Source organism: Winogradskyella helgolandensis (genome assembly GCF_013404085.1).
Classification (GTDB): Bacteria; Bacteroidota; Bacteroidia; order Flavobacteriales; family Flavobacteriaceae; genus Winogradskyella; species Winogradskyella helgolandensis.
This window is the reverse complement of sequence record NZ_JABFHO010000001.1, coordinates 4,066,544-4,297,229: the sequence shown is the minus strand read 5'-3', so window position 1 is coordinate 4,297,229 and position 230,686 is coordinate 4,066,544. Positions and strand designations below refer to the sequence as shown.

The window sequence follows — 230,686 nt, the reverse complement described above, 5'->3', positions numbered from 1 at the left end:
ACTTGCCAAAGTAATTAATTATACACGGAGTTGTACGTAGGCTTTTATTGTTTCGTTCATTACTTCTTTAGGGTATTTCCAATTCATCATTTGGTTTGGTGAGCTGTTCAATCCACTATTAATTTTTCGAAATGGTAAATTTTCAAAACTGCTATAGTCAATTTTCCAATCTTCAATACTATACATACAATTATTCAGAGAGCTGTTGGCACTTCTATCATTATTTGTTTCGCAAAGTTTTATTTCTCCAATTATTCCACTTAAAGTTCCGTAATCAATTGCAATTCCGTCGTTTTTTAGTTGTGAATGAAGAGTTTCGGTAAATAGTTTCGTAATATACTTCAATTCGGATGTTTTTATGTCAGGAAGAATTAGCAAATATGTAGTAAGTTTATTTATAATCAACCAACATTTTTTTCTGTCCATATAAAAAATGGTCGCAACCCATTCGCCTAAAATTTTATTTTCGATTTCGTTTTTCTCAACAATCGATTTCTGAATGGTCTTTTCAAGTTTTCGTGTTGTATAAATTTGAGTGTAATTCATTCAAGATTTTCCTTTTCTAAGTGTCTTTGGCAGCTTACGTACAACGTTGTTGTGCAACGTTTTTTATAGTTATATAAATATTAATTAAAAATAAAAATATAGAACATACAACAAAACTCAAATATATGTTGATATCAATATTTCCGAAACTGTCAATTATTGCACATATTGAAATGTTGACTAAATGTAATTTTGAAATCAGAATATTACGATACTGTTTTTTTATGTCAAGTATTAAATATGCTAAAAGGAATATAATCAGAGATATTTCAAATATTCCGTCAATTCCTGAGTTTCTAATTTGCATTTGCCAACCAGAAATATCATTCAAGTTAATAATATCCGCAAATACTCTACCAACTAATCTTAAAACTAAATAAGTCATTAGAGTCGTAAAAGACATTGACCATTGAATTATTTGATTCAGTTTTTTGTTCATTCCGTTATTTTTCTGATTAAATCACTATCGATTTTTTCAGTACTTAATTTTATATAATTAAAAGATTTAATTTTTGAGTTTTCAAGTTCAAGTATCAAAATTTTATTTTTTTCCGAGTAAATTAGTCGATTGTCCAAAGTTAGATAGTCATTTCCGAATTCAGATTCCATTTCCATTTTTGAAAGTCCGATGAGATTTGCTTTTCCTAAATCCGAATCTTTATTAAAAACTCTTAATTCGATTAGGTTTTCAGTTTGGTCTATGTATCTATGTTTATTTTCTCCGTATTTGAAAACTACGATATTGTCTATTTTTCTTGAGTCAGCTAAATTTTCTGATGGATAGTAATAAACATAGAAAATAGAGTCTTTGATTTTAGGATTTGAATAGTATTCAGTTCCATTTGTAACACTTGTTGTAAATCGCATTCCTTTCTTTTTCTTAAAATCTTGCAAGTCAATAGGATTTTCAAGAAAGGCAATCAGTTTTGAGTTTTCAATCGGCTTTTCAGCTTTCTCTATTTTTAATCCAGTCGAATCAACAACAATTTGGACATTTTCAATTTCCTTTTCAGTCGTATTTTTGCAACTTAAAAAAACTAAAAATAATATCGTTAAAACTCGGATTTTCATTTTTTGGTCAAATGTTGTACAACGTTGTTGTATAAGAATAGTTGCGGATTTGTATGCGAGGATTTTCCGAAGGAAAATCAGATGCAGGCAAACACCCAACTACCTTTGATTAAGCAGTAAACCGCAATTATTTTTATACGGTGTTAGCTTTTAGTGTTTTTATTTCCGTTTGCTTTCTTGTTGATATTTTGCTTTAAGTCGGCTTTTCAATTCCGCAATATTTTTAATTCAGATTTCGAGTAAACAATTCCGCAACTTGCTAAATTTCGTTTGAGTGAGATTCCGAGTTTTTAATTCAGATTTCTATATCGCAAACGAGCTAAAAAGTCAAACGTAATTTAATTCAGAGTTTGAGTGAGAATTCAGCGTGTTTTTCAAAATTCCGCAACCGATTATTTTCGGTTTTTACTTTCTTAAAACTCAAAAAAAAATCAAAATAAACTAGTTCTTTATCAATTCAGCAAACTTGCTCAAAATCGGATTTATGATTTCTCAATCTTTATTTTTTGTTCTCTACCAATTAATAAATATAAAATCGCACCAAAAAAGTTGAAAAATAAAACAACTAATACCCAAACAATTTTATTATTCCCTTTGAACTCGCTTTTTAAAATATCTACAAGAGCAATTATTGTTGGTAGAATTCCAAGAAATAAGACTGCTAATATCAGAATTAGTTGCCAAGTTCCAATCGCTAAAAAATAATTCATAATTTTTGTTTTAATTTTATTCGTAATTTTTGTTCAGCATTAAAGCTAACGTTGTTGTATATGGTTTGTTGCGTGGTTAAGCAACTAAGTTAGCAAACATTTACGAACCCGTGAATATTCCTCAGGAATATTCGCAAGTAGGGAAGAACAAAGCAATTAATTATACATTGTGTTGTGTGCAGTTTTTTATTCCGCTATTCTTTTCTTTAAGTCCATTCTTTCGTGCAGTATTCTTGTTATCTCTACATAATTTTCATTCAGATTTCTGTAAAAAATTATATGTCGATTTACCTTAATTCCAAGAAGTTGTTTTGATATTCCTTCGTAGTTTTTTCCTAAATGAGGATTTTCTGCAATTTCTTGACAATCAGAAATTAGTCCATCGTAATATTTGTCAGCTTGTTTTTCCGACCAAACCTCAAAGGTATAATCCCAAATCTTTGATAAATCCTCAACAGCTTTGTTCGTCAACTTATATTCAGCCATTCGAGTGCTTTTTCGCTTTTAGAGATTCAAGATGCTTTTTTGGGTCAAAATCGTGAGCTATTCCGCTGTCAATTCCTTCTTGTATTGCAGTTTTCAAAGCAATTACTTTACTTTCTTCTTCCTCTAAAAGTCTCAATCCAGCACGAATTACTTCACTGACGTTTTTAAATCTTCCTTCACTAATTCGGCTTTGCACGAATTGGTCGAAATAATTTCCGAGTGATATTGATGTGTTTTTGTTCATTTGATACTAATTTAGCTCAAATATACCAAAAATTGGTATAATAGCAAAATTTGCCTCAAACTGCATCACAACGTGTTTCTTTAGTTTGTAATAAATATCTTTATATAGAAAAAGAGGAGAACTATAACGTGTTTTAGATTAGTGATCCCTTACACGTACGAGTCCTCTCTTTCTATAAAGTTGCCAAGAACCATTTGGAATACCAGGAGTATTAACTCCCGATAAAGGAAGTAGTTAAAGCAACATAATTATAAACTTTAATTGTAAAAATATGAAAAATTACAAAGAAGTCGTTGGAATCGATGTTTCAAAAAAAACACTAGATGCTTATTGTTACCAATCTCAAGTACACAGGGAGTTTGTTAACGATATTGTAGGATATAAAAGCTTATTAAAATGGGTTTTAAAAACTACAAAAGGAGTTGATGTTTTTTACTGTTTTGAGAATACAGGCTATTATTCGTTAAAATTAGCGCTGTATCTAGATAGTCGAAAGATTATTTATGTAGAAGAAAGTCCATTAAAGATTAAGCGTAGTTCAGGTATCGTTAAAGAAAAGACTGACAAATTAGATGCGGCATTAATAGCTCGTTACGCTTGGCTTTACCGGGAAGAATTAAAACCAAGTCAAGTTAAGAGTAAGTCTCATTTAGAATTAGGTAGATTGCTAGCGTTACGGGATCTACTGGTTAGAAACAATGCAGGCTTAAAAGGGACATTAAAAGAGATGAAAGTACTTTTATCTAGTCCCACAACAGACACAGGTTGTATTGTCTTAAAACGTAGTATTGATTACCAAGAAAAGCAAGTTAAATCGATAAAGGAACGTATAAAAGAGATTATATCTTCTGATGCACTGATGAGTAAGAATTATGAATTGCTAACAAGTCTTAAAGGTATTGGATTAGTTGTTGCCTGTCAGCTTATCTACCACACAGGTAACTTTACACGTTTTGCTAGTTGGCGTGCCTTTTCTAGTTATTGTGGTACAGCACCATTTGAACATCGCTCAGGCACTAGTATTTACAAAAGAAAGCAATGCCATTATTTAGGTGATAGAAAAATGAAGAGTTTGCTAAGTATGGCAAGTGTTTCAGCAATACAACATGATAGTGAATTACGATTATATTACAATAGAAAATTAGCAGAGGGGAAGGATAAAATGCTGGCCATAAATAATGTTAGAAATAAGTTGATAGCTAGAGCGTTTGCCGTAGTAAAAAGAGGAACACCTTATGTCGTTCTTCAGCAATATGCAGCCTAAAAAAAACTAAATATTACTAGGATTTGATCTTGGAATACGTGTATGGTTAGTTGCGTGGTTAAGCAACTAAGTTAGCAAACTTTTACGAACCCGTGAATATTCCGCAGGAATATTCGCAAGTAGGCTTGAACCAAGCAATTAATTATACACGGTGTTAGCACTAGTTTTTTATTTTTTATATTCTCCAAAATCTGTCAGAGAATTTGAAAATATTGATATTGCAGTTGAGGAATCTAAAGAATTTCCTTTTTCAATAACTTTTTTTAGTAGTGAATCATTATCGATATCCCCTGAAAAACCACCCAGCGTTTTGGCTTTCCAATAATCGTTCTCTTTATACGCAATAGATATTATGAAAGTATTACTTTTTGTTTTTTCAATATTTATTCCGATTAAGTTGTTGTTTCTGTTGAATGAATTTGTAATCATTGTTTTTTCTTGTAATAATATGAATTAAAAACCGTGTTTTTCACCTTCTCCGTTCATTAAATCTCGCATAATGTTAGATTCTGAGTATGGGTCGTAATCATCATTTGATGAATTTTTTCTACTCAATTTGCTATAGTCGGTGTAATTTTTCAGAAGATTGGTAATATCAGTAATACATGGAATATCCTCACCTAAAACAAATTTCTTATCTAAATAGTAGTATTTGATTCCGAGTTGCACTTGTGCATGATAATAACCACGATATTGATGAGAACAAATGTAACCCGTACAAACTATATGAATTTGAGAGTTTTTTTTTGTTTTCAATTTATTTAATTCAGAATGTAGTTCGTTCAAATCTCTATTATATAAGGATTTATTAAATTGATTAGAATTGAAAAGAGATACAATGTGCTCATTCGACGACTCATCCAAATATTTTGCATATTTCATTTCATTTACACTTTCGATGGTAGGAACATTGTATTTATCATCAAAAATCTTTCTTATTTTATCCCAACATGATTGACTGTAATCGAATTTAGAATCCATAATGATTGTATTTAGTTCAAATTAGTGCTAACGTTGTTGTATATGGTTTGTTGCGTGTTTCAAGCAACTAATTTAGTAAATAATTACCAACCAAGAAAGTCCGCGAGGACTTTCGTAAGTAGGCGAGAAGCTAGCAATAAATTATATACGGTGTTGCCATTTCGTTGTTTTTCCTGCTTTATTAAATTCAATTTTTGTTTTATTCCGTAAATTATTTAAACTCTTATCTTTTTTTTGTTTGAGTGAATTCAAACAGCTCTTTAATTCTGCATTTACGTCAAAACTGATGTCTTTTAGTATTTTCTTTATTGTCCTATTTTATATAAGCATTCCACAATTCTTTCGGATTATTAATTTTTAGTTCAATTTTTCCACAATTTCCACATATTTGAGCGAGAATTTCACTTTTAACAGACTTATTGAAAAAGATAGAATCTGTTTCCTTTATATGAATTGATAGGTTATTTTTAATATTTGCGTGACCAAAATCGGTGATTTTTGCATCTTTAATTATTTTTGTTGAGTCACAATTTTTACATTTTATTTCGTTCATCTTGTTTTTTTTATTATTAGTGTTATAATATGTCAAAGTGTTACAAAAATAATATTTCTGTTTACTGATTTTTTTCGTTAAGATCGCTTTTTGTCAATGAATGGCAACGGTCTTGTGTATGGTTAGTTGCGTGGTTTGGTAGCTAATTTAGCAAACTTTTACGGACCCGTGAATATTCCGCAGGAATATTCGCAAGTAGAGAAGAACCTAGCAATTAATTATACACGGTGTTACCTACAGTTATTTATTTCCAAATTTTACTAATTCAGGTTTTATTATTATTAATTCACTTTTTCTTGGAAATTTTCCGTGTTCAAAAGTCAGTTCGACACTATTCTCTTTCTTTTCGAGCATTTTTATGTCAACTTCATAAAAGTCCGAAATCACGAACGTTTTATTTTCATAACCCAATTCAGTCGGTTGGATTAAAATATGAATATCTGTTTTAGAATTTTCGGTTTCCAGAGGCAAACTTTGTCCATTATAAAATGTCATTACTCGCACAAAAAAGTCATTTCCATATTCCGATTTGACTTGGTCAAAATCACGCAAGATTGATTCAAATTCCGATTCAGACGTTTGAGTGATTTCAGATGTGTGTTTATAAACGAAAAAATTGTCTGATATATCTAAAGTGTCTTTAAAATCCTTTTTGTCAATTGATTTCCGTTCTCCGCTTTTTAATTTTTCCGAAACATTTATTTCAGAGTTAGAAGTTTCCATGAAGCGATAATAATCCGAAGTTTGTTTGTTTTCAGTCGGCTTATTAACTTTTTCTAAATTCTCAATTTGACTTTGTAATTCCGAAATCCGATTTTCTTTTTCGGTTAGCTTTTTTGTTAATTTTTCCAATTCCGATGAAGTTTGTTTTGAATCGCAACTTGCAATTAAAATCAATGTTAAAATCAGTAACGGAATGTTTTTCATAATTGTAGGTAACGTGATTGTGTATGTTTAGTTGCGTGGTTAAGCAACTAAGTTAGCAAACATTTACGAACCCGTGAATATTCCGCAGGAATATTCGCAAGTAGGCTCAATGAAGCAATTAACTATACACGGTGTTAGCTGTTGCCTTTTCTCTAATGTAACCATATCATTCCAGTATTCGAAGTCCATTTTTCATTCTTTTTAGTGAACAAAATTGTCTTTCCACCACCACATAGTCCTGAACATAAATCTCGAATCATCATAACTGCTTTTGACTTGTCTTCCGAAAAGAGTGGTACTGAAAAACTGTACCAGTTATTTTTATTAGAAAGATTAAATCCAAGTTGATTATTATTCCATTTGAACACTTTCAGCTTTTCTTTTTGCTTAATCATTCCAGAAATATCTTGTTTCGTTAAATCAGAAAGTAAATTTTTAGAGTTCAGTTCGACAGTCCAATTAATTGAGTCCGTTATTTTAGTTTTATCTTTAGATTCCAATTCAGACAATAAAGATTTAAAGTTCTCCTCATCAGATTTATTTAAGTCAAAACTTGATTCCGGTTCTATTATGAGACCATAGCTTAAATTCAGTTCTTGTTCATTTATTACTAATTTCATAAAATCATAAATGTCCTGATTGTATGCCTCATCTTTATTTGAAACTTGTCCGCAACTTATTAAGATGAATAATATTGCAAGTATGTTTAGGTTTCTGTTCATAGGTTACAGCTAACGTGATTGTGTATGGTTAGTTGCGTGGTTAAGCAACTAAGTTAGCAAACTTTTACGAACCCGTGAAAATTCCGCAGGAATATTCGCAAGTAGGGAAGAACAGAGCAATTAATTATACACGGTGTTAGCCACTGGTTTAATTATTCAATATAATCATTCACGTCATCTTCTGGAATCCATTCTTTCATTTCTGGTAAAACTCTTTTTTGCATAAACTCAAAAAAATCCGCGTGTTCAGATTCGATGATATTCCAACCTTTAGCATTTGTCCCGAACGAGGGATGAAAAACAATTACATTTTCGGTTACTTTTCCTTCTACAATTTCAAACCCAACAAATGTGTCCATATCTTGTCTGCGTCCAAAAGTCAGAACTTCCCGATTTTGCTCACACTCAATTTTAAATCGTTCATTGATTGATGAATTTGGATTAATTTCTGTATCAAAATTCCAAGGAATGAATTGAGTCAAATTCAGTTTTGCAAACCAATTATATGAGTTGGGTATTTCGTAGTTCATTCTTAGGTTTTATTCTGTTTTCTTATTATTCCGCTTATTATATTAATCGGAAATATAATTTGTCCAAAAATAACAATAGCAGAAATCAAATAAATTACCATTGTCAAGTTTTCATTAAAATCATATTCCATAATTGACTTTCTGAAAAATTCGTTTAAAATCAGAATCAGAAAAATTCCGCCAAAAGTCAGCGTAACGTGAACCAAATTTAGACGTTTAGAGAGGTTTCCATTCACTTTTTTCACAATCCAATAAATCAGTCCGATTATTCCGAAAATAATTGAAATCAGCGTTGCGAAATGATAATTACTAATCACGTAATATGTATCGTGAATATTTATATCAATTCCTCCGTTTGCATTAAATCCGAGTATAAAAGTGATTACAGCAAATACAAGAAAAATAATGTGTGGTCTTTTAGTTAATAGGTTCATTCAACTTGTGGCTAACGTTGTTGTATATGGTTTGTTGCGTGTTTCAAGCAACTAATTTAGTAAATAATTACCGACCAAGAAAGTCCGCGAGGACTTTCGTAAGTAGGCAAGAAGCCAGCAATAAATTATATACGGTGTTGTGCGTTCGTACTTTTTATTTTAGCATTTTCTTGTGGTGTTCCTCATAACCTGCTACTTTAAAAAGTTCGGCAAAACCATCTTTAAAATCTTTATAATCAAATTCCTTAAAGTCAAATATATTTTGTCCTAAAGAATGGGATTCTCTATTTATATACCTGTAAAAAGCTTGAAATCTATTCGTATTTAGTGGCTCTTGTCTGAAAAAGTTATTTAAATCTTTTTTCTCTACAAAATTGAAAAAATACTCGATAACGTTTCTCATACAATTCGCAATCAAAGCTGGTGGCTGTTTTTCGTCTTTTATAATATACCAATAAGCTTGATAGTCATTCTGTATTTCTTCATATTTCATTTTTTGGAAGTGACTACCATCATTATTTTTTATAAGTCTAAATAATTTTTGAGTTTCTTTTCGTTCATCGTGTTTTGTTTCAGTAATCTCGTAAAAGAAATAAAGACTATGAGTTAATATAAATACTTGTTCATATTTATAATTCCAAATATTCACTTTTTCTCCAGTTTCTTCATTTTTTTTAGTTTTCTTTTTTCCAAAAAATTCGTTTTTAATTAATCTTCCAATATTGAAAACATAAATATGAGAAAGACTTGAAATTGGGTCGTCAATTACAATTATTTTCTTTTTCCCTGTTTCTGTAGCATCTTGTTTTCCTCTGCACATTTCTAAAAAGTACAAAAAGCTTATTATCATTTTTTCTCCTTCACTTAATGAACGAAATACTCTTTCCTTATTTTCTCCTCTAACTATTTTGTAAAGGTTTTCTTTGTGATTTTCAATTTCAAAATCAGTAATTCCCAAGTCAATTAATCCATCATTAATATTTGCAATTGCTTTTTCAATATTAACTGTTTGTTTTTGTTGTTCAGATATGATTGACTTTTTTTCAAGAATTGTTTTATCATAACCGTTAATAGTAGTATTAAGCGAGTCTGTTTTAGTTTTTGATATGTTCTTGTCGGAAAGGTATGAGCTAATTGTTTGGTTATAATCCCAACGCATAATTTGCCAAAAAGTCTTTTTTATTGCTGTTTTTACTGTTGCCTTTTTATCAATTTTATCGTTGTGTTCTAAAATCGAAGCATTAATTTTAATTATAACTTCATTAACTTCTTCTAATAATTTAGTTGAATTTTCCAGAGTTTGAAGTACACTTGGTTTTTTTATCTTTTCTTCAATCTTTTTTTTATTCGATTTGACCAGTTGATTAAATGCACTTAATTTGATTTCAAAATCTTGCTTGAAAGTTTCAAATTTTGGGTTGGCTTCGAAAGTTGCTTTGTTTGGGATTTGCAGAATTGCTTGTGAATATTCTTCAAGAAAAGTTTTTATAGAGTTTATATCTGCTTCATACGAAGCATCAAAGTAATTTTTTATATTTTCTATTAATTCGCTTGAAATGGTTTTTTCTTGACAAAAAGGACAATTTTCATTTTCCGCAAATTGTTGTTCTGGTAAATATTTTAATCCCGATTTTACCCAATCAGAGTTTCCAAGTTTTGTGATTAGTTCAGATACACTACTATTTTCATTACCTACGATTTGTTTATCGAAAATTTTTGCAGTTTCTATATTTGAAGATGAGAATGTGATTTTAGGAAAAAAGCCATATTTTTGAGCATTTTCGCCCATAATTGCTTGAACATCATTCTTTAAGTCATCGATATTTTTGGTTGGTTTATCATCAGGTTTCGTTAATCCTTGGATGTGATTAAATAAATTGTCTTTTGAACCTTTATGACCTTCTAAACAAAACTCAAGAACACGGTCGCCACCACTAAAATCGGTTTTTATTTTCCAAATAGTAACTTTTGCGTTTTCTAACTTTTTACCTATTGATATATTTTCTGTTTCTAATTCTTTGGTTTTTTTTGTTCTTTCTCCGTCAAGATTTTCTATTTCTTTTTCAGCACTAGCAATTTTTGTTATAGCTTCTTTGTTTTCTTTTGAAAGAGTGAAAATTCCTTTTAAACTTTCAGATTCGAAAAAGTTCTCTTGGATAAAAGTTTGATTATAAACAAGAATTTCGTGATTTTCATCTAAACCTACAACAGAACAATCTTTATACTTTTCATCTGCTCTTTTTAAAAGATAATTTGAAAAAGTACTTTTTCCTGTTCCATTTAAACCATAAATAAGATTCAAAGCTTTGTCAGTTTCTAAAGTTGCTTGACTTTTGTAACTCGCTACTTTATTTAGGTCTATTTTGGTTATCATTTTTTAGTCAATTTTTGTTTTTCACGAGAGATTGGTTGTATGACGCACAACGTGTTTGTGTATGATTAGTTGCGTGGTTCAGCAACTAATTTAGCAAACTTTTACGAACCCGTGAAAATTCCGCAGGAATTTTCGCAAGTAGAGAAGAACAAAGCAATTAATTATACACGTTGTTGTAGCACGTTTTATATTTCCTCAAAACTAGATTCCGAATCTGGACCTAATAAATCGTTAAAATCATCTTTTACAATATTCAAATAATTTTGGTCATTGGGATTTATATTTTTCCAAGTAATACCATTTCCTTTTATTTCTCCATATTGGCTTAATGAAAATTTCATTTCACGTGTTTCAGGGTTGTATTTGACTAATTCCATAATATACAACCTATTCAGTTGCATATAATTATCTACATAATTAGGATTTATTGCGAAATTTATTCCAGTATATTGAGTTTGTATACTCGGATACATTAGAATATCTGTTTTCAAATTGTGCTCTGAATAAATTGCTCTATGAGCTAAACAGGATGAAACAGCATATTTCTTGTCAGTTATAAAACAGGTATCTAGAAACTCTAATAGCAATATTATTCCATCGCATTGTCCTTGAGTTAATTTTCCTTTGAAAGGTTCATTTATTCGTTTTCTTTGTGACTCTCTCAATCCATCGTAGTCACTATTTTCAATAAGTTTAGCTTGAATAAAACTCTGAAATATTATATCATTTTCGGATTCTATATTCCATTTTGAAATACAATATTTTTTACTAGTGCCACCATTTTCTCTTGCAACTTCAAGCAACGCTGTAAGCGGATTATTAGAGCCATAGAACACAGGGTAATTCGGAAAATTACATCTGCCAAATCCAACAACATTTATTGGGGGATAACTGTGTTGCGAAAAGAGATTAATATTTTGGATATCGTCCAAAGGTCTAACACGAAAAATATCCATCGCAAAATTCTTTCGTGGAAGTATTGAAAGTAAGTTCGGTAAGTTTCCAAATTCTTCTGTAATCAAATCCGATACAACTTTGATATATTCATTGTGGTTTTTAAAATTATCATAGTTAGGAAACCCTTTTTCTTTTATTCTCTCAATTGCTTCTTTTGCATCATTTAAATTTGGGAAATCTCTTATTATATCATCGCTCATATTTCAATGGGTAGTAATGTGCTACAACGTGTTTGTATATGGTTTGTTGCGTGTTTTAAGCAACTAATTTAGTAAATAATTACCAGCCAAGAAAGTCCGCGAGGACTTTCGTAAGTAGGCAAAAAGCCAGCAATAAATTATATACGGTGTTGCCATTAGTATTTTTCTGTTAATCTTTCAAATCCGTTCATTAAATTGACTAATTTTTGTCTTTCTTCAGAACCTGGATATTCATTTTCAATATAGACTTTTGGTTCGTAACTTCCATAAGCGATATAATTCTTTCCTTGGCAGATTTGAAAGTGATAATTTGCTCCATCACTTATTGACATACTTTGAACAGTTCCTTCTTCTTTTCCTTTTTTCTCGGTTATGTTTAGTTTAGATTTATCGATTTTCAATTTATTTCCCGTTATACATTGGCGCAAATAATTCCAATAATATTCATAGTGTTTTTTCTTAATTCTTTTCCGCTCAACTTTTGTTTTAAATTCAGTTGAGTTTGGTTGATAAACAATAGATCGTTTCACTTTTCCGTCATTTTGGTAAACGATAAATTCAGAATTCTGTCCTTTTGTCCAATAAGATGAATATCCAATTTTAACTATTAATGAATTTCTATCTTTCAATTTTAGCAATTCAATGTAATTATTTTCCGTTTCAGTTTTCCCTTCCCAATCAATTTCAGGAATTTGCCAATTTTGCGAGAAACTAATTAGAGGAACTAAAATTAGTAAGTAGACAATGACTTTTATCATATTAATGGCAACAATTAGATATAGTTATTAACTATATCCGCTCTATATGACTAAGATAATAATTTTTAATGTTTTACTGGTTAAATCAGAATTTGATTCAACCAAATAACTAAAATTACAACAAATAGATCTGATATTTAATAGTTTATAGTGAAGCGTTCTAACCGTAATTTCTAAACACATCATAGAGGTTACAGTTGTAATATTTTGTCTTTTTAAGACGGAGGTATGCCAGATATATTGTAAATATTGAAAGTTTCGTCTGTAATAATATACTATTATGGGGTTTAATTTACCCAAGCGCATTCTTAGTCACATAAACACGCCAACCGATGATAGCAAGTTGTAGTTTAGAAGCTTTGCTGAGGTCTAATTGTTTTTTTGAGTAAGATGGAAGTATGGCTTTGTTAAGCTGAGCCAGAAGTTTAAAGATTTTGTTTTTCATGTTATTGTGAATGGTAAATCTTTAACAAAAATAGTAAAACTTATTCTAGAACTAAGCTCTACATGTTTTGGTTGATGGATTGGTCAGTTGTTAATTTTAGACTATTGCTAAAATAAGTTCAATGATTAATATAGCTAGTGTCATCATAATTTTTTGGGTTTAGAGGTTAATAAAATATGTTATTTGTTTGATTGAGTTTTCAATATATAACCTAAACCTATGTATGTCCAAATATTTTAATCTAAATTGATGAATTTGGATTTGAATTTATAACTAAAAAGATTATACTTGTTTCATTATTATGTGACTTGTCTACAGAGTGATTTTAATTTGTTAATGAAATTCGTGTTTGTTGTTTTAATTTGATATTTTTATAGGGCTGTTTTGAGTTCGTTTTTACAATCCTAGAGGCTAATGATAAGTAAAACATCAGTTTTTTAGTTTTTCATCATTTTTGAGCTATTGACGTATGATAAATTTCATGTTTTATATGAATTGTTTTTTGTATTTAATTTTGAAGTAACAATAGTGTTTAATATTAAAACTATCTTTGATAAAAAATAACGAAGCGATGAAAAAAATTACGATTGTATTACTCTTATTAATTTCAGGATTTAGTTGGTCTCAAGTTTTAGTGATTAACGAGTTGGATGCTGATACTCCAAGTATAGATACCCATGAATTTATAGAGTTAAAATCTGAAACTCCAAATTTTTCAACCGATGGTTACATATTAGTGTTTTTCAATGGGTCGAGTAGTGGTGGAGACCGAAGCTATTTTACATATGATTTAAATGGTTTAACAACCGATATTAATGGTTTGTTAGTGGTAGGAAGTGTCAACGTGACTCCTTTTCCACAATCTTTAATGGCAGAAAATGTTATACAAAATGGACCAGATGCTGTAGCAATTTACCAGGCTTCTATTTTTGATTTCCCAGAAGAGACTGTGGCTACTCAAACTAATTTAATAGATGCGATGGTTTATGGTACTAATGATTCTGATGCTACTGGTTTATTAACCAAGCTTGGACAAACAGTTCAGCATAATGATAATGGTACTAATGCCAATCCTAAATCTATTCAACGCTACGTTGATGACATGGATAATGTCACTTTTTCTGCTGCCACTCCAACTCCAAGAAGAGAGAATGATGGTTCTGGTATTACAATTAATGCGATAACGATTTCTGTAGTAGATGCACAAGTTGAAGAGGGTGACGTTTTTGATATTACGTTTACAGCAGATACTGATGTGACTTCAGATTTAAACTTCAATATAAGTTTAGATAATGATGGGTTTAATACATCTGATTTTGTAGGTGCTACAAGTCTTACTATTCCATCTGGTCTAAACACCATAACTACTACAATTACTTTAATTGATGATGCTGATGATGAAGGTGATGAGGTTTTGAAAATTAGATTTTTGGATTTGGTAGAACCTATTATTGCTAATAATGGAGCTATTGAAATTAGAGTTGTTGATAACGATTTTACAGTTGCAGCCTGGGGAACACCTTTAGAACCTACCTATGGCATTGTAGAAAGTACACAACCAAATGGCTACTATAATAGTTTAGATGGTTTAGCAGATGTACAATTGCGACAAGCATTACAAGATATTGTGGCAGACCCAAGTATTGTTAGAGCGCAAACGTATGCTGATGTTATTGATATTTTAAAAGAGGCTGATGAAAACCCGGAAAATAGTAATGAGGTATGGTTGGTGTATTTAGAAGAAGGACGTGCAAAATTAGATATTCAAACAAATTCTTTAAGTACAGGAAAGTGGAATAGAGAACATACGTTTCCTAGATCTCGTGGTGGCTTTGATAGTATTGAAGAAGATGAAATTGCAGATGGTGTTGATATTTATTGGACGACAAAAGCGGATTCGTTACGTCATGGAAATTCTGATGCACATGCGTTAAGAGCAGTAGATGGACCTGAGAATAGTTCTAGAAATAACCAGTTTTATGGTGAGTATAATGGACCAACTGGTACTGCAGGTAAATTTAAAGGAGATGTGGCAAGAGGAGTGTTCTATATGGCTGTGCGTTATAATGGTTTGGAAATTGTAAATGGTTTTCCTGAAGGAAATGTTGGTGAGTTTGGTGATTTAGCAACCTTATTAGAATGGCATAGAAATGATCCGCCAGACGATTTTGAAATGAATAGAAATAATGTGATTTATAACTGGCAGTTTAATAGAAACCCGTTTATAGATCAACCAGATATGATAGAATATATTTGGGGAAATATGATTGGTGAAGCATGGACTCAGGTATTAAGTGTTGATGATAACACGGAACTTAAAGTCGCTTTATATCCTAATCCAACATCGGGACGTGTTTATATTTCAGGATTAAATGCTAATGCAGATGTTGACGTTTATTCTATAGATGGAAAACTTTTAAAGCAATCGCAATCTGTTGAGGACTATATAGATTTAGATGTGACTTCGGGAATGTACCTTTTGAAGTTAACGAGTAATAATCAATCTGTAATTAAGAAAATTATTGTAGATTAAGGAAGGTGTATTTAAAAATAAAAAAGCCAAACTAATTGATTTTAGTTTGGCTTTTTGTTTTTTAAAGGAGTACTATTTCTGTTTTGTTCTTGTAATTAATTTCCCTTCGGATTTACCATATTCTATATTGGGAATGCCGTCATTAACTTTCCAGGTTGCACTCGTTTTACTGCCTTCTCCATCATCAAGACTAATTTTTATATTCGTAATCTCGCCAACTTTATTGCGTTTTAATTTTGAATAGTTAACGCTAATTCCAATGTTTTCGAGATTTGCTTTGTGGCTGTCTAAGACGTCATCTGTTGTATATTTTGAAATATAGGCGATAGAGGCATTTTTTGAAGCATCTTCGTCATCTATAAAGGTAACACTTGTTAATTCTGATCTCGTAATTTGAAGTGGGTTATCTTTTTTTGTGATGATTACACTTTCTTTTGTAGTTAATTCAATGACTCCATTTTCACCTTTTTCACCATATTGGTTTATAGCCTTCTCTCCTTTTAAAATAGTCATACTTTCGATAATTTCCGCCGAAATGGATTTTAAGTAGTCCGAAGACACTTCTTTACCATTAACAATAACTAAGGGCTTTGGATTTTTATTAGATTGATATGTAATATTTTTATACGCTTTTTGGGGTTGATGTATAATAATCTCCTCGCTGATATTATTAATCTTTAAAGTTTTATCTCCTTCATAGTAATGATCGGACTTTACTTTAGATAAGTTTTCTACTACGGTTGAATCGATTGAAAAGTAAATAGAATCATTAGTATGTGTTTTTTGTTTTGCTATTTTAAAATATAGCGTATCATTTTGGCTGTCACCAGAAGTTGATTTTTCTGAATTATATACCATTATAGTCTCTTCAATTTGCACCTCTTCTTTTAAATTGCTTATACCAAATGTTTTATCAGTCATTTCAAAATTGAAAGGTCGTATACCATCTTCATTTTTGGCTTTATAATTCGCTGTATTATTTTTAGATTTAAATTCAATATTCAAATTACTAATTTTGTTTTCTTTATTACGATTTATGCGTTTAATTTTCATTTGTACATCTCTAGACCTTAAAAGTGTTTTAAATTCTTCTAAACGTTTATCGTTCATTTGATTTGTAAACTTTAGCATTATACCTTGTGATATAATGGAATCCTTAGGTTTCGTTTGCTCATCATTTGTTTTATTGTTATATCTAGCGTGTTGCTGTTGAAACCTTTTATAGTCATCTTCATTCTGAATACCTCTTTTTAAGATGGCTTTAATAGCTCTATTTTGAAGTGCATTAGTTTTTTCGGCATCCTTAATTAAATCCGCATTTTCAAAGTGTAAGGTTGCACCTTCAATTCGTCCAACAAAACCACCTTTATCGCCAAACCATTCTTTATAAATAATAAACGAGTTTATGGTGTTGTTAGAATCACCACCTCCATAACTATGATTATTTAATTTTAAAAAAATTTTAGTGAGCTCATTTGCGTCATTTCTTTTAATTTTAGTAAATACTAAAGTTCCTCCTTTGTTAGCTATAGTCTTGGTCATAGCGTTTAGTTCGGCATCTGATGTGTTTTTTGAAACTTCAAATTGGGAGCTGTCTTCTGAATTTATGGATAGTGTTTCGGTTTCGATATAAACAGTTTCCGTATTCATACTAATTAGTAAGCCAGCCAAAAGCGGTAACATTAACACGTATTTCCACTGGTTTTTTCTGTCTGATCTCGATTTGTTTAACATAAGGATTCGTTTTTTGATTGATGAATTATAAAAGTTATTAGATAATATGGTGTCGTGATTAGCGACACTAGTTTTTAATAATAAATGCTGATAATCCTTTTTAGCGTTAGAATTATTTTGACTTTTAAAATCGGCTATATATTCTAAGTTTTGTCGGACTTCTTTTCGGTATAACCAAATTAAAGGGTTGAACCAAAAGACAACGCAGGCTAATTGTGTGAGTAAAATATCTATTGAATGTAATTGGTTAACATGAACTTTCTCATGGGCTAGAATAAGTTGAAGTTCTTCCTCTTTATAAGAATCAGGGTTATAAACTATCCATTTAAAAAATGAAAACGGTGAAATTTTAGTGTTTACAATCACATAAGTGAAACGCTGCGCTTTCTGTTTTGGATTTTTTAGAAGCAGAAAAACTAAGGATCCAAACTGAACCACAAATTGAATTAAAAATATAGACAATCCAATGCTATATAATATAGGTATAAGTTTAAACCAATCAAATACAACTTCAGGTTGTGCAATAGTGCCAAAACTGGAAGGTGTAGATGGTATAAGTGTAGTTGTTTGTGTTGCTAAAGGTTCTATCGGTATATAAACAGGAATCACAATGAATGGAAAAACAATAGCTAATAATAATCCAGTTAAGAGAAACCATCGGTTATGCTCAAAAAACGTTTCCTTCTTCAAAAAAAGGTAAAAACACAAATACATTAGAACAATTACGGCTGAAGCTTTAAGTAGATATTCCATAATTATTTTTTGTTTTCTATTAATGTAATAATCTCTTTTAACTCATCAACACTTATTTTTTCTTCTTTTGCAAAAAAAGAAACCACATTTTTATAAGAGTTATTGAAGTAGTTTTCAATAGCAGTATTCATAAACTTGGTCTTATAGTCTTCTTTAGTCACAATAGGAAAGTATTGATGCGTTTTGCCATAGGCATTATAACTAACATACCCTTTTTCTTCAAGATTTCTTATGATAGTGGAAAGCGTGTTATAATGTGGTTTGTCTACTAATATTTCAGCTAATACATCTTTTACAAAAGCTTTTTCTAGCTTCCATAAAATGTGCATTATTTCTTCTTCTTTATTGGTTAGCTTTTGCATAGGAGTAAAATCTATTGTTAATTAAAATTCAAATGTATAACTATTTTTGTAGTTATACAACTATAATAATAGTTTTGTAACGTGAAATGTAGTTGTGGTAGGTGTGAAAATGAAATATTATCTTTGCCGTGTTAATTAAAATTTGTAACTAAAAATAAGATAGAGGATGAGTGTGTTTTGGGTAATTGCTGGATTGGCATTGTTGGTTGTTGGCGGAGATTTTTTGGTTAGAGCAGCCGTTGGTTTGTCTTTTAAGCTTAAGCTATCTAAGTTGGTTATTGGGATGACGGTTGTATCTTTTGCGACTTCGGCTCCAGAATTATTAGTGAGTTTACAAGCGGCTTTAGATGGTGTTTCAGATATTGCATTAGGTAATGTTATTGGTTCTAACATTGCTAATATTGGTCTAGTTCTAGGGATTACAGCGATTATTACTCCTTTAGCGGTAGATAAAGATTTCTACAAGCTGAATTGGCCCATGATGATGCTAATATCCTTTGTGTTGTATTATTTCTTGTGGAATGATAATATTTTAACAGCACTCGAAGGAGCTATTTTATTTATCGCATTAATTGTTTTTCTAGTTGTTTTAATTAGAAGTTCAAGAAAATCTACAAAAGCAAATATGGAAGACGTAGATGATGCTTTAGCTGTAGTTTCTAATTTTAAGATTATTGCGTGGTTGCTTATTGGTGCTGCCGGATTATATTTTGGGTCAGAGTGGTTAGTACAAGGAGCTAAGCAATTGGCAGAATCTATAGGAATAAGTGATTATGCTATTTCGGTTACTGTTATAGCTATCGGAACAAGTGTGCCAGAGCTTGCGGCTTCAGTTATTGCAGCGTTAAAAAAGGAAAAAGCAATGTCTTTAGGAAACCTTATTGGATCTAATATTTTTAACATCGCTTCTGTTCTAGGTTTAACTGCAATTATAAAACCAATTGTTGTTAACCCAGACACTCCACAAATCTTATCAACCAATATCTTTTGGATGATTGGTTTTGCTGCGATTTTAATTCCGTTTATAATCATACCTAAACGCTTTGAGATAGGTCGTGTTAAAGGCATGTTGTTATTTGGTGCGTATATAGTTTTTATATATCTAACTTTAAAATAGGCATATGTTTTTTCGTTTGGCCTATTCTTCTATTAACAGTTTTAAATAGGACTATAGAACGACAACATCTGCTACAGCTTTTGTAATCTTATTACAACATAAAAAAGCCACTTGAAAATGTATTTCAAGTGGCTTTTTATTAGGTTATAGTCTAATTAAGACATTGTCTTATTTTGTAACAATAAACTTCTTAGTAATGCTAGAGTTTCCAGTTGTAATCTTATATACATATAAGCCAGCTGCTAAACTTACTGTGTTAAACTCTGCTTTGTATACTTGACCTGAATATGCTTCGTTATTGAATACTTGTCCAACGTTACGACCATTAATATCAAATACCTCTATTAATACTTTACTTGTAGTTTGTGGTTTAAATTCAATATATGAAACACCATTTGTAGGATTAGGGTATGTTGATAAGCCTAATTCGTTTGCGTCTACAGTATCAACACTTAATAAACGGTATTGTTCTTCTGCGTATGCTTGGTAGTTAAACTGTTCGCAAGTACCAATAGCAATTACACCATCAAGATCAAAAGCATCTTCAGTTGTAGATAATTCATTGTCATTTACAATTTTCACGTAATAGATAAAATCAAAATCACCAGCATCAGAAATGTCAATAGTGTTATCCGATTTACATACAGTACCTGCAAAATGATAATTGATGTCATCTGCAGAAACGTATACGTTAGCGTATTCGCCATAAGTTTCGCAACCCCATGTGTTTTGGAAAGTCGTTTCAACGACAACTAAATCTGGACCTGCTTGGTTGTATACTGCACCACCAAATGTTAAAGTGATTTCTCCTCCATAACCAAGGGTTGTAAATACATACTCATCAGTTCCTTCTGGAACACCTAGTGTATTTTCTGGAGTTTCAGTTCTGATAGCATCAATAACACCACCATTCTTTTTAGTTCCTTCTAAATAGTTAAAGTAATCTACAGGGTAACAGCCAGCTGGTGTAGGTTCAATTACTTCGTTACATCCTGTTAATGCAACAACAGCATCTAAATCAAAACCATCTGTAGAAACTGATCCACTAGGAGTTGTATCTACAATTTTTACTTGAGTAATATATGCAAGTGCAATAGGTGCATTGCTAATATCTAAATCTCCAGCATCATCAGTTAACACTGATCCAATTAAGTAAAAGTCTATACCGTTTTGAGATACATAGATGTCAGCAGATTCTGGATAGCTTGAAAAAGAAGCATTTCCAAAAGTAGTTTCAACAACTTCAATGTCAGCACCATCATTATTATATACTGCACCATCAAAAGTTATTGTAACTTCTCCACCATGACCTAGTGATAAAAAGTTCATAGAATCATCCATTTGTGGATCTCCTAAAGCTTTGCTTGTATCCATACGCTCAGCAACTGTTAACGCATTTCCATTGCTATCTAATCCTGGAATATAGTTTATAGCTCCTGACCCGTAACAAACATCACTAGGGATATCTTCACAACCATTAACGGCTTCAACGCCATCTAAATCATAACCATCACCAGATCCGTATGTTGTATCTGAAATTCTGATTTGAGTAACGTAATCTAAAGCGATTCCGTCTAAGTCTATAGCGCCATCACGGCAAACATCTCCGTAAATAACCCAAGTTTCTCCATCTTGAGAAAGCTCAATTAACGCAGTTTCATCATCTCCTCTACCACAAGTATCTCCAGAGAATGAAGTTTCATAAATCATTATATCTGTACCTGCTTGGTTGTATACAGCACCTCCTAAAGCAAGAGTGATACTTCCTTTAATACCTAAGGTGTAAAATCCATTAGGAGAATTTGATTTGTCTGGTGTATTTAAAGCTGCATTAACATCAGAACGATCCGCACTTACTGGATTACCGTCTGATTTCGTACCTTGGATTGACGTGATCACTTCAACCGCGTTGCAGCTGCCTTGTGAATTGTCCTGAAAGGCATTCATGTTAATTGTCATAAAAGTCGTAACTCCACATAAAATTGGAAGTAGGTGCTTTGTAAAATTTTTCATAATTTATAAATTTGGTTAATAACAATACAATATTATGAAGTTGTGTATTAGTAGCCTAAAAAAGGCGAAGACTGCCGGAAAAAGTCGGTAAGATGATAAGATTTACTTTTAAAAACAGATTTTATCGTTGTAAGGAATTACTCCATGGTCTTTGCTCTTTTTGATTAGTAAAAGTTATAAGTATGAGTGAAATACCATAAAATATAATGTTAAAGAGGATATGTTTTTTTTGGATTGATATAGTAAAATAAGTTGATTTAGAAACTGTTTGATTAAAGCTATCGGCTAATAAGAAGTGTAAAATGTTTAGCTATTAAATGTGTTTTTAGCTTTATATATATTAAGGAGTAAAAAAGTCGTCTAGAAAATATTTTCTAGACGACTTTTTATTATAATTTAAGTAGTTGCTAATTAAGAAACATTAGCACTTTTTACAGTTTTGATAATTCTACCTGCAATTTTGTATGGATCACCATTAGAAGCTGGTCTTCTATCTTCTAACCAACCTTTCCAGCCTTTCTCAACTACGATAATAGGAATACGGATTGAAGCTCCTCTATCTGAAACTCCCCATGAGAAATCATTGATAGATGCCGTTTCATGTAAACCCGTTAAACGTTGGTCGTTAAATTCACCATATACTTCAATGTGTTCTTTTACAACTGGGCGGAAAGCTTCACAAATTTTTGCATAAGTTTCTTTATCACCACAAGTTCTTAAAACCTCGTTAGAGAAGTTAGCGTGCATTCCAGAACCATTCCAGTCCATATCTCTACCTAATGGTTTAGGGTGGTATTCAATATAATAACCATATTTTTCAGTTAAACGGTCTAATAAATATCTCGCAATCCAGATTTCATCTCCAGCCTTTTTAGCACCTTTTGCAAACAATTGGAATTCCCATTGTCCTGAAGCAACTTCTTGGTTAATACCTTCAAAGTTTAAACCAGCTTCAATACATAAATCAGCATGTTCTTCAACTAAACCTCTACCATGAGTATGTAACCCACCAACAGAACAGTAATACATACCTTGTGGTGCAGGATATCCACCAATTGGGAATCCTAAAGGCAATTGAGTTTTTGTATCCATTATAAAATACTCTTGCTCAAAACCAAACCAGAAATCATTATCATCATCATCAATAGTTGCTCTACCATTAGAAACGTGAGGTGTTCCGTCTGCATTTAAAACTTCTGTCATTACCAAGTATCCATTAATTCTGTCTGGATCAGGATAGATTGCAACAGGTTTTAATAAACAGTCAGAAGATCCACCTTCAGCTTGTCTAGTTGACGACCCATCAAAAGACCACATGCCTAACTCTTCTACAGTTCCTTTAAAGTCTTCGTGCTCTTCAACTTTGGTTTTACTTCTCATGTTTTGAGTTGGGAAGTAACCATCTAACCAAATGTATTCTAATTTAATTTTTGCCATAATGAATGTTTTGTTTATCTAAAATGAATATTACAAATATTGCTATTTTTTTTTACCCATCAAAAAAATTGGGGTGATTTACGTAGAATGTTATGAATTATTATTGATACCCTATTTTCAGATGGGCAATATGCTATTTTTTAAATATTTTGTATTTTTGACCTTAAAAATTAGCAATATGTCAACACTTAGATTTCATGCTGTAAAAGCATCTTTAAAAAGAAAGCCAATTAAGATAAAAGAAGGAAAACGACGTTCGGAAATATTTGGTTCGAATGTTTTTAACGAGGTCGCAATGCGTCAGTATTTAACCAAAACATCATTAAATAGCGTGTTAGAAGCTATTGAAAAAGGGGCTAAGATAAATCGTCTAGTTGCAGACCATATTTCGACAGGAATGAAAGAATGGGCCATTTCTAAAGGCGCAACACATTATACACATTGGTTTCAACCATTAACCGGAGCAACAGCAGAAAAACATGATGCGTTTTTTGAAACTATTGGTGGTGGACTCGCTATTGAAAAATTCGGAGGTAACCAACTAGTGCAACAAGAACCAGATGCTTCAAGTTTTCCAAATGGAGGTATTAGAAATACATTTGAAGCTAGAGGTTATACCGCTTGGGATCCAACATCTCCAGCTTTTATATATGATAAAACATTATGCATTCCAACAGTTTTTGTGTCGTATACAGGTGAAGCCTTAGATTTTAAAACTCCACTTTTACGAGCATTGCAAGTAGTAGATACTGCTGCGGTTGCAGTCTGTAAATATTTTGATAAGAATGTAAAAAGAGTGAACACTTCGTTAGGTTGGGAGCAAGAGTATTTTTTAATAGATACGGCTTTAGCAGCTTCTCGACCAGATATTTTATTAACAGGACGAACAGTCTTAGGACATTCACCTGCAAAGGGGCAACAATTAGATGATCATTATTTTGGGACTATTCCTGCAAGAGCAATGGCTTACATGCGCGATTTGGAACACCAATGTATGTTATTAGGAATTCCTGTTAAAACAAGGCATAACGAGGTGGCTCCAAACCAATTTGAATTAGCGCCCATCTTTGAAGAAGCTAATTTGGCAGTAGACCATAACTCGTTGTTAATGGATATTATGCAGAAAATTGCTAAGCGACATAGTTTTACAGTGCTTATGCATGAGAAACCATTTGCTGGTGTTAACGGTTCTGGTAAGCATAATAACTGGAGTTTATCTACAAATACAGGTGTTAATTTATTATCTCCAGGAAAAACACCAATGAGTAACCTTCAGTTTTTAACCTTCTTTATAAATACGATTAAAGCGGTGCAAACCCATGAAGAGTTGTTAAGAGCAGCCATTGCTTCTGCTAGCAATGACCATCGTTTAGGTGCTAATGAAGCACCTCCTGCGATTATATCTATTTTTATCGGAGATCAACTGACTAAGGTGCTAGGTGAGTTAGAGACCGTGACGAAAGGAAAATTATCTCCTAAAGAAATCACAGATCTAAAACTTAATGTAGTTGGAAAAATACCTGAAGTTATATTAGATAATACAGATAGAAATAGAACATCATCATTCGCTTTTACGGGGAATAAATTCGAATTTAGAGCAGTCGGTTCTACAGCTAACTGTGCTAATCCAATGACCGTTTTAAGTACTATAGTTGCAAAACAACTAATGGATTTTAAAATTGAAGTTGATGAGTTAATCGATAAGAAATCCATGAAAAAGGATGATGCCATATTTAATGTATTAAGAGAATACATTAAAACATCTAAAGCTATTCTTTTTGAAGGTAACGGTTACAGTGAAGCATGGGAGAAGGAAGCTAAGAAACGTGGATTAAGCAATAATAAGACCACACCAGAGGCTCTGAAGATTAAGAAGGCTAAATCAACCATTGAACTTTTTGAAAGTTTAGGGGTGATGAATAAAATAGAGTCTGAATCGCGCTACGAAATTGAGATGGAAGATTACATTCATCATATTCAAATAGAAAGTAGAGTTATTGGTGATATTGCCAGAAATCATGTAGTACCTACAGCTGTGAGATACCAAAACATTTTAATAGAAAATGTAACAGGTCTCAAATCTATTTATGGTGATCGCTTTAAAGATTTTGCAAAAGCACAGTTGGTTCTTATTGAAGAAATCTCGGAACATATTGAAACGATTAACTCCACAGTGACTCAGATGACAGAGGAGCGAAAAGTATCTAACAAGGAAACCTGTTTAGAAAAGAAGGCGGATGGGTATTGTAATAAAGTGAAGCCGTTGTTTCAAGATATTAGATATCATTGTGATAAATTAGAAATAATGATTGATGATGAATTATGGCCATTAACCAAATATAGAGAGCTTTTGTTTACGAAATGATATTTATACCATAATGAGAAGGTTATTTGTCGTTATTTTCATTCGATGAAATACGTATATATACGTACAGTGGAAAGTGACAAATTGGTGTTTTGTGTAGTTTGTCGATGACATTAAACTAGTTGTCGAAAAGGTGGTTAAATCATGTTAAATATTTGATGGTAGTCAATTTAGCACTACGTTTATTGCGTATCTTTGTAGGGCTATTAATCAATATTTGTAAAAATGAAAAAGTTACTACTAAGTGTAGCAATTCTTGTTGGAGCAACGCTTATTTTATCACAAGACAATTCAGGTGAATTGAAAAATGTTAATAATGATGATGTTGCAAGTATTCAGGTAAAACTACCGATAGATCTTAAAAATTAAGACAAAATTATTAGGTAATATTTACCTTTAAAGTATAAAGATAAAATCGATAATTCGGTTTTATCTTTTTTTTTGCTATTAGAAGTCACTTTCGAATATAATATTTTTTATATTGTACATCTCCTAACGTACTAAATTTAAGGGATATGACTTCTAGATTCAATAGTGTTTTATTGAGTATTATAATGACTGCAGTCTGTTTTAATTCTGTGTTTTCTCAAGAGACAGATGATAAGAAAGATAAATCTATTACGAAGAGATTTACCTTTTTTGAAAAAAGAGGGTCTCATGCCATCGATTTAGCCGCAGGTTCTGCAATTTTTGATGGTGATTATCCAGATGCAGAATATGAGCTTTATTTTAGAGCAGGATATAAGCATCATATCACAAGCCATTTAAACCTAAATTTTACATACAATAAATACAATTTAGCCGTTAAAGATGTTTTTAATGAGGGCTTTATGTCTTTCGATTTAAATTTAGAATATCTAATTAGTCCTTTCCGAAATGTATCGCCATTTATATACGTAGGTGGTGGTTACAATGCAACTAACTTCTTAGAAACCACAGCGACTAAAGCGCAAGGTGGTTTGGGTATAGAATTTCTTATAGCAGATGGTGTTGGGGTAAAACTTTTTGGAGAATACAATTACATGTTTACTGACGATCATCTAGATGGACTTGTTTTAGGAGAAACAGATGATACTTTACTCAGAGCCGGATTAGGTCTCAATATATACTTTGGTGGCAATAAGAAAAAGGAGGCTTTAAGAAAAAAAATGAAAACTGTTATTAATTCCAACTTAATCATTCCTTATAATTAAACGCAATCCTTACTTTTGCAACACCAATACTAATAATTTGTACCATGAGTAATTCGGTGAGTAAAAGATATGCGCAAAGAGGAGTTTCTGCTTCAAAAGAGGACGTCCACAATGCTATAAAGAATATAGATAAAGGATTGTTTCCTAAAGCGTTCTGTAAAATAGTTCCAGATTATTTGACTAATGATAGCAATTATTGTTTAATAATGCATGCCGATGGTGCAGGTACGAAGTCTTCATTAGCATACATGTATTGGAAAGAAACGGGAGATATTTCTGTTTGGAAAGGTATTGCGCAAGATGCTTTAATCATGAATATTGACGACTTACTTTGTGTTGGTGCTACAGATCATATAATGTTGTCTTCAACCATAGGAAGAAATAAGAATCTAATTCCTGGCGAAGTCATTTCTGCAATTATTAACGGAACAGAAGATTTAATTGAAGATTTAAAGTCTTTTGGTGTGACTATTCATTCAACTGGTGGTGAAACTGCAGATGTTGGAGATTTAGTGAGAACGATTATTGTAGACTCTACAGTTACAGCTCGTATAAAACGCTCAGACGTTATTGATAATGCTAATATTGTTGCAGGTGATGTTATTGTAGGCTTAGAGTCTTTTGGGCAAGCATCTTACGAAACCGAATATAATGGAGGTATGGGAAGTAATGGTTTAACCTCTGCAAGACACGATGTATTTTCAAAATATTTAGCTGAAAAATATCCAGAAAGTTTTGATGCTGCCGTGCCAGAAGATTTAGTGTATTCCGGACAAACAAAATTAACAGATGCAGTTGAAGGGTCACCAATAGATGCTGGGAAGTTAGTATTATCGCCAACACGTACGTATGCCCCAATTATAAAAGCAATTCTAAACAAATTTAATAGTGATACTGTTCATGGTATGGTGCATTGTAGTGGAGGTGCACAAACAAAAATTCTACATTTTATAGATGAACTTCATATTGTAAAAGATAATATGTTCGAAGTTCCGCCGTTATTTAAACTCATTCAAGAGCAATCTAAAACGGATTGGAAAGAAATGTATCAAGTATTTAATTGTGGCCATCGCATGGAATTATATGTAAAACCAGAGGTGGCAAATGCCATTATTGAGATTTCAAAATCGTTTAATGTAGATGCTAAAATTATTGGTCGCGTAGAAGCTTCAGATAAGAAGCAACTCACCATTAATAGTGAATACGGCACATTTACATATTAATTTTTTTAAACATGAAAAACTATTCTTGGTTTATATTTAGTGTATTTGCTTTATGTTCTAGTGTGCTTTTTGCACAACCAGACTCTTTATATTTTCAAAAGAAAAAAAATGAACCAATTAAATTAGGTTGGAGAACTAAAAAAGAAGTTGGCCTAACGCTTAATCAGGTGTCATTTACTAACTGGAATGCTGGTGGTACCAATTCAATTTCCGGTATTGTAACAGGAAAAGCAGAAGCAAAATATAAACAAGAAAAATGGTATTGGAATTCTAATTTTAATATTCGTTATGGCTTAAATAAGCAAGATGAATTAAACATTAGAAAAACAGAAGATGTAATAGAAGTGATTTCTAATGTTGGATTAGAAAAAGATCCTAAAAGTAATTGGTTTTATTCGGCAAAATTCAGTTTTAATTCACAGTTAGCTAACGGATATAATTATCCTGATAGAGATGAACCTATTTCAAAATTTTTAGCTCCTGGTTATATGTTTTTTGGTGTAGGTATGGAATATGGTCGGTTTATTGAACGCTTATCGTTTTATGCATCACCATTTACGTTAAAAACAACTTTTGTTTTAGATAGTGACTTGGCAAATAGAGGTGCTTTTGGAGTAGATCCTGCGATTTATGATTTAGAAGGGAATATTCTTAGAGATGGTAAAAAGGTGAGGCAAGAATTAGGTATATTATTAACTAATCAATATGAAGAGGAGCTTTTTGAGAATATTAAAGTATCAAGTCTTTTACGTTTGTATACCGATTATATTAATAGTTTTGGAAACATTGATATAGAGTGGGAATTGAACTTAGATATGAAAGTCAATAGATACGTAAAAGCCACTTTAGGTTCTCATCTTAGATATGACGATGATATTAAAGTTGAAGTTGAAACGAATGAGTTAACCAACGAAGAAAATGTTATTGTAGGACCTAAGTTGCAGTGGAAGCAAATTTTAGGGGTTGGTGTCGTCGTAGATTTAGATCATATTATAAAAAAGAATTCATCATCTTAGTTATTTTATAAAGTACCTTCACTTAAATACTTATAGTCTTCAAGCTCTGTGAGCTTTTCAACCTTCTTTGTGGTGCCACTATCTAAAAGATAAATGGTGTCAGAAGCTTCAATGATATGTTGATACATATGATCTGAAATAATAATAGCTTTCTCTTTTTTTTCTTCTTCGATAAGTTGTTTTACCGTGTCTATATGTAATGGTGATAAATGCGAAAAAGGCTCGTCTAAAAATACGATTTCACTTTTAGTTTTTAGAATAATATAGGTTTCTATAATACGTCTTTCGCCTCCTGATAAGGCATTGAATCTCGCAGTTTTGTATATAGAAAATGCTTCGAAATTTTCAATAAAAATGTTCCAGTCTATAGCATATAATTTAAAAACAAACGCTAGTGTTACTTCACTTGGAATAAAATTATACTGTGGTAAATAAACAGCAATTCCTGTAGCGTATAAAGGCTTTAAAAGCGGTTTGCCATCTAGCCTTATCAGCATGTATTTTGGTTTTAGATTTCCAAAAGCAATGTTGAGTAAACTACTTTTTCCACAGCCATTTCTACCTAAAATTGCTGTTACTTGTCCAGTTTCAGCTTTGAGATAAATACCGTTTAAAATGCGCTTGTTCTTAAAGTAAAGTTCTACATTATCTAATTCAAATATCATTTAGTATCAGGTGAATTCTTTAAGTATGGTAATAAAAATAATGGTTAAAATACAGTCTAAAATAAATATAACGGAAAAAAGCCTTAAAGTAGAAATGCCTAAATTTTTATAAAAAGTTAATTTTCGTTTATTTGGAGTTTCACTCACGTAATACCATGCAAAAACCGTAAGAAATAGTTTGGTTACCAATGCAGGTGCTATAAGTGGATTAAAAAAACCTATAATAGCATTCGCAATAAATGACCAAACCACAAACGGTCTGTAAAATGTAAGTATAGCTAGGAATCGATACATACTATATAGGTAACGTTTGTTTTATGCATTTTATTTTTAAAATATGTTTTCGGCTATAACTTTTCTTAATATGTTTTAGTTGCATATCGATTTTAATAAGGGTCTCTGAAAGAGCGAATTTGTGTCATTTAAAACTTACAAGTCTTTGTTCTTTATTCTAAAAGCGAAGCGGTCTTATATCTTAAAAAAATTGTATTTTTGAACTTCAATTTTTGAAGATAGATGTTAGAGAAAATACAGATTATAAAACAACGCTTTGATGAGATCAATGATCTAATCATTCAACCAGATATTATATCAGATCAGCAGCGCTACACTAAGCTGATGAAGGAGTACAAGGATCTTAAGTTAATTGTAGATAAAGGAGAAATTTATAAAGAAGCCTTAGATAATGTTGCTGAAGCCGAAGAAATTATTGCAGATGGTTCTGATGCCGAAATGGTAGATATGGCTAAAATGCAACTTGAAGAAGCTGAAGAAACGATTGAGAAGCTTGAGGAAGAAATTCGATTTATGTTGATTCCTAAAGATCCAGACGATGCTAAAAATGTCGTTGTTGAGGTTAGAGCAGGTACAGGTGGAGATGAAGCCAGTATTTTTGCAGGTGATTTATACAGAATGTATTCAAAATACTGTAGCGATAAAGGCTGGAGAGTCGATGTGGTGAGTCAGAGTGATGGTACTTCTGGTGGTTTTAAAGAAATTATTTTTGAAGTGTCTGGTGAAGATGTTTATGGAACATTAAAGTTTGAAGCTGGTGTGCATCGTGTACAACGTGTACCACAGACAGAAACTCAAGGTCGTGTGCATACTAGTGCAGCAACGGTTATGGTATTACCGGAAGCTGAAGAGTTTGATTATGAATTAGACATGACTGAAGTTCGAATTGAGCGTACTACATCAACAGGTCCTGGAGGTCAATCAGTAAACACAACCTACTCGGCTATTAAGCTACACCACGAACCAACAGGAATGATTGTAAGTTGCCAAGATCAGAAATCATCTCATAAAAACTTAGAAAAAGCTTTAAAGGTGTTACGTTCGCGTTTATACGATTTAGAATTAGCGAAGCAACAAGCAGCAGATTCAGAGAAACGTAAAAGTATGGTAAGTTCTGGTGATAGATCTGCTAAGATTAGGACCTACAACTATCCACAAGGTCGTGTTACGGATCATAGAGTGCCAGGTTTAACGCTTTACGATTTGCAAAATATCATTAATGGTGATATTCAAAAAATAATAGACGAATTAATGTTAGCCGAAAACACAGAGTTGTTAAAGGCTAATGATGATGTAATTTAAATTGAAGCCTCTTTATAGAGGCTTTTTTTATGAAGAAAAAAGTACTTTTTGCAATAGCAATTTTAGTTGTTTTATACATTCTGTTTAGAATGTCTGGGGTATTTAGAGTTTATGCAATACCCTCAAGTTCAAATGAACCGACCTTAACTGTTGGTTCTAGAATAATTGGCTCTAGTTTAAAAAGACCTGATCGACTTGATTTTGCTTATTTCAAATTTTCGGATAGTTTAGATGGTTGGACTATTGTTAAACGATTAATAGCGCAACCTGGTGATACCTTAGAATGTAAAAATGGTTATTACTATGTTAACAATATAAATATAGATGAGAATATTGACTTAAGATTTGGGTATAAAATCTCGCCAATTGTATTCGATACTTATGTTAAAGATCGAATCAATGATACAGAATTTTTTAAGTATCACTTTAGTGATTCTATAACTGCCTTTTTAGATGATTCATTTGTTGAAAAATTGCCTATTCAATTGGATAGAATAACTAATAGAGGAAATTCGAATCTTTCAAAAGAAATTTTTGAAGCACATCAATATTGGACGGTAAGTAACTTTGGACCAATAGTATTACCAAATGGAAAATACTTTTTCTCTGGTGATAATAGGGATAATTCACTTGATTCCAGATACAGAGGTCTTGTAGATGAAGATGAAATTTTAGGAACTGTTTTATTAACTTATAAATGACAACGAACGAACTTACACAACAAATACATAAAAAGAAATCCTTCCTTTGCATAGGATTAGACGTCGATTTAAATAAAATTCCAAAGCATTTATTAAAAGAAGAAGATCCCATCTTCGCTTTTAATAAGGCTATTATTGATGCGACACATCACCTTTGTGTGGCTTATAAACCCAACACAGCATTTTATGAAGCTTACGGTATAAAAGGTTGGCAAGCTCTAGAAAAAACAATCAACTATCTCAACGAAAACCATCCTGAAATTTATACAATCGCTGACGCAAAACGTGGAGATATTGGGAATACAAGTACGATGTACGCTAAAGCATTTTTTGAAGATTTAGGCTTTGATAGTGTTACTGTTGCTCCTTATATGGGAAAAGATTCAGTGGAGCCTTTTCTAGCCTTTAAGGATAAGCACACGATTCTTTTGGCCTTAACATCCAATCAAGGAGCATTTGATTTTCAAACCAAAATGGTTGATGGTGTTGAGTTGTATAAACAAGTTTTAGAAACCTCAAAATCTTGGAAGAATTCTGAAAACTTAATGTATGTAGTTGGCGCGACTAAAGCCGAGTTTTTAGGAGATATTAGAAAAATAATTCCAGATAGCTTTTTGTTAGTACCTGGAGTTGGAGCGCAAGGTGGAAATCTTCAAGATGTTTGTAAATATGGAATGAATGACTCTGTTGGTTTATTAATTAATTCGTCTCGAGGCATTATTTACGCCTCTCAAGATGAAAATTTTGCCGAAGCTGCTGCTGAGAAAGCCGAAGAATTACAGGTGCAGATGGCAGAAATTCTGAGTTTATAATCTCAGTCTCAGTCTCAGTGTTCCCGTATGAGTAAGTCTGAAAACTGCGGCTGAAAACCATTTTTCCCAAAAGTAAGCTATAAAACTAATAAGATGAAAGACCAACTCAAAAGAGATATTCAACTTAATAAAACACCAAAACGCATCATCTCATTAGTGCCATCACAAACCGAATTATTAGTCGATTTAGGATTAGAAGCGTCAATTGTTGGTGTGACAAAGTTTTGCGTACATCCAAAACATCTTAGAATGTCTAAAGCCGTTGTTGGAGGTACAAAACAAATCAATATTGAGAAAATAAAAGCACTGTGTCCAGATATTATTTTATGTAATAAAGAGGAAAATACAAAGGAGATTATTGAAAGTTTAGAAGAAATAGCTCCAATCTATATTAGTGATATTTATAATTTAGATGATTGCTTTGAGCTCATTAATATGTATGGGGAAATTTTCGATATTAAAAGGACAACGTCAACTTTAGTCTCAAATATTCAATTAGAACGCGAAGCATTTCAACTTCAATTTCAAGATAAAAAGAAATTAAAAGTAGCGTATTTTATTTGGCAACAACCTTGGATGGTTGCAGCCTCAGAGAACTTTATAGATGTTATGATTAAAGAAGCTGGTTTTATAAATGTTTTTGAAGACGAAAAACGTTATCCAGAAATCGATTTAAATAACTCAAAATTAAAGGAAGCAGATTTCATTTTTTTGTCTAGTGAACCATTTCCGTTTAAAGCGGAGCATATTTTAGAATTTCAAAAGAAATTTCCGGAAAAGACGATTAAAATTGTGGATGGTGAGTTGTTTTCGTGGTATGGTAGTCGCTTGTTAAAGTCGTATTCTTATTTTAAAACACTTCATATTTAAACACAAAAAAGTCGATACCTAACTACAATACCGACTTCAAAACTAACTATTCTAAGATCTTACTAACTCAATCTTTTGCACTGCAAAGATGATAAGTTTACTCGTTTTGAAGGTTATGCTAATGTTAGGATATAATTAAGTGTGTTTTAATTAAGTTGGTTCATTTGAAGATCAGAACCATTGAACACAAACTCTAATTTATTAATCTTGTATAAGATTTTAGTGGCTTTGTATTCAGAAAAATCACTTAACGCGTGGTCTGTTTGTCTTAAATTATATGCATCTTCAATAAGTTGAAAATACTTTTTTTTAAGTTTTATTTTCTTTTTTAATAACTTGTCTGAATTGCTCACTGCTAAATTTTAATAGATTACGTTAGTAAATTACTAAAATTTAGCAAGAAAAATTGTTTTTTATATAAAAAATAACAAATTGGTTTGAGCAATATTTATTTAGTCTTGTAGGGCAAATACCTTCTTTAGTAAATCTGATCCACGAGAAGAAACCTTAGTTCTAATTTCTTTTTCTTCAACGGCAATCATAGTGTAAACACCTTTTAAAGCTTCTTGTGTTACGTAATCCGTTAAATCAGGATTTACATTGTTGGTTAAAGGTATATTATTGTACTTGGTAATAAGATTAGCCCATATTTGATCAGCACCAACTTTAGCAAATGAATTATTAATAACAGGCTTAAACTTGCTATAAAGGTCTGTTTCTGTTTTTGATGTTAAATACGATGTTGCAGCATTATCTTCTCCTAAAAGAATATTTTTAGCATCATCAAAAGTGATATCTTTTACCGCATTTACAAATATTGGAGTTGCTTCAGAAACAGCATCTTCTGCAGCTCTGTTAAGAACTTTTAAACCTTCATCAGCTAAACTGCTTAATCCAATTTTACGAAGTGCACTGTCTACTTTCTGTAATTCTTCAGGTAAAACAATTTTTACCAATTCATTTTTAAAGAAACCATCTTCAGCTGTTAATTTAGTCACTTGTTTCTCAATTCCTGTATCTAAGGCTTCTCTTAATCCTGCTGCAATATCAGCATTACCAAGAACATCACTTGTGCCTTGTGGTAATGAATCAACAACTTGTTGTAATTCAGCACATGCTGTTAAATTGAAAATTAATACTAAGGCAAAAATTCTTTTCATCATAATTATAGTTTTTTAATGGATAGCAAAGATAATTTATATAGCTTACAAAACTTCAAGTTTTATGCCTAAAAATCTCACTATAGTGTATTTGTTATGAGAATAGTAGATAGTGTTGAAGTTAAAGAATCTTTAGATTTAATTATTGTGTTTTAATATTAATAAAAGGTACTTTTATGTATTAGATACTATTAGTTTTTAGACAAAAGATTTAAAACGTTATTTTTAGCACAGTATTTGATTATCCATTAGTAAATGATTTTATACCTATGAGTTGTTTAAAAAAGAAACACTTTGCTTTAATTATAATTTGCATCCTAACAGCAACATATTCTTACGGTCAAATTAAAGTGTCAGAGTTTATTCAAGACTCAAAAATTGCTTCAGCAGATAATAATAAACTCTATTTTATTGATTTTTGGGCAACATGGTGTGGTCCATGCATTACAGCAAAAGAACATTTAGGTGTTTTGCAAAAACAATTTCCTAATGATTTATATATTATATCCCTTACAAAAGAGAGCCCTTTAACAGTAGAGCATTTTTTGGAGGGGAAACCTACAGAATTGGCTATTGCTATTGATTATAATGGAGAAACATTTAATAGTTATAAAGTAGCAATTTTACCAGATGGAGTTCTAATTAATGCAGATGGAAAAGTATTATGGAGAGGAGGTGCACCAGACCTGAAGAAAGAAATGGTTTCCAAGTTTTTGAGGCAACAAAAAAGTGAATCTGCTCTAAATTCTGTGGTGAAAGTGTTAAAAGTTGAAGAGGAGATTATTGATGATTATATGCCAGCAGAAGATTTAGAAATAAAAACAATTCTAAATAATTTTGAAGATTTAGATATTTCAGATACGACTAATTATTTAAAATTATCGGGATCACTAATTCGTATTGTTAGTTATTTGGCAAAAATATATAAAAATCAAATTGTGTTAGAGGAAGGCTTAGACATGAATTATGAGATTTATTTTAAGAAACCTTTTGATAAAAATGAAAATTTAGCAGTTAAGCTTATTACTGAAATGAATCTTGACATTGAACGAAAATTTAGTGAAGGAGAAGGTATTAGTTTTGTGGTTGATTCCCCGAAATTTTGGAATACTGATCAAATTGATTGGGGGAAAAATAATGCGCAATATTTAGTAGATGATTCCCAAATTAAGGCAGATAATGTATCTCTAAGAGACGTAGCGTATCAATTGGCTTATGTTTTAGATATGCCTATAATAGTTCCAGATGATAACGAAATAAGCCTTACACTTCATGATTGGGATTTTCATTATAAGTTTTTTCAATTAATGCAATCAGATCTTGAAGATAATTATGGAATAAAGGCGGAGAAGAAAAAAATAACGTTCCCTGTTTACCATATACAAAAAATTGCACCTTAAAACATGGCCTATTTAATTATAGATTATGTTTATTCTCTAGAGCATCTGCTATATTAAAGTCTTTCCATAAATAGTGATTGTCTAAACTAAAAGATCAATTTTATTTAAAAGAATGATGTTTAATAAACGTTTTAAAAACCATTAACCGAAATGATATTAAAAGCCTAAAGAGCAATATTGAAATTCTAGATTAATGAGATGACGCAATGCGTATACAATCCTTAAAATAGTTGTCATATTTTATAACCATAGGTAAGCATTAAAATTATACAAATAAAAAAGCTCCTAATAAGGAGCTTTTTGTATTATAAATGATATACTAAATTCTTAGTTACTTAAAACTCTAAATTCCGTACGTCTGTTTTTTTGATGTTGTGCTTCAGAACAATTAGATCCGTTAGAACATCTATTTGTTAATCTAGTTTCACCAAAACCTTTAGCTGTTAATCTACTTCTTGTAATTCCTTTAGATACTAAATAGTTAACTACAGAATTAGCTCTTTGTTGAGATAATGATTGATTGAAATCATCATTTCCGTTAGAATCCGTATGAGACATAATTTCAATGCTTACGTTAGAATCATTTAAAATTGGTAATAAAGTATCATCAATAGTCTTCTTAGAAGCTGCAGTTAATCTTGCGCTACCTGATTGGTAAAATACAGGTAATACATTTGGATCTAATAATTCACAATCAACTTCTTCCCAAGTTGTAATACCTCCTTTTTTATCTAAAACAGTTCTTGTTACAGTTTTGAATTGTGCAGCAATTGTATTTGTAGATGTAGATGCAGGTGTATCAATAACTCTTCTCTTAATCGTTGTGTATTCAGCAGGAATTTCAATTTCATCCATTCTAGATGGTGTTTTAATAACACGCTTCTTGTAACTTGTGTTTTGCTCAGCAACAGGAATAGAATTTGTGCTAGCGTCAGAAGATAAAGTTGTAAAACCAACATCTTTAAATTGAGAAGGGTACTCAACGAAACATGCAGCAACACAATCATCTTTGTTTACAGAAGGACAATCTTCTAATACTTTGTATTCCCATCCAGATGTTTTTGGGTAAACTTCAAAAGTTCTTGAATCGTTTCCAAAGGATGCAGGTACAACTTTTAAATCTGTACGACTTTCTTGTTTAACGTAAGGGACATCTACATTTTCATAGGTAGCTGGTACGTAAACAAACTTCTTAGAAGCTTCTTTTACTAATACGCGGTCTTCAACCGTTTTGTATGTTGCAGGAGTAACTTGTAACGTTGTGTATGCTGGATACGATTGAATCGTTTCTTCAACTTCTTTAAAGGTATCTTTTGTAATACACTTTACGTAGCATTTACCTGGTTCTGGATTTGTAGGTAAACCTTGTGCTTGAGAAAATCCAATTCCAGCAATTAAGCAGACGAATAATAATAATTTGTGTTTCATAAAATAAGTTAATAGTTAATAAATTAATTTTGTATTTATAGTAAAGGGTATTAACCTCTTACATATTATGAGACGCGATTATTTATTAAGAGTCACAATTAACTTGTAGTTCTAATGTTTTTTAGTACGAAGCAGTATGGTAATTTATGTCGTGAAACTACTAAATTCAGGAGGGGCAAGTAAATCTTAAAAAGACGAATAAAATTAATTATACTTTTTATTTATAGCAAATTGTAGCTAGGTTTATTGTCTTTTACCAATTTGATTAAGAGAATATTATTGTCTTATTGTTATACACCATCACTTTTCTATTCGCATGAAGTTTTATAGCATTAGACAACACAATTTTTTCTAAATCACGTCCTTTGGCTATTAAATCTTTAATTGAAAACGTATGCGACACGTGTGCCACATCTTGCTCTATAATTGGTCCTGCATCCAGCTCTTCAGTAATATAATGACTAGTCGCTCCAATGATTTTTACACCGCGTTTATAGGCCGAATGGTAAGGCTTTGCGCCAATAAAAGCAGGTAAGAAGGAATGATGAATATTTATGATTCGGTTTGGATATTTATCAATCAAAGTTTCAGAAACAATTTGCATATAGCGCGCTAAAACTATAAAATCAATTTGATGGGTTTCCAATAAATTCAACTGCTCTTGTTCAGCATCATGCTTCGTCGCTTTTGTAACAGGAACATGATAAAAAGGAATGTTGAAACTGTCTGCTATCGGTTTTAAATCGAGATGGTTGCTTAAAATAAAAGGAATTTCTAAAAACAATTCGCCCGAATTATAACGCCCTAAAATATCATACAAGCAATGATCGTATTTTGAAACAAATAAAGCCATTTTTGGTTTACGTTCAGCCGAATGGATTTTCCAACTTAATTGAAATTTTTCAGCTAAATCAGAATTAAATAGTTGTTTAAATTTTTCAAGTGAAAATGAACTTGAAGAAAATTCACATTCCAGACGCATAAAAAAGATATTTTGCTCTCTATCAACATGCTGATCGATGTAAACTATATTCCCTTCGTTTGAAGCCATAAAATTGGTCACCGAAGCAATAATATTCGGTTGATCCGAGCAATGAATAAGTAAAGTGATTTTATGCATAAAATTGATATTGAATGAATTGATAAAAGTAATTAAAATTGAGAGTTTTACATATTTTCTTTAAGTTTTAGATAATTATTGATTATTGCTTTAGATTTTTGAATATTCCTTAAATTTGCCAATCAATTAAGCAAGATTTTTAAGAATGGAACAAGTTGCACCTTATAAGCCAAAATATAAAGTACGTATAGTAACAGCCGCATCACTCTTTGATGGACACGATGCTGCTATTAACATTATGCGTCGTATTATTCAATCTACAGGAGTGGAAGTGATTCACTTAGGTCATGATAGAAGTGTAGAAGAAGTGGTGAATACAGCCATTCAAGAAGATGCGAACGCCATTGCATTAACGTCGTATCAAGGTGGTCATAATGAGTATTTTAAATATATGTACGATTTGCTAAAGGAAAAAGGAGCAGGTCATATCAAAATCTTTGGAGGTGGAGGAGGAGTGATTCTTCCTGCAGAAATCAAGGAATTAATGGATTATGGAATTACTAGAATCTATTCTCCAGATGACGGAAGAGCACTTGGTTTACAAGGCATGATTAATGATTTGGTTCAGCAATCGGATTATGCAATAGGTGATGTACTCAATAATGAAGTTAAAACGCTTCATAAAAAGGATCCAAAGTCAATTGGAAGACTTATTTCTTCTGCAGAAAATTTCCCTGAAGTCGCAAAAGAAGCTCTAGAAGAAATTCATGCTAAAAATGAAAATTCAAAAACACCAGTACTCGGTATTACCGGAACAGGTGGAGCAGGTAAATCGTCTTTAGTTGATGAATTAGTAAGACGTTTTTTAATCGATTTTCCAGAAAAAACTGTTGGTTTGGTTTCTGTAGATCCTTCAAAACGAAAAACAGGTGGAGCACTTTTAGGAGACCGTATCCGTATGAATGCCATTAACTCGCCAAGAGTTTATATGCGTAGTCTAGCCACGCGTCAGTCTAATTTAGCTTTATCAAAATATGTAAATGAAGCTGTAGAGGTTTTAAAAGCTGCTGAATATGATTTAATTATCCTTGAAACGTCTGGAATCGGACAATCAGACACCGAAATTATAGAACATTCAGATGTGTCACTGTATGTAATGACACCAGAATTTGGTGCAGCAACACAATTAGAAAAAATTGACATGCTAGATTTTGCAGATTTAGTAGCCATCAATAAATTTGATAAACGAGGTTCATTGGATGCGTTGCGAGATGTGAAAAAACAATACATGCGTAACAATAATCTTTGGGATGTGCATCAAGATGATTTGCCGGTTTATGGGACGATTGCATCTCAATTTAATGATCCGGGAATGAATACGCTTTACAAAGCCATCATGGATGAATTGGTTGACAAAGCAGATGCAGATTTAAAATCTACATTTCATATTTCGGAAGAAATGAGTGAGAAGATTTTTGTAATACCACCAAGTAGAACACGTTATTTATCTGAAATAGCAGAGAGTAATAGAGCGTATGATGCCACTGCAAATACGCAAGTGGAAGTTGCACAGAAATTATATGGAATTTATAAAACTCTTGAATCTGTTTCTGAATTAACACCAGAATTAGATAAATCAGGAATTGCTTCTCAGTCTGTTAGTTCTGGAGGTGTTGAGAATAAAGACTTTGTTAAAATGCTAATTGCAGAATTCGATCGTGTAAAATTAAACCTAGATCCTTATAATTGGGAAGTGATTACAGGTTGGGACGTTAAAGTAAATAAGTATAAAGACCCAATTTATTCTTTTAAAGTAAGAGATAAAGAGATAAAGATTGAAACCCATACGGAGTCACTTTCGCATACGCAAATCCCAAAAGTAGCGTTGCCAAAGTACCAAGCTTGGGGAGATATTTTAAGATGGTGTTTGCAAGAAAATGTTCCAGGAGAATTTCCTTACACAGCAGGATTGTATCCTTTTAAAAGAACAGGCGAAGATCCAGCACGTATGTTTGCTGGAGAAGGTGGTCCAGAACGTACAAACAGACGTTTTCACTATGTAAGCGCTGGTTTGCCAGCAAAACGTTTGTCTACAGCTTTTGATAGTGTAACGCTTTACGGAAACGATCCCGATTTACGACCAGATATTTATGGTAAAATTGGTAATGCAGGTGTTTCTATCTGTTGTTTAGATGATGCCAAGAAATTATACTCTGGTTTTGATTTGGCCAATGTAATGACTTCTGTGAGTATGACTATTAATGGTCCTGCTCCAATGTTATTAGGCTTTTTTATGAATGCTGCCATAGATCAACAATGTGAATTTTACATTAAAGAAAATGGACTAGAAAAAGAGGTTGAAGCTAAAATCGCGAAGATTTATAAAGGTAAGACGCGTCCATCTTATAATGGTGAGTTACCAGAAGGAAACAACGGTTTAGGATTGATGCTTTTAGGTGTTACTGGAGATCAAGTTTTGCCATCAGATGTGTATGCAGAAATTAAAAAGAATACCATTGCTCAAGTTAGAGGAACAGTACAAGCAGATATTTTAAAAGAAGATCAAGCGCAAAACACTTGTATATTCTCTACAGAATTTGCATTGCGTTTAATGGGAGATGTTCAAGAGTATTTTATTGAGAATAATGTACGTAATTTCTATTCGGTTTCTATTTCTGGTTACCATATTGCAGAAGCAGGAGCGAATCCAATTACGCAACTGGCATTAACGTTATCTAACGGATTTACTTATGTTGAATATTACCTTTCTAGAGGGATGGACATCAACAAATTTGGACCTAATTTATCATTCTTCTTTTCTAACGGAATAGATCCAGAATATGCTGTTATTGGTCGTGTGGCTCGTAAGATTTGGGCAAAAGCCATGAAACATAAGTACGGAGCCAACCCAAGAGCTCAGATGTTGAAATATCATATCCAAACGTCTGGACGTAGTTTACATGCTCAAGAAATTGATTTTAATGACATACGTACATCGCTTCAAGCGCTGTATGCTATTTACGATAATTGTAATTCATTACATACCAATGCTTACGATGAAGCGATAACGACACCAACGGAAGAATCTGTTCGTAGAGCTATGGCAATTCAACTGATTATCAATAAAGAATTGGGATTAGCTAAGAATGAAAACCCAATTCAAGGGGCTTTTATTATTGAAGAATTAACCGATTTAGTAGAAGAAGCTGTATTGTTAGAGTTTGATCGCATCACAGAACGTGGAGGTGTTTTAGGAGCTATGGAAACGATGTATCAACGTTCGAAAATTCAGGAAGAAAGCTTGTATTATGAAACGTTGAAGCATAATGGGAAGTTTCCAATTATTGGAGTGAATACTTTCTTAAGTAGTAAAGGGTCACCTACGGTTCAACCAGCGGAAGTCATTAGAGCAACCGAAGAAGAAAAGCAGTTTCAGATTAAAACATTAAAGAATCTTCATGAAGCAAATGATACAACTGCATTGTTAAATGATTTACAACAGCGCGCCATCAACAATGAAAATATATTCGAAGCTTTAATGGAAGTTTGTAAAGTATGTAGTTTAGGTGAAATTACGGCTTCGTTATTTGAAGTAGGAGGTCAGTATCGCAGGAATATGTAAGCAGAGAGCCTCTTTTCGTTTTTTCGAAAAGTGTGCGAATCGCTAATCCCAAACTGGTTTTGGGATCTCGACAAATAAAACAAAAAAGCGTTTCATTTTGAAACGCTTTTTTTACATCAATAAATAAAATAACATGTCCATCAAGCACACATTTAAAGCTACTGTTAACTGGGATATTAATGAAGGTGAAAGCACACAAAATCCAAGGATGTTTAGCAGAAATCATGAAGTTGTAATAGCAAATAAAGTTTCTCCATTACAAGTTTCTGCAGCAAAAACCTTTAGAGGAGATGATAGATTATATAACCCAGAAGACTTATTGTTATCTGCTTTAACCTCTTGCCACATGATGTCTTATTTATACGTTTGTGCGCAACATAAAATTGAAGTATTAAATTATATAGATCAATCTGAAGGTGATTTAGAAGTCGAATCTTCAGGTAGCGGAAGCTTTAAAATCGTAAGATTAAAACCCGTGATCACAATAAAAGATGAAACTAAAAAAGAATTGGCCTTAAGCTTACATCAAAAAGCAAATGAACTTTGTTTTATAGCTAATTCATGCAATTTTCCGATATCTCATGAAGCCATTATTTTGGTGAAATAATTCAATTTGAAAAAATAATCAGATCTTTTTGCATCTTTCTGAGTCTTTTCTCGTCTATTATATGAACTTAAAAAATAGATATCATGAAAAATAAAGAATGTAGTTGCAACTGTGAAGGTTGCTCAAAAGGAAATTGTAAAAACTGTACATGCGATAATTGTACATGTACAAATTGTAACTGTTAATTTACTGTTAGTTCGGATATGAAGTTTTGTATCCGAACTAATTTTAATTAAATTAGAGTATGACTACAAAAGAGGTTTGGGGAATTTATGCTGAAGATGTAAAACATTTTATTTTAAGTAAGGTTAAGGATACTGATATTACTGAAGATATTCTGCAAGATACTTTTATAAAAGTACACACGAAGTTACATACTTTAAAAGATGAAAATAAGCTGAAACCATGGCTGTTTTCCATTGCACGCTATACTATTTTGGATTACTTCAGAATGAATAAAAAAGAAATTCCGGTAGAAGATTTAGAAATAGAATCAGAACCAGAACCAAATCAACATTCTGAGCAAGATTGCTTAAGAGGTATCATAAAAAGCTTGCCTAAAAAATATAGAGACCCTTTGTTTTTATCTGATATTAAAGGCATGAAGCAACAAGAGGTTGCTAATCAATTACACTTATCTTTACCAACCGTAAAATCTCAAATTCAACGTGCAAGAAAACAGATAGCACAAGGTTTTATGGATTGCTGTGGCTTTAAAATGAATGAAGATGGCCATTTAGTTGGAGAAATACAAGACAAAGCAGACTGTAAAGTCTGTCATTAATGGTATCTTTGCAGCCATTAGTAAATTGTTAATTTACTGTTTAAAAAAGCATACATGTCTTTCAAAAAATTACATCCTTTATTAAAAGAATCTTTAGAAAACGCTGGATACGAAACCTCAAATCCGTTTCAGAAAAAAGTACTACCTACTCTGAAAGGTGGAGCAGATGCTTATATGATTGCGCCAAAAGGAAGCGGTAAAACAACTGCGCTTATAATAGCAACTATTCATAAACTAAAAGCAGAAGCATTTGAAGATTCACCACGTGCTATCATAGTTGCAAAGGATAAAGCTGACGTCTTAGCTTTAAAAGAAGAGTTTGAAAGATTTACAAAGAATACTGATTTAAGAGTATATGCGCTTTACGATGAATATGATATGGAAAAGCAAAAAGTGGAAGTGTATTACGGTCAAGATATTGTAATTGCAACTCCAGCTCGATTGAGTAAGTTGTATTTTTTAAATGGTATTCATTTAGGAGAAGTTCAATTGTTTGCCATTGAAGATGCTGATTATTTAGGTCGAAATAATGCTTATAATCTCATTTTAAGATTATCTGAAAGTGTGAGTAAATGTCAATTCGTAATTATTGCAGATGTGATGCATTCTAAGATTAAGAATTATCAGAACAATTTTATGAGCAATGCACATGTCATCGCGCAGAAATAATAGCTTAAAGTGTCAACATCCAAGTACGTTGCAATTTCCTGAATTTTTTTAATTCGCCTCTAAGAATAGGTAGATAATCTCTGCCGTTACTATTAGCTTTTTCAAGCTTCTTACAGTTACTGTATAAACGTGTCGTTAAGTAATCTAAACTTGCTAAATGCTTACTTTTTTTGTCAGAACAGCTTTCACGTTCTACACTAATAATTTGAGGAGCAAGATTAGAGGATTGTTGAACAATATCTCCCGAGAAATAAATGTTATTATCTTCAGTGCCGTCAGCATTTAAATACGCTAAATCTTGGTTGAGATAGGTAGATATACTTCGAGATAATACAATTATATCCATTGCCTTTTTATAAATAGGCAAATCAGTTAAATGAGATGGTAGGTGGTAACTCATGATTTCAATAGCAATTAATACGAAATTAATAACTAAAATTGAAATTACACTTTAATAATTAAAGTAATTATGTATTTTTACTTTAAATTATGTGTTTATTTAGTTAATTTTCTTTAAAATGAGTATTGATAATTTAAATTGGAAAATTTTAAAATGCTTACAGCAGAATGCGCGTATGTCTAATGCTGAAATAGGTAGACGTGTTGGAATCACTTCTCCAGCAGTTTCAGAGCGCATTAAAAAAATGGAGGATGCGGAAATTATTCAAGGTTATACCACTTTTGTTTCACCTTTTGAAGCTGGTTATCAACTTAAAGCTTTAATCACGCTTCGCGCATTTATGGGTATGCTAAAACCGTTTCTAGAAAAAGTGAAAACTTACGATGAGGTGGTGAATTGCTATCGCATAACAGGAAACGAAAACATAGTCATGGAGGTAGTGCTTAAAAATCAAAAGCATTTAGAGGTTTTTATAGACCAATTAATAAGTTATGGAGAAACCAAAACCCAGATTGTGCTGTCTCATGTAATAAAATATAGTGAGGTTAAGCCGTTAAAATAAGGATACCAGAATCAGGCTTAATTTCTCTTTACTCGGCTGTTATAATAATTTATATATTTTGCGCTAAATGTTCAGCAATCATAGTCGCATGTATCCTAGAGTTTTCAATAAACCATTTGTGAGTTTCCTTACCACCACAGATAACTCCTGCTAAATAAAGCCCTTCAACGTTAGATTCCATAGTTTTTGAATTGTAATTGGGAATTGATTTGCCATCTTTTGAGAATTCAATTCCGGCTTTTTCCAAAAACTTGAAATTTGGTTGATAACCAGTCAATGCAATGACATAATCGTTCGGAATTGTTTTTTTACCCTCAGCTGTGTTAATTGTAATTTCTGTTGGTTTGATTTCTGTAATTTCAGCATTAAAATACGCTGTAATACTGCCTTCTTCAATTCGGTTTAAAATATCTGGTTTAACCCAATATTTAACACGTTCACCTATAGCATCTCCTCTTACAATCATAGAGACGTTACCTCCTTTTCTATAAATTTCTAATGCTGCATCTACCGACGAATTACTTGCACCAACAACGGCAATATTTTGAAGGGTAAATGGATGTGCTTCTTTATAATAGTGAAATACTTTTGGCAAATCTTCACCAGGTACATTGAGTAAATTCGGAATGTCATAAAAGCCTGTCGCTATAATTACTTTTTTACTTTTATAGTTGGCTTTATCTGATTCAATGTTAAATGTGGTTTCTGTTTTACTGATGTCAATGACGCTTTCATAAAGGTTAATATTTAAATCATTTGAGGTTGAAACACGTCTGTAGTATTCTAAAGCTTCATTTCTAGTTGGTTTAGGATTGCTGCTAATGAATGGAATATCATCAATTTCTAATTTTTCTGATGTTGAAAAAAAAGTCATATTTAGTGGGTAATTGAATAAGGAGTTGGTCAAAGCTCCTTTTTCGATAATAGTATAATCCCAACCTCGTTTTTTACATTCTAAAGCGCAAGCAATTCCTATTGGTCCTGCTCCGATAATTAATACATCTAAATCTTTCATAGGTATATAAAATTACAATTAATACAGATAATTATAAAATGTAAGCGATAAAATATCTTTTATTAGTTATTATGAAATTCTAGATATTGTATTTTTGAAATCTAAATTAATTTGGAATGAAGAATTTGGTATTGTTTTTATTAGTAATAGTTTCCTTTGGTTGTACGGAAAGTAAAAAGATGATAGGTGATGAAACTCCATTTCAGAGAAAGATGAATGCTGAGTTTAAGGATGCTTCAAAATCTCCTTTAAAAGCAAAAGATTTAAAAAACTTTGATGGTTTAGACTTCTTTCCTTATGATTCTACTTTTGTTGTTACCGCGACTTTAAAACGTACTCCTAATAGTGAATGGTTTCAAATGAAAACCAGTACAGATCGTTTATCTACAGAACGTGTTTTAGGAGTTTTAACTTTTCAATTAAAAGGTAAACCATATCAATTAAATGTGTATCAAGGTGAAGAACTGATGCAAACTGAAGGTTTTGAGGATTATTTATTTTTGCCTTTTCTCGATAATACTAATGGTACATCAACCTATGGTGGAGGACGCTATATCGATTTGAAAATTCCTGAAGGACATACAATAGATATTGATTTTAACTCAGCCTATAATCCGATGTGTGCGTATAATGAGAAGTATTCTTGCCCAATTGTACCAAGAGCTAACTATGTTGATTTAGAAATTGAAGCAGGAGTAAAGGCTTATAAAAACCACTAGAGCTACAGCCGGTTTTTGCTTTGAAATTGTTTAATTAGAATTGCTTTTCTACCAGATAATTTTCGAAGCCAACACCTTTTACAGTCTTCTTTTGTTTTTTTAGAACTTCAAAATATTTATTATCAAAAAATGGTAAAGCTGTCTTGCTGACGTCTGATTTTAAGACCTCAAAATCATTCATCATCACTTGAGATTCTATAATTCGTAATAATTTTGATCCTATACCTTGACGTTGATAATCTTTATGTACAAAAAGACCATCTAAATAATTGCCGTTTTTTAGATAGGCAAAACCAACTACATTAGTTTCGATTTCAGCAACAATGAAGTAAAGTTTCTTGATGCGCTTTTCCCACTCTTCTGTATCATCAGCACCAGAAGCCCAAGCAATAATCTGATTTTCGGAATAATGCTTCTTATTAATATGAGTAATAGTATCTCTAAAAAGTGAAGTGATTTCAGGAATATCTTCTAGTGTTGCGGGTCTTATTTGTATCATTTTTTTAATTTAAATATACTACCAAATGAGACAACACGCTGAAAAAAGTAAAAACTTTGCTCTGCATGATCTGCTGAATCATTGGTTGTTCTTATATTATTCATATCAATATAGCCGCCTTTTGCATTTAATTGTATAAAAAAGTGTTTAAAGAATGTGAGATTTAATCCAATATTAGCAGATAATCCATAACCTGACACATGAAATTCATCATATCTATCCTTTTGTAACAATGTTGTATTTGTTCTAGGAAATAAAAGACCTCCTCCGATACCTTCGGTTATATTGACTTGAAATTTATCTGTATTGTTTATATGAAATAATGATGAAATATCATCATATCTCGCAATTTCAGTATAGATAAAATTGAGACCGTCCGTGTGTTCAAATTTTAATAAATCACTAGAAATAAATACATTTTCATCGTTAAACTCACCGTTATAATTGCTTCCAGGTTCGTTGTCTGGTAAATTAATATAGCCGTTTACATTTCTATTTCTGTCTCTATTCATAACATATTTCATGTGGTCTAAACCAATTGAAACCGTGTAATGATCTGAAATAAAATAACCCAATTTGGCATTTGTTTGAGGGATGGTCATTCGAGTAGGATTTATATAATCGATATGCCAACCTTTAGGTTTGTCTTTTGCTGTAGCATCACTTATCGTAAAATCGTAATCTTCACCTTTAAAGCGAATATCCGATTTTGAATAGGCTCCTCTATTTCCGCCCCAGCTAATAAATAATTTTCCTTTATTAGAGGTTGAGTATTTTAGTGTACTTTGAGTTTGACTGTATGTTATTGTACATAACAAAGTGAATCCTAAGTTTAGAATTCTATTAAAATAGTTCATAAGATAACTTCCGTAACGATAAGGGTAGACGTTTATCTGATCCCTTACTTACAATAGTTGTGAAAATAGAAGTTATAATGCGTTAATTGTTTTTCTAATAGCAACTAAATTAGATAATAAGCCTTCCAGATTATCTAAGTGCAACATGTTAGCTCCGTCACTTTTTGCATTAGCAGGATCAAAATGGGTTTCAATAAATAAACCGTCGACGTTATTTACAACTCCAGCTCTAGCTATAGTTTCAATCATATCTGGTCGTCCGCCTGTAACACCAATACTTTGATTGGGTTGTTGTAGTGAATGGGTAACATCTAAAACTGTTGGTGCATATTGACGCATTGTTGGAATACCTCTAAAATCCACAATCATATCTTGGTAGCCAAACATCGTTCCTCTATCTGTAATCCAAGCGTTATCGTTACCGGCATCTTTTACTTTTTGAACCGCATGTTTCATCGCTTCAGGACTCATAAATTGTCCTTTCTTTAGATTAACAACCTTTCCTGTTTCGGCAGCAGCAACCACCAAATCGGTTTGTCGTACTAAAAATGCAGGAATTTGTAAAACATCTACATATTCTGCAGCCATGGCAGCATCAGTTACTTCATGTATATCAGTTACTGTTGGTACATCAAAAGTTTCAGAAACTTTCCTAAGAATTTTTAAAGCTTTTTCATTTCCAATACCTGTAAAACTATCAATTCTACTACGATTCGCTTTTTTGAAACTGCCTTTAAATACGTAAGGAATTTCTAGTTTATCAGTGATTTTAACGACTTTTTCGGCAATACGCAATGCCATATCTGCACCTTCAATGGCGCAAGGACCACAAAGAAGAAAGAAGTTGTTAGAATCAGTGTGTTTTATTTTAGGTATATATGTCAAATCCATAACAGTATTTATGAGTATGTTTAGTGTGCAAATATACTATATAACCGTAACTTTAGGACTTCAAAAAGTGACAACCTTTAAATACTAAAATGTTAATTGATTACTACATATTCTACATTAACAATTTGATAAGGTGTTAGAGGTGGAATTGAAGGATCTATAGGATATTCTTTATCAAAGGCTACTGTACAACTAGAATTCGCGGAAATTTCATAACACGGTGCATCAGCTTTTGATGAAAGTGGTCCTAAAAATTCAAAATTTCCATTATAGAAAGTCAGTTTTGGAAAACCAACTACATCGTAGTTTTTATATTTATTCAGCTTAATTTCATATTGAACAATTGTTGTGTTATCATCGGTGTATGGTTGGTAATTAAAACTCAGTATTTGATATGTGAAATTTTCTTAAACAGGAACTTCAATAATTTTCGGTTCTGTAGGTTCAGTGTAATCACACGGAACTTCTTGTGTGATTTATTGAGTATAGCTTTGGTTTTCTACAAAAAAAAACATTACTTTAATTAAAATACCTTCCTAATACTGTTTTTAACAATCCATAGTGACATTACAAAATTACCAACAACTAAAATCCCACCGTAAAACAGCAGTTTTTTGGATGTTTCTGTCCAATGAATAATATTAAGTAAATCAAATAAATAAGCTAAGATTAAATAAGACGATAAGCATACAAATATTATTCCTAAAGAAAAATTTAATTTCCTACTAGGCTTAATGAGTTGCCATAAAAACGGAATACCAAACAATAATATAGGATAGGCAGAAATGCCATCACTTTTATTTATCGTTGTAAACCAATATATAATTACCGACAAAAAATAGAGGTAAGGAATAAACTTGGTGTATTTGCTAAGGGTATGCATCTGCTATATTTTTAGGGTTCAGATTAGTCTGCAAAATGCAGTTGTAATAGCCCAATTTGTGGTTAGTTTTAGAGGGTAGGCTTTACGCTGTTAATCAATAATATAACGTAAGATACTACTTCAAATTATTTGAAGATGAAATAATAACATATTATTAACGAAAAAAAAAGAATAAAACGTACATTTGCACGCTGAAAAATTCGCACACAAGTTATGACTAAGATTAAAAATATCGCAATTATTGCACACGTCGATCACGGAAAAACCACGTTAGTTGACAAGATTATGTACCACTGTCAATTGTTTCGTGAAAACGAAAATACAGGAGACTTAATTCTAGATAACAATGATTTAGAACGTGAAAGAGGTATTACAATTACTTCTAAAAACGTTTCTGTTGTTTACAAGGATACTAAGATTAACATTATTGATACACCTGGTCACGCCGATTTTGGAGGTGAAGTAGAACGTGTATTAAATATGGCTGATGGTGTTGTGTTATTAGTAGATGCCTTTGAAGGACCTATGCCACAAACACGTTTCGTATTACAAAAAGCGATTGACTTAGGTTTAAAACCTTGTGTGGTTATTAATAAAGTTGATAAAGAAAACTGTACGCCTGATGAAGTACATGAAAAAGTTTTTGATTTAATGTTTGAGCTTGGCGCTGAAGAGTGGCAGTTAGATTTCCCAACCGTTTATGGTTCTGCAAAGAACAATTGGATGAGCGACGATTGGAGAAATGAAACTAAAAATGTAGAGCCATTATTAGATATGGTAATTGAGCACGTTCCAACACCTGTTTTTGAAGAAGGAACAACTCAAATGTTAATTACATCTTTAGATTTCTCTTCTTTTACTGGTCGTATCGCTATTGGTCGTGTACAAAGAGGTAACATCGTAGAAGGACAGCAAATTGCTTTGGTAAAAAGAGATGGAACGATTACAAAAAGTAGAATTAAAGAAGTCTTTATTTTTGAAGGTTTAGGACGTAAGAAAGTTGAAAGTGTTCAAACTGGAGATATATGTGCGCTTGTAGGTGTTGAAGGTTTTGAAATTGGAGATACAGTTTCAGATATTGAAAACCCTGAAGGTTTAAAGTCAATCGCAATTGATGAACCAACAATGAGCATGTTATTCACTATTAACGATTCTCCTTTCTTTGGTAAGGACGGAAAATTTGTAACATCTCGTCATATTAAAGATCGTTTAGAAAAAGAATTAGAGAAAAATTTAGCAATGCGATTAGGCGAAACGTCTACTGCAGATAAATTTATGGTTTTTGGTCGTGGTGTATTACACTTATCGGTATTAATCGAAACAATGCGTCGTGAAGGTTATGAATTACAAATTGGACAACCACAAGTAATCATTAGAGAAATTGATGGTGTTAAATGTGAGCCAATAGAAGAATTAACAATTGACCTTCCTGAAACCGTTTCTGGTAGAGCTGTAGAGTTTGTTACTAAGCGTAAAGGAGAGTTACTTAGTATGGTAACTAAAGGTGAGCGTATGATTTGTGAGTTTATGATTCCTTCTCGTGGTATTATTGGTTTACGTAACCAATTACTAACAGCAACAGCTGGTGAGGCAATTATGGCACACCGTTTTAAAGAATACCAACCTCTTAAAGGTGATATTCCAGGACGTATTTCTGGATCTTTAATTTCTATGGAAAACGGAACTGCGATTCCTTATTCAATTGATAAATTACAAGATAGAGGTAAGTTCTTTGTTGAGCCTGGTGAAAATATTTATGAAGGACAAGTTATTGGTGAGAACTCTCGTCAAGATGATATGTCTGTAAACATTACAAAAGCTAAAAAGCAGAGTAACGTTCGTAGTTCTGGAGCAGATGATAAAGCTAAGATTGTACCTGCAATTAAGTTTTCTTTAGAAGAAGCTTTAGAGTACATTCAAAAAGATGAGTATGTTGAGGTAACTCCAAACTCTTTAAGATTACGTAAGATTTATTTAAAAGAGGTAGATCGTAAACGTAATAAGTTTTAGTCTAAAATTTATTAAACATATAGTTTTTAAAAGAGAAACACTGAAAAGTGTTTCTCTTTTTTTTGGATTCGTTTTAAGTAATAAGCCGTTATAAATAAACTTAACTAATAGTTTTTTATTTACTTTAGTCACGAATTAAAATGTAAAAATTATTTTCTCAGTAAAAAAATATCAATCAGACTTACAGCCAGAATGGGATTCGTTTGTGAACACGGCAAAGAACGCAACATTCTTGTTTCAACGTGGTTTTATGGATTATCATAGTGACAGATTTGAAGATTTTTCTGTGATGCTGTATAAAGATGATCAGCTCTATGCATTGCTTCCTGCAAATATTGTGGGTGATAAGGTGATTTCTCATCAAGGCTTAACGTATGGAAGTTTTGTGCTTCAAGATAAATCGAAATTTTTCTATGCTTTTGAGGCTTTTAAAACCATGCTTGCATTTTATGAAAAAGAAGGTGTAAAAGCATTAGAAATAAAGGTGATTCCGACATTTTATAATAGAATGCCTTCAGATGAATTAGATTATTTTCTCTATAAGGCAGAGGCGCAATTACTAAAGAAAGAGGTACTGATGGTAATTGATTATGCTCATAAATTACGCTTTCAAAAAAATAGAAGAGAAGGAATAAATAAAGCTGTACGTTCTGGACTAGAATTAAAAGTAGATACCAACTTTAAAGATTTTTGGACGGATGTATTAATTCCTAATTTGGAGAAGAAACACGGTGTTCAACCTGTGCACTCTTTAGAGGAGATAGAGTTATTAGCATCTCGTTTTCCAGAACATATAAAACAAGTTAATATCTATAAAGATGGAAAAGTTGTTGCAGGAACAACTGTGTTTTTAACCGAAACAACAGTTCATCCTCAATATGTATCTGGTAATACAGATAAAAATTCATTTGGCAGCTTAGATCTCGCCTATGATTTTGTCATTAACAAAATGTGTGATGATAAGCGTTATTTCGACTTTAATATTTCGAGTGAAGGCAATGGACGTAAAATTAATGAAGGTCTTATCTTTTGGAAGGAAAGCTGTGGTGCTAGAAGTTATACAGCAAATACCTATCTTTTAAATACCGCTATTCATAAAGAATTAAACATACCTAAAACATAATACATTATATAGCGTTGATATTATTTTGGGTGTATAGCAACCGATTAGTAGTAATGTTTTTGAAGGTTCTTAAAATCTAGTAACTTAAAGTTTTAATTTCACCGATTGTTGTTTTATATTTCACAGGTTAATTTAACTTTTAGAGCTCAGTTAATTCAGATAAGTACTTTCAAATTTTAATTTCATGATTAAGTTTTTAGATTTATATAAAATCAATAATCGTTTTCGAGATGCCTTTCAAGCCTCGTTTAGTAAATCTTTAGATGATGCTCATTTTATTTTAGGAAATAATGTCAGCACTTTCGAAAATGAATTTGCAGCTTATTGTGGTACAGAATTCTGCGTTGGTACAGCCAATGGATTAGATGCTTTAACTTTAATATTAAAAGGATACGTACAACTCGGTAAATTACAAAAAGGGGATAAGGTGATTGTTCCTGCAAATACGTTTATTGCTACAATTTTATCTGTTTTACATGCAGAATTGGTACCTGTTTTAGTGGAGCCAAACCCAGATACGTATACAATTTCTGTGGATACAGATAAAGCACTATTTAGGGAAGCTAAGGCTGTAATTATGGTGCATTTATACGGACAACTCGCAGATGTAGGAGGTTTTCATAAAATCGCTCAAGATTTTAATTTACTTTTAATTGAAGATGCTGCTCAGGCTCATGGAGCAACTTCAAATTTAAATAACAGAAAGGCTGGAAACTTATCTGACGCAGCAGCATTTAGTTTTTATCCAACAAAAAATTTAGGAGCACTTGGAGATGGAGGAGGAGTAACCACTAACGATTCAGAATTAGTGGATGTCATAAAATTATTACGCAATTATGGCAGCGAAGAAAAATATACGAATAAGGTGATTGGTTTTAATAGTCGTTTAGATGATATGCAAGCGGCTTTTTTAAGTATTAAACTAAAGGCTTTAGATCGCGATAACAAAAGACGACGAGAAATTGCAAATGCTTACTTAAAAGGTATTAAGAATTCAAAATTTAAGTTACCCTTTTATGACGGTTCTGAGAATCACATTTTTTACGCCTTCGTCGTTGAAGTTGATGATAGAACAAATTTTACTGAATTTCTAAATAAGAATAAAATAGAGTGGCTAATCCATTATCCAATTCCACCGCATCAACAAGAAGCCTTAAATGAATTTTCACATTTTAAATTACCCCTAACAGAAAAGATTCATAAAAGAATTATAAGTTTGCCAATGAGTCCTGTAATGACAGAACATGATATTCAAACCGTTATAGACGTATTAAATACCTACTAATTGAAAAAACTTTTCCAATATATAAATAACGAAGTTCTTGTAAAGGCTGCGAATCTAAATTTAGCTAACCTTAGTCTTAGAATTATTGCAGGTATTTTGGTCTCAAAATTTATAGCCATATACATTGGTCCACAAGGGATGGCGCTTATTGGAAATTTGCGGAACTTTATGAGTGCATTGCAGTCGTTGTCTATTTCCGGACTTTACAAAGGTGTTGTTAGATTAATAAGTCAATTTAAGGAGGATGCTGTTCAGCTTACCAAAACCTTATCCACCGTATTTTACTTTGGCTTTTTCTCGTCAGTGCTTTTGTCTTTTTTGTGTTATTACAACGCAGAGTTTATAAATGATCTCATTTTTTCTGCAAACTACAGATATACATATATTATTAAAACGCTGGCTGTTGTTTTACCGTTTTATGCTTTAAATATGTTTGCTTTTTCTATTATGAATGGGTTTTCTAAGCATAAATATTTACTCATTATTAATATTCTGGGGCAGATTCTTGGGCTTTTAGTTGCATTGTTATTAATATATCAAGAAAACATAGATGGTGCGTTGCAAGCCATCGTAATTACGCCTGCACTTAATTTATTAATTACCATTGTTGGTATTGCATTTAGACGCAGTTTAGTATCCTCTATTAAGATAACTCAAGTAAGTTTCTCTATTATAAATAAATTGTGCCCTTATATGATCATGGCATTGGTTAGTACTATTGCACTGCCGATTGTAATGATCATTATTAGAAATTACCTTATAGATGAAGTAGGTATAAAAGCAGCGGGCTATTGGACCGCCATGACACGTGTTTCAGATTATTATTTGATGTTTTTTAATTCCTTGATGGCGCTTTATATTTTGCCTCGATTTTCTGAAATAAACTCAAAACAAGCCTTTAGAAAGGAAGTATTTGGTTTTTACAAAACTATTATTCCCTCTTTTTTAATGTTACTGCTTTTGATTTATCTCAGTAGATCGGTATTAATAAATTTATTATTTACAGAAGATTTTAGACCTGTAGAAGATTTATTCGGGTTTCAAATTTTAGGTGATATAGCGCGTGTTCTCTCTATGGTAATTGCGTATCAATTTCTTGCCAAAAAGATGTTTACACATTTCTTGATTTTAGAAATATTCTTGTTTATAATGATGTATTTTTCTAGTATCTACTTAATTGATGAGTTCGGATTACAAGGAGCTGTGATGGGGCATTGTCTAAGTTATTTTATGTACTTCGGAATCATAATATTACTCTTTAATAGTTCTTTATTTGGCCTTTTGGATGAAGATAAAACAGAAGAACTTTAAAAACTGACACGGTGAAGCTTCCAAAATTTATTAGTAGTAATACAGTGCTTAAAATTACGTCGCTTAATGCTGTGGTGATTACTATTCGGTTAATCGTTTCTGCATTTATTCAGCGTTTACTTGCCGTTACTGTTGGCGAAGCCGGCTATGCTAGTATTGGTCAGGTGAGGAATGTTTTAGCAATGCTCACAAGCACATCAACTTTAGGTACATTTAACGGAGTCGTAAAATATGTTGCTGAATTTAAAAACAATCAGTCAGAGCTCTCTAAAGTGTTTTCAACGGTTAGCATTTTTGCCATTATGGGTTCCGTAATTTCTGCGGCAGTTTTGTTTTTTGGAGCTTCATATCTTTCCGATTACCTTTTTCAGTCGCAAAACTATATTTATATTTTTCAGTTATTAGCGGTGATTGTCCCTTTTATTGCTGTTAACCGTGTTGTAAATGCTGTGGTTAGTGGATTGTCTGATTATAAACGTTATGCTAAAATAGAGCTTATAAGTTACCTTCTTGCAACCTTAGCGCTTGTTGTTGGTTTATATACTTTTGAGTTAAAAGGAGTGATTATTGCCATTGCATTGGCTCCTGTTATTCAGTTAATGGTTTTGGCTTTTGTATTTGGAAAAACGCTGAAAACTTATGTGAAATTTAAGTCTTTAAGTCTTAATCTTATCTATAAAAACAAATTATTAGCGTTTACATTGATGTCCTTTATTTCCACATTTTTATTGAATTATATTGAATTGAACATAAGAACTTTGGTTGCAGATGAAATAAACATCAACGAGGCTGGTTATTGGACAGCTATTACCTTTATTTCTAAAAACTATATGGTGTTTGCTACAGGATTGTTTACGCTGTATGTGTTACCGAAATTTGCGAGCATCCATAATAAGCATGAGTTTAAGGTTGAAGTCTTCAATATTTATAAAACGATTCTGCCTATTTTTGGATTAGGAATGCTACTCGTTTATTTCTTTCGGAACCTTATAATTCAATTCATTTATCCGGATTTTATAGGAATGGAACCCTTATTTAAATGGCAACTATTGGGAGATTTCATACGATTAGGAGCCTTAGTATTATCACATCAGTTTTTGGCGAAACGTTTGGTGAAAAGTTTTGTTATTACCGAAATAATTTCTCTTGCCTTGTTTTTTGTACTTTCAAAAGTGTTTATTCAATATTATGGTACGGAAGGCATTGTAATAGCCCACTTTGTTAGATATATTGTCTATTTTATAGTTGTTGTTATTGTAATTAGAACATATTACAACACTGCAATACAAGAAAACGAGTAACATTATAGATGTTTTTGCCAAGTTGTGATATAGCTTTCTGCACAAGTTTTATAGTTATGGTGTGTTTCAACAAACCGTCTAGCATTCATCGAAATTTCAACTATTTTTTCCGGATGGAGTATAAGCCATTCTAATTTATTCGCGATATTTTCAATATCTGGTAATGCGTTTATAGCCACAGTGTCTTCTTTTAAATTATAATACGTTAGCCATTCTTGTTCTGCTCCTGTAAACACCACTTTTCCTTTTGCCATTGCTTCTAAAGCATTAAACCCTTGATCGTAAGCATAAATTTGGTCGAGCATTATATGTGCTTGATTGTAGGTTTTTATGTATTCGTCATAAGGCAAACTTCTCACGGTTACAATTTTTATCTTATCAGCATATTTTTGACTAATAATGTCTAATGCAGCTTCAAAAATATCATTCCCTTTTTTATAATAGTTATGCGAATTGATTCCGTGAAATATCACAATTTTATCTTCAATTTTTAAAGGTTGAAACTCTAATTGGTCCGTGTTTATTGGGTTTGGAATGAGTCCTAAATATTTAGGATGATTCAATAAGGGTAAATGATAATCTAAATCTGAAGCTACAACACCAACGATAGATTTGTAAATATGATGGTGTAGTTTTATAAAATCGGGTTGTAAATACTTTAAGCCATAACTAGATTTGGATTTTTCGTTTCCGTTTAAATACGGAGTTAAAATGGAGTATTTTGGAATCTCATCGTGAGCATATTTTACACTGATATAATCGGTACCACAAGACAATAGGAAAATACTTTTGTTCCAATCTGATATTAAATCGAAAATATCTTGTTCAATAGCAGCAGAACAACCAAAAGACGCTTCATTTATAAATTGAACGACATCAAATTTGCTAATCTTCGGCTTTAAATTTAGAATCTGCTTTTTAGTGTGAAACGATTCTAAGTCTATTTTTGTAAACCTATAAATCAGATTTTTAATTTTTTTTAAAATCCCTTTGTCATATTTTTTATGAATTGGTAAGTCCACATCGTAATTCTTAAATCCATCTTTTGCAGCCACAATAGTAACATTATGGTTAAGACCTTCTAATCCTTCTTTTAAAGAATTATGAAGTCTACTATATTCGCCTACCAATAAAATTTTCATGTACTAATTTATTGTTTAAAACTGATCTTTAGAACATCCTTAAAATACACATGTATTGTGCGTGTAATTCCAATATGGAAGTTTCATTTATATCGTTACATTTGTCTCAAAGATACTCGTTAATGCTAAAAGCTAATAATAAAAAGATTTGTATTGTTGTATCCTCTTTAGGAAAAGGTGGTGCAGAACGCTCTTCTGGTTTATTATCTCAGATACTTTTTGATGTTGGTTATGATGTGCATGTGGTTAGCGTGTTGAATGACACTGAATTTTCATATAAAGGTAAATTACTTAATTTAGGGGAGCTTAAAGATCAAGACGATTCTACTTTAGGAAGGTTGAAACGATTGCGCGTTTTAAAAGCCTATCTGAGAACTCATAATTTTGATTATGTGATTGATAATAGAACCCGAATTGGTTTTATAAAGGAATTTATAATTTCTAAATTCATTTACGCTCCTAAAAAAACCATCTATTGTATTCGAAGCTATAAAACAGCTAATTATATTAACCCGAATCGATTTTTAGGACGATTATTATATGCCAATGCTTATAAAACTGTTGGAGTGTCTAAAGCCATTGCAGAACACGTAAAAGCCGTTTACAAATTCAAAAATGTGACGTCCATTTACAATCCAATAGTCTTGGAAGAGTATAACACCAAATCTGAAACACAAGAAAACTATATCTTGTTTTTTGGTCGCTTAGATGATGAGGTTAAAAATATTTCATTGTTATTAAAAGCCTATTCAAAATCGGAACTACCAAAACATAAAATAAGCTTGAAAATTTTAGGAGAAGGAAAAGATTTGGAAACATTAATGAATCAAGTTAAAACATTAAATATAGCATCTAACGTAAAATTTTTACCATACAATCCAAATCCTTCAGCGATTGTGAATTCTGCTTTATATACAGTATTAACGAGTAGATATGAAGGTTTTCCGAGATCTATTTTAGAATCTCTTGCGCTTGGTACTCCTGTCATTTCTGTAGATTGTAAATCGGGACCCAATGAAATTATTCAAAATACCTCCAATGGACTTTTAGTAGAAAATCATAATCCGGACGCATTAGCAGAAGCTATGACTAAACTTTTTATAGATAAAGATTTATATTTACAGTGTAAGCAGAATTCTAAATCTAGTGTGGCACATTTTTCAGAAGCAGAAATTGTAAAACAATGGCAAGTCATTTTAAATTAATTATATGAATTCAATAAACGACGTAAAAATAATCGATATTCCTAAAGTACATGATGAACGTGGTTTTTTAGCTGTAGTTGAAAAAAACGTGATACCTTTTGGGATAGAACGTGTGTATTATTTATACGATGTGCCAACCGAAAGCAGTAGAGGAGGTCATGCTCACAAAGAGCAACAATCTGTTATTATAGCCTTAAGTGGAAGTTTTGAAGTTATTATAGATGATGGTAAAATGAAGAAGCGAATCATGCTTAATAAGCCCAATCAAGGCTTGTTCATACCAATAGGTATTTGGAGAGAAATAGAAAATTTTTCTTCAGGAGCGGTTTGTTTGGTATTGGCATCTACAGAATATGATGAAGCAGAATATATACGAGATTATAGTGAATTTAAAGCTCAACTTTTAGGGTAGTATATTTTTTCCCCTTGTAATGATTTTATTTTAATCAATAGTTTTAAAAACCATTTCGGACTGTTTAATAAGAAGCTTTTTCTAAAACTTAAATTTTTAGAATCTAAATGAGAGGTATAAAAAGAAAAATGTTTTTGATCATCTTGCAGTTTGCTCAGTAGCGCTAAAGAGTAACGGTTTCTGTCTAAAAATAGTTTTAAATCAGTATTTGTCCTTTCTTCAGTTAAGTAGTTATCAAACTTTGGTTTTTTACTGAGTTCGTATGTTGTGTTAGATAAGCTCGATTCATTAAAGTTATAATACACTAATTGTTTATTGATAAACAATACTTCAAAATGCATTCCAAATCGAATCCAGAGATCTGTATCTTGGCCAGAAATAATGGAGGTGTCAAATAATCCGGTTTTCTCAATAATAGAAGCGTTAAAAACAACGCTAGAGCTTGTTATTAGTGTGTTTTTTTTACTAGCCTTAAAATAATTGTGAATACCATAAAGCTCTGCCTGAGAAAAACTATAAGGAACCGGAACTGTTTTTGTTTTGTAATTTTGGCTAACGCCAGTTGTAAAAATTTTGAGGTTTGGAAATTTGCAGATAGCGTCATACATATGTTGTAAATATTCAACGTGCCAACTATCATCTCCATCTAAAAGGGCAATGTAATTTGATGAAGCTTCCTTTATTCCAGTATTTCTTGCATTTGAAGCACCTTGATTTTTAGTCGTTATAAGTTTAATACGACTATCTTCAATTGCCGAAATTATTATTTCACTTCCGTCAGTTGAACCATCATTGATTACAATAATTTCAAAATCCTTAAAGGTTTGATTCAAAACACTTTCAATAGTGTTTTTTATGCACTTTTCTTTGTTGTAAACTGATATGATAATTGAAAAAAAAGTCATTATTTTTTCGAATTTATAAAGCAATAATACGTCAGTCGGTACAAATCAAAAATCTTGAGCGATGGGTTTTTTCCTAATAGGTTTTTTCTAAAAGTGTTTTCGTATTTTGTATAAATCACGGAAAGAAATTTAGAAATTCCATAGTTTTTTATAGAATTATATACCCTAGTGATTTTGGTGTAATTTGCTGGTAATAAATCTTGTGTTATAAATAAATCTATGGCTTCAACAGAGTCTAGGGATTTTTTTAAAAAGGTTTCGCTGTCGTCTAAGCCAAGGTGATAAACAGGATTTTCTATATGTTCTATTCTTATATTAGCCTGTTTTAAATTATAAGAAAACAAGGTGTCTTCATGCCGTAAGTTAGGGATAGCTTCATTAAACCTAACAGTATCAAAAACACTTTTATGTATTAAAAAATTTAGCGTTAAAAAACTTAAATATGAGTTTTTGTTTCGTTGTTGGGTAGATAGAGCTTCTCGTTTATTGCCATATATCCATCGTAGTATTCGCGAAGTATCTACACGCTTTTCTTGATATAAAATACCGCCATAAATAATTTGAGATTTTTCAGAAATACTTTCAATATACGAACTGATAAAGTCGCTGCTTTTCGGTATGACATCTGCATCTAGAAAAAGACACCAATCGTATTTTGCATTTTGAGCTAGCTTATTTCTTATGGCGCTTCGTCCAATATTCTTTGGCAGAATATGATACTCACAATGTGAAAGTGTATTTATTCTGTTGTTGTACTCCTGAAATTTAAGATTGTTAGAACAGTCGTCGTAACATAATATTTCAAAAGGGATTTCCGATAGAATTAACTGTTTATGTACTGCAGAAGCGAGTTCTGAAATATTATAATTATAAACCGGTATTAATACAGAAATCATAAATTTAAAAAGGGTTACTTAAGGCAATTTCAAGCTTTACATTAGAATGCTTTAGTTCTTACGCTGTACAACTTCAAAAACTTTGTTTTCGTCGCACTTCAGTGTTTTGCTTGGATATTTTAAAAGCAAAGCGTAATCGTGAGTGGCCATTAAGATGGTGTTTCCGTTTTTATTGATGTCTTGAAGCACTTCCATGACTTCAATACTAGTTTGAGGGTCTAAATTTCCGGTTGGCTCATCGGCTAATATCAATTCAGGATCATTTAATAAGGCACGTGCAATAGCAATTCGTTGTTGTTCTCCACCAGAAAGTTCATGTGGATATTTGAAGCCTTTGGTTTTCATGGCAACTTTATCTAAAACAACATCAATTCGGTCTTTAATTCGGTCTTTTTCTTTCCAACCCGTAGCTTTTAATACAAATTCTAAATTCCCAATAATCGTACGATCTGGTAATAGTTTAAAATCTTGAAAAACAATACCCAATTTTCGTCTTAAAAATGGGATGTCTTTCTCTTTCATGGTTTTTAAATTAAAATCTACAATAGAACCTTCTCCTTCTGTTAATTGTAAATCACCATAAAGTATTTTCATTAAACTACTTTTTCCACTTCCTGTTTTACCAATAAGATAGACGAAATCTCCTTTTTGCATTTCAAAATTCACCTTAGAAAGCACCATGCTATCTCCTTGGTAAATTGTAGCATCTTTAAGTTCTAAAACCGTTTCAGACATATTGTTGTTATAAATAATTTGGTAACTGTAAATGTATTGCTTAAAATTTCAAATGACAAATTGAAAAAGCCAAATTCTTCAATAGTAAAATTGTCCGCTTAAGGCTAATAAGAATCAAGATATTTTTTGATTAAAATGTACCGAGCACAGCTCTTAGGAGTGTTTTTAATAAACGCTATAAAATAGAATCAAAAATAAACACTCAACTTCATTTTAGAGTTCAATTTCAATTTCTAAAGCTTAAAATAATCGATATAATTCTGTAAATCTTTATCACCACGACCAGATAAACTAATTACAACAACATCATTTGGTTTAAAGGTTTTATGTTTAAAAATAGCCAAAGCATGAGAGCTTTCAATAGCAGGAATAATACCTTCCAACTTTGTTAATTCTAAACCAGAAGTCATGGCTTCATCGTCGGTTGCTGAATAAAATTCACCACGACCAGTTTTATACAAATGCGAATGTAAAGGACCCACACCAGGATAATCGAGTCCTGCAGAAATAGAATAAGGTTCTGTAATTTGTCCGTCTTTGGTTTGCATTAATAGTGTTTTACAACCGTGAATAATTCCTTCTTTACCTAATACAGACGTCGCAGCACTTTCACCAGAATGAATACCTTTTCCAGCAGCTTCTACAGCAATAATACCAACCTCTTCATTATCTAGAAAGTGATGATACGTTCCTGCAGCATTACTTCCTCCACCAATACAAGCGACGACGTAATCGGGATTTTCTCTGCCTTCCTTTTCTTGTAATTGCCATTTTATTTCTTCGGAAATAATGGATTGAAATTGGGTCACCATGTCAGGATATGGATGAGGTCCAATAGCAGAACCAATAATATAATGTGTGTCCACAGGGTTATTAATCCAGTCGCGTATAGCTTCATTAGTTGCATCTTTTAACGTACGACTTCCGGATAATGCAGGAACCACTTTGGCACCTAACATTTTCATTCTAGCGACATTTGGAGCTTGACGTGCAATATCAATTTCACCCATATATACCACACATTCAATTCCTGTTAAGGCACAAACAGTTGCTGTTGCCACACCGTGTTGGCCGGCTCCAGTTTCGGCAATAATTCTCTTTTTACCCAAACGTTGTGCCATAAGGATTTGACCAATGGTATTGTTGATTTTGTGGGCTCCAGTATGATTTAAATCCTCACGTTTTAAATACACCTTGGTGTTGTATTTTTCAGAAAGACGTTTCGCAAAATAGAGTGGAGAAGGACGACCAACATAATCTTTTAAAAGCTGATTGAACTCTTCTTGAAACGAAGGTTCAGCCATTATTTTTAAATAGTTTTGGCGTAATTCTTCTACATTAGGATAAAGCATTTCTGGAATGTATGCTCCACCGAATTCTCCGTAATAGCCTTTTTCGTTGATGTTGTAACTCATTTTATTTGTTTCTTTATTGCGAAATTGAATTGTTATTCAGTGTGGCAATTTGTTTTCTTTTTTATTTTGTTCATTTGCCTTGATGCAAACGAACCAAAAATCACAATCAAAATTAGGAAATCGCTGAAGCGACATTCGCTTTCAGAACTTCGTGCTTGAGGCTGCGCCTCGCATCTTCGTTCTTTCGCTCATTATTTCTGAATTTTGATGTTTCCGACTATGTCGAAATTAGGGACATTAATTTTTACTGATTTTTATTTTAATCCCAAGTTTTTAATTTTTGCTTACTATTTCTTTTCTAAACGTTTGCAATTCGTCGATATTCTTCAATCCAGGTTCAATTTCAAATTTACTATTCACGTCAATAGCGTAACAATACTTTGATGCCGGACTTTCTTTAAAATGTTTTATTTTTTCGATTTCATCTACACCAATACCACCACTTAAAAAATACGGTTTGGTTGACGTATACTGTTCTAATATATTCCAATTGAACGTGTAACCATTTCCGCCTGGTAATTTCCCTTTAGTATCAAATAAGAAATAATCACAGACATCTTCAAAAGGTTGAAGCACCTCAAAGTTGAATTCATCTTTAATACTAAAGACCTTTATGACTTCAACTTCATTTATCGCAGCGCAATATTCAGGTGATTCGTGTCCATGAAGTTGAACGGCTTGCAAGTTAAATTTCTTAATAATCTCTTGTACAGTTTCTAATTCCTTATCCACAAAAACACCAACCTTTTTAATGGTTTTTGGCAATTCAGGAATCGTAGTATCAAAATGTCTAGCTGATTTATCATAAAATATAAAGCCCAAATAGTCTGGTTGCAGGTTAGCAACAGCTTGGATATTGTCTTTATATTTCATGCCACAGACTTTTAGTTTCATATATTCTAGCGAAAGCGGGAATCTCATCACGCTTTTTAATTTTTGTCATTCCTGCGAAGGCAGGAATCTATTAGTTTCATCTCGATATAATTTTTTCGTACTTCAAATAGCACTCGAAGTGACGTTAAAATTAATTTGTTTCTTTTTTCAATTTTAGACCTGCTAGGTTTTATAAACCTGCGAGGTCTTTTATAAATTGAGTCGCACTTGCTCCAGGATTATCTGTTTTCATAAAGTTTTCACCTATTAAAAAACCTTTGTAGCCATAAGGCTGTAATTCTTTGATAGCTTCAACAGAACTAATACCTGATTCTGATATTTTTACAAAATCGTTTGGTATCAATGTACTTAATTGTTTAGAAATTTCTAAGCTAACCTCAAAGGTTTTTAAATTTCTGTTATTCACACCTAACATATCTAAAGAAGGCATAATGGACTTGTGCAATTCGTCTTCGTTATGGACTTCTAATAACACATCGAGATTGAGACTTTTGGCTAATTCGGAGAACTGTTTAATCTCTGCTTTAGTTAATATGGCTGCAATGAGTAAAATAGCATCGGCGCCAATGGCTTTGGCTTCTATAATTTGATATTCATCAATAATAAATTCTTTTCGAAGCAGAGGCAATTCGCAATGTTCTCTAGCCATCATTAAATCGTCCATGGAGCCACCAAAATAAATCTCGTCTGTTAAAATAGACATACCGCATACTCCTGCATTTTCATAACCGATGGCGACATCCTCAACTAAAGCCGTGTCATTTATAATGGATTTGGAAGGCGATTTGCGTTTAAATTCTGCAATAATGCCTGTATTACTTGCTCGTAGTTTTGCTGACAATGACCTTGTTTTCATTCCGAAATAAGGGAGTTGTTCATAAGCTTGAATCGGAATTAATTCTTTTTTAAGATTAACTTCTTTACGTTTGTCTATTACTATTTTGTCTAAAATGTTCATTTGCTTAGTTCAATAAGTTTATCTAGACTTTGCTTTGCTTTTCCGCTCATTAGCGATTCTTTGGCCAATTCAAAACCTTGGATGTGTGGAATTTGTTTTGCAGTTGCAATAGCTAATCCTGCATTGGCAAAAACCACATTATTTTGTGCTTCAGTACCATTGCCTTCTATGATATTAACGAATAACTTTGCAGCTTGGTCTACTGTATTACCACCAAAAATTTCTGATTGTTCAATTTGGTTAACTCCTAAATCGTTAGGTTCGAATAACGTTTCAGAGGTATTAGAAATCACTTTTGTTTTTCCTGTTAGTGAGATTTCATCATAGCCATCTAAAGCATGAACAATCGCATAATTTTTATCGGATTCTTGATATAAATAACTGTATAATCTTAATAATTCAAGATTAAAAACACCGACCATTTGGTTTTTAGGAAAGGCAGGATTGACCATTGGACCTAACATATTGAAAAAGGTTTTTACACCTAATTCTTTTCGGATTGGTGCTACGTTTTTCATAGCAGGATGGAATAGTGGTGCGTGTAATACACAAATTCCGGCTTCATCTATACTACGTTTTAGAAATTCCGTATCATTTGTAAATTTGATACCTAAGCTTTCCATGACGTTAGATGAGCCACAGGCCGAAGAGACTCCATAATTACCGTGTTTTGTAACATGAATTCCGGCACCTGCTGTCACGAAAGATGATAATGTTGAAATGTTAAACGTGTCTTTGCCGTCACCTCCTGTTCCACACAAATCAATAGTGTCGTAATTGTCTAAATCAACTTGAATACATAATTCTAAAAGTGCGTCTCTAAAACCTCTAAGTTCTTCCGTGGTGATACTTCGCATCATGTAAACGGTTAAGAACGAAGCTATTTGACTTTGGTTATATTTTCCTTCGGATATGTTAACCAAGACGTTTTTAGCTTCATCGCTTGAGATGCTTTCTTGGTTAATGAGTCTGTTTAATAATTGTTTCATGTTTATTTCCCACTACAGTGGGAATCTGTTTTTAATTACTTTCTTCTAAATTATATTCTTTCACTGTTCATTTGCCTTGATGCAATTGCGAAGCACATCATGAGCTCCATAAAATAACATCATCGAATAAACGAACCAAAAAATCACAATCAAAAATAGGAATTACTCATTGATTTATATTTTTTCAATAAGGAATTCGTGAATGCAAAACATTTGCTAAAGCATCATTCACTTTCAGAACTTCGTGCTTTAGGCTACGCCTCGCATCTTCGTTCTTTCGTTCATTATTTCTGATTTTTGATGTTTCCGACGATGTCGAAGTTTGGGACATTAATTTTTACTAAATATTGTATTCTTCCCAAATTATATTTTAATTTTTTCTCACTTCTCACTTCTCACTTCTCACTTCTCACTTCTCACTTCTCACTTCTCACTTCTCACTTCTCACTTCTCACTTCTCACTTCTCACTTCTCACTTCTCACTTCTCACTTCTCACTTCTCACTTCTCACTTCTCACTTCTCACTGTTTACCCAATTTTCTAAAATCTGTTTTCCATTTGGTGTCAACACAGATTCAGGATGATATTGAACACCTTTTACATCGTATATCTTGTGTCTTAAAGACATTATTTGTCCGTTTTCATCAAAAGACGTGGCTTCTAAACAATCTGGTAAATTGGTATTAACCACCCAAGAATGATATCTGCCCACTTCAAATGTTTTGCCTAAACCTGTAAAAAGAGATTCATCATCAACTGAAAGTGTAATGTTTGTTGCCACACCATGATACACATTATCTAAATTTTCTAATGAACCACCAAAAACTTCACCGATAGCTTGTTGCCCTAAACAAACTCCTAAGATACTTTTGGTTGGTGCATAAGTTGCTATAATCTGTTTTAATAAACCTGCTTCATCCGGAATCCCTGGGCCTGGAGATAAGACGATTTTATTAAAAGCTTCGACGTCTTCTAGGGTTAGTTTATCGTTTCGTTTTACGGTGACTTCACAATCTAAATCCTCTAAGTAATGAACTAAATTGTATGTGAAACTGTCGTAATTATCTATGACTAATATTTTTTTCATCTTAAATGCCTGCGAAAGCAGGTATCTTTTTAATTATATTTTAAATCTCTTCAGCTTGTTCAATGGCTTTCGTCAATGCTCCAAGCTTATTATAAACTTCTTGTAATTCACTTTCAGCATTTGATTTTGCAACTAATCCTGCTCCTGCTTGCCAAAATAATTTATGGTCCTGACTTAAAAAAGTCCTAATCATAATGGCATGGTTAAAATTACCATTAAAATCCATAAAGCCAATCGCTCCACCATAATAACCTCTGCTGGTTTTTTCGTATTTCTCTATTAATTGCATGGCTTTATGTTTTGGTGCACCACTTAAGGTTCCGGCTGGAAATGTGTCTGCTACCACTTGCATGGTGTCTGTATTTTCGTGGATAGTTCCTGTAACTTTACTCACCAAATGAATAACATGTGAGAAGAATTGTACTTCTCTGTAATTCTCCACAGTAACGTTGCTTCCGTTTCTGCTTAGGTCGTTTCTTGCCAAGTCAACTAACATTACATGCTCGCTGTTTTCTTTATCATCTTTTATTAGTTCTTCAGCTAATTGAGCGTCTTTTAAGTCGTTTCCACTTCGCTTAAAAGTACCAGCAATCGGATGAATTTCAGCTTTACCTTCGCTTACAACCAATTGTGCTTCTGGCGAGCTTCCAAAGATTTTAAAATTTCCATAATCAAAATAGAAGAGGTAAGGGGAAGGGTTTATACTTCTTAATGCACGATACACATTAAATTCATCTCCACTAAATTTTTGCGAAAATTGCTTAGACAATACCAACTGAAATACATCACCTCTGCCACAATGTTTTTTTGCGAGTTCTACATGTTCTTTATATTCTTCATCGGTAAGATTAGATTCAATATCTCCTTTTGGTTTAAAATCGTAAGACGCATATTGCCTGGTTTGAATTAATTGTAAAATGTCGTCAATGTTATTGTCGCTATGAAAGCAATGTGCAAAAATATAAGCTTCATTTTTTTGATGATTGATAGCGATAATATTTTGGTAAACGGCATAATAAATTTCAGGAATAGTAACCGAATTATCTTTTTTTGAAATGTCAATATCTTCAAAATACTTTACAGCATCATAAGCTGTATAACCGAAAATACCATTATTTATAAATTTGAAGTTTTCGTTAGCATCGACTTTAAAACGCTGTGTGAATTTGTGAATTTCTTCAACAACACCTACGGTTTCAACAAGATTACTTTTAGTGCTTCCATCAGGATAGGTTTGCGAAATCGTATCACCTTCCACTTTTATAGAAGCAATAGGATTACAACAGATATAAGAAAAATTATTGTCGTTAGCATGGTAATCACTACTTTCTAAGAGAATACTATTTGGAAATTTATCTCTAATCTTTAGATAGATGCTCACAGGAGTAATCGTGTCTGCTAATATTTTTTTATAATGTGTGTTTAAACTAAATGTTTTCATTTTATGTCAAATTCAATTTGATATCTCTTTAAGCAGAGACGCGTTTCAAAATAATAGCTTCTGAAGCCATGTTAAATAGAAAAAGGCTTGTCGTGAATGACAAGCCTTTTTTATATAAGTATTACATACCAAGGATTAGTTCACGAACGTAAGTTTGAGAAATTCCACCACCAAGTATGATTTGTATTTATTTTCATCTGAGCATCAAATATAGAAATCAAATTTCGGATTTCAAACACTTTAGGAAAAAAAGATTCCTGTGATTGTATTTTCATACTAAAACAGGAATCAAAATTTTAATATTACGCGTTCTATTTATTAAGTGATTAAAACTTAAGTGTTACGTTTAAATCAAATTCATCATAAATAGCTTTATCTTTTAAAGTTTCTAATAAAGAAGGTGATTTGTATGTGATGTTATGCTTTGTTCTATCAATCTTTAGATTTGCAGTAGCTGTATTATCTTTAATTAGCATTGGAAAAGAAATAGCTTCAGTTTTACCTTTAATAGTAATATCAGCTTTTACATTAAAGTTTCCATCTTTACCTGTAACCGATGTAATTTTTAAAGTCGCTGTAGGGAATTCTTCTACTCCAAAGAAATCATCAGATTTTAAATGACCATCTAATTTTCCTTTGTATTCACCTTTTAGATCTGTTGTGTTAATAGTAGTCATGTCAATAGTGAAATTTCCACCTGTTAAATTTGCTCCATCAAATGCTAAAGTCCCACTTTTTAAAGCTATTGTACCTGTATGCTCGCCACCAACTTTGTAGCCGTTCCAGATGACTGAACTTTCTTCAATGTTAACGGTTTTGTCTTTTAAAGTAGTGTAAGACATAAATGATAATGCTAAAATGAATAGCATGGCAAGTTTCGAATTTCTGTTTTTCATAATGATTTGTTTTTAAGTTTTATTAAAAGGGTGTTTAATTGTATCAACTCTTCTTGAGTTAAGTTTTTGGTCATGTTTTCTTCAGTAGCATCAATAATAGGATCCATTGTTTTTAATATTTGTAAACCTTGATCCGTGATTAATATTTCAACTTTTCTTCTATTGCTTTTGCAAATCGTACGTTTTACAAATTGTTTCTTAATCAACTTATCTACTAATCGCGTTGTGTTGCTCATTTTACTGATCATGCGTTCTTGTATATCTTGTAAGTTAATAGGATTTCCATTCTGACCTCTAAGGATTCTAAGGACATTAAATTGTTCTACAGATAAATCGTATGGTTTTAATGCAGCTAAAAAGTCCTCTTTCATCCATGACGCGGTGTAATAAATATTTACAGCCGTTGCACGTGATAAGGGCATATCTGCTTTATTTTTTAAGATGTCGTTTAATTCTTTCATGTACAACAATTGTATATACAAATGTATTGGTTTTTTTGAAACATGAAATTAATGTTTTGTTAAAATTATAATTAGTACGCTTTGAATAGAACACTAGTTTAAAATGCATTTTCAACAAAATAAATTATATCACGTATAGAAATATGTAAAAAAATGATGTCGAAATGTAACACTTTGGTTTTTTTTACGTCTATATCATAATGAAATGTTAATTTTGCTAAAAATAAAGAACAAGAAATGGCTGATTTATCACAAGAAGAATGGACAAAACAATTAGAAGCAGATACGAATGCTATTGTTTTAGACGTTAGAACACAAGATGAAGTTGACGAAGGAATAATTCCTAATGCAATTCATATAGATATATTTAAAGGACAGGGTTTTATTAATGAAGTTGAAGATTTGGATAAAACAAAAAACTTTTACGTGTACTGTAGATCAGGTAATAGAAGCGGACAAGCTTGTGCTATTATGAATCAATTAGATATTAAAAATGCTTATAACCTTTTAGGTGGATTCAATGAATGGCAAGGTGAAGTTGCTCATGTTGAATAATTCAATACTTATAATGATGAAAAAACTAGTCGGAATATGTTGTTTATTACTAATGCTAAGCTTGCAAACAAGTTGCTTAAATAGTACGTTGGATAATTCTGAAGTGCAACTAGTGACGGCAGCAGAAATGCAATCTATTTTAGAGCTAGAAGATGTGCAATTAATTGACGTTCGATCTCCGAAAGAGCATGAAGAAATGCATATCGTAAATTCCCAAAATATAGACTTTAAGTCACCAACTTTTGACGAGGATATTTTAAAACTCGATAAAAATAAACCTGTTATTTTGTATTGTAATTCTGGAAGAAGTAGCGCCAAATGCGCTAGGAAGTTAGAAGATGCTGGCTTTGAGAAAATATACGATTTAGAAGGTGGTCTTTCTAAATGGAAACACTCAGACAAACTTAATATTAAGGTTAAATCATAATCTAAAAAGCCGAACTTAGTGTTCGGTTTTTTTATACTCCTAATTCTCTTCTCGAATTCTTAAGATTTTTATAAATTAGACGACTGTAAACAGAGAACAGAAAGACTTCTGTTACATTTGCAAATTAACATGTCGTTTATGAACTTTAAAAAAGTACTTCTACTTTGCCTTTTGGCATTTTCGTTTTCATTCAATTTATTCTCACAGGTTTTTGATCCCGTAAAATGGGAAACTAAAGTTGAAAAAATTTCAGATACAGAATATGATTTAGTTTCTATAGCGACTATTGATTCTGGATGGCATTTATATTCTCAAAATGTACCAGATAATGGACCAATTCCTACTGGTTTTTCGTTTACAGAAAATGAGAATTTTGAGTTAGTTGGCGAAACCTCTGAAGACGTAGGTCATACGGTTGACGATCCTGTTTTTCAAATGCGGATTACTTTTTTTGAAAACAAAGCGGAGTTTACTCAACGTATTAGAGTTTTAAACAAAGAGTTATCATTAGTTCAAGGTGAAGTGGAATTTATGGTCTGTGATGACGAAAAATGCTTACCACCAAATTATATTGATCTTAAATTTAACTTGAAGGATACAGAAACGGTTGAAAAAGATTCAGCCGGATTGCCATCTTTAGATTTGATGGATGCCACAACTAAAATCCTCGAACCTGTTAAATGGAGTACTGCTGTTGAAAAAATAAACGAAACAGAATTCATCTTAGTAACTACTGCAACCATAGATAAGGGATGGAAATTGTATGCTCAAAATATTGAAGACGGTGGACCAATTCCAACAAGTTTTGAATACACATTGAATGAAGGTGTTGCTCTAGTTGGTAACACAATTGAAGAAAAAGGAGAAGAAAGTATGGATAAGGTCTTCGATATGAAGATTAAATACTTTAAAAATAAAACAGGGTTTAGACAAAAAATTAAAGTTTCAGATACTACAATTACTTCAGTAGAATCAGAAGTTGGCTTTATGTCTTGTGATGATACACAATGTACAGCACCAACGTATGTCGATTTAGAATATGATTTAACTAAGACTACTGCCGCGACTTCACATGTTTCGGGAAATTCAGATTCAAGTGATGATGACTCTAGCAAAGGTTTATGGTCTATTTTTATTATAGCATTCTTTTCAGGATTTGTCGCCTTATTAACACCATGCGTGTTTCCTATGATACCAATGACCGTTAGTTTCTTTATTAAACAAAGTCAATCTAAAGCGAAAGGCATCCGAAATGCTATAATATATGGATTATCAATTATTGTCATCTATGTTTTATTAGGAACAATAATAACAGCCATTTTCGGAGCAGATGCGTTGAATGCATTAGCGACAAATGTTTGGTTTAATCTTATTTTCTTTTTACTCTTAGTCGTTTTTGCCATTTCATTTTTAGGAGCTTTTGAAATTGTATTGCCGAACTCTTGGGCAAATAAAGCAGACAAACAAGCCGATAGAGGCGGATTAGTTGGTATCTTTTTTATGGCTTTAGCTTTAGCTATTGTATCGTTTTCTTGTACAGGACCAATAGTAGGAACTATTCTGGTCGAAGCGGCTTCTGAAGGAGGCATCGCTCCAGTTATTGGCATGCTAGGATTTTCTTCAGCAATCGCCTTGCCATTCGCTTTATTTGCAGCATTTCCGGGTTGGTTAAATTCTTTACCAAAATCTGGTGGATGGCTAAACACAGTGAAAGTCGTTTTAGGATTTTTAGAATTAGCTTTAGCTTTCAAATTCTTATCACAAGCCGATTTAGTATTACAATTACACTTCTTAGAACGCGAAGTATTTATTGCCATTTGGATTGCTGTTTTCGGAACATTGTCTTTATATCTTTTTGGAAAAATACAATTACCACACGATTCTCCACTAAAGCATATTTCAGTAGGACGCTTATTATTTGGTTTACTGACCTTAACATTTACGATTTATATGATTCCTGGACTTTGGGGAGCGCCATTAAAAATTATTAGCGCCTTTCCGCCTCCGTTAGACTATTCTGAATCTCCGTATGGAGTTGGAAATTCTAAAGGTGGTGGTGCAAGTATAACAGATATTCCTGAGGGCGCCCATTTATTAGCACCGCATGATATTTTAGCATTTAATGATTATGAAACCGGTTTGGCTTATGCTAAAAAAGTAGGGAAACCTGTGATGTTAGATTTTACAGGTTGGGCTTGTGTGAATTGCCGTAAAATGGAACAAAATGTTTGGGTTGATCCACAAGTGTTATCTAAACTTAAAAATGACATTGTGCTTATTTCTTTATATGTCGATGAGCAAATAGATTTTCCTGAAGGTGAAGCGCCAGATTCAAAATTAAGACCAGGAAAAAAACTAAGAAACAAAGGTCAGATGTGGAGCGAATTCCAAACGGTAACGTATAAAACGAATACACAGCCATATTATGTGTTGATGGATCATAATGAAGAAAACCTTATTGAGCCTGTTGCTTATACGCCAGATATTGAAGAATATGAGGCATGGTTAAAAGAAGGTATAGGGAATTTTAAGAATTAGAACACCAAGCTAAAAACAGAACCTTCGTTTTCCACACTTTTAACGATGATTCTGCCTTTATGAAGCAACATAATTTGCTTACAAAGACTAAGCCCAATGCCACTTCCCGTAGTTTTACTGGTGAAGAAAGGCACAAATATGTTCTCTAAAATATCTTTTGGGATACCAGAACCATTATCAATGACTTTTATAACAATATCTCTATTAGGGTTTTGAGATGCTAATACTTTAATTTCTGAATGGTCTTTACTTTTACAAGCGTCAACAGCATTTAAAATAAGATTGATAAGTACTTGTTCTATAAGATGTGCATCAATATCTAATTCTAATTTTGGTGAGGTAACCTCGAATGTAATGGCAATAGCTTTGGCTTTTATGGATGGTTCCATTAAAAGCTGGATGTTACTAAATAAGTCTTCAATTTTAACACGTTGTAGGTTGAGGTGTGTCACTTTACTCAAACTTCTATAGGTTTTCGCAAATTTTAAAAGGCCTTCACTGCGGTTTTTAATAGTTTTAACTCCAGCGTTTAAATCCTCTAATTCAAGGCGCGTTTCTTCAGGATGTTCTATAGCTAATTGCAAGTTTTGTTGAAGTGTATCTGCCAAGGACGAAATTGGAGCTATAGAATTCATAATTTCGTGTGTCATCACACTTAAAAGCTTCTTCCAAGATTCTGATTCATTTTTATTTAAGGTATTATCAATATCCTGAATGACAATCAACTTAAATGCATCATCCTTTACTTGAAATACCGTATCGGAAATTAAAATTTTTATAGTTTCATTTTGAAGTGCAATAGAAATCGAATCCGGTTCGCGATGATAGGTTTCAAAAACGGTATTAAAGAGTTCTGGTTTTCTGTTTTCAACAAAGCGGATATTTTTAAAAGATGGGACATCTAAAATGTCTCCAAAAGGTTCATTACTCCAAAGGACGTCTCCGGATTCTAGATTATAAGCAATAATTCCAATATCTACCATTTCTAAAATCTTCTGAAGGTAGACGTATTGTGCTTCGTTTTGTGAGTTGATTTCCTTTATGGTTCGATTAATTTCGTTAAAACCTGTATATAAAAATCGGATGTCTTTTGGGCCTCTATCTTCCGGAAACCAACGTGAGAAATCACGATATTTTACAGCTTCAAAAAAATCATCTATAGCAACAAAACGACGTTTTACAAAGGTATAGGTGTTTATGAGTAAATAGAGTAGCGCGATGCTAATAATAACAATATAAGTGGAGTGATCGTTGTAAATGAAATAGACTAATGCGAGTATAGCACCTACTAAAAGAAGCACTCTAAAAAAAAGCCAAAATATGTAACTTCTATAGTTCATACTTTTCTAGTCTTCTGTATAAAGCAGCTCTTGTAATCCCTAGATCTTTAGCTGATTTTGAAACATTACCTTTATTCTTTTCAAGGACATTTAAAATGGCGTTCTTTTCTAAATCGTCTAAGTTTAAACTCTGAGTATTCATATTTGTAGAGGTCGATGAACGTTCTATCGATGAAAATACTAAGTCTTCAGGTTTTAAAACGGAACCATCAGTCATTATTACAGCACGCTCTAAAACGTATTGCAATTCCCTAACATTACCTGGGAAGTCGTGCTTTTTTAATTTTGAAATGAATCCGGAATCAAAAGAAAACGGACTTTTATTATATTTTTCAGCATATAAAGCTATAAAATGATGTGCTAATGCTGTAATATCTGTACCACGATCTCTAAGAGGTGGAGCAATAATATCAACGGTATTTATTCTGTAAATTAAATCTTTTCTAAATTTCTTTTCGTCTGCTAAAATTTGAGGATTGATATTAGTAGCGCAAATTAATCTAATATCAATAGGGATTGGTTCATTAGAGCCCAACGGAGTCACTTGTCTGTTTTGTAAGACGGTCAGTAATCGGGCTTGCTGACTTAAACTAATATTTCCAATTTCATCTAAAAATAAAGTGCCACCATTAGCCGCTTCAAATCGGCCTTTTCTATCTTCTCTAGCATCTGTGAAAGCTCCTTTTTTATACCCAAATAATTCACTTTCAAATAGCGATTCTGTTAAAGCACCAACATCTACTTTTACAAACGGTTGGTGTTTTCTATTAGAGTTATCATGAAGCGCACGAGCAATTAAATCTTTTCCAGTACCATTTTCACCAAGGATTAAAACATTAGCATCTGTTGGAGCCACTTTTTTAAGTTTCATAAAAACATCAGTCATCACATCGCTATCACCAATAATGTCAACAGAATTATTTTGAAGCTGGTTCTTTGTACTGCTTTGAGAGGTCTTCTGACTTAGTATCGTAGTCATGGTTTCTACGATTTTTTCATTTTTCCAAGGTTTCATTAAAAAGTCGGAAGCTCCTTCTTTTAATCCGCGTATCGCTAAATCAATATCGGCATAAGCGGTCATTAAAATAACTGAGGTTTCAGGTTTTTGTTGTCGAATTTTATTTAGCCAAAAAATACCTTCATTACCAGTATTCACTAAACCATTAAAATTCATGTCTAGAACAATAATGTCGTAAGCAGTCTTCTCAATTTGAGATAGAATATTACTCGGATTCTTTTCGGTAACCACCTCTTTAACCAGTGGTTTTAAAAGCAAGCGCAATGCTGTTAATACATCAACATCATCGTCTATAACTAATATTGTAGCGTTTTTTAATACCATCCATACAATATTACGATATTAAATTCAGCTTATAAAAATTCAAAAAGTAAAATTTTAGTAGTGTTTAAAAGTGTGCATTTTCGAACATAAAGTGTATCAAAATCGGACACTTTTAGTTTTGATAAAAACAATAATCAGTTAAAAATCAATGCTTTGTGTTTTTGGCATCATCTTCACTATATAAAAAGTATAAATAATAGATATATAATGGACGTTCCAATTCAAAAGAAGAAATTTTCAACTCAAAAAATAGGATTAGCTATAGGGATTATAGCAATAATAGCTTTAATCGGGTATGTTATTTTTCAAACCTCAGGTGGTTCTAAATTGAATGTGGATAAAGAACGTATTTCAGTAAATACGGTTTCTAAAGATGTGTTTCAAGAAAACATTCCGGTTAACGGTATTGTGCTTCCGATTACCACCATTTATTTAGATGCTTTGGAAGGTGGGCGAGTAGAAGAGAAGTTTGTTGAAGATGGTGCTATGCTTAAAAAAGGAGAACCAATTTTAAGATTGTCAAATACCGATTTGGAATTGAGTCTCATTAACCAGGAAACGTCGGTATATAATTTATTAACACAGATGCAAATTTCTCAAAATGCAGCGCGCCAAAATACGATTAACAGACAAAATCAATTTACCGATGTTGAAAATAATCTCATTGAAGCAGAACGTGTTTATAATTTAAACAAACGGTTATACGAAAAAGGAGCGATAGGAAGAATGGATTACGAGTCTTCTGAAAATAATTACAACTATCAGAAAGAACGTATGAAACTATCTAAGCAAGTATTATCTGAAGATACCATTTCTTCAAAATTGGAAGTTAATCAAGCTCGTAATTCTTATGCTAGAACACAAAGTGCCTTAGAATTAATGCGAAAAAAGGTAGGAGATTTAGTGGTTAGAGCACCAATCGATGGGCAGTTAACGTCGCTAGATGCTGAAATCGGACAGTCCATTAATAAAGGCACGCGTTTAGGACAAGTTGATGTGATTACTGGTTATAAAGTAAGAGTTGATATTGATGAGCATTATATTTCAAGAATCTATAATGGCCAAACTGGAACCTTCGTGCTGAATAATAAAACCTATACTTTAGAAATTAAAAAGGTATTTACACAAGTTACCAATGGTCGTTTTCAAGTGGATATGAAATTTCAGGGAGATGTGCCTGAAGGTATTAGAAGAGGTCAAAATCTTCAAATTAGAGTGGCTTTAAGTGCAGAGAAAGAGGCTTTGTTAGTTGCGAAAGGAGGATTCTTTCAAAAAACAGGAGGCAACTGGATTTTTAAAGTGAGTGAAGATGGAAATACGGCTTATAAAGTAAACATTAGACTTGGCAGCCAAAATACAGAATATTATGAAGTACTTGATGGTTTAAATCCTGGAGATAAAGTAGTCACCTCGAGTTATGATGCTTTTGGAGATACGGAAGAATTGATTTTGAAATAATAAAAAAGAAGCAAGAGAACCAACAAGAAACAACCAATAACTAAGAGCTAACAGCCAAAAGCCAACAGCTAAAAAATAGAAATACAATGATACAAATTACGGACTTAGAAAAGTTTTATAAAACCGAAGAAGTACAAACCATAGCCTTAAACAAATTATCATTTAATGTTAAAGAAGGTGAGTTTGTGGCGATCATGGGACCTTCAGGATGTGGGAAATCGACCTTATTAAATATTTTGGGATTATTAGACGATCCTGATGGAGGTAGTTTTATGTTTAACGGAACAGAAGTCGCTGGTTACAATGAGCGTAAACGTTCTGAGTTAAGAAAGCATAATATCGGTTTTGTATTTCAAAGCTTTAATCTCATCGATGAACTAACGGTGTTTGAAAATGTAGAATTACCCTTAATCTACACAGGTGTAAAACCAGCAGAACGAAAAATACAAGTAGAAGCGGTTTTAGAGAAAATGCAAATTATGCACCGAAGAAATCACTTTCCGCAACAACTTTCTGGTGGACAGCAACAACGTGTAGCTGTCGCAAGAGCCGTTGTAAACAAACCTAAACTAATTCTTGCCGATGAGCCCACAGGAAATTTAGATAGTACTAATGGTAATGAGGTTATGGATTTATTAATAGACCTCAATGAAGCAGGCACAACCATCATCATGGTAACACACAGTGAGCACGATGCAAAATACAGTCACAGAATTATAAGAATGTTAGACGGACAAAAAGTAACAGAAAATATTTTGGCATAGAAAGAATAGACCTGTCAGGTTTTTAAAACCTGACAGGTCTTAAAAATAATCATCAATCAATCAATCAATCAGGCCGAAAACACTTCAGTAAATCATAAAACAACCAATCAATTACTACTGAAGTGTCGAAGCCAAATCAATCAAAAAACGAACAGTAATTCTAATACATCATGTTTAAAAATTATATCAAAATAGCAATCAGAAACCTCTGGAAAAACAGAACATTCACGGCACTCAATGTCGTAGGTCTTACAGTGGCATTCGGAGTAGCACTATTATTAGGCATGTATGCCGTTTTTCAATTGTCTTTTGATCGCTTTCATGAGCATGGAGATGAAATCTATCAAGTGTATACAGAAGATAGTGGGTTAAATGGCATTGAAGCTAACATCTCAAAATCCGAACCTTTTGCTGCCGCTTTGAAAGATGAGGTTGCGGGAGTTGAGAAAATTACACGTTATAATGGTTCTGGAGTCTTATTAACTTATCAGGATAAGCAACTCGGTATGGGCACTGCGTATGTAGATCCCGATTTTTTCGACATGTTTAGCTTTCCAATTATAAAGGGTGATAAGACAAATCCAATAACGTCAGAGTCTTCAGTTGCAATGACAGAGCAGGCTGCAAAACGCATATTTGGTGATGAGAATCCTATAGGGCAAACCGTTACGATTTTAAGAGATGAAGTAGAAGTGCCTTTTAATGTCACCGCGATTATTGAAGATTTTCCCAATACAAGTTCAATAGGTTTTGATATCGTTCTAAATTTTAAAAGCCAGAATGAACATGCCTATGCCAGAACTATCGGTCGTTGGGACATGGAGAACCATGAAGTATATATGCAACTTGCAGAAAGTGTACAACCTAAGCAATTTGAAAAAAGTACCACAGATTTTACTCAATTACATTACAAAAACGAGATTGATAATGCCAAGCGTGATGGGTTTCACCCAAATGCAGATGGCCTTTACAGACAAATAAAAGTATTGCCGTTGGCAGATGTTCGCTTTGCGAATTTTAATCAAGGAGTTGTTAGTGTCAATCGTACCATGCCGTATTTAGTTTTGGGAATTTCTTTTTTAATTCTGTTTATAGCTTGTGTCAATTTTATAAATATGAGTATTGCCAAAAGTTCACAACGCTTGCGTGAGATTGGCATGCGAAAAACGCTAGGAGCAAACAAAAAACAGCTGTTCTTTCAGTTTTGGGGAGAAAGCATTTTAGTGTTTTTAATTTCCATCGGACTAGGAATTTTATTAGCCGTGTTTTTACTACCATACTTTCAAACCTTATTTAAAACCCAAGCGTCATTGGCAACCTTACTAAACCCATCATTGTTGGTTGTGCTTGTTTTGAGTGTTTTGCTGATCACATTAATTGCTGGAGGTTATCCTGCGTTATTAATGAGTCGTCTTGGAACTTTACAAAGTTTAAAAGGAAAACTCGATGTCAATGGTAAAAACCATTTGCGAAATAGTTTAATGGTCTTACAATTCGGTATTGCTATTTTACTGGTTAGTGGTACGCTTGTACTTTGGGATCAGGTGGAATTTATGAGGACTAAAGACTTAGGTTTCAATAAAGATCAAGTGATTGCTTTTCCACTGAATGGTCAACTTAACGATCAACAAGCTATAGAATTACTTCGAAATACGCTTCAAGATAAACCTAATATTGTAAGTGTTACAGCATCTAATAATATTTTAGGTTTAGGAAAAGATGGCTCGCGTTCGACTAGTATTTTAGGTTTTGAACACAAAGGTAGAGGCGTGGATACGCATATGTTAGTCGTTGATGCAGATTACGTTGAAACTTTAGATTTGAATATTATTGAAGGTCGTTCATTTCGAAAAAACTTAGCGAGTGATAGTCTTTCAGTTATTATCAATGAAGCTATGGCAAAGCAACTCAATGAAGATGATATTTTAGCCTCACAGATAGATTTAGATGATGCAGTATATTCTGTTGTAGGTGTTATTAAAGATTTCAATTTTCAAGAACTCGACCAGACGATTGCACCAATGACTTTATTTGCGCTTCCTAACTGGAATTTACGCAACGTATACGTTAAGGTGTCATCACAAAATTTAGAACAAGCCTACACCGATGTAAAAGCAGCTTGGAATACTATTGAGCCGAATGCCGAATTTCAAGGGTCTTTTTTAAATGAAAATATTGATAGAACCTTACGAAATGAGCGTACTATGATTACCATGATTGGTAGTGGTTCAATTTTAGCTATTATCTTAAGTTGTATCGGTTTGTTTGCGATGTCATTGCTCATTGTAGCACAACGTAAAAAGGAAATAGGAGTTCGTAAAATAGTCGGTGCGAGTGTCTCGGCCATTACAATATTACTGACTAAAGACTTTTTAAAATTAGTAGTTATCGCTTTTTTAATCGCGTCGCCAATAGCATGGTGGGCAATGCATAATTGGTTACAGAATTATGCGTATCATATAGATCTTAATATTTGGATATTTTTATTGGCAGGCGGCATAGCAGTAGTCATAGCCATGCTAACTATAGCTGTAAAAACAATAAAAGCCGCAACCTCTAATCCTGTAGAAGCATTACGAACGGAATAATCATCATCAACCTGCAATGTGTTTGAAACCTTGTAAGTTTTGCTATAAAACAATACATCATGATTAAAAATTATTTCAAAATAGCATGGAGGAACCTCATGAAGCATAAGGTGTTTTCTCTAATTAATATTATTGGTCTTACCATTGGATTAAGTGCCTCTTTTGTGATTGGATTAATGATTTATTACGATGCTACCTTTGATGCATTTCATAAAGATGAGGATCGTATTTATAGAGTCGTTACAGATTTAATTAGTCCTGAGGCTACTTTTTCTATTCCTGGAGTCACTTTAGCATTGGAGGATGCCATTACCGAGAATTCAAATTTTGAAACCGTTAGTGGGTTTTATATAGAACGGCCTTCAAAAGTTGAAAATAGAGAATTAAGTTCAGAATTTAAATGGCCCAACTTCGTCATTTTTACAGATGCTGATTATTTTAAGATTTTTGACTATAAATTTTTAGCTGGTAATACATCTGAAATTTTAGCAAGTCCAAATAATGTTATTCTTACTGAAAATCGAGCAGCTGATTATTTTCCAAATACAAAACCTTCAGATATTATTGGAAAAACCTTAGTTTACAATGATTCACTTCATATAACAGTTACAGGAATTGTTGAGAATTTTAAAGAACGAACAGATTTTGTGTTTGAAGAATTTATCTCGCATTCTACCATTTTACAAACGCGATTGCGAGACGATTTCCTCAATAAAAACTGGAATAACACCAACGATGCATCTCAGCTATTTGTGAAGGTGACGCCAAATGCCGACTTATCAGCGCTACAAAATCGTTTGGATAATTTAGCAAAGGAGCACCAAGATGAGGAATCTAAAAAATATGGTGATGAACAAAAGTTTACACTACAACCATTAGCCGATATTCACTTCAACGAAAAGTATGGTATTTACGATTGGTCTAAAGGCCAGGCCAGTAAATCACTACTTACTAATCTCGCTTTGGTGGCCATATTTCTATTGGTGTTAGGTTGTATTAACTTTATAAATCTTAATACAGCGCAAGCTTCTCAGCGTGCCAAAGAAATTGGAATCCGTAAAACTCTAGGAAGTTCTAGAAAACAGCTTATCGGCCAATTTATGGGTGAAACATTTTTATTGGTTTTGATGTCTGCAGTATTATCGCTATTACTTTCTAGATGGTTGATTAATGTGTTTTCAGATTTTGTACCAGAAGGTTTAAGTTATGAACTGATGAAATCCCCTTTAATCATTCTTGGTATTTCTATTCTATTACTTTTAGTGACATTTTTATCTGGCTTTTATCCAGCATTAGTACTTTCAAAGTTCAATACCGTTTCAGTTTTAAAAAATCATTTAGCTGTCGGAAATAAAAAAGTGAAGCTCAGAAAATTCTTAACGGTTTTTCAGTTTTCCATTGCTCAAGTATTTGTAATTGCTACGTTGTTGGTTGGTCAACAAATTAATTTTCTTTTAGAAACAGATATGGGTTTTAAAACGGATGCTATTGTGTCTGTTTATAGCCCTAGAGCGGAACGCGAAATCTCTAAAAAAGAGCTTTATGCCGAAAAATTAAGAGCTATACCAGAAATTAAATCAATTAGTATTGGAGGCCATGCACCTGCATCTATTTCTACGAATAGTTCTTCAGTCACTTATAATAATGGTGACAATGAGGTTAATTTAGACTTACAATTTATTTTTGGTGACATCAATTACGCTAAGGTATTTGAGTTAGATCTTATAGCAGGACGAACCATCCGAAATGATACTGTTAAAGAGTTGGTGATTAATGAGACGTGTAGAAAAAGACTTGGTTTCAAAAGTCCCGATGAAGCAATAGGGAAAACGGTTTTATTAGGTGATCAAAGTGTGCCTATAGTCGGAGTTATGTCAGATTTTTTCCAACGTTCCTTGCGAAGCGCTATTAAACCCATGGCATATAGAGGAGATTGGTATCAACCAGAATGGAGTCAGTTTCAAGCCGTTCATATCGCATTTCAAAATGAATCATCAGCAGATTTTAAAGGAACACTTTCAAAAATTGAAAATGCTTATAAAACAGTCTATACTGAGACCGATGATTATAGGGTCGAGTTTTTAGATGAAACCATCCAGAAGTTTTATAATCGGGAGCAAAAGATGTCCAAACTTTTAAATTGGGCAACAGGTTTATCAATATTAATTAGTTGTTTAGGATTGCTCGGACTTGTGATTTATACCACCAACCGACGTGTAAAAGAAATTGGAGTGCGTAAGGTTCTAGGAGCGTCATTACTTCAAATTAACGCACTTTTATGTAAAGAGTTTTTAATCTTGGTAGCAATTGCTTTTATCATTGCGGCACCAATTGCATATTACGGCATTAATAATTGGTTGCAAGATTTTGCATACAAAACAAGTATTAGTTTTTGGGTGTTCTTAGTGAGTGGTTTAGCGATGATCGTCTTTGCCTTATTAGTCATCAGTGTAAAGACGCTTCAGGCGGCAAATGCCAATCCTGTGGATTCATTACGCTCAGAATAAACTGTTCATTTACGAACAAGAAGTGTATCAAATTCGAACACTAAGGATTTTAAAATAAAAAGTAATTAATTGGTTTTTAGTGTTTTGTGGTTTTGGCATCATCTTCACTATATAATGAGTAGAAGTAATTAATTCAGTCAAAAAACAGTATGATTTTAAATTATATAAAAATAGCATTCCGGACTTTACGTAAAAATAAAGGGTATAGCTTTCTAAACATTTTTGGATTAGCCATAGGAATTACGTGTGCTAGTTTAATTTTTCTTTGGGTTGAGGATGAGGTAAGTTTCGATTCGGAATTTGAAAAACAAGATCAAGTGTATTACGTGCCAACGCATCAAGAATATGATGGAGAATGGCGAACGTTCAATTCTACACCAGGACCATTCGCGGAAGCTATGAAAACGGAAATTCCAGGAATTGTTAAAGCATCGCGTACCAAACATAGAGACTTTTTATTTGCGGTTAATGATAATGCCATTAATAGTGGTGGACGTTTTGTAGATGAAGATTTTATAGAAATTTTTAGTTTAAAGTTTGTAGAAGGAAATGCAAAAGAGGCTTTTAATAATCCTGAAGCAATCGTTATTACTCAAGAAACGGCAGAGCAGCTTTATGGCAAAAACATAAAAGTATTAGGCAAAGTACTTAAAGTAGACAATACAGATAATTACCTGATTACAGGAGTTATTGAGAATTTACCAAAGAACGTAACGTTTCCTATTAATTGGATTGCGCCATTTGAGCGTTGGAGTGGAGATAAAGAATGGACCAATGGTTATGGTAGTTTTTTCGCAGATACATTTGTTGAGTTGTCACCAGAAGCTGATTTTAATTATGTAAATGATCAAGTCCTTGGATTACTTGAGAAAAAAACAGGAGATAGTGACTCAAAAGCATTTTTACATTCTATAAAAGATTGGCATTTAAGAGGTAATTTTGAAAATGGAAAGCAAGTTGGAGGACGCATAGATTCGGTTAGATTATTTACAATTATTGCTTTAATTATTTTACTTATAGCTTGTATTAACTTCATGAATTTATCGACTGCACGAAGTGAGAAACGTGCGAATGAAGTTGGAGTAAGAAAAGCCATGGGTTCTGGTCGTTCACGATTAATTTTTCAATTTATATCGGAAGCTTTAATCCTTTCTTTTATCGCGACTTTGGTAAGTGTGTTATTGCTCTTTATTTTATTACCGCAATTTAACTTGCTTATTGAGAAGAATTTAGTTTTAGGATTAGCGCAACCACTACATATTATCTTTTTATTAGGAATTACGCTTGTTTGTGGAGTCTTCGCTGGCCTTTATCCAGCATTCTACTTGTCTTCGTTTAATCCTGTTGAGGTTTTAAAAGGTTTAAAAGTCACTCAAGGATCTGCAACATTTATTAGAAAAGGATTAGTTGTTGGTCAGTTTACAATTTCAATTGTTTTTATCATTTGTACCATTTTGGTTTATCAACAAATCCAACATGTAAAAAACAGAGACTTAGGTTTTGATAAAGACCAGTTGATTTCATTGAATGTCAATGGTACTATGATTGAAAAATTTGATGTCATCAAACAAGATTTAATACATACAGGAGCTGTTTCAAGCGTAGGTTTAAATAATTCAGGTATTTTAAATGGAGGCAACAATGGTTCTAACTTAACATGGACGGGCGGAACAGATACAGAAGATGTATTGATTTTCTTTAGATATATCAGTTCAGATTTTTTAGAAACAGCAGGTATGAAACTTGCCGAAGGTCGTGGTTTTAGCGAAAATGTAGCAAAAGATAGTAGTAGTGTTTTAATTACCGAATCGTTTGCTAAGCTTATGGGAACTGGCAGTGCTATTGGTAAAAAAGTAATACGAGACGACACTTACACAGTAATAGGTGTTGTAAAAGATTATCTGTTCGAAGATATGTATGGACAAAGTGATCCTGTGTTATTTTTTAATTATCTGGGTGAATCTAGTTACATGTATCTAAAAACGAATCCTAATATTGAACCAAATGAGATGCTGTCTAAAGTTGAAGCGGTAATGAAAAAACATAATCCTGCCTTTCCTTTTGAGTACAGCTTTGTAGATGATGCTTTTAATGCCAAATTTAGAAGTGAACAACTCATTGGAAAACTCTCTCAACTATTTGCCTTACTAGCAATTCTTATTTCTTGCCTTGGGCTTTTTGGATTGGCCGCTTATACTGCAGAACAACGTAGTAAAGAAATTGGAGTAAGAAAAGTATTAGGTGCTAGTGTTGCAGGTATTGTGAAATTATTATCTAAAGACTTTTTGAAGTTGGTTGGTCTTTCCATTGTTATCGCAATTCCTATGGCTTGGTATGTTATGGATAATTGGCTTCAGAATTATGCGTATCGCATAGAAATTAATTGGTGGATTTTTGTAATAGCAGGAGTTGTTGCTATTGTAATTGCGATGATTACGGTAAGCTTTCAAGCGATAAAAGCAGCATTGGCAAATCCTGTAGATAGTTTAAAAACCGAATAAAAAAAACAAGTATTATGATACGTAGTTATATAAAAATTGCTTGGAGAAGTTTAAAGACGAATCGTTTATTTTCAATTGTAAATATTTTAGGGCTATCCATTGGTTTAGCCACAACATTGGTTCTGTTTTTATTTATTTTACACGAACGTAGTTTTGATTCTATGTACGCCAACAAGGATAAGATCTACCGTGTACTTCTTAATACAACAGAAGATGATCTTGAAACTTGGACTGGTTCTCCTTCTGCAGTCGCACTAGAGTTAGAAGCTAATATTCCTGATATTGCAGAAGCAGGACGACTACTCAAACATGATTTTGGAGGGACTGCTTTTATTAAAGCAGGTAACGAGGTGTTTACTGAGAAAAAACTATTCTGGTCTGATGCTTCTGTATTAGATATGTTTGATGTTGAAATTGTTAAAGGAGAAGGTTCAGAAGTTCTCAATATTCCAAATACAGTTTTACTTTCAGAACGTACTGCGAAACGGTATTTTGGAAATGAAAATCCAATAGGAAAGACCTTAACCATAGATGATGTGGATGTTGTTGAGGTGAAAGGTGTTTTTAAGGATTTTCCTGAAAATAGTTCGTTAGACTTCAATATGGTGGCTCCGTTTTTAATGCAAAATGCAGCAAAAAATCCTACATGGGATAATGCGAGTTTTGAAACCTTTTTGCTCTTTAATACGGCGTCGCCAAATGTGGCAAATGTTGAAGCTAAGATTCAAGATATTCTAGATAAAAATGTTAAGAAAGATGAGCAATGGTATAACTTCTCGCTTCAACCTTTAGAACAAATCCATTTATATTCTTCGACTTATAAGGATAGTTACATTGAGCGAAATGGTGATATCAATCAAATTAGAAATTTAACGGCTTTAGCGATTTTAATTTTAGTAATTGCTTGTATTAATTATATGAATTTAATTACAGCGCGATCTCAAAAACGCGCCACAGATGTAGGTATTAATAAAACGCTTGGAGCATCTGTTAGAGATATCGTTGTTAGATTCTATATTGAAACAGGTTTAATTACTGCAATTGCTATGGTTTTAGGAGGTGTGCTTGCTGTTGTAGCATTGCCGATGTTTAATGATATTGCAGGAAAAGAACTCGATATTTCGTCACTTTTTTCTATTGAAATCATCGTTTTCTTAATCTTAATTTGGTTCGTAACAAGTCTTATTTCAGGATCCTATCCTGCATTATATTTATCACGATTCTCGCCTAAAGAAGCCCTCAAACCTTCTACTAATAAAGGAGGTGTCGCAAGTGTTATAAGAAAGGGATTGGTTGTGGTTCAGTTTTCAGCATCCGTTGTTCTGATTATTGGAGTCATTGTGATTCATCAGCAACTAGAGTATATTCAGAATAAAAGTTTAGGCTATAATCCCGAAAATGTAATGGCGATATCAACGTCTGCAATTCGCGGTGGACAGGCTAATCAGGCTTTAGTAAATGCCTTTGAGAAATTACCAAATGTCTCAGTTGTAGGACGATCTCAAGGTTATCCTGGTATGGGAGTTAGTGGAAGAAGTATTAATAAACCAAATACAGACGAAACCATGGGGATTTCAACAAATAATTCAGAGCGCGAAGTGGCTGATGTATTACAACTTAAGCTCTTGGCAGGTCAGTTGCTACCTAAAAACAAACAAGTAGGTGATACCTTGGTTGAGGTTGTGGTGAACAAAACTACTGTGAATTTTTTAGGCTTATCTCCAGAGGAAGCTATTGGAAAAAAAGTAGCGATGCAATTAGGTAATAATGCTTATATACATGGAGTTGTAGAGGATTTTAATTTTGCTTCGTTGCATAATCCAATTGGTGCTTATGCGTTTCATAACTCAAGCAGAGAACCAAAATCGTACTTGTTAATTCGATTTACAAATGAAGTCTTATCTGAAACGATTTCAAATTTTGAAAACACATTTAAAAACATAGCACCAAATTCTGCCTTTGAGTATACCTTTTTAGATAAGAATCTAGAATTACTATATGAGAAAGAACAACGCACAGCAAATGTCGGTTTGTTATTTTCAATTTTGGCAGTCATTGTAGCTTGTTTAGGTTTATTTGGTTTAGCAGCTTACATGGCAGAACAACGTCATAAAGAAATTGGAATAAGGAAAGTTTTTGGAGCAAGCGTTCCAAGAATCGTACAGTTACTCTCTATGGATTTTATGAGATTGGTATTAATTTCTTTAGCGATTAGTTTCCCGTTAGCATTCTATTTTATGAATCAATGGTTACAAGATTTTGCTTATCGTATTACTATTAGTTGGACCGTTTTTGCGATTGCTGGTGCATTAGCGTTGGTGATCACATTTGTTACGGTCGGCTACCAAGCGGTTAAAGCTGCAGTGGCAAATCCTATAAAAAGTTTAAGAACAGAATAAATTTATAAAAATAATTTATGAGAAATTTAAAATATAGCTTAGTCATACTATTGGTTTGTATGAGCCAAATTGCATTAGCGCAAACAAAGAAGCCTGTTGAAGCTTTTGATAAGGTTATTATAAGTCCACATATAGAAACCACATTTGTTCAAGGAGATGAAGAATCTGTAACCATAATAGAGAGCACAGAACCAGAAGACAAAATAAATATTGAAGTTAAAGGGGGAACACTTCGCGTGTACTTAGATGATGCGAAAGAAACTACTAAAAACGAAAGTATTACAAAAGATGGTATGAAGATGAAAGTGCCAATCTATAAAGGAAAAGTACTAACCATTCTAGTTACCTACAAAAATATTAATGCATTGTCTTTAAGAGGAGAACAACGCACGCTGTGTAAGAGTTTGATGGATGAAAAAAAGTTTACACTTAATATTTATGGTGAATCTCAAGTAACTTTTAATCATGTTAATTTCGACACATTTAACGTGGATATTTACGGTGAAAGTGAATTGATAATTAAAAAAGGAACTACAGTTAAGCAGAATATTACAGCGTATGGGGCAGGAATTATCAATCTTGTAGACGTTGATAATAAATCGTCGAAACTTAAAGCCTATGGAGAAGCCGTGTTTAAAATTCAAGCTTCAAAAAGCATCAAATTTACAGCTTATGGTGAAGCCACATTACGCCATAAAGGAAAGGCTGAGGTCAATAAAGGACTGAGTTTTGGAGACTATGAAATTAAACGAATAGACTAAATTATATAAAAGACAAATAAAATGAAAAACACACTATTAAGTCTAAACGAAGCCACCAGAACTGTAAACTCAGGAAGTAATAAAGTTACGCTACTAGATAATATTAATTTAAATGTTGAAGAGGGAGAATTCATCTCACTAATGGGACCTTCTGGTTCTGGAAAATCTACTTTGTTGAATTGCATTGGCATGTTAGATAATTTTACAGATGGAGGCTATACCTTTCTAGGAGAACCTGTGCATAGCATGAAGGAAAAAAACAGATCCAAATTGTATAAAGAGTATATCGGATTTGTGTTTCAGGCTTATCATCTTATTGATGAACTCACCGTTTATGAAAATATTGAAACCCCGTTGCTCTATAAAAATGTAAAATCATCGGAACGCAAAGCGATGGTAGCAGATATGTTAGATCGATTTAATATCGTTGGTAAAAAAGATTTATTCCCAGTTCAATTAAGTGGAGGACAACAACAATTAGTTGGTATTGCTAGAGCATTAATAGGAAAACCAAAGCTAATTTTAGCAGACGAGCCAACAGGGAATTTAAACTCTAAACAAAGTGAAGAAATCATGGAGCTCTTTGCGCAGTTAAATAAAGAAGGAGTCACCATAATCCAAGCGACACATTCTGAAAGTAATGCTGCTTATGGCTCTCGAATTATTAATTTGCTAGACGGAAAAATAGTCTAATCATCATAAATAAAAATGGCATCTCGATAACATTTCGTCACTTCGAGTGGAATTTTTGTTTTTCAGAAAATTTTGTACCGAGAAGTAATAGATGAATATAAGATTCTCGATACATTTCTCGCTCACTCGAAATACTCGAATTGACGATACTGTAGGATTAGTCTTTCGATACCTAAATAATTTAAAGAAACAAATCATGACACATAAACTTGTAATATTAATCCTCATTTTAGTGATGAGCTGGTCTGGTGTTGCTCAAAATGACACTGAGAAAAGTTATACTTTAGACGAATGCATTGCAGTCGCTTTAGAGCATAATCTCGATTTAAAATCCACCAATTTACAAGCCAATTCTGCGAAAGTAAATTATCAGCAATCCAAAGCGAATATATTACCTAGCATTAACGGAGATTTTAGTTTAGGTGTTAATGATGGTAGAAGTATCAATCCTTTTACCAACGCTTATATTAATCAGGAATTGACATTTTCAAACTTAGGATTAAGCTTGGATATGACGATCTTTAATGGTTTTAGATTATTAAATTCAGCGAAGCAAAGCCGACTCAATAAAAAAGCTTCAGATTTAGAAATTGATGCAGCAAAGCAAGATTTAATTTTGAATGTTACGTTAGCTTATCTTCAAGTTTTAAATGCGAGAGATGTTTTAGAATTGACTAAGTCACGATTAGAAACAACGAAACAACAGCTTGAAATTCAACAAGGGTTTTATGAGAATGAATCTGGGAATCCAGCGGATTATGCAGATATTTTAGGACAAGTAGCAAGTGACGAAACTAGTGTTCTATCTTCTAAAAGTAGCCTAAATAATGCGAAATTAAGCTTAATGCGTTTATTGAATTTAGAGAAAAGCGTTAATGTAGACACAGAAGGATTAATCTTAGATTTTAAAATATATAAATTATCTGCAGATGCCGTTTATAAAGAAGCCTTACAAAACTTAGCGACATTTAAAGCTAAAGAATTACGTGTTGAAGCTGCAAAAAAAGGTGTGAGTGTAGCTAAGTCTCAGTTTACACCAGAAATATCCCTTTTTGGGGGTGTCAATACCAATTATTCTAGTGCTGCAGAATTGTTTACTTCATCAGGAGCAAGCATTGTTGAAACTGGGGATTTTGTAACGGTCGATGGTCTAGATTTACCAATTATGACAGAGCAAACCAATTTTGCTTCAAAACGTATTGATTATAAAGATCAATTAGATAACAATTTAAATACGGTTGTTGGTGTTCAAGTTTTTGTGCCATTATTCAATGGGTTTAGAGCTAAAAATAATGTAGCCTTAGAAAAAATTAGAGTGGAGGAGTCTATCATAGAATTAGAACGAACTCATACAGACATAAAAAATGCGATTGCTCAAGTTCATTTTGATATGGAAGCAGTTTATAATCGTCATTTAAGTTTAGTAAAACAAGTGGAAGCTTATGAAGAATCTTATCGTATTAATGATATACGTTTTAAAAATGGTGTGTCTAATTTCTTAAACTATATTACCAGTAAAAATAATTTAGATAATGCAAAAGTAAATTTAGCCAATGCCAAATACGAATACTTATTACGTGTAAAAGTTTTAGATTATTACAGAGGAGTAGACGTGTCTATTATTGAATAAAACTATTTTTTTTAACAGATTTCAGTACGTATAATCACTTTTGAGTTAATCCTTTTAATATTAAAGAAGATACCTTAGAATATATGCGTCGAGTTATTGGTCAATATATTCGTAAACGTAAATTAGCTAAGGAAATCGTACTGGCGTGCATGGTTTGACTTTTAAAAGTTAATAGAAATTTATCGCGAGAAGACATAAGGGTTTTATTTCTTATCTAAATTAAATAGGATGCGTTTTGCTGTAAAACCATGGATTAAAATTGAAGTTAAAATAACTAAAGCCACGATTGAAAACACCTGATTATAATCATTAAATTGACCATGTCTTATAGCGTAAGTTAGGTAAAATACCGAGCCAATTCCTCGAATTCCTAAAAATGAAATAGCGAATCGTTCCTTTTTACTTAAGGACGTTGTCTTTAAACTAATGTAACCTAAAATAGGTCTAACGACTAAAACTAAAGCAATAGCAAATATGAATGTGGGAAGTGTTATAAAGTTTAAAATGCCTGCCATTACCGAACCACCAAAGAAAATCATCCAAAAGACAATTAAAAATTTTTCGGTGTCTGTTATAAATCCTAAACTCGGTTCACTCTCTGTAGTTTCATTACTGGTATGTTTGTGGTAATGGGCGAATAAACCTGCAAAAAATACACTTATAAAACCATATGAACTCAGTACTTCAGCTAATCCATAAGAAATAAGGGTTAAAGAAAGAGCAACAAAAGCTAAATGAATTTTTCGTTCATATTCTCTAGACATTTTCTTGGTCAAATAACTGTACAAAAAGCCAATAATAATCCCAATTAACGTTCCAACAATTACTTTGTAAAGCACATAATAACTTAGCCATTCCTTCCATTCATCAAATTCCAAAGTATCATTCTTAGACCATAGAATCGCCAAGAATACAAAAGGAAATGCCAAACCATCATTTAGTCCTGCTTCAGCAGTAAGATTATATTGTACACCAACATTCTTTTTAGCAACCGTTTGTTTTTGGTTTAATTGAATTTCTGAGGCGAGTGCAGGATCTGTAGGTGCTAATACAGCAGCTAAAAGTAACGCTATTGGCCCATCAAAATTGAGCAAGTAATAGGATATTAAAAACACCACAATCATAAACATAGGCATCGTTATACTTAGCAACCTTATTGGATTTCGCCATTCCTTCCATGAATAATTTAGACCGATTTTTAGACCAGCTACCATTATGCTAATAATTACAACGAGTTCTGAAAATCGTAAGGTTAAATCAATCTGCCAAATAGGATTAGGCCAAGGTAACGGTGCACTAATATAATATAGAATTCCACCAAATAATAGTATTGGAATTGTAAAGCTAATTTTAAATCGCTTCATTATCACGGGTAAAAAACTGGCTAAAAGAGAAGTTATACCTATAATTAACAATACAATAAAATAGGTATCCATAGTGTTATTTATAATTGAAAATTTCGAATTCTAATCTCTTCCTTTTTATTCAAAATTCTTAACACATATACTTATTATGATAACTGTATTAATCAAAATTAAATTTTAACTCTTGGTTGTTTTTGAAATTAGAGAATTCTAAGTATCAATTTCACTTGGTTAAAAGTATAATGACCTAGCTAATTAATTCCACTGTAAATCACTACGTTCTTGCCAATAATGCTGTGGTGATATGGCAAAAGATTTTAGAATTGTAATCTCTTCGTCATTGAGTTTAAAGTGGAAAGCTTTTAAGTTTTGTTTTAATTGAAGTGTATTTGAAGCTCCGCTTAAAACGAGTTTTGGCTCTAAGTAATCTATAATAAACCGTAGTGCAATGGCATCACTTTCAACTTGGTATTTATTAGACAGTAATTCGAGATAATTATAAGCAGGTCGGTAAACTTTAAATTTATCACTTCTAAATATGCGGCCATTAGCCAAAGCTTCTTTGATAATTATAGTTTTTCCTTCAGCTATTAATTCTTTTAAAACTGAATACGTGGATTGTTCAAAGATGTTATAGGTTACTTGATAGCTATCAAATAAATCGATACCATCAAATTTAATTTTTTGAGCTTCATTAATGATTTTTGATTGTTCAGTTCCACTCGAGGAAATGCCAATTTTCAGTTCGTGTTTTTCTTTTAATTCGTGTAATCTAGATAGGACAGCATTGTTTGTTAAAACACCACTATCAAGTGTGGCTGAGTGAATTTGATAGATTTTTAAGTTGGGTAATAATGCTTTTGAAATGTCCCATTGCTCATTGAGCTTATCAATAGAATGTTCTTTAATTTCGTGTTTGCCTGAATAACCTATCTCCCAATCAGCGACATAGGTATAGCCAAATTTTGTTGAGAGATTAACATCTTTATAATTTCTAGTGTCATTCCATTCCTGTAAAAATTGCTCACCCAAACCATACGAAGGTGCTACATCGAAATCTCTAATACCAAGATGGTAAGCTTCATCTAAGGTGCTAAAAGCTGTGTTTCTGAAGGCTTCAACTGATTTGTCAATTGAGGTTTCTGGCCTAATATTTATATAATCTGGTCTGCCCAATGCGGCTAGGCCTAATCCAATTTTTGTCTGGCTCATTTGTTATCTATTCTAACGTGGATTTCAATGTTTCTTGAATAAAGTCTGAATTCACATCATTTGAAAAATCATTTAATAATAGCCTCAATTTAGGATTTATAAAGCGTTCACAAAAGGGTTTTTTAGGATTTTTTTGGTAGTAATTTTGAATCGCTTCACGTGAAGCTTTAAATTCTGAAAAAGGATATACTCGAGTGATTAATTGATGTTCAAATTCGGGTTGAAAAGCTTTTAGTAAAATCTCTGCTTCTAGTTTCTGCACGTTTGAAAACGAATAAATTGCAGAACGGTATTTTCCTCGCATAGAATGCGCAGAGGTACTTTTGTGTGTGCGTAAATGAATCTCAATTAATGTTTGTAATGAAATCTCTTCCACATTAAAATGAACAATAACGGCCTCTGAAAACATAGTGTTCTCTCCAGCAGAAACATAACCTTGTTCTACTTTTTTAACACCGTTTAGGGCTTGGAATACAGCTTCTGTACACCAATGACAACCTCCACCAAATGCTATTTTTGTGAATTTGTCCATTTAATTAATTCAGGATTAGAAGGTTTTGGTGTTTTTTTAATTACTTCAATTTATCTGAATGCAATTTTCTGAGTTTTGCCAATTTTGGATCAATAACAAAACTACAATACCCATAATCGGGATTGTTTTCATAAAAATCTTGGTGCTCTTTTTCTGCTTCGTAAAACGTTGGAGCTTCAGATAATTCTGTAACTATAGGATCGTTGTAATATGGTATCATTTCCTTAAGCACTACTTCTGCAATTTCTTTCTGTTTTTCATCATGATAAAAGATTACAGAACGATACTGCGTACCACGATCAGCACCTTGTCTATTGAGTGTTGTTGGATCGTGCGTGGTCATGAAAATAACTAAAATATCTTCGTAACTAATCACGTTAGTATCAAACGTAATTTGAATAACTTCTGCATGGCCAGTTAAACCAGAACAGATTTCTCTATATGTTGGTTTTCCAGGTACATTTCCACCAGAATAGCCTGATATCACCTGTTCTACACCTTTTACTTCCTGAAACACAGCTTCTGTACACCAAAAGCAGCCTCCGCCAACAGTGGCAATTTGTAAATTATTTGTATTCATTAAGCAGTTTCTGTATCTAAAATCATGGATTCTGAATTTACGCAATAACGCAATCCACTAGGTTCTGGGCCATCTGGAAAAACATGGCCTAAATGACCATCGCAAGTATTGCACATTACTTCTACGCGTACCATACCAAATGCAGTATCTTTTTCATATTTAATAGCATTCTCTTTTATAGGCTGTGTAAAGCTTGGCCAACCCGTGCCAGAGCTAAATTTTATAGTAGAATCAAACAATGGAGTATTGCAGCAAACGCAATTGTATTTGCCTGCGTCATAAGCTGTGCAAAGCTCACCACTGTGAGCGCGTTCTGTTCCTTTTTGTCTTGTGATTCTGAATTGCTCAGTTGTTAATTGAGCTCTCCATTCGGCTTCTGATTTTTCAACACGACGATCTGGAGTTGGATTTCCATTTACTGAAAAATTAATGATGTCTTTCCAAGTTAACATAAATGTATTTTTAGATAAAAATAGTCGCAAACTTATGGAAATACTTACATAGTATCCCTATGTTGCGCTTCAGGATTTTAATTCGTTCTTAAAGATTGAATCAGCTCATCCTTTTTCATTTTGGATCTTCCTTCAATACCGACATTCTTAGCTTGTTCGTATAATTCATCTTTAGTCCAGTCTTCATAAGGTTTTGCTTTGCCTCCTTTTTTACCAGCATTTGGGGTGTTCGCAATCCGTGCTGATTTTTCTTTACTGTAACCTTTATCTCGTAAGGCTTCATATTGTTCTTCATTTTTAATTCTTGAACGTTCCATATCTTTTCATTTAAAAGTTGAATTATAAGTTCTGAATTAAATGTAATATGTTTTAATCCGATTGCTAGAAAATTTAACGGAGTTAAAACATCAGTTATTAAGGTTTGTGATGTGAAGGTACAACTAAAACTCTTGATTTTATTCCTAAGTTAGATCAATTCAATTCTAGAACTTGGATTGTTTTAGATGATTTAAAAGCGGTTTAAAGACGTTAAGTTTTTCTTAAATGGGCAGAAAACCTTCGTATGATTCTTTATTCTGTATGAGAAACAATAATTTTGCAGCTTATTATAATGAAAACAAGAAATTTATGAGTCAAGTAAAAGAAAATGATACTGTAAAAGTACATTATACAGGAAAATTAAAAAATGGACAAGTCTTTGATAGTTCTTTAGAGCGCGAGCCTTTAGAGTTTACATTAGGTCAAGGGATGTTGATTCCTGGTTTTGAAAAAGCAGTTATCGATATGAAAGTGAACGATAAAAAAACAGTGGATATTCCTGTAACTGAAGCTTATGGTGAAGTAAGACAAGAATTATTTCATAAAGTGGAAAACGCACAACTTCCTGAAGAAGTAAAGCCAGAAGTTGGTTTAGGTTTAGTGTCTAAAGATGCACAAGGTAATGAGCATCCTTTTAAAATTGTAGAGGTGAATGAAGACCATATTGTTGTAGATGGAAATCATCCTTTAGCAGGACAAGAATTAGTATTTGATCTTGAATTGGTAGAGATTAAGTAAGACCATTTTTGCTTAAAATATAAAAAGACCTGTGAATTAAATTCACGGGTCTTTTTGTTTAGAATAGCAATAGTTCTATTTGATAATTAATTTTTTAGTAATTATAGATTGATCACTTTCAAATAGTATAAAATAAATACCAGTCTTTAACTGAGACACCTCAATTCTATTTGACGTAAAATTATCTTGGTATACGATTTGTCCCGTGATATTAGTTATAGTATATTTTGCAATATCTTGATTGGTTTCAATGGTGATATAATTATCAGCAGGATTTGGGTATATACTAAACGTAGTAGAATTTATATTATCATCTAAAGATAAGTATTCACAATCCTCACTAAAAGAAGATGCGTCATCTATTAGAGTCCAGTTTGCTGTAGAATATGTAGCATCATCAACTTGAATACAGCTTAAATATTCATTATCTGAACTATTATAATATTCAAAATTAGAGTTATTTCCGTTCGCCATGTTTAAAATCGTTAGTGCATTATAATTAACACTAAAGTTAGATAGTAAAGGCAACATAGATACGTCTAAGCTGACTAACTGATTTTGATAGGCTCTTAATTCAACTAAACTTGTTAATGGAGATAAATCTAACTCAGTTAATGCATTATTATAAATATAAATTAGAGATATTGGTGATGAAGTAAATGTAATATCAGAAATTTGATTATCATTTATTAGTAATTCTTCAAGATTTACTAAAGTGCTCAAATCTAAGCTTGTTATTTGATTTTGATAAGCTCTTAGTTCTATTAAATCCGTAAATTGAGATACATTTAAGGTCGAAAGAAAATTATCGTAGATATGTAATTTCCATAAAGGTGCAGAAGAAGGAAATGTCACTGATGACATGTAATTTTGATGTAAAAATAACTCTTCAATATTTTCTAAGGCGCTCACATCAATACTAGTAAGTTGGTTTCTCATTACTCCAAACCTTGTTAAAGCTATATTATTAGAAACATCGAGGGCAGTTAATAAATTGTCATTTGCAAAAAGTGAAGTTAATGCTGTATTTGTAGACAAATCTAGAGTAGAAAGCTGATTCTCACTTAAACCTAATTCTATTAAAGCAAGATTATTAGAAACATCAATTGAGGTTAAACTATTATAACCAGCTAACAAAACGGTTAAAGTTCTAAAATCTTCAATTCCGGTTAAATCTGAGATGCCAAGGCCTTCAACATTAAGACTTGTAGCAGTATCTATACTTGCTGTAAGCACATAATCATCTAAAATATCATCGTAACCTAAGTCAATTAAGGCTTGTTCAAAATTATCATCTGGGACGTAGGTCATTTGTTCACAGTTTTCACTAAAGCTAGAGGTGCTATCAACCAAAGTCCAGTTAGCAATAGAATACGCTGCGTCATCCACTTTTATACAGCTTAGGTCAGGATTATCATAAGTATTGAAATAGTTAAAATTAGAATTATTTCCATTGGCCATATTTAAACTTGTCAGTTGATTATCATTGGCGCTAAAATTGGTTAAAGTAGATAACATGGATACGTCTAAATCTGCAAGTAGATTGGTGTAAGCTCTTAAGTCTACTAAGTTTGTTAGTGGAGATACGTCTAATTCTGTCAGTGCATTATTATAAATATACAATTTCCATAAAGGTGACGCTGTTGGAAAAGTCACGGATGAAATTTCGTTTTCGTGTAAAAATAATTCTTCGATATTAACTAAAGCACTTACATCTATACTGGTAAATTGGTTTCTCATGATACCAAAACGTGTTAGAGCGGCATTGTTAGAAACGTCTATGGTGGTTAATAAATTATCATTAATAAACAGTGATGTTAATGCGGTGTTGTTAGAAATGTCTAGAGAAGAAAGTTGATTATAGCTTAGAGCTAATTCAACTAAAGCAAGATTGTTAGAAATATCAATTGAAGTTAATGCATTAGTGCTAGCTAATAAGGTTTCTAAAGCACTGAAGTCTTCAATACCGGATAAATCTGAAATGCTTAAATCTGAGACATCAAGATTTGTAACAGTATCTATACTTGCTGTAAGCACATAATCATCCAAAACATCATCGTAACCTAAGTCGATTAAGGCTTGTTCAAAATTATCATCTGGGATGTAGGTTTGTGGTTCGCAAACTTCACTAAAGCTAGAGGTGCTATCAACCAAAGTCCAGTTAGCAGTAGAATAGGCTGCGTCATCCACTTTTATACAGCTTAAGTCAGGATTGTCATAAGTATTGAAATAGTTAAAATTAGAATTATTTCCATTGGCCATATTTAAACTCGTCAGTTGATTATCATTGGCGCTAAAATTGGTTAAAGCAGATAACATGGATACGTCTAAATCTGTAAGTTGATTGCTGTAGGCTCTTAAGTCTACTAAGTTTGTTAGTGGAGATACGTCTAATTCGGTCAGTACATTATTATAAATATATAATTTCCATAACGGTGACGTTGTTGGAAAAGTCACGGATGAAATTTCGTTTTCGTGTAAAAATAATTCTTCGATATTAACTAAAGCACTTACATCTATACTTGTAAATTGGTTTCTCATGATGCCAAAACGTGTTAGAGCGGCATTGTTAGAAACGTCTATGGTGGTTAATAAATTATCATTAATAAACAGTGATGTTAATGCGGTGTTGTTAGAAATGTCTAGAGAAGAAAGTTGATTATAGCTTAGAGCTAATTCTACTAAAGCAAGATTGTTAGAAATATCAATTGAAGTTAATGCATTAGTGCTAGCTAATAAGGTTTCTAAAGCACTGAAGTCTTCAATACCGGTTAAATCCGAAATGTTTAAATCTGAGACATCAAGATTTGTAACAGTATCTATACTTGCAGTAAGCACATAATCATCTAAAACATTATCGTAACCTAAGTCGATTAAGGCTTGTTCAAAATTATCATCTGGGACGTAGGTTTGTGAGTCTGGCGTAACCGCTAAATAATTACTGCTTTTAATTGAGTGGAAGTTTTCCGTTGTACCATAACTAATGATAGAATTAGCAAGTATAGCAAGGCATAGTAATTTTTTTTTCATAAGTAGATCATTTTTAATTAAGTAAAAGGATGTATATCCCTACAAATTTATAATGATGAGCTTAAAAATAAAATACTTAATTTAAGTAATTATGATGATATTCAAAAAGGTCGCAATGACCTATAATATTCTCGTATTGATAAAATTTTGTTTGATTTGAGAGTTGTATTTAGGATTTCGTAGAGGTCGTTATACATAAGAAAAAACCTGCAAAGTAGAATTTCACAAGTTTTTTTTAATTATATAAAACAAGGTCAAAAAGGCTATTTATTTTATGATGTTGGCATCACACCATGCATCGTATTCAGTTTGCAATTTTTTTACAATTTCAGGATGTTGCGCTGAAACATCATGGCGTTCTCCTGGATCAGCTTCAATATCAAATAATTTCAGAGTTAAATCATCTCTAATTGGAGCGATATACTGTGCGGATGGTTCACTCTTCCAATGATTTTCCTTGGCGTTTGTTATTTTCCATTTGCCTTGTCGTGCAGCCCAAGTTTTTTGCCATTTCCAAACCAATAAGCGTTCTTCTTTAGGATCAAGTAGGCTAATGCCATCCAAATCTTTGTCGGTGGTTGCAATGCCAGCAGCTTTTGTTAAGGTTGGTAAAATGTCTAATGCAGATACATAGCGTTTTTCAATTTTTCCAGCATCAACATGTCCTGGCCAACTTACGGCCATTGGTACTCTAATACCACCTTCCCAAAGTGAATATTTTCCACCCGTTAATGGCGCATTATTAGCACCTGTAAGCGGAGAGCCGCCATTATCGGATATAAATACAACTAAGGTGTTTTTGTCTAATCCGGTTTCACTCAAAGCATCTAAAACACGACCAATATTATCATCTAAGCAATTTAGATTCGCTAAATAATATTTTCGTAGATCATCTGTGTTTATAGCTCCGACTCTAGAGTATTTATCGTAGTAAGCAGAGTAACTTCCTGGTTTGTGATTACCAAAAGTGACTAAACTATCTGGATCGTAATTCGCGATTTCTTTCACATTATATTTATCCAAATACTTTTTTGGAACCTCGTGAATTAAGTGATGTACAGCACTGTAAGCTAACGTTAAAAAGAATGGCTTATCGTGTTCGCGCTTTAAGTAATCAATAGATTCGTCTGTTAAAATATCAGTAAGATAACCTTTGTCGTAACTTTTTTCACTCATATTATGCATCAAAGGACCTAATAAAGCGCTTGTACCATAAGGGTCTGGTGTGCGATCTTTGATGCTTTGAGAATTTAACCAATAATCGTGAGCGTGTGCTGAAAATCCTAAAAACTCATCGTAACCATGTTGTAAAGGATATTCTCTAACATCATTTTTGTGAAAATTTTGACCTAAATCATTTTTGCCTATTCGTGCGGTATGGTAACCCGCTTCTTTTAAATATTCTGGTAATGTTTTTATATCGTCTGGTAAACCTGGTCCCCAACTTGCGGGTTTATCCCAACGGAATTGATTTTTTCCAGTAATGATTCCCGCTCTAGAAGGACTACAAACTGGTGCTGTAACGTAAGCTTGTGAGTAAACCGTACCTGATTTTCCTAATCGTGCAATATTTGGACTAGAAACGGTAGTATCATAAGTATCATAATTATCAAAAGGCGAAAAATCTGCATAACCTTGATCATCGATAACAATTAATAGAATATTTGGTTGTTCATTTTTTTGTTCACTATTTTGTTCCGTTGTTTCGTTTTTCTTTTTATCTGAATCACAAGATATAAAGAGTGATAAAATCAATAGGAATGCGATTTTTTTCATTTTGAAAGTGGCTTAGGTTATTTCTAATTAATTTACAATAGTGACTTTTATTTCCTTTTCTTCCAGTTTTTTTCTAACTGAATTAGATATGCCTTTATCCGTTATAATTTCATCCACAAGTGATAGGTCACAGATTCTAGCAAAACTCTTTTTTCCAAATTTAGAAGAATCTGCTAAGACAATTACTTTTTGAGCTGCATTAAGCATTTTCTTGTTTAATTCAGCTTCTTCTAAGTTGGTTGTAGAAAGTCCATATTCTAAATCAATGCCATCAACACCTAAAAATAACTTACTACAAGACACATTTTGTAAAATATATTCGGCATAATTTCCGATGACAGAAGCAGAACTGTGTCTTATATAACCACCAAGTTGAAGGATTTCAATATTCTTATCGTGAATTAAATGTAATACTACGTTGAGCGAAGACGTAATGACCGTTAATTTATTTTTTGCTATTATAAACTTAGAAAGTGCCTGCACTGTAGTTCCCGAAGCAATTAAAATAGAGTCGTTTTCAACAATACGGGTGGCAGCCATTTGGGCAATACCATTTTTTTCCTCTACCGAGATTTTCTCTTTATCTAAAACCGTACGTTCATTAATGTATGGGTTTTCAATAGAAGCTCCACCATGTGTTCTGTGAAGTAATCCTTTTTGTTCAAGAAATTTTAAATCTTTTCTTATGGTAACTGCGGAAACATTTAGCATCTCACACAGTTCTAATACCTCAAGATGTTTCTCTTTTGTTAGTTTGTCTAGAATGTCTTGATGTCTCTTCATGTAATATGTGATGTGTTTTTATTCTTTTTGCAATGAATGGTTGTTTTAAGCTGGGAAAGAACAAATATAGTAAAACGAAAGAAAATGAAGTTTGTTTTTTTCGTAAATCTTCATTATTGATCAAATTATAGTTTCGTTTTATTTCATTTTGAAATAATTTGTTTACATTTGAAACTAATTGTAATACAAATAAAATATTTTGTTCAAAAGAGAAGCTTTAGTAAATCAGTTAAATACCACCAAAAATTGGGATGTTATTATCATTGGAGGTGGAGCTACAGGATTGGGGGTTGCCTTAGATTGTGCAACTCGTGGTTATAAAACCTTATTGCTAGAGCAAGTTGATTTTGCTAAAGGCACATCGAGTAGAAGCACAAAATTAGTTCATGGAGGAGTGCGTTATTTAGCACAGGGAAATATTGATTTGGTTCGTGAAGCTTTGTACGAAAGAGGTTTGATGCTTAAAAATGCGTCACACTTAGTCAGTAATCAGTCGTTTATTATTCCAAATTATAAGTGGTGGGATAATTTCTTTTATACTGTAGGATTAAAAGTTTATGATTTCTTGGCTGGTAAATTAAGTTTTGGTAAATCTATTAGAATAAAGAAAACAGAAACCATTTCAAGATTAGCCACTTTAAAAACGAAAAACTTAAAAGGTGGTGTTGTTTATCACGATGGCCAATTTGATGATTCTAGATTGGCAATAAACATTGCACAGAGTTGTATTGAAGAAGGTGCAACAGTGTTGAATCATGTTAGGGTTAAGAATCTTCAAAAGGACGACAACGGATTAGTTAATGGTGTCGTTGCTGTAGATACCGAAACTCAAACCGAATATACCTTAAATGCTAAAACAGTTATTAATGCTACAGGAGTCTTTTCTGATGAGGTCTTGCAAATGGATAATAAATCGGCAGAGAATAGTATTCGTCCAAGTCAAGGTATTCATTTGGTATTTGATAAATCATTCTTGCCAGGAACCGATGCTATAATGATTCCGAAAACGGATGATGGTCGTGTGTTGTTTTTGGTACCATGGCATAATAGAGTTGTGGTCGGTACAACAGATACTTTATTGGATAGTCATAGTTTAGAGCCAAAAGCTTTAGATAAAGAGGTTGATTTTGTTTTAGAGACAGCTAATAGATATCTTAATAAAAAAGCGAGCAAAGCCGATGTATTAAGTATTTATGCAGGGCTGAGACCTTTGGCAGCCCCAAAAGATAAATCTGAAAAAACTAAAGAAATTTCTAGAAGTCATAAAATAATAGTTTCAGATTCTGAATTGATTACAATCACAGGTGGAAAATGGACTACCTATAGAAGGATGGCTCAAGATACCGTGGATAAGGTTATAGAATTAAAAAAGTTACCAAGCGCAAAATGCAAAACACAAAATATAAGGATTCATGGTTCCAACGGAACTGTAGATCGCGCCAATCATCTTTATATTTATGGAACCGATCAAAAAGGTATTGCGCAGCTTATTGAGGAAAATCCTGTTTTAAGTGAGCGTCTACATCCAAGATTAGAATTCACAAAAGCAGAAGTCGTTTGGGCTGTACGACATGAAATGGCTAGAGGCATTGAAGATGTTTTAGCAAGACGTGTGCGAATACTATTTTTAGATGCAAAAGCAGCTATTGAGATTGCACCATTGGTTGGTGAATTAGTACGAGCAGAATTAAATGAAACTGAAGACTGGCGTGCTCAGCAGATATCAGAATTTGTGCAGATTGCAGATCAATATATTTTAAATTAATAAGAATTTATTCCGAACTCTACTTCGGTTAAACTACTAAATAAACAATAAATTATGGGTAAATACATTTTATCCCTAGATCAAGGGACAACGAGTTCTAGGGCGATTGTTTTTGATAAAAAAGGTCACATTATATCTACAGCTCAAAAAGAGTTTACACAATATTTTCCTAAACCAGGTTGGGTAGAACACGATCCAAGAGAAATTTGGTCATCTCAAGCAGGAGTGGCTACAGAAGCTATTGCCAAAAAAGGATTAGATGTAGAACATATAGCGGCAATTGGTATTACGAACCAGCGTGAAACCGTTGTGGTTTGGGATAAAAATACAGGAGAGCCCGTTTATAACGCCATAGTATGGCAAGATAAAAGAACATCTGACTATTGCGATCAGCTAAAAAAAGACGGTAAATCAGAACTCATAAAGCAAAAAACAGGATTAGTGATTGATTCGTATTTTTCTGGAACCAAAGTGAAGTGGATTCTCGATAATGTTGATGGAGCACGAGCAAAAGCCGAAGCAGGAGATTTAATTTTAGGAACTATTGATTGTTGGTTAGTTTGGAATTTCACTAAAGGAAAACAACACGTTACAGACGTCACTAACGCCTCAAGAACTTTAATGTTTAACATCAATACCATGGATTGGGATGATGAATTATTGGGGTTATTGACCATTCCTAAAAGTATGTTGCCAGAAGTAAAAGCGTCGAGTGAAGTGTATGGCCATACGACATCTACGTTTTATGATACTAAAATTCCGATTGCAGGCATCGCAGGAGATCAACAAGCTGCGTTATTTGGCCAAATGTGTACAAAACCAGGTATGGTTAAAAACACCTATGGTACAGGTTGCTTTATGTTAATGAATATTGGAGAGAAGCCAATTGTTTCCAAAAATAACTTATTGACTACTGTCGCTTGGAAAATTAATGGAAAAACAACTTATGCCTTAGAAGGTAGCGTTTTTATTGCAGGAGCTGTTGTACAATGGCTACGCGATAGTTTAAAAATTATAAGAAATTCTTCAGATGTCGAAAGATTAGCATCATCTGTAGAAAGTTCAGACGGAGTTTATTTTGTGCCAGCTTTCGCTGGTTTAGGTGCTCCGCATTGGAATCAACACGCCAAAGGTACCATATTTGGATTAACAAGAGGAAGTACAGATGCGCATATCGCAAGAGCAGCTATAGAGTCTATTGCTTTTCAAACGATGGATATTTTAAAGGCTATGGAAGCTGATGCTGATCTATCTATACAAGAGTTGCGAGTAGATGGAGGTGCAACCATTAATAATATGCTAATGCAGTTTCAATCTGATGTTTTAAACACTACAACGGTGAGACCAAATGTGGTAGAAACAACGGCTATGGGAGCAGCGTTTTTAGCAGGTTTGGCTGTTGGTTATTGGGAAAGTCCAGAGGAAATTCAAGATATTTGGCAAACGGACAAAATATTCAGTCCAAAAGAAGATAGGACTGAAATTGAAACGAATATTAAAGGTTGGTACAGGGCTATTGATGCTTTAGAGTATTGGACTAAAAACAATTAAAAACGTATTTATAGTATGACACCATTTATAGCAGAGATTATAGGTACAGCGATTTTAATTTTACTCGGTGGAGGCGTAGTAGCCAATGTCGTCCTTAATAAAACCATTGGTAATAATAGTGGTTGGATAGTGATTACAACGGGTTGGGCTTTGGCTGTTTATGTCGCAGTTGTTATTGCTGGTCCATATAGCGGAGCGCATATTAATCCGGCAGTGACCATTGCTGTAGCCATAGCAGGTAAATTTCCATGGGCAGATGTGCCAATGTATGTTTTAGCACAAATGATTGGAGCTATGATAGGGGCTTCTGCAGTTTGGTTAACGTATAAAAATCATTTTGACGAAACAGAGAATGCAGATTCTAAAAAAGCAGTTTTCTGTACAGCACCAGCTATTAGAAATACGTTTTCTAACTTTTTTAGTGAAATGATAGGGACATTTGTCTTATTGTTTACCATATTTTACTTTACCGACGCAAGCCTTACAGAGGCAGAAACTGTTATCGGTATGGGGTCTTTAGGCGCTTTGCCTGTTGCCTTTTTGGTGTGGTCTATTGGTTTGTCTTTAGGAGGAACAACAGGTTATGCAATTAATCCTGCTAGAGATTTAGGTCCGCGAATTATACATGCTATTTTACCTATAAAAAATAAAGCAAAAAGTGATTGGTCTTATGCTTGGATTCCTATTTTTGGCCCATTAACTGGAGGAGCGTTAGCAGCTTTTTTAATGCTTGCATTGTCATAGATTACTATTTTCAAGTTTATTATTTTAATGTCAGTTCGTAAAGAGCTGGCATTTTGTTTGTTCATTATCTAAAACTATCTTTACAAAACAGATGAGACACTTCATATTTATATTATTTCTACATGTATTCTTGGTGATTCCTGCTCAAGAATTACCACCTATTGAGAAATTTACAGCCTCTGATTATGGAGGTGACAATCAAAACTGGATGATTTCTCAAAATGAGGATAATTATATTTATGCCGCAAATAACAAAGGACTTTTAGAATATAATGGTTCTAGTTGGGTAGCGTACCCATCTCCAAATAATACGATATTGAGAGCTGTAAACGTTATTGATGATCGGATTTATACTGGCTGTTATGAGGAATTTGGATATTGGTTAAAGGATAAGAAAGGAGTACTAAATTATACGTCCTTACTTCCAAAACTAAACGAAAATGCTATTAATGATGATCAAATCTGGAACATTTTAGACTTTAATGAGTGGGTGCTTTTTCAATCTGGTCATACGTTGTACTTTTTTAATAAGGAAACAGAACAGTTTAAAATTATAAATTCAGAACAGATTATTTATAAGGTTTTTAATATCAATGGTCATATTTATTATCATGTGGCAAATGAAGGCATTTACCTATTAAAAGATGGTCAACCTAAACTAATAATTAATGATGCTGTCGTTATTGAAGATCGGGTTATTAATATATGGCTTGTAGATGAAGTGCTTACGATTCTTACTCGAAACACTGGATTTTTTCAATTGAAAAATAACAAATTAGAACCATGGGAAATTTCGGCAAACAACCGTGTGAAAAAGTTAAATATATTTAATAGTATACGACTTGAAGATTATAGTTTTGTGATTGGTACTATTTCTAATGGTGTTATTAAAATTAACAATAAAGGAGAATTGGATTATGCTATAAATCAGAAATTAGGATTAAGTAACAATACGGTTTTGGCATTGTTTGAAGACTCCAATCAAAATGTTTGGGCAGGTTTGGATAACGGAATTAATTGTATAAATATGACCTCGCCCATACAAACATTTATTGATTACGATGGTGTTTTAGGAACAGTATACTCGACTATTATTTTTAAGGATTTACTTTATGTGGGTACAAATCAAGGTTTATTTTATAGGCCGTTAATTACTGTTGATGAAACATTTCGTTTTGTAGAAGGTACTGCAGGTCAGGTTTGGAGTCTGTTTAATGATAATAATGAAAGACTCATCTGTGGACATCATTTGGGGACTTTTATAGTGGCTAAAAACGGAGTAGAAAAAATTAGTTCAGAACTAGGTGCTTGGAACTTTAAGAAAATTCCAAATCACGACAATCTATTGCTTCAAGGAAATTATGATGGTTTATATGTTTTAGAGTATAAAGACAATACTTGGGGATTAAGAAATAAAATAGAAAACTTTAAAAACTCTTCACGCTTTTTTGAAATAAATAATACCAATCAAATCTTTGTAAATCATGAGTACAAAGGAGTTTTTATATTAAACATGAACTCTGATTTTACCAAAACCATAAAGGTTGAAGAAGTTTCAGAATTAACGATTGGTAATAGTTCTAGTTTAGAAAGCTATCAAGGCGATATTCTGTATACTTCAGAAAATGGCATTTATAATTATAGTGACGCTGAAAACAAGTTTGTTAAAAATAATGTTTTAACTGATTTAATGGCATCCAAGAAATTTACTTCTGGTAAGATTGTAGTGGATCAAACAGGTAAGTTATGGTTGTTTTTTAAAAATAATATTAGTTATATAACGAATGATAATATTACGAATATTCCTCAAATTACGGACATCGCAATTCCTTCTGATCTTAGAAAAGGAGTTTTGGGATTTGAAAATTTACAACATATAGAGGGTGAAAAATATATTCTAGGAACTGTAAATGGTTATTTAACGCTCGATTTAGCGAATATTGAAACTTATAGTAGTAGTACACATTCAATTCATTTGAACTCTATAATGAAAAAGGATGTTAATGGAAGTAAAAATTATTTGCCATTAGCAGAAAATGGTTCGTTTCAACACGAAAAAGGTATTGTGTCATTTGGTTTTTCCGTTCCAGAGTATAATAAATTCTTGGATGTTAGCTATAGTTATAAACTTAGTGGACTTTCTGATAAGTGGAGTGAATGGTCTCATGTGTCAAGTGTTCAATTTGAAAATTTATCATTTGGAGACTATACTTTAGAGGTTAGAGGGAGAGTAGGAAATCAATTGACTGAGAATTCCATTAGTTATGATTTTGAAGTTAACAGACCCTGGTATATTTCAAATGTAGCAATTTTACTGTATGTGTTAATTCTAATTGGAATTGCATTTTTAGTAAATAAAGTCTATAAATTCTATTACGAACGAATTCTTAAGCATGAACATATAAAAAATGAACGTGCACTTATTCAGATAAAGAATGAAAAACTAAATCAAGATATCGAAGGAAAAAATAGAGAGTTAGTGATCTCCACAATGAGTATTATTAAAAAAAATGAACTACTCAATAAAATAAAGAAAGAGTTAAAACGAACAAGAAACAATAAAGACATTGAAAGTGCCATTGATCTAATTGATACCAATTTAAACAATAATAAAGATTGGAAATTCTTTAAAGAAGCTTTTAACAATGCTGATAAAGATTTTATGGATAAAATTAAGGCTGCACATCCAGATTTAACACCTAATGATTTGAAATTTTGTGCCTATTTAAGGTTGAATTTATCCTCTAAAGAAATGGCTCCGTTACTTAATATATCTATAAAAAGTGTGGAGACTAAACGTTACAGATTACGCAAAAGGTTACAATTAGATCACGATGACAGTTTAGTTAACTATATCTTAAAATTCTAACACCTCGACAATTGTGTTTTTTACCTAGACTTTACCCCGACAAGTGTGTATTTATGTTGATTTTTGCGATTTTTTTTATGAAATCTTCAATTTATAATGAGGTTAGTGTTTACGGTACTTCAGGTAGTTTTTTAAACCTTTGATTTTCTTGATTTTTGCGATGTTCGTTTTTAATCGAGGTATCTATTATTAATTCTGCAATAATTTGAGGTTAAATTTACAAAAGCTTAACATTACATCTCATTTACACATCTTTTGAAATGATAGTTTTGGGCTTTAATTTTTAACTAAATCAATCATTCATGAAATTAAAATTTCAAAAATCGAGAATTGAAATATTCTTCTGTCTCTTTTTATTGTGCAGTTCGTTTTCGCTTATCGCGCAGACCAAAATAAAAGGAAAAGTGCTTTCTTCAGCAGATAATATGCCACTGCCAGGTGCATCTGTTATAGAGAAAGGAACAACTAACGGTACACAAACAGATTTTGACGGTGCATTTATTTTAGAGGTTACAAATGAGGCTTCTATAATAGTAGTGTCTTATGTAGGTTTTAAATCTAAAGACGTTGTTTATAGTTCTGACGAAATTACAGTGATGTTAGAAGATGACACTGCTTTGGCTGAAGTAGTAGTAATTGGTTATGGTACACAAAAGAAAAGTGATATTGTAAACGCTGTCGCTACTGTAGATATTGAAGAGGCTACTTTATCACCAACATCAGATGTTAATGAAATGTTACGTGGTAGAATCGCAGGTTTACAAGTCAATGTTGGTGGTGGAACGTTACGACCAGGTGGAACTTCTGACATTATTTTTAGAGGACAAGGATCTATAGAAGGTAATGTAAGTGCTATTTATGTGGTTGACGGTATTGTTAGAGAAGGAGGTATTGAAGATATCGATTCAGATGATATAAAGTCTGTTGAGTTTTTAAAGGATGCATCGGCTCAGGCGATTTACGGTTCTAGAGGTGCAAATGGTGTGGTTTTAATTACGACTAAGCGTGGGGCAACAGGAAAAGTTAGTGTGAGCTATCACGGTTTTCTTACAACAAAAACAATTGAACGTAATTTTGATGTTTATAGCGGTCAAGAATTAGCACAATTACGGAGAGAAGCATGGAGGTCAACTAGAAATGACGATAGTTATGCTGATGATGTTATTGATGAAGTATTCACACCAACTGAATATGACAATATTATAAACAATCGTTTTGTAGATTGGGAAGATGAATTAATGAGAAATGGATTGGTGAATAGCCAAGCTATTAGTGTAAGTGGTGGTACAGAAATGACTAAGGTTTTTGGTAGTATTAACTATTTTAAAGAAGACGGTCTTATACCAACATCTAGTTATACTAGAAAAACATTGCGTTTAAATGTTGATCAGAAAATATCAGATAAATTTTCTGTAAATTTTGATTTAAACTTATTAAACGATGATACAAGTAGAGCAGCTGCAGTGAATGTAATTACTAACTCTCCATTTGGTACTGCTTATAATGAAGATGGTAGTATTACACAATTTCCAAGTGGCGAAGAAGGTTCAGCGGTAAACCCTTTGTGGAATTTACGTGAGCAAGATCACAATGAAAAAGGAAATGATTACGTTATCAATGTGACTCCAATATGGCAGATTACTAAAGATTTACAATACCAATTAAAAGCTAATTTAACGAGAAGAACATCAGAAAGAGGTCAGTATCAATCATCTTTAAGTAGCGCAGGTGATGATGTTAGAGGTATTGCAAGAATTGATAATCAATTAAGAGAGTCTTATTTAGTTGAAAATATATTGACTTATGACAAAGCTATTAACAACGATCATAACTTAAATCTTACTTTAGTTCAGTCAACTCAAGAAAATGCGTTTTCTAGAACATTTACTGAAGGTCAGGGATTTGCTAATGAAGATTTAGGCTACAATGGTATTTCTAGTGCTATCGGTAATGTAACCGTTGAGCGCGATGGAGATAAATTTCGCTATTTAGGCTATTTAGCGAGAGCGCGATATAGCTTTGCAAATAAATATACGTTTGAAGGGATTATTAGAGCTGATGGAGCTTCATTAAACGGAGAAGGTAATAAATGGAGTTATAATCCAGCAGGTTCATTTGCTTGGAAAATTCATAATGAAAGCTTCCTAGAAGATGTAAATGCAATCCAAGAATTGAAATTTAGAGCAAGTTATGGTTCATTGGTTAATGATTTAGGTCGTGCTTATACATCGCTTTTTACAGCTGATTTCCAACCTTATATTTATGATGAGGAAACTGGGTCAGGATTCTCACCATCAACTATTTTACCTAATCCAGATTTAAAATTTGAAAGAATCACAACCTTAAACTTAGGTTTAGATTTTTCAATCTTCAACAGAGTGTTAGCAGGTAATATTAACTGGTACGACGCTAGAACTACAGATTTATTATTAAAAAGAGGTGTGCCTCCAGTAACAGGTTATACATCAACATATTTTAATGCTGGTGAAATGCAGAATACGGGTCTTGAATTAGGTTTAACAGCAAACATCTTTAATACAGAAGATTTTAAATGGTCTGTGTCTACCAATTGGTCTAATAACAGAAACGAACTATTAGAACTTTATAATGATGGAAATGGTGATGCGATCACTGAAGATAATTCATTTAATTATTATGTTGGTCAACCCGTTGGTGTTATTTATCAATATGCATTTGATGGCATATGGCAAGAAGGTGAGGATTATGCAAATTCACCTCAAGCTAATCCAGAATCTGCAAACCCACAAGAAACTTTAGCACCAGGTGATATTAGAATTAAGGATGTTAATGGAGTAGATGAAGAAGGTAATATAATATCTGGTCCTGATGGAAAAATCACACAAGAAGATCGTGTGTTTACTGATCCTAATCCAGACTGGTTTGGTTCAATATCCACATCAATTGCTTATAAAGGGTTTGATTTATTTGTTGATTTCTATGTTGTAGAAGGAGCTACAAAGATAAATCCATTTTTAAATCAGTACAATAATGGTGGTACACTAAGAGGGGATATCAATGGTATTAAAGTAGATTACTACACCCCAGAAAATCCATCAACATCTTTTCCGCGTCCTAATAAAGATGCTGCTGATCAATATTTAAATGCATTAGCAGTTAAAGATGCTTCTTATGTTAGGTTAAGAACAGTAAGCTTAGGTTACACTTTAGCAGAAAAGTTTACATCTAAATTAAAATTTGAGCAGATTAGATTCTATGTGACTGCAACAAATGTATTTACAAAAACAGATTATTTAGGTTACAGTCCAGAAGTAAATATCAGAGATACTTATTCTAGTGCAGATACAGGTTATCCAGATGCGAAATCATTCACTTTTGGTGTAAGAGTTAAATTTTAATTAAAAAAAGAATAATATTATGAAAACGAAGTTTTTTAATTCAAAAATAAAAGGTGGCCTTCTGCTAGCCATGGCGTTATTTTTTGTAGTTGCTTCATGTGAAGACTACTTAGAAGAACAACCAAGTACGCTAATTGATGCGGATTATATTTACACAACAGAAGGTGGTTTAAAGTCTGGTGTTGTAAGTTTATATAAATTTGAAAGAGATCGCTACGATAACAGTACTGAAGATTACATGGGCTCAGTACTTATGTCTTCTAGAGCTGATTTAACATTTTCAAGATCGGGTTATACAGGCTTATTAGGAAGATACGAAAGAGGTATTTCTCCAGTAGATTTAGGGGCCACTTTTGCATCGTCATTATTTTGGAAACATTATTACAATATCGCTAATAAAGCAACAGCAATAATCAATGCAGCTGAAACTTTAGAAGGTATTGATGAAGGAGCAAGAGCTCAAATTTTATCAGAAGCAAAGTTTTTTAGAGCACATGCTTATTTCTATTTGTACAGAATGTATAATAATATTTATGTCACTACAGAAACCATAACTTTAGATAATGCTTTTGATGTTATAAATGATAAATCGTCAGAACAAGAAATTTTTGCACTTATCAATAGTGATTTAAACTTTGCTATCGAAAATTTAAACTGGTCAGATACTTTTGGCCGTGTTACAAAAGGAACAGCGAAGCATGTGAAAGCGAAAGTAGCGATGTGGCAAGGGGATTGGACAGAAGCGAAAACTCAAGCATTAGATGTTATAGAAGGACCAGATAGTCCTCATAGTTTAGTGTCTAATACTGCAGCTGTATTTGCTGGAGATAGAAATAATTCAGAAGCTTTATTTGTAATACAGTCTAAAGATGATGTACTTGGAGGAGGTGATGCCACCATGATGAATGCGAATTATGTAGCTCAATTTTTTCAGATTTCTGGAGTAGATTATAATAATGAACAAGGAGGTAGAGGTTTCTCTAGAGTTGTTCCGAATTTATATTTATTAAATCTTTTAGCTGAAGATCCAAACGATACAAGAGATGATAATACTTATTTTAGATTAAAATATTATTATACTTCAGGTGATAGAATTGGTGAAGAGGTCGATAATTACGCGCCTATTACAGATTTAGATAATCCAAGCGACAACTACAGTTTGTATTACCAAAGGATGCATCCTTCTTGTATCAAATTTGCACAAGAAGATGGTAATGAAGCGTCTTACACCATTAGAGGTAATATTATGGTTTACAGATTAGCAGAGACGTATTTAATAGCTGCAGAAGCGATAATGAGATCTTCAGGTGATCCTTTACCATATATTAATGCTGTGAGAACTAGGGCTGGTGCCGCGCCTGTGACGTTTGTAGATCAACAAACCATTTTAGATGAACGTGCAAGAGAATTGGCATTTGAGGGGCAACGTTGGTTTACATTAAAGCGAATGGGACAAAATGTTATGGATTTTCAGATGACCAACTATGCTGGTGATGGTGAGTATTTTCCAGCTAATTTAGGATCTAAGGATCCACGAGACAATTGGAGATCACATTTTATTAATTGGCCAATTTCTCAAAACGATTTAGATTTATTAGGCCCAGATTATCCTCAGAATAATGGTTACAATTAATTATTTGAATTAGTCATTCTATAGAAACATATTGGGCAAGTTCACTTGCCCTTTTGTGTTTTTAATTTACGATTTTTACACATTTTTTATTTAATACTTTTACTTATGCGTTGTTTTATCGTTTTATTTTTATGTATTGGATTAGCATCATGCAATTCAACTACAACTGAACCAGGAATTGTTTTTGCTGATAATCCTGTAATTGCCCACAGAGGTGCATGGAAAGCTAAAGGTTTTCCTAAAAATTCTATCGCTGCATTACATGAGGCGATCCGCTTAAACTGTACAGGTTCTGAGTTTGATGTTCGAATGACATCCGATCACGTTTTAATCGTAACACATGATGCCGATTATCAAGGTGTCGATATAGAAACGTCAACGTATGAAGAATTAGCAAAACATAAGTTACCAAATGGTGAAACACTTCCTACACTAAGAGATTTTATTAGTGCAGGTATGATTAATAATACTACAACGGGTTTGGTGTGCGAAATAAAGCCTTCCAAAATCGAAGGTCGAAATATTGAAATGGCTAACAAAACGGTAGCCTTGGTTAAAGAATTAAAAGCTGAAGCGTATATCTCTTATTATATCAGTTTTAGTTACGATGTTATTAAACGTATTAAAGATATAGATGCTAACGCAAAAGTTTTATATCTCGATGGTTCAAAATCTCCAGAAGAATTAAAAAACGATGGTATTACAGGTTTAGATTATTTAGTCTGGAAGTTAAAAAATAAAGAGCATTGGATTAAAGAAGCTAAAGATTTAGGTCTCAAATTAAATGGTTGGACAGCAAATAAAGAAGAAGATATAGATTGGTTATTAGCTCATGATTTTGATTACATTACTACCGATGAACCAGAATTGACGTTTGAAAGGATAAAAGTCGCTTCAGAGCATAATGATTAAGTATTAATATTACTTTATATGTAAGTGCTTGTTATAATTTTTTAAGCTAGAAACATTTAATACATGAAACGAATTGCATTATGTTTTATTAGCCTTATCGTTTTAGGTTGTAGTTCTAAAATTAATAAGCCTGAGGTTAAAAGAAGTAAGGTCAGCCTTAAGGCAATGACTTATAATATTCGTTTGGATATTGCATCAGACGGTGAGAATGCATGGTCAAATCGAAAAGACTTTTTAAGTTCTCAAATCTTATTTTTGAGTCCAGATGTTTTTGGCATTCAAGAAGCAAGACCAAATCAAATAGAAGATTTAAATTCTGCTTTGCTAGATTATAAATTTATAGGTGAAGGAAGAGATGGTAATGGAGAAGGCGAGTTTTCTGCGATTTACTACAATTCAAAAAAACTGAAAGTCGAAAAACAACATACCTTTTGGTTATCAGATTCTCCAACAGTAGTGTCAAAAGGTTGGGATGCGGCTTATCCGAGAGTCTGCACTTACGGCTTATTTACTTTAAAAGACAATGGTCAAAAGTTCTGGGTGTTCAATACACATTTAGATCATGTTGGTGAAGAAGCACAAAAAGAAGGCATGAAGCTCATTTTAAAAAAGATGGCGTTAGAAAATACCGAAAACTATCCTGTACTTTTAATGGGGGATTTTAATGTAGAACCTAATAGTAAGGTTGTCGCAGAAATTTTACCAACTATGTCTGATTCAAGACAAATAGCCACGTTAAAGTTTGGGCCAGAGGGAACATTTAATGCCTTTCAATATAATGAATCCGCAACACGTCGAATCGATTATATATTCGTTTCAAAATCACCCAATGTTCTTGTACCTAAATATGCTGTGTTTTCAAGTGCAATAGATTTTAAGTTTCCTTCCGACCATTTTCCTGTTTATATAGAAATTGAGTTAAAATGATTTTATGTGATCAATAAAATTAAAACTACGCTTATAGATTCTTAGCTTTTCTTTATTGTTCAAAAACATTTATTTGCTCGGTAATTTTATCGATCCAAGTATCGTTTATAGTAACTAATTGCCCATGCTGTGTTTCCTTATCGTAAGATTTTTGTGTTTCGAGACATTCCTTCCATAATTCTTGATAGACACTTACATAAGAATTGTAATTAGCATTCTTCTGTGCTTTTAATTTTTCAAACGCTTTACGGATTTTAAAAGCATATAAGGCAGCGATATCAAAGTGTAATTGTTCATGTAAAAGTAAATAGGCGCTTTTTTCATAAACCCAAGAATGTTCCGTATAAAAATTAGCTACAACTGTTAATGCTTCATAATCCTGAATATTCTCATCTGCATCAACCATAATATCAATTGGTAGGATTTCTATTTTGTAAGAAGTGAGGGCATAAGCCACAATATCTAAATTAGGAGCTGCTTTAAAATCCGACCAGTTTAATTTTCTGTCTTTTGACCACTCTACTGTGTCCTGGGCGTTTAACTGTGTTGAAAGAAATAGAGATATCAATATAAAACATAGCGCTACTGTTAGTTTCATGTGGAGTTGAGGTCGTTATGTGTTGAATGACTTAAAAGATGTTTAGGTGTGATGAGGCAACTAATTTAGTAAACAAAATATATATAGGAAATGGCTGGTGATTTTTATTTTCTTTAATGAAGAACAATTTTATTTGTTTTGCTTTAATTAGCACGATAATTAAACACAAAAATCCATTCAAGTAAACTTGATGGATTTTTATATTTTCATTCACAATACAGTTGTGAGTGTTGTGGAGTTAGAGAGATTAACGTCGTTGTTCTCTAGTGAATCCCATCCTGTAAATACAACTTTTTGTGCTTTCAGCCCAAGCGCTTTTAAACAACAAAGTTGTGCTTAATTGTGGAGTCGGAGAGTATTGAATCTTTTATGCTTTAATGAGTAATTTTATATGTGAAATCCACATATTTACTGTTATTTAGATGATGATGTAGATGCTTTTATATAATTGAGTTATATTTGAATATATAAATATTGTCAACTCTTTTGTCAACTCAATGATTATGAAACATTCTTTTTACTTAAAAGAACCTCAAGCAGAAAAAGGTTCTAAACCATCATTAATTTTATTTACTTGTCATTTTAATAAAGAGAAAAAGAAGTTCGTTTACTCAACTGGAGAAAGAATAGCTCCTATTGGTTGGAGTTTTGAGAATAGAGCTCCAAAATTAAGAGGATCCAATAGGTTGAAAGAAGCATCATCAATTAAACAGCAATTAGATAGATATTCGAATAAATTTGAAGAATTGATTGGTGTGTACTCTAGAATTAATTAGGATTTAACTTCAAAAATATTGAAAGAAAATTTTAATAGAGAATTTAAAAAAATAGATCCAAGTAAAAGTGTTTTTTATGAAGCGTATGATAGTTTTATTGAAGAAAAAGTGAAAAGAAGAGAATGGAAACCTTCCACTATTAAGCGATATAATAACATCAAAAATCACTTAGTTCAGTTTGATAAAAGCACAAAATATAATTTAACTTTCAGTAATATAAATGAAAAATTTTATACTGATTTCACGGATTATTGTTATACGACTTCAGATCATGGTACCAATACATTTGCGAGAAATATTGGGTTGTTTAAAACTTTTATGTTTTGGGCAATAAAGGAGAAGTATACTTATAATGATGCCTTTAGAGGTTTTAAAAAACCAGATCGTGTAATTACTCAAGAGGTAGCGTTAAATTTGGACCAAGTAAAAACTATTTTTGAATTTGATACAAAATCGAAATCGTTAGAAAAAGTAAGAGATGTATTTGTGTTTCAATGTTTAACAGGATTGCGGTTTGGAGAACTTAGATTAATAAATAATAGAACGATAAGAGATGGTGTGCTTTTGATAAAAGAGGATAAAGACGTAACTAAGGATGCTAGAGAAATTCCATTATTTGATATTACTAAGTACATTTTAAAAAAGTATGATAATTTATTACCACTTATAACAAATCAAAAGCAAAATGAATTAATAAAAAAGGTATTTAAAAGTGCTGAATTTGATTTTGATGTAGAGTATACAAGAAATAAGAATAAGCAAAAAGAAGTTATCGTTAAACCATTTTATGATAGAATTTCTACTCATAGTGCTCGGCGAACTTTCATAACAATAATGAAGAAAAAAGGAATTGCAGATAAAACTATTATGAAAATGACAGGCCATCGTGACTTGAAAACGTTTAATAGTTATTACAAAGTAGATACTGAAGCTAAAGTTGATGCAATTAATTTGGCATTTGGAAGTATGGAATTACCTAAACTTAAAAAAGCATGATAAAAAGGACTGAATATCTTGGTATTGCTCAAAATTGTGATTTTAGTTGCTTTAATGAAGAAACCTTGAATTTTTTAGTAAAAAAAATGTGTTAAAAACCTCTGTTCCTAAAGATATTTATGAGGTTTCATTTTCATCAATTGAAGAAAAAGAATGCAATTTAGAAAAGCTGTTTGAAGAATGCAACTTCTATCATTTTCCATTAATTTATAAGGGTAAAGATTTTGACTTCACTAAAGATTTTGTAATGGAAGTGTATGAGATTCTAGAATTTCATGTTACTGCTGCATTATCTGATCCACAATTAGTGATTACACAAATTTTATTTGAAATGAGATCTTTTTTTGATATAAACGAAAAAGTGTCTTTTTTAAAAGAGAAGTACAATGAGTACTACCCAAAATCAGAGTGGTATACCATCTATGATGATAATTTAATTTCAAGTACTGGTGTGAATGGAGTAATGTCATGGTATGAATATGTGAAATTGAATATATCGTACTCACCAAATTTCCTCAGGCTTTATCTTAAAAACAAGCCAAAATCTTTTATGAATTTAGCTATTGAAAACAAAATAAATCTTGCTGATGATGGTTTATCCGGTTTTTTTGATCTCTTAGAGGAATGGAGCTCATTTTATGAGGCTAAAGTTATTTTAGAGACGATAAAAAATCATATACTTAGCTTACAAGAGACTTCTAAGAAGTGTAATAAAAAGGAAATTAAAGCTAAGCTGAGCTTAGAAAATCTACTAGAAACCCCAAAAACAAATTTTAGTGTAATTATTGACAAATTACTAGAGAAAGGAATTATACAACTAATTCAAGATGAATATTCAATATTGATTCCAGATGAATTTAAAAAAAGAGGGGCTGAAACGTTTATTTGTTCGATAGGGATTCAGCTAAGTAATAAAGAGTATTTGAAATTTTGCGATAAAACGGATATAGTTTATGCATTAAATGAGTGTTTCGGCACAAAAATAACTAAACAAAACTATGATTATGCGTTGAAGTCAAATCAATTAGATAAATATTTGAAATATACAGACTTCTTATAAAATAATCTTTACTGTTTGACCGTGTTTGACCAGTCAAACACGGTCAAACAACTCTTTTTAATATTATCCTAAACTTGCGGTATCGTTTAATTAAAACAATATCGTATGTCACATTTAATCCAAGTCCAAAATTTTTCTAAATCAGAGCTACTTGAAGATTTTGAAAATTTAATAGACCGAAAACTAGCACCATTTACTGCAATCAATAACAATTCAAAACTATCTATACAAGAAGTTTCTGATGAGTTAGGAGTTACAAATCTTACTGTTCATAATTACATAAAAAAAGGAGTTCTGCCAGCTTTTAAAATTGGGCGAAGAGTATTTATTAAACGCGTTGATTTAGATGACGCTCTAAAAGAGGTTAAATCACTAAAATACAAACGAAAATAAAAAAGAATACTTAATGCATTATACATGTAATAGAATTTTTTGTCAAAATAATAACTCTAGCAATATGAAAGTTGATAAAATTAATTTAATTAACCAGGAATCCAAGAACACTAAATTATCAAATATTAAAGATACTGCAATTCAGCAATTAGATGGAATTGTTAGTTCAATGCCAAGTGATATAAGAGCACTTATTAATGAGGCTTTCGTTTATAAAAGAATACCAAAAGAGTATCTTTTAAGTTCAATATTATTTGCTTTCAGCAGCGGAACTGGTTTAGCTTTTAAAATAAATTGCATGGGGTATACTAACTATGCGAACCTATACTTTACAATCATTGGAAGTAGGGGAGATACTAAATCAGAAGCAATAAATATAGCTTGTAAACCACTAAATAAGTCTGATAGCGAAAATTACAAATCGTATCGTAAGGAGCTTAAAGATCATAAAAAACAAGAAATTACTTCTAATAAAGATGAGCCTGTGCGTAAACAGTTTCTACTTCAAGACGCTACAATAGAAGCAGCGAAGCACGTTCATTTTCATAATCCCTATTCAATAGGTGTGAATCTTGATGAGATTTATTTTTTAGTACAAAAAATGGCAAATGAAAGAGGTAACGAAGGGCCTGCATGGCGTAATTTTTTGTTGCAGGGTTATACTAATTTATTCATTGATATAGGAAGAAAAACAACAGATAGTTATAGGTTAGAAAATTCTTACCCCACACTTATAGGCTCTACACAACACCAATTTTTAAAAAAAAATTTTGCTAATGGTAATTTAGAAAGTGGGTTCATAGATAGGATGTTATTCTCTAATCTGCTCGTAGATAACTCTAAAATATCAAAAGAAAAATTATCAGAAGAAATTTTAAATAATTATCATGTTCTATTAAAAGGCTTGATCAATTATAGAAAACACATTGAAAATGAAAAGAGAGAATGTAATGTTATTCTAGATAAAGGGGTTGATGAGAAATTGCATGAATACTCTCAGATTTTGTTGAACTCCAAAAAAAAAACTACCTGAGAATATTAGAGGGTATATTTCTAAAATGATGATAAGCATTCATAAATTAGTCTTACTAATCCATTTAATAAAAAAATCTTTCAATGATAGTTTTCAAGATAAAGTAACTCTTGATACTGTAGAATTAGCAATTCAGATTAATGACTTTTATTATACAAACTTTCAGTTAACCTTAAATTATATCAATAATCCTGAGAAGAATCAGGACTTTCTTAGGAAAGTAATAGATTCTGCAAAATTAAATAAAGCCCAAGCAAAAGATGTGGCTAATATAACTGGTTATTCTGCTGGTTATATATCTAAAATTTGGAATAGTAAAACTTACAATAAGTAAAAGAGGAAACTAGAAACTTGATGTTGAATCTTTGTTAATGCTTTTAAATCCAAGGAGTGTAATTACTCGTGAATCAATTGAAAAGTTTCTTTAAAGAATCAATATGTAAATAGTATGAAACTTTTTAAAATAATCTGTTTCACGCTTATAGCTTGTATACGTGGTGTTTTTACTTAATTCACCTGTTAGTTTCCGGTTTCATAAAACAAAATAGTAATGACCATAGAAAGAGCAATGAATATAATTCAAAATATGATTGAGCAAAAAGGACTTCCTGAAGATGACTTTAGAATTACTGCTTATAATATTTTAGCGGATTATATAATAAAAAAGGAGATAAAACAACTTGATAGGCAGCAGCTTTCATTTAAACTTTATATCTTATCTGTTATGAACTTTGTAAATATATATAAAACATCCATTTACGATCAGATAGCTATAAGGGAACTGCATAAGTATTTAAATATGCCAATAGATTATCATATTAATACGTTTTGTTCAGATCTAAATAATAAAGAGCAGTCTGAATTATTTAATAATTTAAATTTGAGTAAATCCTATCCTTGTTTAATAACAAAAGATGTAAATAATATAGAAGTAAGTAAGTTAATTGAATCTATAAAAGATGATCAAAATAGAAATATTTTATTTGGTCAATATTGGAGTTGCATCGAAGTTGAATTTAATCTTAGAAGTCAGTTCTCTAATTTTTTAAATGATTATAATAGTAGTTGAGTTTTTTTAACAATTAAGTAGTAACCAAAATTGAAACTGGTTGTTGTTTGGTTTTAATTTGTTAATTATCTCATTTATAGGTTTTTAGTTTGTTTTTTTGCTGGTTGTGACCAAAAATGACAACCATAGCAACCGAAAAGCAACCGAAAAGCAACCGAAAAGCAACCGAAAAGCAACCGAAAAGCAACCGAAAAGCAACCGAAAAAGGGGTGTTTAGCAACCAAGAGAATAGCTTGATTAATTATTTTAGATACTGATTTAATTTTAACTTGTAGCCATGTTTCAGGACGGGTCAAGCTTGTTGCCAACGTGATTGTGTATGGTTAGTTGCGTGGTTAAGCAACTAAGTTAGTAAACATTTACGAACCCGTGAATATTCCGCAGGAATATTCGCAAGTAGAGAAGAACAAAGCAATTAATTATACACGGTGTTGGCAATTGGCTTTTTGTTCCGGTTTAATATTAATTCATTATTTATTCCATCTGGTAATTCTATTAGATAATCAGAACTCCATAATGTCTCGATTACTTTGCGCATATTTTCAGTCTTATTGTTTAAAATTTGACTTGCTTTTTTCAGAGATTCCGTTGTTTGAATAAATTTCATTAAATAATAAGTATCTAATTCTCCAAATTCAATTCCGTTGTTAATTTGAACATCTAAAAATTGTTCGGTATTTGTATTTGTAAATGAGCAACCTTTTCCGTGAAAATGATATTTCCATTCATTATTTATTTCTCCTCTTTGATTTTCGCTTCTTTTGGTTTTTAATTCGTAAATCTCATTAGAGTTATTCAGATTAATATCGAACGTTTCAGCCATTTCATTCATTAGAGAATGAGCTGTTTTATCAAACAATTCAATACAATTATGAAATTCAAGTATATTTTCCAAAACTACTTTTGTTGATATACTTGGAACAATATTCAGTTTATTCAGCCATTCAATTCGAGTCACGACATAATTAGGCAATTCTTTTTGTAATTCTAATACATAACTTCTAGTTAATTTCTCATCAGTCACAACAAACAATAAAGTCTCGTTTTCATTTAAAAGTTCTCGGACTTTTCCAATTTCAAGAGTTTTTTTGATGTTTATCGTCATTTTTTTCAGCTTGTTGCCAACGTGTTTGTATATGATTAGTGGCGTGGTTTAGCACGTAATTTAGCAAATAAAAACCGAATAGAAAATCTGCAAAGATTTTCGTAAGCAAGCTAAAACTAGCCATTAATTATATACGTTGTTGTACCCAGTTAATTATAAATTATTTGTTTTTCCTACTATTAATTTTGAAAATGGAATTTCAGTAACTTTTACCGTTCCTATCGTAAAGATTATAGCTAGCATTAAATCCATTCCTGTTATGGTTAATGTCATTTGCGAAACTCCATCACCCAAAGCTGCATAGGCTACAATAAACACGTTAATTAAGCGAACTAAACCATTCCAAACAATTAGCGAAGCTCTTGTGTTTAGTTTTTTAGTAGCCCAAATTATTGCTGCTCCTGCGAACATTATAAATAAGCCAACTACTGCACTGTGAATTAAATCTTCACCTGTTTTTGTTGAAACTGCTTGATACACAGTTCCAAGTCCAATTGGAAAATTTAAAATACCAGCTATTAATACTATTTTGTTAAATATGTTTGTTGATTTTTTCATTTTGATTTATTTTTTTGAATATTTAATGATTCTTCTGCCCAAAGGACAAATTGATTAGCATCTTCTAAAACTTCAATAGGAACTTCATAAAATGACAGAACTTTACTTTCATTTTTGAATAACTTTAAAGGTTGAGAATCAGCTTCTAAATAATTAGAAATATTACTTTTATCTACTTTAAAAAAAATGACTTCTTTGGCTATAATTCCAAACATTAAATCGTCTGCATACAAACCAACACAACCAAACATTCTTTTGATTCGTACTCTTCTCCAACTTTGTAATTGGTCAAAAATAAAATCTTTAAAATCTGTTGAAGGTTCCATTTTTTTGTTATAAATTCTTAAGCAGTCGTCTTAGTGAAAACACATAACTCTCTGGACTATCTTCTTGTGTAAAATGGCCAGCATCAGGCAACAATTGTACAGGTGCTTTCGGGAAATACGAACGCCATTTATCTTGAATATCTTGCGAAGCGAGGGCATCATCTTTTAATCCAAAAATAAGCTCTACTGGCTTCTCCTGTAGCGTAGATAATTTGCTTTCTAATTCTCCTAGCCAATCCGATGCCAATGTAATCTGTTGTGGAAAAACTGCTGTACCTTTTCTAGATTCCTTTGTTGGGAATGGCATTTCATAGGCATCCATAATTGCTTTGTTACTGCTAGATTCCTTTTTGATAGAACCTCGCATAATCCCTGTTACAAAAAAGTTTTCTTCCATAACTTTGGATTCCATTTCAGAAGATCTCATCATCATTGACAATTCAAACACTTTCCCTTCTGGTTTCCAAGCCCAAGTATTACTAATAACAACTCCTAAAACTTTATCTGGATGACTTGTAGCTACTGATAAACCCGTTGGTCCACCCCAATCTTGAACCACAATTATGAATTTCTCTAATTTTAAATGTTCAAAAAGTAATGCACTAATCCATTCAACGTGTTCTTGTGGTGTAAAACCATAATCCTTTGGCGTGTCAGAAAAACCAAATCCTGGTAAATCATAAGCTATAACTCTTGCTTCGCCTGAAAGTTCTTTAATGATGTTTCTATTTAAGAATGACCAATCAGGATTTCCATGTGTTAATACAATCGGGATTCCTTCGCCTTCATCAATATAATGCATTGATATTTCGTCTTTAGTGAACCAATTACTTTTAAAAGGATATTCCTTTTTATCTACTATAAATGGTCTTTGTTTTTGATTTGTTTCATCTTTATTATAGATTTCTTGAGCTTGAGAAGTATTAGCCATACTTAGTGCGAGTATTAAGGTTAGTACTATTGTTTTTCTGAATGTGTTTTTTGTTTTCATTTGTATTTTGTTAAATTTATTTCTAATCATTTGATTAGTTTTATGGTAAAAAAATATTATAAGTGCTGAAATGTGGTTTCTATATAGTCGTTAATGGTAATTTCATTTTGAATTTTTGTTGCTAAAGCCAAACCACTTAATGCTAGAACAAGATAATTTATGTGTCTTTCTATAGTTTGGTTGTCCTTTGTGCTATTTAACTCCAGATTGTGTTTAAACAAGGTTCTTAATTGCTCCTCATAATTTGAAATAATGACACCTACTTTTTTATCTACATCTAAACCAAATTCTGACATAGTATTAACCATTAAACATCCTTTTTTTGAGTTGTTTTGGTCAGCAAATTCAGCAAACTGATAGAAGAAGTGTTTAATACTCTCAATGCCGTTTGAAGAGTTTTCAAATACATTGATTAACTTTTGCAACTTGCTTCTATACAATTTTAAGCTTTCTAGAAAAAGCTTTTGTTTATTTCCAAAACTAGCGTTTATAGAAAATTGATTGATACCCATTTCTTTAGATAGCATCCTTAATGATGTATTTCTATAGCCGTTTTTCCAGAACAGACCCATTGCCTTTTCTATTACTTCAGCTTCCTTATATTTCTTTTCTCTAGGCATAAAACTAAATTACTTTGCAAAACTAATCAAACGATTAGAAACAAAAAAATATTTTAACTTATATTTTTGAATTTCAAAGTATTTAGCTCAATTTGAGTAGGGAATTTGTGGTTTGGGTTAATTGGGTACAACGTTGTTGTGTATGGTTAGTTGCGTGTTTAAGCAACTAATTTAGTAAACAAAAACTTGCCAGAGAAAATTCCGAAGGAATTTTCCAAATAAGCACTTGCCAAAGCAATTAATTATACACGGTGTTGGCAACTGGCTTTTTTATTCACGATTAAATACTTGATTATAATATTCGTTCAATAATCCTTTTCCGTTATATTTTGTTTTTAAAATCAGTTTTGATTCAGCACAAGCCTTTTTATATAAACTTTGCTCTTTTTCATTCAGACTTTTTGAGCCTAAATAAACCATTTTGTAAATCGGATTAGATTGTTCCAATTCAAACGCTTTTTTCAGCATTTCTTTCCCTTTAATTTCCAATTCCTCGTAATCTCCAAACTCGTAAGGAAAAATTGAAATTGTATATCCAGCAATAAAATTGAATTCAGCCAATTCCGAGTATTTATTCAGTCCATTTTTTAATTCAGATTCCAATTCAGTTCGTAAATCAATATCTTTCTTAAATTGTCCATTAACATCTTCAAGCATAGACCACAAAAAGAAGAAATAATATTTCCACGTTTCAAATTCCGGATTATTTTCCGAAATCAGTTTTTGATATTCAGAATATGCCTCGTTATATTTTTCGGCAGTTTCTAATTCAAATATTTGTTCCAGATTTTGATTCATTCGGGATTTTTTTCAGCTTGTTGCCAACGTGTTTATATATGGTTTGTTGCGTGTTTTAAGCAACTAATTTAGTAAATAATTACCGACAAAGAAAATCCGCGAGGATTTTCGCAAGTAGGTTAGAAGCCAGCAATAAATTATATATGGTGTTGGCATTAGTTTTTTATTTTTTTCTTCAGAATTTCAATTTCTGATTCTGAATTTATTTCTTTTTTTTAATGCTCATTTAACCAAAATTCAGCGGTTTTAAATTCAGATTTTTCTCTATTTAAAAAAGCTAAAATATATTCAAATGATATTATTCTTGTTCCAATTTCAAAAGGCGGATTTTCTGCATCTTTTTTTAAAGAATAAATATTTTTTTCAATTGTTTCATTTTCTTTAAACCAATTCTCAATTTTGATTAAGTTTCTATTCAACACTTTTTCCAAACTTTCTCTAAACTTTTTCTCGTTTATTGTACTAACCTTATCAGGATTTATGTGTCTTTGAGTTTCAATACTTTTCTGCCAACTTTCAGTTTTTTTTAAATAAATAATTTTCGTTGACTTTTCAGTTCTATGATTTATTAATTTTTTTCCAGAAAATGTTGGAACAAAATCGAAACAATTTCCAAATGTAAATGCACCAGAAAATCCTTTCAAAACATTGTATTCAACTACGTGCTTAATTCCTTCTTTGTTAAAATCACTAAACCATAAATATTTTCCATTCCAGTTTTTTAAACCAATTTTTTCAAATTTAGGATTTGCAATATCTCTTAAAATTTCAATTCGCTTTTCAAGTAAAACTTCATCTAAATTTTGAACGTCTTCATAGAATTCATTTAGAAAAACTTTTCTTTCAAATATGTCTCTGATTTTTCTTAAAAAGTTCATTCGCTCAAATTAATGCCAACTTTGTTGTGTATGGTTAGTTGCGTGTTTAAGCAACTAATTTAGTAAACAAAAACGAACGCGAGAAAATTCCGAAGGAATTTTCCAAATAAGCACTTGCCAAAGCAATTAATTATACACGTTGTTAGCATACGTTTTTTATTTCAGAGATATTATTTTCCAATCTTCTTCTAATTCTTTTACCAAGACTACATTCTTCTCAATGTATTTTTTATTTCCTTTTACTATTAATGTCAAATTTGCATTACCAGTTGTTCCATATTTGTCTTTATGAGTTCCCATACTCCCAGAAGGCAGATAAGAGAAAGAAGTAATTTCTCCAACTTCGGCTATTAATTCAGAATCAGTTTTTAAAAGCTCAGTAGCTGAACTATATGCTCTGGAATTTGGGATAATTATCGCGATTAAACCTTTTATAAAAATGGTTAAACATAAAATTCCGAATACTATATAGAAAACAATTCGGTGCATTTTATTTTCTCGTCTGGCATTTATGTCATCAAGTATGAATTTCGCAATTGCAAATAGTAATAATCCAAATCCGATGGATTTACTTTCCCAAAAGAAGTAGATGTTTAACGCTCTGGCTAAATATCCATAAAGAATAAGAGCTAACGCTATTAAAGTCAAGATTTTTAATGGTGTTCCAATATTCTTTATCAGCTGAGTGTAATGTTCAGACAGGCTTATTTTTTCGGTATTTTCATTTCTTAGGGATTGTCCATTTTTAATTATTAGTTTACGACCTTTTGTTAACCATAATATTGGTCCAATAAAAGCAATCATTGAAATCAAAATCCATTGAATTTTCGATTCTTTAAAATCATTACTCAAAATTTGAATAATAGCGACGAAAGATGTAATTAGTGAACCTAATCCAATTATAAAGATTAATAGAAAAAGAAGTATTTGCATTTGTCAGATTATGAGTGGTTTAAATGTATGCTAACGTGATTGTGTATGGTTAGTTGCGTGGTTAAGCAACTAAGTTAATAAACATTTACGGACCTGAGAATATTCCGCAGGAATATTCTCAAGTAGGCAAGAACAAAGCAATTAATTATACACGGTGTTGTGCATAGTTATTTTTTTGATTTGTATATCGCTCCATAGTAAACAATTCCTTTCGGACTTGTCGACCTGTAAACGTATCCGTCGTTATCTAAAAGTTTTAGAATTTCAACCTCTATTTTTTCTCCAATTAAATTTTTTAGGTTGTCATCAGACATTCTTTTGTAAGTCAAAGTATATGTAGAATTCGATGTCCAGTTAATACTATAAATCTGTCTACTTTTATAGCTTTTTTCTTTTTGTATTTTTTTTCTCCGCTTAATTTTTGTGTCTTGATGATTTATATGATGATAGCTATAATTCCCAAATCTAAATTTTGAGCATTCTTCTATTTCATTTTCATTTAATTTCAAGTTTTCAAATTCAGGATTCATAAATGAAAAGGTTAGATTTCCGCATCTCCCAATTAAAGGACCATCTTTAGGATAGTCAAAACTCTTAATGTAATCTACAAGTTGGTCAATATTAGCTTGATTTTTATGGGTTGTTTTTTTCGCAATCAATTCAACATTGTTTATTCCATTTATACTATCAGCACAAATTTCGAGTGTCACGTAATCTACAATTTCAACTCCTTCAATAAAGTATCTAGTCATTATTTGAGAGTGTAGATTGATAGATACTATTATAAATCCAAACAGTAATATTTTTTTCAATTCGCGTTTTTTTTTAATTATGCACGACGTGTTTGTGTATGGTTAGTTGCGTGTTTAAGCAACTAATTTAGTAAACAAAAACGAACGCGAGAAAATTCCGAAGGAATTTTCCAAATAAGCAACGACCAAAGCAATTAATTATACACGGTGTTGCCCACAGTATTTTCTCCGTTAGTATTTTTTATTCAGTTTTAATAAATTCAAGTTCGTCATCAATCGCATCACTTTTTGCTTGAACCTTAATTTTATTACCATCAATCTCCAAAATATTCACAAATATTTGCTTTCCAATTACATCGCTTACATCTCGATTAATATTCAGTATTTTTTTATAAGTCAAAATATATTCGCAATCTGATTTCCATTCTACAGAAGTATGGATTTCAACTCCAGTTTTTAAATTCCGTTCTATTTGTAACGTATCGTTTCTGATAATTTCGAATGGCAGTTTTTCGTCAACATAATTAAATTTTCCAGTTTTAAATTCCGCACAGTTTTTTTCTTGGGCACAACCGCTTAAAGTCAGAAGCAAAATTATTGATTTGAGTAGTTTTTTCATATTGTGGGCAACGTTGTTGTATATGGTTTGTTGCGTGGTTTAAGCACCTAATTTAGTAAATAAGAACCGAATAGAAAATCTGCGAGGATTTTCGTAAGTAGGCTAGAACTAGCAATAAATTATATACGGTGTTGTACAACGTTTTTTATTTCATTATTTGTCCGATTAATTCTGTGTTGATTTTTTCGGTGTTTAATTTTATATATCTCAAGGACTTTACTTTTGAGTCTTCAAGTTCGATTATCAGAACTTTATTTTTATTTGAGTAAGCAATTCCACTGTCGAAAGTCAGATAATCATTTCCAAATTCCGATTCCAAGTCTGTTTTTGAAAGTCCGATAAAATTAGCTTTTCCCAAATCGGAATCATTACTTTTAATCTTTAATTCAATCAGTATTTCAGTTTTGTCTTCATAGTTGTGTTGGTTTTTTCCATATTTAAAGACAACTATTTCATTAATTTCTAATTGTCTATTTACTGTAGAAATGAAGTTGTAACTATAAAAAATAGAATCATTAATTTTTGGGTGAAAGTAATATTCCAAACCATTTGTCACGGTTGTGGTGACATCTCTTTTCGTTTTATTTTTAAATTCTTGTAGGTCAATCGGGTTTTCAAGAAAAGAGGTCAGATTCAGGTTTTTCTCATATTTTTCTCTTTCATCTTTATCAGGTTCTGGAACTAATTCAAACCTTTCAGAATTCGTTGAATTTGATTTGTTTTCATTCTCGTTTTTACAACTCAAACAAACTAAAAATAATATGATTAAACTTCCTAATTTCATTTTTTGGTAAATGTTGTACAACGTGTTTGTGTATGGTTAGTTGCGTGATTTAGCAACTAAATTAGTAAACTTTCACGAACCTGTGAATATTCCGCAGGAATATTCGCAAGTAGAGAAGAATACAGCAATTAATTATACACGTTGTTGTGTGTAGTTTTTTTTCTTTTTTATTAATTCACTTATTTTTCCGAATGTAAAAACAAAGAATGCAATAATTCCAGAAAAAATTAGCCCAGTTATAAATGAAAAATTTCTTCCAGTATCACTTATCAGATTTCTCATTGCTTCTTGCTGTTCAGACGTGATTTCGTTTCCGCTAAAAAATCCGTCTTGATTTAAGTCAAACCTATTTGAATTCCATTGAGCATAAATATCATCATAAGTTGCTCCTCCAACAATAAATACGTAAAAAGCGAAGAAAACTGTCAAACTTATCCAAAACCATTTCCATTTTCCAATTCGAAATATTCGTTTTCTTTTAATGAAGAATATTGTTAAAATCAGAATTGAAATTATAGTTGGAATTAATAAATGATATGGCAGAGTTATTTCGTTCATTAGATTTGTTAGAAATTAGTTTTTCAATTGTAATTACTAGATATTTTTATTCCGACTATTTGATAGTTTTTAATTTAACTGTATTTTCTATAATTATCTCTATTTTGTCTCGTTGGTAAATTACACACAACGTGATTGTGTATGGTTAGTTGCGTGGTTAAGCAACTAAGTTAGCAAACATTTACGAACCCGTGAATATTCCGCAGGAATATTCGCAAGTAGGCTAGAACAAAGCAATTAATTATACACGGTGTTGGCATTTCGTTTTTTTATTTTCGTAATAAATATCCTGTTTGTAATTTCAATTCCTCATTGTCTATTTTATTCAACTCAACAATTCGTGCTCTAATTTCTCGATTAAACCATTCTTGATTATATCCTTTAATTTTAAAACGAGGATATCTCATTTGTTGGATAGCTTGTAATTGACGATTTATGTCATTACTGAAAATGGCTTCTTTCAGTCCGTTAAGAGCTGTCCAATTCTTTTCATTTATTTTCCACCAATCCTTTACACGTTTTATAATAATATCAAGTTCTTTAAACTTTGTTCTTTCAAAATTTACATCGTGTTTTCCGTTTTCAATATACTTCGAATAGTCTTTTTTATGTAATTCTATTAATTCTTTTTCGGTAATTACATTCTCGGTAAAACCAAAGTTTTGTGAAGTCAAATTTTCTAAAGCCCAACCTGCTCGAATTGAAATCCAATCCAAATCGTAATTTATAAACCAACCGTGTCCAAAAAATTCAGTTACACCTGGATAAATTAAGTCAGCTGTATTTTCTAATTTTCTAAATTCTTTTGGATTGTCCAATAATTTTATCAAATACGGAATTGATGGCTTTCCGATATTCAGCAAACTGTCTTTTGCTTTATAAACTTTTCTCCAATCAGCAGAGACAAAATCAGAAAGCAGATTTTCTAATTCAGGTTCTGTTTTTTCGCTTGTTTTGCTTTGACCTTTACAATTGAAAGTCGAAAATATTAATAAAATCAGAAATATGTTTTTCATCGTTCGGTTTAAATGAATGCCAACGTGTTTGTGTATGGTTAGTTGCGTGGTTTGGTAGCTAATTTAATAAACATTTACGAACCCGAGAAAATTCCGCAGGAATTTTCGCAAGTAAGCACTTAAAAAGCAATTAATTATACACGGTGTTATGCAACGGTTTTATAACATTTTCTTATTCGGATTCTTTCTGTTTGAAAACAAAGAAACAATCTCAATTGAATTTTTATTAATTCGGTAATATAGATTATTGTGTTTTTCAACTACAGCTTTGCGAATATTTATTTTATCCAATGAAACTGGGAAAATTTCGGGTGATTTTGAAATCAGTTCTATTGTATGGTCTAATTTTGCAGAGAATGTTCTTAATTCTCTTTCTGTCCATTTATTCTCAAGATATTCAATACTTTCTTTAAGTTCAGATATTGCGTGGTCAGTCCACAGGATTTTATAACCACTTTTCATAGATTCCTTTCACGTTTGAGTGAGAAGTCAATTTTCCGTTATCAGCATCTTGAATTCCTTTTTCGATAGACTCTTTTTCGCTTGCAGAAATTTCATTCCACCAATCGTTCTTCTCTTTCTCTCTTAATTTCATTAGTTTGTCAATCAGAGATGTGTCATTCAAAGTTGATAACCATTGAATTAATTCTATTTTTTTATTTTCTAAACTTAAATCCATAATATCAAATTTACAAATTTAATCTAAACATTCAATTTTTGAACGTGATTTTAACTGTTGCATAACGGTTTTGTGTATGGTTAGTTGCGTGGTTAAGCGACTAATTTAGCAAACTTTTACGAACCCGTGAATATTCCGCAGGAATATTCGCAAGTAGGGAAGAACAAAGCAATTAATTATACACGGTGTTGTGCGTTCGTTTTTTTATTCAGTTTTTATTTAATTCAAATCAATTTCCAATAAATCAGAATCTTTAGGGTGAACTTTTATTTTAAATTTTTGTCCAACTTTCAATAATTCAGGTTTATAGGTTGTGCGCGACTTTATTATATTTTTTCCATTGTGTTTAAATTCAAATAGAAAAATATCTTGTGTTTGCGTTGTTCCTTTCGAAACATTAAGTTTTATTTCAGTTATCGTTCCTTCTGTCCATATAAAATCCGAATCAAGTTTTTCAAGCCTACTTTGTCGGTAAACAGAAAATATAATTCCGAATACTAAAATCAGAATTCCTCCAATTAAAGCACTTTTCTTTCCATCTGTCAAATTTTTATAAAAATCCATTTTTTCATTAAATTCCTGTGAATATTTATTCCAATTTATAAGTCAAATGCTCTTGGAACACTTTTATGTAAAACTTTGTCAAGACATTTAGAATGAGCATAAACTGCTTGAACCTCTTTAGTTTTCTTATCACATTCTATGGTGATTTCAACCGCTTTATTAAATGTTGAATCTTGACCACAAAAGCAACATAAAACCTCTAAATCTCCGTTTTCCATTTTTCCTATAAAAATTGTTTTATATCCTTAATTTTATTGTTTTGCAAGATTTTTCTTAAATGACGCACAACGGTTTTGTATAAGATTAGTTGCGTGGTTAAGCACCTAATTTAGCAAATAAAAACTGAATAGAAAATCCGCGAGGATTTTCGTAAGTAGGCTAGAACCAAGCAATTAATTTTATACGTTGTTGTAGCACGTTTTTATTCTTTCCTAATAATTTGGGTCATATTAATTAAGTCATCAGTCTTAATTTCTTTCCATCCAAAGTTCTTTCCAATTTCTATAAACTTATCTAAATCATCATTTTCGATAATAGAGTTTAGTTCTGCTTTAAGTTCAGAGAATTCTTCTTCTCCTTCGAAACTCTTATACATTTCAATTTGTTCTATGATTGCATCTTTGTTAAATTCTGAATTATTTGCACAAAACATTGCTATCCAATGATTAAAATATTCTTCGGGATATTTTTCAGATAATATCATATTAGTTAAGTTTTTCGTTTTCTAATTCCGCAAACTTTTGTTTGTCAGTTGGTAAAATGTCCACTAATTTAAATCGGTTTTTATCCAATAAATTGAAGTCAACCAGACTTAAATAAAGGTCAACGACATTTCGGTCAATCATTACTTTTCCGCCTCCAGCCCAATGTCGGTCAGTTCCGTTTTTTTTTATTCCAGAAACCCAATATTCGTCTCCACTTTCTATGTCGTAGTAATTTCCTGCGATTCCTTGTGCATTTGAGTTTTTAAGAGCCTTTCCATTAAAATACACAGTTCTACCAGATTTTGAAAATTCCGCCATTCCAATCCACGCTGGTCCAGTATCACCAAATCCGCTTTTTAATTCTATATATTTTAATTCAGGTTTCATCGTTTCTCAAATGTGCTACAACGTGATTGTGTATGGTTAGTTGCGTGGTTTAGCGACTAAGTTAGCAAACATTTACGAACCTGTGAATATTCCGCAGGAATATTCGCAAGTAGGCTAGAAGCAAGCAATTAATTATACACGGTGTTAGGCAACGTTTTTTATTTCAGTTATAATTAAATCAGGTTTAGAGAATTCATAAGTATCTTTTTTTCCAGTTTTAATGTTCTCAAATACTAATTCAGATTTTGTTTTTCCAAAATTTATGTTCACATCTATTATTTTAATTTTCGAACCAGTTAATCCGTTTTGATACATTTTTGCTCCAATTAAAAGTCCATTATTCAATTCAGCATTTTTATATTTAAGTATAAACATTGATATACTAGGTACAAATAAGAATAATAAATTTATAAAAATCAAATCCGCATTTAAATCAACTATTTTTAATACCAACAAAGTGTTTAAAATTATATAAATAACAGGTAAAGCAAATAGTTCAACTTTGTTTTTTTCTGTATTAAATTCATAATATTTTAGCTCTCCATCTTTTATCTTTTTATTTAAATTCAAGATGTAATTTTTCTTATAATAAATGTATGCTAAAATCAAAAGACAAGTCATAATTGCAGTCAAAATCAAGTTGATTTTAAATGTTAAGAAGTAAATTCCAATCGAAATAGCCCAAAGTATAAAGAATTCAGTTTTCGTCATTCGTCAAATGTTGCCTAACGTGTTTGTGTATGGTTAGTTGCGTGGTTTAGCGACTAAGTTAGCAAACTTTTACGAACCCGTGAATATTCCGCAGGAATATTCGCAAGTAGAGAAGAATCTAGCAATTAATTATACACGGTGTTGGCAAATCGTTTTTATTTTTCAATCGCTATTTTTCAACCAACTAATATATTTTTCTTTAAATGATTTTCCGTTATCTTTTTCAATCCAAGGTAAATAATACTCTATCAAGTTTGGATTGTTTTTGCAAAATTCCATTGTACAATTTTGAACTCCAGTCAAAAGAGCAAATGGCATTCCTTTAATTCTGTCAGCAATAATTATTGCTAATTCTCCTTTGGTTATATTCCGATTATGACATTCAGATTTTATTTTGGTCAGAGTAGAATCAGTAAAATATTCCGCAAGAATTGGTAATGACTTTTCTCCAAAAGCCATAATTTTTTCGGCTTGCTTTGTTTTTATAATTCCAATTGAATTTTCCGTTTTAGAGATTTCGTTTAAAAGCGAGTCAATTTCAGATTCGGTTTGTGAGAAACTCAAATTGAGATTCAGCAGAATTGTCAAAAGTATTAGTCCAATTTTTTTCATTCAGTTTAGATTGTTTTCAAATCTATTCTTTGTTTAGTAATTCCGGAACTCTAATTGAGTGAACGATGATTTTCAATTAGTTAACGATTCGCTTAAATGTTTGCCAACGTGATTGTGTATGGTTAGTTGCGTGGTTTGGCAACTAAGTTAGCAAACATTTACGAACCCGTGAATATTCCGCAGGAATATTCGCAAGTAGAGAAGAACACAGCAATTAATTATACACGGTGTTGTGCTTAGTTTTTTATCCGGTTAAATTTATGATTTTGGACATGTCTATTTCCACCTGCTACCATTAATATCATTGCTTCATTTACACTTCCAGTTACTAAAACTAAATTTCCGTTCAAATCGTTTCCAAGAATTGTTTTTGTTTCCATATTGACGTAATACACAGGAATAAAAGGATAAAGAGTTAGTTTTCTGTCAATAGTAAAAAAATTGCCTTTAATTCTGCCTTTTAAATCGAATTCGTCAATAACAGACTTTCCTGTTTTGTCTAATAATTGTATTTTTAAATTCTCACTATTTAGCATAGTCAGTTTTACATTATTATTAATATCCAAATTTATTGTGTCGGTTTTATCAGTATAACTTGATTTTAATTTAACCCATAAATTTTTTGGTATACTATCATTCAAACCATTACTGTAGATTCCATTTATACTTTGATTATTAAAACCAGACGTTTCAAAATCATTTTCACGTATCAGTCTTTTCGTCGTATAACAACTTGAAAATGAGAGAATAAATATAAGAAGTAGTATTTTGGTCGCTCGCAATTTCGTTTTTTTTAATTAAGCACAACGTTGATGTGTATGGTTAGTTGCGTGGTTGAGCAACTAAGTTAACAAAAACCCACGAACCTGAGAATATTCCGCAGGAATATTCCAGATGATCAGAAACGAAGCAATTAATTATACACGGTGTTGTGTTTAGTTTTTTACTCTATTTCCATTTAAGAATTCTACTTTTTCTTTTAAACCACCCGAACAATCATAAAATTTCCAGCTACCTTCCATTGTAAAATCAACTACAGGGTGCTCAAAATATGTACAATATCCTTCTGATTCTAAAGAACCATCAGTTCTATAGTTTTTTAAATAACACTTTCCTCCATTATTTTTAAGCTCAATTGAGTTAATCATTTCAAACCAAACTCGCCCAAATCGAATTTGTTGAATAATAGAATCATTTGGCTTTTTTGTGACTATTCCGTTACTTACTTCGAATTCTAATTCTTCGCTTGTAGGTTTGTATTCCTGCCATGTTACAGGACAGGGTACATCTAAAGTTTTTTTAACTTCAATACTCGTGTTTTCTTTTTTTTGAGAATTCCGACAGTTAATAAGCATAAGTCCAGTAACAAAAATTAATAAGCTTTTTTTCATTTTCCTTTGGTAATGAGTAGAATAATTTAGTAAGATTCCTGCTTTGTGTGTAAATTAAACACAACGGTTTTGTGTATGGTTAGTTGCGTGGTTAAGCAACTAAGTTAGCAAACTTTAACGAACCCGTGAAAATTCCGCAGGAATTTTCGCAAGTAGGCTAGAACTTAGCAATTAATTATACACGGTGTTGCCAGTAGTTTTTATTTGTTTTAATGTTCAGATTACCAAAATAAAAATCTACGATGTTTTTTAGTTCTTATTAAAGTTCCGTTTTTGTCGTAATATTTAAACTCTCCAATTTTCTTCCCTTTTTTATAATTTCCCTCTTCTTTTATAATGTGATTCGGATAGTATTCTTTCCAATACCCATTTTTTACATTTTTGTAACTCGATTGTCCACCAATGTTAATATAATATATTCCGCCTTTATGTTTCTCAACATAACAATTTTGGTGTTGCTCTTCTTTAGGTGCAAATAAGGGAACTCTGCAATTATTTTCAAAATCAATATCCATCCGATTTCTACTAGGATTTAATAGAATTACTCTTATTAGTCGATTTTCAATTTCGGTATGTTCAATTGGGTAATCATTGTCGGTAGTAAGTCTTGTAACTAAAAATGAAATATTGTCATTTTTGATAATCCAATATTTTTTTCTATTAGTTGAAGTAAGTTTTGAATTCGGATAACTTGTATAAATATCTTTAACAGTTGTTTTTCCTAACTCGATTTGTGTTATGTTATTAATTTTACCTTTAAATGGTAAATACAAACGCACTTGCTCAATTAATTCTCCATTGTCATAATTAGCTTGGAAAACTATTCCTGATTCTTTTATGTAAAGTGAATTCACTTTGCTGTATGTAGTTCCACATTCATCAGTATGAGGACATTTGTAAGTTATTGTGTCCGAAAGAATCTCAGAAGCATATTTTTCTTTTACATCCAAAAGAGTAGAGTACCCAAATTCAATTCCATTTATAGATTTTCCTGTTTCAATCATATTTTGCTGACTGAAACCAATTATAGGAAGAAAAAATATAATTATAAAACTGAATTTCATTGGTCTGGTTAAATTACTGGCAACGTGATTGTGTATGGTTAGTTGCGTGGTTAAGCGACTAAGTTAACAAATACTCACGACATAAAAAATCCGAAGGGATTTTCGTAAGTAAGCTCGAAAAAGCAATTAATTATACACGGTGTTGTAGCACGTTTTTATTTCATATTCTCAAGTAATTCTATCGGATTTTTTAAAAACTTTTTCCTATTAGATTTCTCAATTAATTTTGCTAATTCACGAATATTAGGATTACATAGATTTCCATTGTTTTTGTCCATTAAAAGACATTCGTATTGATTGCAAAGTTCCAACAGTGAATTTAAAAAATTAAAATCTGTATCTATTAAATCAATACTAAACTGAAAGTTTTCTATAAAATTTTCTTGTTTACTATATTTTAATTTGACATTGTGCACATTTTTATTATCAAAATTTATGTCTAAAGTAATTTTATCAAGTTCAATTTTTAATTCCTCAATATCAATGTAATATTCTTTCCACCATTTGGTTGAAATAGCATCTTCAAATTCTGGTTCATTATCCAATTCTTCGTCATAATTAGCCCAGTATATTTCCCATTCACCATAATTAATTTCAAGTTGTTTAGGAATTTTACCAAAATATCTTTCTTCAATTTTTTTTTGGGGAAGTACAGATACTGTAAATTTTTTATAAATGTCCTCCATAAGTTTTTTTTTCTTAAATGTGCTACAACGTTTATGTATAAGAATAGTTGCGGTTTTGTGTGCGAGGATTTTCCGCAGGAAAATCAGACGTAACAAAATTGCAACGACCTTTGGTTAAGCACTAATTTAGCAATTATTTTTATACGGTGTTACCACCAGTTTTTTATTTGATTCAACGTTCCGATTATCAGTCCGACAATTCCTCCGTAATATGAAAAATTATGGATTTTCGAAACTTTATTAAATTCCGCTTTATGTTCAATTTCAAATGGGAAATTATAATTTGTAATAATTTCCGATGGATTTAATTCCGCAATTCCATATCCAACAAATCCGAACAGAATTGTAATTCCGATTACGATTAGAATTGATTTCAGCGTTTTATTCAGTAAATTTTTTCCGTCGCTGTATTTCATTCCGACAATTCCGAGAATCAGTCCAGTTAAAAGACCAAACCACCAAGTTGAGAAAAATCCAACCCAAACGAGAGCAAAAGTCCAATTTCCACCAAATTCTCTTGAATAATCATCTAAAATTCCAAAATTGAAAAAAGTCAGTTTTGTGTAAAATTCAGGTGAAATTTTTGAAGTAATAAAATCGTGCGTAATTCCATAAATCACACTTAAGATTATTGAAATGACTATGATTAATATTAAAGTTCTGGTTTTTTTCAAATTGGTGGTAACGGTTTTGTGTATGGTTAGTTGCGTGGTTAAGCAACTAAGTTAATAAACATTTACGAACCTGAGAATATTCCGAAGGAATATTCCAGATAAGCAGAAACCAAGCAATTAAATATACACGGTGTTAACTACCGGCTTTTTTTCTATTTATACAGATTTCAGATTTTTAAATTTTCCAATAAATATAATTTAGGAATTCTAATTTTGGCAACGGTTTAAGCGTATTATTCCGTTTAGCGAATCCAGTTTAGCTCAGATTGGTTTTCCTGCGTACAGTTCAACCGTAACGATAAACACAAGCTTTTCAATCTTGATTTACTTTATAGATCTTTTTAATCTAAAATTATCTTAGTTGTTTTAATTTCAAATAGAGTAGAGTAAGCTCAAAATTGGTTTCTTTAAATTATCTTTTAAAATTCTATTTTTCTTGGTTTATGAAGTCAAACCGTAAGCAATGCGTAATGCTTTTCAGATTTAATTATCCATCTGAGTAATCAATCAAATTAGGGCTTACGATGTTTCAATTTAAGAAAAATGTTAGTTGGCGAGACAGCTTGTAGTTAACAACTGGATATACACAATTGTCTATATCCTGCATATAACACGTTACTATTAGTTTATAAATCTAAAGAATATTTTAGATATTTCTATACGTGACTTTACTTAGTTTTTTAAAAATTAGAAGTTTATAGTGATTTTTGAAAATAGGCGAGGACTAGCAATGAATTATTTGCGGTTCTGTAATTAGTGCTTTTTTAATTCCGAACTAATATTTCAGCCAATATTTTTTTCGGAAACTCATATTCTATTCTGTTTGATTTTTCAGAGTTTAACTTTCCGTTTTTATCTCGGTATTCAAGAAATAAAATGACTTTAATCTAGTCCGATTTTTTTTACACATTGAAATTCGGATTTTATTACCGTCATAAATTCAGTTGATTCCAAGTATTGTTTAGAAAACCAATTATTGCTTCCATTGTCAACTTTGTGTTCCGAAAATTCTATTTTTTTTATTTTCGAGTTCTATTGTGAATTTATCAGTCAAATCGTTGTTATCAAACTTTAATCCACCAAATGAGCTATTATAAAAAACCAAATGAGCCATTTTTCCAACATAAGAATTGTCAAGGTAAGATACACTTACATATTTAATATCAGAACCATCCTGAGCAATTGCATTGATTGTAAAAGTCACAATTATTAATATGTTTATTCTTTTCATTCGTTCAGTTTCTCATATTGGTTATAACTTAAGGATATACTTATTTACTATATCTTGATTGTGATTAATATTGAAATTAACAACCAACAAATGGAATACACAATACTTAAAGTCACGCATGTTTGCCCTTTTAGATTACAGTTATAATAAACTCCATAGATTCATTAATAATCTAAAATAGCCAGGATAGTTTAGAGTAACAGGGGGAAATAGAAAGAGTTATTAACAGAAAAGCAGAGAATAAAATGGCATCCAAAATGGCACCTACACAAATAAAAGCCTGTAAATCAATTATTTACAGGCTTAATTGTGGAGTCGGAGAGAATCGAACTCTCGTCCAAACAAGTAACCAAAAGGCTTTCTACACGTTTATTCTTTTCTTGGGTTTTCGACTAAAAGCTGGTTAAAGACACCCCACTTTTAGCTTAGCTCCTTAATCTCGAAAAGGTATCAGAGCACTACCTAATCTAAGTCAATTTTTACGATGCCTAATAAAGAACGCCATTAACTAAGGCTTTCTCGAGACATTTAGCACTCCTACCTAGTAGGACGAGGCTTAATCTTACTGTAATTCAGATTATGCAGCTAAAGCGTAGTTATTCTCGCCGTTTAAAATTTGGTCTAGCCTTTTACGTGTGTCAATGCCATTACACGACGTGCTTACAATCTAATTAATCTCGCTGTCAAAACCAGTCGACCCCAAAGTTTAAATTAAATGGACGGCGAAGTTACGAAAAAAGTTGCGCAACCTCATAAATCCTTTTACATTCGTACAAATATTATTCCATATTAGATTTTGACAGTTTTGTCAGTCTTAAAATTATAATTACCATGACATTCGCCATCATAAAAGAACGTAAAAATCCACCAGACAGACGTGTGGTGTTTTCACCTGAACATTTAGCAGAAGCTAGAACGCAATTTCCAGAAGCTACATTTATTGTAGAGTCTTCGGATATAAGAATCTTTCCTGACGATGCTTATAGAAAATTAGGATTTGAGGTGTTGGATGATGTTTCTCATGCCGATGTTATGATTGGAGTTAAAGAAGTGCCGATTGAAAATTTAATTCCGAATAAGAAATATTTCTACTTCTCGCATACCATTAAAAAACAGCCTTACAATAGGAAATTATTGTTAGCCATGTTAGAGAAAAATATAGAAATGTTTGATCACGAGACTATCGTTAAAAAATCAGGAGCACGTTTAATTGGTTTTGGACGTTATGCAGGTTTGGTTGGTGCGTATAATGGTTTTAGAGCTTTAGGATTGCGAGATGGTTTATTCAATTTACCAAAAGTTGAGACACTCGCCGATTTAAACGAAGTAAAAGCAGAATTAGATAAAATTACCATTCCTAATATAAAGATTTTACTTTCTGGAACCGGGAAAGTAGCACATGGAGCCAAAGAGATTTTAGATCATTTAGGGATTAAACAAATTAGTGATGCCTTGTATTTAACATCTCAATTTACAGAGCCTGTCTATGTTATGGCAGATGTGATGGAATATGCCAAACGAACCGATGGAAAAGTAGGTGACCGCTTTAAGTTTTATAAAGATCCATCAGGTTATGAAAGTAACTTTATGCCTTATGCTAAAGAAACCGATTATTTTATAGCAGGTCATTTTTACGGGAATAATGCACCTTATTTATTTACGAGAGAAGATGCCAAGCATCCAGATTTCAGGATTAATTTAGTCGCTGATATCTCTTGTGATATTGATGGTCCTGTGGCGAGTACCATTAGACCTTCAACTATTGAAGATCCCTTTTATGGTTACAATCCTCATACTGAAAAAGAAGTGGCTTACGATGCCAAAGGCGCAATAACTGTAATGGCTGTAGATAATTTACCATGTGAATTACCAAAAGATGCGAGTGAAGGTTTTGGTGAAACGTTTTTAGAACATGTGATTCCTGCTTTCTTCAATAATGATGAACGGGAAATCTTAAAACGTGCTCAGATGACTGAAAATGGTAAATTAACGAAGCGGTTTAGTTATTTGCAGGATTATGTAGATGGAAAATAAGTTAAGTATTCTGACAACCATAATGGCATCTGTTAGTGCATTATTAGAGTAAAAAAAGAGGAAAGCATTAATTGTTTTCCTCTTTTTTAGTTTAAAATTATGATTTCTTTAAAAGTTCAACTATTATATCAATTTCATTTACTGTCTTCTCTGCAGAACCGCTATAACCAACAGATTTAAAATTCATTCTTCCGTTAGAGCCAATAATCACCTTTGTTGGTATGCCAGTAATATTGTAGGTATTTGCGACCTCAAAAGTTCCTTCCTCCTTATTCTTAGGATCAATTAAAACATTAAAGTCGTATTTATTCTTTTCTATAAATTTAGATACTTTTTCTATGCGATCCTCACCATCCTCTAAGGTATCTATAAATAGAAATACTACATCATCATTACCTTTATACTTAGTCACAATATTCTGCATAGCAGGAAAAGAGGCAATGCAAGGACCACACCATGTTGCCCAAAAATCTAAAATAACAATCTTCCCTTTTAGGGCAGATAATGAGACGACTTCACCATCTAGATTTTTTATGTTAAAATCAGGGGCTACTTCATCTAGCATTTTAGATTTAATTTCAGAAATATTTTTATCATGGCCTTCTTTTTCTATGGTAATTATCTTCTCTTCAACATCTTTAGATTCTGGATTAACTTTTAAGTAAGCGGTTTTATATGCTTTTTTTATATCCTCAACGCTATTGCCATCCTTTATAAATTTTTCAGCTTTATTTAATACGGTTTCATACTGTTCATCCGCCATTAAGTAACTTATGTATCTAGCATTTGCTTCAACATCTTGCCCTTTTGGGTCGTGTGCTTTTTCTTGGTACTTAATAGCTTCTTTTGCGTTACCTTGTCTAAATAAAATTAAGGCATAAGTATCTGCATGCCTGTTGTAAGCTGACTTTAGGTTTTCTTCATATTGTTTTTGAGTGAAGTATTCTGGCTTATCTTTTGGGGAATTTTGCAACTCCGTAATCAAGTCGATTGATGCTTTAGATAGTTTCGCAGCTTCAACTAAATTTTTACCTTTCTCAGCCAATGACCACGCAAGATTATTAAAAGTTGCAGCTTTACTTTCTTTATGTTCAATCATTGATGAATATTTTTCAAACTTTTCCATGTCACCTTCTATAAAATAAGATTTTGCTAAATTGGCTGTCATATTACTTCCCCAGTTATTGGATTTCGGATTTAAGTTTTGGTAGGTTGCTAAAAGTTTTTCTTTCTTTTCTGTGTTCTTTTCAGCGTAAAAAGCGTCGGCTATATTATAACTAACAGTATTTCCATTTGGAAATTTTTTAAGGATAATAGTTTCAATGGAATCAGAGTTTTGTTTTTGATTTATTGTATTGTAAAAACTCATCATAGACATATAGTCTTTTTCAGATTTATTTGTATTTTTATATAAGGCTTCCAGATATGAATTAATCAGTGTTTCACCCTCTTTTTTGTCATTCATATAGGCCAGTTGTAAGTATGTAGTCTCCCAATCCTTTTTAAGGTCTGGGTAAGTTTCTAAATCCTTCTTTATAATGGCTTCTACTTTTTCGTCTTTTGTATCGATACCGTAGTAACTTCCATTACTAGTCGTAAAAAATGCTGCGGCAGAATTTGATCCGGGTATTTCTTCTCCATCAGCGTTATATAATGGCAAAATGTAACCTAGTTTATTGTTATCATCGTAGGCATCATTTACTTTAAATATAAATGCTATGGCCTCTGCAGAATCTGGAATTTTCAGTGAACTCTTATGTTTGTTTCCAATTGATGTTAAGTCTATATCTAAAGGATAATTTTTTGTGTTTACCATATATTGGTAAAATGCCTCTATTACATTATCGTTATTGTAAGTAATGTCAATAGTTTCTCCAGGTTGCGGTTTTTCTGTTGAAATGGTAAGTAATCCAATTGTTTTAGATGTTGCTTCTCCTTGTCTTTCGTTTTTACATGACATCACAAATAAAAGTATTACCAATAAGAGACTTAACTTTTTCATAATTATTGATTTTCTTAGTTTAAAGCTAAAGATAAAGATTTGTAATGAATATAATTTTTTAATCCTAATCCTCTATAATACGATATGGGTTCTTAAACATCCAAAAGCCTACGATTAAAAATGCACTGAAACCAAAAGTAAATAACCAAGCTTCAAAATGCTGAAATGGAGCTATAATCATATTTAGAATATCTATAAATAAATACTGTGGTCCACTTATAATTTCCCAAGAATTATAACGAAGAAATCGTCCTAAGTAAACCCCAAATCCACATAAAAAGATAATGGAAATACTCATAGCTTCAATCGGGATTTTTTTAAAATGAGAAGTCACCAGTTTCTGCATATCCATTATAGATACGTAGAATAGTAATAAGCCACTCAATGCAAACGACAACACCACCAACACATCTAGCCATAAAAGGGAATCGTTTCCTATTCTAATATGAATTAAATCGGTGACAATATAAGGTGCATTGGGCAAAAAGGCTAACCACGCCATAAACCAGAATCCAAGTTTTAATTTGCTCAGTTTTGATGTGGTATTTAAATACATCGTTATGGCATAAGGTATGATGGCTAAGAACACATTCCAGATTAAAAACAGAAAGGCATAGGACTTGTTGAGTTTCATGCGTACCATGAGTAAAATACTGCTAAATAGTAATGCCACTGTTATTAATGACAAGGTTTTAAAACGCTCTTGAATTAAAGTTTTTATAGTTTCCATAATCTTATATTTTGTCTGTTTTGTAGTTTTAAAATCGACGATTCAATAGCTAAAACCGTCAGTATTCCTAGCGTATAAGCGAGCAAGTCGGTAACATGGAATGTGCTACCGAAAATGAGTTTAGCCGTAAAACTATCTTGTAAATTAAAGTAGGTTAAGAATGGGGTGAGTTGAAGTAATTCGATACCATAAGCAATTAAGAGGACGACCACACTCGACGCCCTCACATTCAAGTTGGTGCATCCTCTAATAATTGCATATAGTAAAATAACAACGAGATAATCGCCAAATGTGTAGCGAATAAATCCAGTTTTAATGATGAAAGCGATGGCTAATTCTATAAGAAATAGGCTATGTGCGAGTACTAAATAATTTTTATTGAATTGAAATTTCATGATGTATATGTGATTTTATTTAATAGCAATTTTATCTCCTAAAAATTTAGGTGTAACATTAAAGAGTAAATCTAAACGTGCTTTAGTTCGTGCTAAATATTCGCGTGGTGGTATTTTGTAAACATCTTTGGCATTGTAAGCTATAGCGTCAATACCATAATGTTGAGCGATATAAATGGCGCGCTGGTTATGGAACTTCTGCGAGATAATAGTAATCGCATTTTGACCAAATATTTCCTTAGCTCTTACAATAGAATCTAAAGTTCTAAAGCCTGCATAATCTAAAAATATACACTCTGCAGGAATCCCTTTGGCGATTAAATCATTTTTAAAATCTGTAGGTTCGTCATAGTCTTTTCTACCATTATCTCCACTGACCAAGATGTAATCTATTTTTCCGGCTTTGTAAAGTGCAACCGCAGCATCTACTCGGTGTTTGTAGAATAAGTTGATGTTGCCACTTGGTGCCAATTTACTTGCTCCTAGTACGAGTCCGACGTTGTTTTTAGGGATAGTATCAATAGCGTCGTAAGTCAATCCTTTAGCTTTAAAACTCACCCAATGAAAGGTGATGAACACACCAAAAACTATGCAGATTCCTATTAATATTAAGATTTTAAATGTTTTCATGCGGCGATGCGTTTTAGGTTTAATGGGTCATGTTTTGGAAAAATGGCAGCTCTAAAATCTGAAATGGATACATGCATAAGCATTCTATAATCAAAATGATGAAAGGCATTTGCTTCTTTTCCTATTTTGAAAGAATGATGATAATACTTATAATAATCTGGAAGAATGGCCACACCAAGAATGATGGCTCCATACAAATACGGACTGCGTTTGCCGTTGCCATAGCAAAGGCATTGCAACGCAATTTCATCTTCAACTTTTGTGCTGTATCCACAAAGCACATGGTAGCAATCGTGACGCTCGACTTTTGGAATAAGTTGAAAATTATTTTTATCTAAGAATTCACCTAAGTGTCTTCCAAATGTAGGTTTTGGAAGTTTTAATAAATCAGATTTTGTGATATTCCAAGGTTTATGATTTTTAAACATATTGGTGTAAATGCGTTGTGAATGTTCAAACAACCAAATGATCAATTGCTTGCGTTTTGCTTTTAAAGTTTTAAATAGGTTGTTCATGGTAATTCGGGATGATTTGATTTTACATAGTTGTTGTTTTGATGCTGAGTTTTTCTGCTTTGAATGAGTTCATATTTCCAAATTAAAAGTGATACGATGAACACGAAACTGAAGTAATAAATGGCAGCAATATGCTTGTCTAATCCTATAATTGCAGCAACAGATAGTGTAAATAAACTAATGATGTAATACGGAAAATAGAGTTTAAACACACGCATTTTATCATGTCGGTATTTGGAAGCCCAAAACACGCACGATATACTTAATCGTACCATAATTAGGGTTAATCCACCAGCGAAAAGCGAAACAAATAAGATTAGAATAGCCATGTTATTCGGCGTCTATTTTAAAATTATCATATCGTAATTCTTGCCAATTATTAGTTCGTAATTGGTATACGTAGTTGTGATATTTTTCTTCGATTTGATGAATAGAATCTCCATTTAAGTTTTCGTTATCTAACTGCTCATTTAACAACAAGGTGTTATTATCGGATAATGCAATGACATACTTATAATCCATGGATTTGGCATAATTAAAATTGTAATTTGTAATGTGATAATCCCAATTGATTGTGCTAGAAATAATGAGAATTGCAAATGCAGCTTGTGTGTTTATTCGGAATAAATACCAGTTGTTTTTTGCTCCGTTTATTTTAAGAAGTGTTGTAACCAAACCGATTGTGGCAAGTAAAAGGTAAACGATGACACCAATGCGTTTGTAGGTTAACCCAAAGTAATAGATATACTGACTGTTTTTAAATACGATACTTAGTACCAAAAGAATATTTAAAATAATCCAAGTAAAAGCAAGGCGTTTTAAGGAGGCGTTTTGTTCGTAAAAATTAAGGTTACCTCGAAACACATAAAGTAAAATCATGATGGCAATGACAATAGAGGCAATGAGCGCATTGATACCATTATGAACTTGGGCAGAATATAAGGACGCTTTAATCTCTTGTTGTGTTGTTATAAAGGTGATATCCGTTAATAAGTACATGACAATTAATGCATTTAAAAGCGCGATAAGAATCACACCTAGTTGATTTTCTTGCTTTAATTTTGGAATAGAAAACGCCTCTGTTTTATGTAAACTATTTTCGGTTTGTAAATCGAGTTCAGTAGCAGGTTCGACCTCAATTGGATCATAAATATTATTGAATAAGTAGTAACCTAAACCTGCTACCAATACCCATTGGATATTTATAAATCCAAAATCTATCTGTTCTATTAAGTTGCTAAATACAGGGTTTCCTTCTTTGTAAAGTGCAATAAAAGTAATGAGGATTATGGTTGGAATTAAAATGATCTTAGCCCAATGCAAATAATCTATTTTGACGAGCTCTTCTTGTTCTATAGTATTTTTTTTCGCTCCAACTGAAGCAAAATTGCGATGAAGGAAACCTGCGATAGTGGTGTATAAACCATTAAGCCAATTGACGTAGATAGACGATTTAGTTTCGGATAAATGGCCTATTAAGGTAAAGAAAGCCACCAAGTTTGCAATGACAGACAACGTAGAACTATGAAAAAAGATGGTAAGTCCTGTGATGAGGTAGGCTATGGTATAGATTTGGGTTTTCCGATTTTTGAAGTGCGACTTGTTATTAATAAAAAGTATGACCACAGTGAGCATACTGAATAAAAAGAGGTTAAGTCCGATAGTTTGGTCGTAGAAAAAGGTGCTAAATAAAAGGGCTGCAATAAATAAGATTAGTTTTTTCATGATTGATTATTTTAAAGTACTTTGAATTTCAAAGTGAGTGTATAAAAAAAAGATTTTATAAATGGAATAGAGGTGTTAGGTTTTGCTTATTAATTTTTCAAGGGCTTCTATATGTTTTTTAAATTCTAATTTTCCTAGTTTAGTAACACTATATCTTGTGTTGGGTTTTCGACCTATAAATTGTTTTTCAACTAAAATGTATTCTGCCTTTTCTAAAGCTTTTGTATGACTTGCTAAATTACCATCTGTGGCCCCTAACAATTCTTTCAGCATATTAAAATCGGCATACTCGTTTACCATAAGAACCGACATGATGCCGAGTCGTATTCTATGATCAAAAAGTTTATTTATGTTGGTTATTATGCTCAAGTTTCAGTGTTCAGTGTTCAGTGTTCAGTGTTCAGTGTTCAGTGTTCAATGTTCGGTGTTCTATTGAGAAATTAAGGTAATAGGTTATTGTGGTATTTAGTCAATTCCATGATTACTTTTCAATCTCTCTGTAATTTTTTCTTTGCTCCTTTGCGCCTTCGCGAGAATCTTTTATTTATCTCTCATTTCTCTCAGCGAATCTCCGTGTAATCTTTTTGCGTCATTGCGAGAACATTTTTTACTTCACATCATATTTAAAATGCATCCAAGTCCCATAAACAATATGCATAATACCAAATCCAATCATCCATAGCCAGAACCCATACCCAGGATAATAACTCGCTATTAAGCCTAATATAATTTGAATATACCCTAAATATTGAATGTCTCCAATACTATATTTGGAAGCACTCACCAAAGCTAAGCCATAAAAGATTAACATTAAGCCACCTGTTTGACCATAACGCCCTTGGCTTAAAATAATCAGGCAGTAAATACCACCAACGGCTAATGGAACTAAAAAATTAAATAATAAGCGTTTAGAAGAATTATCCCAAATTTTTTCGCCTGTCTTTTTTGCTTTTCTAGTGGTAAGGATAATACCTGTAACCGCACTTAATAACGCAATCATCGTAAGCACAAACATGCAGGTCCAAAATACCCAACCATGGAATATAAATAGGGTGCCTCCACTATAAGTCATCACTAACCAATACGCAATGGCAGCACCAATTAAAGCATAGATACCAGCGAGAATTCCAGACAACCCACTCAACGAAATAAATCGAGATGACTTATTCATAAGATTTTTAATCTCACTAATGTCTTTTAGATAATCTTTTTCGCTCATATTAAAGTACTTTGAAATACAAAGTAAAATAAATAATTCGGTTTGCGCAAGTTTATTTTCGAGATTTCGTTAAATTTATAAATCAACATATAAATGACATAATCACAATGATCGAATTACTTTTAGCCATAGCCAATATTTCTGGAGGCATCTTACTTGGTCTTGCAACCCTTGATAAGTGGGATGGTGAGCATAATTTTTTTAATAAAATTGCCGGAGTTTTAGCTCCTTTTGATACCATCATTGGACTCGCACTTATCATTTTAGCCATACTCGAATTTTGGGGCGGACTGTTATTTAACATCGTTAGTATATTGGGCGGCATTTTACTTTTAACGCATGTGTTTTGGAAAGTACCTGCTCTTGAAACTAGTCTGAGAAAGCTATCTGCAAAGTTGATGCCTTTTAAAGCTGTAATAGGAATTGCCCTCGTTGTAATTGGTATTTTACAAATTTTTTAATTTCTTCAAAACCTATTTTACTTTTAGAACATAACATTTCAGGATAGCTTTAGAAAAGAAATAAACGTTGTTCTAATTATTCGATAGGATACGTTTTGGATAAAGTCAAATAGAAGTTATAATATTGATTTTGTAAGAAAATAAAACTGATACATTTTCATTAATTAACAATCTTTCAGACTTATTAACAAGTATGATTTTTGTCATGTTTTTGGGATTTATGTTGGGTAGCTTTGTGTCTATCCTATTAATATTTCAAAATCTCTTCCATTATGAATCAAACGCTTTCCTCTTCAAAATCATTTACTTATACTGAAGTTTTAAAAGAATGTCTAAACTATTTTAACAACGATGAACTTGCCGCAACCACTTGGATTAACAAGTATTGTTTAAAAGATAAGCATGGTAATTTTTTAGAAAAATCACCAGACGACATGCACTTTAGGATGGCTAAAGAATTTGGTAGGATTGAAAATAAATACGCACTTACAGATACCATTTCAGAACACTTATCTAATTACGGAAAAATCAGAAAACCATTAACTGATACTAAAATTTACGAACTTTTTAAAGAATTTAAATATGTAATTCCGCAAGGGAGTGTTATGTTTGGTTTGGGCAACGACCAGGTAATTGCGTCCTTATCAAATTGTATTGTGGTGCCTTCGGTTATAGATTCTTATGGTGGTGTTTGTTATACCGATGAGCAATTAGCACAATTATTTAAAAGACGTTGTGGAGTAGGAGTGGACTTATCCGAACTGCGTCCAAAAGATGCCTTAGTGTCTAATGCAGCGGGTTCTACAACAGGCGCAGTGTCGTTTATGAATCGTTTTTCTAATACCACAAGAGAAGTCGCGCAAAACGGAAGACGCGGTGCTTTAATGTTAACAATGGACGTAAAACATCCAGATATCGAGGATTTTATTACCGTAAAACAAGATCTATCTAAGATTACAGGAGCCAATATTTCAATTCGGTTGTCGGACGAATTTATGCAAGCAGTAGTTAATGATACTAAATTCACATTACAATGGCCAATTGAAAGTAAATCACCAAAATATACTAAGGAAATAGATGCCAAAGATCTTTGGGGAAAAATTATTACCTGTGCTCATAATTCCGCAGAACCTGGTTTGATTTTTTGGGATAGACAACATCACTATTCCACATCTTCGGTTTATCCTGAGTTTAAGAATAGTTCTACCAATCCATGTTCGGAAATTGCGATGCAAGGTGGTGATAGTTGCCGATTGATTGCGGTGAATTTATTCAGTTTTGTTGAGGCTCCATTTACGAAGAAAGCCAAATTCAACTTTGAAAAATTCTACGAAGTGGTTTATGAAACCCAACGTCTTATGGACGATTTAGTCGATTTAGAACTGGAAGCCGTAAAACGTATTTTAGCTAAAATAAATGCCGATCCAGAACCAGATGCCATTAAAAGAACAGAAAAAGATATATGGAATTTACTAGCTGAAACTGGTAAAAAAGGAAGACGTACAGGTTTAGGATTTACAGCTTTAGCTGATGCTGTTGCCGCTTTAGGAATTAAGATTGATACTGACGATGCTTTAGCTGTTGTTGATGATATAATGAAAACAAAAATGACTGCCGAGTTTGATAGTAGTATTGATATGGCGATTACAAGAGGTCAGTTTGAAGTGTTTAATAGAAATATTGAAGACACCTCAGAATTTGTACAAATGATGGCTAAAGAATTTCCTGAAACTTACGAAAGAATGATGGAACATGGTCGAAGAAATATATCCATAAGTACCGTTGCCCCAACTGGGTCGTTGAGTATGTTAGCACAAGTATCATCTGGAATTGAGCCTGTTTTCTTATTGTCTTACGTAAGACGACGAAAAGTGAATACCAATGACGAAAACTCTAAAGTAGATTTTGTAGATGATTTAGGCGATGCCTTCGAAGAGTTTACCGTGTATCACAAAAAGTATGAAACTTGGATGAACATTACAGGTAAAACCGAAATAGCAGAAAGCCCTTATGCCGGAGCAACAGCACCAGAAATAGATTGGAAAAAGCGTGTAGAACTGCAAGCTTTGGTTCAAAAATATACAACGCATTCCATTAGCTCTACGATCAACTTGGCTAAAGATGTTACGGTAGACTTGGTAGGTGATATTTATGTGGATTCTTGGCAAAAAGGATTAAAAGGGATTACGGTGTATAGAGATGGTTCCAGAAGTGGAATTTTAGTATCAACCGACGAGAAAACAAAAGAAGAAACAATAACATCTACAGAAACATTAATCGCCAAACGACCAGATAAAATTGAGGCAGAAATTGTACGTTTTCATAATGAATCCGAAAAATGGTTAGCCGTCATCGGTTTAGTGGAAGGACGACCGTATGAAATTTTTACAGGCCAAATGAAAGACGCGTTCAATTTACCAGAATGGGTTGAGAACGGTTGGGTCATTAAGCAGCGAAATGAAGATGGTTTGTCCCGTTACGATTTTCAGTATATAGATAATGAAGGTTATAAAATTACGATTGAAGGCTTATCTCGCTCGTTCGATAAAGAATTTTGGAACTATGCGAAATTGATTTCAGGGGTGTTACGTCACGGTATGCCAATACCTTATGTGGTAGATTTAATTCAGAATTTAAATTTATACGACGATCACATCAACACGTGGAAAAATGGTGTGGCAAGAGCCTTAAAACGTTTTGTGCCAGAAGGAACAGAAGCTTTGGATAAAAAATGCTCCAACTGTAATGATCCAGAAGGTTTAATTTTTGAAGAAGGTTGTTTGAAGTGTAAAAGTTGTGGGTATTCTAAATGTGGATAAAAGCCAGAGAGCATAGGGATCTTCTGAATTGAATCTTGAACTTTAATATGGTACATCATTTGGCCTAATACTTGTGATTTAGGGTATTACTATTAATTTGTAAAGACGGTCGTCTTTGTGAGTGACTAAGGTGTGATTAATTTAATTTTAAATTTCATCAAAGCTAACTGCCCATCACTAATAACTAAATTTCTTCTTCGCTTATCTTTATAGGGAATAAGAGTAGTGAAGTTTCCATTTTGATATTTGAATTTTAATGTACCAGAATGACCTGAGTTATCATAAGAGTAATAATAAGTTTTGTCTTTATTAATACTAGAGAAGTCTAATTGAATTACTGAATCTGTTTTTGTGGTGATGTATCCATTGGTTTTGGTATTTAATTTTAATTCTGATGTATGGTAAGCACTGTAGAATATAGGAAAGTTGAAATAGTCAATTTTAGATATAGGTTTTTCTAGCAATTGCCATTGCTCATCGTCTGGGAAATGCGTTAGTATTAAGTTGTCTGGGTCAATCATAAAATAAGTATCAGAGAAATTGAAGAATTCAGAATTATAAATACTGTTTCCGGTTGACCAAGTTGCGTCTATGAGATACCATTTGTTATCTAATTTTACGGCGTTCCATGCATGATTTGAATTGTTTCTCTTCCTTCCAATTTCTTGGACGTATGTTTTAGCATAGCCTGTAACAACCACAGAAATAATATTTAAATCTTTTAAAACTTCTGTTAGTAACCTTGAATAACCTTCACACACTGCTGATCTTTTTCGTAGTGTTTTCTGAGCTAATTTACGGTTGTAGATTTGAAGCTTTGCTTCATAATCTGCTTTGGATTTTGAACGTATTTTTTTATTCTTTTTATTTTTTCGAAATGTTTTATAATCATATGTGATATGATTTGCTATCCAAAAATATGCTGCTCTGGTTTTTTCAATATCAGTTTCAAAATCATGTTCAATTCTATTGGCAAATTGTTCAATGGATTTAAATTTTTTAGGATATGTGGCGACTGTAGAATCTATTCCACTATAACTCTGAGAAGACATAATTTGAATTGATAGTAGTGTGATTATTATAAAAAGTCGTTTCATATTGCTAAATTAGACAAAAATTATTCCGTTTTTGAATCCAGCCGAAGCCCACATCCTAAAACAACCAGAACCTTTCAAATCCATATTTATGCATTTGCAAGTCTTGGTTGAGCATACCTTGCCAGAAGCCGATTTATTATACAAATGGAGAATGCCATGCTATTACATAGATAAGCGACCAATCTGCTATCTCAATAAAAGTAAAGATTATGTAGATGTTGGCTTTTGGCATTCCGCACATTTATCAAAACAATGGGATGCTTATTTGGTAAGTGAAAAACGGAAAGTTGTAAAATCATTACGCTACAAAACGCTAGATGATATTGATGATGCCATTTTCATTTCAATCCTAAAAGAAGTCGAAGGACTGAAGGAGAAAGGCTTTTATAAAAAAGGTTAGTTTTTAATTTTAAAATCTAAAATTTTTTCATTTTCAGAATAAAAACTTAGGGTGCGAGATGCATCAGACTTACACTTAATAATAGCGGCATAATTGTCAATATCAGTTTTTTGAACTCTAAGTTTTTTAAGGGTTGCCTCGTTATTAAATTTGTAATAAATACTACCTTTCAGTTTTTTTGATTCAAATGATACACTAATCTTTTTATCCTCTTTCGATACCGTAAGAAGTCCTGTTTGATGGTTAGAAAGTTGTAAGCCACTCACAAAATATTTACTATAAAATATAGGTCGTTTAAAGAAAGATTTAATACTTACGGGATCTGAAATCAATTGAAATTTAGGTTGGGCTGGTAAATGCGATAATATAAATTTCTCAGGATTTGTAAAGAAGTAAAAGTCATTTAATTTTATAACCCATTCTCCAGTAATAAGGTCTTCGTATCCAGCTGCGAAAGTTAGATCTATGAGCTTCCATTGATTATCGATTTTAACGACGTTCCATGAATGATTTTTAGTATAATTTGAAGTATTGATATAATTGACAGAATTCTTAGTAATACCGTTAACGGTTTTAACTTCTATATTTGATTTTAAACAGAGTTCAGTAAAGAGGGAGCTATAACCAAAACATAATGCTTTCCTATTTTCGAAAATTTCTTTTGCTAAGTTTTCTCTGTTCTGATTGGCTATGGACTTATTAATCATCTCGGAGTCAAAACGTATAACTAATTGTGGAGCTCTAACGGCATAGTATTTAGTTAAATCATATGAAATATTTTGAGTTGTCCACGTGAAAAAAGCCCTGACTTTTTCAGTATCAGTATTAAAATCATTATTGACACGCGACGCCAATTCATCAATAGAATTGAACTTAGGGTAGTTTTTTACTGTTTCATCAATCAATTTGTAATTTTGAGAGTGAATAGTAATACAAAATAAGATTAATATGATATTGATTAAGAGCTTCATGATTTAAATATAAAGTAATTTTATTAAAAATGAATCGCGCCAAAACACGACCTAATAGAAACTATTTTATTCATTCTTTTCATCATACCATTTTGTAAATCCTTGTAAAACCTTCAGGTAATTCAAACTTTGCGCCTTTGCGCCTTCGCGAGAAACTTTTTTTACTCTGCAACTCTGCGTCTTTACACATCAGCAAGAGCAAAATCACTTCACCAAAAACATCCCTAAAAACACAGCCAAAAATCCAACTACAAAACTCGCCACAGTATAAATGGCAAAGCTCATAAAGTCGCCCGATTTTAAAAATACATGATTCTCATAAGCAAACGTGGAAAATGTGGTAAAACCACCACAAAACCCAGTCGCTAAAAGCAAGGTCTGACTTTGGGACAGTGTTTCATTTTTAGCCGCTAAGCCAAGAATAATTCCAATGAGTAAACTCCCAATTACATTAGCTGCAAAAGTTCCATAAGGAATTCCGGTTTCAGAATTGTTAAGCCATTTTCCAATTATAAAGCGCAGGACGCTACCAAAGCCACCACCAAGGAATACGAGAATAAGTTGTTTCAATTGTTTTAGTTTTTAGTTGGTCTTTGATAGTTGTTGGTTCGAAGTCTATTCTCTTCAAACATCAGAACTAGGGAATTAAGTTATTTAGTCACGACGTTATTTAGTTATATTCTTAATCACGATTTAACGAGATTTTTTTAACTTCACACTTCACACTTCACACTTCACACTTCACACTTCACACTTCACACTTCACACTTCACACTTCACACTTCACACTTCACACTTCACACTTCACACTTCACACTTCACACTTCACACTTCACACTTCACACTTCACACTACTTTACTGCTACATAAATTTCAGTAATCCAATTCGCAGGATTTTGCTCACTCATAGGATCGGTTAAATAGGTTTCAAGCATTGGTCCACCTTCAATCATTTCTAAATTATTGTCAGCAATATAATTCATAGTGGTATCCCAAGCTTCTTTCAAATTAGAATAGTTACCTTTTAAAACGGTTCTTACTGCTGTAAATGATTCTAGTTTACCCGTTAAAATTTCGGCTTCATCCGTAATAATTCTAGAATTCGTTGGTACACAAGTAGAGAACATTACAGTATCATTTTCTTCATCCCATTTGTGATATAAAATAAATGGTGGTCCAGCCATAGTAACATTATGCGTTATAGCGTAGGCTCCAACTTTTGGTAACATAGCGGTCATATTTTTTTCAAAATCACTGAATTTACAAGATGCTGTGTTGTACAAATAATAACCTCCACTGTGTTGTGTGGTGCCTTCTACTTTGATAGTATATACTTTCATGTCAGCTAGTACTACACTATCTAGTTTTTCTAAACTGCGTTCATAATCAGGTCCCACTTGGTTTTCCATTCCACCAGAAAAGGCTGACCACATTTTAAATCCAAAAGGCAAATTATCGCCAGAAATTGTCCAAGTCACATCCGTAGTGCCATCTTCATTAGCTTTAAAATCCCAATTCACATCAGATTTCGGATACGTTGCGAATTGCATCTCTTGTGTAATTGAGGTATTAGGATTTACACCTGTCGTGCTCATATAACCTTCATCTCCATTTTCATTCCATGTGTAAGAACCTCCAACACCTTTGGTAGTATCGCCTAGTGTTACCACTATTTCAGGATTAGTTTCAATCCAAGAACTCCACGAATTCCAAGTCTTAAAATCTACCACAGTGTTATAAATAACAGATGCTGGTGCTTTTATGGTTCGCGTTCGCGTTACTTCGTACGAATTTGGCTGCACTGCAATATAAATTGAAACTCCAATGACAAGGATGAGTAATAATAAGAGGAAGGATTTAAATGCTTTCATTTATAGGGATTATTTTTTGTGTTTATCAAAGATAGTCATTTTATGATATGTGATATATACATTACCTTTGTGTATAACAAATATATAAACCCTATGAATTTAAAATCCTTATTTAAAATCTGTCTTCTTGCCTTAATACTTGTGTCATGTAAGAATGAAGCAAATGAAGCACCAACCGAAACCGTAGAAGTTACGGAAACGGATTTTAGTTTTAATGTTGAAGAATTTGCAGACATTAAAATTTTACGTTACCAAATACCAGGTTGGGAAAACTTAAGCTTAAAGGAACAAAAACTAGTTTACTATTTAACGCAAGCAGGTCTTGAAGGTCGTGATATTATGTGGGATCAAAACTACAGACATAATCTTAAAATTAGACATGCTTTAGAGAATATCTATACCAACTATGAAGGAGATAAAACAACGGACGATTGGTCTAATTTCGAAAGCTTTTTAAAACGCGTTTGGTTTAGTAATGGTATTCACCATCATTATTCTAATGCTAAATTACAACCCGCTTTTAGTAAGGAGTATTTAAATGAATTATTAACTGCAACCAATACCACTTTAGAAGGTGAAGCATTTGACGTTTTATTCAATGATAAAGATTCTAAAAAAGTGAATCAAGCTAAAGGTATTGATAATGTCTTAGAATCTGCCGTTAACTTTTATGGTCCAGATGTTACCAATAAAGATGTAGCAGATTTCTACAAAACGAAAGTCTCTCCAGATCAAGAGAAGCCATTATCTTATGGTTTAAACTCACAATTGGTAAAAGAAAATGGAGTTTTAAAAGAGCGCGTTTATAAATCTGGCGGCTTATATGGTGCAGCTATAGACGAAATTGTAAAGTGGTTAGAAAAAGCACAAGGAGTTGCAGAAAACGAAGCACAAGGCAATGCCTTAGGTTTATTAATTGATTATTACAAAACAGGAGATTTACAAACTTGGGATGATTATAATGTCGCTTGGACAGCGGCAACCGAAGGTAATATAGATTACATTAATAGTTTTATTGAAGTGTATAACGACCCTTTAGGGTATAGAGGATCTTACGAAACCGTAGTTCAGATTAATGATTTTGACATGTCAGCAAAAATGGCTGTATTGTCTGAAAACGCGCAATGGTTTGAAGATAATTCACCATTAATGGATGAACACAAAAAAGACAGTGTTGTTGGTGTGACTTACAAAGTGGTAAACGTTGCTGGTGAAGCAGGTGATTCATCTCCAAGCACTCCAATTGGTGTTAATTTACCAAATGCCAACTGGATTAGAGCTGCCGTTGGAAGTAAATCAGTATCCTTAGGAAACATTATTAATGCGTATAATAATGCAGGTGGTTCTGGTCGTTTAAAAGAATTTGTTCATGATGAAGAAGAGTTACAACTCGAAGAAGAATACGGACAAATAGCAGATAAATTACACACAGCATTACATGAAGTTATTGGACATGCCTCAGGACAATTAAATCCTGGCGTTGGTGAAACTAAAGAAACACTTAAAACATACGCTTCTACTTTAGAAGAAGGTCGTGCAGATTTAGTTGGTTTATATTATTTATACGATTCTAAATTACAAGACTTAGGTTTAGTTGAAGACTGGAAAAAAGTAGGTAAAGCGGCTTTTGACGGTTATATCAGAAATGGTTTAATGACACAATTAATTCGTTTAGATTTAGGTGACGATGTTGAAGAAGCACACATGAGAAACAGACAATGGGTTTCGGCTTGGGCTTTCGAAAAAGGAAAAGCAGACAACGTTATTGAAAAAGTAACCAGAGACGGGAAAACATACTTCAATATTAATGATTACGAAAAATTACACGATTTATTCGGGCAATTGTTAAGAGAAACGCAACGTATTAAGTCGGAAGGAGATTACGCTGCTGTTGAAGCTTTAGTTGAAGGTTATGGTGTAAAAGTAGATCAAGCCATTCATGCTGAGGTTTTAGAGCGTAACAAGCAATTTCCATCACCACCATACAGTGGTTTTGTAAATCCGGTTTTAGTTCCTGAAATGGATGATGCTGGCGAGATTACAGCAATTAAAGTAACACAGCCAAATGCATTTGCTGAGCAGATGTTAAGATACAGTAAGGATTATAATAACCTTCCTGATGTGAATTAAGTTGTAAATTAATATAAATTTTGAAAAAGCACTTGCAGTTTGTAAGTGCTTTTTTTCTGGAATAAAATATATTAATAGCAAACTATAATTATCAATTATTTTATAACGTTGCATACTTTTAAAATTGATTATATTTAAGATAATTGGATTTAGTAGTCTTTAAACGCGGTTGATATGGTGTGTTTAAAAGCGGCTTGAAACTAAAGATTGAAAGCATTTCAAAGAAAAAGAAAGCAATTTGTATCGGTACTAATGGAAAATATAAAATTTTATAACCAACTAAAAAAATCAACTGATACTCTTACAGAGTTATTGGAAACTGAATCTTATTTTTCTGAAGTGCCCAATACGTGGCACGTTGTGGTGGTTGATATTTTAAATTCTACACAAGCGGTTGATGAAGGCAAACACCATCAAGTTAATCTAACCGCTACAGGAGCTATAATTTCCGTTTTAAATTTTATCAGAAAAGAAAAGCAAAACATAGAAGTACCCTATTTTTTTGGAGGTGATGGCGCTACATTTATTATTCCCACTTTATTTTTAGAACGAATTATACAAATTCTAGATAATTATAGTCTTCATATTAAGAATCACACCAATTTAATACTTAGAGTCGGTCATATTTCCGTTAATTATTTAAGGGGTCAGGACTTCGGTTTAAAAATAGCAAAACACCAACTAACCAATCAATTATCGATTCCTATTGTATTAGGTAATGGTTTAAAAAAGGCTGAGGACTTAATAAAAACAAATTTTGAAGAGAGTAGAACTCATTTTGAAAAAGCCCTTTTAAATTTAGAAGGCATGGAGTGTCGTTGGAAGCAGATTAAGCCTATTCAAACTCAAAAAAAAGTAGTCTGTTTATTATTAGATGCTATACATGAAGACGATCAACGACGAATTTATAAAGATGTTATTAGTGAGATGGATCGATTCTTTGGAACTTTTGATAACAGGCAACCTATAAAAACGACTAATTTAAAATTAAATTTTAGTATTCATAATATATGGGAGGAGATGAAGATTAGCCTTGATCAGCAAAAATTAAGCTACGTCTTTAAAAAATGGATGTCAACACTGATCGGTAAATTCTATTTAAACTTTTCAAATGATGGAAAACACTATTTACAACAAATAGGGCAATTATCGCATACATTTATGCTCGATGGTATGATTAACACGGTTTTTACAGCTGAACAATCTAAAATAGATCTTTTTATCGCGTATTTAAATCAACTCGAAAAAGACAAAAAAATCATTTATGGTATTCATATCACGCATGCTTCTGTGATGTCTTGTTATGTGTTAGATCGAAAGACCAAACATTCTCACTTTGTAGATGGCACCGAAGGAGGTTATACGTCTGCAGCCAAAATGCTTAAACAAAAGTTGAAACATGTTTAGAACCTTTGTTCGAAGTTGAAAACACATATGAAATCTTAAAATCTATAAGTTCGATTGTATTTTACGATTGAAAATGAGCAGATGACTATCGAGAATAAGAATTTGTTGTAAACGAGTCTGTGATTATAAACCACCCATAATCGTGACTAATTTTACAGAACTTATAAGCTTTATTTTATCCAAAACTTCCGCATCTTTGCGTAAAATTAAACATTGTGAATTTTAAAGATAAAGACCTTATTATATTCGATTTTGATGGCACACTAATTAATAGTATTCCAGATTTGACCTTGGCTGTAAATAAAATGTTGAAACATTATAGTTTACATCCCTTAACCATAGCACAGGTCACACCTTATATAGGCAATGGCGCAAAACCTTTGGTGCGTAGAGCTCTAGAATATAGAATGCAAGATAAAGCGTTGCCAGACACCTTGCTAAAAGAAGCATTTGATATCTATTTGGCGGCTTATAAAGACGCCATTTGTATTGATACGTTTATGTATCCTGGTGTTTTAGAAACCTTAAAAAGTTTAGATAAAAAAGGCTATAACATGGCGATATGCACAAATAAACCTTACGGATTTATAGAACCGATTTTAGACACCTTAGCGATTACAACATATTTTAAACGTTGGATAGGCGAAGATTCCTTAGCTGAGAAAAAACCAAGTGCAGCACCATTGTTACACTTAGTAAAAGAATTGAATACAACGATAGAAAAAAGCATCATGGTTGGTGACTCTAAAAATGATATTCTAGCCGCTCAGAATGCTAACATGGACAGTATTGGTGTCAGTTATGGTTATAACTATAATGAGAATATTGTAGATTATAAACCAACTGTAGTAGTTGATGAATTTGCTGAACTTACAAAGTTGTTTTAAAGAGATAAAACTTAGAAAACATAAATTTTGAAAAAGCACTTACAGTTTTGTAGGTGCTTTTTTTTTGTTAAAATGTACGTGACTTTACGTATATGAAAGTTGAAAATATTTAGTAATTTTAAAGATTACTAAAACAACATGAAAGTTTCTGTATCCTGACTTATTTACAGGATATTGTTAATAAAAGTTATTATATAACGAGTTGGCAACAAGCCGAAAATGAAAGACGAAATCAAAAAAGACATAAAGTTTATTAATGACAATCAAATTTCTGATGAGGACTATTTATGGAAATATTTAGACTTACATAAATTCTTGTCTTTAATTATTTTAAAATCATTTCATTTAACTCGTTTGGATAAATTCGAAGATAAAAGAGAGGGAATTTCACCTATTCATTTATTATTTCAAAATCATAAAAAGGAATTTGATAATCATATAATGTTTGATAATATACGAACATATATGACTGTTGATACATTTGGTGGTACTATGAATAAAATTCAAGATGAATTAAATAAAATACAAAGATTCAACTATGCTAGTTGTTGGGTTATTGGAAATAAACAAACAGAATCCGTTGCAATGTGGAATTTGTACAGCGACCCAAAAAGTTTAGCTATTAGAATCAAATATTCTGATTTTAAAAAAAATATTCTTAAAAACGGATACAGAACTAGTGGATTCGGTAAAGAATTAATTTGCTCACCTGTAGATTATTTAAATTTTCAAGATAAAAATAACATTACAGAATACACTGACAACTTATCAGATAGTGTATTTTTAAAAGACATTAGTTTCAAACACGAAAATGAATTTAGAATAGTTGCAAGAGAAAAGGAAAGAGAGATACCAACTATAAATTATAAACCAAATATATCAAGAAGTCACATTGAGAAATTATACAATTCAGCATATAATAATCCAGGAACGAAAATTGAATTAGAAAATTTTGAAAAATATAACTTTGAAATCGTCCATCATCCAAAATCAACTAATTGGACTAAAGAAAATATCAATGAAATAGTAAAGAGGTTTAATATCAAATTTGATATTTTTGATTCAAACCTTGAACTGAAATAAAGCCAGTTGCCAACAACGTATATAATTTATGGCTGGTTCTAGCCTACTTGCGAAAATCCTCACAGATTCTATATGTGGTTTGTATTTGCTAAACTAGGCGCTTAAGACACGCAGAAAACCCTATACAATCACCCTGTGTGTAATATAACCAAAACCTACAAAAACATAAAAATTGAAAATAATTGGAACAACAGAAATTTCTTTTGAAATAGAAAAGATACTTAATAAAGCAGAAAAATTTTTAGTTTTAGTAACACCATATTTAAAACTAAATCAAAGAATTAAAGTTAGATTATCTGATGCTTTTAAAAGAGTAGACAATATATATATTCTACACAGAGAAAAAGAGCTGAATTATAATGAAGCTAATTGGCTAAAATCTTTTGATAACATAAAGATATTCCCAATAAAAAATTTACATTCAAAAATTTATCTAAACGAAGATTCCCTTTTAATTTCGTCTATGAATCTTTATGAATATTCTCAAGTAAACAATCACGAAATTGGAGTGAAAATGAATTATTCCGATGACACAAAAGAATATAATAACACATTAAACGAAATAAGAATTATATTAGAATCTCAATACGCAAGTTCAACTCATAACTTTGAAGAAATTTTAGAAACTACTGAAAACTATTCGATGAGTCGCTTATTTCGCGAATTGAATGACAAATACAGTTTTAGAAATTTCAGAAAAGGTTCACAAAGTCTTTATGAATATATTTCTGACAAATCTAGAGTATTAGTAGAATTTGACGAAAGCGAATTATATCAAGATAAAACTGCTGTTTTGAGATCAACTGAGCTTGGAAAAGAACGATATCAAATATTAGGGAAAGAATTAAAGAAACTATCGAATTAAAAAATCCTCGCCCACAAAACCGCGCTATTTTTCTACAAAACCGTTACCACCAATAAAACAATAAGCTATTCACACTTTGCAACCAGAAACAAAAACCCCAAGATTAACCTGTTACAAATGTATGAGTCCTAAAAGCACCTGTATTTGTAAACATATCAGTCCTTTACATACCAAGACGCGTTTTATTATTTTGATGCACCCAAAAGAGTACAAGAAAGAAAAAAATGGAACGGGACATATGACGAAACTTCAACTCGAAAATTCAGAAATTATAGTCGGTGTCGATTTTACCAATAATAAGCGCGTTAATGACATACTAGCAAATGAAAACAACAGCTCTTTTTTATTGTATCCAGGAAAAGATAACTTCAACTTATCGGTAAGCGGAAGTTCAGAAGTAAAGTCATTTATGGGGCATCATCCGCACCTCTTCATTCTAGATGGAACGTGGCCTTGCGCTCGTAAAATGCTAAAACTAAGTAAGAACTTGCAAACCTTAAAAAGAGTGAGTTTTGATAACGAGATCAAATCAAAATTTATCATCAAACAACAACCAGAACCGCTTTGTTTGAGTACTATTGAATCTGTTTATACCGTTTTAAACTTACTCAAAGCAGGAGACGTCGAACACTGTGATACAACGGATTTTCTTTTGCCTTTTGAAAAAATGATAGAACATCAACTGGAATATTTGCGAAATCCAAATAATAAAAACTACCATGCTATAGTAAAAAATATCCTTGTGGCTAAGGACATATATAAAACGGAAAGAAATACTATTTTTGAAGTAGAACGTTAAGTGTGGCTTTAATTTCCTAATTTACATGTTCAACCGCAGAACAAAGTATTCTCCTTACCACACATGGATTTAAAATGAATAAAAAACAACGAAAAGTATTTTATCCGACCCTATTTTTTTTGGGCTTGATTTTAATGGCTTGGCAAATCGCCATCTACAGAAATACAATAATTGATTTAAAAATTTTAGTCGGAATTATTCTTTTAGTGGGCATTTTAGCGTTTTTTATGGACGTTAAAAATTACGGAAAAACCTATAAATACAATGGTATTGGGCTTTATTTTTACGCGGCAATGCACTATATATGTGGTTTTGGATTTATAGTGTGTTCTTTGTTTATGCTATCTAATTACTATTTAGCAGAAACCGAACCAATTAAGAAAGAATTTGAAATTATAGAACGCTCGTCGTTGCCTGGAAGTGGAAAATATCGCAAACACGAAAGACAGCCAACATTCAACATAAATTATAATGGCGAACTAAAAGAGTTAGTCTTCCCACATAAATATTATGAGAAAAGGAACTTTTATTCAATTATAGAATTGGAAACTCGGAAAGGTTATTTTGGATTTGACATTTTGGAACATAAAAATCTAAAATAGAAAAATAGAAAACCTGTGGTAACTTTAAGTATATAGATGGATTGGTCACTGCGGATTTTTATTTCACTAAATTCGGTGCTTAACTACAAATAGCTTTAGATGTCATTTTTAAATGACTTAAGGTACTAATAAATTAAATTATGAAACTAAACCTATTATCATGCGACGCTCAAAGACCAGACAAAAGAGCCATCGCAAACTGTATTACTGAGATTTCTATTCATGGGAATGCATCACTATCTAATGAGCTTACAGAGATTCTTTTAGACGGAGACGCTGTAGATATTGAAGTTGGAGATAAAAACTCGGGTTCTGCGTTAAGAGCGTTACGGAAACTAGATGTTGATTACGAAATCGTTGAATAAAAGTTGAAGTTAAAATGATTCATCTCATAGTAGGAAATACAGGTTCAGGAAAAACGACTTATGCCAACGAACTCAAAAGAAACATTAATGGTGTTGTGTTTTCAATCGATAACTGGAATAATGTTTTGTTTCTTCCAGATAAAAAAGAAACGGATGGTTTAGAGTGGTTTTTAGAACGCATTGAACGTTCAGAACGGATGATGCTAGATTTAATCCATCAGTTAGAAAATTTAAACACGGATTCTATCCTAGATTTAGGATTGTCTAAATTCGGACACCGTGAAAAATTCAGGAAATTCGCAGAAATGAATAACTATAAAATAAAGTTGCATTTTTTAGATGTTTCTAAAACCACAAGATTAGACCGCGTGATGAAACGGAATACAGAAAAAGGGGCCACGTTTGAGTTTGAAGTGACAAAAGACAACTTTGATTTTATGGAAAAATGGTTTGAAAGACCATCTGAAAACGAACTTAATAATGGTTTTGTAATTTCAGAATAGAATAAGTATCAATTAAATAATCAGATTATGGATAAGCGAGAAAACTCAATTGAAATTAGTAAGAAAGAATTTCGAAAAATGGGTTATCAGCTCATTGATACTATCTCTGATTTTCTTGACGATATTTCAAATCAACCCGTTACAACCACCAAAACACCTTTAGAATTACAACAGCTATTAGGGAATTCACCGTTACCAAAACAAGGAGTGCCAGCTGATCAACTATTGGCATCAACGTCTAAGCTATTATTTAATAATTCACTATTAAACGGTCATCCTAAGTTTTTTGGATTTATTACATCGTCACCTGCGCCAATTGGAGCCTTAGCTGATTTGTTAGCGGCTTCTGTGAATCCAAATGTTGGTGGACAAATTCTGAGTCCGATCGCCACAGAAATAGAAAAACAAACGATAAAGTGGTTGTCTGAATTTATTGGAGTAGATCCAAGTTATGGAGGGGTTTTAGTCAGTGGAGGTAACATGGCAAATTTTACGGCGTTTTTAGCCGCAAGAACAGCGAAAGCACCAAAAAGCATCAAAGAAGATGGCCTTTCAAATACTTCAAAACAACTAATATCATACTGTTCAAAATCTACACATACATGGATAGATAAAGCCGCGATTCTATTTGGACATGGTAGCAATTCTATTCGTTGGATTCGAACAGATGGTTCAAATAAAATGAATATTGAAATTTTAGAGCGAACCATTAAAGAGGACATAAAACAAGGCCATCAACCTTTCTTGGTTGTTGGAACTGCTGGTGATGTGAGCACAGGAGTTGTGGATAATCTTGAAGCTATTGGAGCCACTTGTAAAGCTCACGATTTATGGTTTCATATTGATGGTGCTTACGGTATACCTGCAGCTGTTATCCCTGAGTTAAAAGAGGTGTTTAATGGAGTAGAGGAGGCTGATTCTATTGCGTTAGATCCACATAAATGGTTGTATAGTCCGTTAGAAGCCGGTTGTACCTTGGTTAAAAATCCAAAGCATTTAATTGATACCTATAGTTCACATCCTGAATATTACAATTTTAGTTTAACAGAAGAAGGTGGTTCATTGAATTACTTCGAATATGGACTTCAAAATTCGCGTGGTTTTAGAGCTTTAAAAGTATGGTTGGCCTTACAACAAATAGGACGTGATGGTTATGTAAAATTAATAAGTGAAGATATAGTCTTATCAAAATATTTTGGGGATTTGGCAGCACAGCATCCAGAATTAGAGACTGTAACACAAAATTTGAGTATTGCGACTCTGCGATATATTCCTGAACATATTGAAGCAAAGGGTGATGATATAAATACCTATTTAAATACATTAAATGAAACTTTAGTAAATACATTACAAGCAGGAGGTCAACTCTTTTTATCTAATGCTATAATTGATGAGAAATATTGCATGAGAACTTGCATAGTGAATTTTAGAACGACGAAAAAAGATATTGAAGAGTGTATTGAGATTATTGTTAAAGCAGGTCGGAAAATGCACCAGTTACTCAGTTAAAAATAGCCATAATAAAGATGATTTTCGTCTGTTTTTCTGAAAATAACAACTTTCAATATTATCATTTCGTTAAGATTAGCGACATAAATTTCAGAACACATAATTAAAACTTGTTTAAATTTTTGAAGTCGTAATTCCATAAACAGAGTCTTTCAAAACCTTTCAATCCTTTATGCTATGCATTATATTTAAAGAACACTAAACTTTAGATATAACATGCGAATAGGTATTATTATTGGACGAATTGGAGGTGTCGATGGCGTAGCACTCGAAACCGAAAAATGGATAGATGTATTAAAAAAAATAGGTCATGAAGTCTTTATCATGTCTGGTGAATTTGAATCCTGGACAATAGATCGTGATCACGATTATTTGTTTCCTGCCTTATCCTTCTTTTCTGTTGAAGCAGAATGGGGACAACGTAAAGCGTTTTTTGAACCCGATAAGAATCCGGATGCCTTATTAGAACACGTTGAAAAAGCATCGAATAGAATACACTTCGCTATGCGACAATGGATAGCCGATAAGAAAATTGATGTTATTCTTTCAGAAAATGCATCTGCATTGCCATGTCATCTGTCAATGGGAGTTGCCATTAAAAAACTTGTTGAAACTACAGGTATACCTATTGTAACGCACGATCATGATTTTCATTGGGAACGTGGTCAACGCTATGTGTCTGTGCATCCAGAAATCAACCACTATGTCGATAAGAATTTTCCATTATTACTGCCCAATGTAAAGCATGCTGTGATTAATACGTTTGGTGTAGAAACATTTAAAAACCGTTTTGATATTGATGCCACTTTGGTGCCAAATGTTATGGATTTTAATCGTGTCTATGGAGTGCCAACGCCAGAGAATGAATTTTTCCTGAGAGATGTTGGCGTTTTAAAAGATGAAATAGCTTTACTACAAGTTACGCGGATTGTAAGACGTAAAGGGATTGAAACAGCGATTTCTCTAATAGACCAATTAGACGATAAAAAACTAAAATTAGTCATAACCGGAAATAACAATGATGATGAGAATAAGGAATATTACAATGAATTAATTGACCAAATTCACGACTTAAATCTATCGCGTCAAATCATATTTGCAGCACATAAAGTTTTAGATCATAAAGATTTGTCTGACGTGTATGCACACGGAAGAGCGGCGACTTATTTTAGCACTTATGAAGGTTTTGGAAATGCTTTTGTGGAAACCATACTCGCTAAAAAACCAATATTCGTGAATAATTATAAGCCTGTTTATATGCAGGATATTGGTAACAAAGGTTTCGAAACCGTAATGATTGAAGACAGCAATTTAACGCCAGAAAGCATACAACAAATGTCCGATATTATTTACAACCCAAAGCGTTGTATCGAAATAGGAGAATACAATTTTAACATTGGTAAAAAACACTTTTCGTATGAAGTATTAGAAGAAAAGTTAAGCCAATTATTTACATTTTAAGAACCAAAACATGACTGATAAAAAAACAACAAAAATCTCTACTATTTTAAATGAGCTTAACAATGAAAAAATAAATACCTGGTTTGATTTAGGTTTATTCATGGATAAATTTAAAGAGAAAAATCTACCATCGGCTTTTGATGGTAATGCGTCAACATTTGATGCACATATTGAAAATGGTGGTATAGCGTTCTTAACCTTTTATTTTACGATTGATGGTATCACAGTCGAAACCGAAAAGTATGCTAAAACCTTTAAAAATATATATCCAGATATTCCGATTCACTTTATAGCTGGTGAAATTAAACAGGAAGCTGATGAGCTTATTCCAAAAACAGCGTTTAGAAAAGTAATTCCAGAAATGGAAGCCTTTGATGCGTGGCCATTATACAAGGATTTCTTTCAAATTAAAATGGAACGTGGAAGTGAAGCTTATAACAATCTTATTGGTAAGTTTTGGGACGAAGTTTTAGTTTTGGTAGAAAAGCTAGGGTCTTATATTGAAGACAATGACATTTCATTATTATATCTTATAAATGTCTGTTCTAATCCTGGTAATGTGTCATTGGCATTAGCAACGGTTTTAATTTCAGAATATTTAGGCATTCCGGTTATAAACAATAATCACGATTTTTATTGGGAAGGCGGTAACCGAGAAGTCGAAATAAAAAAGAAAGGTCTTAAAAAAGGACCAAGAGATTTCTTTTTTCACAATGCACATGTAGGCGAATTTTTCTCAATTATAGAAACGGTTTATCCATGGGAAAGTCGCTCGTGGATGAATGTAAATATCAATAGAATTCAGCAAGATCATTTGATTAATATTAATGGTCATAATCCAGCGAATGTAGCCTTATTAGGAACCGCTGTAGATACCAAATTACATCAAATGAGTAAGCGCGATATTATAAAAGCGTTTATGCAAGTTTCTTCAATTTTTGCCAATAAAAAAGATTCAATAACAGTTCATACAGCGTCGCATCATACGGAAAGTAAACGCTCTTTAAGACCTATTTTGTTAGGTTATAAAACCATTAAAAATTTCGATTTTGTAAATAACAATATCGTGTTTTTACAGCCAACAAGAGTCATAAGTAGAAAATCTATTGAGTTGAATTTTAAGCTTATTAAACGCTTGTTTTCGTACGATTCTTTTGCTGATAAATTCCTCACCAACCCACAATTAAAATTGTCGTTGATTGTTTCAGGACCCATTCCACACGGACAACAAAATTATTATCACGATTTAAAAAAGGACTTTTCTAATTTTTTAAAAGACCTTCCAAAAGCCTTTAAGTCGCGTGTGTTACTTGGGTTTTTATTTAGTGAATTCGATAAAAATGACTTCAAAAAGAAACACAAAAAACCATTAGATATTGAGCAGCTTTTTGATGTGGCCTCTTTAATTTTATTACCAAGTCAAACCGAAGGACGAGGTTTACCTATTATTGAAGCAGCAGCTTGCGGAACACCAATTTTTTGCAGACAATACGAACCAAGAGAAGTCTATGATGAAGTTATTGGCCGTCATTTAGATGAGTCACTTCGACTTAATGTTTTAGAATTTAAAGGCTCTAAAGTCCCAAAGAAATTAGCAGAAAAAATTTGTGACCACGTGTTTTATCCACAAAACAGAATGGTCGATGTTACACACAATAGAAGTGTAATTAAAAAACGTTACAGTTTAGAAGCTTTGGAGGAAAACATGCGTTACATTTTACAACGTATGTATTATCAATTGGTGTCAGTTTCTATTGAAAATAATCCGCAAGTCATTAATTTATTAAAGCAATACAAGGCTTCTGTAGATTTTGAAAATGAAGATCTCAACGCGATTCTCAATAAAAAAACACGACATTATTTACCAGGTTACGGTCGTTTGTCGTTTATGTATTATTTAAAATCATTAATTGATCCTAGCTTTTTTAGAGTCGAACAACAGTTGGTGAAAGGACGTGTAATGCGTTATGCTAGAACCATGGAAAATGACATTCCAGATTTGGTAAATACCAATCTAGAAGTCATTCATAAATACTACAATGCAATTGATGATATTTTTAAATATGTGGATGGAGAAATTTCAATTCGTCACGATCATGCGTTGGCGTATCGTCATAGGAATAAAAAATCCTACGCGTATCAGGCATTTACATATCAAGAGGTTACAGGTTTGGTGAATATGATTTATACCGATGTGTTTAAACCAACCAACTTACCGGATTTAACCTTAGCTCCACAATTTTTTGCCGATTGGGAATTAGCACTTTTTCAACTGACAAATAGTAAATATTTAGGAATTGATGATCGCAAAATTCTAACTAAAAATTTAAAGAAAAATGTACCGAAAGGGTATTTTCCGGGACGTTATATTAAGCATGAATTAGAATATTTTGTGTTACAACCTATTCGTGCACAGTTAAATCTAACGATAGAACAAGAGTTAACCTCAGAGATTTTGGAAGCAAATGTAGATCAGTTAGAGAAAATCTACATCTTTATCCATGAGGCTAGAATCACAAAATGGTTCTCAAGCGCAGACATAAAAGAGTATTTAGAAAGCGGAAAAGAGCCAGAATTAGGCTTGTTGTATAATGCAGGAGTCGTTCAAATTATAGAAACAAAGCAATGGTCAGAAGGTGTACATTTTCCACAAATGGGAGCCAAGGCCATCAAGATCTTACGCGATATTAAAGCCGCTGATGGTTTCTTAATCACCAATGGGGAATATGCTGCCATGATGACTGATATTATTGAAATCGATCATTTCCATATTGGAAAAGTGATGTATGAAATGACCGCTAAAATTATGGGTATTCCTAAAGGTAGTGGGTTTATTCAATTTGTACCTGCAGGTGTGCGTACAACATTAGCATATCCAACACCAATTCAAACGGCAAAGGATTTTGACGTCGTTCTAAAGAGTGATTTATATCAAGATTTAAAAGATAAAATAGGAGAGAAGGCATTGTTAAATATGATGACAAAAGATGCCATTGAAAATGGAACTCCTATTGCTAAGTTGTTGACTCAGATAAAGGAAGATTTAAATGAAAGTAAAACGGTTCAAAAGGTAAAATCTTCTTTCGCAGGAGGTGTTTATGAAGACGGTTTACCTTGGAGTGGAGTTTTAGCAGAAATAGATACCAAAAAACACCATTGGAAATTTGCAGCGCATATTGCTAATAAAGAACCTAAAAATGTACCAGCACTTGTAAAAGAATACAAGAAGAAAAGTAACAATCCACATAAAATTGAATTGGCTTGGAATGGTGGATATATTTTAAATCCAGAATTGGTTGGGAAATTAGGTTTGCCAGAAACTTATATTGGTTCTCCTTTAGGCTTACTAATTATGAATAATAAAGTGTTTTGTCCACCACTTTTTAATAAACCAGCCTTTATAATTTACAAAAACGGTGATGTAGACATTCGAAAAGTAAATAGTAAAGCCGGATTAATTGTTAAAGGAAAAACGAAAGACTTAACCTTTTCTAGTGCTAATTACAATACACATATCGCAACAGAACCTTGCTTCTACGATTTATCGTATACAGAGGATACCTTTAAAGGCAATGGCAATTTTATTGTGAGAATAGCAGGAAATACGGTAAAAGAAATTATTAAAACGAAGTCAAAAGAAACGGTTGCTGTAATTCCTGTTGGAATTACCTTGTCTATACCTCCTGAATTATTTTCTGACGCCATGTTTGTTGAAGGAAAATCGTTAGATATTCAATTATTAGAACCCGAAGAGAATCCTTATAAATGGGATGAAATTTCATATGCTATTGAAGCAGGACCAATGTTAATTGATGAAGGAAAACAGATTTTAAATATGGAAGAAGAAGGTTGGAAAACCACGAATTCTATTAAAACACAAGCCGCACGATTAGATTTTACAGATATGCGTGGGCCAAAAATAGCTGTTGGAATCACCAAAGCAGGTAAGTTAATGGTATTAATGGTAAACGGACGAATTAGAGAGTCTGTAGGAGCCACGCATTTTGATATGGTTGATATTTTATTAAAATACGGCATGGATAAAGCAATGGGCTTTGATCCAGGAGGAAGTAGTACGTTAGTGGTGGACGGAAACATTATGAATATTTCCCCATATAATAAGAATTACGAAAAAGATATTTATGCTTTACCACCAGAACCGAGGTTTGTAGCCAATGCGATTATGGGTTGGATTGATGAGTAATATGTAATAAAAAAGAGGCAAATATCACTATTTGCCTCTTTTTTTTATGAATTCCATCTAACCATCTAACCATCTAACCATCTAACCATCTAACCATCTAACCATCTAACCATCTAACCATCTAACCATCTAACCATCTAACCATCTAACCATCTAACCATCTAACCATCTAACCATCTAACCATCTAACCATCTAACCATCTAACCATCTAACCTAACAAATCCTCTAAAGCAGGTTTCAAATTCACAAACTGAAAATTAAAACCTTCAGATTCCACTTTCTGAGAGCTGACGCGTTGACTTTCAAACAAAAGAATATGCATCTCACCTAAAATGAGTTTCATGGCGAATTTCGGAATTTTTGGTAAAATCAAGGGACGCTTTAAAATCCGTGCAGCAGCTTTAGTTAGCTCTTTATTGCTCACCGGATTTGGTGCAACACCATTATAAATCCCTTCAAAGTTGTTTTGTACAGCAAATACAAAAAGTGATGCTAAATCTTTAACGTGAATCCAGCTTTGCCATTGTTTACCATTACCAAAAGCAGCCCCAACACCAAATTTAATTGGTTTAACAATTTCGGGTAATGCACCACCATTGTTGGCTAATACTAATCCAATTCTAATTTTTGCGACCTTACATCCCAATGCTTTAAAACCATCCACTGCAGCTTCCCACTCGTGAACAACTTTACCTAAAAATGTTTCTGAAATCTCAGTATTGGTCTCTTCGTAATAGTTTGTTAAGCTTGTTGGGTAAATACCAATAGCACTAGCCGAAACAACTTGGTCAATGTGGTAATTATGTGTTTTTATAGTGTCTTGTAGAAGTTGAGCTGTTTCTGTTCTGCTATTAAGGATGATTTTTTTGTAATCGTCTGTCCAGCGTTTAGAAATGGATGCGCCAACCATATTGATAATTGAAGAGACTCCTTCAAAACAATTATGATCTATTTCCTTCTTATTTGGATTCCAATAAAATCCTTTGTAGTTTGATTCGTTACTTAATTTGGATTTAGAAGTCGTTAAATAGTGTACGTTAATTCCCTCTGCATGACATTGTTTTACAATTTCCTGCCCAATTAATCCTGTAGCTCCTGTAATTAAAACGGTCATTTTTCTTTTTATATAAAGATACGAAAGGAGTAAAGTGTTTGTAGGGATTTTAGTTTGGATTTAACGTTTGGATGGTGTTGTAAGAAGTAAAGTCTCAAAGTTTCAGAGTCAGAAAGTAACAAAGAAGAAAAAAGAATTTGTTTTTAGTCACTATTATCGCCAGTTCGAGTGTTTTGATTGTACGAGAAATGTATTGGGAACCTTGGATATAAATAAGTTTCTCCATAATTCTACGGAGCGTAATCGAAGTGTAAAATTCCTAAAATGCGGAATTTCACTCGAAGTGACGATTATTAAATATTGATATTTAGTATTTAAAGCATTTGGATCATCGCATCTCATTGAATGCTACGAGCTCTTTATTATGGCTCTCAACATTTAGTTCGTTTCATTTCACTGAATGTTTCGTTGCTCTCAACATTTCACGCTTACCAGGAGGTCCAGGCAAACGCTCTACTGTAAAACCAACAGCAAGCATAGCACGTCTAACACTTCCTTTTGCAGAGTAAGTGACTAAAACTCCATTTGGTTGAAGGGCTTTAAACATAATTTCGAAAATGTCCTCCGTCCATAAATCGGGTTGCACACGTGCTCCAAAAGCATCAAAATAAATGATGTTAAATGTGTTTTCGGCTGTTATATCCTTGAAGAATTTTTGTTGTTTTTCTAATTGAAAATCTGAATTAATGGGATGAGGTTGTTCCCAGGATGTTTCATGTAACTTTTCAAAAACAGTCTCGTGTTTTTTTGAAATTAAGTCAATATAATTAAGCTGTTTAATTTCTTCTAGTTGAACAGGATATGCTTCAACACCAACATAATTGATTTTTAACTCTAATTTCTCTGCTTCGATGAGAGTTAAAAAAGCATTGAGCCCTGTACCAAAACCTATTTCTAAAATGGAAATTGGTTTAGATTCTGAAACAAGTTCAGAATAAAAAAGCAAACCATGTTTCATGAAAACGTGATTTGCTTCTTGTATCGCACCGTGAATGGAATGGTATTGCTCGTTCCATTCTTCTATTTGTATGGTTTTAGAACCATCGGACGTGGTAATTATATTTCTCTTCAAAAATTAATGAATCAGTAGTTTTTTAATCTTAGGAATCGGTCCTGTGCATTCCGTTTTATGACAGTTTAAACAATTGTTAATCGCATTATTATAACGTTCTTTTAATTCGGTAGTAGACAAGGTGTCTACAACTGCTTCTTGCGATTCTATAAATACATTTACAAAACTCTGCCAATTTTGAGTTCTAGATTTACCATTACTCATTTCAGCTGAGTGTAATTTTAATAAATCGATTGGTAAACGTGTTGGTGTTTCACCAGCAACAATTTGTGCTTTTAATTGTTGATTGTATGCGTACATAGCGTTCATAAAACCTGCCATTTCAGAAGGTTGATACATATCGTATACAACAGCTTTCTTTACAGGCTCTTCGGTAACTTTTTCTTCATTTTTACAGCTAACGAATATCAAAAAAGAAAAAATAACGATGCTTAAAACTTTATTGTTTAAGTAAAACTCCATCGGCTTCAAAACCATATTCAAATTTAGGATCAATAATCATTGCAATTTCTTCTGCAGTTTTACCAGCATCTTCAGCGTAATGTCTTAATTCTTCAACCGGAGTTTCAGAAACAAAAGCTTTTCCGGTCATTACAACGTCACCTTCAGCATTTAAAGGCATAAAAAAACCGTAATCCTTAAACTTAACCATTACTTGATTTTCATTACCCATGTCTAATGTCATCCAACAACCCTTTTTAGAACAAACCTCAATGATTTTTCCTTTTACTTTAGAAGTAATCGTATCACCAGCTTTTAAGGTTTTGTATTGTTCCATCATGTCTGCAGATGTTAACGCATCTGTGTCATTTATTTCTTTTCCGAAAGAGGCATACGCTATTTCTTGTTTTGTTTCTTCAACGGTAACTTCGGCTGTTTTAGAATCGTCTTTACAAGCGAAAGCAACTAAGCTAATTGCAAAAAGTAAAATGATTTTTTTCATTATTAATAGGTTTTGATTTGAATTATTATATAATTACAAATTTAGTCAATTTAACGGAATATAACCTTTTATTAACCACACTGATTATGTACTTTTGTTTTAAAATCATATATAATTATGGCCAATCATACAGATAAAATTAGCATTGAAACTGCTAAAACTTCTAAAATTGAAACGGTAGATTTTAGTAAATTAGACTTTGGTCGTGTCTTTACAGACCACATGTTTGTTTGTGATTATGAGGATGGCAGGTGGCAAGCTCCAAAAATTATGCCTTATCAAGCGATGACGTTTGATCCTTCTGCGCGTGTGTTTCATTATGGTCAGGCGGTTTTTGAAGGTATGAAAGCTTACAAGGATGATGATGGTAAAGTTTTTCTTTTTAGACCTAAACAGAACTTTGAACGTATTAATAAATCTGCGGCACGTTTAGCTATGCCAGCGTTTCCTGAGAATTATTTCTTTGAAGGGTTAGAGGAGTTATTAAAATTAGATAATGATTGGATTAAGCCAGGCATAGGAAACTCTATGTACATACGCCCTTTTGTAATTGCAACAGAACCTGCAATTTCTGCGTCTCCAGCAAGTATGTATCGTTTTATGATTATTTGCTCGCCAGCGCAATCGTATTATAATTCTCCTGTACGTGTTTTAGTGGCAGAACAATTTAGTAGATCTGCAAATGGAGGTGTTGGTGCAGCCAAAGCGGCAGGTAATTATGCCGCTCAATTTTATCCTACAAGTTTAGCACAAAAAGAAGGCTTTCAACAAATTATTTGGACAGATGCAGATTCGCATACGTTTCTAGAAGAAGCTGGTACTATGAATGTCTTTTTTAGAGTCAATGATACATTAATAACAGCACCTGTTAGTGATCGTATTTTAGATGGAATTACTAGAAAAAGTATTATTCAATTAGCAGATGATTTGGGAATTACTTGTGAAGTTAGACAGATAAAAGTTGAAGAAATTAAAAATGCGGCAAAAGATGGTAGCTTAAAAGAAGTGTTTGGTGCAGGTACTGCTGCTGTTATTAGTGAGATTTCTGCATTTCAACATCGTGATGAGTTGTTTGAGATTTCTGGTGCTGAAGATTCTTATGCTAAGTTATTTAAACAAACCTTATTGAATATTCAGTATAATGTTTCTGATGATATTCATGGTTGGAGACATGAGGTAAAATAAATCTATCACATAATATATATAAAAAAAAGCAGCCAATTGGCTGCTTTTTTTATGACTCTAAGATCTCTTTTATATTTGGTTTAAAGTAATTTGGCCCTTTTAACACCTTACCATCTTCACGATAAATAGGTTCTCCATCGGCTCCTAATTTACTCATATTACTACGTTGGATTTCTTCAAATACTTCTTCAATTTTATGTTGCATGCCATGTTCTATAATAGTACCACAAAGTATGTAAAGCATATCTCCTAAAGCATCCGCAACTTCAACTAAGTCATTTTCATTGGCAGCTTCTAAATATTCTTCGTTTTCTTCGCGCATTAGTTTGTAACGCAGCATATTTTTTTCAATACCTAAGTCGGCTTTTGGTGTTTCGCGATGTCCTATTTTGAAAGCCGTATGAAACGCTTTTACTGCCTTAATTTTGTCTTGCATAGTTGTAGTTTTAATCCTTATTTTTGCATAAAAATAAGAAGATGTTTAGTACTGGTCAATTGATTTTTGGAATATTATTTTTTATTGCCTTTGCAATCGTTATTGCCTTTCAGTATCGCAAAGATCTTCAACTTCACAAAAAGTATTATAAAGGTACCGTTTGGGTGCTCATTGCTTTTATTGGTTTTATAGGCATGATTGCGGCTATAAAGTTTATTTTTATGTAATTAACTGTTTTTTAGGTTGTTTGTCTGAAATTTCTGCGCAATTAACATTTTAGCATTAACTTTTTTTCGTAAATATACCCTGTACTAGGTATGTTTTGGTGTGCTTCTATTTGGCACCTTTGTATGTAACCAACTAAAACCTTATACAGATGAAAAATAAAGTGTTAAAGTGGAATCTATTGATTTTTCCCATTTTTTTAATTTTTGGATGCAACGATTGTTCAGATTGCAATAAGAATTTAATAGAGCGAAATACTGAACTAAGTAACTTAGAAAAAGATTTCAATAACTCTCAGATCGAACTCGAAGATGTAAAAAAAAGACTTTTCAATATATCAACAACTTCAAATAAGTACGTACCTAAGCAATCTCAGAGAGAATTGACCACTGAAGAGAAAATAATGTTTAAGGAAAGACATTTTGATACTGAGGGAATTTCAGGGAATTCTTTCGACACTAATATGAATGATGGTGAGATTTACTTGAATTTTCCAATCTACAATCCACCTAATAAAACTAATGAAATTGTAGATGTATTAAATGTTTCAACCAAAGACATCAATGCTATAGTTGTTTTGTTAAATAAAGTAGATGGAGCTATCACACGAAAATATGATACCTCTCATTTTTTAACAACAACGATCAAAATGGATAAAGTAGGTCTATGTAAATCAAATTTAGCAAAACATAAGAAGTTAAAAGTATACGTGTTTCATGATGATGCCTTCTATATAGATGGTCTTTTAAATGATTTTAAAGGTTGTGTTGCTGCTATGGGTACTATATATGATATTAATCCTTGTGGGTTGCCAGATGTTTTAACTGCATTATTTGGTGAAAAAAAACCTAGAGAACAAGAAGGAGATATCATAATAGGTGGATAAAATATTGTTGACCATACTCATATTTATTTTTTTGCCAAATAGTAGTATTGGGCAAGAGGAACCTCTTATCACTATTTCTCAAATCGAATTACTATATAAAACCGAGAATTATCAAGCTGTTGTTAATCTTGCTACTTCTCAATTGAAGTCTACAAATATTATAGAATTGGCTGAGGTAAATTTTATGATAGCTAAGTCATATGAGAATTTAAATTTGGAAGACAGTGCCCTTGGCTATTATAAAACGGCTTTAGATTTCTACAAAAAAGAGAAGGTTGCTGAAAAAATAGCTGAAATTAATTTAGAAATCTATTTGTTATTGGATAGTCAGAATAATTTAGAATCTAATAAAGCATTTTACCTGCAAGAAGTCTATGAGCATGCTAAACGCACAAATTCTAAAAAATGGATGATATCTTATGATACACATATAGGTATAGAAAAATTGAAAAATAACGAAAAAGATTCTGCGAAGTATTATTTGTTTAAAGCTTATAAACAGGCAATTGAAATCGATAGTACTAAATTGCAGATGAATATTTCAACATATATTGGTTCGCTGTATTCTAGAAAATATAAGGATCAAGATTCCGCAATTTTTTATTATAATAATGCTTTAGAACGTTATTATAGTGACACTATAAATTTTAAAAGCTTAAATACGGAGTTTGGTATTTTTAATAATATAGGTAATGCTTACAGAAGAAAACAAGAGTATGTTAAAGCATTAGAATATTATAATAAAGCCGAAAAAATAGAATTACCTAGATTAAACAGAAAGAGTAAAAAAATTCTTTACTCAAATATGGATGCTACGTTTTACTATATGCAAGATTGGGTAAATGCGTATAATTATCTATATAAATATGATTCGATAAAAGATATTATAAACTTAAAAGATCAAAATTCATCTATCATAGATATTGAAGAAAGATATAATAACGAAAAACTTAGAGCAGACAATTTAGAAATTGAAGCCAAAAGAAAACAAAACCAAAACATAGCCTTTGGTCTTGGAGGAAGTCTAGCTTTAGGAAGCATCATCGTTTTCTTAATATTAAAGAACACTAAACGAAAACAAAAATTAGCTGAGCAAGAAAAAGCATTAGAATCTCAAAAATTAGCGACCGTTTTAAAAGAACAAGAGTTAATAACCATTGATGCTATGATAGAAGGTCAAGAAAAAGAGCGACAGCGTATTGCTAATGATCTTCATGATGATTTGGGTGGACTCATGGCAAATGTAAAGCTACATTTTAACGCTTTAAAGGATAAAGACTCACCAGAACTTTATAGCAAAACCAATAATTTAATTGAAGAAGCGTATCAAAAAGTACGTTCGGTAGCACATGCTAAAAACTCTGGTGTCATTGCCAAGCAAGGTTTGCTAAAAGCAGTGCGGCATATGGCAGATAAAGTTTCAGGTTCAAACACAATAAAAATAGAGGTATTAGATCATGGTTTAGATAATCGTTTGGAAAACAGTTTAGAATTGACGCTTTTTAGAATCATTCAAGAATTAATTACTAATGTTATAAAGCATTCAGAGGCTTCAGAAGTCACTATTCATCTTACCAATCACGAGGATAGTATTAATATAATGGTGGAGGATAATGGTAAAGGTTTTAATTCAAATCAAATTACTAAAACCAATAAAGGTATGGGTATTAGTAGTATTGATAAACGTGTAGAACATTTGGAAGGTCAACTTACTATTGAGTCTGAAATAAACAAAGGAACAACCGTCATAATAGATATACCAAGCTAAATATTTTAATGAGATTAAAAATGTCTAAAACTTTTGAGATTTTATGGGTATTAAATGCATAACTACCAATTTTACGATTATACTATGTTTTATACTATTGCCATTGCTTGGTTTTAGTCAAAAGCAACAAGATTCTCTGTTTTCAATTTGGAAAAACACCCAACTAGCAGATACTACAAGAGCTAATGCCTACAATGAATTTATTTATAAAAATTATTTTGAAAATAAAACAGATTCAGCTTATGCAATGGCTTTACGCCTAATGGATTTTACTGAAGCTCATCAGTTAAAAAAGCAGAAGGCAGACGTTCTTATACTTTTAGGAGGTATAGAACATATTTTTGGAGATACTTCTAAAGCGGCAATGCACTTTGGGGCTAGTTTGGAACTTTATAAGGAATTGAATAATATAAGAGGACAAGCAAAAGCTAATAACGGATTAGGTGTTTCATATAAAAAAGTTTTTAATCTAGATGAAGCCAAAACCTATTATGAAAAATCATTAGAACTAAGCAAAGCGATTAGCGACACTATTTTAATATCTCAATCTTTAATTAATATTGGGAATATCTACAACTGGCGTTATAAATCAGACAAAGCACTAGAGTATTTTACAGAAAGTTTGAGGCTGTCTAAGGCAGCGGTGAATAAACGTGAAGAAGCTGTAGCTTTAATCAATATAAGTAGTGCCTATATTCAGAAAAAAGATTTTAAACGTTCTGAGTCTTATACGAACGAAGCTATAAAAATAGGAGATTCATTAAATGATTTTCACGTTTTGGTTAATGCTTATCGTGAGCTTGCTTTTAAATATCTTAAACAAAAGGATTACGATAATCTTATTCCTGCAGCAGAAAAGGTATTAGATTATGGAAAAAAGACATCTAATAATCAAATGATTGGTTCTGCTTATTATTATCTTTTAGAAGGCAATAAAGGGAAACGAAACTTTGATTTAACTGTGAAATACTTAGAATTAGTTAAAGAATTTAAAATTAATATCGATGACCTTCAGGCAATAAGAACACTAGCAAAGATAAAAATTGATAACCACCGAACAAAAGATAGTCTTATACATATAAACCATACACTAAAGGCAGGGCTAACGCATCAAAATGAGAAAGCCAATCTGTTTTTTGCTTGGGGAGGAAGTTTGGCTTTACTTTCGGGTATTGCTTTCTTGGTATACATAAATATAAAACGGAAACAACATAAGGCAGAAAAAGAAAGGCAAGAAGAAATTAATGAAAAAGAAAAAATTCTAAAGGATTTAGAATTATCTACTATTGATGCTATGATTGAAGGCCAGGAAAAGGAACGCCAACGTTTGGCTTCTGATTTACATGATAGTGTTGGTGCTTCAGTGGCTGCTGCTAAATTACAGTTTGAGTATTTCGTGACACATCAAAATGAAAATACAGATTCAGAAGAACTAACTAAAAAAATTAGCACATTGTTAGAGGATGCCTATGCCGAAACTCGCTCTATGTCACATCTGAAAAATTCTGGTGTCATGGCTAAAAATGGATTACTTCCTGCCGTGGAGAGACTAGCAGAAAATGCTTCAGGAATAAACGGATTAGAATTTGAAGTACATAGTTTTGGTTTGGATCAACGTTTAGAGAATACTATGGAAATATCAATTTTTAGAATGATTCAAGAATTAGTAACGAATGTTTTAAAGCATGCTAAAGCCACCCAAGGAACAATTCATATTACTAATCATTTTGATAATCTCAACATAATGGTTGAAGATAACGGTGTGGGCTTTAATCCTAACCAATTATCAAAAACCGCAAAAGGTATAGGCATTAGTTGTATTGATAAACGCGTAGAACACTTGGAAGGTAAACTGACTATTGAGTCTGAAATTAATAAAGGAACAACCGTAATAATAGATATACCATTATGATACAACTAGCCATAGCAGAAGACCACCAATCGCTTATTGATGGTATAAAATTATTATTAGAATACGCAGATGATATTGATATTGTTGGTACAGCCAATGATGGTGAAGCGCTTTTATATTTAGTACGTCTTAAGCAGCCCAATGTGGTCATTACCGATATTCGAATGCCAAAAATGGATGGTATAACAGCAACAAAAGAAATTAAAAAAGAGTGGCCACATATCAAAGTTTTAGGGTTTACAATGTTCGATCAAAAGGACGCCATTAATCAAATGTTAGAGGCTGGCGCTTCGGGTTATTTATTAAAAAATTCACCTTTACAGGAAGTTTTAAAAGCCGTAAGAGCGGTATATAATGGCCATACCTATTTTGATGCTAATATTGAAATAGATGTAGAAAATGATACCAATAAAAAGGCGAAAAGTATTCTGACCAAGCGCCAAGTAGAAATCTTAAGTTTCGTAGCAAAAGGAAAAACATCTCGTGAAATTGCCGATGAACTGTTTATAGGTGTACATACGGTTGAAACGCATCGTAAAAACATGATTAGGATTCTTGGACTTCAAGGTAAAGGAGAGTTAATGCGTTATGCCTTAGAGAAGAAATATAGATTTTAAGGTGTTTTTTGCACACGATACTTTCAAATTCTAAAAAAAAATAGACCCAATTTTGGGGATGTTATTATCATAATTAATTTTTAACCTTTGAAAATGGTTATATATCTAGAAAAAAAATCCTAACTCAATTATAATTTTAACTTCGTCGCAACCTAAACCAAAACTTATTATGAAAACTACTAAACTTTTTTACCTATTTATTGTTTTACTAACCTTAAATCTGTCTTTCGGACAAAGCTATATTGGCCATTCTATTGATAACTACTCAGGTGTACATGGAGTTATTTATAATCCATCGAGTGTCGTGGGTTCTAAATATAAAGCCGATATTAATTTAATATCTGCAAGTGTTTTTGGAGGAAGTGATTATTTTGGAATTAACATGAGCGATATTATGAACTCAGATGGAGGCTTCGATATTGAAGAGGACTCTAAAAGATTTCCAAGCAATGCTAATAATTTTTTCGTTAATATAGATGTTGTAGGGCCATCATTTATGTTTAATTTAAATAAAAAGAGTAGTATCGGTGTTATAAGTCGAGTGCGCGCTAATATGAATATTAATAATATTAACGGTGAGCTTTTTGAAACTATTGAAGATGATTTTGATTCGGATGAGGATTTTAGTTTTGACTCTAAACACCTTAACGGAACCATCCACACATGGGCAGAAGTAGGTTTAGCATATGGTAGAATACTTATAGAAAAACCAAACCACTTATTAAAAGGTGGTGTGACTTTAAAGTATTTACAAGGTGCAGGTAGTGCCTTTATGAGTAGTCCTGAATTAGCGGGTTACTATTCTGCCACTTCTGAAACATTAGAAACTGAAGGACAATTAATCTATGGTACAAGTCAAGATTTTGAATCTGACGATATAGATTTTAGTAATCTTACTGCTGGCTTTGGATTAGATGTTGGTTTTACATACCAATGGTATTCTAATCGCGAAAATGATAGTCTTCCTACTTATAAAACTCCTTATAAATTAAAAGTAGGAGTTTCTGTGACAGATATTGGTTCCATAAATTATGATAATTCAACTGTTAATAATTATGATTTAAATGCTACTGTAAATACTTCCGATTCTGAAGAAGACTTAGAAGACTTTTTAGAAGATAATTACAACGGAGTAGAAACCAATGAAGAAGCAAAAATTAAATTACCAACAGCATTACATTTACTAGTAGATTATAGATTAGCTAAAAAATGGTTTGTGAGCGCACAAGCCAACTTGTCTATGGTCAAAAAAGGTTCAGAATTGAGTACTTCAGTTATAAATACCGTAACGTTGGCGCCGCGATTAGAAACCAAATGGTTTAGCTTTTACGCTCCATTGAGTTTTAGACAATATGGTGATATGTCTTTTGGTGGTGGTATGCGTTTAGGTCCTTTAACTGTTGGTTCGGGATCTGTTTTTACAAACTTGCTGTCTGATAGTTCTAAGACTACAGATGTGTATTTAGGATTAAATATTCCATTATATAGATAATATTAGGCCTAAAAGATAAATTAAAAAAATACCCAATAATGGGTATTTTTTTGGTTTATAGTGTTTTGTAAGTTTACGGAGCTAATAATTAAATCCAATTATAATGAAACAATGCTTCTTTTTTTTCTATAGTGACAGCTGCTAAATCGTAACTAGATTAACAATAGACGTTTATATAGTTTTACGAAATATCAGGTCACCTTATGACTTCGTACTTAGAAAAGCTTCTCTAAATAAGAATGCTCTGAAGTGAGGGTTTGGCTTCTGAAAAAACAAACAGAACTTAATGACTGTAAAATACTTAATTTGAGTATTGTATGTCTTAATAGGTCACATTAATTTTATTACCGCTATTTATTCACCCATTTTAAAATTTTAATTATGAAAAGACTACTACTCAGTTTTACGACTTTATTATTAACATTAGCAACCTTTGCCCAAGTACCACCGAATGATTTAATTGAAAATGCAACAGAAATTACAGCATTTGATTTTGTAGATGAAAATCTTCGATTGGGTTTAGCGACTGCGGGAGGAGAGTCGGCAGGAGGGTGTCCAGTTGACAATTATGAATTAATACATTATAAATTTACTGCGACGACTACAGGAACGGTATTTTTTAACATAACTAATCAAGATAATACGGAAATTGATACTAATTCTCCGGTTTTTATTCATGCTTATTCTTCACCAAATCTGAATGCATCGTATTCCGATTTAACTATGGAATCAGGATGTAGTATAGGTAATACCAATATAACACTTAATTTCGTTGAGGGACAATCGTATTATATCTTTGTATACAGATCAGGGTTTTATGACGTTTCTAAATTTAGTGCAACACTACTTCAAGATGTTCCAGCTTTAGAGCGCCAAACACTAATAGATTTGTATAACGCAACGGATGGACCTAACTGGACTACCAATACCAATTGGAATACAGATGCATTTGTAGAAACATGGCATGGTGTTACGGTTGTAGATGGCCATGTTACAGATATTGCCCTTAGCAATAATGGACTTCTCGGTACTTTGCCTACATCTGTCACAAATCTAATAGAGCTCTCTGCGATTGCAATTGCTAATAATGAGCTCTATGGCGAGATTCCAGATTTTAGCGTTCTTCCCAATTTAGAAGGTTTTATCTTATATAATAATAATTTTAGCTTTCAAGATCTAGAAGCTCATTTTACGGAGAACAGTACATTGTCTACTTTTAGCTATAACCCTCAGAATCCTATTGACGAGGAATTAAATATTGATGCCGAAATAGGTAATGACTATAGTTTTTCAATGACACCTGTATTAGGTACAGATGTACAGTACCAATGGTACAGGGGTTATATTTATGAAAGTGGTACTATCTTACCAGAGCAAACTACCAATAGCTTAAATTTAGTCAATGTACAAGATGAAGATTTAGATACTTACCATTGTTTTGCAACAAGTAGTAGTGTGCCAGATCTTATTATTAAGAGGGCTACTATAGATTTAAAAGGGCCTGTAAGTGAAACTGAGCGAGACGCTTTAATCGCTTTTTATAATGCAACAGGTGGTGAAAATTGGGGTGGAACATATGCTGAAAATTGGAATACATCAGCTACTGTATCGACATGGAATGGTGTTACTACTGCAGGGAATAAAGTGGTAGTTCTCTCTCGACAAAGTGTTGGCCTTACTGGTCAACTCCCAGAGACACTAGGTGATCTTACTAATCTAGTTGGTTTGTATATTGGTTTAGGCGACTATAATCTTACAGGTTCTATTCCAGAAAGTATTGGGAACCTTACTCAGTTAAAAAAGTTTTGGATTCAAGCAACAAGTATGACAGGTCAGATTCCTGAGAGTATTGGTGGTCTTGTCAGTCTTACTGAAATTAGAATGTTGGGTAATAATTTTACTGGACCTTTACCAGAATCCATAGGAAACCTTACCCAACTCACAAATTTAACGTTATATGGAGGTGATTTTGGAGGTTATGGAAGTGATTTTTCGGGTGTGATACCAACATCTTTAGGTAATTTAGTAAATCTTCAGACTGTAAATCTAGCGGAGAACAATTTTGAAGGAGTATTGCCTTCATCACTATCAAACCTAACCAATCTTCAATATTTTGATATGAATAGCAATAATTTGTATGGTGAATTACCATTCAACAGCCCAAATGCTAATATTGATATATCAAACAATCGATTCAACTTTAGCGATATGGAACCATTCGTTCAAGAGGATAATTATAATACACTGACATACTCACCACAACGCACCCAAGATCTTGCAGAATTCATAGAGTCTGGTGTGGGTGTAAATATTACATTAAATGTCAATGATACCGATCTTGGTAGAAGTGAAAATGATAATGCCGAAAACAATAGTTACCAATGGTTTAAAGACAGCGTTCTAATACCAGGGGCTACTGGCACAGATTACATCATATACAATGCACAAGAAACAGATAGCGGAGATTATCATTGTGAGATTACTAATGATGTGCTACCAGATTTAATCGTAATTCGTGAGCCTATTACAGTGGTTGTAGATTCGAGTTTAAGCGTGTTAGATTTTGATCAAGACCATGTGTCTATCTACCCAAACCCAACAAAAAACTGGCTGAACATAAAAACAGCAACGCTAACCGATGCCAAATTATCCATTTATGATTTTAATGGAAGGTTGGTGTTTGAACAATCTATCAACGGTAACATCAATGCCTTAAATATTGAAGCATTACAAAACGGCACTTACATTTTAAAAATTAAGCAAAACGATGCCGTAGTGTCCAAACGTTTTATAAAACAATAAGGCAGTGTTAATTTTAATGCTGTATCGTGTTAATTATTAAGGAACTAAGTGTGTAGTTTTTAAAAAAATACCCAGTAATGGGTATTTTTTTGTGCTTAAGTGTTTTCTACATTGTAAACTGTTATTAACCAATAAATTATTAAAATTATGAAGACCTTAACTACAACTGCTCAAGCACTATTATTTGCTTGTTTTTTAATGCTAAGCACATCGGTGTTTGCCCAATCTATTATTACTATAGACAATAATCCCAATTCTACAACAACCCATCAAACCTTGCAAGACGCACACGATGCTGCTACGGCTGGAGACATTATCTATGTACAACCCTCTCCAACAAACTACGGTAGTGTAACCATTACAAAGGCGCTGACTATTGTGGGACGTTCTCATAGTGAAGTAAATAATGTATCTACCATTGGTTCTGTTACAATTAATGCTTCAGATGTAACATTAAAAGGCTTAAAAATGAGTACAGTTTCACCATACTCTACTATTTCTGGATCACCGATCACTAATATTAAGTTATATGAGTGTTATGCATCCATCGCAATAGGTGCTGGTTATAGTGTAACAGACCCTAGATTAATCGGTTTTGAAGCTAGAGGTTGTGTACTAACGAATATAACTCAATATGCAGATGCTCAAGATGTCTTAATCTCTAATAATATTATAACAAGTGGCTTAACCATTTATTCACCAGTAGCTATAGTTATTGCAAACAATATTTTTAGGTTTAGTAGTAGTTTTTCATTACGTAATTATGCCACAGGAGAAATCGCTATTTTATATAATAATATGTTTATCGTAAATAGTACTGCTGATAGAACCGTTACGTTTGCAACTGGGGATTGGAATGTATCTAACAATTTACTCTACAACTATGCAGATACCTATAGTTTAAATTTTACAACAAGCGGTAGTGCGACTTACTCAGATAGCAATACGCTGCTTGGAGTAGACCCATTATTTGTCAATATAGATGCTACAGATTCTCGAAGTTTTGCGGGAACTAGCTCTTATGATGCTTCAGATCGTGTGTTAGACGATATGACATTACAAGCTGGCTCTCCTGCGCTAACAGGAGGAGGAGGAGGTACCGAAATGGGTTTGTATAATAATGGTTTTATTTATAAAAACAGTGGTAATCCAAAAGGGATACCAACTATAGATATTACAACTTATGATGGTGCTGTACCTAAAAACGGTACCATAAACGTAACTATAACCGCAAAAGCACATTAATATGAGAGCGCCAAAAACAATGCGCTTTCTTATAACGGTGTTTTACCACAACTTTAAACCTTTAGGTTTTCTTATCATAGTATTATTTTTTCTGAATATGTCATCTGTGTCAGCACAGAATATTACAGACTTAGAATATTATTTTGGTACAGACCCAGGTGTTGGTAGTGGCACGCAGATAAGCGCAAATACAAATACAGGAGACCTAACGCAAGCTTTAGCTATTCCGTTAACAGGCTTAGATCAAGGGTTTCATAGGCTCACCATTAGAGCGAAAGACAAAGCTAATACTTGGGGTTTATATAAAGCAGTAACGTTTTATGTCAGTGAACCTTTTTCGGGCTCGTCGGCAATAAGTAATCTAGCAGCGGCAGAATATTGGATGGATTCAGATCCAGGGCCAGGGAATGGAACCACTTTAGCTATCACAGGAAATCCTGCAGAACTTACAGAAAGTTTTGCAATTCCTTTAGGAACTTTAGATGAAGGTTTTCATCAAATAGGCTTACGGATTCAAAATTTAGAGGGCACCTGGAGTTTATATGATAGGGTTACCTTTTATGTTTCTCAGGAAATCTCAGGGAGTGAAGACGTAATTAATTTAGCGGCCGCGGAGTATTGGTTCGATTCAGACCCAGGACCAGGGAACGGAACCGAACTTGCCATTACAGGAAATCCAAATCAGTTAACTGAGAACTTTACAATTCCTTTAGGAACTTTAGAAAGTGGTTATCATGAATTAGGCTTACGGACTCAAAATTTAGACGGCACTTGGAGTTTATACGATAGGAAAACATTTTATCTTATAGATAATGAGATTTTTGAAACCGATACTGTATCGCCATTAACAGATGCAGAATTTTTATATGATGCGGCATTTGGTTTTGACTTAGGAACAGAACTAAGTATCACAGCCACAGAAAATCCAGATGAGTATACTATAGAAATTCCTACAACAGAGGTTACTTGTGATATTCATGATGTTTGGATTTCGGTTAAAAATGAACTTGGAAACTATGGTCTTTATAGATTGGCAGAAGAAATTGAGATTTACGATAATTTACCACCAACCATAGTGGTATATTCAGACATTACAGTTGTTTTGGATGAAAATGGAGAAGGAAGCATCACTTTAGCTGATGTCAATAATGGCACGTATGATGATTGTGAATTGGTTTCAGTAGTGTTAAACCAAACCCAATTCGATTATACATGTGACGACATCGGTGAAAATACAGTAGTCATCACAGCTACAGATGCCGAGGATAAAGTAAGTACACAGAATGTAACTATAACCGTTTTGGATAGTAACGATCCTGTGGCTGTGGCTCAAAATATTACAGTACAGTTGGATGCCAATGGAGAAGCAACAATTACAGGAGATGATTTAGACAATGGCTCAACTGATGATTGTAGTATTGCAAGTAAAAGCGTTGATGTGTCATCGTTTGATTGTAGCAACATTGGCGAGAATACCGTAGCTTTTACTGTCACTGATACTAGTGGAAATACAAATACGGTGAATGCAACCGTTACAGTAGAAGAAACTGTGGCACCAATCGCCATTACTCAGAATATTACGGTGCAATTAGATGCTAATGGTGAAGCGTTAATTACAGCGGATGATTTAGATCTGTCCACCGATAATTGTGCGATAGCAAGTAAAAGTATCGATATTACGAGTTTTGATTGTGATGATCTTGGTGAAAATACCGTGACCTTAACCGTTACAGATGGCAGTGGGAATTCAGATACGGAAACTGCTGTGGTAACGGTTGAAGATGATATTAATCCAGTTGTTGTGACTCAAAATATAACCGTTCAATTAGATGCTACTGGAAATGTCAGTATTACGGTCGCACAAATAGAAAACGGTTCTACAGATAACTGTGGTATTGCCAATAGTAGTTTAGATATGACCAGTTTTACTTGTGACGATGCCGGTGAAAATACGGTAACATTGTCGGTTACTGATGCTAGCAATAATACAGGTACAGCAACAGCTGTGGTGACGGTTCAGGAAGCTGAAGATCCAACCGCCATAACCCAGGATATTACCGTGCAATTAGATGCAAATGGTAATGCGACTATTACTCCAGATATGATAGATAATAGCTCAACGGACAATTGTGCTGTTGCAAGCACTAGTTTGGATATTACGGATTTTACCTGTGATGATTTAGGTACAAACACGGTAACTTTAAGTGTTGTTGATGGTAGTGGAAATTCCGATACGGAAACCGCTGTAGTCACCGTTGAAGATGGTATAAACCCAACCGTTGTAACTCAAGACATAACCGTTCAGCTGGATGCTACTGGAAATGCCAGTATTATGCCTTCACAAGTTGAAAATGGTTCTATAGATAATTGTAGTATCGCTAGTAGTAATTTAGATATTACAAGTTTTACCTGTGATGATATCGGTGAAAATACAGTCACCCTTTCGGTTACCGATGCGAGTAATAATATAGGTTCTGCAACCGCGATTGTCACCGTAGAAGAATCTGAAAACCCTGTAGCTGTAGCACAAAACATCACTGTGCAATTAGATGCCAATGGCGTGGCCACAATTACAGCAAGTCAAATAGATAATAATTCTACTGACAATTGTGGTATTGCTAGCCAGACCCTAGATATTTCTAGTTTTGATTGTAGTTCTATAGGTTCTAATACAGTGACATTAACGGTTACGGATGCTAGTGGTAATTCTGACAGTGCTGCGGCAACTGTTACAGTAGAAGAAACTGTGGCACCAATCGCCATCACTCAGAATATTACAGTGCAATTAGATGCTAATGGTGAAGCTTCAATTACAGCCGATGATTTAGATCTGTCCACCGATAATTGTGCGATAGCAAGTAAAAGTATCGATATTACGAGTTTTGATTGTGATGATCTTGGTGAAAACACCGTGACCTTAACCGTTACAGATGGCAGTGGAAATTCAGATACGGAAACCGCCGTGGTAACAGTTGAAGATGATATTAATCCATCCGTTGTTACTCAAAATATAACCGTTCAATTAGATGCTACCGGAAATGTCAGTATTACGACTGCACAAATAGAAAACGGTTCTACAGATAACTGTGGTATTGCCAATAGTAGTTTAGATATGACCAGTTTTACCTGTGATGATATAGGTGAAAATACGGTAACATTGTCGGTCACTGATGCTAGCAATAATACAGGTACAGCAACAGCTGTGGTGACAGTTCAGGAAGCTGAAAATCCAACCGCCATAACGCAGAATATTACCGTGCAATTAGACGCAAATGGTAATGCGACTATTACTCCAGGAATGATAGATAATAGCTCAACGGATAATTGTGGTATTGCAAGCACTAGTTTGGATATTACGGATTTTACCTGTGCTGATTTAGGCACAAACACGGTAACATTAAGTGTTGTTGATGGCAGTGGAAATTCCGACGCAGAAACCGCTGTAGTCACCGTGGAAGATGGTATAAACCCAACCGTTGTAACTCAAAACATAACCGTTCAGCTAGATGCTACTGGAAATGTAAGTATTATGCCTTCACAAGTTGAAAACGGTTCTACAGATAATTGTAGTATCGCTAGCAGTAGCTTAGATATTACAAGTTTTACTTGTGATGATATCGGTGAAAATACAGTCACCCTTTCGGTTACCGATGCCAGTAATAATATAGGTTCTGCAACAGCGATTGTAACGGTAGAAGAATCTGAAAATCCTGTAGCTGTAGTACAAAACATCACTGTGCAATTAGATGCCAATGGCATGGCCACAATTACAGCAAGTCAAATAGATAATAATTCTACAGATAATTGTGCTATTGCTAGTCAGACCTTAGATATTTCTAGTTTCGATTGTAGTTCTATTGGTACTAATTCAGTGACATTAACGGTTACGGATGCTAGTGGTAACTCTGACAGTGCTGCGGCAACTGTTACAGTAGAAGACCCTATAAGTCCAACGGCTATAGGTCAGGATATATCAGTAGATTTAGAAAGTAATGGATCAGTTACTATTTTGGCTAGTGATGTTGATAATGGTTCTTTCGATAACTGTGGTAGTATGACGTTGAGTATTGATGTGGATACATTTACCATGGAAGGTGAGTATCCTGTGGTTTTAACGGTTGACGATGGCCACGGAAATATGAGTTCAGTAACCGTAATTGTAACGGTTATAGATACAGCATTGGGAATTGAGGATGAGGTTGAGGAATCAAACGCTATTCGTTTATATCCAAATCCAACATCAGATATGTTATATTTTGAAACCAACCTGACCATTTCTCAAATAAGTATCTATGATATTGGTGGGAAAAAAGTGTGGAGTAGCAACAAATTGCTCAGTCAAGTAGAGGTGAAGAGATTCGATGAAGGCGTCTATTTTATCCAATTCAAAGTTGAAAATAAACTTATAACCAAACGCTTTATAAAGCACTAATTACGTTGTGCTAGTTAATATATAGAGTTCCTAAAAATCCCCTTAACTGGGGATTTTTTTATGCAAAGGATTTAGATATTTTTTTGTTGGTAAACAACTCAATTTGATTGAAATAAAAAAAGCAGCCATTAAAATGACTGCTTTTTTATGAAACTCTTCTCTAATTACACTTTATTCGCTACTAAGCTTATTTTCAATTCAATTTCATTATTAATAAATTTATCACCTAAATTATCAAAAAATGATTTTGAACCATATTTAACATTCCATTTAGAACGGTCTATGGTAAACGTTTCACTAGTCAATGTCATACTATTATCGTCAGTAAAAGAAATTGCTACTGGGAAACTGATGTTATTCGTTGTTTCTTTAAGGGTTAAATTACCAGAAAGCATTGATTTTCCGTCAATAGTCTCCATGCCAGTAACATCAAATATAGCATTAGGATGTGCTTGAGCATCAAAAAAATCGTCACTCTTAAGGTGAGTCGTCAATTTTGCATTACCTTCTTCTTCAGCTGGAATATCCTTGACCACAATATTGGTCATATCAATAACGAATTTTCCTCCTTCGATAGCTCCTCCATTAATGTTTAATTTCCCGACATTAATACCAATGGTACCATAATGTGAGCCGGTTGGTTTAAAACCTTTCCATTCAATTGTCGATTCTTCTGGATTAACAGCGTAATTAATAGAACTAGATTTAGCAACTGCAGCATCTTTAGTCTCTGTTGTGCTAGCTTCTTTGGCTTTATCTCCGCAACTTGAAAATGTAATTACAGCAATCAGCGTAAAAAATTTTAAAAAATTTGATTTCATTTTAGTGTCTTTTTATTTGAGTTGTTAAAAACAAAGATATAAAATACTGCGTTTAAAGTATGATAAAAAAATGTTAATGACATTTTGACATTTTTATAATAATGGCAGTACTTTTGCCAATCTAATTGAAAGTTATAAAAGAACTCAAAATGAGTAAAAAAGATAAAAATAATAGCGTAGAAGATTCACAAGTTGAGGATCAGGCTACAACTACAGCAGAAGCTGAAGTAGAAGAGCAACAAAAGGATTTAAGAACTCCAGAAGAACAATTACAAGATCAAGTGGTTGCTGAGAAAGATAAATTTATGCGCCTGTTTGCAGAATTTGAAAACTACAAAAAAAGAACAAGCAAAGAACGCATAGAGTTGTTTAAAACAGCAAGTCAAGATGTTGTCGTTGCAATGTTACCCGTTTTAGATGATTTTGAACGTGCTTTATCACATATTGAAGATGATAAAGAAGCTGAAGAATTAAGGAAAGGAGTCTCAATAATCTATAATAAATTGCTTAATACTTTAGAGCAAAAAGGCTTATCTAAAATTGAAGTAAGACAAGGTGATACTTTTAACGCAGATCACCATGAAGCAATCACTCAAATTCCGGCACCAACGGATGATCTAAAAGGGAAAATCATTGATGTTATTGAGCGTGGTTATAAATTAGGTGACAAAGTTATTCGTTATCCAAAAGTGGTTATTGGACAATAATATTGAAATACGAGTTTGCACGTTGCTGCGAAAATCAAGAATAAATTAGTTGATGAAAGAAGATTATTACGAGATATTAGGAATAAGTAAAGGAGCATCAGATGCTGAAATAAAAAAAGCTTATCGTAAAATGGCATTAAAATATCATCCAGATAAAAATCCTGATGATTCAAGTGCTGAAGAGAAGTTTAAAAAGGCAGCAGAAGCATACGAAGTTTTAAGTAATGCTGACAAAAAAGCACGTTATGACCAATTTGGTCACCAAGCCTTTGATGGCAGTGGTGGCTTTGGTGGCGGAGGCGGTATGAATATGGATGATATATTCAGTCAGTTTGGTGATATCTTCGGAGGAGGCTTCGGAGGTGGAGGCGGTTTTAGTGGCTTTGGTGGAGGCGGAAGACAACAACGTGTTGTTAAAGGTAGTAACTTACGTATTCGTGTTACTTTATCTCTAGAAGATGTTGCTAACGGAGTTGAAAAGAAGATTAAAGTAAAACGTAAAATTCAAGCACCAGGTACAACTTATAAAACATGTAGTACGTGTAATGGTGCTGGTCAAGTCACTAGAGTTACCAATACTATTTTAGGTCGTATGCAAACAGCAGCAGCGTGTCCTACTTGTGGAGGTGCCGGACAAATTATTGATAAAAAGCCGGCAGATGCAGATGCACATGGTTTAAAAGTTTCTGATGAAACCGTTACTGTTAAAATACCGGCAGGTGTTGTAGATGGTATGCAACTTAAAGTTACAGGTAAAGGTAATGATGCACCAGGAAATGGTATTGCAGGTGATTTATTAGTTGCCATTCAAGAAGAAGAACATGCCACTTTAAAGCGTGAAGGTGATAATTTACATTACGATATGTATGTAAGTCTACCAGATGCTGTTTTAGGAAACTCTAAAGAAATAGACACCGTTACTGGTAAAGTGAGAATAAAGATTGAACCAGGAGTGCAGTCTGGTAAAATATTAAGACTAAGAGGTAAAGGTATTCCGAGCATCAATGGTTATGGTAAAGGAGATTTACTAGTTCATGTAAACGTTTGGACGCCAAAGACTTTAAATAAAAAGCAAAAAGCATTTTTTGAAAGTATGAAAGAAGATGAGCATTTTGAACCTAAACCAGAAAGCTCAGATAAATCTTTTTTTGAAAAGGTGAAAGATATGTTTTCATAAAGGGTGCCTATTTAATAAAATTTAGTATATTTGATTTATCGCTAATCTAATTAGCGGTAATTTTTCTTTTTCATAGCAATTTTTTCCCATCCTTGTCTAACCATAAGGGTGGGTTTTGTTTTTTGTAGTGATAAGGTTTTGATTCAGAGTCTTTTTGGGAATTAATAATGCATCAAGTAAAACAATTGTTTCATTCAAATCACCTTCTCAATCACCTTAAAAAATCTTAAGAAGCATTAAAATTTGGTTGAATAATATTCTAACTTTTCTGGTAACTGATGGAAATATTCAAAATTTACACAAATAGTATCATATTCTTAATTTAGAATCTATAACATTTAATATATTTACGTAATAACCACACCCTAAAAATCTAGTTTAATATGAATGACTTATTAGTTGCTAATTCCGTTTCAAAAAGTTTCGGGAATTTTAAAGCACTAAATCAAGTATCTATTGCTGTACCAAAAGGTAGCATCTTTGGTTTACTTGGCCCAAATGGAGCAGGAAAAACCACACTGATCCGTATAATTAATCAAATTACTATGCCTGATGAAGGTGCCGTGCTATTAGATGGGCAGCCGCTAAAATCAGAGCACATTAGAGATATTGGTTATTTGCCAGAAGAACGCGGATTGTATAAATCCATGAAAGTTGGTGAGCAATGTTTGTATTTGGCACAGTTAAAAGGCTTAACCAAAACAGAGGCCAAAGAAAGATTAAAATACTGGTTCGATAAACTAGAAATAGGTGATTGGTGGAATAAGAAAATCCAAGAATTAAGTAAAGGACAAGCTCAAAAAATACAGTTTATTGTAACGGTACTTCACCGACCAAAACTGTTGATTTTTGATGAGCCTTTTTCTGGGTTCGATCCTATTAATGCCAATTTGATTAAAGATGAGATTTTACAGTTAAGAGATGAAGGTGCTACTGTGATTTTTTCAACACATAGAATGGAATCGGTGGAAGAATTATGCGATCATATTGCTTTAATTCATAAGTCTAATAAAGTACTCGACGGAAAATTAAACGATATAAAACGTCAGTTCAAAACAAATACGTTCGAAGTGGGATTAGAATCCTTAAATAAAGACAAAGTATTTGCTGAAATTCAAGATAAATTTGAAGTACTACCTGCAACTTTTAAAAACTTGAATGATGATATTAAGTTGAATATTAAACTAGGAGAACAGGCATCACCAAATGATTTATTGTCATTTTTAACATCAAAAGCAGAAGTGCATCATTTTGTAGAAGTGATACCTTCAGCTAGTGATATTTTTATTCAAACTGTAAAAAATAATTAAAAATGAATCATTTACCATTAATTATAAAACGAGAGTATTTTACAAAAGTGAAGAATAAATCATTTATTGTAATGACATTTCTGAGCCCTTTAATAATGATTGCCCTTATTGCAGTTGTCGCTTATTTATCCCAATTAAATAATGATAAAGAACGTACCATTTCTATTTTGGATGAAACAGGTTATGTAAAAGACGTATTTCAGAATACAGAATTTACAACCTATACAAATCTAACGGGTTTAAGTTTAGAGGATGCTATCGCTTTAGTAAAAGAAAAAGAAGATTATGGCCTATTATATGTTGGGAAGGCCACGTCACTTGATGACGTTTCTGGGCATGTGAAATTTTACTCAGAAGATTCCCCATCTATAAGTGTCATTTCTAGTTTAGAACAACAGATTGAAAAACGACTAAAAGAAAGAAAACTTGAATTAGACGGTGTCACCCTAGCACAAATTGAAGCTTCTCAAACAAATATAGAAATAGCTCAAGAAAGTTTTGAGGGTGAAAAGAGTTCTAAAATAGATAATGTTGTAAAGCTTGCATTTGGTGGAGCCGCAGGGTATTTACTTTTTATGTTTATTATTATTTATGGAAACATGATTATGCGAAGTGTTATAGAAGAAAAAACCAGTAGAATTATTGAGGTTATTATTTCTTCTGTAAAACCTATTCAATTAATGATGGGTAAAATTATTGGGACGTCGTTAGCTGGTGTTACACAATTTGCAATTTGGGTTATTTTGGGAGGTGTTTTGATGGTTATTGTATCTGCTATTTTTGGAATAGATTTAACGCAAGTACAAACACCACAGCAAGAAATGATGAACCAAGCGATGCAAGCAGATGGTGCGCAAGCTATGGCCGAAAACTTAATTGGAGCCATTGGTAATTTACCCATGACAAATCTTATTATAGCATTTTTATTTTTCTTTATAGGTGGTTATTTGCTGTACAGTTCACTCTATGCTGCAATAGGTGCAGCAGTAGATAACGAAACGGATACACAACAATTTATGCTACCAATTCTTATGCCATTAATTTTGGCCGTTTATGTGGGTGTGTTTACAGTCATTGAAGATCCGCACGGTACAGTTTCAACCGTGTTTTCATTTGTGCCGTTGACCTCACCTGTAGTAATGTTAATGCGTATTCCTTTTGGTGTTCCACTATGGCAACAAGGTTTATCGCTTTTGCTTTTAATAGGTACCTTTATTTTTGCAGTATGGTTTGCTGCTAAAATATATCGCGTTGGAATTTTAATGTATGGTAAAAAACCAACGTATAAGGAACTATTTAAATGGTTGAAATATTAAATAATGATTCAAAACCTAAGTGATATTGAACATAAAATAACAGAAAGTAGTCTTTGGGAGAAAACCACAGACTTCTTAGGTTGGCATTTAAATGTTGGTGAGATTAGTATTTCAATTCTTGACATTGTCATTGTTATTACCGCAATATTTATAACTACGATTATACTTAGGTTAGCTTTAAAGGTTATAACCCGAAAATTGCCAGAAGAAGATAAAGGTAAATTTGGTGTGGTATATGGCTATTTTAGATGGCTTGTTTATCTCATTATACTTTTGGTTACACTGCATAGCGTTGGTGTTAATGTTACAGCCGTTTTTGCAGCGTCTGCAGCGCTTTTAATAGGTATTGGTTTAGCATTACAAACCTTGTTTCAGGATATTATTTCAGGAATATTTATACTAATTGATCAATCTGTACATGTTGGTGATATCATTGAAATTGATGGTAAAGTTGGTCGCGTAGAGGAGATTAAATTACGAACGACTAGAGCAGTAACTATTGATAATAAGGTTTTAATAATTCCGAATCACTTGTATTTAGAAAATAGTTTATATAATTGGACGCAAAACGGATCTACAACGCGAGAAAGTGTAGAGGTTGGTGTGGCTTATGGAAGTGATGTACAATTGGTTAAAAAATTATTGCTTCAAGCTGCAAGTGCTAATGAAAATGTACTTTCTGTGCCACCTCCAGCAGTTGTTTTTACTAATTTTGGTGATAGTTCGTTAGACTTTAAAGTCTCATTTACATTATCAGATAGTTTTAAAGCGCAATTTCCCAAAAGTGAAATTCGGTTTGAAATCGATCGTCTTTTTAGAGAAAACAATGTGTCTATTCCGTTTCCTCAACGCGATATCCATATTATACAAAAATAAAAAGTTTAGAGATATTCTGAAGTTTGGTTTAACCTTTGAATATATCCTAAACAAAAATAATAACAAGATTAAAATAGAGTTATGCCAAAAATATTAATTATTGAAGATGAAGCTGCTATAAGACGCGTACTAGTAAAAATTCTTTCTGAAGAGAATGATACTTACCAAGTAGAAGAGGCAGAAGATGGTTTAGTTGGAATTGAAAAAATTAAAAAAGAGGATTACGATTTAGTACTTTGTGATATTAAAATGCCAAAAATGGATGGTGTTGAAGTGTTAGAAGCCGTTAAAAAGATTAAGCCAGAAACACCAATGGTTATGATTTCTGGTCATGGTGATTTAGATACAGCAGTAAACACAATGCGTTTAGGTGCGTTTGATTACATCTCTAAACCACCAGATTTAAATAGACTCTTAAACACTGTTCGTATCGCTTTAGATAGAAAAGAACTCGTTGTAGAGAATAAAAGACTTAAGAAAAAAGTCAGCAAAAATTACGAGATGATAGGTAACAGTGATGGTATTGCTCGTATTAAAGACATGATTGATAAAGTGGCACCAACTGATGCTCGTGTTTTAGTTACAGGACCAAACGGAACAGGAAAAGAACTCGTAGCCCATTGGTTACATCAAAAAAGTGACCGTTCAAAAGGCCCAATGATTGAGGTGAATTGTGCTGCAATCCCTTCAGAATTAATTGAAAGTGAATTATTCGGTCATGTTAAAGGGGCTTTTACGTCTGCCGCAAAAGACAGAGCAGGTAAGTTTGAAGCTGCTAACGGAGGAACCATATTTTTAGATGAGATTGGTGATATGAGTTTATCGGCTCAAGCCAAGGTATTACGTGCTTTACAAGAAAGTCGTATTCAACGTGTAGGAAGTGATAAGGATATAAAGGTGAATGTTAGAGTCGTAGCTGCGACTAATAAAAATCTAAAGAAAGAAATTGAGGATGGTAAATTTAGAGAAGATTTATACCACAGGCTCGCGGTAATTTTAATCGAAGTGCCTGCTTTGAATGAACGACGTGATGATATTCCTCTTCTAATCAATTATTTTGCTGATAAAATTTCTAACGAACACGGCAATGTAAACAAGTCATTTTCTGATAAAGCAATTAAATTACTTCAGAATTATGATTGGACGGGTAACATCCGTGAGTTGCGAAATGTAGTAGAGCGTTTAATTATTTTAGGTGGGACCGAAGTTAGCGAAAGTGATGTAAAGGCGTTTGCTTCAAAATAAAAAGTTAGTTATTATGAAAGATATTAAGATAGACGATTTCAAAATTTCATCTCAAATTAATATTAAAGATTTACCAACAGCATTCGATTTAGGTAAAAGTGAAAAGAAGATAGAAAAGGAATTAAGAAAAGTTAGTCGCGATTTAGCAGACATCCAAAATAGAATGTATGCTCATGGAAAATATTCGGTACTTTTTTGTATTCAAGGTATGGATACAGCCGGAAAAGATAGTTTGATTCGTGAAGTCTTTAAAGAATTCAATGTAAGAGGCATTATAGCGCACAGTTTTAAAAAACCGACCGAATATGAGCTGAAACACGATTATCTTTGGAGACATGTAAAAGCATTACCTGCAAGAGGAAAGTTTGGGATCTTCAATAGAACGCATTACGAAAATGTATTGGTAACTAGAGTGCATCCTGAATATTTAATGTACGAAAATATGCCAAACGTTAATAGTCTAGATGATGTTGATGACGCTTTTTGGGATAGACGGTTCAATGAAATCAATAACTTTGAAAAATATATAGCAGATAATGGCACCATCGTCTTTAAGTTTTTCCTAAATATTTCTAAAAAAGAACAAAAAAACAGATTATTAAGACGACTCGAAAAACCGGAAAAAAACTGGAAATTTTCACCAGATGATTTAGATGAGCGTGAACACTGGGATAGTTACCAAACCTGTTATGAAGATGCGATTAATAAAACGTCTAAGCCTCATGCACCATGGTACAATCTTCCTGCAGACGATAAACCAACAGCAAGATATATTGTGGCAAAAATTCTTTACGATACACTTAAAGAATATGATGATATCAAAGAACCAGAACTACCAGAAAAACAAAAGGCTAATATTGATTCATACAGGCATCAATTAGAAAATGAATAATTTTTCAGTACTTATATTAAATATATGTACATTTTTTTTACAGGAAAATTGAAATTATAAGCACATGTCTAAAAAAGCAATTTTCTTATCTGTTATTTTACTTTGTTACACTTCAGTAGTAATGAGTCAAGGAGCCGTAGAATTAATTTGTAGAGTTTTAGATAATAATGAGAAATTTCCGGTGTCTTACGCTACAGTTCAGTTTGAAGGGGAATCTACAGGTCTTGTAGCTAATGATGAAGGGAGTTTTAGGTTGCCAGGCCATTATGTAAAAACAGAAAAACGTATTATCATATCCTCTATTGGATATGAAACTTTAGTGTTGAGCATAAATACTTTAGATTCTAAACGTATTAACATCATTAATCTCAAACCAAAAATTGAAAGTTTGGACGCTGTTATAGTGACGTCTAAAAAATCAAATCGTAATACTACAGAGTCGTCTTTAGACATCATAAGAAAAGCCATTTCTAGTATTCCAAGCAATTATCCAAATCAACCGCATTCTTACATTGGTTACTATCGCGATTATCAGGTTGTAAATGATAATTATTACAATTTAAATGAAGGTATTATAGAAAATTTTGATGCTGGTTTTAATACCAATAAGTTTATGTATAAAGACAATCAAACGGCGATTTACTCTTATAAACTTAATACCGACTTTTATCAAGATACGTTGCTACTCAATAGTATCTATGGTGAGTCTAAAATATTAGATTCAGACAATAATGCAAGATTAGGGGTTAAGAGTAGAAATGAATTAGAAATATTAAATATCCATAATCCGATAAGAAATTATGATCGATCAAGTTTTTCATTTGTTTACGTTTTAAAGGATAATTTTATTGTAAATCACAGATTTGAGAGCCCTAAAGTGGTTTTTATGGGTGATGAACTTTTGTATGAAATAGGCTTTTATTCTAAAGATGATATCCCTTCAAAATTTAAGGCGAAAGGAAAAATATACATCTCTAAATCTAATTACGCTATTTATAGATTAAACTATGACGTATTTGAAAACTCGGATTATAATTCTGGACGTTCTGGCAATGGTTATGGATTTGGATTTAGTAGTAATAAAACAAAAGATTCAAGGACGCTATTTAAAATTAATATTGAATATAAGGTTGTAGAAGGGAAGATGTACTTAAGTTATATGACTTTCAATAATAGGTTTATTATAAAAGAACCCAACCCACTACGTGTTGATGATTTTGAATTTGATCGTGAAGAAGAAGCATTTTATATTACGTTTAATAAGTCGATTGACAAAGCTTCAATTCAAAGTAAAAGTAGGATTAAGCTCTTTTTTAAGGACAAAAAATTGATGGTAAAAAATATAAAGCTCATTAAAAAGAACGTTATTAAAATAAACGTTTTGGATTGGTCAGCTGGTATTACATCAAGGAACGAGGATATAGTAGCAGAAGATTTTTCTTATAAATTGAAAAAAATTAGAGATGTTTCTGGTGTTACTATTTATAGAGAATCAAAGCTCATAGGATTTCAGTTTAGAGAGTTTTTTACACAAGAAATTTTTACAGATAAATCATTAAACTTAGATTTAAAATTAGTCAATAAATCCATGCCATTGTCTACGAGTCTATTGAATAGTAAAACTGTAGATTTAAATACATATTGGGTTAATTCACCTTTAAAGCAAACTTCAGAAACTAATCGTTAATCACGCAAATAATTATTCATTCCTTTTATCCTTATCTTCTTTCTTCATTTTAATATATTTAGATACCAACCGTACTCCTAATCTCGCGAAAAGGATTACGGCAAATACCATTACAATATCTAAACCTGTCATAGTTATATGTTAGTTGCCTTTTGCGGGTTGCGAAAAATTAGGAGTTTTAACGTCTTTTTTAGTGCCTAATTGTTTCATTAATTCTTCAATGGCTTTTTCAAGTTGCGGATCTTTGCCATTGGATAATGCTTTTGCATCTTGTCTCACTTTAATATCTGGTGCGACTCCTTCATTCTCTGCAATCCATTTATTGTTAATTGGATCAAATACAGCATTGTCTGGTGCGGTTAATGAGCCTCCATCAATTAATGAATAATGTGTTGACGATTTTACTAAGCCACCCCAAGTAGTCATGCCGATTAATTTACCAACATTTTGCTGTCTAAACACCCATGGGAAGAAATCTCCACCAGAACCCGCAAGTTCATTAATCAATAATACTTTTGGTCCTAATATACCAGCAGGAAGCGTTAACGGTTTTCCATTGGGTACTTCATTGGTTAATCCTGCTCTAAGACTGCGCGTCATTAAATCTACCATATAGTCATCTAATAAACCACCGCCATTAAAACGCTCATCTATTACTGCTCCTTCTTTATCTTGTTGTGCGAAATAATACCTATTGAAAGACACAAAACCAGGACCTCCTGTATTCGGAACCCAAATATACCCTAAACGACCGTTGGATAATTTGTCCACTAATCTACGGTTATCTTCCACCCAAGTGCGTTGTCTTAAAGAGTTTTCATTAGAAATAGGTTCTACGATTTCTGTCCAATGGCCATTAAATTTTGGTTTATCACTAATGTGAAGAATCGTTTGTTTGCCCGAAGTACCATCTAAATATTCATAAAAATTATCTCCAGCTTTTATTTCTTTACCATTTATACCTACAATATACTGACCTTCTTTTATGTTTAATCCAGGCGCATCTAATGGACCTGTTAAACCAGGATTCCAGTTTTCCGTAGTATAAATACGCTCAATTTTCCAATAGTTTTTATCGGTAACCATATCTGCTCCTAATAGCCCAGTTGTAGACCTTTCGATGTCTGGATAATCACCTCCACGAACGAAACTATGACCAACAGATAACTCACCATTCACCTGATCTAGAATGTAATATAAATCCGCACGATGCTTTATAAATGGTACCAACGGAGCGTAACGTTTGTAAACCACATTCCAATCACGTCCATGCATATTTGGGTCGTAAAAATAATCGCGCTCATATCTCCAAGCTTCTTCAAACATTTGTTCCCATTCCGCAGAACGATCTAATTTCATTTGTAAATTTACTTTGAGACGTTTGCCACCTTTTGCATCTCCTCCTTTTGTACTGATCACTTGCCAATCACCGTTAATCTGGGCTAACATATGTTCTCCATTTGTGGTAACTGAAACTGAACGCACACCCGAAGCAAATTCCTTGCTCTCTTGTTCTTCAAGATTAAATTTGTGAAGTAGTGCTCCTCTATCATTTGGAACATATTCTGAGATAAACATAGATCCTTTTGGACCAGATACAATGTAACCATAGTTTCTAGAAGGTATTGGCAATGCTAGCGTTCTGCGACCAATGTTTTCAAAATCGATGCGCATTGGTTTGCTGTCATCTTCTTTTTTTTCTTTTGAGTCTTTATCTTCTTTTTTGTCATCACTTTTATCATTAACTTCTTCTTTGATATCTTCTTCGTCACTTTTTGGCTTAAAAGGAGAATCGTCATTGGCATCTAAATTAATAACATAAGCGGCATAAGCAGGATCTGCCGTCATAGAACTTGTATTTGCCCAACCAGATGCAAGCGCTACATCTGTACTCGCTAAAAAGTAGAGTTGTTTTTGGTTTAAATCCCAAACTGGCGAAAAAGAATCAGCAAATGAATCTGTAATTGGTTTTGTCGTATCTTTTTCTAACGAGTAGATATAGATTTGTCTGAAGTTATTAGAACCCGATTTCTCATAAGCAATCCAATTACTATCTGGTGACCATTTTAATTCAATACTGTTACGTTCTAAATTGGTACCTCCTATATCTATAGTTTTAATTTTTTTTGTTTCTAAGTTGACGAATTTTAAGCGTACATCATCATCAACAAAGGCGATGTATTTTCCATCTGGAGACCATGTTGGATTCCAGCCTAATTTAGATTCTCCAATAGAAATTGCTTCAGGTTTTGATAAACCATCCTGATCTGAAATCATTAAAGCATAATTCTTTCTATCCGCATCAGAAAACCATGCGATTTTATCTCCTTTCGGTGACCAAATAGGTCGTCGGTCTGCTGTTCCTGAACTTTCTGTGATGTTTCTAGAATCTCCAAATTCAACAGGGATTGTAAAGATATCTCCACGAGACTGCATAATAGCACGTTTGCCATTTGGTGACAACGATGCCGAACGTGTAGAATTTGATACATCTTCCCATTTTGTTTCCGACCAAGGAAAATCACCAACCACATGTATTGCTAATTGGGTGGATTGACCAGTTGAAATTGTCATGGTGTGTAAATAACCATTGCGTTCATAAATTAAAGTGTCAGCATTACCACTTAACCATTTAATATCAGAACCTTTAAACGTTGTAATTTGTGTCAGTGTTTTGCTTGATGGAGTATAAGACCAAATATTAGAGACTAAATCACGATCGGATAAAAAATAAATAGTATCACCTAACCACATCGGTTGGATATCTGTAGTGTGTTCATTAGGCAGTAAAACTTCTGTTTGCGTTTTTAAATCTAGTATAATCAATGGTGTATTTTGTCCACCTCTGTAAGCGCGCCATTCTTCATCCCAACGATCCATTTTATCTAAAATCAGTTTTTTGCCATCAGGTGAATAAGACCCGTCATTGCTCCATTGCTTTGTCAATAATTGAGGTGCTCCACCTTCAACTGAAATCGTATAAAGCCTGTTATATGGTCGTGGTGCCGTTTCTCTATTACTCGCAAATAATATATGTTTCCCATCATTAGTCCAGCCTCTAACTGTAGAACCACTTGGGTGCCAAGTTAAGCGTTTTGGTTCTCCTCCGTCTTTAGAGACCACGTATACATTGTTTGTTCCTGCTCTGTTAGAACTGAACGCAATTAGGTTTCCATCTGGTGAAAAATAAGGGTTAGATTCGCCAGCAGCAGTTGAAGTGATGCGCTTCGCTTCGCCAGAGTTTAATGCTGAAACCCAAATATCACTTCCGTATGTATAGGTAATATGAGTCGCACTTATATCTGGTTGCCGGAGTAATCTAGTACCTTGAGCAAATGATAAAAAGCTTGTAAGTAGAAATAAAATTGCAAAATAGAAGATTTGATGAGCTGTTTTTGATTGTGAATTCATGAGGGTGAGCTGATTAAATTGATTAGAATGATGTTATAAAGTTACGAATAACTTAAGTATCATTCTATAATTTAATTTTGCTCTTCTGGTGCGCTATCTAATGTCTTACCATATTCCTCGGTATATATTTTGACTAATGCCATAAAAATACTGATAAGTAATGGTCCAAAAATTAAACCTATAAAACCAAATAGAGGAACACCAACAATCACGCCTATAAGCGTAACTAAGGGATGTACATCATCAAGTTTTTTTAATACGTACAGTCTAATAATATTATCAGTTGAGCCTACAACTACTACACCATATATTAAAATTCCCCAAGCTTGAGCTGTTTGACCACTGGATAAGGTGAGTATAAAAACAGGAATAATACCGACAAAAGTGCCTATAAAAGGAATCATAGAGCCAATAGTGACAATCACAAACCAGAATAAAGGATCTTCAATACCAAAAATTAAAAAACCAATCAAAGCAATAACCCCTTGTGCTACGGCAACTAATGGAATTCCGATAGCATTCGATTTTACCATAGCTTGGACTTCTTTTCCAATTTCGGCAATATTTCTATTATTCATTGGAATATAATCACGTAAAGACTGCCTTAATTCTTTTCGATTTGTAAGCATGAAATAAAGCATAAAGTACATCAACCCTATAGCTACAAATAAATTAAAAGTATCGCCTACCATGCTTTGCGCACTTTCAGAAAGCCATGACGTAATCGCTTCAGTGTCTATTTGAGAATTGAAATCAAAACCAGTTTTAAATTTTAACTGTCCAACTTGCTCCTTAAACGCGTCAATAACTTTACCGCTATTATCAGCAACATCAGAAACTTTATTACCTATCATAATTCCAAAACCCGTAAGTGGCACCATAATGACAATGAAGGAGCCTAACATTAAGGTTAAAGCTGCTAAAGTTGCGTTCCAATTATATTGATTGACTAACCGTTTCATTAATTTTCTAAGTAGAATATAAAACGTAATTGCGCCTAAAACACCTGTCAAATAAGGGAGCATTTCACGAAAAATCAAACTTCCAAAAAGTAAGATTAATAGTAAAATAAAAACTTGACGGATTATTTTAGGCGCAATTTGAGTCATGGGAAGGTTTTAAAATCTTCTCAAAGATAACTGCAAATCAGAGAGAAATGTAGCCTGAATAAATAAAAAGTTAACTCAAATAATTTGATCTATAATGCTATCTCAACTTGATTATTTAGGATATCATCAAAAGTCTCACGCTTTCTAATTAAATGAGCTTCTCCTTTATAGAGTAATACTTCAGCAGGTCTGTAACGCGAATTGTAGTTGCTCGCCATGGAATAGCAATACGCTCCTGCATTCTTAAAACAAAGAATATCACCTTCGTTTATTTCAGGAATTCTTCTGTTATTGGCAAACGTGTCAGTCTCACAGATATAACCTACTACAGAGTAAAAACGCTCACGACCCTTTGGGTTGGAAATGTTTAAAATGTCATGTTGAGAACCATATAACATTGGTCGTATTAAGTGATTGAACCCAGAATCAATTTGAGCAAAAACTGTTGAGGTGGTTTGTTTTACCACATTAACTTTAGCTAAAAAGACACCAGCTTCACTGACTAGAAATTTACCAGGCTCAAATGCTAAGGTTAAATCTTTACCATATTCTTTACAGAATTCGTTGAAACGTTGCGATAATTTTTCGCCTAATTCTTCTATATTGGTTTCAATATCTCCTTTTTTATAAGGCACTTTAAAGCCAGAACCGAAATCTATGAATTCAAGAGTTTTGAAGTTTTTTGCAGTTTCGAAAAGAATTTCACTCGCGTACAAGAAGACATCAATATCTAAAATATCACTTCCAGTATGCATGTGAATTCCGTTGATATTCATTTTCGTGTTTTCTACAATACGAAGTAATAGTGGAATCTGATGAATTGAAATTCCAAATTTACTATCAATATGTCCAACAGAAATGTTGGTGTTTCCACCAGCCATTACATGCGGGTTGATACGAATACAAACCGGAACTTTAGGATGCTTAGTTCCAAATTGTTCTAAGATAGACAAATTATCAATATTAATCTGAACACCTAATTTTGCGGCTTCCTCAATCTCTTCAAGGGATACACCATTGGGAGTGAAAATTATATTTTCAGGTTTGAAACCGGCTTTTAAGCCTAATCGAAGTTCTTGAATAGAAACGGTATCAATACCAGAGCCCAATTTGTTAAATAATTTTAAAACTGAAATATTAGACAATGCCTTAACCGCGTAATTAAGTTTCAGATGTTTAACCTTACTAAATGCTTTAGTTAATCGTTTATACTGAGTTTCAATTTTTTCAGCATCATATACGTAAACAGGACTTCCAAAATCCTTTGCAATCTGTAATAAGGTATTATCGTTCATTTGTAATAGTGTTAAATTCAATTTATTTGAAGGGCGAAAGTAAATGTAATCCTTATAATAAACATAAAAATGATAAAAAATAGCTATTTTTACACAAAATGTTAAATAGTTAACAAAATTGTAATTATTCACTATGCGCTATAAATCCTCTTGTTTTACCTTAACACTATAGAGAACCTAGATAATGTGTACCATTTCATTTTTTAGGGAACCGAAAAAAAAATGGTTGAAATTAGCTGATTTAGATATTTTTTAAATAGTTACATAAAATTTAAACGTATGAAAACCATCGCCTCTTGTGTTCAAGATATAATTGTTGCCAGTCCTTTTTTAGAAGAAGGTTTATCTAGAGAGATTATTAATTTTTCTGCTCTAGCAAAAGAGTTGAATGAACCCATCTCTACAATGTTACGTAAACCTATAAAAGATGGAGCTATAATGATGGCATTGCGACGCTATCAACAACCTTTAAATCTTGAGAATTCTAAGAGTTTAAAAAAAACATTTAATGAATTAGGTGATATTACAGTCCGTTCTAATTTAAGTGATTTTACGTTTCAGAATTCAAAAACTTTAATATATAGTCATTCACAGATTTTAGAAAAGATCAGTGAAAATCATCAAACATTTTATGCCTTTACACGTGGTATGTTTGAAAGTAATATTATTATTTCAACGTCTGAAAAAGATAGTGTTCTTAAAGCCTTCAAAAAAGAAACACAGATTGGATTACAAGAAAAATTGTCTGCGATTAGTATTTATTTACCTAAGGGAAATTCAAAAATCGTTGGGTTATATTACCAAATATTTAAACGTTTAGCTTGGGAAAACATTACGTTATATGAAGTGGTTTCCACAACTAATGAATTCACCATTGTGGTAGAAGACTATTTGGTAGATAAGGCATTTTCTGCCATAAAGCGTTTAATTGATTAAACTTCTAGACACTGTTTTGTTAAGAGATAAATCAATTTTAAAAACTATTGGTAAAAACTATTAGTATGCTTACTTTTGTCAGACCAATAAATTTCTGATTAAAAATGAATTTACACGAATATCAAGGAAAAGAATTATTAAGCAGTTTTGGAGTACGTATCCAACGTGGTATAGTAGCTCAAAGTGCTAAAGAAGCTGTAGATGCGGCAAAGCAATTAACAGCTGAAACTGCTACAGGTTGGCATGTTATTAAAGCTCAGGTTCATGCAGGTGGACGTGGAAAAGGTGGAGGCGTAAAATTGGCTAAAAACCTTAAAGAGGTTGAAGATATTGCAGGACAAATCATAGGAATGGATTTGGTAACACCTCAAACTTCAGCAGAAGGAAAACGTGTTCATCAAGTTTTAGTAGCAGAAGATGTATATTATCCAGGTGAAAATGAGCCTAACGAATATTACATGTCTGTTTTATTAAATCGTGCTACAGGTAGAAATATGATTGTGTATTCTACGGAAGGTGGAATGGATATTGAAACGGTTGCAGAAGAAACTCCAGAATTAATACATAATGAAGAAATTGATCCTGCTACTGGGATTTTACCTTTTCAAGCGCGTCGTATTGCGTTTAACTTAGGCTTATCTGGAACAGCTTTTAAAGAAATGACAAAATTTGTTACGGCTTTATATACAGCTTATGATAAATCGGATGCGTCTTTATTTGAAATCAATCCAGTTTTAAAAACTAGTGATGATAAAATAATGGCTGTTGATGCTAAAGTAACTTTAGATGCCAACGCATTATACAGACACAGAGATTTAGCACAATTACGTGATTTACGTGAAGAAAACCAGATTGAAGTTGAAGCAGGTGCTTTAGGTTTAAACTATGTGGACTTAGACGGAAACGTTGGTTGTATGGTAAATGGTGCTGGTTTAGCAATGGCTACTATGGATTTAATTAAGCAAGCAGGTGGTGAGCCAGCTAACTTTTTAGATGTTGGTGGTACTGCTGATGCGGCTAGAGTAGAAGCGGCTTTTAAAATTATATTAAAAGATCCTGCTGTAAAAGCTATTTTAATCAACATTTTTGGTGGAATTGTAAGATGTGATCGTGTTGCGCAAGGTGTCATTGATGCTTATAAAAACATGGGTAACATTACTGTGCCAATCATTGTACGTTTACAAGGAACAAATGCAGACATCGCAAAAGAATTAATTGACAATTCTGGTTTAGATGTAATGAGTGCAACTGAGTTCCAAGAGGCAGCTGATAAGGTGCAAGAAGTATTGAATAAATAAATTTTTATTCTTTCAGGATTTTTAAAACCTGATAGGAGATATTAAAATATAAAAAGAGCAACATTTATTTGTTGCTCTTTTTTATTTCTATTATTTAAGAATTTAATCTTTCTTCTTTTCTTCTTTCTTTTTCTCTCCCTTTTTTGGCATTGGTCCGCGTAAATGAATAATTAACCCATTTAAGAAATTTCTTAAAATCTGATCACCACACTCCATATATTTAGGATGGTCTTCATTTCTAAACATGGCATTCAGTTCACTTTTGGAAATTCTGAAATCTACTAATTCTAAGATTTTTACGATATCATCGTCTCTTAGCTTGTGCGCTACTCTTAATTTTTTGAATATGTCGTTATTTGTCATTGAAAATTTATTTTCATTCCCTTCAAAATGGGAATACGTTAATTGTTAGATATTAGATATTGATACGCCTCTCCAAAATGAGTTGCCCAAAGTTTTTCATTATGTTGTCCACCTTCAATCGTATGGCTTTCAAATTGCAATTCATTGACTCCTTTAGATTGAAGTAATTTAATCATTTTTTCTAACTTCGGAATCATAGTGTCTCCTTCATCACTGCCAGCCAGAAAGTAAAATTTTGAAGTTTCTGGGATATCAGTAGCTTCTACTAATTCAAAAATTTCAGGATTAATCCAAAATGCAGGAGAGAATACTCCAGCGTTTCCGAATGTTTCAGGATATTTTATTACAGCATAAAAGGATAGCAAACCTCCTAAGGATGATCCAAAAATTGAGGTATGTTCTGCTTCTGGTTTTGTCCTGTAAGCAACGTCTATGTGCGGTTTTAAAGTGTTTTTAATAAATGCTAAATAGGCATCTCCATTTCCTCCTCCATGTTTTTCGTGTTTATATGGGGTGAGTTCATCTATACGTTTAGCATTGCCATGTTCAATCCCAATAATGATACTTTTATTATCGGTTAGTTTGTCCATATATTCATCAACTTCCCATTCTCCAACATAGGATGTTTCTGCATCAAATAAATTTTGCGCATCATGCATATAAATGACGGGATACGATTTTTTAGTTTTTTTATAATTTGTAGGTAAATACACCCAAATAGTTTTTGAGGAATCGAGTTGAGGTGACGCAATAGTGAATTTCGTAATCTGTTCAGAAGCAGTGCTTTGCGCTGATAGTTGGTGTAGAATAAATACTAGAAATAGCAAGTGCAAATGCTTCGATTTCATGCTGTAACTGATAAAGTATATTGATAAACGTTTAAAAAAATCGACTAAGTACAATCAATTTTTCGACAAGATACATTATATCAACGACAATAAAATAAACTACCTCTGTAACTTTACAGTATAAATTAATCCCCATATAATCATGATTAATCGCGTTGAAAAACTGAGTTTGCTTTCCGAGATGATTGCATTCGCTCAAACAGATGAAAATATAAAATCTATAGAATATAAATTTTTATATAGCATCGCTAAACAGTTGGAAATTTCTAAAGAAGATTTTCAATATCTTTTTGAACATCCTGTCACTTATGTAAATTTAAAGTCACATAGTGAACGTATTGTTCAATTTCATAGATTAGTATTACTTATGAATTTAGATCATAAAGTAGCACCTAAACAATTGGTTAAAATTCACAATTTCGGACTTAGAATGGGCTTAAGTCATGAGTCTATTAATCGTGTGTTAGATTTAATGGATAGCTTTCCTAATAAAATTGTACCACCAGATTTTTTAATTGATATTTTTAAGGTGCAATATAATTAGTCCCAAGAATAAAGTAATGAATGAATGTTAGTAGTGAATAATTATTATACTAATTCACTTCAAACTCTACATTTTTAACTAACCAACGACCACTGACCACTTTTTTAAACCTTCAACTTCTCCAATTTACTCTGATAAGCCGTAATTTCATCTCTAAAACGTGCTGCTTCTAAAAAGTCTAAGGCTTTTGCGGCTTGTTCCATTAATTTGCGTCGTTCTCTTATTTTCTTTTCGAGTTCTCCTTTTGTTAGGTATTCACTTTCTGGTTCTGCTGCTATTTGTGCATCTAGTTCTGTTCGGTAAGTACTCACTGAATTTTGCGTTAAAGCACTATTTAAACTCTTATTTAATGCTTTTGGTACAAGGTTGTGTTTAGTGTTGTATGCAACTTGTTTTTCTCGACGGTAATTCGTTTCATCTATTGTTTTTTGCATGCTTTTGGTAATTTTATCAGCATACATAATGGCTTTACCGTTAAGATGTCTTGCAGCTCTACCAACGGTTTGCGTTAAAGAACGTGCTGAACGTAAAAAGCCTTCCTTGTCCGCATCTAAAATAGCCACCAGTGATACTTCTGGTAAATCTAAACCTTCACGAAGTAAGTTGACACCGACCAACACATCAAAAACTCCTTTTCGTAAATCTTGCATGATTTCAACACGTTCCAAAGTATCTACATCACTATGAATATATCTAGTTCTAATCGAAATTCTTGTTAAATATTTTGTCAATTCTTCAGCCATTCGTTTGGTCAGCGTGGTGACTAAAGTCCGTTCGTCTTTTTCAACACGATTTTGAATTTCTTCAATTAAATCATCAATCTGATTTAGACTTGGTCTGACTTCAATAATTGGATCCAATAATCCTGTAGGACGAATCACTTGCTCCACATAAACACCATCCGTTTTTTGCATTTCATAATCAGCTGGAGTCGCAGAAACATAGATTACTTGATTTTGAAGGGCTTCAAACTCTTCAAACTTTAAAGGTCTATTGTCCATAGCAGCAGGTAAACGGAAACCGTAATCTACTAAATTCACCTTTCGGCTTCTATCTCCTCCATACATGGCATGAACTTGGGAAATGGTGACGTGACTTTCATCAACCACCATTAAAAAATCATCTGGAAAATAATCTAATAAACAGAACGGTCGTGTTCCTGGTAATCGTCCATCTAAATATCTTGAATAATTCTCAATACCAGAGCAATACCCTAATTCACGAATCATTTCCAAATCGAATTCGGTACGTTCCTTTAATCGTTTGGCTTCAAGATGTTTGCCTATTTCCTTAAAATAATCGTATTGTTTTACTAAATCATCTTGAATATCTTTAATTGCTCCATTCAATACATCAGGAGAGGTCACAAACATATTAGCAGGATAAATATTCAGTCTGTCGTAGCGTTCTATGATTTCGTTGCTTCTGGCATCAAAAGCTTCAATTTCTTCAATTTCATCACCAAAAAAGTGAATTCTAAAGGCATGATCTGCATAACCCGGAAAAACATCTACAGTATCTCCTTTAATTCTGAAGTTACCATTTTTGAATTCGGCTTCAGTTCTAGAATATAAACTTTGAACGAGTTGATGTAATAATTTGGTACGAGAAATAACCTGATCGCGTTCTAATGTAATTACATTTTTTTGAAATTCTACAGGATTTCCAATACCATATAAACAAGACACTGATGCAATCACAATTACATCTCGTCGACCAGAAAGTAGGGAAGAGGTTGTACTTAAACGCATCTTCTCAATTTCCTCGTTAATAGATAAATCTTTTTCTATATAAACACCAGAAGTAGGAATATAAGCTTCAGGTTGATAGTAATCATAATAGGATACAAAATACTCAACAGCATTCTCTGGAAAAAACTGTTTAAACTCAGAATAGAGTTGTGCGGCCAAAGTTTTGTTATGTGCCAAAACTAGCGTTGGTCTTTGCACTTCTTCAATCACATTGGCGACTGTAAATGTTTTTCCAGAACCCGTAACACCTAAAAGCGTTTGGTATTTTTCTTTATCAGTAATCCCTTTAGCCAGTTTTTTTATAGCTTGTGGCTGATCACCAGTAGGTTTAAATTCAGACTCAATTTTAAATCGCATTTAGCAAAGTTACGATAAAGGGATTATAATTAAATGACGTAGTGCGTTACAATTGCGTTAAAATAAAAAGGACTCCAAATTTATATTCTGAAGTCCTTTTTAAAAATTGTTTTTAATGAGTAATCCTTTTTTTATATTAAAGACTTAATGCTTTAAAGCAAAATGACCTCTAAGTTCATCACCATTTTTTAATGTGATTAAATACCAGAAATCATTCGACTCTAACATTTTTCCATTGTAATAGCCATCCCAAGAGTAATTCAAAGGAATTAATTGTTTTATGAGCTTACCATATCTATTAAAAATAAGGATTTCTTTTACAATGTAATTTCGGTCAATAACAGTCCAATAATCATTATAAGTATCATTATTAGGAGTGAAAAAGACAGGGATAAAAAGGTCTACTTCAATTTCAAAGGAAAGGGATTTAATGATACAGCCGTAGATATCAGAGACATGTAGCGTATGAATACCTTCTGAAAGATCATTAAAAATATTAGATGTTTGCGTGCTAGAATAATCAACAGCGTATAAATAGTCTGAAGTGAGATCCGTCATGGTAACTATAAGCATACTGTTGCTTATTGAAATATTGGATTCATCGAGAGTGAAATCTACAGCGTCATTAATAGTAATGTCAAAACTACTTTCATTAGAGCAGGTATTTGGAGCCGTGCCTATTTCGGAATATATATATAAGGTTTGTGAAGTTGTAATGACATCTCCAGCATTAAATAGAGTTCCTGTACCGTTTGTTCCCGTAAAATAATTACCGTTGGTTAGTGTAGGTAATGTATATTCTGAACAAATAGTTTGGTTAGCCAAGGTATCTACATTTGGTGCTCCAGTAATCGTAACATCAAAGCTACTTTCATTATTACAAGTATCTGGAGCTGTACCAATTTCAACATAAATATAGATGGTTTGTGAAGATGAAATTACATCTCCGGCATTAAGAGGAGTGCCTGTTCCATTTGTGCCAGAAAAATAGTTGCCGTTGGTAAGAGTAGGCAAGGTGTATGATGCACATTCCGTTTGGTCAGATAGTGTATCTACATTAGGAGTGCCATTCACAGTAACCTCAAAACTGCTTTCGTTTGAACATATATTTGGGGCTGTTCCTATTTCGTTATAAATATAAATGGTTTGATCTGTTGAAATAATATCACCAGCATTAAGTGGTGTTCCTGTACCGTTTGTACCCGTAAAATAATTACCATTGGTTAGTGAAGGCAAGGTGTAATCTGAACAAACGGCTTGATTAGAAATCGTATCTACATCTGGCGCGCTTGTGATAGTCACCTCAAAACTACTTTCATTTGTACACGTGTCTGGTGCTGTACCAATTTCTACGTAAATATAGATAGTTTGTATAGTCGAAACACTATCACCTGCATTAAGTGGTGTTCCTGTACCGTTTGTACCTGTAAAATAGTTACCGTCTGTAAGAGTAGGTAATATATACGATCCACATGCTGTTTGGTCAGCAAGGGTATCAACATTAGGTGTACCATTCACAGAAACCTCAAAGCTACTTTCGTTTGAACATATATTTGGAGCTGTTCCTATTTCATTATAAATATAAATAGTTTGATCTGTTGAAATAATATCACCCGCATTAAGTTGCGTTCCTGTACCATCAGTAGCGGTATAATAATCACCATTAGTTAAAGCAGGTAATGTATAACTAGAACAGACCGTTTGGTTAGTAATTGTATCTACATCTGGAGTTCCGGTAATCGCAATGACAAAGCTACTTTCATTTGAGCAATTATCAGGAGCCGTGCCTATTTCATTATAAATATAAATGGTTTGATCTGTTGAAATAATATCACCCGCATTAAGTTGCGTTCCTCCACCATCAGTAGCGGTATAATAATCACCATTAGTTAAAGCAGGTAATGTATAACTAGAACAGACCGTTTGGTTAGTAATTGTATCTATATCTGGAGTTCCGGTAATCGTAATGTCAAAGCTACTTTCATTTGAGCAATTATCAGGAGCCGTGCCTATTTCATTATAAATATAAATGGTTTGATCTGTTGAAATAATATCACCAGCATTAAGTTGCGTTCCTGCACCATCTGTTACAGTATAATAATCTCCGTCAGTTAGGATTGGTAACGTATAACTTGAACACACAGTTTGATCAGAAAGCGTATCCACAGCGGGATTATCAATAATTAATTGCGCAACATTCGTTATTAATGGACAAGAATTATAGATAACTTCACAGTAATATTGATTTCCATCAAAACTTAAAGGAGCATTAGTAATATCTAACCAGCTATTTTGAGGGTCAGAGTACGGACTAGCGTTAGGGACATCTACCCAGTTTCCTGAAGCATCAAGAACCTTCCATTGATATTGAAATATACTATTGTTTAAAGACGTAATAAACGTTACAGCACCATTCTCACATATCGTTTGTGTTATTGGATCTATAATTTCAGGTATGTTATTCGTAATTGGATCTGCTGTATGCGACCCTAAGTTCGAACAATTTTCACTAGAATTAATAGTCCAGTCGTTGCTATCATAAGTTGTTTGAGGTAGCGGTGCATCTGCATTTCTGATAACAGTATAGCCTTTTTCATCAGGTGCATTTACGATATCAATAAGAGTTCCGTTTTTATATAATTTGAACTCATCGTTATCATTAATTCCTGTAGGAATATTGAAATCAACATCTAAAGGAGAACAATTTGTGCCGCTTCCCATTTGAATGACAAACGTGTCCATAGGAGGAATTGTACCTATAATGGTGTTAAAAATATTATTAGGTGTCGCATTTCCGACGTCTCCAAAACGTTCAATCACATAAACATTATCAATAATCACAGGGGAATTTGTAGGGTTATAAAGTTCTATAACAGCATAATCACCTCCATTGGCATCATATAATTCTGAAATATAAATATCAGCAGAATCACAGTTTGTCGCTAAGACCGTAAAATCTGATGAAGAAGTCCCTGTACAACCACCATTACTTATAATAGAAATGCCAGAAGTATCAATTGCACCAGCAGGTATAAGTGCTGTGATTTGAGAATCATTTATTATGGTGAAGGTGGTATTAATTCCATCAACTGATACTGAAGCTGCAGCACTAAAGTTACTACCGTTAATCGTAATTAACGTGTTTTGTGGTCCAGTAGCAGGTGTAAACGTATTAATTATTGGTGCAGGACAAAAGCTGTTGTCTTCTTCAATATCACTACTAACTGTGGCATAAGTATTTGTTATAAAAAATAAACTTAAGACGTAGGTACAGTGAATTAGTAAATTAATGCGTTTCATTGGTTCAAATTAAAGGTTGAAAAAAATAAGTGGTTTATTTATTAAGATAAACCCAACCCATTAAAGGTTTAGAATCCGTATTAGGCTCATTTAAATATAAAGCATAAAAATAGGTGCCTACAGGTAGCACTTTATCGTTGTGCATTACCCCTTTATTTGCTATTCCGAACCATTTTTTAGTGTTATTTCCTTCAAAAATTAAAGTGCCATATCGGTTATAAATTTCTAATTTATGGTTGGTGTAAACATCATATAGACCTTGAATGTTAAACCATTCATTCTCGCCATCATTATTAGGAGAAAAGCCATTTGGAATAAATAGCTCGTCTGCTGCTGGTTGAATTTCAAATGATATAAATCTAACAATACAGCCATTGCTATCTTGAACATATAAGGTGTTCAAGCCTTCAGAAATATTGGTAAATACATTTTCACTTTGAAAACTAGTACCGTCAATAGCGTATTCGTAATCTATTGAAGTATTAGGCATTGTAATGGTTATTGAACTTCCGTCTATTTCAATATTTGAATCGGTTAGATCGAAATCTGTAGCAGGATAAATGGTAATGTCAAAGCTACTTTCGTTTGTACATGTATCTGGTGTTGTACCAAGCTCATTATAAATGTAAATGGTTTGTGATGTTGAAATAATAGTGCCAGCAGTAAGTGGTGTTCCTGTTCCGTTAGTTCCTGTGAAATAGTTTCCATTTGTTAGTGTTGGTAAAATGAATTCCGAACAAATCGAAACATCAGGAAGTATATTTACATCTGGAGTTCCAATTACATTGACCTCAAAACTACTTTCGTTAGTGCAAATATTAGGAGCAACTCCAGACGCATTATAAATATAAATCGTTTGTGATGCTGATATAATATCTCCTGCAATTAAAGGTGTACCATTTCCATCAGGCGCTGTAAAATAATTTCCATTAGTTATACTTGGTAAGACATACTCAGAACAAACAGTTTGGTCATCTAAAACACTTACAAGTGGATTTCCACTAATGGAAACGGTAAAGCTAGATTCATTACTACACGTATTAGGAGGAGTTCCCGATGAATTAAAAATATAGATGGTTTGAAAAGATGTTATTACATCTCCAGCATTTAGTTGAGTTCCTGTACCGTTAGTTCCTGTATAATAATTTCCGTTAGTTAGTTCAGGTAGAATAAAATTAGAACATACGGTTTGGTTTGGTAATGTATCTACTTCAGGATTTGAAACGATAAGTTGCGCTGCATTTGAAACAAGATTACAATCTACAGATGACATCATACAGTAATATTGTAACCCACTAAAACTAGCAGGAGTATTAGCAATAGTTAATGTGCTAGTGGTTGCACCAGAATAATTACTATCGTTACTGATGTTTACCCAGTTTCCAGAAGTATTAAGTACAAGCCATTGGTAAGAATACGATCCTGTATTTACAGATACAGAAAAGCTAGCTGTTCCGTTTTCGCAAATATCTTGATTGTTGGGATGTGTAATAGTTGGTGCAGAACTACCACCATTTGATGTATGTGATCCTAAATCAGAACAATCTTCATCTTCTAACAGTAACCATTCGTTAAGGTTATATGTTGTGCTTGGTGCAGATGCATCTGCATTTCTAATGAAACTATAGCCAATTTCATCGTCAGTATACATCACATCAATGATAGTTCCATTTTTTAATAATTTAATTTCGTCATCCTCATTAATACCAGCGTTTATTGATATGCCAGCAGTTAAACCACTACACGAATTACCTGTACTACCCATTTCAATAATATAAGTACTGAGCGGAGCAATAGAACCTTCTAATGGAATCGTTGCACTCGGTGTTGCATTACCAATATCTCCAAAACGTTGTACTTCATAAATGGCATCCAAGTTTATTGTGGTGTTTGTTGGATTATAGAGCTCTATAACACCATAACTTCCACCGTCTGAATCATAAACTTCAGATATATAAATCTCATCCGCAGAATTACAATCAGAATTTAATAAGGAGAAGCTTGTAACAGTTGTAGTGTCACAGCCTCCAGAAGTCGTAAGCGTAATATTAGAAGTAGTAGCAATTCCAGAAGGCACAATAATAGTCATTTTACTGTCATTTATTATTGTAAAGGTCGCATTAGTACCGTTAAAATCAACTGTCGTTGTCGTATCGAAATTACTTCCATTAACTGTTATTTCTGTGTTTTCAGGTCCGCTTGAAGGACTAAATGTGTTTATTGCTGGAGCCGGACAAGCAATGCTTTCAGTTTCGTAAGTCGAATAGTCTGTATTATTTATTAAAAAATAACCGTTTAAAAATAAAACAAGTGGAAATAGAAATAAGGTGTAATTCTTCATGTAGTTTAAAAAATAGAGTTCGCAAAAATATGTAATAATGTACTACTGTTTGTTAAGTAATAGTTATGCTAATTCTTGCTCAAATAATGGTTGTGTTAGTTATTACAAAAATAGAAGATTATGTGACAACTCAAAATATGAAGACTATTTGTTGTACTGTGAAATCAATCAGGAGTTTAACTGATTATAATTTATTATTTCACGTTTTTAAAATGCTAAATGTGGTTTGTTTTTACTTAGAAATAACAATCTATATTATAATAGATATAACTTGTAGCGTAGTTTCTTTTTAGTGAATGTAAAAAACCGGAATTATCTTCTCAGTGCAAAATGACCAGTATAGGATTTGCCATCAATGAAATCTGCGACAAACCAATAATCATCACTCGGAAGCGGTTTGCCTTTTAGTGTTCCATCCCAACTGCGATTTGCAGACGTTAATACCGTCATTAATTTACCATAACGGTTAAAAATTTGAATAGATGCTATTTGATTAAATTGGTCCTCGTCTCCAGTAACTTGCCACGTGGGATTATCATCATCACCATTTGGGGTAAAGAATTTAGGAAAGCCTATAACAGAAATGGTTTCTTCAGCGGTACCACAGCCATTTTTATCTCTTATATAAACAGTATGAAATCCCTTAGAAACATTAGTGAATACAAAATTATCTTGATATAATCCATCGATATCATCTAAAGCAATTTCATAGTCTCCAATACCGGAGACAGAAATTGTAACCGTGTTATTTGGCGCAACACCAATAACGTTAACACTTTCTATTGTTGCTGTTTCCGAAGCTAAAATCGTAATTGTTCTACTAGAAGAGCAACCATTTGGATCTGTAACAATTACAGTATAAGTGCCAGGTTCTGTAACATCATAAAATAACGTATTGACATCTGTTGTTGTGCCATTAAACTGCCATTCGTAATAATAATTATTTGGTAAATCATTAAGCACTCCACCAAAAATAGTAAGCGGTTCTGGATATGTGTTTAAACAATATAGAAAAGTTTCATCAGCTTCTAATAAAGGAGTGTAAAGTACATTTAGGTTTACAGTGGAAATACCGTAACACCCAATATCGGTGTCTACTTTTACATATAGGCTTTGAGAATATGCAATCGTATTGTCGAATGTTGGATTTAATGCGTTAGTGCCATTAAAAGCATCAATTTCTGATTCGTAATAACTAACAAAAATATCATCAGAAATTTGAGTTTGGATATAATTAAAAGTATCATTTAAGTTAAATGTCGCAAATCCATCAACAACATCTCCATCGCAAGCTTCCAAATCTGGGATATTTAAAACATTATTTGAAATTTGTAATTCTAATTCTGCAACAGTAGGGCAATTGGCTTGATTCACAATTCGTGCAAAAACGATTTGAAAAGGTGAAGTGTTTTGAAACGCATCAGGATTTGCAATCGGATTTATATTTGCTATAGCCTCTGCTTCTGACAAGAAAAAATCATCGACAGTTAAACCTTGATCTCCATCAATTAAATCAAAGGAAGCATTATATAAATCGTAAATGGTTAAACCATCTTGATTTGCATCACATTCAACTAAAATAGAATTAACGCCAAGGGGTAATGATGCATATTCTATAATCACTTCTCCATAGGCAATACAGCCATTGGCTAAGGTGACTTCAACGTTATAGGTTCCTTCTTCGGTAACGGTATACGTACCACAATTCACACAATTGCTAGGCTGAGAATCAATTAAGCTACCATCTTTGTACCAATCGTATGCATTTTGCCCATCTTGTCTTGCATTTAGTTCTATAGTTTCTCCCTCGCATAGAGCATTACTAGTTGCAACAAGCAAATTAGGGCCTAAATCTGAAGATAGCTCAAAACTGCCAGCTTCTAAAAAGACGACCGAATCGTATCTGTAATTAGCTTCATCTGCAATGACTAACTTTACGTGGTAGGTAACATTGGGAACAACGTTTGCAGTTGCTGTTAAAATAGCCGTTTGACCATTAAAATTTATAGGAGCATTAGCATCGTTAAAACTGCCAAAATACGTTTCGTTTTCTGGTGGACAATTATTGGGAACTCCAGGTGTAACCGTAGTTACTTTAACAGGAATGTTGGTGTTTGGTACAATTGCAATATTTTCATATTGTACTTGTCCTGCAACAGGCCGAATTAAAAACCCAAATACATCAGAATAATTACAGGTATTAGAATTGTTCTCTTGATATTCTTCTGATGCAAAAATATATCTAAAACTAATTTGTGATGCTACAGATGTAAAATCAAACTCTAAGATGGTGGCATTGATGGTGCCGGATTCGTTTAGTGCACTTTCTAAGTCAAAATCTCCAGTCCAGCTTGGTGCATTATCATCACTTAAATTATTATTTGGTCCAGGAACATTTGTTAATTTTCCTGTACTGAGCACAATACCACTTTCAAAAGGGAAATTAGAACCATTGGCTTCAAAATATCCGTAGCTTTGATCGGTTCCTCCAAAATCACCACCAACCACATTAGTTACGGTAACATTATTGATACAATCACTATCAATTAAGATGTTTTCTACAAGTTGTTGAGGTGTATACGTCTCGCTATCTACTGAAATGTTCTGGGCATAATTCAATAGGGAAAATAATAGGGTAATAGCTAGTAATGTTTGCTTCATTTTCGTTGTAAGGGAAAGCAAAGATACACTTCTATCAATTATTTAAAATGTAATAAGGTGTTAAAAAAGCTGATGTGTTTTTATTAACGACGAAGCGCAAAATGACCTCGTACTTCAAAAGCAATATTGCCTTGTTTTATTTCTGCTAAAAACCAATAATCTGTGGCTGGCATATTATATCCGTTATACGTTCCGTCCCAGCCTTGTGTGCTAGAACCCATTTGTTTTATGAGCTTTCCGTAACGATTAAAAACATAAACAATACTGCCAGGCAAGGTTTCTATGCCTATAATATGCCACGTATCGTTTTGTGTGTCACCATTGGGAGTGAAAAACGGTGGTGCATCTATAACGAGAACTTCTTTGGTCACTTCTGCACAACCATTTAAATCAATTATGGTAACTGTATGATATCCTAAGGCAACATTCTCAAAAATATTAGAATCTTGGGGGTTACCATCATCTAAAATAAATTGATAATTTCCAATACCACTTATGGTGATTGTAATATTATTAGGATCAGAGAAATCTACAGTTTCCGTTAAATCGATAGTTGCAGATTCTGAAGCTGTAACATTGAATGTGCTTGTAGTTACACAACCATTTTCTGTAGTTACCGTGACAGAATACGTCCCAACTTCGGTGATTTCAATCTCAGAACCAATTTGATTTGTTGACCATAAAAATCTGTCTGTAGGATAAAACGTATCGGCAGAAACTACCAAAGGTAAATTGTCGATACAAACCACTTGTTCAGGAATATTTACAAAAGGTTTTCGATTTACAATTAGTGAAAAATCGACTAAATCATAACAGCCTGTAGTATTATTTTCAATTCGTGCTGTAATGATATCGTTAGTATTGCCATTGTATGAATCGGCATTAATTGGGTTTTGCCCTTCGTGGGCTTCAAGTAGATTGTTAAAGTAAGTGACGCTGTAATTAGATGGATTTTGAAAGCCTAAAATAGGTGCTGTTTGTTGATTTAAATTGAAATCAAAATAGTCATCAAAATTATCATCACATACCTCTAGATTAGGTGGTTGATTAGCTATTGGTAGCGGATTAACACGTAGTTGAAAAGGATGAATATAATAACAATGCGTTGTGCTAAATTCTACACGTGCATAAATGATATCACTCGTACTTGAATACGTGTAATTTGTATCTAAGGGATTTTGGTTGGCAATAGCATCCGCTTCTGATGTGTAATAATTAAAAAGTACATTGTAATTGGTGTCCACAATAACATCATTTATTGTCGTTAAATCGAAACTATTAGTGTCGTTTGCACAGGTCGCAAAAATTTCAAAAGGATTTGTGGCAGGCGGAAGATTGACATGTAATTCTAAAGGCACAAATGTGAAGCAATCTGCAACCGAATTATATACTTTTATAAATATGGTTTGAGGGTTACTAATATTGTAATAATTGTTGGGATTTAAAATAGGATTGTTATCTAATTGTAAATCATCTTCTGATGTATAATACGTGATTATATTATCAGGATTTGGTGTTGTAAATAAATCACTTTCAGCCGTTGTTAAATCGAATGGTGTACTAGCATCATAATTCGTATCACATTCTAAAAGTGGTTCTGGAACATTTGGATGTGGATTTACGATTAAATTAAAATCCGTTAAACTAAAACATCCTGTATCGTTGTTTTCAATTCGGACTGTGATTTGTTGATTTGCTGTTATATGAGGAGATGAAATAGCATTTTCATCATCTTCAGCATCCGTAAGGTTTAAGTGATAAGTTACCGTAAAATCATCAGGGTTTTGTGTTCCTAAAACAGTATTAGTTTGAGTTTCGAGATTAAAAGATGCGATGCCATCATTAGAATCGTCATCACAAGCTTCAATATTGCTTGGAATATTAGCAATAGGCAGCGGATTAATTTGAAGTATAAAATCATACACAAAGAAACAACCCGTTACAGGATGTTCTATTCGAACATAAACAACGTCGTTTATAGTTTGATAATTGTAATTTAAATCTAGTGGATCTGTATTGTTTTGAGCATTATTAAAGGTTTCAAAATATGCAAGTGTTGCTTCAGTATCGGGATCAATTAAGACGGCTTCAATTTCTGCAAGATCAAAACTATTTGTGGGATTGTCGCAAATCTCATAAACTTCAAAATCGTTGAAAAGAGGAGGAAGATTCACAATTAGTTCGAGTGGTACATTAACATAGCAATTACTTAAAGTGTTGATTATTTTTACGTATGCAATTTGTGGATTACTGATGTTATTGTAATTTTCAGGGTCTTGAATAGGGTTGATGTTGTCTTCCAAATCTTCAATAGATTCAAAATAAGTAACCTCAATATTATCTTGTCTTACACCTAGAATTTCAATTTCAGAAACGGTTAAATCCCAACTTATAATCCCATCGTAGTTATCATCACATTGTGCAATTGGTGTTGAGTTATTAACAACAGGAGCAGAGATGACATTAATATCAAAAGCAGAAATTCCTTTACAATAATTTCCGTTATCAACTCTAGCATAAAGCTCTTGTGGATTTGTAGTGTTGGTGTATATTAATGGCACAGGATTGGTATTGGTAAGTGCATCATCAGCAGACTCATGAAATGTTACATCCAAAGTTTCCGGACTACCAGCTACCATTTCAGCAATTTTATCATTTAAATCTAAAGTTATAAAACCATCATTACTGATATCATCACAGACAAAAATGCTTTCCGCAGCGTTGAAAATAGGAATGGATCCGACTTCAATGTCAAATGAAGACGTACCATAGCAATCAGAATCCGTAAAACTTTCTACTCTAACATATATTGTTTGAGGACTATCGGTGTTATTATAAATAGAATATTTGTCTATAACATTGAAACCAGCTAGCGCATCGGCTTCTGATTCATAATATAACACTTGTTTATCTTGCTGACCATTTAATATTTCATCATCTTTTAAATAAAAATAAAAATCAGCCACTCCAGTAATATCCGCTTCACAGTTTTCAAAATTGGTGATTGGAATAAATTCTGGTAAGGTATTCACATAAATATAAAACCCAGAGAGACTGTAACAACCTGTGCTTTCATTTTCTACACGCGCATAAATGTATTGAGTTGCGGTAGTGTAGTTATCAGGATCGGTAATTACATTGTCACTTGCAATAGCATCATTATAATTATTGTAAAAACTAATGTCTACACCTGCCGTAGTTGTTACTATTTCTGGAATTTTTGATCCTAAGTTCACAATTGAAATGCCATCATCATTATCATCACAAATAATTATAGATTCCGGATACATAATACTAGGAGCACTAACAATATTGACCTCTAGTGTAGAAATATCATAGCATTCTGTTTGCGCATTGGTCACTCTTATATAAAATAGTTGCGGGTTAGTGGTGTTATAATAATAATCTGGAAGTATGTTTTCATTATTAATAGCGTCATCTTCGGTGAGGTAATATTTTACATTTCCAGCTTGTACACCTTGTAGCGCAACACTATTAAATGTATCCATGACTAACGTGGTATAACCATCAGCATCTTCATCACAATAGTCCGTAACTTGAGGTGTTAAGCTAACAGCTGGTGCTATTTGTAACACAATATCAACATCTCCAGTGCATTCATCATCAATTAGGGCAGCGTAAATAGTTGTGCCGTTATTTATGACGTTAAATGGTACTGTTTTGTCTATTTCATTAATAGCATTGGTTCTATCGTCTTCGGTAAGAAAAAATGTAACTTCAAATTCGTCGTAACCATCTAAGAGTTCTGTTTGAACTTCATTCAAATCAAAATTAGCCATGCCATCATTAGAAATATCATCACAAACTATAAAGACATTGCCGGATAATTCTGTTCTGATAATATTAGTGTATAATGACAGTTTAGTAACGGTATAACAGCCTGTTGTTGGATCTTGAACACGTATGTAGAGTTGCTGAAAACCTTCAATTGTATTTTGATAATTATCTGCGTCCGCAATAGGATTGAGGTTATTGTGTGCGTCAAATTCAGTCTCATGAAAACTAAGATCTAAACCTGAAATGCCCTGTAAAACATCATCAATTATACTTGTTAAATCAAAAGATTCAAAACCATCCTCATCGACTTCACAAGCATTAATAGTTTGATCATCTAAATTTATAGCAGGAAGATCTTGAAATTCAACAGATATCGTCGTTGTAGAAAAGCAACCTGTTAAGGCATCATAGATTCTAACATATAATGTTTGGTCCGTATTTAAATTGGCATACGGTGAAAAAATTGGACTTTGACCTAAATCTGCCTCTGGTTCTGAAAAATGATAAGACACATATATATTAGGATTGCCGTTTGTAATTTGATCATTAGCAACGTTTAAATCTACGAATGTATAGCCATTTAAGGTCGGGTCTTCACAAGCAATAATAGGATCTGGATCTTCATATTCAGGTTTTTCATTTACGACTAAATTAAATGTAGAAAATGCCAAACAGCCATTTACAGTATCTTCAATTCGAACAAATATAGGTTGTGGAGAACTTGTGTTTTGAATAGTGCCAAGAATAGGGTTGTCATTGTTCTCAGCATCTTCACTAGAGTAATGATAGCTGATGTTGTAGCTTGAAGGAGGCACAGAAGCCAAAACTTCATTATCTTTAGTTGTAAGATTAAAATCCTCTACACCATCATTAGAGTCATCATCACAGTATACGATATCTGAAATTTGAGTTGAAGATTGTTCAGAATCGAGTGTGATTTCAATTGTATCTTCAATAACACAAGACGTGGCGTTGAGTTGTATGGTGATTTCAACCTTATAGATCCCAGAAGATAGTGCGTTTAATGTTGGGTTATTTTCACCGGCTAAAAGAACATCATTTTGATACCAATTATAAGAGGCTTGCGGATTTTGAATATCACCATTTATAGAAACAGAATCTCCACAGGTTGTAATATCTGGACCAAGGTCAACATTGGCATTAAAACTATTACCTTCTATAAAAACTGCGGAATCAAAATTATTATCCGTTTGGTCAGCTATAATTAACTTAATTTGATATTCTACATTGGGTTGAATTGCCGCTCTTGCTGTTAATACCGTTGTTCTACCGTTATAATTAGTGTCTCCAACATTATAGCCTTCAAAAAAAGCTTCATTTTCGGCAGTACAAAAGCCTTCAATTTGATCGTGTATTGTACGCGTATTTACAGGGATTCCTGTACCAGGAATTAAAGCAATATTAGAATATGGAGCAGAAGAACCGGCTTCTCTAATTAAAAAGGCAAAGCCATCAGAATAAAAACAAGGAAATTCTTGTTGGTATTCTTCTGAAGCTAGTAAATAATTAAACTGAATTTGATTAGCAACGGAAATGAAATTGAATTGTATTGAGGTGGCATTTTGTGTATTAGAGATTCCTAAAGCGTTTTCTAAATCTATATCAGTTCCCCATGTATTATCTCCTTCATTTAAGGGATTGCTATTAAGAATATTGCCAGCAGAGTTTACATTACCAGTGGTTAGTAAAATTCCATTTTCAAAAGGGAAATTAGAATTTGCTCTATCAAAAGAACCATAACTATCAATACCATTTATTGAGCCGTTGATGCTTGAAGATATATTAGAAATTTCAACACAATTTTGTCCCAGATTTTGTTGGATGAGTTGTTCTAGTAGTAAAGTATCATCCGTAGTTATTTGTTGGGAATAACTATAATTAATACCAATAAGCGTTATAATAAGGGAAAAGATTAAGTTAGGTCTCACAGTGTTATTTTAATTAAAGCAATGTAGAAGAAAAAAAAATACTATAAAATCACCAGTAATGGGGATTTTTAAGGATAACTAACGTTTTTTATTGGATGAATGACAATTGTATAAAAACATCCAACTTTTGATTTAAAACATTTAACGTCTAAGTGTAAAATGACCTTTGACCTGAAACTGTTTGCTATTCTGAATAACATCTGCAACAAACCAATAATCTCCTGCTGGCATTTTTTTACCGTTATAAGTACCATTCCAACCTTGTGAGTTATGATTAAGTTGTGTCATTAATTTTCCAAAACGATCAAAAATATGGATAATAGTTCCTGGTAGTGTTTCAACACCAGCAATGTGCCATGTGTCAAAATCACCATCATCGTTTGGAGTTAAATGTTTAGGAGTGTCTATGACAAAAACGTCTTTTGTGATACTAGCACAACCATTTTGGTCTATAATAGTAATGGTATTTTGTCCTATAGGAACATTCTGAAACACATTAGATAATTGAAAAGGATTAGTGTTAAGTTGGTATAGGTAATTGCCTATTCCCGTAACAGTCACGGTGATATTGTTAGGGTCTGAAAAATCTATAGTTTCAATAACATCAATCATTGCAGACTCAGATTCCGTAACG

At 32.6% G+C, this 230,686-nt stretch carries 206 protein-coding genes and 1 other RNA gene (1 of these 207 only partly in view); 92 read left to right on the top strand and 115 right to left on the bottom strand.

Annotation, left to right across the window (positions count from 1 at the left end; translation table 11 throughout):
• Positions 1-18 precede the first annotated feature (18 nt).
• The 6 genes from HM992_RS18250 to HM992_RS18225 form a co-directional block, all read right to left on the bottom strand.
• On the bottom strand, positions 19-546 hold the full coding sequence (locus HM992_RS18250; protein WP_179320923.1) for a DUF6933 domain-containing protein: 528 nt from the start codon (positions 544-546) through the stop codon (positions 19-21).
• Between the two features lie 34 nt (positions 547-580).
• Positions 581-985: a hypothetical protein gene (locus HM992_RS18245; RefSeq protein ID WP_178983706.1), complete on the bottom strand. Its 405-nt coding sequence runs from the start codon at positions 983-985 to the stop codon at positions 581-583.
• Positions 982-1,617: a hypothetical protein gene (locus tag HM992_RS18240; protein ID WP_179320921.1), complete on the bottom strand. Its 636-nt coding sequence runs from the start codon at positions 1,615-1,617 to the stop codon at positions 982-984. Before HM992_RS18240 ends, HM992_RS18245 begins: the two co-directional genes overlap by 4 nt.
• Before the next feature lie 482 nt (positions 1,618-2,099).
• Positions 2,100-2,327, bottom strand: coding sequence for a PLD nuclease N-terminal domain-containing protein (locus tag HM992_RS18235; RefSeq protein WP_178983708.1), 228 nt, complete (start codon positions 2,325-2,327; stop codon positions 2,100-2,102).
• Positions 2,328-2,513: 186 nt separating this feature from the next.
• Positions 2,514-2,813 (bottom strand): type II toxin-antitoxin system RelE/ParE family toxin, encoded by a 300-nt coding sequence (locus HM992_RS18230; protein ID WP_179320919.1) that lies wholly within the window; start codon positions 2,811-2,813, stop codon positions 2,514-2,516.
• Positions 2,806-3,057, bottom strand: coding sequence for a type II toxin-antitoxin system ParD family antitoxin (locus tag HM992_RS18225; RefSeq protein WP_042297154.1), 252 nt, complete (start codon positions 3,055-3,057; stop codon positions 2,806-2,808). The genes HM992_RS18230 and HM992_RS18225 overlap by 8 nt, the downstream gene beginning before the upstream one ends.
• A 271-nt stretch (positions 3,058-3,328) precedes the next feature.
• Here HM992_RS18225 and HM992_RS18220 point away from each other — a divergent pair, with 271 nt between their 5' ends.
• Positions 3,329-4,321 carry an IS110 family RNA-guided transposase gene (locus HM992_RS18220; RefSeq protein WP_179320917.1) on the top strand — a complete coding sequence of 331 codons (993 nt, stop codon included), beginning with the start codon at positions 3,329-3,331 and terminating at the stop codon, positions 4,319-4,321.
• Positions 4,322-4,489: 168 nt separating this feature from the next.
• Here the strand turns inward: HM992_RS18220 and HM992_RS18215 are convergent, their stop codons facing one another.
• The 11 genes from HM992_RS18215 to HM992_RS19870 form a co-directional block, all read right to left on the bottom strand.
• Positions 4,490-4,750, bottom strand: a complete 261-nt coding sequence (locus HM992_RS18215; protein WP_179320915.1) for a hypothetical protein — start codon at positions 4,748-4,750, stop codon at positions 4,490-4,492.
• Positions 4,751-4,774: 24 nt separating this feature from the next.
• The gene (locus HM992_RS18210) at positions 4,775-5,302 is read right to left on the bottom strand and encodes a hypothetical protein (protein ID WP_179320913.1); all 528 of its coding nucleotides are present in this window, start codon (positions 5,300-5,302) and stop codon (positions 4,775-4,777) included.
• 313 nt (positions 5,303-5,615) lie between these two features.
• Positions 5,616-5,855, bottom strand: a complete 240-nt coding sequence (locus HM992_RS18205) for a hypothetical protein (protein ID WP_179320911.1) — start codon at positions 5,853-5,855, stop codon at positions 5,616-5,618.
• A 240-nt stretch (positions 5,856-6,095) separates the two neighbouring features.
• Positions 6,096-6,782 carry a hypothetical protein gene (locus HM992_RS18200; RefSeq protein WP_179320909.1) on the bottom strand — a complete coding sequence of 229 codons (687 nt, stop codon included), beginning with the start codon at positions 6,780-6,782 and terminating at the stop codon, positions 6,096-6,098.
• A 152-nt stretch (positions 6,783-6,934) separates the two neighbouring features.
• Positions 6,935-7,504 (bottom strand): hypothetical protein, encoded by a 570-nt coding sequence (locus HM992_RS18195; RefSeq protein ID WP_179320907.1) that lies wholly within the window; start codon positions 7,502-7,504, stop codon positions 6,935-6,937.
• A gap of 152 nt (positions 7,505-7,656) precedes the next feature.
• Positions 7,657-8,034 (bottom strand): hypothetical protein, encoded by a 378-nt coding sequence (locus HM992_RS18190; RefSeq protein WP_179320905.1) that lies wholly within the window; start codon positions 8,032-8,034, stop codon positions 7,657-7,659.
• A gap of 2 nt (positions 8,035-8,036) precedes the next feature.
• Positions 8,037-8,468 (bottom strand): cbb3-type cytochrome c oxidase subunit I, encoded by a 432-nt coding sequence (locus tag HM992_RS18185; protein WP_179320903.1) that lies wholly within the window; start codon positions 8,466-8,468, stop codon positions 8,037-8,039.
• Positions 8,469-8,622: 154 nt separating this feature from the next.
• Positions 8,623-10,842: an AAA family ATPase gene (locus tag HM992_RS18180; protein ID WP_179320901.1), complete on the bottom strand. Its 2,220-nt coding sequence runs from the start codon at positions 10,840-10,842 to the stop codon at positions 8,623-8,625.
• A 185-nt stretch (positions 10,843-11,027) separates the two neighbouring features.
• Positions 11,028-11,999 (bottom strand): hypothetical protein, encoded by a 972-nt coding sequence (locus HM992_RS18175; protein ID WP_179320899.1) that lies wholly within the window; start codon positions 11,997-11,999, stop codon positions 11,028-11,030.
• Between the two features lie 155 nt (positions 12,000-12,154).
• On the bottom strand, positions 12,155-12,757 hold the full coding sequence (locus HM992_RS18170; protein WP_179320898.1) for a hypothetical protein: 603 nt from the start codon (positions 12,755-12,757) through the stop codon (positions 12,155-12,157).
• Between the two features lie 292 nt (positions 12,758-13,049).
• Entirely contained in the window at positions 13,050-13,202 is a 153-nt protein-coding gene (locus HM992_RS19870) for an SsrA-binding protein (RefSeq protein ID WP_215935098.1), read from the bottom strand.
• 571 nt (positions 13,203-13,773) lie between these two features.
• On the opposite strand from HM992_RS19870, the gene HM992_RS18165 reads away from it, so the two are divergent.
• Positions 13,774-15,735, top strand: coding sequence for an endonuclease (locus HM992_RS18165; protein WP_179320896.1), 1,962 nt, complete (start codon positions 13,774-13,776; stop codon positions 15,733-15,735).
• Positions 15,736-15,807: 72 nt separating this feature from the next.
• Here the strand turns inward: HM992_RS18165 and HM992_RS18160 are convergent, their stop codons facing one another.
• Positions 15,808-18,222 (bottom strand): M56 family metallopeptidase, encoded by a 2,415-nt coding sequence (locus HM992_RS18160; RefSeq protein WP_179320894.1) that lies wholly within the window; start codon positions 18,220-18,222, stop codon positions 15,808-15,810.
• Positions 18,223-18,224: 2 nt separating this feature from the next.
• Positions 18,225-18,584: a BlaI/MecI/CopY family transcriptional regulator gene (locus HM992_RS18155; protein WP_178983719.1), complete on the bottom strand. Its 360-nt coding sequence runs from the start codon at positions 18,582-18,584 to the stop codon at positions 18,225-18,227.
• 166 nt (positions 18,585-18,750) lie between these two features.
• On the opposite strand from HM992_RS18155, the gene HM992_RS18150 reads away from it, so the two are divergent.
• Positions 18,751-19,701 (top strand): calcium/sodium antiporter, encoded by a 951-nt coding sequence (locus tag HM992_RS18150; RefSeq protein WP_179320892.1) that lies wholly within the window; start codon positions 18,751-18,753, stop codon positions 19,699-19,701.
• A 168-nt stretch (positions 19,702-19,869) separates the two neighbouring features.
• On the opposite strand, the gene HM992_RS18145 is transcribed toward HM992_RS18150, so the two are convergent.
• Both HM992_RS18145 and HM992_RS18140 read right to left on the bottom strand, forming a co-directional pair.
• Positions 19,870-21,714: a T9SS type A sorting domain-containing protein gene (locus tag HM992_RS18145; protein ID WP_179320890.1), complete on the bottom strand. Its 1,845-nt coding sequence runs from the start codon at positions 21,712-21,714 to the stop codon at positions 19,870-19,872.
• 411 nt (positions 21,715-22,125) lie between these two features.
• Complete coding sequence (locus HM992_RS18140; protein ID WP_178983722.1) at positions 22,126-23,151, bottom strand: glutamine synthetase beta-grasp domain-containing protein; 1,026 nt, start codon at positions 23,149-23,151, stop codon at positions 22,126-22,128.
• 178 nt (positions 23,152-23,329) lie between these two features.
• On the opposite strand from HM992_RS18140, the gene HM992_RS18135 reads away from it, so the two are divergent.
• The 5 genes from HM992_RS18135 to HM992_RS18115 all read left to right on the top strand — a co-directional run bounded on the left by HM992_RS18135 (position 23,330) and on the right by HM992_RS18115 (position 28,948).
• Positions 23,330-25,516, top strand: a complete 2,187-nt coding sequence (locus HM992_RS18135; protein ID WP_178983723.1) for a glutamine synthetase III family protein — start codon at positions 23,330-23,332, stop codon at positions 25,514-25,516.
• A gap of 225 nt (positions 25,517-25,741) precedes the next feature.
• A complete protein-coding gene (locus tag HM992_RS18130; RefSeq protein ID WP_178983724.1) occupies positions 25,742-25,885 on the top strand; it encodes a hypothetical protein in 144 nt (47 codons plus the stop codon).
• Positions 25,886-26,031: 146 nt separating this feature from the next.
• Positions 26,032-26,709, top strand: coding sequence for a Curli production assembly/transport component CsgG (locus tag HM992_RS18125; protein WP_229720528.1), 678 nt, complete (start codon positions 26,032-26,034; stop codon positions 26,707-26,709).
• A 44-nt stretch (positions 26,710-26,753) separates the two neighbouring features.
• Positions 26,754-27,932, top strand: coding sequence for an AIR synthase related protein (locus HM992_RS18120; RefSeq protein ID WP_179320888.1), 1,179 nt, complete (start codon positions 26,754-26,756; stop codon positions 27,930-27,932).
• An 11-nt stretch (positions 27,933-27,943) separates the two neighbouring features.
• Positions 27,944-28,948: a DUF3078 domain-containing protein gene (locus HM992_RS18115; RefSeq protein WP_178983726.1), complete on the top strand. Its 1,005-nt coding sequence runs from the start codon at positions 27,944-27,946 to the stop codon at positions 28,946-28,948.
• Positions 28,949-28,953: 5 nt separating this feature from the next.
• Here HM992_RS18115 and HM992_RS18110 read toward each other — a convergent pair whose 3' ends face one another.
• The gene (locus HM992_RS18110; RefSeq protein WP_179320886.1) at positions 28,954-29,613 is read right to left on the bottom strand and encodes an ATP-binding cassette domain-containing protein; all 660 of its coding nucleotides are present in this window, start codon (positions 29,611-29,613) and stop codon (positions 28,954-28,956) included.
• A 6-nt stretch (positions 29,614-29,619) separates the two neighbouring features.
• Positions 29,620-29,907, bottom strand: coding sequence for a hypothetical protein (locus HM992_RS18105; RefSeq protein ID WP_178983728.1), 288 nt, complete (start codon positions 29,905-29,907; stop codon positions 29,620-29,622).
• 222 nt (positions 29,908-30,129) lie between these two features.
• Here HM992_RS18105 and prfA point away from each other — a divergent pair, with 222 nt between their 5' ends.
• From prfA to HM992_RS18085, 4 genes are all read left to right on the top strand, one after another.
• Positions 30,130-31,209, top strand: a complete 1,080-nt coding sequence (prfA, locus tag HM992_RS18100) for a peptide chain release factor 1 (RefSeq protein WP_178983729.1) — start codon at positions 30,130-30,132, stop codon at positions 31,207-31,209.
• A 29-nt stretch (positions 31,210-31,238) separates the two neighbouring features.
• Positions 31,239-31,910 carry a signal peptidase I gene (gene lepB, locus HM992_RS18095; RefSeq protein WP_179320884.1) on the top strand — a complete coding sequence of 224 codons (672 nt, stop codon included), beginning with the start codon at positions 31,239-31,241 and terminating at the stop codon, positions 31,908-31,910.
• Positions 31,907-32,722: an orotidine-5'-phosphate decarboxylase gene (gene pyrF / locus HM992_RS18090; protein WP_179320882.1), complete on the top strand. Its 816-nt coding sequence runs from the start codon at positions 31,907-31,909 to the stop codon at positions 32,720-32,722. The genes lepB and pyrF overlap by 4 nt, the downstream gene beginning before the upstream one ends.
• 93 nt (positions 32,723-32,815) lie before the next feature.
• Positions 32,816-33,592 carry an ABC transporter substrate-binding protein gene (locus HM992_RS18085; protein WP_179320880.1) on the top strand — a complete coding sequence of 259 codons (777 nt, stop codon included), beginning with the start codon at positions 32,816-32,818 and terminating at the stop codon, positions 33,590-33,592.
• A gap of 146 nt (positions 33,593-33,738) precedes the next feature.
• On the opposite strand, the gene HM992_RS19865 is transcribed toward HM992_RS18085, so the two are convergent.
• Both HM992_RS19865 and HM992_RS18075 read right to left on the bottom strand, forming a co-directional pair.
• Positions 33,739-33,945, bottom strand: a complete 207-nt coding sequence (locus HM992_RS19865; protein WP_178983733.1) for a Lacal_2735 family protein — start codon at positions 33,943-33,945, stop codon at positions 33,739-33,741.
• Positions 33,946-34,044: 99 nt separating this feature from the next.
• On the bottom strand, positions 34,045-34,755 hold the full coding sequence (locus HM992_RS18075; RefSeq protein WP_178983734.1) for a DUF4197 domain-containing protein: 711 nt from the start codon (positions 34,753-34,755) through the stop codon (positions 34,045-34,047).
• Positions 34,756-35,021: 266 nt separating this feature from the next.
• Between HM992_RS18075 and HM992_RS18070 the strand changes: the two genes are divergently transcribed.
• Positions 35,022-36,152, top strand: coding sequence for a TlpA family protein disulfide reductase (locus HM992_RS18070; protein ID WP_179320878.1), 1,131 nt, complete (start codon positions 35,022-35,024; stop codon positions 36,150-36,152).
• A gap of 327 nt (positions 36,153-36,479) precedes the next feature.
• On the opposite strand, the gene HM992_RS18065 is transcribed toward HM992_RS18070, so the two are convergent.
• Together HM992_RS18065 and purU are read right to left on the bottom strand one after the other, a co-directional pair.
• Positions 36,480-37,580: an OmpA family protein gene (locus HM992_RS18065; RefSeq protein ID WP_178983736.1), complete on the bottom strand. Its 1,101-nt coding sequence runs from the start codon at positions 37,578-37,580 to the stop codon at positions 36,480-36,482.
• A gap of 265 nt (positions 37,581-37,845) precedes the next feature.
• Complete coding sequence (gene purU, locus HM992_RS18060) at positions 37,846-38,700, bottom strand: formyltetrahydrofolate deformylase (protein ID WP_178983737.1); 855 nt, start codon at positions 38,698-38,700, stop codon at positions 37,846-37,848.
• Positions 38,701-38,845: 145 nt separating this feature from the next.
• Between purU and HM992_RS18055 the strand changes: the two genes are divergently transcribed.
• From HM992_RS18055 to HM992_RS18040, 4 genes are all read left to right on the top strand, one after another.
• Positions 38,846-42,262 (top strand): methylmalonyl-CoA mutase family protein, encoded by a 3,417-nt coding sequence (locus HM992_RS18055; protein ID WP_179320876.1) that lies wholly within the window; start codon positions 38,846-38,848, stop codon positions 42,260-42,262.
• A 133-nt stretch (positions 42,263-42,395) separates the two neighbouring features.
• Positions 42,396-42,869, top strand: a complete 474-nt coding sequence (locus tag HM992_RS18050; RefSeq protein ID WP_179320874.1) for an OsmC family protein — start codon at positions 42,396-42,398, stop codon at positions 42,867-42,869.
• 244 nt (positions 42,870-43,113) lie between these two features.
• Positions 43,114-43,653: a sigma-70 family RNA polymerase sigma factor gene (locus tag HM992_RS18045; RefSeq protein ID WP_179320872.1), complete on the top strand. Its 540-nt coding sequence runs from the start codon at positions 43,114-43,116 to the stop codon at positions 43,651-43,653.
• Between the two features lie 54 nt (positions 43,654-43,707).
• Complete coding sequence (locus tag HM992_RS18040; protein WP_178983740.1) at positions 43,708-44,322, top strand: DEAD/DEAH box helicase; 615 nt, start codon at positions 43,708-43,710, stop codon at positions 44,320-44,322.
• A 4-nt stretch (positions 44,323-44,326) separates the two neighbouring features.
• Here HM992_RS18040 and HM992_RS18035 read toward each other — a convergent pair whose 3' ends face one another.
• Positions 44,327-44,722, bottom strand: coding sequence for a hypothetical protein (locus tag HM992_RS18035; protein ID WP_178983741.1), 396 nt, complete (start codon positions 44,720-44,722; stop codon positions 44,327-44,329).
• Positions 44,723-44,840: 118 nt separating this feature from the next.
• Here HM992_RS18035 and HM992_RS18030 point away from each other — a divergent pair, with 118 nt between their 5' ends.
• A complete protein-coding gene (locus tag HM992_RS18030; RefSeq protein WP_178983742.1) occupies positions 44,841-45,284 on the top strand; it encodes an Lrp/AsnC family transcriptional regulator in 444 nt (147 codons plus the stop codon).
• Between the two features lie 49 nt (positions 45,285-45,333).
• Here HM992_RS18030 and HM992_RS18025 read toward each other — a convergent pair whose 3' ends face one another.
• The gene (locus HM992_RS18025; protein ID WP_179320870.1) at positions 45,334-46,299 is read right to left on the bottom strand and encodes a YpdA family putative bacillithiol disulfide reductase; all 966 of its coding nucleotides are present in this window, start codon (positions 46,297-46,299) and stop codon (positions 45,334-45,336) included.
• A gap of 116 nt (positions 46,300-46,415) precedes the next feature.
• Here HM992_RS18025 and HM992_RS18020 point away from each other — a divergent pair, with 116 nt between their 5' ends.
• Positions 46,416-47,018, top strand: a complete 603-nt coding sequence (locus HM992_RS18020; RefSeq protein ID WP_179320868.1) for a DUF1684 domain-containing protein — start codon at positions 46,416-46,418, stop codon at positions 47,016-47,018.
• 34 nt (positions 47,019-47,052) lie between these two features.
• Here the strand turns inward: HM992_RS18020 and HM992_RS18015 are convergent, their stop codons facing one another.
• The 4 genes from HM992_RS18015 to HM992_RS18000 form a co-directional block, all read right to left on the bottom strand.
• On the bottom strand, positions 47,053-47,517 hold the full coding sequence (locus tag HM992_RS18015) for a GNAT family N-acetyltransferase (protein WP_179320866.1): 465 nt from the start codon (positions 47,515-47,517) through the stop codon (positions 47,053-47,055).
• A complete protein-coding gene (locus HM992_RS18010) occupies positions 47,514-48,374 on the bottom strand; it encodes a hypothetical protein (protein ID WP_178983746.1) in 861 nt (286 codons plus the stop codon). Before HM992_RS18010 ends, HM992_RS18015 begins: the two co-directional genes overlap by 4 nt.
• Positions 48,375-48,446: 72 nt before the next feature.
• Positions 48,447-49,265, bottom strand: coding sequence for a 3-deoxy-8-phosphooctulonate synthase (gene kdsA, locus HM992_RS18005; RefSeq protein ID WP_179320864.1), 819 nt, complete (start codon positions 49,263-49,265; stop codon positions 48,447-48,449).
• 523 nt (positions 49,266-49,788) lie between these two features.
• Entirely contained in the window at positions 49,789-50,148 is a 360-nt protein-coding gene (locus HM992_RS18000) for a hypothetical protein (protein ID WP_178983748.1), read from the bottom strand.
• 213 nt (positions 50,149-50,361) lie between these two features.
• Between HM992_RS18000 and typA the strand changes: the two genes are divergently transcribed.
• The 5 genes from typA (at position 50,362) to HM992_RS17975 (ending at position 57,178) form a co-directional block, all read left to right on the top strand.
• Positions 50,362-52,158: a translational GTPase TypA gene (typA, locus tag HM992_RS17995; protein ID WP_178983749.1), complete on the top strand. Its 1,797-nt coding sequence runs from the start codon at positions 50,362-50,364 to the stop codon at positions 52,156-52,158.
• Between the two features lie 250 nt (positions 52,159-52,408).
• Positions 52,409-53,281, top strand: a complete 873-nt coding sequence (locus HM992_RS17990) for a GNAT family N-acetyltransferase (protein ID WP_179320862.1) — start codon at positions 52,409-52,411, stop codon at positions 53,279-53,281.
• Between the two features lie 184 nt (positions 53,282-53,465).
• On the top strand, positions 53,466-54,566 hold the full coding sequence (locus HM992_RS17985; RefSeq protein WP_179320860.1) for a DegT/DnrJ/EryC1/StrS family aminotransferase: 1,101 nt from the start codon (positions 53,466-53,468) through the stop codon (positions 54,564-54,566).
• Positions 54,567-55,877, top strand: coding sequence for an O-antigen translocase (locus HM992_RS17980; protein WP_179320859.1), 1,311 nt, complete (start codon positions 54,567-54,569; stop codon positions 55,875-55,877).
• 11 nt (positions 55,878-55,888) lie between these two features.
• Entirely contained in the window at positions 55,889-57,178 is a 1,290-nt protein-coding gene (locus HM992_RS17975) for an O-antigen translocase (protein ID WP_179320857.1), read from the top strand.
• A 2-nt stretch (positions 57,179-57,180) separates the two neighbouring features.
• On the opposite strand, the gene HM992_RS17970 is transcribed toward HM992_RS17975, so the two are convergent.
• Positions 57,181-58,320 (bottom strand): glycosyltransferase family protein, encoded by a 1,140-nt coding sequence (locus tag HM992_RS17970; protein ID WP_179320855.1) that lies wholly within the window; start codon positions 58,318-58,320, stop codon positions 57,181-57,183.
• A gap of 122 nt (positions 58,321-58,442) precedes the next feature.
• Between HM992_RS17970 and HM992_RS17965 the strand changes: the two genes are divergently transcribed.
• Both HM992_RS17965 and HM992_RS17960 read left to right on the top strand, forming a co-directional pair.
• A complete protein-coding gene (locus tag HM992_RS17965; RefSeq protein WP_179320853.1) occupies positions 58,443-59,525 on the top strand; it encodes a glycosyltransferase in 1,083 nt (360 codons plus the stop codon).
• A 4-nt stretch (positions 59,526-59,529) separates the two neighbouring features.
• The gene (locus tag HM992_RS17960; RefSeq protein ID WP_178983756.1) at positions 59,530-59,937 is read left to right on the top strand and encodes a sugar 3,4-ketoisomerase; all 408 of its coding nucleotides are present in this window, start codon (positions 59,530-59,532) and stop codon (positions 59,935-59,937) included.
• On the opposite strand, the gene HM992_RS17955 is transcribed toward HM992_RS17960, so the two are convergent.
• From HM992_RS17955 to HM992_RS17905, 11 genes are all read right to left on the bottom strand, one after another.
• Entirely contained in the window at positions 59,922-60,842 is a 921-nt protein-coding gene (locus HM992_RS17955; protein ID WP_179320851.1) for a glycosyltransferase family 2 protein, read from the bottom strand. The two genes, HM992_RS17960 and HM992_RS17955, sit on opposite strands and share 16 nt — an antisense overlap.
• Positions 60,842-61,738, bottom strand: a complete 897-nt coding sequence (locus HM992_RS17950) for a glycosyltransferase family 2 protein (protein WP_179320849.1) — start codon at positions 61,736-61,738, stop codon at positions 60,842-60,844. Before HM992_RS17950 ends, HM992_RS17955 begins: the two co-directional genes overlap by 1 nt.
• Before the next feature lie 51 nt (positions 61,739-61,789).
• Complete coding sequence (locus HM992_RS17945) at positions 61,790-62,473, bottom strand: cell division ATP-binding protein FtsE (protein WP_178983759.1); 684 nt, start codon at positions 62,471-62,473, stop codon at positions 61,790-61,792.
• Positions 62,474-62,706: 233 nt separating this feature from the next.
• Positions 62,707-63,888: a tryptophan synthase subunit beta gene (gene trpB / locus HM992_RS17940; protein WP_179320847.1), complete on the bottom strand. Its 1,182-nt coding sequence runs from the start codon at positions 63,886-63,888 to the stop codon at positions 62,707-62,709.
• Between the two features lie 273 nt (positions 63,889-64,161).
• Positions 64,162-64,782 (bottom strand): phosphoribosylanthranilate isomerase, encoded by a 621-nt coding sequence (locus HM992_RS17935; protein WP_179320845.1) that lies wholly within the window; start codon positions 64,780-64,782, stop codon positions 64,162-64,164.
• A 169-nt stretch (positions 64,783-64,951) separates the two neighbouring features.
• A complete protein-coding gene (gene trpC / locus HM992_RS17930; RefSeq protein ID WP_179320843.1) occupies positions 64,952-65,740 on the bottom strand; it encodes an indole-3-glycerol phosphate synthase TrpC in 789 nt (262 codons plus the stop codon).
• Positions 65,737-66,729 (bottom strand): anthranilate phosphoribosyltransferase, encoded by a 993-nt coding sequence (trpD, locus tag HM992_RS17925; protein ID WP_179320841.1) that lies wholly within the window; start codon positions 66,727-66,729, stop codon positions 65,737-65,739. The genes trpC and trpD overlap by 4 nt, the downstream gene beginning before the upstream one ends.
• Before the next feature lie 514 nt (positions 66,730-67,243).
• Complete coding sequence (locus HM992_RS17920; RefSeq protein WP_179320839.1) at positions 67,244-67,816, bottom strand: anthranilate synthase component II; 573 nt, start codon at positions 67,814-67,816, stop codon at positions 67,244-67,246.
• Between the two features lie 40 nt (positions 67,817-67,856).
• Positions 67,857-69,257: an anthranilate synthase component I family protein gene (locus HM992_RS17915; protein WP_179320837.1), complete on the bottom strand. Its 1,401-nt coding sequence runs from the start codon at positions 69,255-69,257 to the stop codon at positions 67,857-67,859.
• A 326-nt stretch (positions 69,258-69,583) separates the two neighbouring features.
• Complete coding sequence (locus HM992_RS17910; RefSeq protein ID WP_178983766.1) at positions 69,584-70,153, bottom strand: YceI family protein; 570 nt, start codon at positions 70,151-70,153, stop codon at positions 69,584-69,586.
• A complete protein-coding gene (locus HM992_RS17905; protein WP_179320835.1) occupies positions 70,150-70,614 on the bottom strand; it encodes a MarR family winged helix-turn-helix transcriptional regulator in 465 nt (154 codons plus the stop codon). The genes HM992_RS17910 and HM992_RS17905 overlap by 4 nt, the downstream gene beginning before the upstream one ends.
• Positions 70,615-70,851: 237 nt before the next feature.
• Here HM992_RS17905 and HM992_RS17900 point away from each other — a divergent pair, with 237 nt between their 5' ends.
• The 3 genes from HM992_RS17900 (at position 70,852) to HM992_RS17890 (ending at position 74,134) form a co-directional block, all read left to right on the top strand.
• Entirely contained in the window at positions 70,852-71,169 is a 318-nt protein-coding gene (locus HM992_RS17900) for a rhodanese-like domain-containing protein (RefSeq protein WP_178983768.1), read from the top strand.
• A 13-nt stretch (positions 71,170-71,182) separates the two neighbouring features.
• Positions 71,183-71,596, top strand: coding sequence for a rhodanese-like domain-containing protein (locus tag HM992_RS17895; protein ID WP_229720527.1), 414 nt, complete (start codon positions 71,183-71,185; stop codon positions 71,594-71,596).
• 138 nt (positions 71,597-71,734) lie between these two features.
• On the top strand, positions 71,735-74,134 hold the full coding sequence (locus HM992_RS17890) for a protein-disulfide reductase DsbD family protein (protein WP_179320833.1): 2,400 nt from the start codon (positions 71,735-71,737) through the stop codon (positions 74,132-74,134).
• Here HM992_RS17890 and HM992_RS17885 read toward each other — a convergent pair.
• Together HM992_RS17885 and HM992_RS17880 are read right to left on the bottom strand one after the other, a co-directional pair.
• A complete protein-coding gene (locus HM992_RS17885; RefSeq protein WP_179320831.1) occupies positions 74,131-75,474 on the bottom strand; it encodes a sensor histidine kinase in 1,344 nt (447 codons plus the stop codon). The two genes, HM992_RS17890 and HM992_RS17885, sit on opposite strands and share 4 nt — an antisense overlap.
• Positions 75,464-76,816, bottom strand: a complete 1,353-nt coding sequence (locus tag HM992_RS17880) for a sigma-54-dependent transcriptional regulator (RefSeq protein WP_179320829.1) — start codon at positions 76,814-76,816, stop codon at positions 75,464-75,466. Before HM992_RS17880 ends, HM992_RS17885 begins: the two co-directional genes overlap by 11 nt.
• 207 nt (positions 76,817-77,023) lie before the next feature.
• Here HM992_RS17880 and HM992_RS17875 point away from each other — a divergent pair, with 207 nt between their 5' ends.
• The 9 genes from HM992_RS17875 (at position 77,024) to HM992_RS17835 (ending at position 92,117) form a co-directional block, all read left to right on the top strand.
• Entirely contained in the window at positions 77,024-78,274 is a 1,251-nt protein-coding gene (locus tag HM992_RS17875; protein ID WP_179320827.1) for an efflux RND transporter periplasmic adaptor subunit, read from the top strand.
• A gap of 86 nt (positions 78,275-78,360) precedes the next feature.
• Entirely contained in the window at positions 78,361-79,038 is a 678-nt protein-coding gene (locus tag HM992_RS17870) for an ABC transporter ATP-binding protein (RefSeq protein WP_179320825.1), read from the top strand.
• Positions 79,039-79,208: 170 nt separating this feature from the next.
• Entirely contained in the window at positions 79,209-81,626 is a 2,418-nt protein-coding gene (locus HM992_RS17865; protein WP_179320823.1) for an FtsX-like permease family protein, read from the top strand.
• 59 nt (positions 81,627-81,685) lie between these two features.
• Complete coding sequence (locus HM992_RS17860) at positions 81,686-84,133, top strand: ABC transporter permease (protein ID WP_179320821.1); 2,448 nt, start codon at positions 81,686-81,688, stop codon at positions 84,131-84,133.
• 149 nt (positions 84,134-84,282) lie between these two features.
• Complete coding sequence (locus HM992_RS17855) at positions 84,283-86,634, top strand: ABC transporter permease (RefSeq protein ID WP_179320819.1); 2,352 nt, start codon at positions 84,283-84,285, stop codon at positions 86,632-86,634.
• Positions 86,635-86,648: 14 nt separating this feature from the next.
• Positions 86,649-89,033 carry an ABC transporter permease gene (locus HM992_RS17850; RefSeq protein ID WP_179320817.1) on the top strand — a complete coding sequence of 795 codons (2,385 nt, stop codon included), beginning with the start codon at positions 86,649-86,651 and terminating at the stop codon, positions 89,031-89,033.
• Between the two features lie 17 nt (positions 89,034-89,050).
• Positions 89,051-89,794, top strand: a complete 744-nt coding sequence (locus HM992_RS17845) for a head GIN domain-containing protein (protein WP_179320815.1) — start codon at positions 89,051-89,053, stop codon at positions 89,792-89,794.
• A 21-nt stretch (positions 89,795-89,815) separates the two neighbouring features.
• Positions 89,816-90,487 (top strand): ABC transporter ATP-binding protein, encoded by a 672-nt coding sequence (locus HM992_RS17840; protein ID WP_179320813.1) that lies wholly within the window; start codon positions 89,816-89,818, stop codon positions 90,485-90,487.
• A 196-nt stretch (positions 90,488-90,683) separates the two neighbouring features.
• The gene (locus HM992_RS17835) at positions 90,684-92,117 is read left to right on the top strand and encodes a TolC family protein (protein WP_179320811.1); all 1,434 of its coding nucleotides are present in this window, start codon (positions 90,684-90,686) and stop codon (positions 92,115-92,117) included.
• A gap of 203 nt (positions 92,118-92,320) precedes the next feature.
• On the opposite strand, the gene HM992_RS17830 is transcribed toward HM992_RS17835, so the two are convergent.
• The 6 genes from HM992_RS17830 to HM992_RS17805 form a co-directional block, all read right to left on the bottom strand.
• Positions 92,321-93,553 carry a cation:proton antiporter gene (locus HM992_RS17830; protein ID WP_262890893.1) on the bottom strand — a complete coding sequence of 411 codons (1,233 nt, stop codon included), beginning with the start codon at positions 93,551-93,553 and terminating at the stop codon, positions 92,321-92,323.
• A 183-nt stretch (positions 93,554-93,736) separates the two neighbouring features.
• Positions 93,737-94,693, bottom strand: a complete 957-nt coding sequence (locus HM992_RS17825; protein WP_179320807.1) for an aldo/keto reductase — start codon at positions 94,691-94,693, stop codon at positions 93,737-93,739.
• Positions 94,694-94,700: 7 nt separating this feature from the next.
• Entirely contained in the window at positions 94,701-95,225 is a 525-nt protein-coding gene (locus tag HM992_RS17820) for a peptide-methionine (S)-S-oxide reductase (RefSeq protein WP_179320805.1), read from the bottom strand.
• A gap of 40 nt (positions 95,226-95,265) precedes the next feature.
• Entirely contained in the window at positions 95,266-95,805 is a 540-nt protein-coding gene (gene msrA, locus HM992_RS17815; RefSeq protein WP_179320803.1) for a peptide-methionine (S)-S-oxide reductase MsrA, read from the bottom strand.
• The gene (gene msrB / locus HM992_RS17810; RefSeq protein ID WP_179320801.1) at positions 95,805-96,257 is read right to left on the bottom strand and encodes a peptide-methionine (R)-S-oxide reductase MsrB; all 453 of its coding nucleotides are present in this window, start codon (positions 96,255-96,257) and stop codon (positions 95,805-95,807) included. The genes msrA and msrB overlap by 1 nt, the downstream gene beginning before the upstream one ends.
• A 77-nt stretch (positions 96,258-96,334) precedes the next feature.
• The gene (locus tag HM992_RS17805) at positions 96,335-96,574 is read right to left on the bottom strand and encodes a DUF7218 family protein (protein ID WP_178983787.1); all 240 of its coding nucleotides are present in this window, start codon (positions 96,572-96,574) and stop codon (positions 96,335-96,337) included.
• A 310-nt stretch (positions 96,575-96,884) separates the two neighbouring features.
• On the opposite strand from HM992_RS17805, the gene HM992_RS17800 reads away from it, so the two are divergent.
• Entirely contained in the window at positions 96,885-97,313 is a 429-nt protein-coding gene (locus tag HM992_RS17800) for an FKBP-type peptidyl-prolyl cis-trans isomerase (protein ID WP_179320799.1), read from the top strand.
• A gap of 75 nt (positions 97,314-97,388) precedes the next feature.
• Here HM992_RS17800 and HM992_RS17795 read toward each other — a convergent pair whose 3' ends face one another.
• From HM992_RS17795 to HM992_RS17785, 3 genes are all read right to left on the bottom strand, one after another.
• Positions 97,389-100,343: a T9SS type A sorting domain-containing protein gene (locus HM992_RS17795; protein WP_179320797.1), complete on the bottom strand. Its 2,955-nt coding sequence runs from the start codon at positions 100,341-100,343 to the stop codon at positions 97,389-97,391.
• A gap of 267 nt (positions 100,344-100,610) precedes the next feature.
• Complete coding sequence (locus tag HM992_RS17790; protein WP_179320795.1) at positions 100,611-102,119, bottom strand: sulfatase family protein; 1,509 nt, start codon at positions 102,117-102,119, stop codon at positions 100,611-100,613.
• Between the two features lie 27 nt (positions 102,120-102,146).
• Positions 102,147-102,902: a DeoR/GlpR family DNA-binding transcription regulator gene (locus HM992_RS17785; RefSeq protein WP_179320793.1), complete on the bottom strand. Its 756-nt coding sequence runs from the start codon at positions 102,900-102,902 to the stop codon at positions 102,147-102,149.
• A 199-nt stretch (positions 102,903-103,101) separates the two neighbouring features.
• On the opposite strand from HM992_RS17785, the gene HM992_RS17780 reads away from it, so the two are divergent.
• The 8 genes from HM992_RS17780 to HM992_RS17745 all read left to right on the top strand — a co-directional run bounded on the left by HM992_RS17780 (position 103,102) and on the right by HM992_RS17745 (position 116,680).
• The gene (locus tag HM992_RS17780; RefSeq protein WP_179320791.1) at positions 103,102-104,667 is read left to right on the top strand and encodes a glycerol-3-phosphate dehydrogenase/oxidase; all 1,566 of its coding nucleotides are present in this window, start codon (positions 103,102-103,104) and stop codon (positions 104,665-104,667) included.
• A 54-nt stretch (positions 104,668-104,721) separates the two neighbouring features.
• On the top strand, positions 104,722-106,218 hold the full coding sequence (glpK, locus tag HM992_RS17775) for a glycerol kinase GlpK (protein ID WP_179320789.1): 1,497 nt from the start codon (positions 104,722-104,724) through the stop codon (positions 106,216-106,218).
• A 15-nt stretch (positions 106,219-106,233) separates the two neighbouring features.
• Positions 106,234-106,962 carry an MIP/aquaporin family protein gene (locus tag HM992_RS17770; protein ID WP_179320787.1) on the top strand — a complete coding sequence of 243 codons (729 nt, stop codon included), beginning with the start codon at positions 106,234-106,236 and terminating at the stop codon, positions 106,960-106,962.
• Between the two features lie 91 nt (positions 106,963-107,053).
• Entirely contained in the window at positions 107,054-109,831 is a 2,778-nt protein-coding gene (locus HM992_RS17765; RefSeq protein WP_179320785.1) for a helix-turn-helix and ligand-binding sensor domain-containing protein, read from the top strand.
• 302 nt (positions 109,832-110,133) lie between these two features.
• On the top strand, positions 110,134-113,208 hold the full coding sequence (locus HM992_RS17760) for a SusC/RagA family TonB-linked outer membrane protein (RefSeq protein WP_179320783.1): 3,075 nt from the start codon (positions 110,134-110,136) through the stop codon (positions 113,206-113,208).
• A 19-nt stretch (positions 113,209-113,227) separates the two neighbouring features.
• On the top strand, positions 113,228-114,841 hold the full coding sequence (locus HM992_RS17755) for a RagB/SusD family nutrient uptake outer membrane protein (protein ID WP_179320781.1): 1,614 nt from the start codon (positions 113,228-113,230) through the stop codon (positions 114,839-114,841).
• Positions 114,842-114,946: 105 nt separating this feature from the next.
• Positions 114,947-115,753 (top strand): glycerophosphodiester phosphodiesterase family protein, encoded by an 807-nt coding sequence (locus HM992_RS17750; RefSeq protein WP_179320779.1) that lies wholly within the window; start codon positions 114,947-114,949, stop codon positions 115,751-115,753.
• Between the two features lie 63 nt (positions 115,754-115,816).
• On the top strand, positions 115,817-116,680 hold the full coding sequence (locus HM992_RS17745; protein WP_179320777.1) for an endonuclease/exonuclease/phosphatase family protein: 864 nt from the start codon (positions 115,817-115,819) through the stop codon (positions 116,678-116,680).
• 52 nt (positions 116,681-116,732) lie between these two features.
• Here the strand turns inward: HM992_RS17745 and HM992_RS17740 are convergent, their stop codons facing one another.
• On the bottom strand, positions 116,733-117,278 hold the full coding sequence (locus tag HM992_RS17740) for a DUF922 domain-containing protein (RefSeq protein ID WP_179320775.1): 546 nt from the start codon (positions 117,276-117,278) through the stop codon (positions 116,733-116,735).
• Positions 117,279-117,781: 503 nt separating this feature from the next.
• Here HM992_RS17740 and HM992_RS17735 point away from each other — a divergent pair.
• The 8 genes from HM992_RS17735 (at position 117,782) to HM992_RS17700 (ending at position 122,862) form a co-directional block, all read left to right on the top strand.
• A complete protein-coding gene (locus HM992_RS17735; protein ID WP_179320773.1) occupies positions 117,782-118,054 on the top strand; it encodes a hypothetical protein in 273 nt (90 codons plus the stop codon).
• Between the two features lie 18 nt (positions 118,055-118,072).
• On the top strand, positions 118,073-119,050 hold the full coding sequence (locus tag HM992_RS17730; protein WP_179320771.1) for a tyrosine-type recombinase/integrase: 978 nt from the start codon (positions 118,073-118,075) through the stop codon (positions 119,048-119,050).
• A gap of 88 nt (positions 119,051-119,138) precedes the next feature.
• Positions 119,139-120,110 carry a hypothetical protein gene (locus HM992_RS17725; RefSeq protein ID WP_179320769.1) on the top strand — a complete coding sequence of 324 codons (972 nt, stop codon included), beginning with the start codon at positions 119,139-119,141 and terminating at the stop codon, positions 120,108-120,110.
• Positions 120,111-120,215: 105 nt separating this feature from the next.
• The gene (locus HM992_RS17720; RefSeq protein WP_179320767.1) at positions 120,216-120,503 is read left to right on the top strand and encodes a helix-turn-helix domain-containing protein; all 288 of its coding nucleotides are present in this window, start codon (positions 120,216-120,218) and stop codon (positions 120,501-120,503) included.
• A 64-nt stretch (positions 120,504-120,567) separates the two neighbouring features.
• On the top strand, positions 120,568-121,536 hold the full coding sequence (locus HM992_RS17715; protein ID WP_179320765.1) for a DUF3987 domain-containing protein: 969 nt from the start codon (positions 120,568-120,570) through the stop codon (positions 121,534-121,536).
• 25 nt (positions 121,537-121,561) lie between these two features.
• Positions 121,562-121,870, top strand: coding sequence for a hypothetical protein (locus HM992_RS17710; RefSeq protein WP_179320763.1), 309 nt, complete (start codon positions 121,562-121,564; stop codon positions 121,868-121,870).
• Positions 121,871-122,086: 216 nt separating this feature from the next.
• Positions 122,087-122,605 carry a hypothetical protein gene (locus tag HM992_RS17705; protein WP_179320762.1) on the top strand — a complete coding sequence of 173 codons (519 nt, stop codon included), beginning with the start codon at positions 122,087-122,089 and terminating at the stop codon, positions 122,603-122,605.
• Between the two features lie 116 nt (positions 122,606-122,721).
• Positions 122,722-122,862: a hypothetical protein gene (locus tag HM992_RS17700; RefSeq protein WP_179320760.1), complete on the top strand. Its 141-nt coding sequence runs from the start codon at positions 122,722-122,724 to the stop codon at positions 122,860-122,862.
• 158 nt (positions 122,863-123,020) lie between these two features.
• Here the strand turns inward: HM992_RS17700 and HM992_RS17695 are convergent, their stop codons facing one another.
• From HM992_RS17695 to ssrA, 28 genes are all read right to left on the bottom strand, one after another.
• On the bottom strand, positions 123,021-123,710 hold the full coding sequence (locus HM992_RS17695) for a DUF6896 domain-containing protein (protein ID WP_179320758.1): 690 nt from the start codon (positions 123,708-123,710) through the stop codon (positions 123,021-123,023).
• A 153-nt stretch (positions 123,711-123,863) separates the two neighbouring features.
• Positions 123,864-124,268, bottom strand: coding sequence for a hypothetical protein (locus HM992_RS17690; RefSeq protein WP_179320756.1), 405 nt, complete (start codon positions 124,266-124,268; stop codon positions 123,864-123,866).
• Entirely contained in the window at positions 124,265-124,594 is a 330-nt protein-coding gene (locus HM992_RS17685) for a TfoX/Sxy family protein (protein ID WP_178983650.1), read from the bottom strand. The genes HM992_RS17690 and HM992_RS17685 overlap by 4 nt, the downstream gene beginning before the upstream one ends.
• A gap of 7 nt (positions 124,595-124,601) precedes the next feature.
• Entirely contained in the window at positions 124,602-125,585 is a 984-nt protein-coding gene (locus tag HM992_RS17680; protein WP_179320754.1) for an alpha/beta fold hydrolase, read from the bottom strand.
• A 56-nt stretch (positions 125,586-125,641) separates the two neighbouring features.
• On the bottom strand, positions 125,642-126,205 hold the full coding sequence (locus HM992_RS17675; protein WP_179320752.1) for a TetR/AcrR family transcriptional regulator: 564 nt from the start codon (positions 126,203-126,205) through the stop codon (positions 125,642-125,644).
• Positions 126,206-126,475: 270 nt separating this feature from the next.
• Positions 126,476-127,003 (bottom strand): hypothetical protein, encoded by a 528-nt coding sequence (locus tag HM992_RS17670; RefSeq protein ID WP_179320750.1) that lies wholly within the window; start codon positions 127,001-127,003, stop codon positions 126,476-126,478.
• 215 nt (positions 127,004-127,218) lie between these two features.
• On the bottom strand, positions 127,219-127,881 hold the full coding sequence (locus HM992_RS17665; RefSeq protein WP_179320748.1) for a hypothetical protein: 663 nt from the start codon (positions 127,879-127,881) through the stop codon (positions 127,219-127,221).
• A 156-nt stretch (positions 127,882-128,037) separates the two neighbouring features.
• The gene (locus tag HM992_RS17660) at positions 128,038-128,733 is read right to left on the bottom strand and encodes a hypothetical protein (protein WP_179320746.1); all 696 of its coding nucleotides are present in this window, start codon (positions 128,731-128,733) and stop codon (positions 128,038-128,040) included.
• Between the two features lie 248 nt (positions 128,734-128,981).
• Positions 128,982-129,566, bottom strand: a complete 585-nt coding sequence (locus HM992_RS17655) for a hypothetical protein (RefSeq protein WP_229720526.1) — start codon at positions 129,564-129,566, stop codon at positions 128,982-128,984.
• A gap of 241 nt (positions 129,567-129,807) precedes the next feature.
• Positions 129,808-130,185, bottom strand: coding sequence for a hypothetical protein (locus HM992_RS17650; RefSeq protein ID WP_179320742.1), 378 nt, complete (start codon positions 130,183-130,185; stop codon positions 129,808-129,810).
• 145 nt (positions 130,186-130,330) lie between these two features.
• Positions 130,331-130,969, bottom strand: a complete 639-nt coding sequence (locus tag HM992_RS17645) for a hypothetical protein (protein ID WP_179320739.1) — start codon at positions 130,967-130,969, stop codon at positions 130,331-130,333.
• A gap of 132 nt (positions 130,970-131,101) precedes the next feature.
• On the bottom strand, positions 131,102-131,527 hold the full coding sequence (locus HM992_RS17640) for a hypothetical protein (RefSeq protein ID WP_179320737.1): 426 nt from the start codon (positions 131,525-131,527) through the stop codon (positions 131,102-131,104).
• A gap of 269 nt (positions 131,528-131,796) precedes the next feature.
• Positions 131,797-132,543, bottom strand: coding sequence for a hypothetical protein (locus tag HM992_RS17635; RefSeq protein WP_179320735.1), 747 nt, complete (start codon positions 132,541-132,543; stop codon positions 131,797-131,799).
• A gap of 159 nt (positions 132,544-132,702) precedes the next feature.
• A complete protein-coding gene (locus HM992_RS17630; protein ID WP_179320733.1) occupies positions 132,703-133,005 on the bottom strand; it encodes a type II toxin-antitoxin system RelE/ParE family toxin in 303 nt (100 codons plus the stop codon).
• Positions 132,989-133,222 carry a hypothetical protein gene (locus HM992_RS17625; RefSeq protein ID WP_132215541.1) on the bottom strand — a complete coding sequence of 78 codons (234 nt, stop codon included), beginning with the start codon at positions 133,220-133,222 and terminating at the stop codon, positions 132,989-132,991. The genes HM992_RS17630 and HM992_RS17625 overlap by 17 nt, the downstream gene beginning before the upstream one ends.
• Positions 133,223-133,441: 219 nt before the next feature.
• Complete coding sequence (locus HM992_RS17620) at positions 133,442-133,786, bottom strand: hypothetical protein (protein ID WP_179320731.1); 345 nt, start codon at positions 133,784-133,786, stop codon at positions 133,442-133,444.
• A 35-nt stretch (positions 133,787-133,821) separates the two neighbouring features.
• Positions 133,822-134,004, bottom strand: coding sequence for a hypothetical protein (locus tag HM992_RS17615; protein WP_179320729.1), 183 nt, complete (start codon positions 134,002-134,004; stop codon positions 133,822-133,824).
• 203 nt (positions 134,005-134,207) lie between these two features.
• On the bottom strand, positions 134,208-134,489 hold the full coding sequence (locus tag HM992_RS17610; RefSeq protein ID WP_179320727.1) for a hypothetical protein: 282 nt from the start codon (positions 134,487-134,489) through the stop codon (positions 134,208-134,210).
• Position 134,490: 1 nt separating this feature from the next.
• The gene (locus HM992_RS17605; protein ID WP_179320726.1) at positions 134,491-134,877 is read right to left on the bottom strand and encodes a hypothetical protein; all 387 of its coding nucleotides are present in this window, start codon (positions 134,875-134,877) and stop codon (positions 134,491-134,493) included.
• Positions 134,878-135,021: 144 nt separating this feature from the next.
• Positions 135,022-135,588, bottom strand: coding sequence for a hypothetical protein (locus HM992_RS17600; protein ID WP_179320724.1), 567 nt, complete (start codon positions 135,586-135,588; stop codon positions 135,022-135,024).
• Between the two features lie 162 nt (positions 135,589-135,750).
• Positions 135,751-136,200, bottom strand: a complete 450-nt coding sequence (locus HM992_RS17595) for a hypothetical protein (protein ID WP_179320722.1) — start codon at positions 136,198-136,200, stop codon at positions 135,751-135,753.
• A 236-nt stretch (positions 136,201-136,436) separates the two neighbouring features.
• Positions 136,437-136,982 (bottom strand): hypothetical protein, encoded by a 546-nt coding sequence (locus HM992_RS17590; RefSeq protein WP_179320720.1) that lies wholly within the window; start codon positions 136,980-136,982, stop codon positions 136,437-136,439.
• Between the two features lie 153 nt (positions 136,983-137,135).
• Positions 137,136-137,591, bottom strand: a complete 456-nt coding sequence (locus HM992_RS17585; RefSeq protein WP_179320719.1) for a hypothetical protein — start codon at positions 137,589-137,591, stop codon at positions 137,136-137,138.
• A 221-nt stretch (positions 137,592-137,812) separates the two neighbouring features.
• Positions 137,813-138,655 (bottom strand): toxin-antitoxin system YwqK family antitoxin, encoded by an 843-nt coding sequence (locus HM992_RS17580; protein WP_229720525.1) that lies wholly within the window; start codon positions 138,653-138,655, stop codon positions 137,813-137,815.
• A gap of 155 nt (positions 138,656-138,810) precedes the next feature.
• A complete protein-coding gene (locus HM992_RS17575; protein WP_179320715.1) occupies positions 138,811-139,341 on the bottom strand; it encodes a hypothetical protein in 531 nt (176 codons plus the stop codon).
• 149 nt (positions 139,342-139,490) lie between these two features.
• On the bottom strand, positions 139,491-140,015 hold the full coding sequence (locus tag HM992_RS17570; RefSeq protein ID WP_179320713.1) for a hypothetical protein: 525 nt from the start codon (positions 140,013-140,015) through the stop codon (positions 139,491-139,493).
• A gap of 988 nt (positions 140,016-141,003) precedes the next feature.
• Entirely contained in the window at positions 141,004-141,246 is a 243-nt protein-coding gene (locus tag HM992_RS17565) for a hypothetical protein (protein ID WP_179320712.1), read from the bottom strand.
• 307 nt (positions 141,247-141,553) lie between these two features.
• Positions 141,554-141,947: a transfer-messenger RNA gene (gene ssrA, locus HM992_RS17560) on the bottom strand.
• A 130-nt stretch (positions 141,948-142,077) separates the two neighbouring features.
• Here ssrA and HM992_RS17555 point away from each other — a divergent pair.
• Positions 142,078-143,280 carry an NAD(P)-dependent oxidoreductase gene (locus tag HM992_RS17555; RefSeq protein WP_179320710.1) on the top strand — a complete coding sequence of 401 codons (1,203 nt, stop codon included), beginning with the start codon at positions 142,078-142,080 and terminating at the stop codon, positions 143,278-143,280.
• A gap of 97 nt (positions 143,281-143,377) precedes the next feature.
• Here HM992_RS17555 and HM992_RS17550 read toward each other — a convergent pair whose 3' ends face one another.
• The 9 genes from HM992_RS17550 to HM992_RS17510 all read right to left on the bottom strand — a co-directional run bounded on the left by HM992_RS17550 (position 143,378) and on the right by HM992_RS17510 (position 150,496).
• Positions 143,378-145,282, bottom strand: a complete 1,905-nt coding sequence (locus tag HM992_RS17550; RefSeq protein WP_179320709.1) for a TlpA disulfide reductase family protein — start codon at positions 145,280-145,282, stop codon at positions 143,378-143,380.
• A 64-nt stretch (positions 145,283-145,346) separates the two neighbouring features.
• The gene (locus tag HM992_RS17545; protein WP_179320707.1) at positions 145,347-146,012 is read right to left on the bottom strand and encodes a DUF1361 domain-containing protein; all 666 of its coding nucleotides are present in this window, start codon (positions 146,010-146,012) and stop codon (positions 145,347-145,349) included.
• On the bottom strand, positions 146,000-146,407 hold the full coding sequence (locus HM992_RS17540) for a ribosomal maturation YjgA family protein (RefSeq protein WP_179320705.1): 408 nt from the start codon (positions 146,405-146,407) through the stop codon (positions 146,000-146,002). The genes HM992_RS17545 and HM992_RS17540 overlap by 13 nt, the downstream gene beginning before the upstream one ends.
• A gap of 15 nt (positions 146,408-146,422) precedes the next feature.
• Positions 146,423-147,037: a SanA/YdcF family protein gene (locus tag HM992_RS17535; RefSeq protein ID WP_179320703.1), complete on the bottom strand. Its 615-nt coding sequence runs from the start codon at positions 147,035-147,037 to the stop codon at positions 146,423-146,425.
• The gene (locus HM992_RS17530; protein ID WP_179320701.1) at positions 147,034-147,552 is read right to left on the bottom strand and encodes a hypothetical protein; all 519 of its coding nucleotides are present in this window, start codon (positions 147,550-147,552) and stop codon (positions 147,034-147,036) included. The genes HM992_RS17535 and HM992_RS17530 overlap by 4 nt, the downstream gene beginning before the upstream one ends.
• Positions 147,549-147,881, bottom strand: a complete 333-nt coding sequence (locus HM992_RS17525; protein WP_179320699.1) for a hypothetical protein — start codon at positions 147,879-147,881, stop codon at positions 147,549-147,551. Before HM992_RS17525 ends, HM992_RS17530 begins: the two co-directional genes overlap by 4 nt.
• Before the next feature lies 1 nt (position 147,882).
• The gene (locus HM992_RS17520; protein ID WP_179320697.1) at positions 147,883-149,277 is read right to left on the bottom strand and encodes a DUF4153 domain-containing protein; all 1,395 of its coding nucleotides are present in this window, start codon (positions 149,275-149,277) and stop codon (positions 147,883-147,885) included.
• Positions 149,278-149,352: 75 nt separating this feature from the next.
• The gene (locus tag HM992_RS17515; RefSeq protein ID WP_179320695.1) at positions 149,353-149,646 is read right to left on the bottom strand and encodes a winged helix-turn-helix domain-containing protein; all 294 of its coding nucleotides are present in this window, start codon (positions 149,644-149,646) and stop codon (positions 149,353-149,355) included.
• A gap of 238 nt (positions 149,647-149,884) precedes the next feature.
• Entirely contained in the window at positions 149,885-150,496 is a 612-nt protein-coding gene (locus HM992_RS17510) for a hypothetical protein (RefSeq protein WP_179320693.1), read from the bottom strand.
• A gap of 107 nt (positions 150,497-150,603) precedes the next feature.
• Here HM992_RS17510 and HM992_RS17505 point away from each other — a divergent pair, with 107 nt between their 5' ends.
• Together HM992_RS17505 and HM992_RS17500 are read left to right on the top strand one after the other, a co-directional pair.
• Positions 150,604-150,957 (top strand): hypothetical protein, encoded by a 354-nt coding sequence (locus HM992_RS17505; protein ID WP_179320691.1) that lies wholly within the window; start codon positions 150,604-150,606, stop codon positions 150,955-150,957.
• A gap of 272 nt (positions 150,958-151,229) precedes the next feature.
• Positions 151,230-153,776: an adenosylcobalamin-dependent ribonucleoside-diphosphate reductase gene (locus tag HM992_RS17500; protein ID WP_179320689.1), complete on the top strand. Its 2,547-nt coding sequence runs from the start codon at positions 151,230-151,232 to the stop codon at positions 153,774-153,776.
• Positions 153,777-153,901: 125 nt separating this feature from the next.
• Here HM992_RS17500 and HM992_RS17495 read toward each other — a convergent pair whose 3' ends face one another.
• Positions 153,902-154,873, bottom strand: coding sequence for a transglutaminase domain-containing protein (locus tag HM992_RS17495; protein ID WP_179320687.1), 972 nt, complete (start codon positions 154,871-154,873; stop codon positions 153,902-153,904).
• A gap of 31 nt (positions 154,874-154,904) precedes the next feature.
• Here HM992_RS17495 and HM992_RS17490 point away from each other — a divergent pair, with 31 nt between their 5' ends.
• The gene (locus HM992_RS17490) at positions 154,905-155,273 is read left to right on the top strand and encodes a DUF1801 domain-containing protein (RefSeq protein ID WP_179320685.1); all 369 of its coding nucleotides are present in this window, start codon (positions 154,905-154,907) and stop codon (positions 155,271-155,273) included.
• Here HM992_RS17490 and HM992_RS17485 read toward each other — a convergent pair.
• From HM992_RS17485 to HM992_RS17475, 3 genes are all read right to left on the bottom strand, one after another.
• Complete coding sequence (locus tag HM992_RS17485; RefSeq protein WP_179320683.1) at positions 155,270-156,244, bottom strand: transglutaminase domain-containing protein; 975 nt, start codon at positions 156,242-156,244, stop codon at positions 155,270-155,272. The genes HM992_RS17490 and HM992_RS17485 overlap by 4 nt on opposite strands.
• Positions 156,245-156,448: 204 nt before the next feature.
• Complete coding sequence (gene crcB, locus HM992_RS17480) at positions 156,449-156,814, bottom strand: fluoride efflux transporter CrcB (RefSeq protein ID WP_178983819.1); 366 nt, start codon at positions 156,812-156,814, stop codon at positions 156,449-156,451.
• Positions 156,815-157,095: 281 nt separating this feature from the next.
• A complete protein-coding gene (locus HM992_RS17475) occupies positions 157,096-158,115 on the bottom strand; it encodes an SRPBCC family protein (protein WP_178983820.1) in 1,020 nt (339 codons plus the stop codon).
• A 93-nt stretch (positions 158,116-158,208) separates the two neighbouring features.
• Here HM992_RS17475 and HM992_RS17470 point away from each other — a divergent pair, with 93 nt between their 5' ends.
• From HM992_RS17470 to HM992_RS17415, 12 genes are all read left to right on the top strand, one after another.
• Positions 158,209-160,245 carry a dipeptidyl-peptidase 3 family protein gene (locus HM992_RS17470; RefSeq protein WP_179320681.1) on the top strand — a complete coding sequence of 679 codons (2,037 nt, stop codon included), beginning with the start codon at positions 158,209-158,211 and terminating at the stop codon, positions 160,243-160,245.
• A gap of 252 nt (positions 160,246-160,497) precedes the next feature.
• Positions 160,498-161,652: a DUF3095 family protein gene (locus HM992_RS17465; protein ID WP_179320679.1), complete on the top strand. Its 1,155-nt coding sequence runs from the start codon at positions 160,498-160,500 to the stop codon at positions 161,650-161,652.
• 215 nt (positions 161,653-161,867) lie between these two features.
• Complete coding sequence (locus tag HM992_RS17460; protein WP_179320677.1) at positions 161,868-162,539, top strand: phosphoglycolate phosphatase; 672 nt, start codon at positions 161,868-161,870, stop codon at positions 162,537-162,539.
• 219 nt (positions 162,540-162,758) lie between these two features.
• Complete coding sequence (locus HM992_RS17455; protein ID WP_179320676.1) at positions 162,759-163,622, top strand: DUF2971 domain-containing protein; 864 nt, start codon at positions 162,759-162,761, stop codon at positions 163,620-163,622.
• A gap of 172 nt (positions 163,623-163,794) precedes the next feature.
• On the top strand, positions 163,795-164,487 hold the full coding sequence (locus tag HM992_RS17450; protein WP_179320674.1) for a phospholipase D family protein: 693 nt from the start codon (positions 163,795-163,797) through the stop codon (positions 164,485-164,487).
• Between the two features lie 76 nt (positions 164,488-164,563).
• Entirely contained in the window at positions 164,564-165,286 is a 723-nt protein-coding gene (locus HM992_RS17445) for a tRNA-uridine aminocarboxypropyltransferase (protein ID WP_262890891.1), read from the top strand.
• A gap of 74 nt (positions 165,287-165,360) precedes the next feature.
• Positions 165,361-165,888, top strand: a complete 528-nt coding sequence (locus HM992_RS17440) for a hypothetical protein (protein WP_179320671.1) — start codon at positions 165,361-165,363, stop codon at positions 165,886-165,888.
• 140 nt (positions 165,889-166,028) lie between these two features.
• Positions 166,029-166,253 (top strand): hypothetical protein, encoded by a 225-nt coding sequence (locus tag HM992_RS17435; protein WP_179320670.1) that lies wholly within the window; start codon positions 166,029-166,031, stop codon positions 166,251-166,253.
• Between the two features lie 14 nt (positions 166,254-166,267).
• Complete coding sequence (locus HM992_RS17430) at positions 166,268-166,756, top strand: AAA family ATPase (RefSeq protein ID WP_179320669.1); 489 nt, start codon at positions 166,268-166,270, stop codon at positions 166,754-166,756.
• 27 nt (positions 166,757-166,783) lie between these two features.
• Entirely contained in the window at positions 166,784-168,265 is a 1,482-nt protein-coding gene (locus HM992_RS17425; RefSeq protein ID WP_179320668.1) for a pyridoxal phosphate-dependent decarboxylase family protein, read from the top strand.
• Positions 168,266-168,481: 216 nt separating this feature from the next.
• The gene (locus HM992_RS17420; protein WP_179320667.1) at positions 168,482-169,726 is read left to right on the top strand and encodes a glycosyltransferase family 4 protein; all 1,245 of its coding nucleotides are present in this window, start codon (positions 168,482-168,484) and stop codon (positions 169,724-169,726) included.
• Positions 169,727-169,736: 10 nt separating this feature from the next.
• The gene (locus tag HM992_RS17415) at positions 169,737-173,930 is read left to right on the top strand and encodes a phosphodiester glycosidase family protein (protein WP_179320665.1); all 4,194 of its coding nucleotides are present in this window, start codon (positions 169,737-169,739) and stop codon (positions 173,928-173,930) included.
• A gap of 209 nt (positions 173,931-174,139) precedes the next feature.
• On the opposite strand, the gene HM992_RS17410 is transcribed toward HM992_RS17415, so the two are convergent.
• From HM992_RS17410 to HM992_RS17395, 4 genes are all read right to left on the bottom strand, one after another.
• Complete coding sequence (locus HM992_RS17410; RefSeq protein WP_179320663.1) at positions 174,140-175,045, bottom strand: TIGR01777 family oxidoreductase; 906 nt, start codon at positions 175,043-175,045, stop codon at positions 174,140-174,142.
• Positions 175,046-175,433: 388 nt separating this feature from the next.
• The gene (gene mnmD, locus HM992_RS17405; protein ID WP_178983834.1) at positions 175,434-176,117 is read right to left on the bottom strand and encodes a tRNA (5-methylaminomethyl-2-thiouridine)(34)-methyltransferase MnmD; all 684 of its coding nucleotides are present in this window, start codon (positions 176,115-176,117) and stop codon (positions 175,434-175,436) included.
• A 3-nt stretch (positions 176,118-176,120) separates the two neighbouring features.
• Positions 176,121-176,528 carry a hypothetical protein gene (locus tag HM992_RS17400; RefSeq protein ID WP_229720524.1) on the bottom strand — a complete coding sequence of 136 codons (408 nt, stop codon included), beginning with the start codon at positions 176,526-176,528 and terminating at the stop codon, positions 176,121-176,123.
• 28 nt (positions 176,529-176,556) lie between these two features.
• Entirely contained in the window at positions 176,557-177,060 is a 504-nt protein-coding gene (locus HM992_RS17395) for a DUF4920 domain-containing protein (protein ID WP_179320659.1), read from the bottom strand.
• Positions 177,061-177,177: 117 nt separating this feature from the next.
• Here HM992_RS17395 and HM992_RS17390 point away from each other — a divergent pair, with 117 nt between their 5' ends.
• Positions 177,178-178,245, top strand: coding sequence for a branched-chain amino acid aminotransferase (locus tag HM992_RS17390; RefSeq protein ID WP_179320657.1), 1,068 nt, complete (start codon positions 177,178-177,180; stop codon positions 178,243-178,245).
• 49 nt (positions 178,246-178,294) lie between these two features.
• Here HM992_RS17390 and HM992_RS17385 read toward each other — a convergent pair whose 3' ends face one another.
• Positions 178,295-178,681 carry a pyrophosphohydrolase domain-containing protein gene (locus HM992_RS17385; RefSeq protein WP_179320656.1) on the bottom strand — a complete coding sequence of 129 codons (387 nt, stop codon included), beginning with the start codon at positions 178,679-178,681 and terminating at the stop codon, positions 178,295-178,297.
• A 41-nt stretch (positions 178,682-178,722) separates the two neighbouring features.
• Between HM992_RS17385 and HM992_RS17380 the strand changes: the two genes are divergently transcribed.
• The 9 genes from HM992_RS17380 (at position 178,723) to HM992_RS17340 (ending at position 194,060) form a co-directional block, all read left to right on the top strand.
• Positions 178,723-178,908, top strand: coding sequence for a hypothetical protein (locus HM992_RS17380; RefSeq protein ID WP_178983839.1), 186 nt, complete (start codon positions 178,723-178,725; stop codon positions 178,906-178,908).
• 149 nt (positions 178,909-179,057) lie between these two features.
• A complete protein-coding gene (locus HM992_RS17375; protein ID WP_179320654.1) occupies positions 179,058-179,792 on the top strand; it encodes a hypothetical protein in 735 nt (244 codons plus the stop codon).
• A gap of 7 nt (positions 179,793-179,799) precedes the next feature.
• A complete protein-coding gene (locus HM992_RS17370) occupies positions 179,800-181,560 on the top strand; it encodes an ATP-binding protein (RefSeq protein ID WP_179320652.1) in 1,761 nt (586 codons plus the stop codon).
• Between the two features lie 43 nt (positions 181,561-181,603).
• Positions 181,604-183,472 (top strand): tetratricopeptide repeat-containing sensor histidine kinase, encoded by a 1,869-nt coding sequence (locus tag HM992_RS17365; protein WP_179320650.1) that lies wholly within the window; start codon positions 181,604-181,606, stop codon positions 183,470-183,472.
• A complete protein-coding gene (locus HM992_RS17360) occupies positions 183,469-184,089 on the top strand; it encodes a response regulator transcription factor (protein WP_179320648.1) in 621 nt (206 codons plus the stop codon). Before HM992_RS17365 ends, HM992_RS17360 begins: the two co-directional genes overlap by 4 nt.
• A 169-nt stretch (positions 184,090-184,258) precedes the next feature.
• A complete protein-coding gene (locus HM992_RS17355; RefSeq protein WP_179320646.1) occupies positions 184,259-185,581 on the top strand; it encodes a DUF5723 family protein in 1,323 nt (440 codons plus the stop codon).
• Between the two features lie 381 nt (positions 185,582-185,962).
• Positions 185,963-188,383, top strand: coding sequence for a T9SS type A sorting domain-containing protein (locus HM992_RS17350; protein ID WP_179320645.1), 2,421 nt, complete (start codon positions 185,963-185,965; stop codon positions 188,381-188,383).
• A 147-nt stretch (positions 188,384-188,530) separates the two neighbouring features.
• Positions 188,531-189,628: a right-handed parallel beta-helix repeat-containing protein gene (locus HM992_RS17345; protein ID WP_179320644.1), complete on the top strand. Its 1,098-nt coding sequence runs from the start codon at positions 188,531-188,533 to the stop codon at positions 189,626-189,628.
• A gap of 19 nt (positions 189,629-189,647) precedes the next feature.
• Entirely contained in the window at positions 189,648-194,060 is a 4,413-nt protein-coding gene (locus tag HM992_RS17340) for a T9SS type A sorting domain-containing protein (RefSeq protein WP_179320643.1), read from the top strand.
• A 164-nt stretch (positions 194,061-194,224) separates the two neighbouring features.
• Here the strand turns inward: HM992_RS17340 and HM992_RS17335 are convergent, their stop codons facing one another.
• The gene (locus HM992_RS17335) at positions 194,225-194,881 is read right to left on the bottom strand and encodes a YceI family protein (RefSeq protein ID WP_179320642.1); all 657 of its coding nucleotides are present in this window, start codon (positions 194,879-194,881) and stop codon (positions 194,225-194,227) included.
• A 149-nt stretch (positions 194,882-195,030) separates the two neighbouring features.
• Between HM992_RS17335 and HM992_RS17330 the strand changes: the two genes are divergently transcribed.
• The 8 genes from HM992_RS17330 to HM992_RS17295 all read left to right on the top strand — a co-directional run bounded on the left by HM992_RS17330 (position 195,031) and on the right by HM992_RS17295 (position 204,091).
• Complete coding sequence (locus HM992_RS17330) at positions 195,031-195,588, top strand: nucleotide exchange factor GrpE (RefSeq protein WP_178983849.1); 558 nt, start codon at positions 195,031-195,033, stop codon at positions 195,586-195,588.
• Between the two features lie 52 nt (positions 195,589-195,640).
• Complete coding sequence (dnaJ, locus tag HM992_RS17325) at positions 195,641-196,765, top strand: molecular chaperone DnaJ (protein ID WP_178983850.1); 1,125 nt, start codon at positions 195,641-195,643, stop codon at positions 196,763-196,765.
• Positions 196,766-197,148: 383 nt separating this feature from the next.
• Positions 197,149-198,075 (top strand): ABC transporter ATP-binding protein, encoded by a 927-nt coding sequence (locus HM992_RS17320; protein WP_178983851.1) that lies wholly within the window; start codon positions 197,149-197,151, stop codon positions 198,073-198,075.
• Between the two features lie 2 nt (positions 198,076-198,077).
• Positions 198,078-199,391, top strand: a complete 1,314-nt coding sequence (locus HM992_RS17315) for an ABC transporter permease (RefSeq protein WP_178983852.1) — start codon at positions 198,078-198,080, stop codon at positions 199,389-199,391.
• 3 nt (positions 199,392-199,394) lie between these two features.
• On the top strand, positions 199,395-200,267 hold the full coding sequence (locus tag HM992_RS17310; protein ID WP_179320641.1) for a mechanosensitive ion channel family protein: 873 nt from the start codon (positions 199,395-199,397) through the stop codon (positions 200,265-200,267).
• A gap of 81 nt (positions 200,268-200,348) precedes the next feature.
• A complete protein-coding gene (locus HM992_RS17305) occupies positions 200,349-201,512 on the top strand; it encodes a sigma-54-dependent transcriptional regulator (protein ID WP_178983854.1) in 1,164 nt (387 codons plus the stop codon).
• A 13-nt stretch (positions 201,513-201,525) separates the two neighbouring features.
• Entirely contained in the window at positions 201,526-202,404 is an 879-nt protein-coding gene (locus HM992_RS17300; RefSeq protein WP_179320640.1) for a PPK2 family polyphosphate kinase, read from the top strand.
• A 64-nt stretch (positions 202,405-202,468) separates the two neighbouring features.
• Positions 202,469-204,091, top strand: coding sequence for a carboxypeptidase-like regulatory domain-containing protein (locus HM992_RS17295; protein ID WP_179320638.1), 1,623 nt, complete (start codon positions 202,469-202,471; stop codon positions 204,089-204,091).
• Positions 204,092-204,232: 141 nt separating this feature from the next.
• Here HM992_RS17295 and HM992_RS17290 read toward each other — a convergent pair whose 3' ends face one another.
• From HM992_RS17290 to lysA, 3 genes are all read right to left on the bottom strand, one after another.
• Positions 204,233-207,502 (bottom strand): S41 family peptidase, encoded by a 3,270-nt coding sequence (locus tag HM992_RS17290; protein WP_179320636.1) that lies wholly within the window; start codon positions 207,500-207,502, stop codon positions 204,233-204,235.
• 71 nt (positions 207,503-207,573) lie between these two features.
• Positions 207,574-208,611, bottom strand: a complete 1,038-nt coding sequence (locus HM992_RS17285) for an AI-2E family transporter (RefSeq protein ID WP_179320634.1) — start codon at positions 208,609-208,611, stop codon at positions 207,574-207,576.
• Between the two features lie 89 nt (positions 208,612-208,700).
• The gene (lysA, locus tag HM992_RS17280; protein ID WP_178983859.1) at positions 208,701-209,906 is read right to left on the bottom strand and encodes a diaminopimelate decarboxylase; all 1,206 of its coding nucleotides are present in this window, start codon (positions 209,904-209,906) and stop codon (positions 208,701-208,703) included.
• Positions 209,907-210,185: 279 nt separating this feature from the next.
• Here lysA and HM992_RS17275 point away from each other — a divergent pair, with 279 nt between their 5' ends.
• Positions 210,186-210,842 (top strand): hypothetical protein, encoded by a 657-nt coding sequence (locus tag HM992_RS17275; protein WP_179320632.1) that lies wholly within the window; start codon positions 210,186-210,188, stop codon positions 210,840-210,842.
• A gap of 104 nt (positions 210,843-210,946) precedes the next feature.
• Positions 210,947-212,140, top strand: coding sequence for an ADP-forming succinate--CoA ligase subunit beta (gene sucC / locus HM992_RS17270; protein WP_178983861.1), 1,194 nt, complete (start codon positions 210,947-210,949; stop codon positions 212,138-212,140).
• Positions 212,141-212,242: 102 nt separating this feature from the next.
• Here the strand turns inward: sucC and HM992_RS17265 are convergent, their stop codons facing one another.
• Both HM992_RS17265 and HM992_RS17260 read right to left on the bottom strand, forming a co-directional pair.
• On the bottom strand, positions 212,243-212,503 hold the full coding sequence (locus HM992_RS17265) for a DUF1456 family protein (RefSeq protein WP_020894963.1): 261 nt from the start codon (positions 212,501-212,503) through the stop codon (positions 212,243-212,245).
• A 38-nt stretch (positions 212,504-212,541) separates the two neighbouring features.
• Positions 212,542-213,351, bottom strand: a complete 810-nt coding sequence (locus HM992_RS17260) for an alpha/beta hydrolase (RefSeq protein ID WP_179320631.1) — start codon at positions 213,349-213,351, stop codon at positions 212,542-212,544.
• Positions 213,352-213,493: 142 nt separating this feature from the next.
• Between HM992_RS17260 and HM992_RS17255 the strand changes: the two genes are divergently transcribed.
• Positions 213,494-213,895 carry a TerB family tellurite resistance protein gene (locus HM992_RS17255; RefSeq protein ID WP_179320629.1) on the top strand — a complete coding sequence of 134 codons (402 nt, stop codon included), beginning with the start codon at positions 213,494-213,496 and terminating at the stop codon, positions 213,893-213,895.
• A gap of 104 nt (positions 213,896-213,999) precedes the next feature.
• Here HM992_RS17255 and uvrB read toward each other — a convergent pair whose 3' ends face one another.
• The 6 genes from uvrB to HM992_RS17225 form a co-directional block, all read right to left on the bottom strand.
• Positions 214,000-216,003, bottom strand: coding sequence for an excinuclease ABC subunit UvrB (gene uvrB, locus HM992_RS17250; protein ID WP_179320627.1), 2,004 nt, complete (start codon positions 216,001-216,003; stop codon positions 214,000-214,002).
• Positions 216,004-216,147: 144 nt separating this feature from the next.
• Positions 216,148-219,303, bottom strand: a complete 3,156-nt coding sequence (locus tag HM992_RS17245) for a T9SS type B sorting domain-containing protein (RefSeq protein WP_179320625.1) — start codon at positions 219,301-219,303, stop codon at positions 216,148-216,150.
• A 34-nt stretch (positions 219,304-219,337) separates the two neighbouring features.
• Entirely contained in the window at positions 219,338-221,644 is a 2,307-nt protein-coding gene (locus HM992_RS17240; RefSeq protein ID WP_179320624.1) for a T9SS type B sorting domain-containing protein, read from the bottom strand.
• 312 nt (positions 221,645-221,956) lie between these two features.
• The gene (locus tag HM992_RS17235) at positions 221,957-224,305 is read right to left on the bottom strand and encodes a choice-of-anchor L domain-containing protein (protein WP_179320622.1); all 2,349 of its coding nucleotides are present in this window, start codon (positions 224,303-224,305) and stop codon (positions 221,957-221,959) included.
• Positions 224,306-224,388: 83 nt separating this feature from the next.
• A complete protein-coding gene (locus HM992_RS19945; RefSeq protein WP_179320620.1) occupies positions 224,389-230,052 on the bottom strand; it encodes a T9SS type B sorting domain-containing protein in 5,664 nt (1,887 codons plus the stop codon).
• Between the two features lie 141 nt (positions 230,053-230,193).
• On the bottom strand, positions 230,194-230,686 hold the 3' portion of the coding sequence (locus HM992_RS17225) for a T9SS type B sorting domain-containing protein (protein WP_179320618.1). 4,346 nt of this gene lie beyond the right edge of the window; only the last 493 of its 4,839 coding nucleotides appear in the window; its start codon lies off the right edge, out of view — the gene reads right to left on this strand; the stop codon is at positions 230,194-230,196.

Excerpts from the sequence above, each read along its gene's own strand:
- HM992_RS18055 (WP_179320876.1), top strand. The coding sequence starts at position 38,846 with ATGGAACAAGTTGCACCTTATAAGCCAAAATATAAAGTACGTATAGTA.
- HM992_RS18195 (WP_179320907.1), bottom strand. The coding sequence starts at position 7,504 with ATGAACAGAAACCTAAACATACTTGCAATATTATTCATCTTAATAAGT.
- HM992_RS18170 (WP_179320898.1), bottom strand. The coding sequence starts at position 12,757 with ATGATAAAAGTCATTGTCTACTTACTAATTTTAGTTCCTCTAATTAGT.
- HM992_RS18225 (WP_042297154.1), bottom strand. The coding sequence starts at position 3,057 with ATGAACAAAAACACATCAATATCACTCGGAAATTATTTCGACCAATTC.
- HM992_RS17485 (WP_179320683.1), bottom strand. The coding sequence starts at position 156,244 with ATGAAGCTCTTAATCAATATCATATTAATCTTATTTTGTATTACTATT.
- HM992_RS18250 (WP_179320923.1), bottom strand. The coding sequence starts at position 546 with ATGAATTACACTCAAATTTATACAACACGAAAACTTGAAAAGACCATT.
- HM992_RS17630 (WP_179320733.1), bottom strand. The coding sequence starts at position 133,005 with ATGAAAAGTGGTTATAAAATCCTGTGGACTGACCACGCAATATCTGAA.
- HM992_RS17620 (WP_179320731.1), bottom strand. The coding sequence starts at position 133,786 with ATGGATTTTTATAAAAATTTGACAGATGGAAAGAAAAGTGCTTTAATT.
- HM992_RS18175 (WP_179320899.1), bottom strand. The coding sequence starts at position 11,999 with ATGAGCGATGATATAATAAGAGATTTCCCAAATTTAAATGATGCAAAA.
- HM992_RS17625 (WP_132215541.1), bottom strand. The coding sequence starts at position 133,222 with ATGGATTTAAGTTTAGAAAATAAAAAAATAGAATTAATTCAATGGTTA.
- HM992_RS17910 (WP_178983766.1), bottom strand. The coding sequence starts at position 70,153 with ATGAAAAACAGAAATTCGAAACTTGCCATGCTATTCATTTTAGCATTA.
- HM992_RS17555 (WP_179320710.1), top strand. The coding sequence starts at position 142,078 with ATGACATTCGCCATCATAAAAGAACGTAAAAATCCACCAGACAGACGT.
- HM992_RS17410 (WP_179320663.1), bottom strand. The coding sequence starts at position 175,045 with ATGACCGTTTTAATTACAGGAGCTACAGGATTAATTGGGCAGGAAATT.
- HM992_RS17750 (WP_179320779.1), top strand. The coding sequence starts at position 114,947 with ATGCGTTGTTTTATCGTTTTATTTTTATGTATTGGATTAGCATCATGC.
- HM992_RS17785 (WP_179320793.1), bottom strand. The coding sequence starts at position 102,902 with ATGAAGAGACATCAAGACATTCTAGACAAACTAACAAAAGAGAAACAT.
- HM992_RS17600 (WP_179320724.1), bottom strand. The coding sequence starts at position 135,588 with ATGACGAAAACTGAATTCTTTATACTTTGGGCTATTTCGATTGGAATT.
- trpD (WP_179320841.1), bottom strand. The coding sequence starts at position 66,729 with ATGAAACAATTATTAAACAGACTCATTAACCAAGAAAGCATCTCAAGC.
- HM992_RS17545 (WP_179320707.1), bottom strand. The coding sequence starts at position 146,012 with ATGGAAACTATAAAAACTTTAATTCAAGAGCGTTTTAAAACCTTGTCA.
- HM992_RS18065 (WP_178983736.1), bottom strand. The coding sequence starts at position 37,580 with ATGAAACACAAATTATTATTATTCGTCTGCTTAATTGCTGGAATTGGA.
- HM992_RS17595 (WP_179320722.1), bottom strand. The coding sequence starts at position 136,200 with ATGAAAAAAATTGGACTAATACTTTTGACAATTCTGCTGAATCTCAAT.
- HM992_RS17890 (WP_179320833.1), top strand. The coding sequence starts at position 71,735 with ATGAACTTTAAAAAAGTACTTCTACTTTGCCTTTTGGCATTTTCGTTT.
- HM992_RS17900 (WP_178983768.1), top strand. The coding sequence starts at position 70,852 with ATGGCTGATTTATCACAAGAAGAATGGACAAAACAATTAGAAGCAGAT.
- HM992_RS17820 (WP_179320805.1), bottom strand. The coding sequence starts at position 95,225 with ATGGACAAATTCACAAAAATAGCATTTGGTGGAGGTTGTCATTGGTGT.
- lysA (WP_178983859.1), bottom strand. The coding sequence starts at position 209,906 with ATGAACGATAATACCTTATTACAGATTGCAAAGGATTTTGGAAGTCCT.
- HM992_RS18070 (WP_179320878.1), top strand. The coding sequence starts at position 35,022 with ATGAGTTGTTTAAAAAAGAAACACTTTGCTTTAATTATAATTTGCATC.
- HM992_RS17455 (WP_179320676.1), top strand. The coding sequence starts at position 162,759 with ATGAAAGACGAAATCAAAAAAGACATAAAGTTTATTAATGACAATCAA.
- HM992_RS17415 (WP_179320665.1), top strand. The coding sequence starts at position 169,737 with ATGACTGATAAAAAAACAACAAAAATCTCTACTATTTTAAATGAGCTT.
- HM992_RS17915 (WP_179320837.1), bottom strand. The coding sequence starts at position 69,257 with ATGAAAACATTTAGTTTAAACACACATTATAAAAAAATATTAGCAGAC.
- HM992_RS17390 (WP_179320657.1), top strand. The coding sequence starts at position 177,178 with ATGGCCAATCATACAGATAAAATTAGCATTGAAACTGCTAAAACTTCT.
- HM992_RS17675 (WP_179320752.1), bottom strand. The coding sequence starts at position 126,205 with ATGCCTAGAGAAAAGAAATATAAGGAAGCTGAAGTAATAGAAAAGGCA.
- HM992_RS17685 (WP_178983650.1), bottom strand. The coding sequence starts at position 124,594 with ATGGAACCTTCAACAGATTTTAAAGATTTTATTTTTGACCAATTACAA.
- HM992_RS17905 (WP_179320835.1), bottom strand. The coding sequence starts at position 70,614 with ATGAAAGAATTAAACGACATCTTAAAAAATAAAGCAGATATGCCCTTA.
- HM992_RS17430 (WP_179320669.1), top strand. The coding sequence starts at position 166,268 with ATGATTCATCTCATAGTAGGAAATACAGGTTCAGGAAAAACGACTTAT.
- HM992_RS17245 (WP_179320625.1), bottom strand. The coding sequence starts at position 219,303 with ATGAAACGCATTAATTTACTAATTCACTGTACCTACGTCTTAAGTTTA.
- lepB (WP_179320884.1), top strand. The coding sequence starts at position 31,239 with ATGAAGAAAAAAGTACTTTTTGCAATAGCAATTTTAGTTGTTTTATAC.
- HM992_RS17300 (WP_179320640.1), top strand. The coding sequence starts at position 201,526 with ATGAAAGATATTAAGATAGACGATTTCAAAATTTCATCTCAAATTAAT.
- HM992_RS17535 (WP_179320703.1), bottom strand. The coding sequence starts at position 147,037 with ATGAAAACATTTAAAATCTTAATATTAATAGGAATCTGCATAGTTTTT.
- HM992_RS17365 (WP_179320650.1), top strand. The coding sequence starts at position 181,604 with ATGGGTATTAAATGCATAACTACCAATTTTACGATTATACTATGTTTT.
- HM992_RS17745 (WP_179320777.1), top strand. The coding sequence starts at position 115,817 with ATGAAACGAATTGCATTATGTTTTATTAGCCTTATCGTTTTAGGTTGT.
- HM992_RS17345 (WP_179320644.1), top strand. The coding sequence starts at position 188,531 with ATGAAGACCTTAACTACAACTGCTCAAGCACTATTATTTGCTTGTTTT.
- HM992_RS17470 (WP_179320681.1), top strand. The coding sequence starts at position 158,209 with ATGAATTTAAAATCCTTATTTAAAATCTGTCTTCTTGCCTTAATACTT.
- HM992_RS18075 (WP_178983734.1), bottom strand. The coding sequence starts at position 34,755 with ATGATGAAAAGAATTTTTGCCTTAGTATTAATTTTCAATTTAACAGCA.
- HM992_RS17340 (WP_179320643.1), top strand. The coding sequence starts at position 189,648 with ATGCGCTTTCTTATAACGGTGTTTTACCACAACTTTAAACCTTTAGGT.
- HM992_RS17510 (WP_179320693.1), bottom strand. The coding sequence starts at position 150,496 with ATGAGCGAAAAAGATTATCTAAAAGACATTAGTGAGATTAAAAATCTT.
- HM992_RS17550 (WP_179320709.1), bottom strand. The coding sequence starts at position 145,282 with ATGAAAAAGTTAAGTCTCTTATTGGTAATACTTTTATTTGTGATGTCA.
- HM992_RS17265 (WP_020894963.1), bottom strand. The coding sequence starts at position 212,503 with ATGACAAATAACGACATATTCAAAAAATTAAGAGTAGCGCACAAGCTA.
- HM992_RS18115 (WP_178983726.1), top strand. The coding sequence starts at position 27,944 with ATGAAAAACTATTCTTGGTTTATATTTAGTGTATTTGCTTTATGTTCT.
- HM992_RS18235 (WP_178983708.1), bottom strand. The coding sequence starts at position 2,327 with ATGAATTATTTTTTAGCGATTGGAACTTGGCAACTAATTCTGATATTA.
- HM992_RS17635 (WP_179320735.1), bottom strand. The coding sequence starts at position 132,543 with ATGAAAAACATATTTCTGATTTTATTAATATTTTCGACTTTCAATTGT.
- HM992_RS17865 (WP_179320823.1), top strand. The coding sequence starts at position 79,209 with ATGTTTAAAAATTATATCAAAATAGCAATCAGAAACCTCTGGAAAAAC.
- uvrB (WP_179320627.1), bottom strand. The coding sequence starts at position 216,003 with ATGCGATTTAAAATTGAGTCTGAATTTAAACCTACTGGTGATCAGCCA.
- HM992_RS17800 (WP_179320799.1), top strand. The coding sequence starts at position 96,885 with ATGAGTCAAGTAAAAGAAAATGATACTGTAAAAGTACATTATACAGGA.
- HM992_RS18160 (WP_179320894.1), bottom strand. The coding sequence starts at position 18,222 with ATGGAATATCTACTTAAAGCTTCAGCCGTAATTGTTCTAATGTATTTG.
- HM992_RS17715 (WP_179320765.1), top strand. The coding sequence starts at position 120,568 with ATGAAAGTTGATAAAATTAATTTAATTAACCAGGAATCCAAGAACACT.
- HM992_RS17425 (WP_179320668.1), top strand. The coding sequence starts at position 166,784 with ATGGATAAGCGAGAAAACTCAATTGAAATTAGTAAGAAAGAATTTCGA.
- HM992_RS17970 (WP_179320855.1), bottom strand. The coding sequence starts at position 58,320 with ATGAAAATTTTATTGGTAGGCGAATATAGTAGACTTCATAATTCTTTA.
- msrB (WP_179320801.1), bottom strand. The coding sequence starts at position 96,257 with ATGTTAACTTGGAAAGACATCATTAATTTTTCAGTAAATGGAAATCCA.
- HM992_RS17575 (WP_179320715.1), bottom strand. The coding sequence starts at position 139,341 with ATGGAGGACATTTATAAAAAATTTACAGTATCTGTACTTCCCCAAAAA.
- HM992_RS17505 (WP_179320691.1), top strand. The coding sequence starts at position 150,604 with ATGATCGAATTACTTTTAGCCATAGCCAATATTTCTGGAGGCATCTTA.
- HM992_RS17475 (WP_178983820.1), bottom strand. The coding sequence starts at position 158,115 with ATGAAAGCATTTAAATCCTTCCTCTTATTATTACTCATCCTTGTCATT.
- HM992_RS18245 (WP_178983706.1), bottom strand. The coding sequence starts at position 985 with ATGAACAAAAAACTGAATCAAATAATTCAATGGTCAATGTCTTTTACG.
- HM992_RS18130 (WP_178983724.1), top strand. The coding sequence starts at position 25,742 with ATGAAAAAGTTACTACTAAGTGTAGCAATTCTTGTTGGAGCAACGCTT.
- HM992_RS17605 (WP_179320726.1), bottom strand. The coding sequence starts at position 134,877 with ATGAAACCTGAATTAAAATATATAGAATTAAAAAGCGGATTTGGTGAT.
- HM992_RS17700 (WP_179320760.1), top strand. The coding sequence starts at position 122,722 with ATGACAACCATAGCAACCGAAAAGCAACCGAAAAGCAACCGAAAAGCA.
- HM992_RS18180 (WP_179320901.1), bottom strand. The coding sequence starts at position 10,842 with ATGATAACCAAAATAGACCTAAATAAAGTAGCGAGTTACAAAAGTCAA.
- HM992_RS17645 (WP_179320739.1), bottom strand. The coding sequence starts at position 130,969 with ATGAAATTAGGAAGTTTAATCATATTATTTTTAGTTTGTTTGAGTTGT.
- HM992_RS17310 (WP_179320641.1), top strand. The coding sequence starts at position 199,395 with ATGATTCAAAACCTAAGTGATATTGAACATAAAATAACAGAAAGTAGT.
- HM992_RS17440 (WP_179320671.1), top strand. The coding sequence starts at position 165,361 with ATGAATAAAAAACAACGAAAAGTATTTTATCCGACCCTATTTTTTTTG.
- HM992_RS19870 (WP_215935098.1), bottom strand. The coding sequence starts at position 13,202 with ATGAAAAACAAAATCTTTAAACTTCTGGCTCAGCTTAACAAAGCCATA.
- HM992_RS17380 (WP_178983839.1), top strand. The coding sequence starts at position 178,723 with ATGTTTAGTACTGGTCAATTGATTTTTGGAATATTATTTTTTATTGCC.
- HM992_RS18155 (WP_178983719.1), bottom strand. The coding sequence starts at position 18,584 with ATGCAAAAGCTAACCAATAAAGAAGAAGAAATAATGCACATTTTATGG.
- HM992_RS17580 (WP_229720525.1), bottom strand. The coding sequence starts at position 138,655 with ATGAAATTCAGTTTTATAATTATATTTTTTCTTCCTATAATTGGTTTC.
- HM992_RS17880 (WP_179320829.1), bottom strand. The coding sequence starts at position 76,816 with ATGGTATTAAAAAACGCTACAATATTAGTTATAGACGATGATGTTGAT.
- HM992_RS17795 (WP_179320797.1), bottom strand. The coding sequence starts at position 100,343 with ATGAAAAAAAAATTACTATGCCTTGCTATACTTGCTAATTCTATCATT.
- HM992_RS17540 (WP_179320705.1), bottom strand. The coding sequence starts at position 146,407 with ATGAAATTTCAATTCAATAAAAATTATTTAGTACTCGCACATAGCCTA.
- trpC (WP_179320843.1), bottom strand. The coding sequence starts at position 65,740 with ATGAACATTTTAGACAAAATAGTAATAGACAAACGTAAAGAAGTTAAT.
- HM992_RS17895 (WP_229720527.1), top strand. The coding sequence starts at position 71,183 with ATGATGAAAAAACTAGTCGGAATATGTTGTTTATTACTAATGCTAAGC.
- HM992_RS17990 (WP_179320862.1), top strand. The coding sequence starts at position 52,409 with ATGGATTATCATAGTGACAGATTTGAAGATTTTTCTGTGATGCTGTAT.
- pyrF (WP_179320882.1), top strand. The coding sequence starts at position 31,907 with ATGACAACGAACGAACTTACACAACAAATACATAAAAAGAAATCCTTC.
- HM992_RS17765 (WP_179320785.1), top strand. The coding sequence starts at position 107,054 with ATGAGACACTTCATATTTATATTATTTCTACATGTATTCTTGGTGATT.
- HM992_RS17950 (WP_179320849.1), bottom strand. The coding sequence starts at position 61,738 with ATGATTTCTGTATTAATACCGGTTTATAATTATAATATTTCAGAACTC.
- HM992_RS17735 (WP_179320773.1), top strand. The coding sequence starts at position 117,782 with ATGAAACATTCTTTTTACTTAAAAGAACCTCAAGCAGAAAAAGGTTCT.
- HM992_RS17240 (WP_179320624.1), bottom strand. The coding sequence starts at position 221,644 with ATGAAGAATTACACCTTATTTCTATTTCCACTTGTTTTATTTTTAAAC.
- HM992_RS18240 (WP_179320921.1), bottom strand. The coding sequence starts at position 1,617 with ATGAAAATCCGAGTTTTAACGATATTATTTTTAGTTTTTTTAAGTTGC.
- HM992_RS17640 (WP_179320737.1), bottom strand. The coding sequence starts at position 131,527 with ATGAACGAAATAACTCTGCCATATCATTTATTAATTCCAACTATAATT.
- typA (WP_178983749.1), top strand. The coding sequence starts at position 50,362 with ATGACTAAGATTAAAAATATCGCAATTATTGCACACGTCGATCACGGA.
- HM992_RS18040 (WP_178983740.1), top strand. The coding sequence starts at position 43,708 with ATGTCTTTCAAAAAATTACATCCTTTATTAAAAGAATCTTTAGAAAAC.
- HM992_RS17335 (WP_179320642.1), bottom strand. The coding sequence starts at position 194,881 with ATGAAATCAAATTTTTTAAAATTTTTTACGCTGATTGCTGTAATTACA.
- HM992_RS17825 (WP_179320807.1), bottom strand. The coding sequence starts at position 94,693 with ATGAGCCAGACAAAAATTGGATTAGGCCTAGCCGCATTGGGCAGACCA.
- HM992_RS17305 (WP_178983854.1), top strand. The coding sequence starts at position 200,349 with ATGCCAAAAATATTAATTATTGAAGATGAAGCTGCTATAAGACGCGTA.
- HM992_RS17565 (WP_179320712.1), bottom strand. The coding sequence starts at position 141,246 with ATGAAAAGAATAAACATATTAATAATTGTGACTTTTACAATCAATGCA.
- HM992_RS17835 (WP_179320811.1), top strand. The coding sequence starts at position 90,684 with ATGACACATAAACTTGTAATATTAATCCTCATTTTAGTGATGAGCTGG.
- HM992_RS17690 (WP_179320756.1), bottom strand. The coding sequence starts at position 124,268 with ATGAAAAAATCAACAAACATATTTAACAAAATAGTATTAATAGCTGGT.
- HM992_RS18030 (WP_178983742.1), top strand. The coding sequence starts at position 44,841 with ATGAGTATTGATAATTTAAATTGGAAAATTTTAAAATGCTTACAGCAG.
- HM992_RS17285 (WP_179320634.1), bottom strand. The coding sequence starts at position 208,611 with ATGACTCAAATTGCGCCTAAAATAATCCGTCAAGTTTTTATTTTACTA.
- HM992_RS17665 (WP_179320748.1), bottom strand. The coding sequence starts at position 127,881 with ATGAACTTTTTAAGAAAAATCAGAGACATATTTGAAAGAAAAGTTTTT.
- HM992_RS17260 (WP_179320631.1), bottom strand. The coding sequence starts at position 213,351 with ATGAAATCGAAGCATTTGCACTTGCTATTTCTAGTATTTATTCTACAC.
- HM992_RS18200 (WP_179320909.1), bottom strand. The coding sequence starts at position 6,782 with ATGAAAAACATTCCGTTACTGATTTTAACATTGATTTTAATTGCAAGT.
- HM992_RS17960 (WP_178983756.1), top strand. The coding sequence starts at position 59,530 with ATGAATTCAATAAACGACGTAAAAATAATCGATATTCCTAAAGTACAT.
- HM992_RS17360 (WP_179320648.1), top strand. The coding sequence starts at position 183,469 with ATGATACAACTAGCCATAGCAGAAGACCACCAATCGCTTATTGATGGT.
- glpK (WP_179320789.1), top strand. The coding sequence starts at position 104,722 with ATGGGTAAATACATTTTATCCCTAGATCAAGGGACAACGAGTTCTAGG.
- HM992_RS18190 (WP_179320905.1), bottom strand. The coding sequence starts at position 8,034 with ATGAACTACGAAATACCCAACTCATATAATTGGTTTGCAAAACTGAAT.
- HM992_RS17935 (WP_179320845.1), bottom strand. The coding sequence starts at position 64,782 with ATGAAACTAAAAGTCTGTGGCATGAAATATAAAGACAATATCCAAGCT.
- HM992_RS17955 (WP_179320851.1), bottom strand. The coding sequence starts at position 60,842 with ATGACTTTTTTTTCAATTATCATATCAGTTTACAACAAAGAAAAGTGC.
- HM992_RS18045 (WP_179320872.1), top strand. The coding sequence starts at position 43,114 with ATGACTACAAAAGAGGTTTGGGGAATTTATGCTGAAGATGTAAAACAT.
- HM992_RS18120 (WP_179320888.1), top strand. The coding sequence starts at position 26,754 with ATGAGTAATTCGGTGAGTAAAAGATATGCGCAAAGAGGAGTTTCTGCT.
- dnaJ (WP_178983850.1), top strand. The coding sequence starts at position 195,641 with ATGAAAGAAGATTATTACGAGATATTAGGAATAAGTAAAGGAGCATCA.
- HM992_RS17350 (WP_179320645.1), top strand. The coding sequence starts at position 185,963 with ATGAAAAGACTACTACTCAGTTTTACGACTTTATTATTAACATTAGCA.
- HM992_RS17710 (WP_179320763.1), top strand. The coding sequence starts at position 121,562 with ATGATGATAAGCATTCATAAATTAGTCTTACTAATCCATTTAATAAAA.
- HM992_RS17740 (WP_179320775.1), bottom strand. The coding sequence starts at position 117,278 with ATGAAACTAACAGTAGCGCTATGTTTTATATTGATATCTCTATTTCTT.
- HM992_RS18220 (WP_179320917.1), top strand. The coding sequence starts at position 3,329 with ATGAAAAATTACAAAGAAGTCGTTGGAATCGATGTTTCAAAAAAAACA.
- HM992_RS18105 (WP_178983728.1), bottom strand. The coding sequence starts at position 29,907 with ATGTATCGATTCCTAGCTATACTTACATTTTACAGACCGTTTGTGGTT.
- kdsA (WP_179320864.1), bottom strand. The coding sequence starts at position 49,265 with ATGGATTTGACATATATACCTAAAATAAAACACACTGATTCTAACAAC.
- HM992_RS18230 (WP_179320919.1), bottom strand. The coding sequence starts at position 2,813 with ATGGCTGAATATAAGTTGACGAACAAAGCTGTTGAGGATTTATCAAAG.
- HM992_RS17760 (WP_179320783.1), top strand. The coding sequence starts at position 110,134 with ATGAAATTAAAATTTCAAAAATCGAGAATTGAAATATTCTTCTGTCTC.
- HM992_RS18210 (WP_179320913.1), bottom strand. The coding sequence starts at position 5,302 with ATGGATTCTAAATTCGATTACAGTCAATCATGTTGGGATAAAATAAGA.
- sucC (WP_178983861.1), top strand. The coding sequence starts at position 210,947 with ATGAATTTACACGAATATCAAGGAAAAGAATTATTAAGCAGTTTTGGA.
- HM992_RS17965 (WP_179320853.1), top strand. The coding sequence starts at position 58,443 with ATGCTAAAAGCTAATAATAAAAAGATTTGTATTGTTGTATCCTCTTTA.
- HM992_RS17275 (WP_179320632.1), top strand. The coding sequence starts at position 210,186 with ATGAAAACCATCGCCTCTTGTGTTCAAGATATAATTGTTGCCAGTCCT.
- HM992_RS17670 (WP_179320750.1), bottom strand. The coding sequence starts at position 127,003 with ATGAATCAAAATCTGGAACAAATATTTGAATTAGAAACTGCCGAAAAA.
- HM992_RS17355 (WP_179320646.1), top strand. The coding sequence starts at position 184,259 with ATGAAAACTACTAAACTTTTTTACCTATTTATTGTTTTACTAACCTTA.
- HM992_RS17650 (WP_179320742.1), bottom strand. The coding sequence starts at position 130,185 with ATGAAAAAACTACTCAAATCAATAATTTTGCTTCTGACTTTAAGCGGT.
- HM992_RS17945 (WP_178983759.1), bottom strand. The coding sequence starts at position 62,473 with ATGTCTGAAACGGTTTTAGAACTTAAAGATGCTACAATTTACCAAGGA.
- HM992_RS18165 (WP_179320896.1), top strand. The coding sequence starts at position 13,774 with ATGAAAAAAATTACGATTGTATTACTCTTATTAATTTCAGGATTTAGT.
- HM992_RS18205 (WP_179320911.1), bottom strand. The coding sequence starts at position 5,855 with ATGAACGAAATAAAATGTAAAAATTGTGACTCAACAAAAATAATTAAA.
- HM992_RS18150 (WP_179320892.1), top strand. The coding sequence starts at position 18,751 with ATGAGTGTGTTTTGGGTAATTGCTGGATTGGCATTGTTGGTTGTTGGC.
- HM992_RS18035 (WP_178983741.1), bottom strand. The coding sequence starts at position 44,722 with ATGAGTTACCACCTACCATCTCATTTAACTGATTTGCCTATTTATAAA.
- HM992_RS18110 (WP_179320886.1), bottom strand. The coding sequence starts at position 29,613 with ATGATATTTGAATTAGATAATGTAGAACTTTACTTTAAGAACAAGCGC.
- msrA (WP_179320803.1), bottom strand. The coding sequence starts at position 95,805 with ATGAATACAAATAATTTACAAATTGCCACTGTTGGCGGAGGCTGCTTT.
- HM992_RS17920 (WP_179320839.1), bottom strand. The coding sequence starts at position 67,816 with ATGAAAAAAATATTAGTCATAGATAATTACGACAGTTTCACATACAAT.
- HM992_RS17870 (WP_179320825.1), top strand. The coding sequence starts at position 78,361 with ATGATACAAATTACGGACTTAGAAAAGTTTTATAAAACCGAAGAAGTA.
- HM992_RS18145 (WP_179320890.1), bottom strand. The coding sequence starts at position 21,714 with ATGAAAAATTTTACAAAGCACCTACTTCCAATTTTATGTGGAGTTACG.
- HM992_RS17320 (WP_178983851.1), top strand. The coding sequence starts at position 197,149 with ATGAATGACTTATTAGTTGCTAATTCCGTTTCAAAAAGTTTCGGGAAT.
- HM992_RS18215 (WP_179320915.1), bottom strand. The coding sequence starts at position 4,750 with ATGATTACAAATTCATTCAACAGAAACAACAACTTAATCGGAATAAAT.
- HM992_RS17755 (WP_179320781.1), top strand. The coding sequence starts at position 113,228 with ATGAAAACGAAGTTTTTTAATTCAAAAATAAAAGGTGGCCTTCTGCTA.
- HM992_RS17610 (WP_179320727.1), bottom strand. The coding sequence starts at position 134,489 with ATGATATTATCTGAAAAATATCCCGAAGAATATTTTAATCATTGGATA.
- HM992_RS18135 (WP_178983723.1), top strand. The coding sequence starts at position 23,330 with ATGTCAACACTTAGATTTCATGCTGTAAAAGCATCTTTAAAAAGAAAG.
- HM992_RS18185 (WP_179320903.1), bottom strand. The coding sequence starts at position 8,468 with ATGAACCTATTAACTAAAAGACCACACATTATTTTTCTTGTATTTGCT.
- trpB (WP_179320847.1), bottom strand. The coding sequence starts at position 63,888 with ATGAGTTACAACATCAACGAAAAAGGCTATTACGGAGAATTCGGTGGA.
- HM992_RS17655 (WP_229720526.1), bottom strand. The coding sequence starts at position 129,566 with ATGACTAGATACTTTATTGAAGGAGTTGAAATTGTAGATTACGTGACA.
- HM992_RS18140 (WP_178983722.1), bottom strand. The coding sequence starts at position 23,151 with ATGGCAAAAATTAAATTAGAATACATTTGGTTAGATGGTTACTTCCCA.
- HM992_RS17985 (WP_179320860.1), top strand. The coding sequence starts at position 53,466 with ATGATTAAGTTTTTAGATTTATATAAAATCAATAATCGTTTTCGAGAT.
- HM992_RS17875 (WP_179320827.1), top strand. The coding sequence starts at position 77,024 with ATGGACGTTCCAATTCAAAAGAAGAAATTTTCAACTCAAAAAATAGGA.
- HM992_RS18000 (WP_178983748.1), bottom strand. The coding sequence starts at position 50,148 with ATGCATACCCTTAGCAAATACACCAAGTTTATTCCTTACCTCTATTTT.
- HM992_RS18085 (WP_179320880.1), top strand. The coding sequence starts at position 32,816 with ATGAAAGACCAACTCAAAAGAGATATTCAACTTAATAAAACACCAAAA.
- HM992_RS17530 (WP_179320701.1), bottom strand. The coding sequence starts at position 147,552 with ATGAACAACCTATTTAAAACTTTAAAAGCAAAACGCAAGCAATTGATC.
- HM992_RS17395 (WP_179320659.1), bottom strand. The coding sequence starts at position 177,060 with ATGAAAAAAATCATTTTACTTTTTGCAATTAGCTTAGTTGCTTTCGCT.
- HM992_RS17315 (WP_178983852.1), top strand. The coding sequence starts at position 198,078 with ATGAATCATTTACCATTAATTATAAAACGAGAGTATTTTACAAAAGTG.
- HM992_RS17615 (WP_179320729.1), bottom strand. The coding sequence starts at position 134,004 with ATGGAAAACGGAGATTTAGAGGTTTTATGTTGCTTTTGTGGTCAAGAT.
- HM992_RS17375 (WP_179320654.1), top strand. The coding sequence starts at position 179,058 with ATGAAAAATAAAGTGTTAAAGTGGAATCTATTGATTTTTCCCATTTTT.
- HM992_RS17720 (WP_179320767.1), top strand. The coding sequence starts at position 120,216 with ATGTCACATTTAATCCAAGTCCAAAATTTTTCTAAATCAGAGCTACTT.
- HM992_RS18015 (WP_179320866.1), bottom strand. The coding sequence starts at position 47,517 with ATGATACAAATAAGACCCGCAACACTAGAAGATATTCCTGAAATCACT.
- HM992_RS17805 (WP_178983787.1), bottom strand. The coding sequence starts at position 96,574 with ATGGAACGTTCAAGAATTAAAAATGAAGAACAATATGAAGCCTTACGA.
- HM992_RS17520 (WP_179320697.1), bottom strand. The coding sequence starts at position 149,277 with ATGAAAAAACTAATCTTATTTATTGCAGCCCTTTTATTTAGCACCTTT.
- HM992_RS18050 (WP_179320874.1), top strand. The coding sequence starts at position 42,396 with ATGTCCATCAAGCACACATTTAAAGCTACTGTTAACTGGGATATTAAT.
- HM992_RS17860 (WP_179320821.1), top strand. The coding sequence starts at position 81,686 with ATGATTAAAAATTATTTCAAAATAGCATGGAGGAACCTCATGAAGCAT.
- HM992_RS17465 (WP_179320679.1), top strand. The coding sequence starts at position 160,498 with ATGGAAAATATAAAATTTTATAACCAACTAAAAAAATCAACTGATACT.
- HM992_RS17290 (WP_179320636.1), bottom strand. The coding sequence starts at position 207,502 with ATGAATTCACAATCAAAAACAGCTCATCAAATCTTCTATTTTGCAATT.
- HM992_RS17255 (WP_179320629.1), top strand. The coding sequence starts at position 213,494 with ATGATTAATCGCGTTGAAAAACTGAGTTTGCTTTCCGAGATGATTGCA.
- HM992_RS17850 (WP_179320817.1), top strand. The coding sequence starts at position 86,649 with ATGATACGTAGTTATATAAAAATTGCTTGGAGAAGTTTAAAGACGAAT.
- HM992_RS17695 (WP_179320758.1), bottom strand. The coding sequence starts at position 123,710 with ATGACGATAAACATCAAAAAAACTCTTGAAATTGGAAAAGTCCGAGAA.
- HM992_RS17235 (WP_179320622.1), bottom strand. The coding sequence starts at position 224,305 with ATGAAGCAAACATTACTAGCTATTACCCTATTATTTTCCCTATTGAAT.
- HM992_RS17885 (WP_179320831.1), bottom strand. The coding sequence starts at position 75,474 with ATGAACTATAGAAGTTACATATTTTGGCTTTTTTTTAGAGTGCTTCTT.
- HM992_RS17525 (WP_179320699.1), bottom strand. The coding sequence starts at position 147,881 with ATGGCTATTCTAATCTTATTTGTTTCGCTTTTCGCTGGTGGATTAACC.
- HM992_RS17840 (WP_179320813.1), top strand. The coding sequence starts at position 89,816 with ATGAAAAACACACTATTAAGTCTAAACGAAGCCACCAGAACTGTAAAC.
- HM992_RS18025 (WP_179320870.1), bottom strand. The coding sequence starts at position 46,299 with ATGAAAGATTTAGATGTATTAATTATCGGAGCAGGACCAATAGGAATT.
- HM992_RS17680 (WP_179320754.1), bottom strand. The coding sequence starts at position 125,585 with ATGAAAACAAAAAACACATTCAGAAAAACAATAGTACTAACCTTAATA.
- HM992_RS18020 (WP_179320868.1), top strand. The coding sequence starts at position 46,416 with ATGAAGAATTTGGTATTGTTTTTATTAGTAATAGTTTCCTTTGGTTGT.
- HM992_RS18010 (WP_178983746.1), bottom strand. The coding sequence starts at position 48,374 with ATGAACTATTTTAATAGAATTCTAAACTTAGGATTCACTTTGTTATGT.
- prfA (WP_178983729.1), top strand. The coding sequence starts at position 30,130 with ATGTTAGAGAAAATACAGATTATAAAACAACGCTTTGATGAGATCAAT.
- HM992_RS17295 (WP_179320638.1), top strand. The coding sequence starts at position 202,469 with ATGTCTAAAAAAGCAATTTTCTTATCTGTTATTTTACTTTGTTACACT.
- purU (WP_178983737.1), bottom strand. The coding sequence starts at position 38,700 with ATGCATAAAATCACTTTACTTATTCATTGCTCGGATCAACCGAATATT.
- HM992_RS17500 (WP_179320689.1), top strand. The coding sequence starts at position 151,230 with ATGAATCAAACGCTTTCCTCTTCAAAATCATTTACTTATACTGAAGTT.
- HM992_RS18125 (WP_229720528.1), top strand. The coding sequence starts at position 26,032 with ATGACTTCTAGATTCAATAGTGTTTTATTGAGTATTATAATGACTGCA.
- HM992_RS17420 (WP_179320667.1), top strand. The coding sequence starts at position 168,482 with ATGCGAATAGGTATTATTATTGGACGAATTGGAGGTGTCGATGGCGTA.
- HM992_RS17385 (WP_179320656.1), bottom strand. The coding sequence starts at position 178,681 with ATGCAAGACAAAATTAAGGCAGTAAAAGCGTTTCATACGGCTTTCAAA.
- HM992_RS17495 (WP_179320687.1), bottom strand. The coding sequence starts at position 154,873 with ATGAAACGACTTTTTATAATAATCACACTACTATCAATTCAAATTATG.
- HM992_RS17585 (WP_179320719.1), bottom strand. The coding sequence starts at position 137,591 with ATGAAAAAAAGCTTATTAATTTTTGTTACTGGACTTATGCTTATTAAC.
- HM992_RS17330 (WP_178983849.1), top strand. The coding sequence starts at position 195,031 with ATGAGTAAAAAAGATAAAAATAATAGCGTAGAAGATTCACAAGTTGAG.
- HM992_RS17845 (WP_179320815.1), top strand. The coding sequence starts at position 89,051 with ATGAGAAATTTAAAATATAGCTTAGTCATACTATTGGTTTGTATGAGC.
- HM992_RS17855 (WP_179320819.1), top strand. The coding sequence starts at position 84,283 with ATGATTTTAAATTATATAAAAATAGCATTCCGGACTTTACGTAAAAAT.
- HM992_RS17435 (WP_179320670.1), top strand. The coding sequence starts at position 166,029 with ATGAAACTAAACCTATTATCATGCGACGCTCAAAGACCAGACAAAAGA.
- HM992_RS17790 (WP_179320795.1), bottom strand. The coding sequence starts at position 102,119 with ATGAAAAAAATCGCATTCCTATTGATTTTATCACTCTTTATATCTTGT.
- HM992_RS17705 (WP_179320762.1), top strand. The coding sequence starts at position 122,087 with ATGACCATAGAAAGAGCAATGAATATAATTCAAAATATGATTGAGCAA.
- HM992_RS17830 (WP_262890893.1), bottom strand. The coding sequence starts at position 93,553 with ATGGATACCTATTTTATTGTATTGTTAATTATAGGTATAACTTCTCTT.
- HM992_RS17770 (WP_179320787.1), top strand. The coding sequence starts at position 106,234 with ATGACACCATTTATAGCAGAGATTATAGGTACAGCGATTTTAATTTTA.